This window comes from Jannaschia sp. GRR-S6-38 (assembly GCF_029853695.1).
Lineage (GTDB): Bacteria > Pseudomonadota > Alphaproteobacteria > Rhodobacterales > Rhodobacteraceae > Jannaschia > Jannaschia ovalis.
This window is the reverse complement of sequence record NZ_CP122537.1, coordinates 225,672-445,934: the sequence shown is the minus strand read 5'-3', so window position 1 is coordinate 445,934 and position 220,263 is coordinate 225,672. Positions and strand designations below refer to the sequence as shown.

The 220,263-nt window shown below is 70.2% G+C and carries 222 protein-coding genes, 3 tRNA genes, 1 pseudogene and 1 riboswitch (2 of these 227 running past the window's edge); of the genes and pseudogenes, 118 read left to right on the top strand and 108 right to left on the bottom strand.

Annotated elements, in window-relative coordinates; translation table 11 throughout:
* From P8627_RS02190 to P8627_RS02180, 3 genes are all read right to left on the bottom strand, one after another.
* Nucleotides 1-141, bottom strand: partial view of a toxic anion resistance protein gene (locus tag P8627_RS02190; RefSeq protein ID WP_279965864.1) — the beginning only. It extends 1,053 nt beyond the left edge of the window; 141 of the gene's 1,194 nt are visible here — the first part of the coding sequence; it begins with the start codon at nucleotides 139-141; its stop codon lies beyond the left edge, outside the window.
* 11 nt (nucleotides 142-152) lie between these two features.
* Complete coding sequence (locus P8627_RS02185) at nucleotides 153-1,043, bottom strand: 5-bromo-4-chloroindolyl phosphate hydrolysis family protein (RefSeq protein WP_279965863.1); 891 nt, start codon at nucleotides 1,041-1,043, stop codon at nucleotides 153-155.
* A 209-nt stretch (nucleotides 1,044-1,252) separates the two neighbouring features.
* The gene (locus P8627_RS02180; protein ID WP_279965862.1) at nucleotides 1,253-1,960 is read right to left on the bottom strand and encodes a glutathione S-transferase N-terminal domain-containing protein; all 708 of its coding nucleotides are present in this window, start codon (nucleotides 1,958-1,960) and stop codon (nucleotides 1,253-1,255) included.
* A 90-nt stretch (nucleotides 1,961-2,050) separates the two neighbouring features.
* A riboswitch (SAM riboswitch) is annotated at nucleotides 2,051-2,128 on the top strand.
* A 44-nt stretch (nucleotides 2,129-2,172) separates the two neighbouring features.
* On the opposite strand from P8627_RS02180, the gene metZ reads away from it, so the two are divergent.
* From metZ to chrA, 4 genes are all read left to right on the top strand, one after another.
* On the top strand, nucleotides 2,173-3,366 hold the full coding sequence (gene metZ / locus P8627_RS02175) for an O-succinylhomoserine sulfhydrylase (RefSeq protein WP_279965860.1): 1,194 nt from the start codon (nucleotides 2,173-2,175) through the stop codon (nucleotides 3,364-3,366).
* Nucleotides 3,363-3,911 carry a GNAT family N-acetyltransferase gene (locus P8627_RS02170; protein ID WP_279965859.1) on the top strand — a complete coding sequence of 183 codons (549 nt, stop codon included), beginning with the start codon at nucleotides 3,363-3,365 and terminating at the stop codon, nucleotides 3,909-3,911. Before metZ ends, P8627_RS02170 begins: the two co-directional genes overlap by 4 nt.
* A 100-nt stretch (nucleotides 3,912-4,011) precedes the next feature.
* On the top strand, nucleotides 4,012-5,049 hold the full coding sequence (gene folE2 / locus P8627_RS02165) for a GTP cyclohydrolase FolE2 (RefSeq protein ID WP_279965858.1): 1,038 nt from the start codon (nucleotides 4,012-4,014) through the stop codon (nucleotides 5,047-5,049).
* 112 nt (nucleotides 5,050-5,161) lie between these two features.
* Entirely contained in the window at nucleotides 5,162-7,042 is a 1,881-nt protein-coding gene (chrA, locus tag P8627_RS02160; RefSeq protein WP_279965857.1) for a chromate efflux transporter, read from the top strand.
* A gap of 3 nt (nucleotides 7,043-7,045) precedes the next feature.
* On the opposite strand, the gene glmM is transcribed toward chrA, so the two are convergent.
* The 9 genes from glmM to P8627_RS02115 form a co-directional block, all read right to left on the bottom strand.
* The gene (gene glmM, locus P8627_RS02155) at nucleotides 7,046-8,392 is read right to left on the bottom strand and encodes a phosphoglucosamine mutase (protein ID WP_279965856.1); all 1,347 of its coding nucleotides are present in this window, start codon (nucleotides 8,390-8,392) and stop codon (nucleotides 7,046-7,048) included.
* Nucleotides 8,389-9,363, bottom strand: a complete 975-nt coding sequence (folP, locus tag P8627_RS02150; protein WP_279965855.1) for a dihydropteroate synthase — start codon at nucleotides 9,361-9,363, stop codon at nucleotides 8,389-8,391. The genes glmM and folP overlap by 4 nt, the downstream gene beginning before the upstream one ends.
* Nucleotides 9,363-10,301: a dihydroneopterin aldolase gene (locus tag P8627_RS02145; protein ID WP_279965854.1), complete on the bottom strand. Its 939-nt coding sequence runs from the start codon at nucleotides 10,299-10,301 to the stop codon at nucleotides 9,363-9,365. Before P8627_RS02145 ends, folP begins: the two co-directional genes overlap by 1 nt.
* A 117-nt stretch (nucleotides 10,302-10,418) precedes the next feature.
* Nucleotides 10,419-11,090, bottom strand: a complete 672-nt coding sequence (locus P8627_RS02140; RefSeq protein WP_279965853.1) for a cell wall hydrolase — start codon at nucleotides 11,088-11,090, stop codon at nucleotides 10,419-10,421.
* A 203-nt stretch (nucleotides 11,091-11,293) separates the two neighbouring features.
* Complete coding sequence (locus P8627_RS02135) at nucleotides 11,294-13,825, bottom strand: putative PEP-binding protein (protein ID WP_279965852.1); 2,532 nt, start codon at nucleotides 13,823-13,825, stop codon at nucleotides 11,294-11,296.
* 153 nt (nucleotides 13,826-13,978) lie between these two features.
* The gene (glyS, locus tag P8627_RS02130; RefSeq protein ID WP_279965851.1) at nucleotides 13,979-16,183 is read right to left on the bottom strand and encodes a glycine--tRNA ligase subunit beta; all 2,205 of its coding nucleotides are present in this window, start codon (nucleotides 16,181-16,183) and stop codon (nucleotides 13,979-13,981) included.
* A gap of 1 nt (nucleotide 16,184) precedes the next feature.
* Nucleotides 16,185-16,727, bottom strand: a complete 543-nt coding sequence (locus P8627_RS02125; protein WP_279965850.1) for a DUF6446 family protein — start codon at nucleotides 16,725-16,727, stop codon at nucleotides 16,185-16,187.
* A 133-nt stretch (nucleotides 16,728-16,860) separates the two neighbouring features.
* Entirely contained in the window at nucleotides 16,861-17,538 is a 678-nt protein-coding gene (locus tag P8627_RS02120; RefSeq protein ID WP_279965849.1) for an FkbM family methyltransferase, read from the bottom strand.
* A complete protein-coding gene (locus P8627_RS02115; protein WP_279965848.1) occupies nucleotides 17,535-18,485 on the bottom strand; it encodes a glycine--tRNA ligase subunit alpha in 951 nt (316 codons plus the stop codon). Before P8627_RS02115 ends, P8627_RS02120 begins: the two co-directional genes overlap by 4 nt.
* A 147-nt stretch (nucleotides 18,486-18,632) precedes the next feature.
* Between P8627_RS02115 and P8627_RS02110 the strand changes: the two genes are divergently transcribed.
* Entirely contained in the window at nucleotides 18,633-20,372 is a 1,740-nt protein-coding gene (locus tag P8627_RS02110) for a serine protease (protein ID WP_279965847.1), read from the top strand.
* 3 nt (nucleotides 20,373-20,375) lie between these two features.
* On the opposite strand, the gene P8627_RS02105 is transcribed toward P8627_RS02110, so the two are convergent.
* The 5 genes from P8627_RS02105 to P8627_RS02085 form a co-directional block, all read right to left on the bottom strand.
* Nucleotides 20,376-21,824, bottom strand: coding sequence for a TrkH family potassium uptake protein (locus P8627_RS02105; RefSeq protein WP_279965846.1), 1,449 nt, complete (start codon nucleotides 21,822-21,824; stop codon nucleotides 20,376-20,378).
* 32 nt (nucleotides 21,825-21,856) lie between these two features.
* The gene (locus P8627_RS02100) at nucleotides 21,857-22,795 is read right to left on the bottom strand and encodes a DMT family transporter (RefSeq protein ID WP_279965845.1); all 939 of its coding nucleotides are present in this window, start codon (nucleotides 22,793-22,795) and stop codon (nucleotides 21,857-21,859) included.
* A 72-nt stretch (nucleotides 22,796-22,867) separates the two neighbouring features.
* Nucleotides 22,868-24,028: a WD40/YVTN/BNR-like repeat-containing protein gene (locus P8627_RS02095; RefSeq protein WP_279965843.1), complete on the bottom strand. Its 1,161-nt coding sequence runs from the start codon at nucleotides 24,026-24,028 to the stop codon at nucleotides 22,868-22,870.
* A gap of 288 nt (nucleotides 24,029-24,316) precedes the next feature.
* Nucleotides 24,317-24,700: an antibiotic biosynthesis monooxygenase family protein gene (locus P8627_RS02090; RefSeq protein WP_279965841.1), complete on the bottom strand. Its 384-nt coding sequence runs from the start codon at nucleotides 24,698-24,700 to the stop codon at nucleotides 24,317-24,319.
* Entirely contained in the window at nucleotides 24,697-25,002 is a 306-nt protein-coding gene (locus P8627_RS02085) for an NIPSNAP family protein (protein WP_279965839.1), read from the bottom strand. Before P8627_RS02085 ends, P8627_RS02090 begins: the two co-directional genes overlap by 4 nt.
* Before the next feature lie 69 nt (nucleotides 25,003-25,071).
* On the opposite strand from P8627_RS02085, the gene P8627_RS02080 reads away from it, so the two are divergent.
* Entirely contained in the window at nucleotides 25,072-25,758 is a 687-nt protein-coding gene (locus tag P8627_RS02080) for an ArsR/SmtB family transcription factor (protein WP_279965838.1), read from the top strand.
* A 51-nt stretch (nucleotides 25,759-25,809) separates the two neighbouring features.
* On the opposite strand, the gene ilvC is transcribed toward P8627_RS02080, so the two are convergent.
* Nucleotides 25,810-26,832 (bottom strand): ketol-acid reductoisomerase, encoded by a 1,023-nt coding sequence (gene ilvC / locus P8627_RS02075; RefSeq protein WP_279965837.1) that lies wholly within the window; start codon nucleotides 26,830-26,832, stop codon nucleotides 25,810-25,812.
* A gap of 136 nt (nucleotides 26,833-26,968) precedes the next feature.
* Between ilvC and P8627_RS02070 the strand changes: the two genes are divergently transcribed.
* From P8627_RS02070 to P8627_RS02060, 3 genes are all read left to right on the top strand, one after another.
* On the top strand, nucleotides 26,969-27,424 hold the full coding sequence (locus P8627_RS02070; protein ID WP_279965836.1) for an Lrp/AsnC family transcriptional regulator: 456 nt from the start codon (nucleotides 26,969-26,971) through the stop codon (nucleotides 27,422-27,424).
* A gap of 85 nt (nucleotides 27,425-27,509) precedes the next feature.
* Complete coding sequence (locus P8627_RS02065; RefSeq protein WP_279965835.1) at nucleotides 27,510-27,959, top strand: Lrp/AsnC family transcriptional regulator; 450 nt, start codon at nucleotides 27,510-27,512, stop codon at nucleotides 27,957-27,959.
* Nucleotides 27,960-28,032: 73 nt separating this feature from the next.
* Nucleotides 28,033-29,163, top strand: coding sequence for an aminotransferase class V-fold PLP-dependent enzyme (locus P8627_RS02060; protein WP_279965834.1), 1,131 nt, complete (start codon nucleotides 28,033-28,035; stop codon nucleotides 29,161-29,163).
* A gap of 14 nt (nucleotides 29,164-29,177) precedes the next feature.
* On the opposite strand, the gene P8627_RS02055 is transcribed toward P8627_RS02060, so the two are convergent.
* Nucleotides 29,178-30,362 (bottom strand): FAD-dependent monooxygenase, encoded by a 1,185-nt coding sequence (locus P8627_RS02055; protein ID WP_279965833.1) that lies wholly within the window; start codon nucleotides 30,360-30,362, stop codon nucleotides 29,178-29,180.
* Between the two features lie 25 nt (nucleotides 30,363-30,387).
* Nucleotides 30,388-31,038 (bottom strand): pyrimidine 5'-nucleotidase, encoded by a 651-nt coding sequence (locus P8627_RS02050; protein ID WP_279965832.1) that lies wholly within the window; start codon nucleotides 31,036-31,038, stop codon nucleotides 30,388-30,390.
* Between the two features lie 76 nt (nucleotides 31,039-31,114).
* Between P8627_RS02050 and P8627_RS02045 the strand changes: the two genes are divergently transcribed.
* Entirely contained in the window at nucleotides 31,115-31,750 is a 636-nt protein-coding gene (locus P8627_RS02045) for a GntR family transcriptional regulator (protein ID WP_279965831.1), read from the top strand.
* A 13-nt stretch (nucleotides 31,751-31,763) separates the two neighbouring features.
* Here P8627_RS02045 and P8627_RS02040 read toward each other — a convergent pair whose 3' ends face one another.
* Nucleotides 31,764-33,611, bottom strand: a complete 1,848-nt coding sequence (locus P8627_RS02040) for a glycosyltransferase (protein ID WP_279965830.1) — start codon at nucleotides 33,609-33,611, stop codon at nucleotides 31,764-31,766.
* Between the two features lie 281 nt (nucleotides 33,612-33,892).
* Entirely contained in the window at nucleotides 33,893-35,038 is a 1,146-nt protein-coding gene (gene carA, locus P8627_RS02035; protein WP_279965829.1) for a glutamine-hydrolyzing carbamoyl-phosphate synthase small subunit, read from the bottom strand.
* 182 nt (nucleotides 35,039-35,220) lie between these two features.
* On the opposite strand from carA, the gene P8627_RS02030 reads away from it, so the two are divergent.
* The 6 genes from P8627_RS02030 to proS all read left to right on the top strand — a co-directional run bounded on the left by P8627_RS02030 (nucleotide 35,221) and on the right by proS (nucleotide 42,970).
* Nucleotides 35,221-35,673 carry a GatB/YqeY domain-containing protein gene (locus tag P8627_RS02030; protein ID WP_279965828.1) on the top strand — a complete coding sequence of 151 codons (453 nt, stop codon included), beginning with the start codon at nucleotides 35,221-35,223 and terminating at the stop codon, nucleotides 35,671-35,673.
* 99 nt (nucleotides 35,674-35,772) lie between these two features.
* The gene (locus P8627_RS02025) at nucleotides 35,773-36,843 is read left to right on the top strand and encodes an AI-2E family transporter (protein WP_279965827.1); all 1,071 of its coding nucleotides are present in this window, start codon (nucleotides 35,773-35,775) and stop codon (nucleotides 36,841-36,843) included.
* A gap of 2 nt (nucleotides 36,844-36,845) precedes the next feature.
* On the top strand, nucleotides 36,846-37,496 hold the full coding sequence (locus tag P8627_RS02020; protein ID WP_279965826.1) for a P-loop NTPase family protein: 651 nt from the start codon (nucleotides 36,846-36,848) through the stop codon (nucleotides 37,494-37,496).
* Between the two features lie 89 nt (nucleotides 37,497-37,585).
* Nucleotides 37,586-39,781, top strand: a complete 2,196-nt coding sequence (locus P8627_RS02015) for an RNA degradosome polyphosphate kinase (protein WP_279965825.1) — start codon at nucleotides 37,586-37,588, stop codon at nucleotides 39,779-39,781.
* An 81-nt stretch (nucleotides 39,782-39,862) separates the two neighbouring features.
* Complete coding sequence (locus P8627_RS02010; protein ID WP_407932959.1) at nucleotides 39,863-41,410, top strand: Ppx/GppA family phosphatase; 1,548 nt, start codon at nucleotides 39,863-39,865, stop codon at nucleotides 41,408-41,410.
* A gap of 213 nt (nucleotides 41,411-41,623) precedes the next feature.
* Nucleotides 41,624-42,970 carry a proline--tRNA ligase gene (gene proS, locus P8627_RS02005; RefSeq protein ID WP_279965824.1) on the top strand — a complete coding sequence of 449 codons (1,347 nt, stop codon included), beginning with the start codon at nucleotides 41,624-41,626 and terminating at the stop codon, nucleotides 42,968-42,970.
* A 66-nt stretch (nucleotides 42,971-43,036) separates the two neighbouring features.
* Here proS and P8627_RS02000 read toward each other — a convergent pair whose 3' ends face one another.
* On the bottom strand, nucleotides 43,037-43,810 hold the full coding sequence (locus P8627_RS02000; RefSeq protein WP_279965823.1) for a Stf0 family sulfotransferase: 774 nt from the start codon (nucleotides 43,808-43,810) through the stop codon (nucleotides 43,037-43,039).
* Between the two features lie 61 nt (nucleotides 43,811-43,871).
* Between P8627_RS02000 and P8627_RS01995 the strand changes: the two genes are divergently transcribed.
* The 3 genes from P8627_RS01995 (at nucleotide 43,872) to P8627_RS01985 (ending at nucleotide 46,722) form a co-directional block, all read left to right on the top strand.
* On the top strand, nucleotides 43,872-44,708 hold the full coding sequence (locus P8627_RS01995; RefSeq protein WP_279965822.1) for a glycosyltransferase family 25 protein: 837 nt from the start codon (nucleotides 43,872-43,874) through the stop codon (nucleotides 44,706-44,708).
* Between the two features lie 72 nt (nucleotides 44,709-44,780).
* Nucleotides 44,781-46,049, top strand: coding sequence for a lipoprotein-releasing ABC transporter permease subunit (locus P8627_RS01990; RefSeq protein WP_279965821.1), 1,269 nt, complete (start codon nucleotides 44,781-44,783; stop codon nucleotides 46,047-46,049).
* Nucleotides 46,042-46,722, top strand: a complete 681-nt coding sequence (locus P8627_RS01985) for an ABC transporter ATP-binding protein (RefSeq protein ID WP_279965820.1) — start codon at nucleotides 46,042-46,044, stop codon at nucleotides 46,720-46,722. Before P8627_RS01990 ends, P8627_RS01985 begins: the two co-directional genes overlap by 8 nt.
* On the opposite strand, the gene P8627_RS01980 is transcribed toward P8627_RS01985, so the two are convergent.
* On the bottom strand, nucleotides 46,719-47,615 hold the full coding sequence (locus tag P8627_RS01980; RefSeq protein ID WP_279965819.1) for an alpha/beta hydrolase: 897 nt from the start codon (nucleotides 47,613-47,615) through the stop codon (nucleotides 46,719-46,721). The two genes, P8627_RS01985 and P8627_RS01980, sit on opposite strands and share 4 nt — an antisense overlap.
* 53 nt (nucleotides 47,616-47,668) lie before the next feature.
* Nucleotides 47,669-47,950: an SCP2 sterol-binding domain-containing protein gene (locus P8627_RS01975; RefSeq protein WP_279965818.1), complete on the bottom strand. Its 282-nt coding sequence runs from the start codon at nucleotides 47,948-47,950 to the stop codon at nucleotides 47,669-47,671.
* A gap of 55 nt (nucleotides 47,951-48,005) precedes the next feature.
* Here P8627_RS01975 and P8627_RS01970 point away from each other — a divergent pair, with 55 nt between their 5' ends.
* From P8627_RS01970 to P8627_RS01950, 5 genes are all read left to right on the top strand, one after another.
* Complete coding sequence (locus P8627_RS01970) at nucleotides 48,006-48,578, top strand: tetratricopeptide repeat protein (RefSeq protein WP_279965817.1); 573 nt, start codon at nucleotides 48,006-48,008, stop codon at nucleotides 48,576-48,578.
* Between the two features lie 78 nt (nucleotides 48,579-48,656).
* Nucleotides 48,657-51,497, top strand: coding sequence for a helicase-related protein (locus P8627_RS01965; RefSeq protein WP_279967526.1), 2,841 nt, complete (start codon nucleotides 48,657-48,659; stop codon nucleotides 51,495-51,497).
* Nucleotides 51,494-51,847 (top strand): RNA-binding S4 domain-containing protein, encoded by a 354-nt coding sequence (locus P8627_RS01960; protein ID WP_279965816.1) that lies wholly within the window; start codon nucleotides 51,494-51,496, stop codon nucleotides 51,845-51,847. The genes P8627_RS01965 and P8627_RS01960 overlap by 4 nt, the downstream gene beginning before the upstream one ends.
* 69 nt (nucleotides 51,848-51,916) lie before the next feature.
* The gene (gene fdxA, locus P8627_RS01955; protein ID WP_279965815.1) at nucleotides 51,917-52,252 is read left to right on the top strand and encodes a ferredoxin FdxA; all 336 of its coding nucleotides are present in this window, start codon (nucleotides 51,917-51,919) and stop codon (nucleotides 52,250-52,252) included.
* Nucleotides 52,253-52,501: 249 nt separating this feature from the next.
* Nucleotides 52,502-53,020 carry a CarD family transcriptional regulator gene (locus tag P8627_RS01950; protein WP_279965814.1) on the top strand — a complete coding sequence of 173 codons (519 nt, stop codon included), beginning with the start codon at nucleotides 52,502-52,504 and terminating at the stop codon, nucleotides 53,018-53,020.
* Between the two features lie 86 nt (nucleotides 53,021-53,106).
* Here P8627_RS01950 and P8627_RS01945 read toward each other — a convergent pair whose 3' ends face one another.
* Entirely contained in the window at nucleotides 53,107-53,508 is a 402-nt protein-coding gene (locus P8627_RS01945) for a metallopeptidase family protein (protein WP_279965813.1), read from the bottom strand.
* Nucleotides 53,505-54,107 carry a VOC family protein gene (locus tag P8627_RS01940; protein WP_279965812.1) on the bottom strand — a complete coding sequence of 201 codons (603 nt, stop codon included), beginning with the start codon at nucleotides 54,105-54,107 and terminating at the stop codon, nucleotides 53,505-53,507. Before P8627_RS01940 ends, P8627_RS01945 begins: the two co-directional genes overlap by 4 nt.
* Here P8627_RS01940 and P8627_RS01935 point away from each other — a divergent pair.
* The gene (locus P8627_RS01935) at nucleotides 54,106-54,675 is read left to right on the top strand and encodes a 5-formyltetrahydrofolate cyclo-ligase (protein ID WP_279965811.1); all 570 of its coding nucleotides are present in this window, start codon (nucleotides 54,106-54,108) and stop codon (nucleotides 54,673-54,675) included. The genes P8627_RS01940 and P8627_RS01935 overlap by 2 nt on opposite strands.
* Before the next feature lie 27 nt (nucleotides 54,676-54,702).
* Nucleotides 54,703-55,392 carry a ribulose-phosphate 3-epimerase gene (rpe, locus tag P8627_RS01930; RefSeq protein WP_279965809.1) on the top strand — a complete coding sequence of 230 codons (690 nt, stop codon included), beginning with the start codon at nucleotides 54,703-54,705 and terminating at the stop codon, nucleotides 55,390-55,392.
* Here rpe and P8627_RS01925 read toward each other — a convergent pair.
* From P8627_RS01925 to P8627_RS01915, 3 genes are all read right to left on the bottom strand, one after another.
* The gene (locus P8627_RS01925; RefSeq protein ID WP_279965808.1) at nucleotides 55,341-55,598 is read right to left on the bottom strand and encodes a hypothetical protein; all 258 of its coding nucleotides are present in this window, start codon (nucleotides 55,596-55,598) and stop codon (nucleotides 55,341-55,343) included. The two genes, rpe and P8627_RS01925, sit on opposite strands and share 52 nt — an antisense overlap.
* A gap of 238 nt (nucleotides 55,599-55,836) precedes the next feature.
* Nucleotides 55,837-56,844 carry a Gfo/Idh/MocA family protein gene (locus P8627_RS01920; RefSeq protein ID WP_279965807.1) on the bottom strand — a complete coding sequence of 336 codons (1,008 nt, stop codon included), beginning with the start codon at nucleotides 56,842-56,844 and terminating at the stop codon, nucleotides 55,837-55,839.
* The gene (locus P8627_RS01915; RefSeq protein WP_279965806.1) at nucleotides 56,841-57,902 is read right to left on the bottom strand and encodes an isocitrate/isopropylmalate dehydrogenase family protein; all 1,062 of its coding nucleotides are present in this window, start codon (nucleotides 57,900-57,902) and stop codon (nucleotides 56,841-56,843) included. Before P8627_RS01915 ends, P8627_RS01920 begins: the two co-directional genes overlap by 4 nt.
* Nucleotides 57,903-57,960: 58 nt before the next feature.
* Here P8627_RS01915 and P8627_RS01910 point away from each other — a divergent pair, with 58 nt between their 5' ends.
* From P8627_RS01910 to P8627_RS01820, 19 genes are all read left to right on the top strand, one after another.
* On the top strand, nucleotides 57,961-58,248 hold the full coding sequence (locus tag P8627_RS01910; protein ID WP_279965805.1) for a putative quinol monooxygenase: 288 nt from the start codon (nucleotides 57,961-57,963) through the stop codon (nucleotides 58,246-58,248).
* A 154-nt stretch (nucleotides 58,249-58,402) separates the two neighbouring features.
* Nucleotides 58,403-59,449: a TRAP transporter substrate-binding protein gene (locus P8627_RS01905; protein WP_279965804.1), complete on the top strand. Its 1,047-nt coding sequence runs from the start codon at nucleotides 58,403-58,405 to the stop codon at nucleotides 59,447-59,449.
* 134 nt (nucleotides 59,450-59,583) lie between these two features.
* Entirely contained in the window at nucleotides 59,584-60,441 is an 858-nt protein-coding gene (locus tag P8627_RS01900; protein ID WP_279965803.1) for a TRAP transporter small permease subunit, read from the top strand.
* Nucleotides 60,441-61,889, top strand: a complete 1,449-nt coding sequence (locus P8627_RS01895) for a TRAP transporter large permease (RefSeq protein WP_279965802.1) — start codon at nucleotides 60,441-60,443, stop codon at nucleotides 61,887-61,889. Before P8627_RS01900 ends, P8627_RS01895 begins: the two co-directional genes overlap by 1 nt.
* A 120-nt stretch (nucleotides 61,890-62,009) precedes the next feature.
* Complete coding sequence (locus tag P8627_RS01890; protein ID WP_279965800.1) at nucleotides 62,010-62,525, top strand: copper chaperone PCu(A)C; 516 nt, start codon at nucleotides 62,010-62,012, stop codon at nucleotides 62,523-62,525.
* The gene (locus P8627_RS01885) at nucleotides 62,522-63,115 is read left to right on the top strand and encodes an SCO family protein (RefSeq protein WP_279965799.1); all 594 of its coding nucleotides are present in this window, start codon (nucleotides 62,522-62,524) and stop codon (nucleotides 63,113-63,115) included. The genes P8627_RS01890 and P8627_RS01885 overlap by 4 nt, the downstream gene beginning before the upstream one ends.
* Nucleotides 63,116-63,221: 106 nt before the next feature.
* On the top strand, nucleotides 63,222-64,391 hold the full coding sequence (locus P8627_RS01880) for a peptidoglycan glycosyltransferase FtsW (protein WP_279965798.1): 1,170 nt from the start codon (nucleotides 63,222-63,224) through the stop codon (nucleotides 64,389-64,391).
* A 13-nt stretch (nucleotides 64,392-64,404) separates the two neighbouring features.
* On the top strand, nucleotides 64,405-65,490 hold the full coding sequence (gene murG, locus P8627_RS01875; protein ID WP_279965797.1) for an undecaprenyldiphospho-muramoylpentapeptide beta-N-acetylglucosaminyltransferase: 1,086 nt from the start codon (nucleotides 64,405-64,407) through the stop codon (nucleotides 65,488-65,490).
* Nucleotides 65,487-66,887, top strand: coding sequence for a UDP-N-acetylmuramate--L-alanine ligase (murC, locus tag P8627_RS01870; RefSeq protein WP_279965796.1), 1,401 nt, complete (start codon nucleotides 65,487-65,489; stop codon nucleotides 66,885-66,887). Before murG ends, murC begins: the two co-directional genes overlap by 4 nt.
* Nucleotides 66,888-66,992: 105 nt before the next feature.
* Nucleotides 66,993-67,232 (top strand): DUF2484 family protein, encoded by a 240-nt coding sequence (locus tag P8627_RS01865; RefSeq protein WP_279965794.1) that lies wholly within the window; start codon nucleotides 66,993-66,995, stop codon nucleotides 67,230-67,232.
* A complete protein-coding gene (gene murB / locus P8627_RS01860; RefSeq protein ID WP_279965793.1) occupies nucleotides 67,229-68,146 on the top strand; it encodes a UDP-N-acetylmuramate dehydrogenase in 918 nt (305 codons plus the stop codon). Before P8627_RS01865 ends, murB begins: the two co-directional genes overlap by 4 nt.
* 130 nt (nucleotides 68,147-68,276) lie before the next feature.
* On the top strand, nucleotides 68,277-69,167 hold the full coding sequence (locus P8627_RS01855) for a D-alanine--D-alanine ligase (protein WP_279965792.1): 891 nt from the start codon (nucleotides 68,277-68,279) through the stop codon (nucleotides 69,165-69,167).
* Nucleotides 69,155-70,048, top strand: coding sequence for a cell division protein FtsQ/DivIB (locus P8627_RS01850; RefSeq protein WP_279965791.1), 894 nt, complete (start codon nucleotides 69,155-69,157; stop codon nucleotides 70,046-70,048). Before P8627_RS01855 ends, P8627_RS01850 begins: the two co-directional genes overlap by 13 nt.
* A complete protein-coding gene (gene ftsA, locus P8627_RS01845) occupies nucleotides 70,048-71,376 on the top strand; it encodes a cell division protein FtsA (RefSeq protein WP_279965790.1) in 1,329 nt (442 codons plus the stop codon). Before P8627_RS01850 ends, ftsA begins: the two co-directional genes overlap by 1 nt.
* A 120-nt stretch (nucleotides 71,377-71,496) precedes the next feature.
* On the top strand, nucleotides 71,497-73,071 hold the full coding sequence (ftsZ, locus tag P8627_RS01840; RefSeq protein WP_279965789.1) for a cell division protein FtsZ: 1,575 nt from the start codon (nucleotides 71,497-71,499) through the stop codon (nucleotides 73,069-73,071).
* 299 nt (nucleotides 73,072-73,370) lie between these two features.
* Nucleotides 73,371-74,285, top strand: a complete 915-nt coding sequence (gene lpxC, locus P8627_RS01835) for a UDP-3-O-acyl-N-acetylglucosamine deacetylase (RefSeq protein ID WP_279965788.1) — start codon at nucleotides 73,371-73,373, stop codon at nucleotides 74,283-74,285.
* Between the two features lie 99 nt (nucleotides 74,286-74,384).
* Nucleotides 74,385-75,215, top strand: coding sequence for an outer membrane protein assembly factor BamD (locus P8627_RS01830; RefSeq protein WP_279965787.1), 831 nt, complete (start codon nucleotides 74,385-74,387; stop codon nucleotides 75,213-75,215).
* 58 nt (nucleotides 75,216-75,273) lie between these two features.
* Nucleotides 75,274-76,932, top strand: a complete 1,659-nt coding sequence (gene recN, locus P8627_RS01825) for a DNA repair protein RecN (protein ID WP_279965786.1) — start codon at nucleotides 75,274-75,276, stop codon at nucleotides 76,930-76,932.
* A gap of 6 nt (nucleotides 76,933-76,938) precedes the next feature.
* Entirely contained in the window at nucleotides 76,939-77,391 is a 453-nt protein-coding gene (locus tag P8627_RS01820; RefSeq protein WP_279965785.1) for an ion channel, read from the top strand.
* A gap of 75 nt (nucleotides 77,392-77,466) precedes the next feature.
* Here the strand turns inward: P8627_RS01820 and P8627_RS01815 are convergent, their stop codons facing one another.
* Complete coding sequence (locus tag P8627_RS01815) at nucleotides 77,467-78,606, bottom strand: DMP19 family protein (protein ID WP_279965784.1); 1,140 nt, start codon at nucleotides 78,604-78,606, stop codon at nucleotides 77,467-77,469.
* A 116-nt stretch (nucleotides 78,607-78,722) separates the two neighbouring features.
* On the bottom strand, nucleotides 78,723-80,111 hold the full coding sequence (gene mgtE, locus P8627_RS01810) for a magnesium transporter (RefSeq protein ID WP_279965782.1): 1,389 nt from the start codon (nucleotides 80,109-80,111) through the stop codon (nucleotides 78,723-78,725).
* A gap of 89 nt (nucleotides 80,112-80,200) precedes the next feature.
* Between mgtE and guaD the strand changes: the two genes are divergently transcribed.
* On the top strand, nucleotides 80,201-81,487 hold the full coding sequence (gene guaD / locus P8627_RS01805; RefSeq protein ID WP_279965781.1) for a guanine deaminase: 1,287 nt from the start codon (nucleotides 80,201-80,203) through the stop codon (nucleotides 81,485-81,487).
* 34 nt (nucleotides 81,488-81,521) lie between these two features.
* Here guaD and P8627_RS01800 read toward each other — a convergent pair whose 3' ends face one another.
* Nucleotides 81,522-81,692 carry a hypothetical protein gene (locus P8627_RS01800; protein ID WP_279965780.1) on the bottom strand — a complete coding sequence of 57 codons (171 nt, stop codon included), beginning with the start codon at nucleotides 81,690-81,692 and terminating at the stop codon, nucleotides 81,522-81,524.
* Nucleotides 81,693-82,138: 446 nt separating this feature from the next.
* On the opposite strand from P8627_RS01800, the pseudogene P8627_RS17050 reads away from it, so the two are divergent.
* Nucleotides 82,139-82,644: pseudogene (locus P8627_RS17050) on the top strand (Hint domain-containing protein); the annotation flags it as partial.
* A 33-nt stretch (nucleotides 82,645-82,677) separates the two neighbouring features.
* Nucleotides 82,678-82,863 (top strand): hypothetical protein, encoded by a 186-nt coding sequence (locus tag P8627_RS01790; RefSeq protein ID WP_279965778.1) that lies wholly within the window; start codon nucleotides 82,678-82,680, stop codon nucleotides 82,861-82,863.
* A gap of 36 nt (nucleotides 82,864-82,899) precedes the next feature.
* Here P8627_RS01790 and purB read toward each other — a convergent pair whose 3' ends face one another.
* A complete protein-coding gene (gene purB / locus P8627_RS01785; RefSeq protein ID WP_279965777.1) occupies nucleotides 82,900-84,204 on the bottom strand; it encodes an adenylosuccinate lyase in 1,305 nt (434 codons plus the stop codon).
* A gap of 67 nt (nucleotides 84,205-84,271) precedes the next feature.
* Here purB and P8627_RS01780 point away from each other — a divergent pair, with 67 nt between their 5' ends.
* Complete coding sequence (locus P8627_RS01780; protein WP_279965776.1) at nucleotides 84,272-84,673, top strand: diacylglycerol kinase; 402 nt, start codon at nucleotides 84,272-84,274, stop codon at nucleotides 84,671-84,673.
* Nucleotides 84,674-84,708: 35 nt separating this feature from the next.
* A complete protein-coding gene (locus tag P8627_RS01775) occupies nucleotides 84,709-85,065 on the top strand; it encodes a DUF6314 family protein (RefSeq protein ID WP_279965775.1) in 357 nt (118 codons plus the stop codon).
* 9 nt (nucleotides 85,066-85,074) lie between these two features.
* On the opposite strand, the gene P8627_RS01770 is transcribed toward P8627_RS01775, so the two are convergent.
* The gene (locus P8627_RS01770) at nucleotides 85,075-85,302 is read right to left on the bottom strand and encodes a hypothetical protein (RefSeq protein ID WP_279965774.1); all 228 of its coding nucleotides are present in this window, start codon (nucleotides 85,300-85,302) and stop codon (nucleotides 85,075-85,077) included.
* Between the two features lie 80 nt (nucleotides 85,303-85,382).
* On the opposite strand from P8627_RS01770, the gene prfA reads away from it, so the two are divergent.
* The 3 genes from prfA (at nucleotide 85,383) to P8627_RS01755 (ending at nucleotide 88,129) form a co-directional block, all read left to right on the top strand.
* On the top strand, nucleotides 85,383-86,438 hold the full coding sequence (prfA, locus tag P8627_RS01765; RefSeq protein ID WP_279965773.1) for a peptide chain release factor 1: 1,056 nt from the start codon (nucleotides 85,383-85,385) through the stop codon (nucleotides 86,436-86,438).
* Complete coding sequence (prmC, locus tag P8627_RS01760) at nucleotides 86,435-87,238, top strand: peptide chain release factor N(5)-glutamine methyltransferase (RefSeq protein WP_279965772.1); 804 nt, start codon at nucleotides 86,435-86,437, stop codon at nucleotides 87,236-87,238. The genes prfA and prmC overlap by 4 nt, the downstream gene beginning before the upstream one ends.
* Nucleotides 87,239-87,412: 174 nt before the next feature.
* On the top strand, nucleotides 87,413-88,129 hold the full coding sequence (locus P8627_RS01755; RefSeq protein WP_279965771.1) for a DUF4167 domain-containing protein: 717 nt from the start codon (nucleotides 87,413-87,415) through the stop codon (nucleotides 88,127-88,129).
* A 15-nt stretch (nucleotides 88,130-88,144) separates the two neighbouring features.
* On the opposite strand, the gene rsmA is transcribed toward P8627_RS01755, so the two are convergent.
* The 6 genes from rsmA to lptF all read right to left on the bottom strand — a co-directional run bounded on the left by rsmA (nucleotide 88,145) and on the right by lptF (nucleotide 95,588).
* Entirely contained in the window at nucleotides 88,145-88,981 is an 837-nt protein-coding gene (gene rsmA / locus P8627_RS01750) for a 16S rRNA (adenine(1518)-N(6)/adenine(1519)-N(6))-dimethyltransferase RsmA (RefSeq protein ID WP_279965769.1), read from the bottom strand.
* An 81-nt stretch (nucleotides 88,982-89,062) separates the two neighbouring features.
* The gene (gene pdxA / locus P8627_RS01745; RefSeq protein WP_279965768.1) at nucleotides 89,063-90,040 is read right to left on the bottom strand and encodes a 4-hydroxythreonine-4-phosphate dehydrogenase PdxA; all 978 of its coding nucleotides are present in this window, start codon (nucleotides 90,038-90,040) and stop codon (nucleotides 89,063-89,065) included.
* Complete coding sequence (locus tag P8627_RS01740) at nucleotides 90,027-91,235, bottom strand: peptidylprolyl isomerase (RefSeq protein ID WP_279965766.1); 1,209 nt, start codon at nucleotides 91,233-91,235, stop codon at nucleotides 90,027-90,029. Before P8627_RS01740 ends, pdxA begins: the two co-directional genes overlap by 14 nt.
* An 11-nt stretch (nucleotides 91,236-91,246) precedes the next feature.
* Nucleotides 91,247-93,379, bottom strand: coding sequence for an LPS-assembly protein LptD (locus P8627_RS01735; RefSeq protein WP_279965764.1), 2,133 nt, complete (start codon nucleotides 93,377-93,379; stop codon nucleotides 91,247-91,249).
* Nucleotides 93,379-94,476, bottom strand: a complete 1,098-nt coding sequence (gene lptG / locus P8627_RS01730) for an LPS export ABC transporter permease LptG (RefSeq protein WP_279965763.1) — start codon at nucleotides 94,474-94,476, stop codon at nucleotides 93,379-93,381. Before lptG ends, P8627_RS01735 begins: the two co-directional genes overlap by 1 nt.
* Entirely contained in the window at nucleotides 94,473-95,588 is a 1,116-nt protein-coding gene (gene lptF, locus P8627_RS01725; protein WP_279965762.1) for an LPS export ABC transporter permease LptF, read from the bottom strand. The genes lptG and lptF overlap by 4 nt, the downstream gene beginning before the upstream one ends.
* Nucleotides 95,589-95,734: 146 nt before the next feature.
* Here lptF and P8627_RS01720 point away from each other — a divergent pair, with 146 nt between their 5' ends.
* On the top strand, nucleotides 95,735-97,213 hold the full coding sequence (locus tag P8627_RS01720) for a leucyl aminopeptidase (RefSeq protein ID WP_279965761.1): 1,479 nt from the start codon (nucleotides 95,735-95,737) through the stop codon (nucleotides 97,211-97,213).
* Complete coding sequence (locus P8627_RS01715) at nucleotides 97,206-97,667, top strand: DNA polymerase III subunit chi (RefSeq protein WP_279965760.1); 462 nt, start codon at nucleotides 97,206-97,208, stop codon at nucleotides 97,665-97,667. The genes P8627_RS01720 and P8627_RS01715 overlap by 8 nt, the downstream gene beginning before the upstream one ends.
* Before the next feature lie 73 nt (nucleotides 97,668-97,740).
* Here P8627_RS01715 and P8627_RS01710 read toward each other — a convergent pair whose 3' ends face one another.
* The 3 genes from P8627_RS01710 to P8627_RS01700 are packed head-to-tail and all read right to left on the bottom strand — an operon-like array spanning nucleotide 97,741 to nucleotide 100,821.
* Complete coding sequence (locus P8627_RS01710; protein WP_279965759.1) at nucleotides 97,741-98,328, bottom strand: retropepsin-like aspartic protease family protein; 588 nt, start codon at nucleotides 98,326-98,328, stop codon at nucleotides 97,741-97,743.
* Between the two features lie 28 nt (nucleotides 98,329-98,356).
* Nucleotides 98,357-98,965: a MarC family protein gene (locus tag P8627_RS01705; protein ID WP_279965758.1), complete on the bottom strand. Its 609-nt coding sequence runs from the start codon at nucleotides 98,963-98,965 to the stop codon at nucleotides 98,357-98,359.
* Entirely contained in the window at nucleotides 98,962-100,821 is a 1,860-nt protein-coding gene (locus tag P8627_RS01700) for an ABC-F family ATP-binding cassette domain-containing protein (RefSeq protein WP_279965757.1), read from the bottom strand. Before P8627_RS01700 ends, P8627_RS01705 begins: the two co-directional genes overlap by 4 nt.
* 103 nt (nucleotides 100,822-100,924) lie before the next feature.
* Here P8627_RS01700 and ndk point away from each other — a divergent pair, with 103 nt between their 5' ends.
* Nucleotides 100,925-101,347, top strand: a complete 423-nt coding sequence (ndk, locus tag P8627_RS01695; protein WP_279965756.1) for a nucleoside-diphosphate kinase — start codon at nucleotides 100,925-100,927, stop codon at nucleotides 101,345-101,347.
* Nucleotides 101,348-101,499: 152 nt separating this feature from the next.
* Here ndk and P8627_RS01690 read toward each other — a convergent pair whose 3' ends face one another.
* On the bottom strand, nucleotides 101,500-102,651 hold the full coding sequence (locus P8627_RS01690) for an MFS transporter (protein WP_279965755.1): 1,152 nt from the start codon (nucleotides 102,649-102,651) through the stop codon (nucleotides 101,500-101,502).
* Nucleotides 102,652-102,848: 197 nt separating this feature from the next.
* On the opposite strand from P8627_RS01690, the gene P8627_RS01685 reads away from it, so the two are divergent.
* Together P8627_RS01685 and P8627_RS01680 are read left to right on the top strand one after the other, a co-directional pair.
* On the top strand, nucleotides 102,849-103,373 hold the full coding sequence (locus tag P8627_RS01685) for a hypothetical protein (protein WP_279965753.1): 525 nt from the start codon (nucleotides 102,849-102,851) through the stop codon (nucleotides 103,371-103,373).
* Between the two features lie 93 nt (nucleotides 103,374-103,466).
* Nucleotides 103,467-104,834 (top strand): MATE family efflux transporter, encoded by a 1,368-nt coding sequence (locus P8627_RS01680; protein WP_279965752.1) that lies wholly within the window; start codon nucleotides 103,467-103,469, stop codon nucleotides 104,832-104,834.
* A 24-nt stretch (nucleotides 104,835-104,858) separates the two neighbouring features.
* On the opposite strand, the gene P8627_RS01675 is transcribed toward P8627_RS01680, so the two are convergent.
* A complete protein-coding gene (locus P8627_RS01675; protein WP_279967525.1) occupies nucleotides 104,859-105,182 on the bottom strand; it encodes a HesB/IscA family protein in 324 nt (107 codons plus the stop codon).
* An 87-nt stretch (nucleotides 105,183-105,269) separates the two neighbouring features.
* On the opposite strand from P8627_RS01675, the gene P8627_RS01670 reads away from it, so the two are divergent.
* From P8627_RS01670 to P8627_RS01640, 7 genes are all read left to right on the top strand, one after another.
* Nucleotides 105,270-106,430, top strand: a complete 1,161-nt coding sequence (locus tag P8627_RS01670) for a deoxyguanosinetriphosphate triphosphohydrolase (protein ID WP_279965751.1) — start codon at nucleotides 105,270-105,272, stop codon at nucleotides 106,428-106,430.
* A gap of 55 nt (nucleotides 106,431-106,485) precedes the next feature.
* Nucleotides 106,486-108,228, top strand: a complete 1,743-nt coding sequence (argS, locus tag P8627_RS01665) for an arginine--tRNA ligase (RefSeq protein ID WP_279965750.1) — start codon at nucleotides 106,486-106,488, stop codon at nucleotides 108,226-108,228.
* Nucleotides 108,229-108,356: 128 nt separating this feature from the next.
* On the top strand, nucleotides 108,357-109,433 hold the full coding sequence (locus tag P8627_RS01660; protein ID WP_279965749.1) for an SPOR domain-containing protein: 1,077 nt from the start codon (nucleotides 108,357-108,359) through the stop codon (nucleotides 109,431-109,433).
* 40 nt (nucleotides 109,434-109,473) lie between these two features.
* Nucleotides 109,474-110,421 carry a glycoside hydrolase family 3 N-terminal domain-containing protein gene (locus P8627_RS01655; protein WP_347882286.1) on the top strand — a complete coding sequence of 316 codons (948 nt, stop codon included), beginning with the start codon at nucleotides 109,474-109,476 and terminating at the stop codon, nucleotides 110,419-110,421.
* A gap of 63 nt (nucleotides 110,422-110,484) precedes the next feature.
* Entirely contained in the window at nucleotides 110,485-111,237 is a 753-nt protein-coding gene (locus tag P8627_RS01650; RefSeq protein WP_279967524.1) for a segregation and condensation protein A, read from the top strand.
* Nucleotides 111,234-111,872 (top strand): SMC-Scp complex subunit ScpB, encoded by a 639-nt coding sequence (scpB, locus tag P8627_RS01645; protein ID WP_279965747.1) that lies wholly within the window; start codon nucleotides 111,234-111,236, stop codon nucleotides 111,870-111,872. The genes P8627_RS01650 and scpB overlap by 4 nt, the downstream gene beginning before the upstream one ends.
* A 51-nt stretch (nucleotides 111,873-111,923) precedes the next feature.
* On the top strand, nucleotides 111,924-112,049 hold the full coding sequence (locus tag P8627_RS01640) for a hypothetical protein (protein WP_279965746.1): 126 nt from the start codon (nucleotides 111,924-111,926) through the stop codon (nucleotides 112,047-112,049).
* Here the strand turns inward: P8627_RS01640 and P8627_RS01635 are convergent.
* From P8627_RS01635 to P8627_RS01620, 4 genes are all read right to left on the bottom strand, one after another.
* Nucleotides 112,046-112,942, bottom strand: coding sequence for an alpha/beta hydrolase (locus tag P8627_RS01635; protein WP_279965744.1), 897 nt, complete (start codon nucleotides 112,940-112,942; stop codon nucleotides 112,046-112,048). The genes P8627_RS01640 and P8627_RS01635 overlap by 4 nt on opposite strands.
* Nucleotides 112,943-112,946: 4 nt before the next feature.
* Nucleotides 112,947-113,747, bottom strand: a complete 801-nt coding sequence (locus P8627_RS01630; protein ID WP_279965742.1) for an SDR family NAD(P)-dependent oxidoreductase — start codon at nucleotides 113,745-113,747, stop codon at nucleotides 112,947-112,949.
* 160 nt (nucleotides 113,748-113,907) lie between these two features.
* Entirely contained in the window at nucleotides 113,908-114,609 is a 702-nt protein-coding gene (locus P8627_RS01625; protein WP_279965741.1) for a TVP38/TMEM64 family protein, read from the bottom strand.
* A gap of 58 nt (nucleotides 114,610-114,667) precedes the next feature.
* Nucleotides 114,668-115,171, bottom strand: coding sequence for a DUF2478 domain-containing protein (locus tag P8627_RS01620; RefSeq protein ID WP_279965740.1), 504 nt, complete (start codon nucleotides 115,169-115,171; stop codon nucleotides 114,668-114,670).
* An 86-nt stretch (nucleotides 115,172-115,257) separates the two neighbouring features.
* Between P8627_RS01620 and P8627_RS01615 the strand changes: the two genes are divergently transcribed.
* From P8627_RS01615 to P8627_RS01605, 3 genes are all read left to right on the top strand, one after another.
* Complete coding sequence (locus P8627_RS01615; RefSeq protein ID WP_279965739.1) at nucleotides 115,258-115,980, top strand: 5-oxoprolinase subunit B family protein; 723 nt, start codon at nucleotides 115,258-115,260, stop codon at nucleotides 115,978-115,980.
* Nucleotides 115,977-116,939, top strand: a complete 963-nt coding sequence (locus P8627_RS01610) for a 5-oxoprolinase subunit C family protein (RefSeq protein ID WP_279965738.1) — start codon at nucleotides 115,977-115,979, stop codon at nucleotides 116,937-116,939. The genes P8627_RS01615 and P8627_RS01610 overlap by 4 nt, the downstream gene beginning before the upstream one ends.
* A 73-nt stretch (nucleotides 116,940-117,012) precedes the next feature.
* Entirely contained in the window at nucleotides 117,013-117,780 is a 768-nt protein-coding gene (locus tag P8627_RS01605; RefSeq protein ID WP_279965737.1) for a LamB/YcsF family protein, read from the top strand.
* A 99-nt stretch (nucleotides 117,781-117,879) separates the two neighbouring features.
* Here the strand turns inward: P8627_RS01605 and P8627_RS01600 are convergent, their stop codons facing one another.
* Complete coding sequence (locus tag P8627_RS01600; protein ID WP_279965736.1) at nucleotides 117,880-118,635, bottom strand: SseB family protein; 756 nt, start codon at nucleotides 118,633-118,635, stop codon at nucleotides 117,880-117,882.
* Complete coding sequence (locus P8627_RS01595; RefSeq protein ID WP_279965735.1) at nucleotides 118,632-119,240, bottom strand: uracil-DNA glycosylase family protein; 609 nt, start codon at nucleotides 119,238-119,240, stop codon at nucleotides 118,632-118,634. Before P8627_RS01595 ends, P8627_RS01600 begins: the two co-directional genes overlap by 4 nt.
* Before the next feature lie 231 nt (nucleotides 119,241-119,471).
* Between P8627_RS01595 and P8627_RS01590 the strand changes: the two genes are divergently transcribed.
* The 9 genes from P8627_RS01590 to P8627_RS01550 all read left to right on the top strand — a co-directional run bounded on the left by P8627_RS01590 (nucleotide 119,472) and on the right by P8627_RS01550 (nucleotide 129,654).
* Nucleotides 119,472-119,759, top strand: coding sequence for a co-chaperone GroES (locus P8627_RS01590; RefSeq protein ID WP_279965734.1), 288 nt, complete (start codon nucleotides 119,472-119,474; stop codon nucleotides 119,757-119,759).
* A 51-nt stretch (nucleotides 119,760-119,810) separates the two neighbouring features.
* Nucleotides 119,811-121,454 carry a chaperonin GroEL gene (gene groL / locus P8627_RS01585; RefSeq protein WP_279965733.1) on the top strand — a complete coding sequence of 548 codons (1,644 nt, stop codon included), beginning with the start codon at nucleotides 119,811-119,813 and terminating at the stop codon, nucleotides 121,452-121,454.
* Nucleotides 121,455-121,869: 415 nt separating this feature from the next.
* Nucleotides 121,870-122,598 carry a winged helix-turn-helix transcriptional regulator gene (locus tag P8627_RS01580; RefSeq protein ID WP_279965732.1) on the top strand — a complete coding sequence of 243 codons (729 nt, stop codon included), beginning with the start codon at nucleotides 121,870-121,872 and terminating at the stop codon, nucleotides 122,596-122,598.
* 69 nt (nucleotides 122,599-122,667) lie between these two features.
* Complete coding sequence (locus P8627_RS01575) at nucleotides 122,668-123,966, top strand: Na+/H+ antiporter NhaA (protein ID WP_279967523.1); 1,299 nt, start codon at nucleotides 122,668-122,670, stop codon at nucleotides 123,964-123,966.
* A gap of 182 nt (nucleotides 123,967-124,148) precedes the next feature.
* Complete coding sequence (locus tag P8627_RS01570) at nucleotides 124,149-124,802, top strand: ABC transporter ATP-binding protein (protein ID WP_279965731.1); 654 nt, start codon at nucleotides 124,149-124,151, stop codon at nucleotides 124,800-124,802.
* Nucleotides 124,786-126,333: a capsule biosynthesis protein gene (locus tag P8627_RS01565; protein WP_279965729.1), complete on the top strand. Its 1,548-nt coding sequence runs from the start codon at nucleotides 124,786-124,788 to the stop codon at nucleotides 126,331-126,333. The genes P8627_RS01570 and P8627_RS01565 overlap by 17 nt, the downstream gene beginning before the upstream one ends.
* Nucleotides 126,334-126,483: 150 nt before the next feature.
* On the top strand, nucleotides 126,484-126,732 hold the full coding sequence (locus P8627_RS01560) for a helix-turn-helix domain-containing protein (RefSeq protein WP_279965728.1): 249 nt from the start codon (nucleotides 126,484-126,486) through the stop codon (nucleotides 126,730-126,732).
* A 77-nt stretch (nucleotides 126,733-126,809) separates the two neighbouring features.
* Nucleotides 126,810-128,300 (top strand): phosphomannomutase/phosphoglucomutase, encoded by a 1,491-nt coding sequence (locus P8627_RS01555; protein ID WP_279965726.1) that lies wholly within the window; start codon nucleotides 126,810-126,812, stop codon nucleotides 128,298-128,300.
* Nucleotide 128,301: 1 nt separating this feature from the next.
* Nucleotides 128,302-129,654: a mechanosensitive ion channel domain-containing protein gene (locus P8627_RS01550; protein ID WP_279965724.1), complete on the top strand. Its 1,353-nt coding sequence runs from the start codon at nucleotides 128,302-128,304 to the stop codon at nucleotides 129,652-129,654.
* A 33-nt stretch (nucleotides 129,655-129,687) separates the two neighbouring features.
* On the opposite strand, the gene dddP is transcribed toward P8627_RS01550, so the two are convergent.
* Nucleotides 129,688-131,025 (bottom strand): dimethylsulfonioproprionate lyase DddP, encoded by a 1,338-nt coding sequence (gene dddP / locus P8627_RS01545; RefSeq protein WP_279965722.1) that lies wholly within the window; start codon nucleotides 131,023-131,025, stop codon nucleotides 129,688-129,690.
* A 28-nt stretch (nucleotides 131,026-131,053) separates the two neighbouring features.
* On the opposite strand from dddP, the gene P8627_RS01540 reads away from it, so the two are divergent.
* Nucleotides 131,054-131,848, top strand: coding sequence for a heme-dependent oxidative N-demethylase family protein (locus tag P8627_RS01540; RefSeq protein ID WP_279965721.1), 795 nt, complete (start codon nucleotides 131,054-131,056; stop codon nucleotides 131,846-131,848).
* Nucleotides 131,849-131,854: 6 nt separating this feature from the next.
* Here P8627_RS01540 and P8627_RS01535 read toward each other — a convergent pair whose 3' ends face one another.
* The 7 genes from P8627_RS01535 to rpmF all read right to left on the bottom strand — a co-directional run bounded on the left by P8627_RS01535 (nucleotide 131,855) and on the right by rpmF (nucleotide 136,778).
* Nucleotides 131,855-132,925: a 2'-deoxycytidine 5'-triphosphate deaminase gene (locus tag P8627_RS01535; RefSeq protein ID WP_279965719.1), complete on the bottom strand. Its 1,071-nt coding sequence runs from the start codon at nucleotides 132,923-132,925 to the stop codon at nucleotides 131,855-131,857.
* A gap of 58 nt (nucleotides 132,926-132,983) precedes the next feature.
* Nucleotides 132,984-133,060: transfer RNA gene (locus tag P8627_RS01530), tRNA-Pro, on the bottom strand.
* A 67-nt stretch (nucleotides 133,061-133,127) separates the two neighbouring features.
* Complete coding sequence (locus P8627_RS01525) at nucleotides 133,128-134,021, bottom strand: MerR family transcriptional regulator (RefSeq protein ID WP_279965718.1); 894 nt, start codon at nucleotides 134,019-134,021, stop codon at nucleotides 133,128-133,130.
* 3 nt (nucleotides 134,022-134,024) lie between these two features.
* The gene (gene ihfA, locus P8627_RS01520; RefSeq protein WP_279965717.1) at nucleotides 134,025-134,339 is read right to left on the bottom strand and encodes an integration host factor subunit alpha; all 315 of its coding nucleotides are present in this window, start codon (nucleotides 134,337-134,339) and stop codon (nucleotides 134,025-134,027) included.
* A gap of 149 nt (nucleotides 134,340-134,488) precedes the next feature.
* Nucleotides 134,489-135,460: a beta-ketoacyl-ACP synthase III gene (locus tag P8627_RS01515; RefSeq protein ID WP_279967522.1), complete on the bottom strand. Its 972-nt coding sequence runs from the start codon at nucleotides 135,458-135,460 to the stop codon at nucleotides 134,489-134,491.
* A gap of 5 nt (nucleotides 135,461-135,465) precedes the next feature.
* Nucleotides 135,466-136,551 (bottom strand): phosphate acyltransferase PlsX, encoded by a 1,086-nt coding sequence (gene plsX, locus P8627_RS01510; RefSeq protein WP_279965716.1) that lies wholly within the window; start codon nucleotides 136,549-136,551, stop codon nucleotides 135,466-135,468.
* Between the two features lie 23 nt (nucleotides 136,552-136,574).
* The gene (rpmF, locus tag P8627_RS01505; protein WP_279965715.1) at nucleotides 136,575-136,778 is read right to left on the bottom strand and encodes a 50S ribosomal protein L32; all 204 of its coding nucleotides are present in this window, start codon (nucleotides 136,776-136,778) and stop codon (nucleotides 136,575-136,577) included.
* 270 nt (nucleotides 136,779-137,048) lie between these two features.
* Between rpmF and P8627_RS01500 the strand changes: the two genes are divergently transcribed.
* Nucleotides 137,049-137,201, top strand: a complete 153-nt coding sequence (locus P8627_RS01500; RefSeq protein WP_279965714.1) for a hypothetical protein — start codon at nucleotides 137,049-137,051, stop codon at nucleotides 137,199-137,201.
* 3 nt (nucleotides 137,202-137,204) lie between these two features.
* Here the strand turns inward: P8627_RS01500 and P8627_RS01495 are convergent, their stop codons facing one another.
* On the bottom strand, nucleotides 137,205-137,759 hold the full coding sequence (locus P8627_RS01495; RefSeq protein WP_279965713.1) for a YceD family protein: 555 nt from the start codon (nucleotides 137,757-137,759) through the stop codon (nucleotides 137,205-137,207).
* A 149-nt stretch (nucleotides 137,760-137,908) separates the two neighbouring features.
* On the opposite strand from P8627_RS01495, the gene P8627_RS01490 reads away from it, so the two are divergent.
* Nucleotides 137,909-138,364, top strand: coding sequence for an outer membrane protein assembly factor BamE (locus P8627_RS01490; RefSeq protein WP_279965712.1), 456 nt, complete (start codon nucleotides 137,909-137,911; stop codon nucleotides 138,362-138,364).
* 36 nt (nucleotides 138,365-138,400) lie between these two features.
* Here P8627_RS01490 and msrB read toward each other — a convergent pair whose 3' ends face one another.
* The gene (gene msrB / locus P8627_RS01485; RefSeq protein ID WP_279965711.1) at nucleotides 138,401-138,805 is read right to left on the bottom strand and encodes a peptide-methionine (R)-S-oxide reductase MsrB; all 405 of its coding nucleotides are present in this window, start codon (nucleotides 138,803-138,805) and stop codon (nucleotides 138,401-138,403) included.
* 80 nt (nucleotides 138,806-138,885) lie between these two features.
* Between msrB and P8627_RS01480 the strand changes: the two genes are divergently transcribed.
* Both P8627_RS01480 and P8627_RS01475 read left to right on the top strand, forming a co-directional pair.
* Complete coding sequence (locus P8627_RS01480; protein ID WP_279965710.1) at nucleotides 138,886-139,551, top strand: GNAT family N-acyltransferase; 666 nt, start codon at nucleotides 138,886-138,888, stop codon at nucleotides 139,549-139,551.
* A 35-nt stretch (nucleotides 139,552-139,586) separates the two neighbouring features.
* A complete protein-coding gene (locus P8627_RS01475) occupies nucleotides 139,587-141,401 on the top strand; it encodes an ABC-F family ATP-binding cassette domain-containing protein (RefSeq protein ID WP_279965709.1) in 1,815 nt (604 codons plus the stop codon).
* A gap of 10 nt (nucleotides 141,402-141,411) precedes the next feature.
* Here P8627_RS01475 and P8627_RS01470 read toward each other — a convergent pair whose 3' ends face one another.
* The gene (locus tag P8627_RS01470; RefSeq protein ID WP_279965708.1) at nucleotides 141,412-142,083 is read right to left on the bottom strand and encodes a hypothetical protein; all 672 of its coding nucleotides are present in this window, start codon (nucleotides 142,081-142,083) and stop codon (nucleotides 141,412-141,414) included.
* Complete coding sequence (locus P8627_RS01465) at nucleotides 142,059-142,853, bottom strand: DUF1194 domain-containing protein (protein WP_279965707.1); 795 nt, start codon at nucleotides 142,851-142,853, stop codon at nucleotides 142,059-142,061. Before P8627_RS01465 ends, P8627_RS01470 begins: the two co-directional genes overlap by 25 nt.
* 113 nt (nucleotides 142,854-142,966) lie before the next feature.
* On the opposite strand from P8627_RS01465, the gene P8627_RS01460 reads away from it, so the two are divergent.
* On the top strand, nucleotides 142,967-143,377 hold the full coding sequence (locus tag P8627_RS01460) for a c-type cytochrome (RefSeq protein ID WP_279965706.1): 411 nt from the start codon (nucleotides 142,967-142,969) through the stop codon (nucleotides 143,375-143,377).
* 254 nt (nucleotides 143,378-143,631) lie between these two features.
* Here the strand turns inward: P8627_RS01460 and P8627_RS01455 are convergent, their stop codons facing one another.
* The 4 genes from P8627_RS01455 to P8627_RS01440 all read right to left on the bottom strand — a co-directional run bounded on the left by P8627_RS01455 (nucleotide 143,632) and on the right by P8627_RS01440 (nucleotide 147,736).
* Nucleotides 143,632-144,279, bottom strand: a complete 648-nt coding sequence (locus tag P8627_RS01455) for a hypothetical protein (protein WP_279965705.1) — start codon at nucleotides 144,277-144,279, stop codon at nucleotides 143,632-143,634.
* Nucleotides 144,276-146,237, bottom strand: a complete 1,962-nt coding sequence (parE, locus tag P8627_RS01450) for a DNA topoisomerase IV subunit B (protein ID WP_279965704.1) — start codon at nucleotides 146,235-146,237, stop codon at nucleotides 144,276-144,278. The genes P8627_RS01455 and parE overlap by 4 nt, the downstream gene beginning before the upstream one ends.
* Nucleotides 146,238-146,340: 103 nt before the next feature.
* Complete coding sequence (locus tag P8627_RS01445) at nucleotides 146,341-147,033, bottom strand: hypothetical protein (protein WP_279967542.1); 693 nt, start codon at nucleotides 147,031-147,033, stop codon at nucleotides 146,341-146,343.
* 112 nt (nucleotides 147,034-147,145) lie between these two features.
* The gene (locus tag P8627_RS01440; protein WP_279965703.1) at nucleotides 147,146-147,736 is read right to left on the bottom strand and encodes a hypothetical protein; all 591 of its coding nucleotides are present in this window, start codon (nucleotides 147,734-147,736) and stop codon (nucleotides 147,146-147,148) included.
* 249 nt (nucleotides 147,737-147,985) lie between these two features.
* Here P8627_RS01440 and galE point away from each other — a divergent pair, with 249 nt between their 5' ends.
* A complete protein-coding gene (gene galE, locus P8627_RS01435) occupies nucleotides 147,986-149,002 on the top strand; it encodes a UDP-glucose 4-epimerase GalE (RefSeq protein WP_279965702.1) in 1,017 nt (338 codons plus the stop codon).
* Here galE and P8627_RS01430 read toward each other — a convergent pair.
* From P8627_RS01430 to ccmA, 6 genes are all read right to left on the bottom strand, one after another.
* On the bottom strand, nucleotides 148,992-149,879 hold the full coding sequence (locus P8627_RS01430; RefSeq protein ID WP_279965701.1) for a DMT family transporter: 888 nt from the start codon (nucleotides 149,877-149,879) through the stop codon (nucleotides 148,992-148,994). The genes galE and P8627_RS01430 overlap by 11 nt on opposite strands.
* A 4-nt stretch (nucleotides 149,880-149,883) precedes the next feature.
* Nucleotides 149,884-150,411 (bottom strand): DsbE family thiol:disulfide interchange protein, encoded by a 528-nt coding sequence (locus tag P8627_RS01425; RefSeq protein ID WP_407932958.1) that lies wholly within the window; start codon nucleotides 150,409-150,411, stop codon nucleotides 149,884-149,886.
* Nucleotides 150,408-150,545, bottom strand: a complete 138-nt coding sequence (gene ccmD / locus P8627_RS01420; protein WP_279965700.1) for a heme exporter protein CcmD — start codon at nucleotides 150,543-150,545, stop codon at nucleotides 150,408-150,410. The genes P8627_RS01425 and ccmD overlap by 4 nt, the downstream gene beginning before the upstream one ends.
* The gene (gene ccmC, locus P8627_RS01415; RefSeq protein ID WP_279965699.1) at nucleotides 150,542-151,270 is read right to left on the bottom strand and encodes a heme ABC transporter permease CcmC; all 729 of its coding nucleotides are present in this window, start codon (nucleotides 151,268-151,270) and stop codon (nucleotides 150,542-150,544) included. Before ccmC ends, ccmD begins: the two co-directional genes overlap by 4 nt.
* A gap of 152 nt (nucleotides 151,271-151,422) precedes the next feature.
* Entirely contained in the window at nucleotides 151,423-152,079 is a 657-nt protein-coding gene (gene ccmB / locus P8627_RS01410) for a heme exporter protein CcmB (RefSeq protein WP_279965698.1), read from the bottom strand.
* On the bottom strand, nucleotides 152,076-152,705 hold the full coding sequence (gene ccmA / locus P8627_RS01405; RefSeq protein WP_279965697.1) for a heme ABC exporter ATP-binding protein CcmA: 630 nt from the start codon (nucleotides 152,703-152,705) through the stop codon (nucleotides 152,076-152,078). Before ccmA ends, ccmB begins: the two co-directional genes overlap by 4 nt.
* A 223-nt stretch (nucleotides 152,706-152,928) precedes the next feature.
* Here ccmA and acnA point away from each other — a divergent pair, with 223 nt between their 5' ends.
* From acnA to P8627_RS01375, 6 genes are all read left to right on the top strand, one after another.
* Nucleotides 152,929-155,721 carry an aconitate hydratase AcnA gene (acnA, locus tag P8627_RS01400; protein ID WP_279965696.1) on the top strand — a complete coding sequence of 931 codons (2,793 nt, stop codon included), beginning with the start codon at nucleotides 152,929-152,931 and terminating at the stop codon, nucleotides 155,719-155,721.
* 146 nt (nucleotides 155,722-155,867) lie between these two features.
* Nucleotides 155,868-156,560 (top strand): DUF1223 domain-containing protein, encoded by a 693-nt coding sequence (locus P8627_RS01395; protein ID WP_279965695.1) that lies wholly within the window; start codon nucleotides 155,868-155,870, stop codon nucleotides 156,558-156,560.
* A gap of 28 nt (nucleotides 156,561-156,588) precedes the next feature.
* Nucleotides 156,589-157,284 (top strand): HAD family hydrolase, encoded by a 696-nt coding sequence (locus P8627_RS01390; RefSeq protein WP_279965694.1) that lies wholly within the window; start codon nucleotides 156,589-156,591, stop codon nucleotides 157,282-157,284.
* 87 nt (nucleotides 157,285-157,371) lie between these two features.
* The gene (locus tag P8627_RS01385) at nucleotides 157,372-158,937 is read left to right on the top strand and encodes a trimethylamine methyltransferase family protein (RefSeq protein WP_279965693.1); all 1,566 of its coding nucleotides are present in this window, start codon (nucleotides 157,372-157,374) and stop codon (nucleotides 158,935-158,937) included.
* A 65-nt stretch (nucleotides 158,938-159,002) separates the two neighbouring features.
* Nucleotides 159,003-159,602: a heme NO-binding domain-containing protein gene (locus P8627_RS01380; protein WP_279965692.1), complete on the top strand. Its 600-nt coding sequence runs from the start codon at nucleotides 159,003-159,005 to the stop codon at nucleotides 159,600-159,602.
* Nucleotides 159,599-160,588 (top strand): GGDEF domain-containing protein, encoded by a 990-nt coding sequence (locus P8627_RS01375; RefSeq protein WP_279965691.1) that lies wholly within the window; start codon nucleotides 159,599-159,601, stop codon nucleotides 160,586-160,588. Before P8627_RS01380 ends, P8627_RS01375 begins: the two co-directional genes overlap by 4 nt.
* Nucleotides 160,589-160,881: 293 nt before the next feature.
* On the opposite strand, the gene P8627_RS01370 is transcribed toward P8627_RS01375, so the two are convergent.
* From P8627_RS01370 to P8627_RS01345, 6 genes are all read right to left on the bottom strand, one after another.
* Nucleotides 160,882-160,956, bottom strand: a tRNA-Glu gene (locus tag P8627_RS01370).
* A gap of 77 nt (nucleotides 160,957-161,033) precedes the next feature.
* Nucleotides 161,034-162,785: a single-stranded-DNA-specific exonuclease RecJ gene (gene recJ, locus P8627_RS01365; protein ID WP_279965690.1), complete on the bottom strand. Its 1,752-nt coding sequence runs from the start codon at nucleotides 162,783-162,785 to the stop codon at nucleotides 161,034-161,036.
* A 2-nt stretch (nucleotides 162,786-162,787) separates the two neighbouring features.
* Nucleotides 162,788-163,759, bottom strand: coding sequence for a class II fructose-bisphosphatase (glpX, locus tag P8627_RS01360; RefSeq protein WP_279965689.1), 972 nt, complete (start codon nucleotides 163,757-163,759; stop codon nucleotides 162,788-162,790).
* A 73-nt stretch (nucleotides 163,760-163,832) separates the two neighbouring features.
* Nucleotides 163,833-164,864: an L-glyceraldehyde 3-phosphate reductase gene (gene mgrA, locus P8627_RS01355; protein WP_279965688.1), complete on the bottom strand. Its 1,032-nt coding sequence runs from the start codon at nucleotides 164,862-164,864 to the stop codon at nucleotides 163,833-163,835.
* A 10-nt stretch (nucleotides 164,865-164,874) separates the two neighbouring features.
* Nucleotides 164,875-166,119: a homoserine dehydrogenase gene (locus tag P8627_RS01350; protein ID WP_279965687.1), complete on the bottom strand. Its 1,245-nt coding sequence runs from the start codon at nucleotides 166,117-166,119 to the stop codon at nucleotides 164,875-164,877.
* A 117-nt stretch (nucleotides 166,120-166,236) separates the two neighbouring features.
* Nucleotides 166,237-166,536: a hypothetical protein gene (locus P8627_RS01345; RefSeq protein WP_279965686.1), complete on the bottom strand. Its 300-nt coding sequence runs from the start codon at nucleotides 166,534-166,536 to the stop codon at nucleotides 166,237-166,239.
* Between the two features lie 90 nt (nucleotides 166,537-166,626).
* On the opposite strand from P8627_RS01345, the gene P8627_RS01340 reads away from it, so the two are divergent.
* Nucleotides 166,627-167,214: a TetR/AcrR family transcriptional regulator gene (locus P8627_RS01340; protein WP_279965685.1), complete on the top strand. Its 588-nt coding sequence runs from the start codon at nucleotides 166,627-166,629 to the stop codon at nucleotides 167,212-167,214.
* Nucleotides 167,215-167,239: 25 nt separating this feature from the next.
* Here P8627_RS01340 and efp read toward each other — a convergent pair whose 3' ends face one another.
* Nucleotides 167,240-167,803 (bottom strand): elongation factor P, encoded by a 564-nt coding sequence (efp, locus tag P8627_RS01335; RefSeq protein WP_279965684.1) that lies wholly within the window; start codon nucleotides 167,801-167,803, stop codon nucleotides 167,240-167,242.
* Between the two features lie 325 nt (nucleotides 167,804-168,128).
* Between efp and P8627_RS01330 the strand changes: the two genes are divergently transcribed.
* Entirely contained in the window at nucleotides 168,129-168,467 is a 339-nt protein-coding gene (locus P8627_RS01330; protein ID WP_279965683.1) for a DUF6280 family protein, read from the top strand.
* Nucleotides 168,468-168,554: 87 nt separating this feature from the next.
* Here P8627_RS01330 and P8627_RS01325 read toward each other — a convergent pair whose 3' ends face one another.
* From P8627_RS01325 to P8627_RS01315, 3 genes are all read right to left on the bottom strand, one after another.
* Nucleotides 168,555-169,307: a hypothetical protein gene (locus tag P8627_RS01325; protein ID WP_279965682.1), complete on the bottom strand. Its 753-nt coding sequence runs from the start codon at nucleotides 169,305-169,307 to the stop codon at nucleotides 168,555-168,557.
* A 114-nt stretch (nucleotides 169,308-169,421) separates the two neighbouring features.
* Nucleotides 169,422-170,735, bottom strand: coding sequence for a TolC family outer membrane protein (locus P8627_RS01320; RefSeq protein ID WP_279965681.1), 1,314 nt, complete (start codon nucleotides 170,733-170,735; stop codon nucleotides 169,422-169,424).
* 100 nt (nucleotides 170,736-170,835) lie between these two features.
* A complete protein-coding gene (locus P8627_RS01315) occupies nucleotides 170,836-171,462 on the bottom strand; it encodes a protein-L-isoaspartate O-methyltransferase family protein (RefSeq protein WP_279965680.1) in 627 nt (208 codons plus the stop codon).
* Nucleotides 171,463-171,628: 166 nt separating this feature from the next.
* Here P8627_RS01315 and P8627_RS01310 point away from each other — a divergent pair.
* Nucleotides 171,629-171,702, top strand: a tRNA-Cys gene (locus P8627_RS01310).
* A gap of 238 nt (nucleotides 171,703-171,940) precedes the next feature.
* On the opposite strand, the gene P8627_RS01305 is transcribed toward P8627_RS01310, so the two are convergent.
* On the bottom strand, nucleotides 171,941-173,971 hold the full coding sequence (locus tag P8627_RS01305) for a LamG domain-containing protein (protein WP_279965679.1): 2,031 nt from the start codon (nucleotides 173,969-173,971) through the stop codon (nucleotides 171,941-171,943).
* 171 nt (nucleotides 173,972-174,142) lie between these two features.
* Here P8627_RS01305 and P8627_RS01300 point away from each other — a divergent pair, with 171 nt between their 5' ends.
* Complete coding sequence (locus P8627_RS01300) at nucleotides 174,143-175,444, top strand: O-antigen ligase family protein (protein ID WP_279965678.1); 1,302 nt, start codon at nucleotides 174,143-174,145, stop codon at nucleotides 175,442-175,444.
* Nucleotides 175,445-175,458: 14 nt separating this feature from the next.
* Here the strand turns inward: P8627_RS01300 and P8627_RS01295 are convergent, their stop codons facing one another.
* Complete coding sequence (locus tag P8627_RS01295) at nucleotides 175,459-176,328, bottom strand: sulfotransferase domain-containing protein (RefSeq protein ID WP_279965677.1); 870 nt, start codon at nucleotides 176,326-176,328, stop codon at nucleotides 175,459-175,461.
* 327 nt (nucleotides 176,329-176,655) lie between these two features.
* Here P8627_RS01295 and P8627_RS17000 point away from each other — a divergent pair, with 327 nt between their 5' ends.
* The 10 genes from P8627_RS17000 (at nucleotide 176,656) to P8627_RS01250 (ending at nucleotide 186,590) form a co-directional block, all read left to right on the top strand.
* Nucleotides 176,656-177,051, top strand: a complete 396-nt coding sequence (locus P8627_RS17000) for a sugar transferase (protein ID WP_347882285.1) — start codon at nucleotides 176,656-176,658, stop codon at nucleotides 177,049-177,051.
* Nucleotides 176,939-177,331: a sugar transferase gene (locus P8627_RS01290; RefSeq protein WP_347882305.1), complete on the top strand. Its 393-nt coding sequence runs from the start codon at nucleotides 176,939-176,941 to the stop codon at nucleotides 177,329-177,331. Before P8627_RS17000 ends, P8627_RS01290 begins: the two co-directional genes overlap by 113 nt.
* A 119-nt stretch (nucleotides 177,332-177,450) precedes the next feature.
* On the top strand, nucleotides 177,451-177,723 hold the full coding sequence (locus P8627_RS01285; RefSeq protein ID WP_279965676.1) for a hypothetical protein: 273 nt from the start codon (nucleotides 177,451-177,453) through the stop codon (nucleotides 177,721-177,723).
* A 358-nt stretch (nucleotides 177,724-178,081) separates the two neighbouring features.
* Nucleotides 178,082-180,379 carry a GumC family protein gene (locus P8627_RS01280; protein ID WP_279965675.1) on the top strand — a complete coding sequence of 766 codons (2,298 nt, stop codon included), beginning with the start codon at nucleotides 178,082-178,084 and terminating at the stop codon, nucleotides 180,377-180,379.
* A complete protein-coding gene (locus tag P8627_RS01275) occupies nucleotides 180,372-181,568 on the top strand; it encodes a glycosyltransferase family protein (protein WP_279965674.1) in 1,197 nt (398 codons plus the stop codon). The genes P8627_RS01280 and P8627_RS01275 overlap by 8 nt, the downstream gene beginning before the upstream one ends.
* Nucleotides 181,569-181,585: 17 nt before the next feature.
* On the top strand, nucleotides 181,586-182,425 hold the full coding sequence (locus P8627_RS01270) for a sulfotransferase family protein (RefSeq protein ID WP_279965673.1): 840 nt from the start codon (nucleotides 181,586-181,588) through the stop codon (nucleotides 182,423-182,425).
* Between the two features lie 36 nt (nucleotides 182,426-182,461).
* The gene (locus tag P8627_RS01265) at nucleotides 182,462-183,337 is read left to right on the top strand and encodes a sulfotransferase family 2 domain-containing protein (RefSeq protein WP_279965672.1); all 876 of its coding nucleotides are present in this window, start codon (nucleotides 182,462-182,464) and stop codon (nucleotides 183,335-183,337) included.
* Nucleotides 183,334-184,368: a glycosyltransferase family 2 protein gene (locus P8627_RS01260; RefSeq protein ID WP_279965671.1), complete on the top strand. Its 1,035-nt coding sequence runs from the start codon at nucleotides 183,334-183,336 to the stop codon at nucleotides 184,366-184,368. Before P8627_RS01265 ends, P8627_RS01260 begins: the two co-directional genes overlap by 4 nt.
* Entirely contained in the window at nucleotides 184,365-185,252 is an 888-nt protein-coding gene (locus P8627_RS01255) for a glycosyltransferase family 2 protein (RefSeq protein WP_279965670.1), read from the top strand. The genes P8627_RS01260 and P8627_RS01255 overlap by 4 nt, the downstream gene beginning before the upstream one ends.
* Nucleotides 185,253-185,258: 6 nt before the next feature.
* Entirely contained in the window at nucleotides 185,259-186,590 is a 1,332-nt protein-coding gene (locus tag P8627_RS01250; RefSeq protein WP_279965669.1) for a lipopolysaccharide biosynthesis protein, read from the top strand.
* A gap of 18 nt (nucleotides 186,591-186,608) precedes the next feature.
* Here the strand turns inward: P8627_RS01250 and P8627_RS01245 are convergent, their stop codons facing one another.
* The 6 genes from P8627_RS01245 to P8627_RS01220 all read right to left on the bottom strand — a co-directional run bounded on the left by P8627_RS01245 (nucleotide 186,609) and on the right by P8627_RS01220 (nucleotide 190,925).
* Nucleotides 186,609-187,811, bottom strand: coding sequence for a polysaccharide biosynthesis/export family protein (locus P8627_RS01245; RefSeq protein ID WP_279965668.1), 1,203 nt, complete (start codon nucleotides 187,809-187,811; stop codon nucleotides 186,609-186,611).
* Between the two features lie 126 nt (nucleotides 187,812-187,937).
* Nucleotides 187,938-188,354 carry a TIGR01244 family sulfur transferase gene (locus P8627_RS01240; RefSeq protein ID WP_279965667.1) on the bottom strand — a complete coding sequence of 139 codons (417 nt, stop codon included), beginning with the start codon at nucleotides 188,352-188,354 and terminating at the stop codon, nucleotides 187,938-187,940.
* 18 nt (nucleotides 188,355-188,372) lie between these two features.
* Nucleotides 188,373-189,257 carry an MBL fold metallo-hydrolase gene (locus P8627_RS01235; RefSeq protein ID WP_279965666.1) on the bottom strand — a complete coding sequence of 295 codons (885 nt, stop codon included), beginning with the start codon at nucleotides 189,255-189,257 and terminating at the stop codon, nucleotides 188,373-188,375.
* A gap of 23 nt (nucleotides 189,258-189,280) precedes the next feature.
* Entirely contained in the window at nucleotides 189,281-189,718 is a 438-nt protein-coding gene (locus tag P8627_RS01230; RefSeq protein ID WP_279965665.1) for a DUF6691 family protein, read from the bottom strand.
* Between the two features lie 3 nt (nucleotides 189,719-189,721).
* Nucleotides 189,722-190,165 carry a YeeE/YedE family protein gene (locus P8627_RS01225; RefSeq protein ID WP_279965664.1) on the bottom strand — a complete coding sequence of 148 codons (444 nt, stop codon included), beginning with the start codon at nucleotides 190,163-190,165 and terminating at the stop codon, nucleotides 189,722-189,724.
* Between the two features lie 79 nt (nucleotides 190,166-190,244).
* A complete protein-coding gene (locus P8627_RS01220) occupies nucleotides 190,245-190,925 on the bottom strand; it encodes a Crp/Fnr family transcriptional regulator (RefSeq protein WP_279965663.1) in 681 nt (226 codons plus the stop codon).
* 155 nt (nucleotides 190,926-191,080) lie between these two features.
* On the opposite strand from P8627_RS01220, the gene P8627_RS01215 reads away from it, so the two are divergent.
* Genes P8627_RS01215 through P8627_RS01205 form a run of 3 tightly spaced genes read left to right on the top strand, consistent with a single transcriptional unit; the run spans nucleotide 191,081 to nucleotide 194,297 of the window.
* On the top strand, nucleotides 191,081-191,980 hold the full coding sequence (locus tag P8627_RS01215; RefSeq protein WP_279965662.1) for a homocysteine S-methyltransferase family protein: 900 nt from the start codon (nucleotides 191,081-191,083) through the stop codon (nucleotides 191,978-191,980).
* The gene (locus P8627_RS01210; RefSeq protein WP_279965661.1) at nucleotides 191,977-193,134 is read left to right on the top strand and encodes an acyl-CoA dehydrogenase family protein; all 1,158 of its coding nucleotides are present in this window, start codon (nucleotides 191,977-191,979) and stop codon (nucleotides 193,132-193,134) included. Before P8627_RS01215 ends, P8627_RS01210 begins: the two co-directional genes overlap by 4 nt.
* Nucleotides 193,134-194,297 (top strand): CaiB/BaiF CoA transferase family protein, encoded by a 1,164-nt coding sequence (locus P8627_RS01205; protein WP_279965660.1) that lies wholly within the window; start codon nucleotides 193,134-193,136, stop codon nucleotides 194,295-194,297. Before P8627_RS01210 ends, P8627_RS01205 begins: the two co-directional genes overlap by 1 nt.
* A gap of 114 nt (nucleotides 194,298-194,411) precedes the next feature.
* Here the strand turns inward: P8627_RS01205 and P8627_RS01200 are convergent, their stop codons facing one another.
* From P8627_RS01200 to P8627_RS01155, 10 genes are all read right to left on the bottom strand, one after another.
* The gene (locus P8627_RS01200; protein ID WP_279965659.1) at nucleotides 194,412-195,002 is read right to left on the bottom strand and encodes a LysE family translocator; all 591 of its coding nucleotides are present in this window, start codon (nucleotides 195,000-195,002) and stop codon (nucleotides 194,412-194,414) included.
* Nucleotides 194,996-195,910: a DMT family transporter gene (locus P8627_RS01195; RefSeq protein ID WP_279965658.1), complete on the bottom strand. Its 915-nt coding sequence runs from the start codon at nucleotides 195,908-195,910 to the stop codon at nucleotides 194,996-194,998. Before P8627_RS01195 ends, P8627_RS01200 begins: the two co-directional genes overlap by 7 nt.
* Before the next feature lies 1 nt (nucleotide 195,911).
* A complete protein-coding gene (locus tag P8627_RS01190) occupies nucleotides 195,912-196,799 on the bottom strand; it encodes an NAD(P)-dependent oxidoreductase (protein WP_279965657.1) in 888 nt (295 codons plus the stop codon).
* Nucleotides 196,800-196,827: 28 nt separating this feature from the next.
* Nucleotides 196,828-197,649 carry a shikimate dehydrogenase family protein gene (locus tag P8627_RS01185; RefSeq protein ID WP_279965656.1) on the bottom strand — a complete coding sequence of 274 codons (822 nt, stop codon included), beginning with the start codon at nucleotides 197,647-197,649 and terminating at the stop codon, nucleotides 196,828-196,830.
* Nucleotides 197,646-198,641 (bottom strand): Gfo/Idh/MocA family protein, encoded by a 996-nt coding sequence (locus P8627_RS01180; protein WP_279965655.1) that lies wholly within the window; start codon nucleotides 198,639-198,641, stop codon nucleotides 197,646-197,648. Before P8627_RS01180 ends, P8627_RS01185 begins: the two co-directional genes overlap by 4 nt.
* 133 nt (nucleotides 198,642-198,774) lie before the next feature.
* A complete protein-coding gene (locus P8627_RS01175; protein WP_279965654.1) occupies nucleotides 198,775-200,277 on the bottom strand; it encodes a UxaA family hydrolase in 1,503 nt (500 codons plus the stop codon).
* A gap of 10 nt (nucleotides 200,278-200,287) precedes the next feature.
* Nucleotides 200,288-201,196, bottom strand: a complete 909-nt coding sequence (locus P8627_RS01170) for a phytanoyl-CoA dioxygenase family protein (protein WP_279965653.1) — start codon at nucleotides 201,194-201,196, stop codon at nucleotides 200,288-200,290.
* Nucleotides 201,197-201,200: 4 nt separating this feature from the next.
* The gene (locus P8627_RS01165; RefSeq protein ID WP_279965652.1) at nucleotides 201,201-202,829 is read right to left on the bottom strand and encodes a TRAP transporter large permease; all 1,629 of its coding nucleotides are present in this window, start codon (nucleotides 202,827-202,829) and stop codon (nucleotides 201,201-201,203) included.
* Nucleotides 202,830-202,865: 36 nt separating this feature from the next.
* Complete coding sequence (locus tag P8627_RS01160) at nucleotides 202,866-203,714, bottom strand: TRAP transporter small permease subunit (protein ID WP_279965651.1); 849 nt, start codon at nucleotides 203,712-203,714, stop codon at nucleotides 202,866-202,868.
* A gap of 128 nt (nucleotides 203,715-203,842) precedes the next feature.
* Nucleotides 203,843-204,883, bottom strand: coding sequence for a TRAP transporter substrate-binding protein (locus P8627_RS01155; RefSeq protein WP_279965650.1), 1,041 nt, complete (start codon nucleotides 204,881-204,883; stop codon nucleotides 203,843-203,845).
* Between the two features lie 168 nt (nucleotides 204,884-205,051).
* Between P8627_RS01155 and P8627_RS01150 the strand changes: the two genes are divergently transcribed.
* The gene (locus tag P8627_RS01150) at nucleotides 205,052-205,708 is read left to right on the top strand and encodes a GntR family transcriptional regulator (RefSeq protein WP_279965649.1); all 657 of its coding nucleotides are present in this window, start codon (nucleotides 205,052-205,054) and stop codon (nucleotides 205,706-205,708) included.
* An 11-nt stretch (nucleotides 205,709-205,719) separates the two neighbouring features.
* Here P8627_RS01150 and P8627_RS01145 read toward each other — a convergent pair whose 3' ends face one another.
* The gene (locus P8627_RS01145) at nucleotides 205,720-206,580 is read right to left on the bottom strand and encodes an NAD(P)-dependent oxidoreductase (RefSeq protein WP_279965648.1); all 861 of its coding nucleotides are present in this window, start codon (nucleotides 206,578-206,580) and stop codon (nucleotides 205,720-205,722) included.
* A 65-nt stretch (nucleotides 206,581-206,645) separates the two neighbouring features.
* Between P8627_RS01145 and P8627_RS01140 the strand changes: the two genes are divergently transcribed.
* The 5 genes from P8627_RS01140 (at nucleotide 206,646) to P8627_RS01120 (ending at nucleotide 212,118) form a co-directional block, all read left to right on the top strand.
* Entirely contained in the window at nucleotides 206,646-207,386 is a 741-nt protein-coding gene (locus tag P8627_RS01140; protein ID WP_279965647.1) for an SDR family oxidoreductase, read from the top strand.
* Nucleotides 207,387-207,450: 64 nt separating this feature from the next.
* The gene (locus P8627_RS01135; RefSeq protein WP_279965646.1) at nucleotides 207,451-209,226 is read left to right on the top strand and encodes an IlvD/Edd family dehydratase; all 1,776 of its coding nucleotides are present in this window, start codon (nucleotides 207,451-207,453) and stop codon (nucleotides 209,224-209,226) included.
* A gap of 33 nt (nucleotides 209,227-209,259) precedes the next feature.
* On the top strand, nucleotides 209,260-210,108 hold the full coding sequence (locus P8627_RS01130) for a fumarylacetoacetate hydrolase family protein (protein ID WP_279965645.1): 849 nt from the start codon (nucleotides 209,260-209,262) through the stop codon (nucleotides 210,106-210,108).
* Entirely contained in the window at nucleotides 210,101-211,048 is a 948-nt protein-coding gene (locus tag P8627_RS01125) for a 2-hydroxyacid dehydrogenase (RefSeq protein ID WP_279965644.1), read from the top strand. Before P8627_RS01130 ends, P8627_RS01125 begins: the two co-directional genes overlap by 8 nt.
* Nucleotides 211,045-212,118 carry a mandelate racemase/muconate lactonizing enzyme family protein gene (locus tag P8627_RS01120; protein WP_279965643.1) on the top strand — a complete coding sequence of 358 codons (1,074 nt, stop codon included), beginning with the start codon at nucleotides 211,045-211,047 and terminating at the stop codon, nucleotides 212,116-212,118. Before P8627_RS01125 ends, P8627_RS01120 begins: the two co-directional genes overlap by 4 nt.
* 88 nt (nucleotides 212,119-212,206) lie before the next feature.
* On the opposite strand, the gene P8627_RS01115 is transcribed toward P8627_RS01120, so the two are convergent.
* Nucleotides 212,207-213,331 carry an acetoin utilization protein AcuC gene (locus P8627_RS01115; protein ID WP_279965642.1) on the bottom strand — a complete coding sequence of 375 codons (1,125 nt, stop codon included), beginning with the start codon at nucleotides 213,329-213,331 and terminating at the stop codon, nucleotides 212,207-212,209.
* A 7-nt stretch (nucleotides 213,332-213,338) separates the two neighbouring features.
* Nucleotides 213,339-213,839 (bottom strand): glutathione peroxidase, encoded by a 501-nt coding sequence (locus P8627_RS01110; protein WP_279965641.1) that lies wholly within the window; start codon nucleotides 213,837-213,839, stop codon nucleotides 213,339-213,341.
* 101 nt (nucleotides 213,840-213,940) lie between these two features.
* Between P8627_RS01110 and P8627_RS01105 the strand changes: the two genes are divergently transcribed.
* From P8627_RS01105 to modC, 5 genes are read left to right on the top strand one after another with little or no spacing between them, the layout of a single operon-like run.
* The gene (locus tag P8627_RS01105) at nucleotides 213,941-214,354 is read left to right on the top strand and encodes a DUF1178 family protein (RefSeq protein WP_279965640.1); all 414 of its coding nucleotides are present in this window, start codon (nucleotides 213,941-213,943) and stop codon (nucleotides 214,352-214,354) included.
* Entirely contained in the window at nucleotides 214,354-214,986 is a 633-nt protein-coding gene (locus tag P8627_RS01100; protein ID WP_279965639.1) for an SDR family NAD(P)-dependent oxidoreductase, read from the top strand. The genes P8627_RS01105 and P8627_RS01100 overlap by 1 nt, the downstream gene beginning before the upstream one ends.
* Nucleotides 214,961-215,725, top strand: coding sequence for a molybdate ABC transporter substrate-binding protein (modA, locus tag P8627_RS01095; RefSeq protein ID WP_279965638.1), 765 nt, complete (start codon nucleotides 214,961-214,963; stop codon nucleotides 215,723-215,725). The genes P8627_RS01100 and modA overlap by 26 nt, the downstream gene beginning before the upstream one ends.
* Nucleotides 215,722-216,414 (top strand): molybdate ABC transporter permease subunit, encoded by a 693-nt coding sequence (gene modB, locus P8627_RS01090; RefSeq protein WP_279965637.1) that lies wholly within the window; start codon nucleotides 215,722-215,724, stop codon nucleotides 216,412-216,414. Before modA ends, modB begins: the two co-directional genes overlap by 4 nt.
* Nucleotides 216,414-217,463, top strand: coding sequence for a molybdenum ABC transporter ATP-binding protein (modC, locus tag P8627_RS01085; RefSeq protein WP_279965636.1), 1,050 nt, complete (start codon nucleotides 216,414-216,416; stop codon nucleotides 217,461-217,463). The genes modB and modC overlap by 1 nt, the downstream gene beginning before the upstream one ends.
* Nucleotides 217,464-217,553: 90 nt before the next feature.
* Here modC and P8627_RS01080 read toward each other — a convergent pair whose 3' ends face one another.
* The 3 genes from P8627_RS01080 to P8627_RS01070 form a co-directional block, all read right to left on the bottom strand.
* A complete protein-coding gene (locus P8627_RS01080; RefSeq protein ID WP_279965635.1) occupies nucleotides 217,554-218,066 on the bottom strand; it encodes a DUF2244 domain-containing protein in 513 nt (170 codons plus the stop codon).
* Between the two features lie 12 nt (nucleotides 218,067-218,078).
* Complete coding sequence (locus P8627_RS01075; RefSeq protein WP_279965634.1) at nucleotides 218,079-219,752, bottom strand: cytochrome c oxidase subunit I; 1,674 nt, start codon at nucleotides 219,750-219,752, stop codon at nucleotides 218,079-218,081.
* 239 nt (nucleotides 219,753-219,991) lie between these two features.
* Nucleotides 219,992-220,263: the final stretch of a Flp family type IVb pilin gene (locus tag P8627_RS01070; RefSeq protein WP_279965633.1), read on the bottom strand. Its footprint extends 409 nt past the window's final position; only the last 272 of its 681 coding nucleotides appear in the window; its start codon lies off the right edge, out of view — the gene reads right to left on this strand; the stop codon is at nucleotides 219,992-219,994.

Below are 220,263 nucleotides of genomic sequence, written 5' to 3'. Positions count from 1 at the left end.
CCTGCGGATATCGGCGGCGACGGGGGCGGGCGCGCGCTCCAGCGGGACGATCTCGCCGCCCGGTTCGGGCAGGGTCAGAGCGCTGACCTCGGCGATCTCGGCGGTTTCCTCGGCGGCTTTCTGGCGGGTGGCGGTGTCCATACTCGTTCCTTTCAATCCCGGACGGGCAGGCCGTCGCGTTTCAGGCGGTCCCGGAGGACCTCGATCTCGACATCGAGATCGGTGCGGTCGGTAATCAGCAGGGTTTCGCGCTTCGCTTCCATCCCGCGCTCGAGGTCGTCGAGAAGCGCCAAATACTCGGCCTTCGCCTCTGCGTCGCGCGTCTGGGCGTAGAGATCGGCGAACTTGGCCGTCGCGTCGCGCGCGGCCATCAGGTAGACGCCGAGGAATTTCCGCGCCGCGGTCAGGTCGCGCGGATCGTCCTCGACGGTGCGGAACATCGCGCGCGCGGTGGCGGCGACCTGCGACACGCGGGCCTCGGCCGCGCGGTCGCGCGCGCGCAGCACCGCATCCTCCATCGCCGAGACGTGGCGCTCGGCCTCCTCGATCGTGCGGGCCACGCGTTCTGTCTGGAAGGCGTCGATCCCCTCCATCCCCTTGTCGGACATCGGGTCCATTCCGAAGCTCGCGAGGTGCAGCGCCGCTGCGATCGCGCCGTAGAGCGCGCCGGGGATCAGCCCCGACAGCCCCGTCGCGGCGGCCAGCATCACGCCCACGCCCACCAGCACCGCGCCGATCAGCTTGCGGGGCAGGGCGGGCCGGCGGGCGATGCGGCGCGCGGCCCAGGCGGCCTCGGCCTTCAGGCCCTCGCGGGTGGCGACCGCGCCGGCGAAGATCGCGGCCCCGGCCGCCAGGTTGCCGGCCAGGCCCAGCGGGCCGCCCTGCGCGAAGGCCGTCACCACCGGAATCGCCGACAGCACCATCAGGATCGCGACGCGGGCCCGGCCGCGCAGCGGCGGCTTCAGCGCGGGCGCGGGGACCGGGCGCGGATCGCCCTTCGGCTTGCCCTGCGGGCTGAATTCGCCTCCGAACCGGCGGGCCATGGCGTCACAGCCCCCCGGTATCCAGCACGCCAGCCCCGGCCAGCGCGATCAGCACGGCCAGCGCGGCGAAGGCGATCCTCTGCGCGCCAAGGGATTTCATCGGCGAGTCCCCTCCCGGGGTCGTTTCGCGGGCACCTTAGACGAGGCGCGCGGCAAGACGCCAGTGCGCGTGCGCGCCTGCGGCAAAGCGATGCCGCGGGCGCGGGATCTCAGCCCTTCTGGCGGAACAGGAGGTCCTGCGACGCGGCCTCCTTGCGGAAGTCGGCGCGCTTTTCGGCGGCCAGCGCGCGGCCCGCGATCACGCCCGGGCGCCGGCCGACCTCGTCGAGCCACCGCGCCATGTTCGGCTTGTCGTCCAACACCTGTTGCTGCCCCTCCCAGAGCGAGGCCCAGCCCCAGATCGCCATGTCGGCGATGGAGTAGAAATCGCCGGCGACATGGCGGTTCTGCCCGAGCTGCGTGTCGAGCACACGGTAGAGACGCGAGGTCTCGCCCCGGTAGCGGTCCTTCGCGTAGGGCAGGTCCTGCGGCGGATCCATCGCGGGGGCGTATTTCAGGAAGTGATGCGCCTGGCCCGCCATCGGGCCGAGCCCGCCCATCTGCCACATCAGCCACTGGTCCACGGCGATGCGCTCGCGCTCGGTCCGGCCGCCGAATTGGCCGGTCTTGCGGGCGAGGTATTGCAGGATCGCGCCGCTTTCGAAGATCGCGATCGGCGCGCCGTCGGGCCCCTCGGGGTCGACGATGGCCGGCATCCGGTTGTTGGGCGAGATGCGCAGGAAATCCGGGTCGAACTGCGCGCCCTTGCCGATGTCGACGAGGTTCAGCGTGTAGGGCAGGCCCATCTCCTCGAGCGCTATCGAGACCTTCCAGCCGTTGGGCGTGGGCCAGAAATACAGGTCGATGGGCTGGGACATGGCGCGGGCTCCGGCGCGGGGGCGCAAGTCACAATGATCCGGATGCGGCGGAATGCAAGCGCCCTTGATCTTGGCGGTCGCCCCGCGTAACGCCTGCGGCGAGGGGATTTGGTACCGGCTTGCGGCCCTCGTTAAACAAACCGCTAAAGAGGTTCGGCCCAGGCCCTCCCCCTATCGGTGCGATCGAATTCCGGCCTGAAGGAGGCCCGACGATGAAAGATCACGCGACCCGTCCCCGTCACCCGCGCACCGAGGCCGTGCATGCCGGCACGCGCCGCAGCCAGTATGGCGAGGTGAGCGAGGCGCTCTTCCTGACGCAGGGCTTCGTCTACGAGAGCGCCGAGGCCGCCGAGGCGCGCTTTCTGGGCGCGGGCCGGGAGGAGTTCATCTACGCCCGCTACGGCAACCCGACCGTGGCGATGTTCGAGGACCGGATCGCCGCCATCGAGGGCACCGAGGACGCCTTCGCCACCGCCTCGGGCATGGCGGCGGTCAACGGCGCGCTGATGGGGATGCTGCGAGCGGGCGACCATGTCGTCGCGGGCCGGGCGCTTTTCGGTTCCTGCCTCTACATCCTCGAGGATGTCCTGCCGCGCTTCGGCGTCGAGGTCACGCTGATCGACGGCACCGATCTGGGCGCCTGGCGGGACGCGATCCGGCCCGACACCAAGGCGGCCTTCTTCGAAAGCGTCTCGAACCCGGCGCTGGAGCTGGTCGATATCGCCGGCGTGGCGAAGCTGGCCCACGCGGTGGGCGCGACGGTGATCGTCGACAACGTCTTCGCCACGCCCGCCTTCAGCCGGGCGGTCGAACAGGGCGCCGATGTCGTCGTCTATTCGACGACCAAGCACGTGGACGGGCAGGGGCGCTGCCTGGGCGGCGTGGTCTGCGGCACGACCGAATTCGTGCGCAAGGTGGCCGAGCCCTATCTGAAGCACACCGGCGGCGCGATGTCGCCCTTCAACGCCTGGGTCATGCTGAAGGGGCTGGAGACGATGGACCTGCGGGTGCGCGCGCAGGCCGAGACCTGCCTGCGCCTGGCCCGCGCGCTGGAGGGGCATCCGAAGCTCGCCCGCGTGATCCACCCGCATCTCGACAGCCATCCGCAGGCGGATCTGGCGCGCGCGCAGATGACCGGCGGCGGCACCGTCCTGGCGCTGGACCTGGCCGGCGGGAAGGAGGCGGCCTTCCGCTTCCTGAACGCGCTCGAGATCGTCCTGATTTCGAACAACCTGGGCGACGCGAAATCAATCGCCACCCATCCCGCGACGACGACGCATCAGCGCCTGCCCGACGCCCAGAAGGCGATGCTGGGCATCACGCCGGGACTGGTGCGCCTGTCGGTCGGGCTGGAAGATGGCGACGACCTGCTGGCCGACCTGAGCGCGGCGCTGGACGCGGCGTGACCGGCTGGACTGTCCGGCGCGGCGGCGCGGCGGATGCCGTGGCGCTGGCGCGGATCTTCTGGCGGGCCGTGCACGAAGGCGCCGCGCCCCGCTACGATGCGGCCCAGCGGGCGGCCTGGCTGCCCGCGCCGCCCGCGCCTGCCGCCTTCGCCGACCGGCTGGCCCCGCAGGCGGTGGTCGTGGCCGACGGGCGCGACGACCCGATCGGGTTCATGACGCTGGGCCCGAGCGGGCACCTGGACCCCGCTTATGTCCTGCCCGAATGGCGCGGAACCGGGCTGGCCGACGCGCTGCTGGCCGTGCTGCTGAACCACGCCGCCACAGCCGGACTGACGCGGTTGACGACGCGGGCCAGCGACATGGCCCGGCCCTTCTTCGCGCGCCATGGCTGGCAGGTGGTCGCGCCCGCGCCGCGGATCCGCGCGGGTGTGGTTCTGCCCGCCACCGACATGGCCTTCGACCTGCCGCCCGCGCGCCCCGCTGACGGCATGTCGCAGACCGGAGCACTGGATTTTTCCCCCCACGCCCTAAACCAATCCTTGTGACGCGGCCGCGCAAATCGCGCTGACGTGTCCAGACCGGGGGTTGGAAAGAGGATGGGAGGGGCCCACCTTTGACCTCCGCGCGAACCGAAGGGAGGGGCGCATGAACGTCCACGCACCGGATATTGACCGCAACCCCACCGAGGAAGAGGCGCAGGCCGCGCTGGACCTTTTGCGCCGCTACGCGAAGGCCGGCGGCGAGGCTGCGCTGCCCTACCCTGAACTCTCGAACATCTATCCCGACCACGTGGCCGACGCGCCCTATCGCGCGACGCTGCCCGATCTGCAGAACGGGCCCGCCAGCCTGATCCGCGGCGCGGATGTGGCGATTCAGCATGTGGGCATCTCGAATTTCCGCCTGCCGCTGCGCATTCCGATGAGGGGCGGTGCCCACCTGGCCGAAACTTCGGTGACCGGCACGGTCAGCCTGGAGGCCGGGAAGAAGGGCATCAACATGAGCCGCATCATGCGCTCCTTCTATGCGCATGCCGAGGCGCTGATGGGCTTCGAGGCGGTCGAGGCCGCACTCGACGACTACCTGACCGACCTGGGCAGCTTCGACGCCCGGATCCTGCTGCGTTTCTCCGTGCCGCTGAAGGTCGACAGCCTGCGCTCGGGCCTGTCGGGCTGGCAGTATTACGATTGCGCGATGGAGGTCGTGCAGACCGGCGGCGCCCGCCGCCGGGTGCTGCATCTCGACTATGTCTACTCCTCGACCTGCCCCTGCTCGCTGGAGCTCTCCGAACATGCCCGCCGCACGCGCGGCCAGCTCGCGACGCCGCATTCGCAGCGCTCGGTCGCGCGGATCTCGGTCGAGGCGTCGGGCGATCTGAGCCACGAGGACCTGATCGAGATGGCGCGGGCCCAAGTGCCCACCGAGACGCAGGTCATGGTCAAGCGCGAGGACGAGCAGGCCTTCGCCGAGCTCAACGCCGCCAACCCGATCTTCGTCGAGGATGCGGCCCGCCTCTTCGCCGAGGGGCTGGCGGGACTTCCGGCCGCGGGCGATTTCCGCGTCGTGGCCAGCCACCAGGAGAGCCTGCACAGCCATGACGCGGTCTCGCTCTTGACCCGCGGCGATCTCTTCGCCGCCGAGACGCTCGAGCCGCGGCTCTTCGGGACGCTGGTCCACGCCGGCTGAGATTGACGCGATGCCCCGCCCGTGCGACGCAGGGGCGGGGTCGCGCACACCCCGCAACAGGCCTTCCGGCCCAAGTCGCGCATCCTGACACCGTATTTGCGGAGGATGCCCTTTGGCCCGACATTTCACCGATCCCCACGACCTCGACGCCGTCCTGCACATGCCGGACGCGCCCGCGATCCTCGACCTGCGAACGCCCGAGGATGCCGCCGCCGATCCCACGCGTCTACCCGCCGCAAGGCGCCTGTCCCTCGCCGAGCTGGAGCGCGGCGCGGGGCCCGACGGCCCGGTGGTCGTCTATTGCCAGAAGGGCGGCAAGATCAGCCAGCTCGGGGCCGCGATGCTGCGCGCGCGGGGCGGGACCGCGACGGCGCTCAGCGGCGGGCACTTGGCTTGGTGCGCCGCGGGGCGGCCGGTCCAGGCACTGGAGGGGCCGGGGGCCGCCTGGGTCATGCCGCTCGCGCCGGATTGGCCGACGCTCTGCGCGCTCTGGGTGCTGCGGCGTCTCGTCGACCCAGACGTCCGGGTGCTGCCTGTCGCCGCGGATCAATGCGAGGCCGGCGCCGCGGTCTGGGGCGCCGAACGCCTGCCCGCCGATCTCGCAGGCGATGGCTGCGCGGGCCGACCTGATCCATCCCGCGCCCGCGCGCCTGGCCGCGACAGATGGCGCGACGATCCTGCGCGGGCGGCTCGCGCGGACCGGCGATGCGGGCCGGGCGCTCGATCTCGTCGACGACATGCTGGCAGGCGGCGCATGACGCCCGGCTGGGGACGGATGCTGCGCGTTTTCGGGCGGATCGGGATCGTCAGCTTCGGCGGCCCGGCCGCGCAGATCGCCGTGATGCACCGCGAGCTGGTCGAGCGCGAGCGCTGGCTGGACGAGGAGACCTTCCTGCGGGGCCTCGGCTTCTGCACCCTGCTTCCGGGCCCCGAGGCCATGCAGCTCGCCACCTTCGCGGGCTGGCGGCTGCGCGGGACGGCGGGCGGGCTTCTGGCCGGGGCGCTCTTCGTGCTGCCCGGCGCGGCGGTGATGATCGCGCTGGCGTCGGCCTATCTGGCCTTCGGCCGGCTGCCGGCGGTCGAGGCGGCCTTCCTCGGCATCAAGGCGGCGGCGCTCGCCATCGTCGCGGGCGCGCTCTGGAAGTTGCGCGCCAAGGCGCTGCGCGGCCCGCTTGCGCTGGGCGTGGCGGTGGCGGCCTTCGCGGCGCTCTTCCTGCTCGATGCACCCTTCTGGTCCGTGCTGGGCGCGGCGCTCCTTCTGGGCGCGGCCCGCCCCGAGGGCGTCGCGACGGTGGTCGACCCGTTTCCGTGGCGCAGGACGGTGGGGACGGTGACCCTGTGGCTGGCCATCTGGTGGCTGCCGCTCCTCTCCCTGCTGTGGCTGGCGCCCGGCTCGGTCCCGGCGCAGGCGGGGCTGTTCTTCTCCTGGCTGGCGACGGTCAGCTTCGGCGGCGCCTATGCCGTCCTCGCCGCGCTGGCGCAAACCGCGGTGGAGGGGCAGGGCTGGCTCACCGCCGAGCAGATGATCGACGGGCTGGGCCTGGCCGAGACGACGCCGGGCCCGCTAATCCTGGTGACGCTGTTCACCGGCTGGCTCGCCGGCGCGCAGGCGGGCGGAACCGGGCTCGCCTGGCTCACCGGCCTCGTCTCGCTGCATGCGACCTTCGCGCCCTGCTTCCTGTGGATCTTTGCGGGCGCCCCGCATCTGGAGCGGCTGACGGCCAATCCGCGCCTGCGCGGCGCGCTCGCGATGGTGTCGGCCGCGGTCGCGGGCGTGATCGCGAACCTGTCGGTCTGGTTCGCCGTCCACGTGCTGTTCCGCGAGGTGGCCGAGGGCCGCGGTCCGCCGCGCCCCGATCCGGCTTCGCTCGACCCGGCGGCGCTGGCGCTGGCGATCTTCGCCGGGCTCTGGCTCCTGGTCCTGCGGCGCGGGCTGTTCGAGACGCTCGGTCTCGCCGCGGCGGGGGGCCTCGGCCTGCACCTTCTGGGCTGACGGTCAGGCGCTGGCGCGGACCGCGCCGGCCACGTCGTCGACCACGCGGTCCAGAAGGGCGGGGTCCTCGCATTCCGCCATCACGCGGATCAAGGGCTCGGTCCCCGAGGGCCGGATCAGGAGCCGGCCCTTGCCCGACAGCGCCGCCTCGGCAGCGGAGATCGCCGTGCGCACCTCCGTCTTGTCGAGCGGGCGCGCGCCCATCTCGTATTTCACGTTCTCCAGCCGCTGCGGGACCGGCGTGAAGCTGTGCATCAGCTCGGCCGCCGGGCGACCCGTGCGGACCATCTCGGCGGCGAATTGCAGCCCGGCGATCAGCCCGTCGCCGGTCGTGGCGTAATCCGTCATGACGATATGGCCCGACTGCTCGCCGCCCAGGTTCCAGCCGCCTTGGCGCATCGCCTCGACCACGTAGCGGTCGCCGACCTTGGTGCGTTGCAGCGCGATGCCCTGCGCGGCGAGATGGCGCTCGAGCCCGAGATTGGACATCACCGTCGCCACCAGCGTCGCGCCGTTCAGCCGCCCCTCGGTGGCCCAGCGGCTGGCGAAAAGCGCCATCAGCTGGTCGCCGTCGGCCACGGTGCCGCTCGCGTCGAGGATCATCACGCGGTCCGCATCGCCATCGAGCGAGATGCCCAGATCCGCGCCATGCGCCACCACCGCCTCGGCGGCGGCCATCGTGTGGGTCGAGCCGCAGCCCTTGTTGATGTTACGGCCATTGGGATCGACGCCGATCGGGATCACCGTCGCGCCCAGTTCCGACAGCACCTCGGGCGCGGCGCGGTAGGCGGCCCCGTTGGCGCAGTCGACGACGATGCGCAGTCCCTCCAGCGACATGCCGGACGGGATCGTCGTCTTGGCGTACTCGACATAGCGCCCGCGCCCGTCCTCGATCCGCTTGGCGCGGCCGATATCGTCCGCGGGCACCGGCGCGACGCCGTCATGGACGAGCCGCTCGATCTCGGTTTCGGCCTCGTCGGACAGCTTGAAGCCGTCGGGTCCGAAGAACTTGATGCCGTTGTCTTCGGGCGGGTTGTGGCTGGCCGAGATCATCACGCCCAGATCGGCACGCATCGAACGGGCCAGCAGGCCCACGGCGGGCGTCGGCACCGGACCCAGCAGAAGCACGTTCATGCCCATCGAGGTCAGCCCGGCGGTCAGCGCGTTCTCCAGCATGTAGCCCGAGAGCCGCGTGTCCTTGCCGATCACCACCCGGTGCGCCGACGCGCCCTGGCCCTCGCGGCGGAAGAACTGTCCCGCCGCCGCGCCCAGCCTCAGCGCCGTCTCGGCGGTCATGTTTCCCTGGTTGGCGCGTCCGCGCACGCCATCGGTTCCGAAGAGTTTGCTCATGCCCGATTCCCTTCAACCGCCCGCCACAGCTTGAGGCCCTGCGCCACCTCCGCCACGTCGTGGACGCGGTGCAGCTGCACGCCTTGTGCCACAGCCGCGAGTGTCACCGCCAGCGTTCCGGGCATTCGCGCGTCGGCCTGCGCGGCGGCGCCGATCGATCCGATGAAGCGCTTGCGCGACGCGCCCAGCAGGATCGGCACGCCCAGCCCGTGAAACACGCCGATATCGCGCAGCAGCGCGAGGTTATGCGCCTCGGTCTTGCCGAAGCCGATCCCCGGATCGGCGATGATGCGGCTGCGCGCGATGCCCGCCGCCTCGGCCGCTGCGATGCGCTCGGACAGCGCGTCGTAGATATCCAAAACGGGGTCGTCGTAGCGCGGATCGTCCTGCATCGTCTCGGGCGGGCCGCCGGCATGCATCAGGCAGATCGGGGCGTCGGCCGCGGCGACCGTGGCGGCCATGTCGGGGTCGAAGCGCAGGGCGGAGACGTCGTTGACCAGCGCCGCGCCCGCGTCGAGCGCCGCGCGGGCCACGGCGCCCTTGCGGGTGTCGATGCTGACGCGGCGGTGGCCCAGCGCCGCGAGCACCGGGGCGACGCGGGCGATCTCCTCGGCCGCGGGCACCTCGGTCGCGCCGGGCCGCGTGCTTTCCCCGCCCACGTCCAGGATATCGGCCTCCGCCATCGTGGCGGCCCGGGCCAGCGCATCGGCGGGATCGAGATGGCGGCCGCCATCCGAGAAGCTGTCCGGCGTGACGTTCAGGATGCCCATGATCCGAGGGGCGTCGAAGGCGAGACCGGCGATGTCGGGACGCGGGGCGGTCAGCGCCGCGAGCTCGTCAGCGGTCAGCTCCGCGACCGGCAGGACCTCCCGCGCGCCGCCCCGCGACAGCGCCAGCACGCGGTCGAAGCGCAGCCAGCCGCCCGCGAGGCGCGGGCCGTCGGGCGCGGGCAGGGGGCGCAGGTAGCGCATCAGACCCGCGCGGGCGCGGCGGCCTCGCGCTCGGGGACCGGACCGCCCAGCCGCGCGCCGCCCGGCAGGACCAGCTCGACGGCGTGAAACTCGGCGGCGAACCAGCGGGCCAGCTCGGCCGGGTCGGCGCCCTCCGGCCCATGGGTCGAATCGAGCACGATCCGCGACGGGGCCCAGACGGCGAGCCCGCCGCGGCGCATAGACCAGTCGAGTTCGGTCCGGCTGTCCACAACGATGCAGCGCCGGTCGCGCGCGGCGAGAAGCCAGGCGGCCTGTTCCAGCGCCAGCAGGTCGATGCGGCGCTGCGCCATCGGATGCGCGGCATGGGGCGCGGGGTCGCGGGGCGTGGCGATCAGGACGGTGGGCGCGGGATCCCGGGCCAGCCGATCCAGCATCGCCGGCAGGTCGGGATCGTCGGGCGCGCCGGGGCCGAGCAGGATGACCCGCGGATGCGGCGCGTCGTCTTCGGCCAAACGTGGGGCCTGCGCCGCGCGGGACCGGACGATCTCGACCCCCAACACGTGGGGGCCGCGGTCGAGCTTCTCGATGCGCACGAAGACCCGCAGCGCGCGGTCGTGCAGAAGGACCCGCGCGGCCAGCCGTTCGGCCAGCGTCTCCAGCAGGTTGAGCCGTTCGGCGGCCAGTTCGTGGTCGATCGCGTCGATCAGCGTGTCGTAGCTGAGGATGCCGTCCACGTCGTCCTCGGCCACGGCCTCGGGATGGGGCACGACCTCGGCCACGATGTCGAACCGGATGCGCTGGGTGACGCCGCGCTCGGGCTGGAAAGCGCCGATCTCGACCTCGCGGACATGCTCGCGCAGCGAGATGCGGTCCAGGGGCTGCCCGCCGGCGCGGGCCCGGTCGAGCGGCGCGGCGAAGGCGAGGCGCAGCGCCTCCTGATCGGGGGCGTCGGCGGCGCGGGCGGGTCGGGTCGTCATGGGGCGCGTCCCCTTCGGTCTCGTCGCCTTCTCCAACCATGCGGGGGCGGGAAACGAAAGCCCCCGGACCGACGATCCGGGGGCTTTTCGCGGCGCTATCGTCCGATGCCGGGCGCCTCAGGCGCCGGGGATCTGGCGATAGAAGATGTGCTTGCCGACCTTCGCGGTGCGCGGATAGACGGCCGCCCAGCGAGGATTGACGTAATCGGCGTGGTAATGCGTGGCCTCGGCGGTCAGGGCGCGGGGCGCGCCGTCGATCAGCAGCCGGGCGATCTTGCCGGCGCGTTCCCAGGCGGCGGGCTCGGACACGGTCTCGGGCTGGCCGTCGCAGGTATAGCTGAACTGGCAGGCGTGGATCCGGCCGGTGCCCTGGTTGACGACCTTGCAGATCGAGGAGGGGTAGCGCGGGCTGTCCACGCGGTTGAGGATGACCTCGGCCACCGCCACCTGGCCGGCGACGGGCTCGCCGCGGGCCTCGAAATAGATCGCCTCGGTGAGGCAGCGCCATTGCTGGTTGCCGCTGGCGCGCGGCATCGCGTCGAGCGCGCCGCGGCCCATGGGCGGCGGGGCGTCTGCGGTCTTGGCGCCCAGCAGGGGCCGGGCGGTGCCGCCCAGCGCCCCGGCGCCGCGATCGTCGCCGGCCGCGGGGTCGAGGCTGGCGAGGCTGGCCCAGCCCCGGGTCGCGTCCATCGCGGTGTTCGTCTGATCCGTGTCGGCCGTACCCTGTGTGCCGACACACAACAGGAGCGCCACCGCGGCCATACGGGCCGCGTTGGGAACGATCTGCATCTGTACTCTTCCTATCGGTTCGGACCTCTCGGGCTGTACCCTTTTCCGGGTTATCGAGCCGTTGACGCCCCCTACGTTGTCCGCCGACGGACATGCCGCGAGTCGCCGAGAGGATCAATGCCGCAGCGCAGCAAAACCGACATGGTTAAGGCAAAAAAATGCTTGATTGTGCCGATTTTCGCCGAAGTCGTCTCAAAACGGCGCTATTTTGCCGGATCGGAGGCCAACAAGGTCGCCTGGGCCGCGGCAAGTTTCGCCACGGGGACCCGGAACGGCGAGCAGGAGACGTAATCGAATCCCGCCAGCCGGCAGAAGGCGATCGATTCCGGGTTGCCGCCATGCTCGCCGCAGAGCGAGATGGTGATGTCGGGGCGGACCTGCCGTCCCCGCGCCGCGCCGAGTAGCAGAAGCTCGCCCACCCCGTCCACATCCAATGTGCCGAACGGGTCCTCGGGATAGACGCCCTCGTTGACATAGGCCGACATGAAGCGGCCCGCGTCGTCGCGCGACAGGCCATAGGTCATCTGCGTCAGGTCGTTGGTCCCGAAGCTGAGGAAGGCCGAAGTCTCGGCGATCTCGCCCGCACGCAGCGCGGCTCGGGGCGTCTCGACCATCACGCCCAGCTTGAACTCGAAGGCGACGCCGGTCTCGTGGCGCACGGCGGCGGCAATGCCCTCGATCCGCCTGCGGACGAGCTCGACCTCGCGGCGCGCGGTGACGAGCGGGATCATGATCTCGGGGACGATCGGCGTGCCCTCGCTCTGGACCGTCGCAGTGGCCTCGAAGATGGCGCGGGCTTGCATTTCGTAGATCTCGGGCACCGCAATCCCCAGCCGGACGCCGCGCATGCCCAGCATCGGGTTGTATTCCTGCATCGCCGAGATGCGGCTCTTCACCTCGGAAAGCGGGCGGTCCAGCGCGGCGGCGAGCGCCCGTGTGCCCTCGCCCTCGCCGGGCAGGAATTCGTGCAGCGGCGGGTCGAGAAGGCGGATGCAGACCGGCAGCCCGTCCATCAGGCGGAACAGATCGGTGAAATCGGCCCGCTGCATCGGCAGCAGCCGCTCCAGCGCGGCGGCGCGGTCTTCGGGGCCTTCGGCGAAGATCATCTCGCGCATCACCGTCAGGCGCGCGGGGTCGAAGAACATGTGCTCGGTCCGGCACAGGCCGATGCCGTCGACGCCGAAGCCGCGCGCCAGCGTCGCGTCGGCGAGCGTGTCGGCATTGGCGCGCACGCCGATATCGCGGATCGCGTCAGACCAGGCCATCAGGTCGCGGAAGCTGTCGTCGAGCGCCGGCTCGCGCGTCGGGACCGTGCCGCGCATCACTTCGCCGGAGGAGCCGTCGATGGTGATCTCGTCGCCCTCGCGCAGGATCGCGCCGCCAGGGAGGGTGACGGTGCGCGCCCGGTCCGAGATGCGCAGACCGGTGGCCCCGGTCACGCAAGGCAGGCCCAGCCCCCGGGCGATCACGGCGGCGTGGCTGGTCGTGCCGCCCCGCTCGGTCAGGATCCCATCGGCGGCATGCATGCCGCGCACGTCGTCGGGCGTCGTTTCGCGGCGCACCAGGATGCAGGGCTCGTCGCGCGACAGGCTGGCCTGCGCGGCGGCCGGGTCGAAGACCAGCTTGCCCGAGGCGGCGCCGGGCGACGCGGCGACGCCGCTCGCGATGACGTCGCGCCGCGCATCGGGGTCAATCTGGCGATGCAGGAGCCGGGCAAGCGCGGCGGGGGCGATGCGGCTGACGGCCTCGGCACGCGGGATGATCCCGTCGCGCGCCAGCGCGGTGACGATGGCCACGTCGGCGCGGGCGTCGCGCGGACAGCGCACCGCGTCGAGCACCGCAAGCCGGCCCTGGTCGATGGTGAATTCGACCTGCATTTCCTCGCGCAGGCGGGTGCGGCAGCGGGCGCCCACCTCCAGAAGCTCGGCATAGACCTCGGGGAGCAGCTCCTCCAGCGAGGGGCCGCGCGGGTCGCGGGTCAGGAACATCGCCTTGTCGGGCTGGCGGATCGCGTCCCGGCCCATCGCCTGGCCCAGGTAGCGCCCGGTCACCTGCGGCGCGCCGGTCTGCGGATCGACGAATTGCACCACGCCCGAGCCCGACTGCCCCGGGCCCATGCCCTGCGCCATGCGCTGCACCACGAGGCCCAGCCCCGCATCGGCGGGCGCGCCCTGCGCCTGTCGCAAGAGGCGGGCGGAGGTTCCTTCCCAGGCGCGCGCCATCGCGCGCAGCACGGCGCCCAGCTGGGTCGCAATGTCTTGCGGGAAGGGCTCGTCCATCTCCTCCTCGAAGACGGTCCGGGCCTCCAGCGGCGTGGTGGCCGTGTCGAAGGGCGCCTCGTCAAGGCGCATCACTTCGATGGCGTAGGAGCGGATGAAGCGCAGGTAGAGCGCGTCGGCCACGCGGTCGCCCAGCGTGTTCGACAGCCACGCATGCGCCGCGTCGTTCATGCCGATATTGAGCACCGCGCCCGGCCCGCCCCAATCCGGCGTCTCCGACGAGCTGCGGACACTGAGAAGCCGCGGCTCGCCGTCGAAGATGCCGATCAGGGTGGACAGGTCGGGCAGCGCGCCCTCGGCGATCTCGCGCACGGTGTCAAAGGGCAGCGCCACGGTCTGCGGCACCGGCAGGTCCATCCGGACCAGGCGCTGCAGGCATTTCGCACGCTTTCCGTGCCGATCGCCGCGGATGTCGGCGGTCGGGGTGATCTCGGTGAAGCGGGGCGTGTCGAGCATGGGACACCGATTGATTATGCGCACGCAGCGTACGCTGCTGCAGCGCGGCAACAAGCGTGACCTAGGGTTACGCGGGCCGGCGCCAAGGGGAACCGTTTTCTGGGCCGACGCCCCCTGTGCCGCCCGCGCTGTTGCGCGCCGGCCAGATCGCGATCAGGCCGCGATGCGGCCCAGATCGCCCAGCTTCTCGCCGGTCCGCACGATCTGGCTGAGCAGGTTCAGGCGGTTGCGGCGGGTGATCGCGTTGTCGGAATTGACCTGCACGGCCTCGAAAAAGTCGTCGACCGGTCCGCGAAGGCCCGCGAGCGCGGCCATGGCGGCCGGGTAGTTCTCGGCCCCGAGGGCGGCGTCGATCTTCGGCTGCGCGGCTTCGATCGCGTCAAAGAGCGCGCGCTCCTCCTCGGTATCGGCCAGCTTGCGATCCGCGCCGTAGCTGTATTCGACGCCATCGGCCGCCTCGGCCTGCGTCAGGATATTGGCCGCGCGCTTCCAGCCCTGAAGCAGATTCGCGCCCGCGTCGGTCTTGAGCACCGCATCGAGCGCCCGCGCGCGCGCCACGAGATCGGTCAGGTCGTCGGTGCGGTCGCCCGTGAGGCAGGCGTCGATCACGTCGTGGCGGATGCCCTCGTCCCGCAGGTGGACCTTCAGGCGGTCGTGGAGGAAGGCGAGGAGAGGGTGCGCTGGAATTGGGATGCCACTCTCAATTTCCACGGTGCTGAGGATTTGAACGAGTGGATCGGAGAGTTCATCGATCTTCAGGCCAGTTTTTCGTTCGAAGCTGACCACGGCAGCCGCTTCGTCCTGCTCAGCACGTTCGGCGATTTGTTCCCAGATCGCCTGATCCGCGCAAGATAGGATTTTGTCGAGTGATAAAGATAGGGAATGCTCTAGCGTGAGACGGATCACCCCAAGCGCCGCGCGCCGCAGCGCGTAAGGATCCTTCGATCCCGTCGGCTTCTCGTCGATGGCCCAGAACCCCGCCAGCGTGTCCAGCTTGTCGGCCAGCGCCACGGCCACGCTGACCGGCTCCGACGGCACGGCGTCCGAAGGGCCCAGCGGCTTGTAATGCATCTCGCAGGCCTCGGGCACGCCGTCGTCATGGCCCGCGGCCTCGGCATAGTAGCGGCCCATGACGCCCTGCAGCTCCGGGAACTCGTAGACCATCTCGGAGGCCAGATCGGCCTTGCAGATGCGCGCCGCCTCGGCGGCGAGGTCGGGCTTGGCGCCGACACGCGGTGCGATCTCGCGGGCCAGCACCTCGATCCGCTTTACCCGCTCGGCCTGGCTGCCGAGCTTCGCGTGGAAGGTCACCTTGTCGAGCGGCGCGGCCATGCCTTCCAGCCCCCGCTCGCGGACCACGGCGAGGTCGTTCTCCCAGAAGAACTTGGCATCCGCCAGCCGCGCGGAGAGCACCCGGGAATTGCCCTGCAGGATCGTCGCGCCGTCATCGGCCGTCTCGCGATTGGCCACCGTGACGAAGCGGGTGATCCGGCCGGCCTTGTCGCGGACCGAGAAGAACTTCTGGTGCTCCTTCATCGAGGTCTGCAGCACTTCGGGCGGCAGCTCCAGGAAATCGGCGCCGATCTCGCCCATCAGGACAACGGGCCATTCGACCAGCCCCGCGACCTCGGCCAGAAGGCCGCTGTCCTCGACCACCTCCAGCCCGGCGGCGAAGGCCATGTTGGTCGCGTCGTGCCAGATCGCGTCGGCGCGTTCCTCCGACGACAGGATCACCTTGGCGCGCTTCAGCTTGGCCTCGTAATCGTCGAAGCCGGTCACGCGGAAGGGTTCGGGGGCCATGAAGCGGTGGCCCTCGGTCACGTCGCCGGCCACGATCCCGTCGACGTCCAGCGGCACGATCTCGGCCCCGTCCTCGCGGCTGAGGATGCACAGGATCCGGCGCAGCGGGCGCACCCAGCGCAGGCTGCCCGCCCCCCAGCGCATCGATTTGGGCCAGGGGAAGTCGCGGATCACCCGCTCCAACACCTCGGCCACGATGGTCTGCGCGGGCCGGCCTTCGTGGGTGATGCGGGCCATGTAAACCTGGCCCTTCTTCTCCGCGACCACGGTCAGATCCTCGCGGGCGAGGCCGGTGGAGCGCAGGAAGCCTTCGATCGCCTTGTCGGGCGCGCCGACCTTGGGGCCGCGACGCTCCTCGGTGGTCGTGGGGCTCTCGTCGGTCAGGCCCTGCACCGAAAGCGCGAGCCGCCGGGGCGTGCAATGCGCCACCGCGCCCGCATAGGTCAGCCCGGCCTCGACCAGCCCGTCGGTCATCAGCCGCTTCAGGTCTTCGGCCGCACGGCGCTGCATGCGGGCGGGGATCTCCTCCGAGAAGAGCTCGATCAGCAGGTCGGACATGTCAGAGGCTTCCCTCGATCAGCGGCGTGAAACTCGCGCGATCCGGGCAGGTATCGCCGGTGACGGTGCCGTCATAGGACTTCTCGCCGCAATCGTTCAGTTCGTGCCAGGCCCAGCCGCGCCCGTCCGCCGTCAGGGCGACGATACGGTCCACCCCGAAGGCCGCGTTCGGATAGGCGGTGAAGGCCCGCGCCTCGCCCGTGGCCAGCATTTCGCCCAGATAGGCCGCGTCGTAGCAGTCGAACCAGCCCGGCGCGATCGTCGGCGCGGCCTCGGGGCGCGGCTCGACCGTGATCTCGCGGCCCAGCGCCTCGAGCGCGAGCTGGTGCTGGAAGCAGGCCCGGAAGCCGAGCGGCGAGGAGATCGAGGAGATCGCCTCCACATCCGTCGCCGGAAGCGTGGTCAGCCCGCCCTCCGGCCCGGCCAGCGTCAGCGTCACGGGGCCGTCCACGCGGTCGTAATAGCCGCGCGTCTGCGCGTACCAGAGACCGGCCCCCGCCGCGAAGGCGGAGAGAACGATCAGGATGACGGCGAACTTGCCCAACTGGCGGATCTCCAATGCGGTGGTTTCGGTCGCGGCGGGCCTACACCGCGGGTCGGAGCGGGGCAAGCGACCGGGGGAGGAGGGCCTTTGCGGCGGGACCGGGGACAGGTCTGGGACCGCGGCGGCGCCGCGCTCAGACCCAGTCGAGATTGATCCGCCTTGCGGGGATCGCCGCGCATTTCTCGTCGAGTGCGGCGTAGCGGTCCTTCATCGCCGGGAAGCGCTGGGGATGCGTCTCGACGACCATCGCGCCGATCTTGTCGATGGTGCCGCGCGCAAACAGCCGTTCGAGGACCGCCACCTCTCCGCCCTCGATATCCATCTTCACGAAGGCCACGCCGCCACGCGCCTCGATCCATTCGGCGAGGTCGATCTGCCGCACCCGCGTGTCGGCGACCGCCTCGGAGACGTATTTCTTGCCCGGCGTCACCGTCGAGCTGAGCGAGTTCTTCTCGGGGTCGCCGTCGAAATCGGCGGTGCGGAAGATCGTGACCTCGTCGTCGCTGTCGCCGACGGCGGCGTTGATGCAGGTGACGTTGTCCAGGTCCGCGGTCCGGCGCTGCAGCTCCGCGAAGGTCCAGGGATCGGGCTCGAAGGCCACGACATCGGCGCCCGACGCCGCGATGCGCCGGGTCACGTCGCCCACATTGGCCCCGCAATCGACCGCCAGCATCCCGGGGCGCAGCGTCGCGATGATGCCGTCGAGGAAGCCCTGCGCCCGCTCGATCCGCGACATCCGGGTCATGCGCTTCTGAAGCCGCTGGATCCGCGCGTCCTTGCGCGCCAGAAGTGCCGCCAGTTCCTCGCTCATGACGCCGCGCTCGCTGTCCTGGCCGCCTGCGGCTGCCAGCCGCCCGCGCGGGTCTGCAGGAAGGCGTCGGCGCAGGCCTTCGCCAGCGTGCGGACCCGGCCGATATAGGCCTGCCGCTCGGTCACCGAGATCACGCCGCGCGCGTCGAGCAGGTTGAAGATATGGCTGGCCTTGATGCACTGATCGTAGGCGGGGTGCGCCATGACGATCCGCTTGCCCGAACGGGGATCGTCGGCTTCATGCGACAGGATCGCGCGGCACTCGGCCTCCGCCTCCTCGAAATGCCGCAGCAGGACGGCGGTGTCGGCGGTGTCGAAGTTGAAGCGCGCGTATTCCTCCTCGGTCTGACGGAACACGTCGCCATAGGTGAGCGGGATCGGCGCGTCGGGGGCGTTGAAGGGCATGTCCATGACGTGATCGACGCCCAGCACGTACATCGCCAGCCGCTCCAGCCCGTAGGTCAGCTCGCCCGACACGGGATGGCAGTCATGGCCGCCGACCTGCTGGAAATAGGTGAACTGGCTGACCTCCATCCCGTCGCACCAGACCTCCCAGCCCAGGCCCCAGGCGCCCAGGGTCGGGCTTTCCCAATCGTCCTCGACGAAGCGGATGTCATGAAGCGCCATGTCGATCCCGATCGCCTCCAGCGAGCCCAGATAGAGCTCCTGCAGGTCGGGCGGGCTGGGTTTGATGAGGACCTGGTACTGGTAGTAATGCTGCAGCCGGTTCGGGTTCTCGCCGTAGCGCCCGTCGGTCGGCCGGCGCGAGGGCTGGACATAGGCGGCCGTCCACGGGTTCGGACCCAGCGCTCGCAGCGTGGTCGCGGGATGGAAGGTCCCGGCGCCCACCTCCATGTCGTAGGGCTGCAGGACGGCGCAGCCCTGGGCCGCCCAGTAGTCTTGCAGGCGCAGGATGATTTCCTGGAAGGAACGGGGGGCGGTCGGCATCGGGGAACACCTTGGGATTTCGCGTCGAAACCGCGTCTAGTGGGCAACACCCGGACGGTCAACGCGGCCGGATCTGCGGCGGTCCCGCTTCCCCTTCCTGACCTGATCGTGAAGACATGACGCCGTGTGCGGGTGCGAGGATGTGTGATGCGGACGATTCTGTTTTCCCTGGCCATTCTCAGCCTGCTGCTGCCGGGTCCGGTGCGCGCGCAGGATCCCGTCTTCGTCCAGATCGAGGCGCATCCCTCGCTGCGCGAGGCGCAGGAGCGGGCCCGGGCCTATGGCGGCATCCTGCAGGCCGTGAACGGCTTTTCGCTGGGCGGCGGCTGGTACGGGATCGCGCTGGGTCCGTTCGACGAGGCGCAGGCGGAGGCCACGCTGCTGGGGCTGCGCCGCGAGGGGCTGATCCCGCGCGACAGCTTCATCAATCGCGGCGACGGCTACCGCGACCGATTCTGGCCGCTGGGCGCCGGCGCGGTGGCGGGCGCGCGCACACGGCCCCCCGAGACCGGGGTCGGAACCGCGGACGGCCCCGGGATCGTCGCGCTGGCCCCCGTCGCGCCGCCCGACGAGACGGTGCGCCAGGCCCGGCAGTCCGAGGCGCTGCTCGACCGCGAGGCCAAGCGCGAGCTGCAGCGGGCGCTGCAGTGGTTCGGCTTCTATTCCGCCGGGATCGACGGCAGCTTCGGGCGCGGCACGCGCAATTCCATGGCCGCCTGGCAGGTCGAGAATGGGATTGAGGCGACCGGCGTGCTGACCACCCGACAGCGCGCGACGCTGCTGGAGCAATATGCCGAGGCGCAGGCCGCGCTGGGCCTGGCCGAGATCACCGTGACCGAGGCCGGGCTGCGGCTGACCGCGCCGATGGGGCTCGTGCGCTTCGACCGCGTCGAGGCGCCCTTCGTCCATTACGCGCCCGAGGGCGAGAGCGGCGTGCGCATGTCGCTGATCTCGCAGCCGGGCGACCGCGCCGCGCTGGGCGGGCTCTACGAGATCCTGCAGACGCTCGACATCGTGCCGCCGCAGGGCGCGCGCGAAAAGGCGCCGGACAGCTTCTCGATCCAGGGCCTGGCACCCGACCGCACCACGCAGGTCTTCGCCCGACTGCAGGACGGCCATATCATCGGCTATCTCCTGAGCTGGCCCGCCACGCAGGACGACCTGGCCGCGCGGGCGCTGCCCGAGATGGAGCGCACGCTGACCTCGGTCGGCGCGCCGCTGCCCGCGGATGCGGGCTTCGACCCCGAGGCGCAGAGCTTCGACATGGTCTCGGGCCTCGAGGTGCGGCGCCCGCTGCGCTCGGCCTCGGGGTTCTTCGTCGACCGCGCCGGCGCCGTCGTGACCGCCGCCGAAACCGTGGCCGGCTGTGGCCGCATCACGCTCGACCGGCTGCATGAGGCGGAGCTCGTGCTGGTGCAGGATGGCGTGGCCGTCCTGCGGCCCGCGGGCGCGCTCGCCCCGGTCGAGGTGGCGTCGCTGGCCCCGGTCGAGGCGCGGCTGCGCTCGCCCGTCTCGGTCGGCGGGTTTCCCTATGGCGGCGTGCTGGGCGCGGCCACGCTGAGCTTCGGGACGCTGGAGGACGTGCGCGGCCTCGATGGATCGGACGCGACGCTGCGCCTCTCGCTCGCCGCAAAGGACGGCGATGCGGGCGGGCCGGTCCTCGATGGTGCGGGCCGCGTCGCGGGCATGCTGCTGCCGGGTCCGTCGGATGACGGCCGGGCGCTGCCGGAGGACGTGGCCTTCGCGGTCAAGGCGCGCAAGCTGCTCGACGTGCTGGGCGCGGCGCAGGTGCAACCCGCGACCTCCGACGAGGCCGGGCCGATCGCGCCCGAGGACCTGACCCTCCGCGCCCGCGGGATGACGGTTCTGGTCAGCTGCTGGGACTGACGCTCAGGCGCGCCAGAACCGCGCGGTGAAGAGCACGTAGACGGCCATCAGCTCCAGCCGTCCGATCAGCATCGCCGCCGAGAGCAGCCATTTCGCCGTGTCGTTGAGCGAGGCGAAGTTGCCCGATGGCCCGATCCGGTCGCCGAGGCCCGGCCCGACATTGGCCACTGCCGTGGCCGCGCCCGAGATCGCGGTGACGAAATCGAGCCCGGTCATCGCCAGCGCCACGGCGAAGACGCCCAGCGTCACAACGAAGAGCACGAAGAACGCCATCACCGAGGAAAGCACGTCGTCGCTGACGGTGCGCCCGTCATAGCGTGCGCGGAACATCCCGTGGGGCGAGTGGATCCGCCGGATCTGCGCTTTGATCGCCGCGAGCAGGATCTGGTAGCGGAACACCTTGACCGAGCAGGAGGTCGAGCCGGCGCAGCCGCCGATCAGGCCCACGAAGAAGAAGATCGCGATCAGGAACCCGCCCCATCGCATGTAATCCGCGCTGGCATAGCCGGTGCCCGTCATGATCGAAGTCAGGTTGAACAGCGCCTCGCGCAGCGCCCGCTCGAACCCGTGCGAGGAGGAGGCGACCAGAACGCTCACCGCGATCACGACCAGCACCGCCACGGTCGCCAGGAACGCCCGGACCTGGCTGTCGCGCCAGAGCGCCTCGATATTGCCGCCCAGCGCCTGGATGTAGAGGACGAAGGGCAGGGCGGAGGCCAGCATGAAGACCGTCGCGATATATTCATGCGCGCCCTTGAAGGTCGCGAAGCTGGCGTCGTAATTCGCGAAACCGCCGGTCGAGACGGTGGTCATCGAATGCGCGATGGCGTCGAAGGGCTCCATCCCCGCGGCCGCGTAGCACAGCGCGCAGGCCACCGTGATCGCGATGTAGATCACCGAGATGGTGGACGAGATCTCGGCCGCGCGGGGTAGCACCTTGCCCATCGTGTCGAAGGCTTCGGAGCGGAAGATCTGCATCCCGCCGACCCGCAGCTCGGGCAGGAAGACCATCGCCATGACGATCACGCCGATCCCACCGAACCATTGCAGGAGCGCCCGCCACAGCAAAAGCCCCGCGGGCAGGTCGTCGAGGCCCACCAGCACGGTCGATCCCGTCGTGGTCAGGCCCGACATGGCCTCGAAGAAGGCGTCGGTGTAGTCGCTGTCGGTCGCGCCGAAGACGAAGGGCAGCGCCGCGAAGACCGGCAGCATGAGCCAGACGCCGGTGGTCAGCAGGAAGGTCTGCTGCAGGCTCAGGCGTTCGCGGACCGCATTGGCACAGCTCAGCGCGAGCGACAGGCCCACCAGCCCGGTGATGATCATCGACTCGGCGAAGCTGGCCCAATGGCCGTTGCCCTGCCACCAGTCGGCCGCCATCGGCACGGCCATCGCCGCCGCGAGGATCAGGAGCAGCAGGCCGATCACGTATCCGACGGGGCGCGGGTCGAGCATTGGCGAAGCTGTCCTGTCGGGCGCGCGGGCTGTCAAGCGCGGCGTCGCGGCATCGCCGCCCGGGCCCGGCCGCGCCACTGGCTGACGGCCAGCCCGCAGGCAATCAGCGCCAGCGCCACGAAGAAGCGGCCCGGCAGCTGTTCGTTTAGGATGGCGACGCCGAAGATCACCGACCAGACCGGCACCTGAAAGTTGACCAGCGTCATGAAGCTGGGCCCGGCGGAGCGGATGACCTGCACCCGCAGAAGCGCCGCGAGCGCCGTGGGCACCAGGCCCAGCGCCACGATTGCGGCCATGACGCCCGGCGCGGCGGGGCCGGGGACGCCCTCGGTCGCCAGCATGATGGGCAGCAGCAGCACCGCGCCCACAACCAGCGTGCCGGCGCTCAGCCACAGCCCGTCGATGGGCGGGCAGCGGCGCGTCAGGATCGAGCCGGCCGCGTAGCAGACCGGCGCCGCGATGCAGGCGAGCCGGCCCAGCGCCGCGAGATCGCCGCCCGCGGCCGCGAAGATGCCCGGGCCCAGCAGCGTCAGCGCGCCCAAGAGGCCCAGACCGAACCCGCCCGCCTTGCGCAGCGTCAGCCGGTCGCCCGGCACGAAGACATGCGCCAGCGGCAGCACGAAGAGCGGCAGCACCGCCATGCAGAGCCCCGCGAAGGCCGAGGGTACGTGCTGCTGTCCCCAGCTGAGCAGCAGAAACGGCAGCGCCGCGGTCAGCACGCCGAGGAGCACGACGAAGAGCGCCAGCAGCTTCGAGGGACGCGGCAGCGGGCGGCCCGAGGCCATGGCGACCGCGAGCAGGGCGACGGCCCCCAGCGTCGTGCGCGCGGCGGCGACGGTCACCGGGCCGTAGCCGCGCAGCGCGATCGACACGACCATGAAGGTGCCGCCCCAGATCAGGCCGAGCGCGATGACCGAGGCCCAGTTGGCCAGCGTGGGGTGCGAGACGGGCGTGTCGGTGGTCTGTGCCATTCGCGGGCATCTAGCGCGCCGGGGCTGTCCCGGACAGGGCAGGCGGACGGGGCAGGCTGACAGGGGCTGCGGTCAGGCGGGCCGCGCGGCGGCCTCGACGCTCAGGACCGTGGGCAGGTGGCGGGCGATCTCGGTCCAGCTGTCGCCCTCGTCGCGGCTGGCGAAGATCGAGCCGGAATTGGTGCCGAAATAGATCCCGGCCGGGTCGTGGGCATCCCCCGCCATCGCCTGGCGCAGGACCGTGAAATAGCAATGCGCCTGCGGCAGCCCCGCGCGGCAGGCCTGCCAGCTTCGCCCGCCGTCCCGAGTGCGCCAGACCGCCGCCGCCGCGTCGGGCGGATAGCGCCCGGCGCTGTCCCCGTTGAGCGGCAGCGTCCAGGCGGTGTCGGGGTCGCGGGGATGCACCCGGATCGGGAAGCCGAAGGTCGAGGGCAGGCCCGCGCCCGCATCCTCCCAACTGCGCCCGCCATCGCGCGATCGCCAGACACCGTGGTGATTCTGCTGCCAGAGCACGTCCGCAACGCCCGCCGCCCGCATCATGTTGTGAACGCACAAGCCCGTCTCGCCGTCGCGGGGCGCGGCCGGATGCGTATGAACGCCGCAGGCTTCGGCATTGGCCAGCCGGTTGCGCCGCTCCCAGGTCACGCCGCCATCCTCGGTCGCGAAGACACCGGCGGCCGAGATCGCCACCCAGAGCTTCGACGCTTCCCCGGGGTGGGGCACGATCGTGTGCAGCGTCAGCCCCGCCGCACCCGGCGCCCAGTCGGCGCGCGAGGGATGGTCCGTCAGCGCCTCGACCCGGGCCCAGCTGGCCCCGCCGTCGTCGGAGCGCAGAAGCGTCGCCGGTTTCGCCCCGGCCCAGAGCGTGCCGTCGGCGTGGCTCAGCGCCCAGATCTGCTCGAACGCCTCGTCGAAGGGCGCGTCCCACGGCGTCCAGCCGATCATCTCCGCGAAGGCCGGATCGTTCGCCGCCCAGCCGTCCCGCTGGCCCCGGGTCAGGCGCGTCACCGTCCAGGTCCGGCCATCGTCGTCGCTGCGCCAGACGCCCGCGCCCTCCCATTCGCCGCCGCCGCCGGCCCAGATGGTTCCGGTGGCGGGGTCGGCGGCCATGTGGTTGATGGGCCAGCCTTCGCAATGCGGACCCGTCAGGCGCCAATCCGCGCGAGCCGGGTCGGAGGCCAGCAGAAACGCCCCCTTGGTCGTGCCGATCATCAAGACGATGCCCGCTTGCATGGCGCAGCCCTCCGATCCGTGCCTGCAGATTAGCACGTTCTGGGCTGTCGCGCGCCCATGTGGGCCCCGTGGGGCCCGGCCGCTTCACGCGCGGTCCGACGCTGCGTAAACTTCCGGTTCTGTCACGACACACCAGGGAGACCGACGACCATGGAAGTTTTTCTCGCGCTCATCGCCTTCGCCATCCTTCTCGCCGTGCCGCTCTACGGGCTCTGGCACCAGGAGCAGGTCCACAAGGATCGCGACTGACGCGGCGGCGCCGGGACGGCGGCGCCGCCGTCCCGGGCGCTACCAGGCGGTCGGCGCGCCGCCCGTCGGGGCAGGGGGCGCCGGCCCCTCATGCACCGCGCGGCTGTCGAGCGGGCACTGAGCGCGGTCTGTCATGCCGTAATCCCGCGCAACGTCGGCCACGCGCAGCCGGTAATCGGCCAGCACGCCCGCCCGGCCCGCCGCCTGCGTCGCGCGGTGCTCGGGCCGCGCGCGCCAGGCGCGGACCGCCGCCTCGTCCTCGAAGAACGACAGCGATAGCAGCCACGCCGGATCGGCGAGCGAGCGGAATCGCTCGACCGAGATGAAGCCCGGATGCGCGTCCAGAAGCGGCGCCAGGCGCGCGGCGTGGTCCAGATATGCGTCTTCCGCGCCGGGCGTGACCTCGAAAATGACGGCGATCATCGGTCCACCCTCCGCAGCCAGGTCCGCTCCTCGCGCCGGATGAAGCGACGGGCCTGCGCGAAGGCGTAGTTCTCGCGCCCGAGCGGGTCCGCGGCCAGCCGGGCACGATAGGCCTCGTAGCTCGCGAGGTCGGGGATGTCGTAGATGCCGTAGGCCGTGCTGGCCGAGCCCTCATGCGGCGCGAAATAACCGGTGAGCGCGGCGCCGCAGCGCGGGATCGCCTTGCCCCAGTTGCGCGCATAGGTCGCGAAATCCTCTCGGGCGGTCGGCTCGATGTCGTAGCGGATGATGCAGGTCAGCATGTCGGGGTCTCCTTTCGGGGCCGACCCTAGGCCCTCGACAGGCCGGGATGCTTCGATCAGGATCGAACCATGCGGGATGGACCCGATATCGCCGCGATCGCCGCGCTGATCGGCGATCCGACGCGGGCGGCGATGCTGTCGGCGCTGATGGACGGGCGGGCGCTGACGGCGGGCGAGTTGGCCACCGAGGCGGGCGTGACGCCGCAGACCGCCAGTTCGCACATCGCCAAGCTTGAGGCGGGCGGAATGCTGGCGCGCATCAAGCAGGGGCGGCACGCCTATCTCCGTCTCGCGGGGCCCGACGTGGCAACGATTCTCGAGGGGCTGATGCGCTTCTCGGCGCGGCGCGCGCCGCCGCGGACGCGGCCCGGGCCGAAGGACGCGGCGCTGCGTGAGGCGCGGGTCTGCTACAACCACCTGGCCGGGCGGCGCGGCGTCCAGCTCTACCGCAGTCTCGTCGCGGCCGGCGCGCTCTCCGAGGGGCCGGTGGCGACGGCGCGGATGGCCGCCGCGCTCGCGCCGCTGGGCCTCGACCCCGGCACCGTGCCGGGCCGCAGCCCGCTCTGCCGCGACTGCCTCGACTGGTCGGAGCGGCGCCATCACCTCGCCGGACGGCTGGGCCGCGCGATCTTCGCGCGGATGGAGGAGATCGGCTGGCTGCGTCGCGATGCCGGCAGCCGCGCGGTCCTGCTGACGCCGCCGGGCCGCATGGCTTTCGACCGCGCCTTTCCCGTGCCCGTCCGGGCGAACGGCTGAACGCGAACGGGCCGCCCCGAGGGACGGCCCGCGATCGGTCTTCCGGCTGGCTCAGTTGCGCGCCTTGTCGACCATCTTGCCTTCGGAGATCCACGGCATCATCTCGCGCAGCTTCTCGCCGACCTGCTCGATCTGGTGCTCGTCGTTCAGCCGCCGCGTGCCCTTGAAGAAGGGCTGGCCCACGGCGTTCTCCTGCATGAAATCGCGCACGAACTTGCCGGTCTGGATGTCGGTCAGGATGGCCTTCATCCGCGCCTTGGTCTCGTCATAGGGCAGGACCCGCGGACCCGACACGTATTCGCCGTACTCGGCCGTGTTCGAGATCGAGTAGTTCATGTTCGCGATGCCGCCCTCGTAGATCAGGTCCACGATCAGCTTCACCTCGTGCAGGCACTCGAAATAGGCCATCTCGGGGGCGTAGCCCGCCTCGACCAGCGTCTCGAAGCCCATGCGGATCAGCTCGACCAGGCCGCCGCAGAGAACCGCCTGCTCGCCGAAGAGGTCGGTTTCGCATTCCTCGCGGAAATTGGTCTCGATGATGCCCGAGCGGCCGCCGCCGATGGCCGAGCAGTAGCTCAGGCCGATCTCGAGTGCGCGGCCCGAGGCGTCCTTGTCGACGGCCACGAGGCAGGGCACGCCGCCGCCCTTCTGGTACTCACCGCGCACGGTGTGGCCGGGGCCCTTGGGCGCCATCATGATGACGTCGATGCCCGGCTTGGGCTCGATCAGGCCGAAATGCACATTCAGGCCGTGGGCGAAGGCAATGGCCGCGCCCTCGCGGATGTTGTCGTGCACGTATTTGCGGTAGGTCTCGGCCTGCAATTCGTCGGGCATGGTGAACATGATCAGGTCGGCCCAGGCCGCAGCCTCGGCGATGCCCATGACCTTCAGGCCCTCGCCCTCGGCCTTGGCGGCGGAAGGCGAACCCTCGCGCAGCGCGACGGCCAGGTTCTTGGCGCCCGAATCGCGCAGGTTCAGCGCATGGGCATGCCCCTGCGAGCCGTAGCCCAGGATGGCGACCTTCATGTCCTTGATCAGGTTCACGTCGCAGTCGCGGTCGTAGTAAACGCGCATCGGTTGTCTCTCCTCCGGATCGCTTGATGGCGGCATGGATAGGATCGGGGCGGCTCGAAGGCGAGAAGCGGAATGGCTAGATCGCCCGTGCGTTTGGAGATATCCATTCGCAAACGTCCTGAGGATCGGAGAAATCATGCTCGACGCGCTGGATCGCCGCCTGCTGCGCCTGTGGCAGGCCGAGCCCGAGATGTCCGCGGCCGAGCTGGCCGCCGGGCTCGATCTGCCCGCGCCCCGCGTCGCGCGGCGGATCGAGCGTCTGCGCGAGGCCGGCATCGTGCGCGGCGTGCACGGCGTGATCGACTGGCGCGCGCTGGGCTATGCGGTCGAGGTCAGCCTGCGCATCCAGCTCGACAAGACGGCGCCGCGGGCCTTCGACGCCTTCCAGGAGGCGGCGCGCCGCGTGCCCGAGGTGACGGCGATGCAGACCTTCCTGGGCCGCGTCGACATCCGCCTGACCGCCATCGCCCGCGACATGGCCCATTGGCAGGCGCTCTATCGCGACCGGATCCTGACCCTGCCGCATATCGCCGAGATCGAGGCGCTGATGCAGGTGGCGACGGTCAAGACCGATCAGGTGCTGCCGCTGTGAGGGGCGCGGTCCCCCGGAGGCATTTCGCCCCCGCGCGCGCGAGCCGCCGGCGGAGTTCTTTCCGGCCAGAGGAAGGCGGACCCCGATGATCGACGACACCGACCGGGCGATCCTGCGCGTGGTGCAGGCCAATGCATCGCTCTCGGCGGGGGCCGTCGGGCGCGCCGTGGGCCTGTCGCAGCCGGCCGCCTGGCGGCGGATGCGGCGGCTGCGCGAGGCGGGCATCCTCGCGGGGCGCGAACTGGCGCTCGACCTCGAGAAGCTGGGGTTCGGGGTCACGGTGTTCCTGGGCGTGAAGCTGGCCGCGAAAGGCCGCGTCAGCCTGGAGGATTTCGAGCGCGCCGTCGCCGCCATCCCCGAGGTGCGCCGCGTCGATCACGTCCTGGGCCGTTTCGACTACCGCCTGCGGGTCACCGCGCGCGACCTGCCGGATTTCGAGCGCGTCCTGCGCCGCCGCATCATGGCGCTGCCCGGCATGGGCGAGATCGAGGCCAATGTCCTCCTGAGCGAGGAGCGTCTGCCGGGGCCGCTGTGACGATTTGTATGCTGAGATAGGCTTTGCCCTGCCCGCGGCGGCGTGAGAAACAGCCGGCAACGGAGGATACACGATGGCACTGCTCGACACCGTCGACCCGAACGGGCTCGAAGAATTCTCGGTCGTCTTCACCGACCGCTCGCTCAACTCGATGAGCGCCGCCTTCCAGCAGGTGATGCGCGATCTCGATGCCGGCCTGAAGGAGGTCTACGGCGCGGACCATGTCGCGATCGTCCCGGGCGGCGGCACCTTCGGGATGGAGGCCGTGGCCCGCCAGCTGGGGCAGGGCGCCAAGGCCCTCGTCGTGCGCAACGGCTGGTTCAGCTACCGCTGGTCGCAGATCATGGAGGCGGGCGCCTTCACCGGCGGCGTCGAGGTCATCAAGGCCCGGCAGACCGGCAACGATACCCGCTCGCCCTTCGCGCCGCCCCCGATCGCGGAGGTGACGGCCCGAATCCGCGCGGCCAAACCGGACGTCGTCTTCGCCCCGCATGTCGAGACCTCGGCCGGGGTGATCCTGCCCGACTCCTACGTCGCGGCGCTGGCGGAGGCGGCCCACGAGGTGGGCGCGCTGATGGTGCTGGACTGCATCGCCAGCGGCTGCGCCTGGGTCGACATGAAGGCCACCGGCGTGGATGTGCTGATCTCGGCCCCGCAGAAGGGCTGGAGCGCGCAGCCCTGCGCCGGGCTCGTGATGCTGTCGGATCGCGCGCGCCAGCGGGTGGAGGCCACGCAGTCGGACAGCTTCGCCATCGACCTGAAGAAATGGCTGCAGATCATGGATGCCTACCTCGCGGGCGGCCACGCCTATCACGCGACCATGCCCACCGACGCGCTGCGCGCCTTCCGCGACACGCTCAACGAGACGCGCGACTACGGCTTCGGCAAGCTGAAGGACGCGCAATGGGAGCTTGGGGACAAGGTCCGCGCCATGCTGGCGGCCAAGGGCATCCGTTCGGTCGCGGCCGAAGGCTACGGCGCGCCGGGTGTGGTGGTGAGCTATGCGCCCTCGGACGAGGTGAAGACCGGGAAGGCCTTCGCGCAGCTCGGCATGCAGATCGCGGCGGGCGTGCCGCTGCAATGCGACGAGCCGGCGGATTTTGCGACCTTCCGGATCGGTCTCTTCGGGCTGGACAAGCTGATGGATGTCGACGCCACCGTGGCCCGGCTGCGCGGTGTCGTGGACCAGGTCTTCCCGGACTGACGGGCGCGCCCGGCTCAGGCCGGGCGGGCCGAGCCCATTCCGAGCTTCATCAGCGTCTTGCGCACCGGCCCCAGGTCGTGAAGCGCGCCGACGCCCCAGGCGCGCGCCGCCTGTACCGGGCTCGCGCCCGCGATGGAGGTGCGGTTGAGCAGGTCGATCCCGGCCATCCGCGCCGCGACCTCGGGGTAGCGGCGGCGCTGGTACCGGTCGAGCACGCGCGCGCTCCCCGGATCCGTCCCCGCCGCGAGGTCGCGCAGCGTGGCGATATCGGCGAGCGAGGTGTTTAGACCCTGCGCGCCGATGGGCGGCATGGCATGGGCGGCCTCGGCGGCCAGCGCCACGCGGCGCGCAGTCATCCGGTGGGCCAGCCGCGACAGGATCGGCCAGGCCGCCCGCGGCGAGACGAGCCGCAGTTCGCCCATGACCCCGGCGGCGCGTTCGTTCGCCTCGGCCGCGAAGATGTCTTCGGGCAGCTCCATCCGCCGCGCCTGCTCGGCCGCGCGGTCCATCCAGACCACGGCCGAGCGATGCGCCCCGTCGCGATCCGCGAGCGGCACCAGCGTGAAGGGGCCGCCCGCGCGGTGGATCTCGGTCGAGACGTCGCCATGCGGGGCATCATGGGCGACGGCGAAGACGATGGCGGTCTGCCCGTAATCCACCGTCCGCGCGCCAATGCCCGCCATGGCGCGCACGGGGCTGTGCTTGCCGTCGCAGGCGAGGACGAGCCGGGCCGCGATCCGCGAGCCGTCCGACAGCGTCACCCGCGCCTCGGTCTCGCGCGTGAAGAGCCGGTCGACCGACTGTCCGAAACGCGTGTCTATGCCCAGCGCCTCGACGCGGGCCAGGAGTTCGCGCCGCAGAAGCCAGTTCTGGAAATTCCAGCCGAAGGGTGCGTCGGAGATGTCCATCGCGTCGAAATCGCGCGTGACATGCGGGCGGCGCGACGCGTCCACGATGCGCATCGTCCAAAGCTCGGAGCCGTGCGGCGCCAGCGCCTCCCAGACGCCCGCGCGGTCGAGCAGGTCGCGCGCCGGTTGGAGCAGGGCCGTCGTGCGCAAATCGGCGCCGGGCGCATCCTCGCCCGTCACCGGCGGCGCCGGGTCGACCAGCGTCACGCGATGGCCCTCGGCGCCCAGGGCGCAGGCGGCGGCGAGGCCCGCGGGGCCGGCGCCCGCGATCAGGATGTCGGTCTCGGTCATGGGATGCAGGTAGGGCGCGGGGGCGTCACGGGCCAGTGGTCACGATGTCCCGCAGGAAGCCAGTGAGATCGGCCGTGTGATGCTGGACATGCGCGCCGTCGCCGCGTTCGGGCGCGACATGGACGCAGGCGAAGCCCAGTTCGTGCGGCACGGCGAGGTTGCGGGCGCTGTCCTCGAACATCGCGGCGCGGGTCGGGTCCAGCCCGTCGCGGGCATGGATCGCGGCGTAATTCTCGGCATGGGGCTTGGGGCGATGATGCGGCGAATGCTCGATCCCGTGCATCGCGTCCCAGAGACCCAAGAGGCCGCGCGCATCGAGCACCCGCTCGGCATAGCGGACGGTGCCGTTGGTGTGGATGATCTTGCGGCCGGGCAGGGCGGCGATGGCGGCGCGCAGGTCGGGGGCGGGGGACAGGACCGAAAGGTCGATCTCGTGCACGTCGTCGAGGAAGGGATCCGGGTCCTGGCCGTGCTCCTCCATCAGCCCGGCCAGCGTGGTGCCGTGATCGTGCCACCAGCGCGCGCGCAGGCGGTCGGCCTCGGCCTCGTCGACATCGAGCGTCGCCATGATCCAGCGCACCATCCGCGCCTCGATCTGCGGAAACAGGGGCGTCGTGACGGGATAGAGCGTCTCGTCGAGGTCGAAGACCCAGGTGGTCACATGCGCAAAAGCCATGGACGGGCCTTGCCCGTCCGGCGGTTGATCCGCAAGGGGGGCGGAGCTAGCGTCGCGCGACGGCAAGGGGACGCGCATGGATCGCAATGGCACGAAAGACGCCTATCAGCTCATCATCGACGCCATCGACGAGGGCACTTACCGCCCCGGCGACCGGCTGGTCGAGAGCGAGCTGGCCGACCGGTTCGGCGTCTCGCGCACGCCAGTCCGCGAGGCGTTGCAGCGGCTTGAGACGCAGGCCCTGCTGACCCGCGACGGCCGGTCGCTGATCGTCGCCTCGCTGAGCCACGACCAGATGGCCGAGCTCTACGCCGTGCGCACCGAACTGGAGGCGCTGGCCGCGCGGCTGGCCGCCCAGCATGCCGCGCGCGAGGAGATCAATGTCCTGCGCGACATGATCGCCGAGGACCGGGACCTGCTTGACGACGCGCGCGCGCTGTCGCGGGCAAATCGCCGCTTCCACGAACAGATCCACCGCGCCTCGCACAATCGCTATCTCGTCCAGCAGCTCGGGATGGTGCACCGCTCGATGGCGCTGATGGCGACGACCTCGCTGGCGGCGGACGGGCGCGGGCCCGCGGCGCTCGACGAGCACGAGACCATCGTCGCGGCGATCGCCGATCGCGACGGGGATCGCGCGGCGGAGGCCCTGCGCCAGCATCTCTCGACGGCGTTCGAGGTGCGGCTGCGCGAAGAGGCGCGGCGCATCTGAGGCGGTGGCGCGGTCAGGCGCCGGGCCGCGCCGCGGCGCGGCTCAACAGGCCTTCCAGTCGGGCGATGTCCTCGGCGCTCCCGGTGCCGCCGAAGGCGCCATGCTCGGTCTTGTCCCAGTGGAACGGGCTGCGCAGCACTTCGGCTATGGCCTTCACCAGGGCCAGCGTGGCGAGCGGGAAATAGAGCGGCAGCAGGAAGATCCATTTCCGCAGCGGCCGGTGATGCGGGGCCGACAGGCTGACCAGCGTCGCGGCGATGTCGACCACCAGCAGCGAGATCATCGCCGCGACCAGTGCGGTCATGCCCGCTTCCGGCAGCAGCGCCGCCACCGGGTGCGCGATGCCGAAACTCAGGAGGCCCAGCGACCACAGAAGCGGCAGGAGCGCGGGGCTGAGCAGCGCCCCGAGGAACAGGAGGTGGAAGCCCAGGGCACGCTTCGGCCCGAGTTCGCGCCAGAGCCGGAGCGGCTGGCGGCTGTGGACGGCCCAGGTCAGCAGATAGCCCTTGATCCAGCGCGAGCGCTGCTTGACCCAGGCGAGCGGCTTCGCGTTCGCCTCCTCCAGCGTGGTGGTGTCGATGATCTCGGTCCGGTAGCCGCGGCGCGCGAGCCGGACGCCCAGATCGGCATCCTCGGTCACGTTATGGGCGTCCCAGGCGCCGATCTCCTCGAGCAGGTCGCGGCGGAAGAACAGCGTGGTCCCGCCCAGCGGCACGACGAGACCCATGCGCGCGATCCCGGGCAGGACCAGCCGGAACCAGTTGGCGTATTCCATCGTGAAGCACCGGGCGATCCAGTTGCGCTCGGGGTTGTAGAAATCGAGCCGGCCCTGGAGGCAGGCCAGGTCGGGCGGCGCGGCGTGAAAGCGCGCGACCACCTGGCGGATCTGGTCGGGCGCGGGCGCGTCCTCGGCGTCGTAGATGCCCACGATGCTGCCGCGCGCGAAGTTGAGCGCATAGTTCATCGCCCGCGGTTTCGTCCGCGGCTGGCCGTCGGGGACGACGATGACGCGGATCCAGGCCGGGAGGCTCGCAGCCTCGAGCGCGGCGCGGGTGAGCTGGTCGTCTTCCTCGACCACGAGGCAGATATCCAGACGCTCGCGCGGGTATTCGATCCGCGACAGGCGCCGGGTGAGCGGGCCGGCAATGTCGGGCTCGCGGTGCAGCGGCACGAAGATCGTGACGATGGGCGGGCCGTGCCTGGCCTCGCGGGCGGGCCGGATGCTGGCGAAGCGGCGCGGCGCGGGCCGGCGGCTGGCGATCGCGGCGGCCACACGCAGGCCGGCGTTCAGGACCGCGACCAGCACCGCCAGAAGGGTCAGGCCCGCGACCACCGGGCCGGGCCAGAGCGAGAGCGCGCCGAGCGCCGCCGCCAGCAGCCCGATCATCGCGACCGTGACCGAGCGCCCCTGCATGGCGCGGCAGGTCTGGTCCCCGGGCGCGCGGCATTCGGCCAGTCGGGCCAGCGCCGGGCCGTGGACGGCGGCGATGCGCGCCTCGACCTCGGCCCGTGTCGCGACGGCCAGGTGGCATTGCCCGAAATGCGGCGCGGCGGCGCGCAGGATCGCCTTCGCGTCCTCGGGGCGCGACGTGGCGATGACGACCCGGCCGCCCCGGCGCGACCACGGCACGGCCCCCAGCCGCAGCGCGAGCTCTGCCGGAAACTGGCGGACCAGGTCGTCGCGCGCGCGGCCGTCGGGGCGCGGATCGGCGCGGGGCCGCCGGAATTGCGTGGCGAGCGCATCCGCGAGCGCGTCGGCCGAGATGATGCCCCGCGCCAGAAGGGTCTCGCCCAGCGGCGCGCCGGTCTCGCGCTGCGCGATCAGAGCGCGGGCCAGGTCGAACCGGTCGAGTGCCCCCATGCCGAGCAGGATATGTCCCAGGGTGCGGGGCGTATCGGCGCGATTGGCCAGAGGCTCGACCGGGCGGCGGGCCCGGCGCAGGAGGGGGCGGTTCGGGGATCGACGGTGCTGCGCAGCGCACGCGACGCGTCCGGATCGATGATCCAGTGCGGCGCGGCGGCGGTCGGCCCCGCCCGGCTGCGCCCGATTCCGGGCTCGTTGACGGACATCCGGCTCTCCCCCTTGGGAGTCCGGCGGCTAAGGCAGGATGGTTAACGCAAGGTTAAGCGCGCGCAGCGGGATCAGCTCGTCCGGGCGGCCATCGCGGCCGCGAAATCGTCGAACAGATAGGCGCTGTCATGCGGCCCGGGGCTCGCCTCGGGGTGGTACTGGACCGAGAAGACCGGGCGACCGGACAGGCGGATGCCGCAATTCGAGCCGTCGAACAGGCTGACATGCGTCTCCTCGACGCCATCGGGCAGGCTTTGCGCGTCGACGGTGAAGCCGTGGTTCATCGACGTGATCTCGACCTTGCCGTCGCGCTTGCGCTGCACGGGGTGGTTCGCGCCGTGATGGCCGTGGTTCATCTTCACCGTGCGCGCGCCCAGCGCCATGGCCAGCATCTGGTGGCCGAGGCAGATGCCGAAGACCGGCAGGCCGCTCTCGACGATCTCGCGGATCATCGGCACCGCGTATTCGCCGGTCGCGGCCGGATCGCCCGGACCGTTCGACAGGAACAGCCCGTCGGGGTTCAGCGCGCGCACGTCCTCGGCGGTGGCGGTGGCGGGCAGGACGGTCACGTCGCAGCCCGACGAGGCCAGCGAGCGCAGGATGTTGCGCTTGGCGCCGTAATCGATGGCGACGACCTTGTGCTTGGGGGCGTCCTGCGTGCCATAGCCGCCGGGCCAGGCCCATTTCGTCTCGGACCAGCGATAGGATTGCCGGGTGGTGACGTCGCGGGCGAGGTCCATGCCTTCCAGCCCGCGGAAGGCGCGCGCCCGGGCGACCAGATCCTCGATGTCGAAATTGCCATCCGGGTCGTGGGCGAGCGCGACATGCGGCGCGCCCTGCTGGCGGATCGCGCGGGTCAGGCGCCGGGTGTCGACCCCGCCCATCCCGATCCGGCCGCGCGCGGCGAGCCAGCTCTCCAGATCGCGCGTCGCGCGCCAGTTCGACGGCTCGGTCGGGTCCCACTTGACCACCATGCCCGCGGCGACCGGGTCGGCGGTCTCGTCATCCTCGGGCGTGATGCCGGTATTTCCGATATGCGGGAAAGTGAAAGTCACGATCTGCCCGGCATAGGACGGGTCGGTCATGATCTCCTGGTAGCCGGTCATCGCGGTGTTGAAGCACAGCTCCGCTACCGCCGTGCCCGTGGCCCCGAAGCCGCGGCCGCGGAAGATCGTCCCGTCGGCGAGGGCGAGGCAGGCGGTCGGCATCTGGGTCATGGGACCTCTCCGGTGCGGCTGGAAGACGGGCAAACTCGCGGGCTTCTAGGGAGCGGCAGGAAGGCCGTCAAGCGACGCGCCCCGCCAGCCCTACGCGATGGCCTGACTTCGGGGAAGGGTTTGCGCCGGCCGCTATCGGCACTATGTCTGCCCGCTCTGAGCCCCGACCGGACGAGGAAGCGATGGATTTGCGAGAGAAGCTGAACGCCGCGCTCAAGGATGCGATGCGCGACAAGGACCAGCGGCGCGTGGGCACGCTGCGTCTGATCAACGCCGCGCTGAAGGACCAGGATATCGCGCTGCGCGCCGAGGGGCGCAGCGTCGGCGACGCTGAGGCGACCGCGATCCTGTCGAAGATGGTCAAGCAGCGCCAGGAATCCGCCCGCGCCTATGAGGAGGCGGGCCGGCTGGAGCTGGCCGAGCAGGAACGCGCCGAGATCGAGATCGTCGAGGAGTACCTGCCGCGCAAGCTGACCGAGAAGCAGGTCGACGCCGCCGTCGCGGCCGCCATCGCCGAGACCGGCGCCAGCTCGGTGCGCGACATGGGCAAGGTGATGGGCGTGCTGAAGGCGCGCCATCCCGGCCAGATCGATTTCGGCCGCGTGGGCCCGATGGTGAAGGAGCGGCTGGCCTAGGCCGGGCCCGCCCGCTAAGCGCGCCGCCGAAGGCCGCTTGCGCGCCCCGCCCGGGGCGGGCATCCTGCGCCGCATTGCGGCACGAGAGGCGTCCCCGACATGGCTTTGTCCGTCAGGCAACAGATGACCTATTGGGGCATCGCCGCGGCGCTGTTTCTCGTGATCCTGTGGTATCTCGGCCCGATCCTGCTGCCCTTCATCGTGGGCGGCGCCATCGCCTATATCCTCGATCCGCTGGCCGACCGGCTGGAGTCGCTGGGTCTGCCCCGCGCCGCCGCGACGACGGTGATAACGTTGGTGGGCGTGCTGGCCCTGACGGGGGCCATCGCCTTCCTGATCCCGCTTCTCGTCGACCAGGCGCAGGCGCTGATCCTGAAGGCGCCCGAGTATTTCGGCGCCTTCCGCGACTGGCTGCGCGTCCGCTTCCCCGAGACCGCCGCCGCGGACGGGCTGATCCAGACCACGCTGCGCGACTTGGGCGAGGCGGTGCGCGCCCGCGGCGGCCAACTGGCGCAGGGCGTGGTCTCGGGGCTCTTCGGCGTCGTCAACGCGCTGGTCTTCATCATCGTCGTGCCGGTCGTGGCCTTCTACCTGCTGCTCGACTGGGACAACATGGTCGCCCGCATCGACGACCTCCTCCCGCGGGAGCATGTCGGCACGATCCGCGACCTCGCGCGCGAGATCGACGCGACGCTGGCCAGCTTCGTGCGCGGGCAGGGGACGGTCTGCCTGATCCTCGGTACCTTCTATTCGGTCGGACTGATCGCGGTGGGGCTGCAATTCGGCCTGATCGTCGGCGCCGTCGCCGGGCTCATCACCTTCATTCCCTATGTCGGCGCGCTGGTCGGCGGGGTGCTGGCCATCGGGCTGGCGCTGTTCCAGTTCTGGGGCGACTGGCTGTCGATCGGGCTGGTGGCGGCGATCTTCGCGGCCGGGCAGTTCCTCGAAGGCAACGTCCTGACGCCGAAGCTGGTCGGCGGGTCGGTCGGGCTGCACCCGGTCTGGCTGCTCTTCGCCCTCTCGGCCTTCGGCTCGATCTACGGCTTCGTGGGCATGCTGGTGGCCGTGCCGCTGGCCGCAGCGCTGGGCGTCGTCACGCGGTTCGCAGTGTCGAATTACAAGTCCAGCATGCTCTATCGCGGCTCGGCGGGCCGGGGGCCCGGCGCCTGACCATGGACCAGCTCAGCATTCCCCTGCCGCGCCTGGAGGCGCGGGGGCGCGAGGATTTCATGGTCTCGCCCTCCAACGCCACGGCGCTGCGGCTGGTCGAGACATGGCCCGACTGGCCCGAGGGGCGGCTGGCCCTGATCGGACCGGCGGGCGCGGGGAAATCGCACCTGGCCGCCATCTGGGCCGAGGAGGCGGGCGCGCGGATCCTGCCCTGCGCCGCGCTCTCCGCGGACGAAGCGCCGCAGCTCGCCACGGCCCCGCTGGTCCTGGAGGATTGCGACCGCGGCTGCGATGAGACGGCGCTTTTCCACCTGCTGAACGCCTGCGCGGCGGCGGGACGGGGGCTTCTGCTGACGGGCCGGACCCCGCCGGCGACATGGCGCGTGGCGCTGCCGGACCTGGCCAGCCGCTTGTCGGCCACCACGCCCGCGGCGATCGAGGATCCCGACGACACGCTTCTGTCGGTGGTGCTACTGAAGCTCTTCTCCGACCGGCAATTGCAGGTGAAGCCCGCGCTGATCGGCTATCTCCTGCCCCGGATGGAACGCAGCTTCGCCGCCGCCAGCGCATTGGTCGACCGGCTGGACCGCGCATCGCTGGCGCGCGGCGTGCCGATCAACGGCGCGCTCGCCCGTGAGCTTCTGGAAGGCTGAGCGGCCGGCTCTGGCGCTTCGGGGGGAAAAGCGGCTAGGCTCGGCGCCCGCATCACCCGATTATTTCAGCAAACCGTCAGCCCGTTTTCATGCCCGAGTCCGTCCCCGCCGCAGATTTCCTCAACGCCCCACTGCCCGCGCCGCGCGCGCTGGATGACGACCGTCGCACCGGCCCCCGGCGCTTCTTCAACCGGGAGATCAGCTGGCTCAGCTTCAATTCCCGCGTGCTGGAGGAGGCCGAGAACCCTCGCGTGCCCCTGCTGGAGCGGCTGCGCTTCCTGTCGATCTCGGCGGCGAATCTCGACGAATTCTACACCGTTCGCGTCGCCGGCCTGCGCGAGCTGGCGCGCGCGGGCAACCGCACGCCGGCCGCCGATGGCCGCACCCCTGCCGAGCAGCTGACCATGATCGACGTCGATGCCACGGCCCTGCTGTCGCGCCAGCAGGATGTCTGGAAGGCGCTGAAGCGCGAGATGGAGACGGCGGGCCTCTGCCTTCTGGACCGCGGCGCGCTGACCAAGCCGGAGCGGACGGCGCTGGCCGATCACTTCCTGCGCGAGGTCTTCCCCGTGCTCTCGCCCTTGGCCATCGACCCGGCGCATCCGTTCCCCTTCATCCCGAACGAAGGCTTCGCGCTGGCCGTCGAGCTGGAGCGCAAATCCGACGGGCGCACCCTGCGCGCGCTTCTGCCCATCCCCGCGCAGATCGACCGCTTCATCCGCCTGCCCGCGGGCGAGGGCGAGGAGACGCCGATCCGGTTCCTGCCGCTGGAGGAGCTTCTGCTGATGCAGATCGAGCAGCTCTTCCCCGGCTATGGGCTCAAGGGCCACTGCTCCTTCCGGGTGCTGCGCGACAGCGATCTGGAGGTCGAGGAGGAGGCCGAGGACCTGGTGCGCGAGTTCGAGACCGCGCTGAAGCGCCGCCGCCGGGGCGAGATCGTGCGCATGAAGATCACCGCCGGCGCCCCCGCGAGCCTGCGCGGCGAGATCGTGGACGAGATCGGGGTGGCCGAGCACGAAGTGATCGAGGTCGACGGCCTGATCGGGCTCGCCGCGCTCAAGGAACTGGTCGTCGACGACCGCAAGGACCTGCTCTGGAACACCTTCACCCCGCGCGTGCCCGAGCGCGTGCAGGACCATGACGGCGACATGTTCGCGGCGATCCGTCAGAAAGACATGCTGCTGCACCATCCCTACGAGACCTTCGACATGGTCATCCGCTTTCTGACTCAGGCGGCCACCGATTCGAATGTCGTGGCGATCAAGCAGACGCTCTACCGCACCTCGCGCGACAGCCCGATCGTCGCCGCGCTCTGCGAGGCGGCGGAGGCGGGCAAGACGGTGACCGCGCTGGTCGAGCTGAAGGCGCGTTTCGACGAGGCCGCCAATATCCGGCAGTCGCGGCGTCTGGAGCGGGCGGGCGCGCATGTCGTCTACGGCTTCACCAGCTACAAGACCCACGCCAAGATCAGCACCGTGGTCCGCCGCGAGAACGACCGGCTGGTGACCTATTCGCATTTCGGCACCGGCAACTACCACCCTATCACCGCGCGCATCTACACCGATCTCAGCCTCTTCACCGCCAACGAGAAGCTGGCCCGCGATGCGACGAAGGTCTTCAACTACATCTCGGGCTACGCGCCCCCCGAGGGACTGGAGGCGCTGCGGATCTCGCCGGTTCACCTGAAGGACCACCTGCTCACCTCGATCGCCGCCGAGATCGAGCATGCCCGCGCCGGCCGGCCCGCGGTGATATGGGCCAAGATGAACGCGCTGATCGAGCCCGATGTGATCGACGCGCTCTACGCGGCCAGCCAGGCAGGCGTCCGCATCGAGCTGGTCGTGCGCGGCATCTGCGGCCTGCGCCCCGGCGTCGAAGGACTGTCCGAGACGATCCGCGTCAAGTCGGTCGTCGGCCGCTTCCTCGAGCACAGCCGCATCGTCTGCTTCGGCAATGGCCACGGGCTGCCGCACAAGAAGGCGCGGGTCTATATCAGTTCGGCCGACTGGATGGGCCGCAATCTCAACCGCCGCGTCGAGACGCTGGTGGAATGCACCAATCCGACCGTGAAGGCGCAGATCGTCGACCAGATCATGGCCGCCAACCTCGCCGATGTCGCGCAGAGCTGGGTGCTCGGCCCCGAGGGCGAATGGACGCGGCCCGACCTGTCGAAGCTGGAGAACCCGTTCTCCTGCCATCGCTTCTTCATGGAGAACCCGTCCTTGTCGGGCCGCGGCAGCGCGGGCGCGAAGGATGTGCCGGAACTGACCCACGCGCCGGACTAGGCGCCGCGCCGGCCCGGCGCGATTGACGCTTCCCGCGCGCCCGTGCACTCCTGCCCCCGGATCAAGCCCCGGGGGACCCGCATGGCCGGTATGACGATCGACCCTGCCGATTACGGCCCCTTCGGCGCGCCGCTCTTCGACGGGCCGGAGGCGCGGGCGCTGCGACGGGTGGGGGTGATCGATGTCGGCTCGAACTCCGTCCGCCTCGTGGTCTTCGACGGCGCGGCCCGTTCGCCGGCCTATTTCTACAACGAGAAGATCCTCTGCGGACTGGGCTCGGGCCTTGCCGAAAGCGGCCGCCTGAACCCCGAGGGTCGCGAGCGCGCGATGTCGGCGCTCAAACGCTTCGCGATCCTCGCCCGCGGCATGGAGGTGAACTCGCTGACCGTCGTCGCCACCGCCGCCGTCCGCGAGGCCGAGGACGGCCCCGCCTTCGAGCGCGAGGTACGCGACGCGACCGGCCTGAAGCTCTGGGTCATCGACGGCACCGAGGAGGCGCGGCTTTCGGGGCAGGGCGTGCTGCTGGGCTGGCCCGAGGCCGAGGGGCTGATGTGCGATATCGGCGGCTCGTCGATGGAACTGGCCGAGCTGAAGGGCGGGGCGGTCGGCAAGACCGTCTCGGGCAAGCTCGGGCCGCTCAAGCTCGAGGGCGCGGGCGGCAAGGGCGCGCGCCGCAAGGAGATCGACGCGGGCGTGGCGGAGATGGCCGAGGCGCTGGACGGCGACCGCTACGACCGGCTGTATCTCGTCGGCGGCTCCTGGCGGGCCATCGCCCGGATCGACATGGAGCGGCGCGGCTATCCCCTTCAGGTGCTGCACGAATACACGATGACGGCCAAGGATCTTCGCGCGACCTTCGACTATATCGAAGGGCAGGAGATGGACGATCTCGGCAAGCGGACCGGCACGTCCTCGGCGCGGATGTCGCTCGTTCCGATCGCCTCCGAGGTGCTGAGCCGGGTCATCAAGACCTTCCGCCCGAAGGAGATCGCGATCTCCTCCTACGGGATCCGCGAGGGGCTGCTCTACGAGCGCATGCCGGAGCTTCTGCGCGCCCGCGATCCGCTGATCGAAAGCGCCCGGGCCTCCGAGGCGGCCTCGGCCCGGCTGCCGGGGTTCGGGCGGGTCCTCTACAAGTTCGTCTCGCCGCTCTTCTCGCGGGCGGGCGACCGGCGATTGCGCCTGATCCGTGCCTGCTGCCTGCTGCATGACGTGTCCTGGCGGGCGCATCCCGATTACCGGGCGGAGATCTGTTTCGACAACGCAACGCGCGCCAATCTGGGCGGCCTGACGCATTCCGAACGGGTCTTCCTGGGCCTCGCGCTGCTGCATCGCTACCGCAACAAGCGCCAGGGCACGCCCTTCGAGCGCCTCGCCCCGCTTCTGGGCGAGGAGGATACGCTGCAGGCCGAGGTGGTGGGCAAGGCCATGCGCTTCGGTGCGATGTTCTCGGCCCAGGATCCCGGGCTGATGGGCAAGATGAAGCTCTTCCCGAAGAAGGGCCTTCTGGAGCTGTCGCTGCCCAAGGGCGATGGCGAAGCGCTCTACGGTGAGGTGGCGGAGGCGCGCTTCAAGTCGCTCGCTTCCAGCCTCGGGGCCGAGCCGCAGGTCCGGGTCGTCCGGTCATAAGCCGGGCCGCGCGGGACCTGGCACCTGGGTCTGTCGGCCAGTGTCGGGGCCGGAAGCCCGCGGCCGGCATCATCGCTTGGCGAGGCCGGCCTTCGGATGTCACGCCGCACCCGACCAGCCGCGCCGCGAAGGCCCAGCCGTCGGCGCCCGCCCCGCTTGCCCCGGCCCGTCCCTGCGGCTATCGCCCGTGAAGCAGTCATCCGGAGCCCGTCCATGCGCCTCAGCCGCTATTTCCTGCCCGTTCTGAAAGAGACGCCCGCCGAGGCGCAGATCGCCAGCCACCGGCTGATGCTGCGGGCGGGGATGATCAAGCAGGCCAGCGCCGGCATCTATTCGTGGCTGCCCCTGGGCCTGAAGGTGATGCGCCGGATCGAGGCGATCGTGCACGAGGAGCAGGCCCGGGCCGGACATGTCCCGATCCTGATGCCGACGCTGCAATCCTCCGACCTCTGGCGCGAGACCGGCCGCTACGATGCCTTCGGTGAGGAGATGCTGCGCATCACCGACCGCGGCGGGCGCGAGATGCTCTACACGCCGACGGCCGAGGAGCTGGTGACCGACATCTTCCGCGCCAACGTGTCGAGCTACCGCGACCTGCCGCTGACGCTCTACCAGATCCAGTGGAAGTTCCGCGACGAGATCCGCCCCCGCTTCGGCGTCATGCGCGGCCGGGAATTCCTGATGAAGGACGGCTACAATTTCGACCTGACCGAAGCCGACGCGATGCATGCCTATAACCGCCATCTCGTCAGCTACCTGCGGACCTATGAGCGCATGGGCCTGCAGGCGATCCCAATGCGCGCCGACAGCGGCGCCATCGGCGGCGACAACACGCATGAATTCCTCGTCCTCGCCGAGACGGGCGAAAGCGAGGTGTTCTACGACAGCGCCGTCACCGAGCTGACCTTCGGCGACCGCGAGATCGACTATGACGATATGGCCCAGTGCCAAGGCGTGCTGGAGGAATTCACGACCCGCTACGCCCGCACCGACGAAACCCACGACCAGGCCAAGTTCGAGGCCCAGGTCCCCGAGGAGCGGCGCCGCAGCGCCCGGGGGATCGAGGTCGGGCAGATCTTCTATTTCGGCACCAAGTATTCCGAGCCGATGGGCGCCACGGTCCAGGGGCCCGACGGCAAGCCCGTGCCGGTCCATATGGGCTCGCACGGGATCGGCGTCAGCCGGCTGGTGGGCGCGATCATCGAGGCCAGCCACGACGAAAAGGGCATCATCTGGCCCGAGGGCGTCACGCCCTTTCACGCCGGCATCGTGAACCTGCGCCAGGGCGACCCGTCGACCGACTCGGCCTGCGAGGGAATCTACAAGCAGCTCGCCGTCGAGGGGCTCGAGGCGCTCTACGACGACCGCGCGGAGCGGGCCGGCGCCAAGTTCGCCACGATGGACCTGATCGGCCTGCCCTGGCGCATCACGGTCGGACCCCGCGGGCTGGCGAACGGCAAGATCGAGCTGACTTCGCGGCGCACGGGCGAGAGCGAGGAAATGGCGCCCGAGGCAGCCATCGCGCGGCTGAAGGACGTGTACGGCTGTGCCGCGACCTGAGCGTTGTATTTGCCAAGTCTTGAAAGGCACTTGCTCTCCCTTTCGCGCTCGGTCGCATGGTATTGTTTAATAGAGATACGGATACGGCTTCTGGAGTTTTCCGCCGAGCAGGCGAAGGAAGTTGCGACCGGTCAAGTTCGCGGACCGTTGGGCGCGATGCGTCGACACCAAATTCATCTGTTTGGCGTCCTCTCTGAACTGTGCGAGCCATTCCTTTGTCGTCTGGTCAGACTGCCGCTTGGTCACCGATGCTGGAAATTCCTCTAATCCGATGCCAAGTCCGTCGATGCAAAGCTGGAGCGTTTCGTCGTTCCGAACAAGGTCCTCATAGTATATGTGTGTTGCGCGCATCTGCTTCATCAGAAGGTAAACACGCCAGAATGCGAAGCTCTCTTCGATGGTGAAGGCGCATCGGGAAATCAGTTCGGGATCGTATGCAGCCGTCTTTTTCGGCGCGCTTCCGCTTGTCCACTGGTCGTTTTGTAGAGCCCGCGCGAGGGAGACCGCCTGCTTCAGGCTGTCCTGTCGCTCAAGAATGACGAGCTTAGGGTCGAAGCGCACTCGGACCTGATCGAGAAAATCGCGTCCGTATCGCCTGCTGTAATGGTGCAGGTGGCGCGGGAAGACCTTTATCGCGAAGACGCCGTTTTCCGATGATCCCTTTTTGAAGACTGTCTCGTCGAACGCATCCGCTTCCGACCGGCCCCGCTCTTGTGGTTTGGGAAGATCCAGCCATTCGCCGAGTTGTCCGAAAAGCCCGGTCTGGTTTAAGCGAGAAGCAAGGTAATTCGTCCCGCTTCGTGCCTCGGACAGAAGGATCAGAGCCTTGGGATTCGACATAACGTGCCTCTTGTGAAATTCGGCTCGTTGTAGGTTTGGAAGCTGAGAAAGACTAGTGGGTATGAAGGCGGAGGCGCTTTACATCAACCTGGCGCGGATGCCCGCCCGGGCAGCGTTCATGCAGGATCAGGCCGAGCGGATCGGCTTGACTCTGCATCGCATCGAAGCGGTCGATGCGCAGGCGCTTCAAGGCATCCCTCCGGAGTACGATCCACACTCGCGCCGCCATCCCCGTTGGGAAATCGCCCGTTCGACGATGGCTTGTTTTTTGTCGCATCGCCTCGCTTGGCGTCGCATCGCCGAGGGAGAGGACGATGCCGGGCTCGTCATGGAGGACGATGTCTTCCTATCTGCCGAGTTGCCTGCGGCCCTGGACCGCTTGGCGGGCCTTGCGTTCTCGGACTGGCCTGGGTCGGTCCTGAAACTTGATGGGATCGATCTGCCTGCGCGGTTCGGCGCGATCCGCGAGAGCGCCGGCCTTTGCACGCGCGAGATCAGGCAAACGATCAGTAGTGCGGGCGCCTATGTCCTTCACAGGCGGCACGCGGCGGCGCTCCTGTCGAGGTCGAGCTCGTTTTGCGACCACCCCGATGACCTTCTTTTCACGCCGCGCTCGGACTGGCATCCGGTCCAATTGACGCCGGCCGTCGCAGTGCAGGGTGTTTGGGCGGATGCGGACATGCCCGCATCGGTCGCCGAGGGCGAGCCGGCCGCGGATCCGCGCGTCAATCAGCCGCCGGCGCGCGGTCCGTTGGACTATCGCCTGATGAAAGAGGCGCGGCGGACCTGGCGGCGCGCGCCACGTCGGTTCGGCGGCGACGCCCGCCTTTTGCGTGAAGGCGGCATGATCGGCTCGATCCCCCTTGCGCCGGACCTTCCGCCCTATCGAAAGCGGTGACGCCGCGCGCGGCTTGACGTTCCGGACACGCTCCATCACCAACCGGCAACCGCCCCGCCGCAGGAGCCACCGATGTTCGCCCGCCACGAATGGATGATCGCCTGGCGCTACCTGCGGGCGCGCCGCTCCGAGGGGGGCATCAGCGTGATGACCTGGATCAGCCTGGTGGGCATCGCGCTCGCCGTCTTCGCGCTGATCGCCACGCTCGCCGTGCGCTCGGGCTTCCGCTACGAATTCGTCGACACGATCATCGGCGCCAACCCGCATGTCGAGGTGCTGAACTACGGCGAGTTGCTGCCCAACGGCCAGCCCACGCGGACCATCGCCGGCTTCGAGGCCGCGACCGACCGGATCGCCGCGCTGCCCGGCGTGACCCGCGCCGCGCCGGTGGTCGAGGGGCAGGTCATGGCCGCCGCGCAGGGCCGCAACACCGGCGTGCAGGTCGTGGGCATCCGCACCGAGGATCTCGCCCGCATCCCCCGCATCGCCGAGCCGGAGGAGGCGCAGGGCTCGCTCGACGCCTTCGAGGACGGCGTCGCGCTGGGCTCCGGCGTGGCGCGCAACCTGGGCGTGGGGGTGGGCGACACGGTGCGGCTGATCTCGCCCGACGGGGTGCGTACGGCCTTCGGCACCAGCCCGCGGGTCAAGGCCTACCCGATCACCTTCATCTTCCAGGTCGGGCGCTTCGACATCGACTCGACCCGCGTCTACATGCCCTTCGCCGAGGCCCAGACCTATTTCAATCGCGAGGGCGTGGCCGACGCCATCCAGGTCTCCGTCGACGATCCCGAGGCGGTCGACGCCTTCGCCGCGGCGCTGATCGAGGCGGGGGGCGAGGGGACCTATCTCTGGACCTGGCAGAACGCCTCTGGCGCCTTCCTGCGGGCCCTGCAGATGGAGGACAACATCATGTTCGTCATCCTCTCGATCCTCGTGCTGATCGCCACGCTCAACATCACGTCCGGCCTCGTGATGCTGGTCAAGAACAAGGGCCGCGATATCGGCATCCTCCGGACGATGGGCCTGACGGAGGGCACCATCCTGCGCGTCTTCTTCATCTGCGGCGCCTCGATCGGCGTGGTGGGCACGGCGATCGGCGTGGTGCTGGGGTGTCTCTTTGCGATCTATATCGACCCGATCTTCAACGTCGTGAACGCGCTGGCCGGCGGCGGGGTCTGGGACCCGCAGGTCCGCTACATCTCGGCCCTGCCCGCGCGGCTGGAGGCGGGCGACGTGCTGACCGCGGTGGCGCTGTCGCTGGGGCTCAGCTTCGTGGTGACGATCTTCCCGGCCCGCCGCGCGGCGCGGATGAACCCGGTCGAGGCGCTGCGCTATGAATGACGCGCTGCGGCTGGAGGGGATCGAGAAGGGCTACCACCTCGGAAAGCCCAACGAGATCCGCGTCTTGAACGGGGCCGACCTGGCCCTGGCGCCGGGCGAGATGGCGGCGCTCGTGGCGCCCTCGGGGGCGGGCAAGTCGACGCTCCTGCATATCGCGGGGCTGCTCGACACCGCCGATGCGGGCCGGGTGCTGATCGGCGGCGAGGAGATGAGCGGCAAGGGCGACCGCGCGCGCACCCGCGCCCGACGCCAGCGCATCGGCTTCGTCTACCAGTTCCATCACCTGCTGCCCGAGTTCACCGCCGCCGAGAACATCGTCCTGCCGCAGCTGGCCGACGGGACCGATCCGAAAATCGCCCGCGCCCGGGCCGAGGATCTGCTGGGCCGCGTCGGCCTGTCGCACCGGCTCGATCATCGCCCGGCCGAGATGTCGGGCGGCGAGCAGCAGCGCACCGCCTTCTGCCGCGCGCTCGCCAACGCGCCGAGCCTTCTTTTGGCCGACGAGCCCACGGGCAATCTCGATCCGGGCTCGTCGGATACGGTCTTCGACACGCTGGTGGCGCTGGTGCGCGAGACCGGCATGGCGGCGCTGATCGCGACGCATAACCTCGAACTCGCGGGGCGGATGGACCGGGTGCTGCGGATGCAGGAGGGGCGGCTGGTCGCGACCTAGCCGTCCAGATGCGCCGCGATCCGGTCGTAGAGCCGCGCGCGGGTCGCGGCACCCTCCATCAGCACCTCGTGCCGGGCGCCCTCGACCATCTCGAGCGCGCCTTTCGGCCAGGAGGCCATCCGGACATGGATCGCGTCGGGATCGACGATGCCTTCCTCGGTGCCCAGCAGCGTCAGCGTCGGCACGTCCGGCGCGGCCGCGCGCGCCAGCGCATGCATCTCGCGCAGGGCCGACCAGAGCCAGCCGATGGACGGCCCGCCCAGCGCGAGGTCCGGATGCGCCTGGATCTGCGCCTTCATCCAGGCGAACATCTCGGGGTCGCTGGTCAGAAGATTGCCCTCGAAGGGCTGGCTTGCGGGATCGGCGACCTTGCCGGAGCCCGGCGTCAGCCGGCCGCTGAGGCCCAGCGAGCTGCCGAGCGCCGAGACGGTCCAGCCGAGGATCCGCTGCTGCGGCAGCATCTTGAGACCCCACATCGGGGCCGAGAATACCGCCCGCTCGAAGGGCAACACGCGCAGCAGCGCGCGCAGGCCGATCGCGCCGCCCATCGAATGGCCCAGAAGGTGCCAGGGCCGGGGCAGGCGCCGCGCCGCGCAATGGTCGAGAAATGCGTCAACGTCGGTCTGGAAATCATTGAAATCGTTCACATGGCCGATGCGCCGATCGGCTTGCGACCGGGTCGACAGGCCCTGGCCCTGCCAATCCAGCGCCGCCGCGGCGAAGCCCCGTTCCGCCAGGTGGCGCGCCGCGTCGGAATACTTCTCGATATACTCGGTGCGGCCCTGGAACATCACGACGGTGCCGCGCGTGCCTTCGGGCCAGAGCGCCGCGCGAAGCCGCAGCCCGTCGCGCGTCTCGATCCAGCGCGCCTCGGGTACGGGCCCCTCGGCCACCGTTGCGAAATACGGGGCGGCACCCGCCGCCCCGCCGATATCCCGGACCGCTTTCAGAGCTGCGCGCCGAGCTTCATCGCCTGGCCCATGTCGCCATCGACCTTGAGCTGGCCGGACATGAAGGCGGAGGTCGCGTTGACGTCGCCGTCGAGGATGCCTTTGAACGTGTCGGCCTCGGCCGTCATGGTGCAGGCCGCGTCCTCGTCGCCCTCGCGAACGCCGGCCTCGTCGACCATGATGGACCCCTCACCGGGGATCACGAACTTGACGGAGCCGTCGAAGGTACCGATCTTTGCCGAGAGTTGCGTGACGGCTTCGTTGATGATGTCGCTCATGAGATCCTCTGGATTGCGGACGCGCCGGACGGCGCGGGATTGGATTGAGACTAGGATGATGAACCTGCGCGTCACCCTCAAGGCCCTGATCCTCTCCGTTGTCGCCGGTTACGCCACGTTTTCCGCCGCGCAGGAGCTGGAAGGCGATGCCGACGCCCTTCTCAACCGGTTGTCGACGCTGACGGCCGAGCACGACGCGGATGAGGCCGCGCGGCTCGCCCGCGAAATCCAGGAGCGCTGGACCCATTCGGGCAGCGCGACCGGCGATCTGCTCCTGCAGCGCGGGATCGAGGCCATCGCGGCCGAGGATTACCCCAAGGCGATCACGCATCTGACCGCGCTGACAGATCACGCGCCGGATTTCGCGGAAGCCTGGAACCAGCGGGCGACGGCTTTCTTCTATTTGGAGCGCTACGGGGCGGCGGTGTCCGATATCGAACAGGTCCTGGTCCTCGAGCCGCGCCATTTCGGCGCATTGGCGGGGCTGGGCATCATCATGGAGCGGCTGGGCGACGACCGGGCCGCGTTGCGCGCGCTGGAGGCCGCGCAGAAGATCCACCCCGCCGAGGCGAACGTGAACGCCGCGGTGGACCGGCTTCGAGCGCAGACGGGCGGGCGGACGCTCTGAGTGGATAGCAAGCTCGGCCGGGTGACGGCGGTCCTCGGGCCGACGAACACCGGCAAGACGCATTACGCCATCGAGCGGATGCTGGGCCATCGCACCGGCATCATCGGCCTGCCGCTGCGCCTGCTGGCGCGCGAGGTCTATGACCGGATCGTGGCCATCCGCGGTCCCTCGGTCGTGGCGCTTCTGACCGGCGAGGAGCGGATCGTGCCGCCGCGCGCGGCGTACTGGGTCTGCACCACCGAAGCGATGCCGCAGGGCATGGGCGCCGACTTCGTCGCCGTGGACGAGATCCAGCTCTGCGCCGATCCCGAGCGCGGTCATGTCTTCACCGACCGCCTTCTGAACATGCGCGGGCTGCACGAGACGCTCTTCATGGGCTCCGACACGATGCGCCCGGCGATCCAGCACCTGATCCCCAAGGCGCAGTTCGCGCGTCGCGAGCGGTTCAGCGAGTTAACCTACACAGGTTCGAAAAAGATAAGCCGGATGCCCGGCCGTACCGCGATTGTCGGCTTCAGTGTGGACAATGTATATGCCATCGCCGAATTGTTGCGCCGCCAGAAAGGCGGCGCGGCGGTCGTGATGGGCGCGCTCAGCCCCCGGACGCGCAACGCGCAGGTGGCGATGTACCAGAACGGCGACGTGGACTACCTCGTCGCGACGGACGCCATCGGGATGGGGCTCAACCTCGACATCCGGCACGTCGCCTTTTCGGCCACCTCCAAGTTCGACGGCCGCCGCATTCGTCCGCTCATGCCGCATGAGCTGGCGCAGATCGCGGGGCGCGCGGGCCGCTACCAGCAGCCGGGCACCTTCGGGATCACCGGTGAGGCGGGGCCGCTGGACGAGGACGTGGTCGACGCCATCCAGAACCACCGCTTCAAGCCCATCGACCGGCTGTCCTGGCGCAACGAGCGGCTGGATTTCGGCTCCGCCGAGGCGCTCATCGCCTCGCTCGAGGCGCCCAGCCCCGAGCGCATCCTGACCCGCGGGCGCGAGGCGGACGATCTGCAATCGCTCAAGACACTCAACGACCTGGAGGCCGTGGCCAGCCGGCTGCAAGACGCCCGCGACGTACGCCTTCTGTGGGACGTGTGCCGCATTCCCGATTTCCAGGGCATCAGCCATGGCGAACATGCCAGCATGCTGCAGCGGATCTTCGCCTTCCTGCACGATCGCGGGCGCATCGACGGCGACTGGCTGGCCCGCCAGGTCAAGCGCATCGACCGCACGCAGGGCGATATCGACGCCCTGAGCAAGCGGTTGGCATATATCCGCACATGGACCTACGTCGCCCAGCGAAAGGGCTGGGTCGACGACGAGGCCCATTGGCGCGAGGCGACCCGGTTGGTAGAAGACCGCCTGTCGGATGCGCTGCACCAGGCGCTGACATTGCGGTTCGTGGACCGGCGCACCAGCGTTCTGCTGCGCCGCCTGAAAATGAAGGAGGGCCTTTTGGCCGACATCAACGATAGGGGCGAAGTGATCGTCGAGGGGGAATCGCTGGGCCGGATCGAAGGCTTCCGCTTCCACCAGACCGGGACGACCTCGCCCGACGAGGCCAAGACCGTGCGCCAGGCCGCCACCCAGGCGCTGCGCCCGGAATTCCACCTTCGCGCCGACCGCTTCTACAACGCGCCCGATACGCAGATGGACTTCACCGAGCAGGGCGGCCTGATGTGGGGCGAGCAGGCGGTGGGCAAGCTGGTGCCCGGCCCCGAGCCCCTGAAGCCCGGCGTCGAGGCCTTCGTCGACGAGGAGGCCGGCCCCGAGGTGATGCAGAAGGTCCAGCGCCGCCTGCAGCATTTCGTCGACCGCAAGATCGCAGCGCTGTTCGAGCCGCTGCTGGCCATGTCGAAGGACGAGGCCGTGACGGGCCTCGCCCGCGGCTTCGCCTTCCGGATGCTCGAAGGGCTGGGCGTCCTGCCACGCGCGCAGGTCGCGCAGGAGGTCAAGGAGCTCGATCAGGACGCGCGCGGCCAGCTTCGCAAGCACGGCGTGCGCTTCGGCCAGTTCACCATCTTCCAGCAGCTCATGCTGAAGCCCGCGCCGACGCGGCTGCGGCTGGTTCTCTGGGCCCTGTCGCAGAAGCTCGACGATTTCCCCGAAGCGCCGCCGCCGGGCCTCGTGACCGTGCCGAAGCTCGAAGGCGCGCCCGAGGGCTATTACGCGATGGCCGGCTACCGCCTCGCCGGCGCGCGCGCCATTCGCATCGACATGCTCGAGCGGCTGGCCGACATGATCCGTCCGATGGACACCCGCGCCGGGTTCGAGGCGACGGCCGACATGCTGTCGATCACCGGCATGACGCTGGAGCAGTTCGCCGACCTGATGGAGGGCCTGGGCTACAACGCCGAGAAGGGCGAGCGGGCGAAAACCCGCGGCGGCGACCCGAAGGAGGCGCCCGAAACTCCGCCCGAGGAGCCCGCGCCCAATTCGCCCTCCGAGGAGCCCGCGCCGGGCGGCCCCGTCGAGACGCCCGAGACGCCCCCGTCCGAGACGCCGGTCAATCCCCCGGTCGAGACGCCCGTGCCCGACCTGCCGCCCGAGATGCCGCCCGCGACGGGCGCCGCCGTCGCCGCGGCGCAGGAGGTGAGCGGCGACGCGCCGGAGGCCCCGGCGGATGCCGCGTCGCCCGTGGGCGAAGCCGTCGCCACCGCCGCGGAGGTCGAGGAGACCGAGACCTTCTACACCTTCACCTGGGCCCCGAAGCGCCAGGGCCGGGGACCGCGGCCCGACGCCAAGCCGCGTCGCGGCGGCAAGCCGCAGGGCAAGGGCGCGCGCGGGCCCAAGGGCAAGGGCGGCCCGGCGAAGGGCGGCGACCGCGGGCCCAAGACCTACGAGGCCCGCCCCGAACGCGAAAAGAAGGTCGATCCCGACAATCCCTTCGCCGCGCTGGCCGCGCTCAAGGACAATTGAGCGACGCGCCCGGGCGGCTCCGGCTGGACAAGTGGCTCTGGCAGGCGCGGTTCTTCAAGACCCGCAGCCTCGCCGCCCGGATGATCGGGGAGGGCCGCGTCCGGCTGAACGGCGCGCGGGTCACCAAGCCCGCGCAGGCCGTGGTCCCGGGCGACGCGCTGACCTTCCCGCAAGGCGACCGCATCCGCGTGGTAGAGATCGCCGCGCTTGGCGAACGGCGCGGCCCCGCGGCCGAGGCGCAGACGCTCTATGCCGATCACACGCCACCGCCCCAGCCGCGGCTGGGACCCCGGCCCACGGGGCGCGACCGGCGACGGATGGACGCGCTTCGCGACGATCCGGAAACGTGATCCCGCGGCCCGCTTGAACCCCGGCGGGGTGGCCGCTAGATGCAGCGGGCATCGGAAAGGACACCCTGCATGACCTATGTCGTCACCGACAATTGCATCGCCTGCAAATATACCGACTGCGTCGAGGTCTGCCCCGTGGATTGCTTCTACGAGGGCGAGAACATGCTGGTGATCCATCCCGACGAATGCATCGATTGCGGCGTCTGCGAGCCCGAATGCCCCGCCGATGCGATCCGGCCCGACACCGAGCCGGAGATGGAGAAATGGGTCGAGTTCAACCGCAAGTATTCCGAGGCCTGGCCGGTCATCATAACCAAGAAGGACCCGCTTCCCGCGGCCGAGGAGATGGACGGCAAGGACGGGAAGATGGAGCTCTTCTCCGAGGCGCCGGGCGAGGGCGGCTGACGCCGCGTCAAGCCACCGCCGCGATGGGTCAGTCTTCGTGACGCTTTCGCGATCGCCGATTCTGTGCTATATATTGTGGCGAAGCGGGCTCTGGTCCGCCTTTATCTGCCACAATTCGCCCGCTCGGGAGGCAGCTTTCGAACCGGGACGGATATCGCGATACGCACACGCTGACCGCAGGATCTCCCCGCGGCGGCCTTTCTTTCGCCGGGTCACCGGCGCGGAGGCGGATCGCATCATGACAAGAGGATGCCCATGGCCAAGAAGTCCGAGTTCCGCCCCAATGATTTCGTCGTCTACCCGGCACACGGGGTGGGCCAGATCGTCTCGATCGAGAAGCAGGAAGTCGCGGGCCACGAGTTGGAACTCTTCGTCATCTCCTTCGTGAAGGACAAGATGACCCTGCGCGTTCCGACCCACAAGGCGACCGATGCGGGCCTGCGCTCGCTCAGCTCGCCCGAGGTGGTCACCAAGGCCATGGCGACGCTGAAGGGCAAGGCCCGCGTCAAGCGTGCGATGTGGTCGCGCCGCGCGCAGGAATACGAAGCCAAGATCAACTCCGGCGACCTGATCGCCATCGCCGAGGTGGTGCGCGACCTGCACCGCAACGACGAGCAGCGCGAGCAGTCCTATTCCGAGCGTCAGCTCTACGAGGCCGCGCTCGACCGCCTGACGCGCGAACTGGCCGCCGTGAACGACATGGACGAGGACGGCGCGCTGAAGGCCGTCGACGAGATCCTGTCGAGCCGGCCCTCCGCCGCCGCCTGATCGCGGCCGATCCGATCCTACGGGGCGTCCTTCGGGGCGCCCCGTTTCGTTTCAAAGCCTTGCGCGGCGACGTTCACGTTCGCCACTCACTCCCACCAGCGGTCGATGCGGGCGATATCGTCGTCGGACCAGCCGAAATGATGCGCGAATTCATGCACCGTGACATGGGCCACCAGCGCCGCCAGCGTCACGTCGCCCCGCGCCGCCCATTCGTCCAGGATCGGGCGCCGGAAGAGCGTCACGGTCGAGGGCGGTTCGGGCCATTCGACGCTGCGCTCGGTCAGCGGCACGCCTTCGTAGAGCCCGGTCAGGTCGTAGCCGTCCTCGATCTCCATGTCGTCGAGCACCGCCTCGGACGGCCAGTCCTCGACCACCAGCCGGACCTCGGCGGCGAGGCGCGCGAAGGGCGCCGGGAAGCCCGCGCGCGCACGCTCGGCCACGCGGCGGATCGCCTCCGCGTCGGGGGCCGCGCCGGGCAGGGCGCTCATATCAGGGTCCGCGCGCCCTCGGGCGTGTCGAGCGTCGCCGTCAGCCGCAGCGCGCCCGGCGCCACGGAAATGCGCGGGTCGTCGATCAGCCCGGCAAGGGCCTCCGCCAGCGCCGGCGCCTCGGGATGGCGCAATTCCAGCCGCGTCAGCCGCAGCCCGTCATCGGGAAAGCGCGGCCGCGCGCTGTCCCACTGGATCAGCGCGGGAAAGCAGCCCTCGAAGGGCAGGATGCCGTCATCGGGCACCGCCATGCGCCAGCGGAAGGGCCCGCGCGCGAAGGACAGGATACGCCCCGCCCGCGGGAAGGCGGCGATCCGCCCCTCCAGGTCGTCGGTGCGCGCGATCCAGTTCGACAGACGCGGCGGGCCGCTGCGCCGGTCGAGGTCGAACCACCGCGCGCGCCCCGGCGCGGGGGCCGCGGGGTCGATCGCGATCACTTCCATGTATTCGCCGGGGGCCAGCCCGCTGAGCCGATTATGCGTGCCCATCAGCTCGTGCACGCCGCCCGGTCCCATGACATGACCGGTTTGCGCCTCGACATGGGCGACCCCTTCGGCGAGCGTTGCGGCGGAGACGGCGAAATGATCGAAGACGGGCATGGACGCGGACGCTAATCCCGACGCCGCCAAGGCGCAATCGCGCAAGGCCTGCCTTGCGGCGCGTGACGGCGTGGGCCGCCTGGCGCGCGCGGCGGCGGCGACGCGTCTTTTCGCGCGGCTGATGCATCTGCGGGACCGGACGATCGCGGGCTACCTGCCCATCGGGTCGGAGGCCGATCCCCGCGGCGCGATGCGCGCGCTCTTCGGCGCCAACCGCATCTGCGTGCCGGTGGTGACCGCGAAGGGCGCGCCGCTGCGGTTCCGCGAATGGTGGCCCGGCTGTGCGCTGGAGGAGGGCGCCTTCGGCGTGCCCGTCCCGACCGAGGGCGGCTGGCGCGTGCCCGACCTTCTGATCGTGCCGCTGGTGGGCTTCGACGCCGATTGCGCGCGGCTGGGCTATGGCGGCGGCTTCTACGACCGCACGCTCGCGGGGATGGGCGATGCGCAGACCATCGGCTTCGGCTTCGAGGCGCAGCGCCTGGACCGGGTGCCGCGCGGGCCCCATGACGTGGCGCTCGACGCGGTGATCACCGAGGCGGGGGTTTATCACCCGCCCGCGAGCGATTAAGGCCCGGCCCAGCAGGAGGGACCGCCCATGACGTTCGACCGTTCCATCAAGATCGCGCCGTCGATCCTCGCCTCAGATTTCGCCAATTTCGGCGCCGAGTGCGAGGCCATCGAGGCCCAGGGCGCCGACTGGGTCCATGTCGACGTGATGGACGGGCATTTCGTGCCCAATATCAGCTTCGGACCCACCACCTGCGCGGCGATCCGGCCGCATATCAAGGGCGTGATGGACGTGCATCTCATGATCGCGCCGGTCGATCCCTATATCGTCGCCTTCGCGCAGGCCGGCGCCGACATCATCACCGCCCATCTCGAGGCCGGGCCGCATATTCACCGCACCCTGCAGGCGATCCGCGCGGCGGGCGCGAAGGCTGGGCTCGCGCTCAATCCCGGCACCCCGGCCGAGGCCGCGGCGGGGCTGCTCGACGATATCGACCTCGTCTGCGTGATGAGTGTCAATCCCGGCTTCGGCGGGCAAAAATTCATCGAAAGCGCGGTGGCCAAGGTCGCCCGCCTGCGCGAGATGATCGGCGACCGGCCGGTCCATATCGAAGTCGATGGCGGCGTGGACCCGGTGACGGCGCCGCTGGTCGCGGCGGCGGGAGCCGATGCGCTGGTCGCCGGCTCGGCGGTCTTCAAGGGCGGCAGCGTCGCGCGGCCCGAGGCTTACGGTCGCAACATCCGGACCATCCGCGAGGCCGCCGAAGCCGCGCGCTGATCGCCGCGGGACGTCAGCCCGCAGCGCAGGCGTGCGCCGTCTTCGAGCGGCGCCTCGCAGGACACGGCGCGCATCGGCCGGACCTCGACCTCGCCCAGGGGCGGCGTCGCGGGCAGGAGGGTCAGGACGAGGGTCAGCGCGAAGACGGCGACGGCCAGCAGATCGGTGCGGGGGCAGCGCCACAGGGCGCGGGCGAGTACGGGCATCGGAGAGGCTTTCGATTTCGACCGGGGCCCGGGCCGCGAGGCAGCCCGTGCCGGAGGGCCGGGTTTCACCCGGCCGCGGGCGACCCCAAGGGGGTCGCGGGATGACGGTTCGGCCATCCAAGTCGACGCCACCGGGGGGCGCGGACGGGGCGGTCCGACGGGAACCGCCCATGACCCCGAGCTATGGACGCCCCGGCCTAAGAGCCGGTGAATCGGTGCGGGGCCAATCCTGCGGATTTCAATCGAATGCGCCGGAACGGACGGGCAGGCGGCACCCCGCCTCCGCGCTCGCATAGGCCAGCTCGACCAGCTCCATCGTGCGCAGGTAGTCGCGGGCCGCGGTCTCGAACCCGCCGGTTTCCAGCCCGGCGACGACATGGGCCTGGAAAGCGTGCACGCAGTCGCCGGCGAAGCCCGGCCAATCCTGCGCGGCGAGGATCGTCTCGGCCGCGCGGTGTCCTTGCGCGCGGAGGTGGACGGCCCCGTCCCCGGTCAGCGTCAGCGTGGCCTCCTCGCCCTCCAGCACCGCGTCGCCGAAGGTGCGGCGCGGGTCGTCCGTGTCGAAATCGGCCAGCCGGTTGCCGTCGAAAAGCGCCCGCACGCCGCCGCCGTAATCCAGCACCACGAGCCCCGCATCCTCGCCCCTGATCGCCGGGTTCAGGCGGCGCAGATCGGCATAAAGCCCCTCGGGCTCGCCCAGCAGGAAGCGGAACGTGTCGAGGTAATGCACGCCCGTCTCGTGGATCAGCAGGCGCGGCATCGTCTGGAAATATGGCTGGCGGGCGAGATAGGCATCGGGCCCGCGCCCGTCGCCGGTGCGCAGCCGGAAGGTCAGGCTCAGCGGTCGGCCGATCCGGCCCGCATCCAGCGCCGCCTTCATCGCGCGGAACCACGGCTGAAAGCGGAAATTCTCGTGAACGATCAAGGGCACACCCGCCGCCTCCGCCGCGTCGGTCACGGCGCGGGCCTCGTCGAGCGAGCTGCAGAACGGCTTCTGGCAGATGATCGCCCGCAGGCCGCGGGGCAGGGCGGCCCGGATCGCCGCCGCGTGGGTGGGCGGGGGCGTCGCGATGTCGAGGATGTCGAGCCCCGCCTCCAGCAGCCCCGCGAGATCGGCATGCTCGGCCCCCGTCGCCGGGTCGGCATCGGCGGTCGCCACCAGCGTCGCGCCGGGGATCCTGGTCCAGGCCTCGCGGTGGAACTGCGCGAAATAGCCCAGTCCCAGCAGCCCGACGCGCAGGCTCACAGCCGCCGTCCGACCGCCGCCGCGGCGCCCCGCGTGTCGAGCGTCCCGCCCAGGTCGCCGGTCGTCTCGCCCGCGGCGAGACAGGCCTCCACCGCCGCCTGCACGCGCGCGCCGTCGCGGATCAGCGCCGCGTCCCCGTGCCGCCGGCCCAGCCAGTCCAGCATCAGCCCCGCCGATAGGATCATCGCGAAGGGATTGGCGATGCCGCGCCCCGCGATGTCGGGGGCCGAGCCGTGGCAGGGCTGGAACACCGCGTGCCTGTCGCCGATATCGGCCGACGGCGCCATCCCCAGCCCGCCCATCAGCCCGGCGCCCAGGTCGGACAGGATGTCGCCGAACATGTTCTCGGTGACCATCACGTCCCAATCCCAGGGCCGCTGCACCATCCACAGCGCCATCGCGTCGACATAGGCGTGGTCGGCGGTCAGGTCCGGATACTCCGCGGCGACGCTGTCGAAGATCTCGCGCCAGAAGGCGAAGGCGCGGAAGACGTTGGCCTTGTCGACGCTGGTCACGCGCCCCGGATGGCCGTCGGCCTTCCGCGTCCGGGCCAGGTCGCAGGCGAAGCGGCAGACAGCTTCGGTGACGGGCCGGGTGATGCGCAGCGTCTCCTCGGCGAAATCGGCTTCGACGCGGCCCCTTCCCTGGGTGTGGAACAGCCCCTCCGTGCTCTCGCGGATCAGGACGAAATCGATCGTGCGGCCCTCGGGGGGCTGGATCGGCGCGCGCATGCCCGGGACCACGCGGACCGGTCGGACGCCGGCATAGAGGTCGAGCGCGATGCGGATGTCGATCTGCGGCGTCATCTCGGTCCCGTCGGGGAAGCGCACCTTCGGATCGCCCAGCGCCGAGAGAAGGATCGCGTCGGCCGCGCGCGCCGTCGCCAGCGACGCCTCCGGCAGGTCCGAGCCGCAGTCGAGATAGCAGGCCGCGCCCGCCGGGCAGTCGTGGAACGCGAAGCCGTGGCCCAGCCCGCGCAACAGCTCCAGCGTCGGGGCCATGATCTCGGGCCCGATCCCGTCGCCGTGAAAGACGGCGATGTCATAGGTCTTGGCCAATCCGCGCCCTCCTGCGACAGTCCCGGTCTTGATAGCAGCGCCGCGCGCGGGAGGAAGCATGTTCGCCGTCACCGTCACCCTCGAGATCGCGAAGGGCCGGATGCCCGAGTTCCTGCCCGCCGTTCTGGAGAATGCCCGCGCCTCGCTGGACGAGCCCGCCTGCCACCGCTTCGACGTCTGGGCCGAGCCGGAGCGGCCCGACGAGGTCTATCTCTACGAGCTCTATGACGATGCCGCGGGTTTCGACGCGCATCGCGCGACGCCGCATTACAAGACCTTCGACGCCGCGGTCCGGGACATGATCGTCGACAAGACCGTCCGGACCTATTCGCGAATGCAGGCCTGAGCGCGCGTTTCGCGCAATTTCCTGTCGCCGTGGCCGGGTTTGCTCTGGTCAGAAACCGGGGGAATCGGTAAGGAAAACTGACCACGCAAAGGGGGTCATCCGCCAAATCGCGGGGAATGCCCGGCAAACGGGACCTAAAGGGAGGATTTAATCCATGAAACTCAAGGCAATCGCGCTCGCCAGCTCGGCCGCGCTCCTGACCACCGGCGCGCAGGCGCAGGACGTGATCGAGATGACCTCGGCCTTCGGTAAGAACCTGCCGATCCTCGGCACCGCCGGTGTCGACTTCACCGACAAGATCAACGCCATCTCCGACGAGGTCGAGTTCGAGCATTTCGATCCGGGCGAGCTGGTCCCGACGCTCGAGGCGCTGGACGCCGTGTCCAACGGTTCGGTCGACGCGGCCTACACGACCTCTGGCTACTGGCAGGGCAAGATCACCGCCGCCTCGCTGTTCGCGGCCGTGCCGTTCGGCCCCGAGGCCGGCGAATTCCTGGCCTGGATGCTCTACGATGACGGACACGAGCTGTTCCAGCGCATGTATGACGAGAACGGCTATAACGTTCACGTCCAGCCCTGCGGCATCATCGCGCCCGAGACCTCGGGCTGGTTCAAGAACGAGATCAACTCGATGGCCGACTTGGAAGGCCTGAACATGCGCTTCTTCGGCCTCGGCGCCGAGGTCATGCAGCGCCTGGGCGTCTCGACCTCGCTCCTGGCGGGCGGCGACATCTTCCCCGCGCTGGAGCGCGGCGCCATCGACGCGACCGAGTTCTCGATGCCCCGCATCGACGCGCGCCTGGGCTTCCACCAGATCGCGAAGTTCAACTACTTCCCCGGCTGGCACCAGCCCGCCACCATGTTCGAGCTTCTAGTCAACAAGGACGTCTGGGACGGTCTCGACGAGCGCACGCAGCGCCAGATCGAGATCGCCTGCCTGGCCAACATCACCACGAACTACGCCGAAGGCGAGGCCACGAATTTCGAGGCCATGATCGAGAACACCGAGCAGAACGGCGTGACCATCAAGACCTGGTCGCCCGAGATGCTGGCCGCGTTCGAGGAGAACTGGAACGCCGTCGCCGAGGAGCTGGCCGCCGAGGACGCCTATTTCGCCGAGGTCTGGGCCGACCTCCAGGAGTTCCGCGCCGGCTACAAGACCTGGGGTGACACGATCTATCTGCCGCGCCCGCGGAACTGATCGATAGCGACGAGGCCCGCGCCCCCATGGGGAGACCGGGCCCTCGTCGGACCTCTTGAGACGGGCCGGGCGGATCCTTCCGCCCGGCCCCTTGCGGACAGGTCCCGGGGGCGGGGCCAGGGAAGGGGGCGGCCATGAGCCAGACACCACAGGAAACGGTCGACGTCGGCGGGCTGGAAGGCCCCATCGTCGCCATCACCGACCCGGGCGAGATCGGGCGCGCCGAACACAATCGCGGCGACCGCTTCGTCGTCCACGTCTCGAACGTCTTCGCCTGGCTCTTCCCGATCCTGATGGTGGTCATCGTGGCGCAGGTGTTCCTGCGCAATTTCGGCCGCATCGGCATCGGCCCCGGCAACCAGGCCTGGATGGACGACCTGCAATGGTGGCTCTACGGCGCCGCCGTCCTGATCGGGGTGGCCTATGCGGTCACGACCAACAGCCATGTGCGAGTCGACATCTTCTACGACGGCTATCCCGAGCGGAAGCAGCGCAAGATCGACATTTTCGGGCTGTCCTGGCTGTTCCTGCCGTTCATCATCCTGTGCTGGGACGTGACGCTGGCTTATGCGCTGCAATCCATCGCCTCGGGCGAAGGCTCCAGCAGTCCCAACGGGCTCCACGGCCTCTATTATCTTAAAAGTTTCGTGAACATCGCGTTCCTCTTCATCGGGATCGCGATCTGGTTCGCTTATCTGCGCATGCTCGCGAAGCTGGTGCGCCCGCTGATGTGGCGCAAGCTGTTCTACGCGCTGCCTTCGGTGGCCTTCGCCATCAACCTCGTCATCTACTACGCGGGCCTCGGCATCGTGCTGCTGATGTCCGAGCCGGGCACGACAACACGCCAGGCGACGCGCCACTGGTTCTTCGACGAGATCGACCTGATCGCGAACCAGGAGATGAAGATCACGGTGCTCGCGGCCCTGATCGTCACGGCCCTCGTCATCGGCGCGGCCTACCTGCTGCGTGACAAGTCCGAGGAGCCCGCCTGATGTTCATCCTTGAAGCGATCGGGCAGCTCATGACGCTGAACGAGCTCGTCGTGCTCGTCATGTTCCTGTCCTTCATCTGGATGCTGTTCCGCGGCATCCCGGTGGCCTTCGCGCTGGTGGGCGTGTCGCTGATCTACGCGCTTTTCGCCGAGATCCTGCTCGACCCCTATCGCCGCGCCTTCGAGGACATCATCGAGTTCGACCGCACCGGCATCGACTACCAGCGCCTCTCGGTCCTCTCCAACCGGCTCTTCGGCAACATCGTGCAGAACCCCGTGCTCGTGGCGCTGCCGATGTTCATCTACATGGGGCTGATGCTGGACCAGTCCGGCGTCGCGCAGCGCATGATGATCTCGATGCAGCGCCTCTTCGGTGGTCTGCGAGGCGGGCTGGCGCTGACGGTCCTGCTGATCGGCATCATCCTCGCCGCATCGACCGGCGTGATTGGTGCGTCGGTGACGCTGCTGGGCGTGATGGCGCTGCCGCAGATGATGAGCCAGGGCTATTCCAAGCCGATTTCGACCGGCACGATCGCCGCGGCCGGCACGCTCGGCATCCTGATCCCGCCCTCGATCATGCTGGTCATCATGTCCGACCAGCTCGCCATCTCGCTGGGCGACCTGTTCATGGGGGCGCTGTTCCCCGGGCTGATCCTGGGCGGCCTCTATATCCTGTTCATCGTGGTCTACGGCTTCATCAAGCCGGGCGCGATGCCCGCGCCCGATCACGGCGACCATGTCGGCTGGCCCGTGGTGAAGGAGGTGCTGCTGGCCGTGGTCCCGCCGCTCCTGCTCATCCTGCTGGTCCTCGGCTCGATCTTCGCCGGGCTCGCCACCCCGACCGAGGCCTCGGGCCTCGGCGCGATGGGCGCGACGCTTCTGGCGGTGGCCAACCGCAAGCTCAACTTCAAGGTCTTCCTCGAAGTGGCGCGCTCGACGCTGAACACCTCGGGCTACATCGTCGGCATTTTCCTGGCGGCGAATTTCTTCGCGCTGGTGTTGCGCCGCTATGGCGGGGACGAGATCGTCCAGAACCACGTGCTGGGCATCTTCCAGGATCCCTACATGGTGGTGCTGTTCATCCTGTTCATCGTGTTCCTGCTGGGCTTCCTGCTGGACTGGATCGAGATCACCATCATCATCATGCCGCTGATGCTGCCCATCATTCAGGGGCTGGAACTGGCGGTGCCGGGCTTCGACGTGGTCCGCGATCCGCAGGTGGTCTGGTTCGCAATCCTCGTGGCGGTGACGCTACAGACCAGTTTCCTGACGCCACCAGTCGGATTCGCGCTGTTCTACCTCAAGGGCGTCTGCCCGCCGGGGGTGAATCTCGGCCATATCTACCGCGGCGTGATCCCCTTCGTGCTGCTGCAGTTGACGGGCCTCGCCATCGTGTTCTGGTACCCGTCGCTGACCACCTGGCTGCCATCCGTCGCCTACGGCAACTGACGGAACGGGCGCGGCCCCGCGGGGTCACGCCCTTCGGGCGGCATGCGACGGCATGCCCCTTCAAATTTCCCGGTCGGACTGACATCTAGGCGGCAGATGCTGATCGCCCGGAGACGACCCATGCGTGCCATCCTGACCGCCCTCGCCGTGACCCTCGCGCTTCCTGCCGCCGCCGAGACGGTGACGCTGGGCGATCTGGTCATCACCCGCCCAGCGCTCCGGGCCACGCCGCCCGCCGCCCCGGTGGCGGCCGGCTTCCTGTCCGTCGAGAACACCGGCGCGATGGAAGACAAGCTCATCGGCGCCGATATCGACCCCGCGGTGGCCGGCATGGTCCAGCTGCACCAGATGGCGATGGCCGACGGCGTGATGCAGATGAGCGAGATGACCGACGGCATCCTGCTGCCGCCCGGCGCCAAGGTCGATCTCGTGCCCGGCGGGCTGCACTTGATGCTGATGCAGATGACGCAGCCGCTGGAGCCCGGCCAGGCCCATGACGTGACGCTCAGCTTCGAGAAGGCCGGCGAGATCACCCTCGCCATGCCCGTCCTGACCCTGGCCGAGATCCGCGAGGCCGCCGCCGAGATGCTCGACGGGATGGAGATGCCGGAAGGCGAGGGGGAATTAAGCCGATGATCGCGCGGACCCGCACAATCCTCCTGGGCCTCGCCGTCGCGGCGCTCGCGCTGGGCGGCGGCTTCGCCGCGCGGCAGCTGATGGACAGCCGCACCGTCTCGACCGCCGTCGGCACCGAGCTGGGCGCGCCGTTCGAGCTGGTCGACCACACCGGCGCGCCGATCACCGAGGCGGCCTTCGAGGGCCGGCCCAGCCTTCTGTTCTTCGGCTTCACCCACTGCCCCGAGATCTGCCCGACCACGGTCTACGACATGGAGACCTGGCTGACCGAGCTCGACGTCGCGCCCGACGCGCTGGGCGCGTTCTTCGTGACCATCGACCCTGAGCGCGACACGCCCGAATTCCTGGCGGATTACCTCGAGCCGCAATCGGAGCGGATCATCGGCATCACCGGCGCGCCCGAGGATGTCTGGGCGATGGCGAAAAGCTGGCGGGTCTACTTCCAGAAACGCCCGCTGGGCGAGGGCGAATACACGATGGATCACTACGCCTCGGTCTTCGTGCTCAATACCGAGGGGCAGGTCGTGGACCTGATCGGCTTCGGCGAGAATCCCGAGATCGCCAAGGCCAAGATCGCCTCCGTCCTTTGAATTTCTTTCGGGTGCGCTTGGCTCTAGCCTGATTCGCGCGATTGCGTTACAGTCCCGACACAGACCCGGAAAACCGGGCGGGCAGTAACGAAATGCAGGCGGACCCATGACCGAAATCGCGCATGGTGCGGTCGTCGCCCTCCCGGGCGAGGCCATCGTTTCACGTTGGTGGCGGACGCTCGACAAGGGCGTGCTGGGGGCGGTCGTGCTGCTCTTCGCCGTCGGGCTGTTGCTGGGCTTCGCGGCCTCGGTGCCGCTGGCCGAACGCAACGGGCTCGAACCCTTCCATTACGTCTACCGGCAGGCGGTCTTCGGCGGGCTGGCCTTCGCGGTGATGCTGGTCGTGTCGATGATGCAGCCGCATGTCGTGCGCCGCTTGGGCGTCGTGGGGTTCTTCGTCGCCGCCGCGGCGCTGATGCTGCTGCCGATCTTCGGGACCGATTTCGGCAAGGGTGCCACGCGCTGGTACTCGCTGGGCTTCGCCTCGCTGCAGCCCTCGGAATTCCTCAAGCCCGTCTTCGTCATCATGACCGCCTGGCTGATGGCCTCCGCCGCCGAACCGGACGGCCCGCCGGGCAAATCGATCAGCTTCGCGATCCTCGTCGTGGTGATCGCCTTCCTCGCGCTGCAGCCCGATTTCGGCCAGGCGATGCTGACCGTCGTCGCCTGGTCGGCCATCTATTTCGTCGCGGGCGCCCCGATCGTGCTGCTGACCGGCGTCGTCGCGGCCGTCGGCGTGGCTGGCATCCTCGCCTACCAGAACTCCGAACATTTCGCCCGGCGCATCGACGGCTTCCTGTCGCCCGATGTCGATCCGCGCACCCAGATGGGCTATGCCATCGACGCGATCCGCGAGGGCGGCTTCTTCGGGACCGGCGTCAACGAGGGCCGGGTGAAATGGATCCTTCCGGATGCGCATACCGATTTCATCATCGCCGTCGCGGCCGAGGAATACGGGCTGGTGATGGTCCTCTTCATCGTCGCGCTGTTCGGCTTCATCGCCGCGCGCTGCCTGATCCGGCTCTGCATCGAGCGCGACATGTTCATCCGCCTGGCCGGCACGGGGCTGACCGTGCTGCTGGCCAGCCAGGCCTTCATCAACCTCGGCGTCGCGGTCCGGCTGCTTCCCGCCAAGGGCATGACGCTGCCCTTCGTCAGCTACGGCGGGTCCTCGCTCATCGCGATGGGCCTCTTGACCGGGATGCTGCTGTGCTTCACCCGGACCCGGCCCCAGGCCGAGATCGGGGATCACCTGCTGTCCAACGGATATCGCTGAGCGCGCCGCACCCATGTCCCAGCTTCTCGTCATCGCCGCCGGCGGCACCGGGGGTCACATGTTCCCCGCCCAGGCCCTCGCGGAGGAGATGCTGACCCGCGGCTGGCGCGTGAAGCTTGCCACCGACGACCGCGGCGCGCGCTTCGCGGGCGGCTTTCCCGATGCCGTCGAGATCGAGATCCTGCCCGCCGCCACGACCGCCCGCGGCGGCGTGGTGTCGAAGCTCTTCGTCGGCCCCAAGCTCGCGCGGGGCGTCTTGCGGGCGCTGCGCAGCTTCCGCGCCGACCCACCGGCGGTAATCGCGGGCTTCGGCGGCTATCCCACGATCCCGGCGATGGCGGCGGCGGTGATGATGAAGCTGCCGCGCCTCATCCACGAACAGAATGGCGTGCTGGGCCGGGTGAACACGATCTTCGCGCCGCGCGTCGATGCCGTGGCCTGCGGCACCTGGCCCACGGTGCTGCCGCAGGGCGCGCATGGCCTGCATGTCGGCAACCCGGTCCGCGCCGCGGTACTAGGCCGCGCGGCCAGCCCATATATCCCGCCCGGCGACTACCCGATGACGGTGCTGGTGATCGGCGGCAGCCAGGGTGCCCGCGCGCTGTCGGACGCCGTCCCGCCCGCGCTGGCCGCGCTGCCCGAGGCGATCCGGAGCCAGCTCCGCGTCTATCAGCAGGCCCGCCCCGAGGACGAGGCGCGCGTCGCGCAGTTCTACGACGAGGCCGGGATGGCGGCCGAGATCCGGCCCTTCTTCGACGACGTGCCGAACCTGATGGCCGAGGCGCAGCTGGTGATCTGCCGCGCCGGCGCCTCGACGGTGGCGGACCTGTCGATCATCGGCCGTCCCGCGATCCTCATTCCCTATCCGCACGCCACCGCCGACCACCAGACCGCCAATGCCCGCGCGCTCTCCGAGGCGGGCGCGGCGATCCTCATCCCCGAGCGCAAGCTCACCTCCGAAAGCCTGGCCGAGCAGGCCGAGCTGATCCTCTCCAACCCCGACGGCGCCCGCCGGATGGCGCGCGCGGCCATGTCCGTGGGCATGTCCGACGCGCGCGAGCGGCTGGCCGCCCTCGTCGAAGAAGCGAGCCAGCGATGAACGCCACCAAGCTGCCCCAGCAGATGGGCCCCATCCATTTCGTCGGCATCGGCGGCATCGGCATGTCCGGCATCGCCGAGGTGCTGATCGCCCATGGCTACACCGTGCAGGGCTCGGACGCGAAGACGAGCGCGATCACCGATCGCCTGGCCGCCAAGGGGGCGCGCATCTTCGAAGGCCAGCGCGCCGAGAACCTGGAGGGCGCGGAGGTCGTGGTGATCTCCTCGGCGATCAAGCCCGGCAATCCGGAGCTCGACGCCGCGCGCGCGCGCGGCCTTCCGGTCGTGCGCCGCGCCGAGATGCTGGCCGAGCTGATGCGGATGAAGTCGAACATCGCAGTGGCCGGCACCCACGGCAAGACGACCACCACCACGATGGTCGCCGCGCTGCTGGACGCGGGGCAGGAGGATCCCACCGTCATCAATGGCGGCATCATCCACGCCTACGGCTCGAACGCGCGGATGGGGCAGGGCGAGTGGATGGTGGTCGAGGCCGACGAGAGCGACGGCACTTTCAACCGCCTGCCCGCGACCATCGCCATCGTCACCAATATCGACCCCGAGCACATGGACCATTGGGGATCGATCGAGGCGCTGCGCCAGGGCTTCACCGATTTCGTCTCGAACATCCCCTTCTACGGGCTGGCCGTCTGCTGCACCGACCACCCGGAGGTGCGCGCGCTGGTCGGCCGCGTCACCGACCGCCGCGTCGCGACCTTCGGCTTCAACGCCCAGGCCGACGTGCGCGCCACGGGGCTGCGCTACGAGGGCGGCGTGGCGCATTTCGACATCCAGCTGCAGGCCGAGGACGCGGTGATCGAGAATTGCGCGCTGCCGATGCCGGGCGATCACAACGTCTCGAACGCGCTGGCCGCGGTGGCCGTCGCCCGCGAGCTGGGCATCCCGAAGGAGGTCATCCGCGACGGGCTGGCGAGCTTCGGCGGCGTCAATCGCCGCTTCACCCGCGTGGGCGAGTGGCGCGGCGTGCCGATCATCGACGATTACGGCCACCACCCGGTCGAGATCGCCGCCGTCCTGAAGGCTGCGCGCCAATCGATCGGCGACAGCGGCCGGGTCATCGCGGTCCACCAGCCGCACCGCTACTCGCGGCTGCATTCGCTCTTCGACGAGTTCTGCGGCGCCTTCACCGAGGCCGATGTCGTGGGCATCGCCGATGTCTATGCCGCCGGCGAGGACCCGATCCCCGGCGCGGGCCGCGACGACCTGGTCGCCGGTCTGATCCGCACCGGCCACCGCCACGCGCGGGCCGTCACCGACGAGGACGATCTGGAACGTCTCGTGCGCGATGAGGCGCGGCAGGGCGATATCGTCGTCTGCCTCGGCGCGGGCACGATCTCGCAATGGGCGGGCAACCTGCCGCAACGGCTGGCGAGCTAGGGCCGGGGAAGGCGGGGGCCGCCACCCCTGCGCCGCCGCCGATGGGACGTTCCGCCGACTCGGACACCCCCGAAAGTATTTCGGGCCAGAGGAAGGAAAACCGCGATGGCGCTTGTCGGTCTTTGCCTGTGGGTCGTTCTGGCGGCGGGCCTCCAGGCCGTGCTGACGGCGCGCCAGTCCTGGCCGGCCGCTTATGGCCTGATGGCGCTGGGCGCGCCGCTTCTCGTCTGGCTCTGGCTCTCGGCGGGCCCGGGCTGGGCCGCGCTTGGCCTTGCGGCGATGGCGTTGATCCTGCGCTGGCCCCTGCGCTATTTCGGGCGCTGGCTGACCAGGATGATCCGATGAACTTCCCGCAGGTGCGCGGCACGCTCACGCCGAACCGGCCGCTGGCCGATCTGACCTGGCTGCGCGTCGGCGGGCCGGCGGATGCGCTGTTCCAGCCGGCCGATCTCGCGGATCTGACGGCGTTCCTTGCCGCGCTGGAGCCCGAGGTGCCGGTCTTCCCGATGGGCGTCGGCTCGAACCTCATCGTGCGCGACGGCGGGCTGCGCGCCGTGGTCATCCGGCTGGGCCGCGGCTTCAACGGGATCGAGATTGCGGGCGATCTGGTCCATGCCGGGGCCGCCGCGCTGGACGCGCATGTCGCGCGGCGCGCGGCCGAGGCGGGCCGCGACCTGACCTTCCTGCGCACCATCCCCGGCGCCATCGGGGGCGCGGTGCGGATGAACGCGGGCTGCTACGGCGTCTACGTGTCCGATCACCTCGTCTCAGTCGAGGCGGTGACCCGCGCGGGCGAACGCGTCACGATCCCCGCCGCCGATCTGCGCCTGGCCTATCGCCAGTCCGACCTGCCCGAGGACACGATCCTGACCCGGGCCACCTTCCGCGCGCCCGCGGGCGATCCCGCCGAGCTGGCGGCGCGGATGGCGGCGCAGCTCGACCGCCGCGACGCGACCCAGCCCACCAAGGACCGCAGCGCCGGCAGCACCTTCCGCAACCCCGCGGGCCATTCCTCGACCGGGCAGGCGGATGACACGCATGAGCTGAAGGCGTGGAAGGTGATCGACGACGCCGGCATGCGCGGGGCCACGCGGGGCGGGGCGATCATGTCGCCCAAGCATCCGAATTTCCTGGTCAACCAGGGTGGCGCGACGGCCGCAGACCTCGAAGGGCTTGGCGAGGCGGTGCGGAAAAGGGTTTTCGAGACCTCCGGTCTGACGCTAGAGTGGGAAATCAAGCGGGTCGGAGAGCCCGGCTAACCCCAGAACGGTCCACCAGAGGCCGGGGACAATAAGAGCAAGCCGCGGCGCGTCAGCGCGACCGGGGCGAGGCGCAGAGATTGGGCATACGGGCATGTCGGGCAGGGCATTCCACCACGTCGCCGTCCTGATGGGCGGACCATCCGCCGAGCGCGAGGTCTCGCTCTCGACCGGTCGCGGCTGCGCGGAGGCCCTGCGCGGCGAGGGCTTCGATGTGACCGAAATCGACGCCGGGCCGGACCTTGCGCAGCGGCTCTCCGACCTGCGCCCCGACGTCGTCTTCAACGCGCTGCATGGCCGCTGGGGCGAGGATGGATGCGTCCAGGGCCTCCTGGAATGGCTGCGCATTCCCTATACGCATTCGGGCGTGCTGGCCTCGGCCCGCGCCATGGACAAGACCCTGACCAAGGCCGCCTACCGGGCCGAGGGGCTGCCGGTGGTCGAAAGCCGCATGGTCGCGCGCGCCGCCGCCTCGGCCTGCCACGTCCTGCCGCCGCCCTACGTCATCAAGCCCAACAACGAAGGCTCGTCCGTCGGCATCTGGATCGTCGAAGAAGGGGCGGAGGGGCCGCCCGCGCTGCCCGACAGCATGCCCGATACGGTGATGGTCGAAGCCTACGCCCCCGGGCGCGAGCTGACCTGCACGGTCCTCGGCGCGCCCGGCCGGGAGCGCGCGCTCACCGTGACCGAGATCGTCACCGACGGCTGGTACGACTACGAGGCGAAATACGCCGAGGGCGGCAGCCGGCACGTCTTGCCCGCGCAGATCGCGCCCGAGGTGTTCTCGGCCTGCCGCGACCACGCGCTGCAGGCCCACCGCGTCCTGGGCTGCCGCACGATCAGCCGCACCGATTTCCGCTGGGACGAGACGCGGGGCCCCGCCGGGCTGATCCTTCTGGAAACCAACACCCAGCCCGGGATGACGCCCACCTCGCTCACGCCCGAGCAGGCGGCCCATGCCGGCATCACCTTCGGCGGGCTCTGTCGCGAACTGGTCGAGGACGCCTCATGCGACAGGTGAAGGCGCGCCGCCCGGCCCCGAGCGACCCCGCGCCCTCGAAATGGCGCTACCGGGCGCAGCGGCTGTGGCTGACGCCGCTCTTCCGCGCGCTGATCCGCACCGGCATCCCCAGCTTCGGCTTCGTGATCCTGTTCACCTGGTACATCAACGACCCCGCGCGCATCCGCGCCATCGTGGACACCTGGGAGGAGACGGTCCGCGCCGTGCAGGACCGCCCGGAATTCATGGTCTCGCTGCTGCGGATCGAAGGCGCCTCGGACGAGTTGCAGGCCGATATCCTCGAAGCGCTGCCGGTGGATCTTCCGCTCTCGCAGTTCCAGCTCGACATGGACGGCCTGCGCGCGATGCTGGTCGATCTCGACCCGGTGCTCGACGCCGAGGTCCGGGTGAAGGCGGGGGGCGTGCTGCTTCTGAAGGTGACCGAGCGCGAGCCGGCCGTGGTCTGGCGCCATGCCGAGGGGATCGACGTGCTGGACGCCGAAGGCCATCGCGTCGCCACGCTGGACGACCTCGCCGCGGCGGGCGCGCTGCCGATCATCGCGGGCGAAGGAGCCTCGGCCCACGTGCCGCAGGCCCTGCGCCTGGTGCGCGCGGCCGACCCGGTGACCGACCGGCTGGTCGGCCTGACCCGCGTGGGCGACCGCCGCTGGGACGTCGTGCTGACCCGCGGCCAGCGCATCGCCCTGCCCGAGACGGCGCCCGCCGCGGCGCTCGACCGCGCGCTGGCGATGCACGCCGCCAAGGACGTGCTGAACCGCGATATTTCCGTCGTCGATCTTCGCATTCCCGACCGCCCCATTCTGCGCCTGACCGGCCCCGCTCGCGACGAATTGCGCCGCCTGCAGGAGCTGGAGCGCCTGAGCTATTTCTCGGAGGACTGATGAGCCGATTGTTCCAGGCCCAACGCGCGATGCGCCGCAAGCGCCAGGCCGCCCTGCAGCGCGGCGTCGTCGCCATCCTCGACGTGGGCAGCCACAAGACCGCCTGCCTCGTCCTCCGCTTCGAGGAAAACACGCCCCAGGGCGAGGGCGTGGGCCACATGGCGGGCCAGTCCAATTTCCGCGTCATCGGCGTCGCCAACACCCGCTCGCGCGGGGTCCGGATGGGCGAGGTGGACGCCATGCCCGAGACCGAGCGCGCGATCCGCACCGCCGTGCAGGGCGCGCAGAAGATGGCCGGAGTGCGCGTCGATCACGTCATCGCCTGCTTCTCGGGCGGCCGCCCGGCGTCTTACGGGCTCGCGGGCGAGGTGACGCTCGATGCCGGGCCCTGCACCGTGCATGACGTCGCGCGGGTTCTCGCCTCAGTCGACACGCCCGACCTCGGGCCGGGTCGCGAGGTGCTGCACGCCCAGCCGGTGAATTTCGGCATCGACCACCGCACCACGCTCCGCGACCCGCGCGGCCAGACGGGCGAGATCCTGCGCGCCGACATGCATCTTCTGTCGATCGACGCCCACGCGATCGAGAACCTGCTGACCTGCATCCATCGCTGCGATCTCGAACTCGCGGGGCTGGCCTCGGCGCCCTATGCCGCCGCCACCTCCGCGCTGGTCGAGGACGAGAAGGAGCTGGGCGCGGCCTGCATCGACATGGGCGGGGGGACGACGGGGCTGTCGATCTTCATGCGCAAGCAGATGGTCTATGCCGACACCGTTCGGCAGGGCGGCGAGCACGTCACCTCCGATATCAGCCAGGGCCTGCGCGTGCCGCGGGCCACCGCCGAGCAGATCAAGTGCCGCTTCGGCGGCGTGGTCGCCACCGGCATGGACGACCGCGAGGTCATTCCGCTCGAGGCCGATACCGGCGACTGGCACCACGACCGCCGCTCGGTCACCCGGACCGAGCTCATCGGCATCATCCGCCCCCGGGTCGAGGAGATCCTCGAGGAGGCGCGCGCCCGGCTCGACACGGCGGGGTTCGGCGACCTGCCCAGCCAGCGCATCGTGTTGACCGGCGGCGCGAGCCAGATCCCGGGGCTCGACGGTCTGGCCGCCCGCATCCTGGGCAATCAGGTCCGCCTCGGGCGCCCGCTGCGCGTGTCGGGCCTGCCCGAGGCCGCGAAGGGTCCGGCCTTCGCCGCCTGCGTCGGATTGTGCATGCAGGGCGCCGAGCCGCAGGATGAATTCTGGGATTTCGACGCCGTGCCCGAGCGCGAGGCCGGCCGGTCCCTGCGGCGCGCGATGCGCTGGTTCAGAGACAATTGGTGATCCGAATCGATTTTGGGGTGACGCAAGGAGTCGGATTGGTTACTTTCGGGCAAAAATACGGCGAATGCCGAGTGATCGAGATGGCCTGAGGCAGGGCCCAACATACAGGTGGACAGAGCAATGACGTTGAATCTCACCATGCCCGGCGGCACCGCCGAAACCGATCTGCGTCCGCGCATCACCGTCTTCGGTGTCGGCGGGGCAGGCGGCAACGCAGTCAACAACATGATCCAGAAGGATCTCGAAGGCGTCGAGTTCGTCGTCGCCAACACCGACGCGCAGGCGCTGGCCCAGGCCCACGCGCAGGCCCGCATCCAGCTGGGCGCCCGGGTCACCGAGGGGCTCGGCGCGGGCGCGCGCCCCGAGGTCGGCGCCTCCGCCGCCGAGGAGACGATCGAGGAGATCGTGGACCGGCTGGCCGGCGCGCATATGTGCTTCATCACCGCCGGCATGGGCGGCGGCACCGGCACCGGCGCCGCGCCGATCATCGCGCAGGCCGCCCGCGAGCTGGGCATCCTGACCGTCGGCGTCGTCACCAAGCCCTTCCAGTTCGAGGGCTCGCGCCGCATGCGCCAGGCCGAGCAGGGCGTCGAAGCTCTGCAGAAGGTGGTCGACACGCTGATCATCATCCCCAACCAGAACCTCTTCCGGCTCGCCAACGAGAAGACGACCTTCACCGAGGCGTTCTCGATGGCCGACGACGTGCTTTATCAGGGCGTCAAGGGCGTGACCGACCTGATGGTCCGGCCGGGCATGATCAACCTCGATTTCAACGATGTCCGCTCGGTCATGGACGAGATGGGCAAGGCCATGATGGGCACCGGCGAGGGCACGGGCGAGGAGCGCGCCGTCGAGGCCGCCGAGCGCGCCATCGCCAACCCGCTGCTCGACGAGCTGTCGCTAAAGGGCGCGCGCGGTGTGCTGATCAACATTACCGGCGGGCACGACCTGACGCTCTTCGAGATGGACGAGGCCGCCAACCGCATCCGCCAGGAAGTGGACGAGGACGCCAACATCATCGTCGGCTCGACACTCGATCCGGCGATGGAAGGCGTGATGCGCGTCTCGGTCGTCGCGACCGGCATCGACGTGGCCGAGGGCGCGCATGAGGCGCCCGCCCCGCGCCGCCGTCTCTCCGAGCCGGCCGCGCCGGTCGAGGCCCAGCAGGCCGCCGCCGCGAGCGTCGCGCCCACGCCCGAGCCCGCCCCGGCCCAGCCCGCCGCCGCGGCGTCCAGCTTCTTCGACGCCAGCGACCAGCAGGAGGCCGAGGAGGAGGCGATGGCGGACGACTTCTTCGGCCGCCCGACCGAGACCGCCGCCGCCGACGACTTGCCGCCGCCGGCCTACCAGCCCGCGCCCGCGCCGCAGCAGCCGATGGCCGCCGAGCCCGCGCAGGCCGCCTTCGCGCCGGCGCCGCGGCCCGCCGGGGCCGGTGGTCCGACGCCCGAGGCGATGGAGCGACTGCGCGCCGCCGTTCTGAAGGGCGAGCAGCGGGTCCAGCCCGAAGCGCCCCGCGGCGACGCGGCCGCGCGCTTCGGCATCGGCAACCTCATCAACCGCATGACGGGCACCGGGGCCGACGCGCCGGTCGCGCGCCCGGCCGCGGCCAGCCCCGCCCCGGAGGCCGCGCCCGCCGCGGATCCCGAGGAGGAGCGCATCGAGATCCCCGCTTTCCTGCGCCGTCAGGCGAACTGAGCGGACACCCCACCCAAGCGAAGACCGGCGGCGGCCCCTCGGGGTCGCCGCTTTCCGTTACAGATGCCGTGACGTCGCGTTCACGATCCGCCGCGCCCGCCCCACGATGCGCTCATCAAGCGCAGTCCAAGCCATTGAAAACGCAGGCCGGAATGACCGCTGCGGCCGATCGGCGAATTTTCGCCATATTGAAGCGGGCGCTGTTTCACCGCGTAACAGGCGTTGAATTGCCCGCAGGGGGCGTCCCGCTTAGCTGATCCTCGACACCACGGCGCCCCACGGCGCCCGGAGGACAGACGATGCAAACGACGATCCGCCACGCGGTCCGCTTCGACGGGATCGGCCTTCACCAGGGCCGGCCCGCGCGCATGACTGTCCACCCCGCGCCCGCCAGTCACGGCATCTGGTTCCGCCGCACCGATATCGACGGTAACGCGATGATCGCCGCGCGCCACGACAGCGTCGAGGTCTCGCCGCTCTGCACGTTGCTGGTCAATGAGGCCGGCATCTCGGTCTCGACCGTCGAGCACATCATGGCCGCGCTCTCGGGCTGCGGCGTGCTGAACGCCATCATCGAGATCGACGGCCCCGAGGTCCCGATCCTCGACGGCTCCGCCGCCGAGTTCGTCCGGGCGATCCTGAAGGCGGGTGTGCGCAAGCTCGACACGCCGGTCCACGCCATCGAGGTGCTGCGCCGCGTCCGGGTCGAGGAGGGCGCGTCCACCGCGACGCTCGACCCCGCGAGCGAGCTCGAGATCGATTTCTGCATCGACTTCGCCGACCGCGCCATCGGCACGCAGCGCAAGGTCCTGCGCCTGTCGAACGGCACCTTCGTGCGCGAGCTCTGCGACAGCCGTACCTTCTGCCGCCAGTCCGATGTCGACGCCATGCGCGCCGCGGGCAAGGCGTTGGGCGGCAGCCTGTTGAACGCGGTGGTCGTCGATGGCGACCGGGTCGTGAACCCCGAGGGCTTCCGCCATGCCGACGAGGCGGTGCGCCACAAGATGCTGGACGCGCTGGGCGACCTGGCGCTTGCGGGCGCGCCGATTCTCGGCCGTTACACCGGCATCCGCGCGGGTCACGCGATGACGAATAAGCTGCTGCACAAGCTCTTCGCCGACCCGCTGGCCTACCGCATCCGCACGCTCTCGCCGTCGGAATGCGGCATCCTGCCCGGCGCGGGTCTCGACCGGGACGTCTTCACCCATCTCTGAGCGCGCGATTTCGCCGCCGGCCCGCTTCACAGCCCGCGATCGCGCGGCTATGGTGCGGCGCAAGCCCCGGAAAGGGGCAAGGGGTGGGGGACGCGGTCCATGACGATCCGGCGAAAGACGCGGTTTTTCGGGGCCTTGGGTCTGGCGGGCGCGCTCGCGGCCTGCGGCGGCTCCGACGAGCTCGCGCTCGAGGACACCGCGCCGGAAGCGATCTACCAACAGGCCGAGCAGGAATTGGCCAATAACGATCCCGATGACGCGGCCGTCCTCTTCGGCGAGGTCGAGCGGCTCTATCCCTATTCCGAATGGGCCAAGCGCGCCCTGATCATGCAGGCCTTCGCCTATCACGAGGACCGCGACTACGAGAACGCGCGCGCCGCGGCGCAGCGCTATATCGATTTCTACCCCGCCGACGAGGATGCGGCCTATGCGCAGTACCTCCTCGCGCTCAGCTATTACGACCAGATCGACCAGGTGGGCCGCGACCAAGGCCTGACCTTCCAGGCGCTGCAATCGCTCCGCACCGTGATCGAGCGCTACCCCGACAGCGAATATGCCCGCTCGTCGATCCTGAAATTCGACCTCGCCTTCGATCACCTTGCCGCCAAGGAGATGGAGATCGGTCGCTACTACCTGAAGCGGGGCCATTACCCGGCGGCAATCAACCGCTTCCGCGCCGTGGTCGAGGAGTTCCAGACCACCACCCAAACGCCCGAGGCGCTGATGCGGCTGGTCGAGGCCTATCTTGCGCTCGGCCTGACGGAAGAGGCGCAGACCGCGGGCGCGATCCTCGGCTACAACTTCCAGTCCTCGCCCTTCTATGACGACGCGTTCCGGCAATTGACCGGGCAGGGGCTTTCGCCCGAGGCGCGCGGGCAGGGCTGGCTGCGCGCGATCTACGACCGCACGATCCGGGGCCGCTGGCTATAAGGGGCGGGGGGACGCCTCGCCCCTCGCACCCCGCCCCGGCGCGCGCTATCTAGCCGCCATGCTTCGCTCGCTCGACATCCGCGACATGCTCATCATCGACCGCCTCTCGCTGGAATTCGGCGCGGGGCTGAACGTGCTGACCGGCGAGACCGGGGCGGGCAAGTCGATCCTGCTCGACAGTCTCGGCTTCGTGCTGGGCTGGCGCGGGCGGGCCGAGTTGGTGCGCCAGGGCGCCGAGCAGGGCGAGGTAGTGGCCGGCTTCGACCTGCCCGAGGGCCACGCGGCCCGCGCCGTGCTCGACGAACACGGGATCGCCGCCGAGGATGGCGAGCTGCTTCTGCGCCGCGTCAACGCCCGCGACGGGCGCAAGACGGCCTGGGTCAATGGCAGCCGCGTCTCGGGCGAGGTGCTGCGCCAGCTGTCCGACACGCTGCTGGAGCTGCACGGCCAGCACGACGATCGCGGCCTCTTGGACATCCGCGGCCACCGCGCGCTGCTCGACGCCTTCGCCGGGGCCGAGCCCGCGCTCGCCGCCACCCGCGCCGCCTGGCGGGACCTCGCCGCCGCCCGCCGTGCGCTGCGCGACGCCGAGGCGCAGGTCGAGGCGGCCCGCGCCGAGGAGGACTTCCTGCGCCACGCCGTGAGCGAGTTCGACAAACTCGACCCCCGGCCCGGGGAGGAGGCCGAACTCGACGCACGTCGCCGCCTGATGCAGGGCGCCGAGCGGATCCGCGAGGACGTGGCCCGCGCGTTGCAAGCCATCGGGCTCGACGGGGCCGAGGGGCAGATGATGGATGCGACCCGCTGGCTCGATGACGCGGCCGACGGGGCGGGCGACCGGCTGGGCCCCGCGCTCGACGCGCTGGGCCGCGCGATGGTCGAGCTGGGCGAGGCGCAGGCGGGCGTCGAGAGCTGCCTCGACGCGCTCAGCTTCGATCCGCGCGAATTGGAGGAGGCGGAGGAGCGGCTCTTCGCGATCCGCGCGCTCGCCCGCAAGCACGGCGTGCTGGCCGACGACCTGGCGGCCTTCGGCGCGGATCTGCGCGGCAAGCTCGACCTTCTCGACACGACCGAGGGCAACATGGGCAAGCTGCGCGCCGCCGAAGCCGAGGCGCAAGCCGCCTATGCCGCCGCCGCAAGCGCGCTGACCGCCCTGCGCCGGGACGCCGCGACCCGGCTCGACGCGGCGATGGCCGCGGAGCTCGCCCCCCTCAAGATGGAGCGCGCGGTCTTCGCGACGCGGCTCGCCGAAGCGGGCCCCAGCCCGGAGGGCGTCGACGAGGTGGCCTTCGAGGTCGCCACCAATCCCGGCGCGCCGTCCGGCCCCCTCAACAAGATCGCCTCGGGGGGCGAGCTTAGCCGCTTCCTTCTGGCGCTGAAGGTCTGCCTGACCGGCGGCGACCGCTCGCGCACGCTGATCTTTGACGAGATCGACCGCGGCGTGGGCGGGGCGACGGCCGACGCGGTGGGCCGACGGCTGAAGGCGCTGGCCGCGGGCGGCCAGGTTCTCGTCGTCACCCATAGCCCGCAGGTCGCGGCGCTCGGGCTGCACCATTGGCGTGTCGAGAAGCGCGTCGAGGACGATGCCACCCTCAGCCGCGTCATTCCCGTGGCCGAGGCCGACCGCGTGGACGAGATCGCGCGGATGCTGGCCGGCGACACCGTCACCGAAGCCGCGCGCGGCGCCGCCCGCGCGCTGCTCGACGCGGCGGCCTGAGGCGCGATGCTGACCCAGCTACTCTTCGGCGGGGGGCTGATCCTCGTCACCGCGTTCTTCACCGCCCCGGGCTGGTGGGCGCTGGAGGTGATGCTCCTGCGCCTGCGGCCCTGGATCGCCCGTCCGCCACACGGTCCGAAGCTGACGGTCTCGCTCGGGCTCGCGATGCTGATGTCGATCCTGATGCTGACGGTCGCCGTCTGGATCTGGGCGCTCGCGTTCTGGGGCCTGGGCGTCTTCATCACGATGGAGACCTCGGTCTATTTCTCGCTCGTCGTGTTCACGACGTTGGGCTTCGGCGACGTGCTGATGCCGCCGGAATGGCGGCTGCTGGGCGGCCTGGCGGCGGCGAACGGGCTTTTGATCTTCGGCCTGCTGACCGCGATGCTGGTCGAGACCCTGCGCCAGAGCCGCCTGCACCAGCGCGACGCCCCGCCGAAGGGCGGCGGCCTGTCCTGACCGCGTGCACCCGGTCCCCGTGCTCCAAGGCTATCGGGGCTCCGGGGCCGTGCCCCCGTGGGTCCGAAGCCGGCCCTAGTGCCGCGTCGGGGGCGTCTCCAACTCCGCATGGCGGCGAGCGATCTCCGCGGCGCTCAGCCGCGCGATCTCGCGCCCGTCCGTGTCGGAGAGGACGCTGGCCTCCGCGAGGAACGTCGCCACCAGGAACGCCCCGCCGCGCAGCGTGACGCTGGCCACGATCCGGCCGTCGGGCAGGTCGGTCCGGCCCGGCAGCGGGACGATGGCGCTGACATCCTCGGCCTGCACGCCCTTCGCCTCGGCGATCAGGAAGGCCACGGTCGCGCCGAGCTTCCGCTCGCCGGCCAAATCCGTGCGCATGGCGATGTCCTTGGCGCTGCAATAGGCGCCCGCCTTGGCGGCGGCGCGAAGATCCTCGTCGTCGAACGCGGGCTTGCTGGGCAAGTCCGGCGCCACGATGACCAGACCGTTCAGCGCGATCCCCTCCAGCCGAAGCTGCGCCCCGGCGGGCCCCGTCAGGATGCCCCAGAGCACGGTCTCCCGGCCCAGCGCGGTGACGAAGCGGCCCGGCATGACCCGGTCGAAGATCGCGTTCTGCTTCATCGCGGCCCAGGCGAACCCCAGGATGTCCCCGCTCTCGCTCAGCCCCTGAAGCCGTAGGGCCTGCCGGTCCTGGAAGCGCCGCTCGCGCCTGCGGTCGCGCTTCAGGAAGGCGGCCATGCGGCGGTCATAGGCGCGCGCGGGCACGATCTGCACGCGCGGGCGCAGCCAGGCATTCATCTTGGCGTGGTAGACGTCGTTGGCCGCGAAGAAGCGGCTGTCCAGCGCCTCGCAGAGCGTCGTATCCGCATTCTCACCCGCGGCCTCCAGCTCCGCCAGGCAGGCGGCCAGCGGCTCCAGCCCCGCGGCCCGCAGCCCCGTCAGCGCATGGGCGATCGTCAGCGGATCCATCCGCGAATTGTGGCGGAACTGCGCGTGGCCGCCGTTGCAGACCTGCGCGTAATAATAATCGGCATTGTAGGCCTGCGGCGCCACTTCGTCGATTTCGCCCGCGGCATAGAAGCCCCGGTCGCGCGCGGCGTTGGTCCAGTCGACCACCGCGCCGATCAGCGCGTAGGGCTGGGCGTCGGGCCCCAGGACGGCGTCGGGGACGATGACGCGCTTCCGGCGCGCGCCCGGGAAAATGTAATGGAACATGAAGCGTCTCTCGAATGCGGTCGGGTCGGGGCGCGTAAGGGCGCGCGCCTCAAGCCATGGCATCCGAATCGGACGACAATCGGGCAGCGCCGCGGACCCGTCGCGGCCGCCCGCGCTCAGAGCAGCCAGACCGCCGCGAGCCCGAGGAAGGCGAAGAAGCCCACCACGTCGGTCACCGTCGTAACGAAGGCGCCCGAGGCCAGCGCCGGGTCGATCCCGGCCTTCTGCAGCACGACCGGGATGCCGACGCCGGCCAGTCCCGCGACCACCAGGTTGATCACCATCGCCACCGCGATCACCAGGCCCAGCATCGGCGTGCCAAACCAGACCACGCCGACGATGCCCATGATCACCGCGAAGGCCAGGCCGTTGATCCCGCCCGCCACGACCTCGCGCCGGATGACGCGCCAGACATTCGCGCCGGTCAGGTCGCGCGTGGCCAGCGCGCGCACCGCCACGGTCAGCGACTGGGTGCCGGCATTGCCGCCCATCGAGGCCACGATCGGCATCAGCACGGCCAGCGCGACGACCTCGGCGATGACGTTCTCGAATTGCGAGATCACCATCGAGGCCAGGATCGCCGTCACCAGGTTGACCGCGAGCCACGGGAAACGGCGCCGGACCACGTCGAAGGTGCGGTTCGAGATCGCCTCCTCGCTGTCGACGCCGGCGAGGCGCAGGATGTCCTCGCCCGCTTCCTCGTCGAGGATCCGGATCGCGTCGTCGATGGTGATCACGCCCAGCAGCCGATCGTTGTGATCGACCACCGGGGCCGAGATCAGGTGATACTGGTTGAAGGCATAGGCGACCTCGGCCTCGGGCTCGGTCACCTCGAAGGTGCGGAAGCTCTCCTCCTCGATCTCCGAGAGCGGCGTCTCGCGCGGGCTCGACAGGATCTTGCCCAGCGTCACGTGTCCGACGGGCCGCATCCGCGGGTCGGTCAGGATGACGTGGTAGAACTGCTCGGGCAGGCTCTCGGCGTGGCGCATGTGGTCGATGGCCTGGCCGACCGTCCAGAAGGACGGCACCATCACCACCTCGCGCTGCATCAGGCGGCCGGCGGAATATTCGGGGTAGGTCAGCGCCTGCTCGACCGCAGCGCGGTCGATCTCATCCAGCGCGCCCAGGATCGCGTCGGCCTGGTCGGTGTCCTCCAGGTTCTCGATCAGGTCGACCACGTCGTCGGTGTCGAGCTCGCGCACCGCCTCGGCCACGTCCTCGGCCGGCAGCGCGTCGAGGATCTCCTCGCGCAGGCTCTCCTCCAGCTCCGACAGGATCTCGCCGTCGACATGGCCCGACCACAGCTCCAGGAGTGTGGCGCGCTCGGCCTCGGTGATCTGTTCCAGAAGGTCGGCGATGTCGGCGCCGTGCATCGGCTCCAGCAGATCGTCGAGCTGGGTCCGGTCGCGGGCCTCGATGGCCTCGCGGATGGCGCGCAATCGCGGTTCGTCCAGCTCGACCTCGTCCTCGTAGGGGGGGTCCTGCGTGTCGGCTGGGTCTGCCATGGCGGCCTCCGGGGCTAGCGTCGCCGGACGGATAGCGCGGGGCGATCCAGAGGGGTAGCGGCGATTTCGCGCGCGCGGTAGGGCGGGGCATGACGACGCTCATCCGCGGCCAGGTGCTGGCCTTCCATGCCGATCCCTTCGCCGTGCCGGCGCCCGACGCGGCCCGCCACGACGCCGCCGGGGCCGTCGCGGTCGCCCACGGACGGATCGCCGGCCACGGCCCGATCGACGCGATGCGCGCGCGCTTTCCGCAAGCGGTCGAGATCGACCACGGCGACGCGCTGATCCTGCCGGGCTTCGTCGACGCCCATGCGCATTACCCGCAAACGGCGATGATCGCCTCCTGGGGCAAGCGGCTGATCGACTGGCTGAACGACTACACCTTCCCCGAGGAGGCGCGCTTCGCCGATCCCGGATACGCCGCGACGATCGCCGCGCGCTATCTGGACCTGCTGCTGGCCAATGGCACGACCAGCGTCGCCAGCTTTTGCACGATCCACCCGGGCAGCGTCGACGCATTCTTCGAGGCGGCGGCGTCCCGCGACATGGCGGTCTGGGCGGGCAAGACCTGCATGGATCGCAACGCGCCGGATAACCTGCGCGACGATGCGCAGAGCGCCCATGACGACAGCGCGCAGCTTCTCGCGCGCTGGCACGGGCAGGGCCGCGCCGAATACGTCATCACGCCGCGCTTCTCGCCCACCTCGACACCCGAGCAGCTCGAGGCGCTGGGCGCGCTATGGGCCGCGAACCCGTCCTGCTTGATGCAGACCCATCTGAGCGAGCAGACCGACGAGGTCGCCTGGGTAAAGACGCTCTTCCCCGAGGCGCGCGATTATCTCGACACCTACGAGTCGCATGGCCTGCTGGGCGAACGCGGCCTCTACGGTCACGCCATCCACCTGGAGCCGCGTGAGATCGACCGGCTGGGCGAGGTCGGGGCCGCCGTCGTGCATTGCCCGACCTCGAACAGCTTCATCGGCTCGGGGCTCTTCGACATGGGCCTCGCCGCGCGGATGCGGGTGGGCTTGGCGACGGATACGGGGGGCGGGTCCAGCTTCTCGATGCTTCGGACGATGGCCGCCGCCTACGAGATCGGGCAGCTGCGCGGCTTGGCGCTGCATCCCGCGCAGCTTCTGTGGCTCGCGACGGAAGGCTCGGCCCGCGCGCTGCACGCGGCGGACCGGATCGGCACGCTTTCCGAAGGCAGCGCGGCGGATCTGGTGGTCCTCGATCTCGGGGCGACGCCCGCCATCGCGCAGCGCAGCGCGCGGGCGGCGGATATCTGGGAGGCGGTGTTCCCGACGATCATGATGGGCGACGACCGGGCCGTCGCGCAGGTCTATGTCGCCGGGCGGGCCGTGCGGCCCGAATAGGTCCGGGCCGCGCGCGGGCGGCCCGGCGAAGAAATCAGCTCGTGGCCTCGGCGACGCAGGTCCCCGACTCGTGGTCGAACACGCTGCCCGGAGCGCAGGACATCGTCGCCTGACGGTCCTTCATCCAGTTGCAGCCTTGCGCCAAGGCCAGGCCCGGCGCGCCCGTCAGGACGGCGGCCACGAGAAGGGTCTTCATCGTCTTCATTGTCGTCTCCCGGTTGGACTTGGGTGACGCAAGAGTAGCGCGCGGGGCGCCGGGCGCAAAATCGCGAAATGTCGCAGACATTCGGACCGGCCTGACCTTCGGCCCATTCTTGACGAAGAATTGACCTTCTGCGGCAATAGCTGCCCGCATAAGGAGCATGCGGACCATTGGCGATCTACGACTACTACGGGTATGACGACGACCAAGTGACGTTCCCGGGCGGCACGGCGTCCGTGGGCGAGACGATCACCTTCACCGCGCCTTCCGACCACCTGATCTCGATCTCGGACAACGACACCCAGCTGCAGGACGGCACCGACGACCGCGACGACGAGGATGGCGACCAGATCGCCACGATCTATGACGAGTTCGGCAATGTCGAAACCTCCGGCCAGGTCCAGCCGCGCGAGGAAATCGCGCTGAGCGACGGCACCAACACCGTCTACATGACGCGGATCTTCATCGCCTCGTCCAACAGCTACTACTACATCTTCCAGGAACCCGCGCCCGACCTGAACACGACCTACACGGTCACCAGCGTCACCAGCCCCAACAGCACCAACTACAGCGAATTCTCGTCCACCGGTGTGGCCTGCTTCGTGGCGGGCACGCTGATTGCGACGCCGGCCGGCCCGCGTCCGGTCGAGACGCTGCGGCCCGGCGATCCGGTCTCGACGCTCGACCGGGGGCGCAGGCGTTGGTCTGGACCGGGGGGCGCGACATCGCGGCGGCCGAGATCCGGCAGGCGCCGCGGCTCGCACCGTTCCGGATCGAGCCCGGGACCTTCGGGCCGGGCCGTCCGGACTGCGCGCTGCTCCTGTCGCGCCAGCATCGCGTGCTGCTCGGCGGCGCGGGCGCCGACGGGGCCCTCGCGGCGATCCACGCGCTGGCCGGTCTGCCGGGCGTCCGGCAGGCGCGGCCTCTGGTCGGCCTGCGATACGTCCACCTGCTGACCGATGCGCATGACATCGTCATCGCCAACGGGATGCATGCCGAGACGATGCTGCGCACCGACCGGTCCGAGCGGCTTCTGGCCGGCATGGACCGCTCCAACGTGCCGCCCGGCGCGACCCGGCCCTGCCGCCCGATCCTTCACAACCGGCAGGCGCGGGCCCTGGCCGCCCGGCGCGACGGGCCGCTTTGGCCCCGGCCGTCTTCGCCGGTACCATGACGCGGGCCGGAAAATCCGTCCCCGCGACGCGAAGGATCAGTCGCCGAAGACCCGCGCGAAGATCGTGTCGACATGCTTGGTGTGGTAGCCGAGGTCGAATTTCTCGGCGATCTCCGCCTCCGACAGCGCGGCCCGAACATCCGTGTCGGCCAGCAGCTCCTCTTGGAAATCGGCGCCCTGCTCCCAGACCTTCATCGCGTTGCGCTGCACGAGCCTATAGGCATCCTCGCGGCTGACGCCCGCCTGCGTCAGCGCCAGCAGCACCCGCTGCGACATGACGAGGCCGCGGAACTTGTTCATGTTCGCGAGCATGTTCTCGGGATAGACGACCAGCTTGTCGATCACGCCGGTCAGGCGCGCCAGCGCGAAGTCCAGCGTCACCGTCGCATCCGGGCCGATCATCCGCTCGACCGAACTGTGCGAGATGTCGCGCTCGTGCCAGAGCGCCACGTTCTCCAGCGCCGGCACTACCGCCGAGCGCACCAGCCGCGCGAGCCCGGTCAGGTTCTCGGTCAGCACCGGGTTGCGCTTGTGCGGCATGGCCGAGGAGCCCTTCTGCCCCGCGCTGAAGAATTCCTCCGCCTCGAGGACTTCGGTGCGCTGCATGTGCCGGATTTCGGTCGCGACGTTCTCGACCGAGCTGGCCACGACGCCCAGCGCGGCGAAGAAGGCCGCGTGGCGGTCGCGCGGGATGACCTGCGTGCTGATCGGCTCGGGCAGAAGGCCCAGCTTCTCGCAGACATGCGCCTCCACGCGCGGATCGATATTGGCGAAGGTCCCCACCGCACCCGAGATGGCGCCCGTCGCCACCTCGGCGCGCGCGGTCTTCAGCCGGCGCAGGTTGCGGTCCATTTCGGCGTAGAAGCGCGCGAAGGTCAGGCCCATCGTCGTGGGCTCGGCATGGATGCCGTGGCTGCGCCCGATGCGGACGGTATCCTTGTGCTCCAGCGCGCGCCGCTTCAGCGCGGCCAGAAGCCCTTCCATGTCGGCGATCAGGATGTCGGCGGCGCGGGTGAGCTGGACGTTGAAGGTCGTGTCGAGCACGTCCGAGCTGGTCATGCCCTGATGCACGAAGCGCGCGGCGTCGGCGCCCACGATCTCGGACAGGTGGGTCAGGAAGGCGATGACGTCGTGCTTGGTGACGGCCTCGATCTCGTCGATGCGCGCCACGTCGAACTCGGCATCCTTCGCCTTCCAGACGGCCTCGGCATTCGCGCGGGGGATGACGCCCAGATCCGCCATCGCGTCGCAGGCATGGGCCTCGATCTCGAACCAGATGCGGAACTTCTGCTCGGGCGACCAGATGGCCACCATCTCGGGACGGGAATATCGAGGGATCATGCGCGGGCCTTTCGGGTCGGGTCGCGCGCGTTCTAGGGTGGCGCGCGACCGAAGGAAAGGAAGTCCCGTGACGGAACTGGACCGACCCGAACCGCCCGCCAAGGGCACGCGCAACGCGGTGGCGCATACCTGGGGGGCGCTGGGCTATTCGCTCGCCGGCGGGCGCGTCCTGGCCGCGCAACGCGCGGCGCGGCTGCAACTGGCGATGTTCGTCGCGACCGCGCTGGCCTTCGCGCTGGTGGGCGTGCGGCCCGCGCAATGGGCGGTGGCGGTCGCGCTGTTCCTGAACTCGCTCCTGGTCGAGGCGCTGAACACGGCGATCGAGCTGATCGTCGATCGCGTCTCGCCCGAGATCAGCAATTTCGCCAAGCAGGCGAAGGACCTGGGCAGTTTCGCGGTGTTCTGCGCCGTGCTGGTCTTCGGCGGGCATGCCGTCTGGGTCGTGGGCGCGGCGCTGCTCGCGCGATGATTGCGGGGCTGGCGGGCCGCTGGCGGGTCAACCGCGTGATCCGCCACGCCGACGGCGCGACCGTGCGGTTCGCGGGCGCGGCCGAGTGGCGGCCGGAGGGGGCCTGGCTGCGCGGCGTGGAGACGGGCGAGATACGGCAGGGCGGTCAGGTCTTCGCCGCGCGGCGCGAAACGCTCTGGCGAGAGGGGCCCGACGGGATCGAGGTGGCCTTCGGCGACGGCCGGCCATTCCACGTCATCGGCCCCGACGGGCGCGCGCATCACGATTGCGCTCCCGATACGTACCTTCTGCGCTACGATCTGTCGGCCTGGCCGCGCTGGTCGGTGCGCTGGCGGGTCACGGGGCCACGCAAGGATTACCGCGCGCTCACGCGCTACCGGCGGGATGTCTAGGGGGACGCTTCAGCCCGTCGGGCAGGCATCGCCCGTATCGCGCCAGATCGTGACGTTGAGCGACATGTCGCAAAGCGCCATGAACGCGCGCCCGTCGACCTGGAGGCACATCTGCGTCCCGACCTCGTGCAGGTTGCCGTTGGTGTCGCGGCACTGGCACGGAATGGCCGAGGTCGTGGCCTGCGCGGTCGTGACAAGGCAGAGAGCGGCAGCGGCGGCGAATGAGATCAGGCGCATGTCGGATACCTCCCGTGGGTCGAGCGTATCACGCGCGCGCCCCTTGACCAAATGAGGAAGACCGCCCATGCCCCGGGGCCATGATCCCCGCCGATCGCCTTGCCCAGATCCTCGACCGTTTCGAGTACCTCGAAGCGCGTCTGAACGCGGGGCCCGACGCCTCCGAGATCGCCACGCTGACGCGCGAATACAGCGATCTGCGCCCCGTGGCCGAGCAGGTGCGTGGTTGGCAGGCGCTGGAGCGCGAGCTGGCCGAGACCCGCGCGATGCTGGAAGACCCCGAGATGGCCGAACTGGCCCGCGCCGAGCTGCCGGCGCTGGAGGCGCGGCGCGCGGCCGCGGAAGCCGCGCTGCAGATCGCGCTCCTGCCGAAGGACGCGGCCGACGCCCGCCCGGCCATCCTAGAGATCCGGCCCGGTACGGGTGGCGAGGAAGCGGCGCTCTTCGCCGCCGATCTGGAGGCGATGTATCGCCGCTATGCCGAAGCCCGCGGCTGGCGGATGGAGACGGTCGAGCGGCAGGAGAGCGACCTGGGCGGCGTCAAGGAACTCGTCGCGCGGATCGAGGGCGAGAACGTCTTCGCCCGGCTCAAGTTCGAAAGCGGCGTCCACCGCGTCCAGCGCGTGCCCGCGACCGAGAGCGGCGGGCGCATCCACACCTCGGCGGCGACCGTTGCGGTGCTGCCCGAGGCGCAGGCCGTCGATATCGACATTCCCGCGAGCGAGATCCGCATCGACACGATGCGCGCCAGCGGGGCCGGGGGGCAGCACGTCAACACGACGGATTCGGCGGTCCGCATTACCCATCTGCCGACCGGGATCGTCGTGACTTCCTCCGAGAAATCCCAGCATCGGAACCGCGAGATCGCGATGGAGGTGCTGCGCGCCCGGCTCTACGAGGCGAGCCGCGCCGCCGCCGATGCCGAGCGCAGCGCCGATCGCCGCGCCCAGGTCGGGTCGGGCGACCGCTCCGAGCGGATCCGGACCTACAATTTCCCGCAGGGCCGGATGACCGATCACCGCATCAACCTGACGCTCTACAAGCTGGACGCGGTGCTGGCGGGCGACCTCGACGAGGTGATCGATGCGCTGATCGCCGACCGCCAGGCGACGCTTCTGGCCGAGATGGAGGCGTGAGCCGCCGCGATGCGCTGGCCCGCGCACGCGCCGCTCTGGAGGCGGCGGGCGTGCCGGGCGCGGCGCGCGACGCCGAGATCCTGATGCGCGCGGTGGCGGGCCCCGTCGAGGCGCCGGATGCGGCCGCGCTGGCGCGGTTCGAGGCGTTGGTCGCGCGCCGCGCCGCGCGCGAGCCGGTGTCGCACCTGACGGGGCGGCGCGCTTTCTGGCGGCACGAGTTCGAGGTCACGCCCGACGTGCTCGACCCGCGCCCGGAGACCGAAACGCTGGTCGCCGCGGCGCTGGCGGCGCCCTTCGCCCGCCTGCTCGACCTCGGCACCGGCTCGGGCTGCATCCTCTGTTCGCTGCTGGCGGAACGGCCCGAGGCCACGGGGCTCGGCACCGACGTCTCGGACGCAGCGCTCGCGGTCGCGCGCCGGAACGCCGCCGCCACGGGGGTCGCGGCGCGTGCGGAATTCTCGCGGGCCGACTGGCTGGACGGGGTCGAGGGCCCGTTCGACCTGATCGTCTCCAATCCGCCCTATATCGCCGAGGACGAGATGGCGGCGCTTTTGCCCGAAGTCCTGCGCGAGCCGCGCGGCGCGCTGACCCCGGGCGGCGACGGGCTCGACGCCTATCGCGTGATCGCGCGGGACGCGCCCGCGCGGCTGGCCCCGGGCGGGCGGCTGATGGTCGAGATCGGGCCGACGCAGGGGGACGCGGTCGCCGCGCTGTTTCGCGATGCCGGCCTCGCCGGGATCGCGATCCGCCCCGACCTGGATGGTCGCGACCGGGTCGTGCAGGCGGAAAAACCCCGATGACGGGTGCGAAACCCCACGAATCCGCTTGTAACCTGTGTTCGGCGCACCCATAAGACATCCAGCACGACGGCGGATGCGACCTCTTCGCTCCCGGTGCCTGCCCGAGCAATCCCGGACCGTTCGACCCGCAACGCGGGCACGGTCCACGGCAACGATCAGCGGAAACCCTCACGCATGAGAAGCAGCAAGTCCCGTTCGCGGAGCAAGAACCGGAACAACCGTCCGCAGGGCGGCAACATCGTCAATCGCGTCTTCGACAGCTCCGGCCCCGAGGGGAAGGTGCGCGGCACCCCTCAGCAGATCATCGACAAGTACAACCAGCTCGCGCGGGACGCGCAGCTGTCGGGCGACCGCGTTGCGGTCGAGAATTTCCAGCAGCATTCCGAGCATTACACCCGTATGCTCGCCGCCGCGCAGAAGGAGATCGACGCCCGCCAGCAGCAGCACCAGCAAAGCCAGCAGGGCGGCGGCCAGCAAGGCGGGCAGCAAGGCGGCCAGCAGGGCGGCGGTCAGCAGCAGGGCGGCGGCGACCAAGGCGGCCAGCAGGCCGGCTCGCAGGGTCAGCAGGGCGGCGGCCAGCAGGGCGACGGCCAGGACGGCCAGGGCCGCGGGCGCCGCGGCGGAAGCCGGCGCAAGGATCGCGGCGAGCACTCTGATCGCTCCGAGGGCCATCGCGACGAGAGCCGCGACCAGTCTCGCGAGGATCGGCCGCGCGACGACCAGCCGCGCGACGATCGGTCGAGCGATCGACCGGCCGAGGCGCAGGACGGCGCGTCCCATGTCGTCGACACGCCCGAGGATATGCCCAAGCCCAAGCGGCGCCCCCGCAAGAAGGCGCCCGCCCCCGAGGCCGAAGGCAGCAATCCCAGCCCGTCCAGCGAAGACGCCTGAGCGCCGCCGCGGCGCTCAGCCCAGCGCGCGGGCCAGCGCGCACCACCCTTCGAGCGGCACCTGCTCGGCCCGCATCGTCGGCTCGAGCCCCGCATCGCGCAGCGTGCCTTCGATATCGGGGGCGAGCCCCTTCAGCGCGGCCCGCAGCATCTTGCGACGCTGGTTGAACCCCTTCGCCACGACCCGTTCCAGCACCGCCGGCGGCGCGGGGAAGCGCGGCGCGGGCAGGGCGGTCAGATGCACCACGGCCGAGGACACCTTGGGCGGCGGAGAGAAGGCCTCCGGCGGCAAGGACAGCGCGATCCGCGCGTCGCAGCGCCATTGCGACAGGATCGCGAGGCGGCCATAGGCCTTGCCACCCGGCTGCGCCACGATCCGCTCCGCGACCTCGCGCTGGAACATCAGCGTCAGGCTCTCCCACCGGGGCGGCCAGTCGGGCGGGGTCAGCCAGCGGATCAGCAGTTCGGTGCCGACATTATAGGGCAGGTTGGAGATCACCCGCCACGGCGCCTCCAGATAGGCGCCGGGATCGATCTCGAGCGCATCCGCGCTCACCACCTCCAGCCGCCCGGGATAGTGCGCGGCGATCTGCGCGAGCGCGGGCAGGCAGCGCGCGTCCTTTTCCACGGCCAGCACCTCTTCCGCGCCCTCGGCCAGAAGCGCCCGGGTCAGCCCGCCGGGCCCCGGCCCGACTTCGAGCACGCGCGCGCCCTCCAGCGAGCCGCCGACGCGGGCGATCCGGGCCGTCAGGTTCAGATCCAGGAGGAAGTTCTGCCCGAGCGATTTCTTCGCCCGCAGGTCATGGGCGGCGATCACGTCGCGCAGAGGGGGCAGGTCGTCGATCTGGGCCATGGACCCGCCAATAGCCCGGCGGATGGCCGGCTGCGAGGCCGGGATTGGAGTATTTCGGGACCCGTGATGATCCGGGAGCGGTCAGCCCCGTCCGTCGCGCCGTCCGGCCATGTCCCAGGCCATCCGAAGGGCCGCGACCATCGAGGTCGGATCGGCCCGGCCCGTGCCCGCGATGTCGAAGGCGGTGCCGTGATCGGGCGAGGTGCGGATGAAGGGCAGGCCCAGCGTGACGTTCACGCCGCCCGCGAAATCGACCGTCTTGATCGGGATCAGCGCCTGGTCGTGATACATCGCGACCGCCGCGTCGTAATGCGCCCGCGCGCCGGCATGGAACATCGTGTCGGCGGGCAGGGGGCCGAAACAGCCCAGCTCGGGAGCGAGACGCGCGACGAGATCGGCGATCCAGTCGACCTCCTGCCGGCCCATCGTCCCGCCTTCGCCGGCATGCGGGTTTAGCCCCGCAACCGCGATGCGCGGCGCGGCGATGCCGAAATCGCGGCGCAGGCCGGCATGGGTGATGCGCAGGGTGGCCTCCAGCCCCGCTTGCGTCAGCGCGGCGGGCACCTCCTCCAGCGCGATATGGATTGTGGCGGGGACGACGCGCAGCTCGGGGCAGGCCAGCATCATCACCACCTGCTCGACCCCGCCCAGCGCGGCCAGGTATTCGGTATGGCCCGGATAGGCGAAATCGGCCCCGTCCTTCAGCGCCTTCTTGTGGATCGGCGCAGTGCACATGGCCGAGGCCGTCCCGCCCTGCGCCAGCGCGACGGCCCGCGCGATGGCCGAGATCACGCCCGCCGCCTGCGCGCCGTCGGGCCGGCCGGGGCGCGCCGGGCCGGGGATGTCGTGGGGCAGGATGCAGAGCGCGTCCGTGCCCGCCGCCGCGGGGTCGTCGATCACGCGGGTGGCGACGCCGAAGCCCTCGAAATGCGCCGGGTTGCCGATGACGAAGAACGGCACCTCGGGGGCGACGGCGCGGGCCTTGGCGACGACCTCGGGGCCGATCCCCGCGGGCTCGCCGCAGGTGACGGCGAGCGGCGCGCGTTCAACTGCGTTCAATGATGGCCTCGGCGCGCAGCTCCGACAGGTAGCTTTCGGCATAGCCCTGAAGCCGCTGGTTCAGGATCTGCTGACCGGCCGCATCGAAGGCGCCTTCGGCGGGCTCGGCAACGCGGCCGCACATCATGATCAGCCGCAGGTTGCCCGTGGGCGAAACGAGGGTCGAGATCTCGCCCTCGTCCAGCACCGCAAGCGTCTGGCGCAGATCGTCGGGCAGCTCGGCCGTGGGCCGCGTCTCGCGGATCAGCCGCTCGGGCGGCTGGCCCCGCGCCACGCCGTAGAGATCGTCGCAGGTGTCCACGCGGTTCGCGACGCGCCCCGCCTGGCTCCGCGCCTCGGCCGAGTTGCCGCCTGGGATCAGGTATTCGGCGTAATCGACGGAAAGCGCGGCCGCCGGTCCGCCGCCCGTCTCGTCGAGGCCGCGCAGCAGGAACAGACCGATGAAGGAGCCGAGATTGACCGGCTCGGAGACCTCGCCCGGGGCGAGCGTCAGCACGCGCGCCGCGATTGGCGGGGCCAGTTGCGACAGGGGCACCCAGTCGACGCGCCCGCCCCGGCGCGCCGAGGCGGCCCGGCTGTAGCGGCGCGCCGCGGCCTCGAAGGCGGCCTGGCCTGAAATCGTCTCGGACAGGCGCAGCGCCAGGGCCGAGACCTCGTCCTGGGTCTCGGGCGCGAGCGGCAACGCGATCTCGGACAGCAGAACGCGGACCTGCGGACCCGCGCCGCGGGCCAGCGTGCGCTCGACCTCCTCGGGGGTGGGGCGCGATTGCGGGCCGAAGCGCTGCTGGACGAAATTGCGCCACAGGATGCCGTTCTGCACGAAGTCGCGGAACGTCTCGCCCGCGACGCCGGCCTGTTCCAGCGCGGCGATGAACTCGTCGGGCGTCAGGTTGGCGCGCGAGGCGAAGGACGTGAGCCCGGAGTCGAGCTCCTCGGCGGTGACCTCGATTCCGGCGCCGCGCGCCGCCTGGACCTGAAGCGTCTCGTCGATCAGCCGGTCGAGCGCGGCGTCGGGCGTGGCGTTGGGTGCGCGCAGGAGCGACAGGAACAGCGCGCGCTGATCGACCTGGTAGCGGGTGATGCCCTGGCCGTTGACCGAGGCCAGCACCGCGAAGGGGTTCTGCTGCGCCGTCGCGGGCAGCGCCGTCAGAAGCGCCGCCATCGCGAGGAAGATCGCGCCCAGGAATCGTGTCATGCTCTCGCCCCTCATATTCCGCAGCGCCGGCGTCGGTCGCGCCGGTCCTCCGCCCCGAACCCGGCCAGCTCGATCCCAAGCCCGAAGCGGGTCGAGGGCTCCAGCGTGGTGTTCGAGGTGAAGCGTCGCTCCACATCGAAGGCCACGGTGACGCAGTCGGACCTGTAGGTCAGGCCCAGCCCCGCGCGGCTGGCGTCGTTCGTGACGAAGTCATATCGCCAGTTCACCCGTCCCGTCCAGTCGCCCCCGAGGTCCCGGGACGCGTCGAGCGCCCATTCCGAGGTCTCGATCGGGCGGCCCGCGGCCACGTCGCTTTCGAGAAAGGTGTAGCGGGTCTCGAGCATGTGGCGCGGCCCGTTCCAGCGCAGGATCGTCTCGGATCGGGCGAAGTCGAACTGGTCGTCGAAGAGCGCCCGCTGCAGCACCGAGAACCGGTCCTGGTAGCTGGCCTGCGCCGAGACGAGCCAGTCCGAGCTTCGACCGTCCAGTCCGGTGCCGGGGCGGAACTGGCCCAGGTCGTCGTCGCGGATCACGCGCCCGACGGTGCCGCCGAGGTTCCAGCCCGAGGGGTCGAAGCGCGTGTAGGAGATGCCGAGATTGATCCGGTTGCCCAGCTCGCGCGTGTCGCGGCCGGCGAAGCGCTGGGGCGAGAACAGGTTCCCCTCGTCGAATTCTGGGGTCAGGCTGTCTTCGTTCGGCGTGCGGGCGCGATTGTCGGGGACGAAGAGCACCTGCGCCACCGGCTCGATCAGGTGGCGGACGCCGCCCGCGCCGCCGCGCGCCATCGGAAAGCGCAGCTCGAGCCCGCCATAGGGCACCGCGCGCGCGAAGGTCGTGTCCTCGAAGCTGGGATCCTCGCGCACGTCGTAGGCGTCGAGATGCAGCCCGGCGATCGCGGTCATCACGAGGCCGCCGCCCGTCACATGCGTGCGGCGCCAGTCATACGCCGCCGAGAGGCGGGTGACGTCGCGCGCGGCGTTGTCGGGGCCGCCCGGGGGGATCGCATTCGCCGTCCGTTCGCGCGCATGGGCCTGCAGTGTCCAGATCGATTGACCGCCGAGGAAGGCACGCGGCACGCGGCGCTGGCGTTCGACGGTGACGACTCGGGTGGGCAGGAAATCGTCATTCTCGCCCGCGCGCAGGCTGTTGAAATAGATCGCCTCCGCCAGAACCCGGTCGTCGCGATCGATCCGCGTCACCGCGATGCGGCTGTCCAGCCGGTCTTTTTCCGAGATGCCGTAATTCACGAGGTAGGCATCGTCCGACACCGCCTCGACGTCGAATTCCAGCCGGTAGTCGCGTGGCAGGAAGAAGACGCCCTCGGCGAAGAGATAGCCGCGATCGTCGCCCGGCTGCAGGTCGTCGCGCGACCAGGCGCCGTTCGCCTCGATGCGGCCGTTGTCGAAGGCCTGGCGATAGCGGAAGCCCAGGCTGCGCGTATCGGTATTCGTCACGTAGGGCAGAAGCGTCAGGTCCCGCGACGGGCCCAGGGGGATGAAGTAGGGGATCGTGACGCCCGTTCCCAGCAGGTCGTCGGAGGAAAACCGCGGCGCCAGCACGCCGCGGGCGCGGTCCAGCGTCGGATCGGGCAGGCGCAGCACCGGAAGCCAGGCGACGGGCACGCCCAACACCTCGAAGCGCGCGTCCTCGAAATAGAGCTGCCGTTCCTCGGTGTCGTGGACGATCCGTCGGGCCCGGATCTGCCAGAGCGGGACGGGGTTCTCCGGGCAGACCTCACAGGAGGAGGCGACCGCTTGGTAGAGCTGCGTGTAGCGGCCCTCGGTCCCCGTCGCGATCTCGGTCGCGGCGATCTGCAACTGGCGGTCCAGCACCAGCCGCGCGCCTTGCAGCACTGAGTTCCGCAGATCCGCCGATAGCGAGGCGAAATCCGCGAAGAGGATGCGATCGGGCCCGTCGATCAGGGTGATGGGTCCCTCGGCGACGATCCGGTCCTCGCGGCGCAGATAGGTGATGCGCGTGGCGCGCAGGATCGCGCCCTCGGCGAAGATCTCGACCGCGCCCGAGGCGACCAGCGTCTCGGCGTCGAAATCGATGCGGTCGGCGACCAGCGTCGCGGGCCCGGATTGCGCGGCGGCCGCGAGGGGCAGCCACAGGCAGGCGATCAGGGCGAGGACCAGGCGCATCACCCGTCTTCCAGCCGCAGGATCACGCCCAACGCCAGCAGGATCGCGGCAAGCGGCGGCGCCCAGACCGCCAGCATGACGGGGAGCTGGCCGTTTTCGCCCAGCACCTGCGCGAAGTTGCGCAGGAAGAAGACGCCGAAGCCCAGAAGCAGCGCCGACAGCACCATCAGCCCCGAGCCGCCAGCCCGGACATGGCGCATGGTGAAGGCCGCGCCGATCATCACCATTGCCGCCAGCATGAGCGGGTTCGCAAGCTCGGTCTGGAACCAGACGCGATGCGTCCGACCCGAGAAACCCGCCGCGTCGAGCTGCTGGATGAAGCCCGGAAGCTGGAAGATCGGGATGGAGGAGGGCACGCCGAAGCTGTCGCGGATGCCCTCGCGCGTGAGCGAGGACGGGATCGACGCGAAGGGCACCGATTGCGCGTCGCGCTCGGGGTTGTCGGATTGCGCGAGCGGCCAGCGCTTGGCGTCCTGCAGCAGCCATTGCGCGTCGGCCAGCTCGGCGCGCGCGGCGTCGATCCGCTCGGTCGGGCTGCCGGAGCCGTCGAAGGAGATGAAGGTCGCCTCGAAGAGGACCGTGCCGTCGAGCGACGACCGCGCCGCGCGGATCACGGTCTGTCCCTGCGCGTCGCCCTGGCGCAGCCAGACGCCCTCCTCGCTGACCGACAGGACCGAGCTGAGCCCGGTCCGGAAGGCCGCGATCTCGCGCTCGTAGGCGGCCTGGGTGGCGGCGACGATCGGGTTCACGACGATCAGCGCCGCGACGCCCAGCAGGACCGCCGCCGCGACCGGCGCCAGCAGCGCGCGCAGGGCCGAGCGCCCCGCCGCGCGGATCACCACCAGTTCGGACGACCGAGCCAGCGCGAGGAACAGCGCCAGCGTCGACAGGATCACGATCAGCGGCAGGATCTGGTAGAGCGCCGCCGGCAGGTTCAGAAGCGCGAGCCGCAAGCCGTCGCCGAAGCCCGCATCCTGCCCGTCGAGACGGCGGAGTTGCTCCATCAGGTCGATGGGCAGCAGAAGGCCGGTGAAAACCAGCGTCACGATCAGGACCAGCCAGATGAAGCGTCGCGCGATATAGAGCGGCAGGATCATGCGGGCGCGCCCATGATCCGCGGCCCGCGCGTGTCCCGCCAGAGCAACAAAACCGCCAGCGACCAGGTCAGAACCGCCGGGGCATAGACCAGCGGCCAGAGGTCGGCATCCTGGCGCACGGAGTTCTCGGCGACGTTGCCCAGCATCTCGAGGAGGACCGAGGCCATGACCGCGGCGAGGATCTGCCGCCAGAGCCCGAGCCGCGAATAGCCGCCCAGCATCAGGAACCCCAGCGCCATCAGCGGCAGCGCCGCGGCGAAGAGCGGATCGGCGAAGCGGACATGCCCCTCGTAGCGCAGCTTGGCCACGTCGGCGCCGGTGGCCGCCTGCGCCACCGCATCCGCCCGCAGCAAAGCCCCGGTCGGCAGCTCGCGCGGATCGGCCCGCCGCTCGCCGCGGCCGCCCGCGAGCCCCTCGAGATCGTAGGCGAAATCCTCGAAGGTCGTGGTCACGAGGCTGCGCGTCGGCACCTGCAGCGTCTGCGCCATCCCGTCGAACATCACGAGGCGCGTGCCGCCTTCCGCACGCACCAGGATCGCCCGCTCGGCGGTGTAGGAGGTGCGCGTGTCCGGGCGGCGCCGGTCCTGCAGGAAGAGGCCCAGAAGCTCGCCCGCCTCGGTGATCTCGCGGACATAGACGGTGACGCCCGCGCCGGGGTGCAGGAACTCCCCCTCCGTCAGAAAGCGCGCGGTGATGTCCTGGCCCAGCTCCTCGCCGCGCTCGGCCAGCGCGACGCGCGACAGGGGCACCAGAAAGTGGCCGAGCACCGACAGCATCACGGCCACCACCAGACCGAAGGCCAGCGCCGGGCGCGCCAGACGCCAGGGGCCCAGGCCCGTGGTCTGCGCGACGACCATCTCGCTATCGCTGGTCAACCGGTTGATCCCGTAAAGCGTCGCCACCAGCGCCGAGACCGGGAGCACCGCCTGGATCACGCCCGGGAGCGCCAGCGCGGTGAATTCGAGGAAGATCACGACCGAGGAACCGCCGGCGATCAGCCGGTCGAACAGCCCGATCGCGCGGTTCACCCAATAGACGGAGACCAGCACCAGGCTGAAGAAGCCGAAATAGGCCAGCAGTTGCCCCGCGAGGTATCTGTCGAACGTTCCCACTCCGTCCCCCGGGCGGCCCATTGCGCCCTGTCTAGCCGGATGGGCCGGGGCGTCAAAGCCCCGATCTGACCGCGCGGCTGGAACTGGCCCCGGCCGGGCGCTAGGGTCCGCGCGAGACGCCATTCCCATCCGAACCGGAGCCCTTCATGACCCGACCCGCCGACGTGACCTTCACCGCCACCGATCTCGACGCGCTGAGCGGGGCCGAGGGGGTGATCGCCTGTTTCGTGCCCGAGGGCGGCACCCTCTCGCCCGAGGCGCGGCGGCTCAACCGGCTGTCGAAGGGCGCGGTCAAGCGCGCCGTCGAATCGCCGGCCTTCGAAAAGCTGAAGCCCGGCGAGGTGATGGAGCTGGCCTTCCCGAACGGGCTCGCGGCCAGCTGCGTCGCGATCGTCCGGCTAGATCGCCGGCCCGGAATGATGAAGGCGATGACGGCGGGCGCGGCGCTGGCCAAGCTGCGCGGCGCGCGTCCGCTGACGGTGCTGGCAGGCAGCCAGCGGCTGCTGTCGGACATCGTCCTGGGGGCGGTGCTGCGCGGCTACGATTTCGCCGATCACAAGACCGGCGACGACAAGCCCGAGACCGCCGCGATCTCGGTGATGGTCAAGGATCCCGACGCGGCCGGGGCCGATTTCGCCGATGCCCGCGCCGCCGCCGAAGGCGTGTTCCTGACGCGCGATCTGGTCAACGAGCCTGCCAACGTGCTGACCACGACCGAATTCGCCGCCCGGCTGGAAAAGCTGCGCGCACTCGGCGTCGAGGTCGAGGTGCTGGAGGAGGCCGATCTCGAAAGGCTCGGGATGCGGACGCTCCTGGCCGTGGGCCACGGCTCGGAAAGCCCGTCCAAGGTGGTGGTCATGCAATGGAAGGGCGGTGGCGACGAGAAGCCCTTCGCGCTGATCGGCAAGGGCGTCGTCTTCGACACCGGCGGCATTTCGATCAAGCCGGCCGCGGGCATGGAAGACATGACGATGGACATGGGCGGCGCGGGCACCGTCGCGGGCGCCATGCACACGCTGGCCGCGCGGAAGGCGAAGGCCAATGTCGTGGCCATCGTTGGCCTCGTCGAGAACATGCCCGACGGCCGCGCGCAGCGGCCCGGCGACGTGGTGCGCTCTATGAAGGGCGACACGGTCGAGGTCATCAACACCGATGCCGAGGGTCGTCTCGTGCTGTGCGACATCATGTGGTACGCGCAGGACCGGTTCGAGCCCACCGGCATGATCGACCTCGCCACGCTGACCGGCGCCATCATCATCGGTCTGGGCCACGAGAATGCGGGCGTCTTTGCGAATGACGACGCGCTCTGCGACGCCTTCCTGAAGGCCGCGAAGGACACGGGCGAGGGCGCCTGGCGCCTGCCGTTGGGCGAAGCCTACGACAAGCAGCTCAAGTCCCGCGTGGCGGACATGAAGAACGTGGGCGGCCGGCCCGCCGGGTCGATCACGGCGGCCCAGTTCCTGCAGCGCTTCGTCAAGGACGGAACGCCCTGGATCCATCTCGACATCGCGGGCGTGGCCTCGGTCTCGTCGGGCACGGCCCTGTCGCCCGCGGGCGCGACCGGCTGGGGCGTGCGCGCGCTGGACCGGCTGATCCGGGACCGGTTCGAAGCCAAGGATGGGTGAGGTCTATTTCTACCACCTGACGCGCCGCGCGGTGCCCGAGGTCCTGGCGCCGCTCCTGGAGCGCAGTCTCAAGCAGGGCTGGCGCGTCGCGGTGCGGGGCGGCGACCCGGAACGGCTGGACTGGCTCGACCAGAAGCTGTGGCAGGGCCCGAATGACGGCTTCCTGCCGCATGGGCTTGCCGGTGGCGAACACGATGCGCGGCAGCCGATCCTCCTGACGACCGGGGCGGCGGCGAACGAGCCCGACTGCGTGATGGCCGTCGACGGTGCCACGGTCGCGGCCGAGGAGGTGGGTCCGCTCGCACGGGTCTGCATTCTGTTCGACGGCAACGACGACGCCGCCGTCGCGGAAGCACGCGCGCAATGGAGCGCGCTGACCGGGGCCGGGATCGGCGCGCGTTACTGGTCTGAGGAGTCGGGTAAGTGGGAAGAGAAGGCATCGAAGAACGTCTGACGCGGGAGCGACGCGGCGACGGCGAACGCGGAAGACGTTCCCGTAGTGAATTCAGCGGCTTCCGGGCCGTTCTTCAGCGCACCAGCCGCAGCCGTTCGTCCTCGATCTCGATCCGGCCGAACGCGCCGAGATAGGACATGCCCAGCAGGCTCTGGCCCATCTCGCCGGCATTGACGACGGCGCGGACGTCGCGGTCGACGAAGGCACCGAGGCCGACCGTCTCCAGCCGTATCTCGGCCGTCTCGACGGGGCCGTTCGCGGTCATGGCGCGGCCGAAATAGCGCAGGCTGTCCACGTCGATGCCCGCCCGGGCCGCATCCTCCTGGGTCAGGACGAGATCCGTCGCGCCGGTGTCGATGACGAAGCGGATCGGCGCGCCGTTCACCTCCATCGTCAGGTAGTAATGGCCGTTTCGCGCGCGCGGCACGTCGATCATCACCGACTCGCCGTCCACCGCCATGCTCTGGCGTGGCACCAGCGTGCGCTCGATATCGTCCCAGATGCCGTAGACCAGCACCACGCCGATGAAGATGAACCCCCAGATCGCCGCCTGTTGCAGCGTCTGTCCCAGCCGCCCGCGATTGGCCGCGAGATAGCCGATCGCGATCACAACCCCGAAGAGGCCGAGATAGATCGCATATGCCGCCTGATCCGCGCTCATCGCCCTGACATAAGCGCGACCCGCCCGCTTACCAGCCCGGAAGGTCGGAAATGCCGTCGAGGACGAACTGCACCGAGAGCGCGGCCAGCAGCATGCCGAGCAGCCGGGTGACGACGTTGATGCCGGTCGGGCCCAGCAGACGCTCCAGCGGCGCGGCGAGCTGGAACAGGATCAGCACCACCGCGATCACGGCCAGCATCACGCCGATGGCCGAGACCGTGCCGACCGTATCGGCGCCGTCGGTCAGCAGGATCATCGTCGTGATCGCGCCCGGCCCGGCGATCAGCGGGAGGGCGAGCGGAAAGACCGACGGGTCCTCGGGATGCGACTCGGCCTGGCCCTCGCGGCGCTGGCTGCGGCGCTCGAACAGCATGTCGAGCGCGGTCAGGAACAGAAGGATTCCCCCCGCGATGCGGAAGGCGGGCATCGAGATGCCGACGAAGGCCAGCAGGCTCTCGCCCGCCAGGGTGAAGACGATCAGCAGCGCCGTCGCGACCGCGCAGGCGCGCAGCGCGATGGCGCGGCGGTGACGCGCGTCCATGCCGGCGGTCAGCGCGATGAAGATCGGCACCAGACCGATCGGGTCGATGATGACGAAGAGCGCCGTGAAGGCGGTCAGGGCCTCGGGCGCGGTCATCGCGCCTCGGCCTGTTCCACGGCCTCCATGGCGCGCAGCCACAGCGCCTCGGCGCGATCGGCGGCCTCCATGACCTCGGCGTATTTCTTGTTCCAGGTCTCCAGCTCGCCCACGCGCCCATCCTCGTAGAGATCCGGATCGGCCAGCTTCTTGGCCAGTTTCTCGCGCATCGCGTCGATCTTCTGGACCCGCGCCTCGGCCTTGCGCGCCTCGGAGCGCAGCGCCATCAGCCGGTCGCGGCTGACGGGGGCGGGCTTCGCGGCGTCGGGCTTCGTCCGCGGCTTCTCGGGCCGGTCGTCGCCCGCCAGCAGGATCTTGCGATAGCTTTCCAGATCGCCTTCGTAGGGTTTCACCGTGCCCCCGCCCACCAGCCAGAGCCGGTCGGCCACGAGGCTGAGAAGGTGCATGTCGTGGCTGACCAGCACGACCGCGCCGGTATAGGCGGTCAGCGCCTCGACCAGCGCCTCGCGGCTTTCGATGTCGAGGTGGTTGGTCGGCTCGTCGAGGATCAGCATATGCGGCGCGTCCAGCGTGGCCAGCAGCAGCGAGAGCCGCGCCTTCTGCCCGCCCGACAGCTTCGCCACCCGCGTCTCGGCCTGATCGGCGCCCAGGCCGAACGAGGCCAGCCGCGCGCGGAGCTTGGCGGGCGCGTCGTCGGGGCGCTCGCGCTTGAGGTGTTCGAGCGGGGTCTCGTCGACATGCAGCTCGTCGACCTGGTGCTGGGCGAAATAGCCGATCCGCAGCTTGCCCGACGCGATCCGCTGGCCGTCGCAAGGATGAAGTCTGTTCGACAACAGCTTGGAAAGCGTCGATTTTCCCTCGCCGTTGCGGCCAAGGAGCGCGATACGGTCGTCCTGGTCGATCCGCACGTTCAGGCGCCCCAGGACGGGCGGGCCGTCATAGCCCACGGCGGCCGCATCCAGCCGCAGGATCGGCGGCGACAGCTCCTCGGGCTGGGGGAAGGTGAAGACGGTCCGGGCCGCGTCCTCGGGGGCGCGGACGGTCTCCATCCGCTCCAGCATCTTGATGCGGCTCTGCGCCTGCTTGGCCTTGGAGGCCTTCGCCTTGAAGCGGTCCACGAAGCTTTGCAGATGGGCGCGCCGGGCATCCTGCTTGGCGGCCTCGGCGGCCAGGCCCGCGCGCTTCTCGGCGCGCATCCGCACGAACTGGTCGTAATTGCCCGAGTAATAGGTCAGCCCCCGGTCCTCGAGATGCAGGATGCCGCCCACCGCGCGGTTCAGAAGGCCGCGGTCGTGGCTGATGATGATGACGGTGTGCGGATAGCGCGCGAGATAGCTTTCCAGCCAGAGCGCGCCCTCGAGATCGAGGTAATTCGTCGGCTCGTCGAGGAGCAGCAGGTCGGGCCGCGCGAAGAGCACCCCGGCCAGCGCCACCCGCATCCGCCAGCCGCCCGAATAGTCCGAGCAGGGGCGCGCCTGGTCCGCGACCTCAAAACCCAAGCCCCGCAGGATCGAGGAGGCGCGCGCCTCGCCGGACCAGGCGTCGATATCCTGTAGCCGGGCCTGCACCTCGGCGATGCGGGCGGGGTCGGTCGCGGTCTCGGCCTCGGCCAGCAGCGCCGCGCGCTCGGCATCGGCGGCCAGCACCGTGTCCAGCACCGAGACGTCGGATGACGGCACCTCCTGCGCGACGCCGCCGATCCGGGCGCGCGAGGGCAGGGCGATCTCGCCGCTGTCGAGGGCCAACTCGCCCCGGATCAACCGGAAGAGCGTCGTCTTGCCGGTGCCGTTGCGGCCCACCAGCCCGACCTTGTGGCCGTCGGGAATCGTCGCCGTCGCCCCTTCGAAAAGGGGCCGGCCCGCGACCGAGTATCCGAGATCCGTGATCTGAAGCATGGTGCGTGCCTTGGACCAGCGGCGCGGCGCCGTCAACGCGCCGGTTCCCTTCCCCCGCGGCCCCTGCTAAGGCCGCCGCCAAACCAATCCGACGGAGTTTTCCATGGCCCTCGAACGCACCTTCTCGATCATCAAGCCCGACGCCACCAAGCGCAACCTGACCGGCGTGATCACCGCCAAGCTGGAAGAGGCTGGCCTGCGAGTCGTCGCCTCCAAGCGGATCCAGCTGACGCTGGCGCAGGCGCAGGAATTCTACGGCGTCCACAAGGATCGCCCCTTCTTCGGCGAGCTGACCGAATTCATGACCTCCGAGCCGATCGTGGTTCAGGTTCTGGAAGGCGAGGACGCCATCGCCAAGAACCGCGAAGTCATGGGCGCGACCAACCCCGCCGAGGCGGCGCCGGGCACGATCCGCAAGGAATACGCGCTGTCGATCGGCGAGAACTCGGTCCACGGCTCGGACGGGCCGGACACCGCCAAGGAAGAAATCGCCTATTTCTTCTCGGGCCTCGAACTGGTCGGCTGAGCCGGGCCTCCTGCTACGAAATGAGGCACCCGGCCGCAACGGATCCCGTCCGGCCGGGGCCTCGACCACACGGACCCGCCGCGCCGGGTGTGGTACGTTTTCAGGGGCCTCCCGTCGATCCCGGGATGACGCGGGCGCGAGGGGCAGGCGCCCTAGGTCTCCACCGCCACGGTTCGATCCCATGCAAGCGCCGCGACGGCCAACAGGACGATGCCGCCTGACATCATCGCGAGCACGGCCCATCCGGCCCCCGCGATCACGAGGCCCGCGGCGAAGGCGAGACCCGTCGAGACGAGCGCGATGATCGTGTCATTCGCCCCCTGCACCGCCGCCTTCTCCGCCTCGGACACCGCCGCGTCCAGCATCGCCGTGGCGCCGATGAAGCCGAAGTTCCAGCCGAGGCCGAGGACGATCAACGCGCCGTAGAAATGGCCCGCCGACAGGCCCGACGCGGCGGCGGTCGCGGCGGCGATGATCGCGAGGAGCCCGACCGTCGCGATCGTCTGCGCCCCGAACCGCTGAATGAGAAAGCCGGTGAAGAAGCTCGGCGCGAACATCGCGACGATGTGCCAGCGGACGACGTCGCCGGCGGCGGCCTCGCTGAACCCGCAGCCGATCATGGCGATCGGGGTCGGGATCATCAGGAAGACCATGACCCCCTGCGACACCGCGGCGATGGCGACGGCGCGCCGGACCGGGCGGCGACGCAGCGCGGCGCGGAGGGCGGCCCCGGCGGCGGCGGGCCCGTCCTTCTTGGCCCGGACGGGCCGGGGCATCCGGACGAAGGCCAGCGGCAGGAGGCCCAGCAGGCCGATCAGGGCAACGGCCGCGTAGGCGCCTAGGAACGGGATGGGCACGAACGCGTCCTTGGCGGCGATGAAGACCTGCGGTCCGACGATGGCCGCGACCAGCCCGGAGGTCAGCATCAGGGAGATGGCGACCGGCCGCCAAGTTTGCTCGACGACCTCCGCCGCCGCGAAGCGGAAATACTGGAACGAGGCCCAGCCCGCCCCCATCAGGAAATGCCCCAGGCAGAGCAGCTCGAAGCTCTGCGAGGACAGCGCCTGCATCGCGGCCAGGGCGCCCAGACAGGTCGTCAGACCCCCGACAGCGAACCCCGCCCGCCGCCCCATCCGCCCCATCAGCAGGGAGAACGGCGCGGCGGCCACCAGCGCCGCAAGGGTCTGGACCGAGGCCGGCAGCGTCGCCAGCGCCGGGCTCGGCGCCAGGATCAGTCCCGCCAGGCTTCCGAGAAGCAGCTGGATCGGGAAGGCCGAGGCGAGGACGGTATTCGCCAGGAGCAAAGCGGCGAAGTTCCGGTTCCGGACGATGGAAAGGGCGGATGTCAGGCGCTTGTCTCCGGGTTACGTCTCGGTGCGGACTCAATAGCGCGGGCGCGGCCCGATTCACGAAGATGTTGCGCGCGATGTCCGCCGCCATGGGCCGGCGGCGGCGTCGTTTTCCGTTGTGCCGGCGGGCCCGGCAGGCGCAGAATTGTGGTATGTCTGACGAGGATCCCGCCAGCCCGCCGCAACTGGCCGCCAACATGAAGGCCGCGACCGATGCGCTCACCCCCGAGGCCAAGCGCGTCGACGCGGCGGCTCTGCGGCTCCAGGCGCTGCTCGATGCCGTCGAGGAGATGCTGGCGGAATGGGCGCCGCTGGCCGATGGTGCGGCCGGCGAGACCGAGACGTTGATCGGCGCCTGGCGGCGCACGCATCTCAATCACCGCGAAGACCTGTCCGCGGCCATGGTGGCGCTCGGGGCCGAGCCGGCGAAAGACGCCGTGTTGGGGCCGGCTTTGCGCCAAGCGGGCGCGACGCTGCATGTCGGCGCGCTGGGCGTCCGGCGGACCTCGCTGAGCCCGCTTCTGCGGCGCGAGAACCTGCTTCTGGATCTCTACGATGCGACCGGCGGCGCCGATCCCGAGCATCGCCACATGCTCGACCGCCACCGGGCCGAACTGGTGCGCCTGGGCAACCGCACGCAGGACCTGATCGACGGCATCCGCCCGGGCGAGGCCTAGGCGCGGGCCGCGCAGGGCGTGCAAACCCGCTTCGACGCGGGGCCGAAGCGGCCGGCGATGGACAGGCCCGCATCGCCGCACTAACCCCCGGGCATGGCCGACACCTTGACCCATCACATGCGCCGCACGCTGGTGCTGGGTCTGCCGCTCGTCGGCGGGCAGTTGGCGCAGATGGCCATCGGCGTGACCGACACGCTGATGCTGGGCTGGTATTCCGTCCCGGCGCTGGCGGCGGGGACCATCGGAGCGACGTTCTTCTTCTCGGTCTTCATCCTGGGCGCGGGCTTTGCCTATGCCGTTCTGCCGATGGCCTCTGCGGCGGCCGGGCGCGGGGACGAGATCCGGGTCCGCCGCATCGCCCGGATGGGGCTGTGGCTGTCGGCCGGCTTCGCCGCACTGGCGCTGCCGCTCTTCTGGTGGTCGGGGCCGCTGCTCAGCGCGCTGGGGCAGGACCCGCAGGTGGCCGAGGGCGCGCAGACCTACCTGCGCATCGCCGGGCCCGGCCTGATCCCGGCGTTGCTGACGGCCACGCTGCGCTCGCATCTCTCGGCGCTCGAGCACACGCGCATCGTGCTCTGGGCGGTGCTGGCGGCGGGCGTGTTGAATGCGGGCGTCAATTGGCTGCTGATCTTCGGCAACTGGGGCTTCCCGGAACTCGGACTCGCCGGGGCGGCCATCGCCTCGCTGGGGGTCCACGCGCTGACGACCGGGCTCCTGATCTTCTACGCGACGCGGGGCCCGGGCATGGCGCGGTTCGACCTGCTGCGGAACATCCATCGCCCCGACTGGCCCGTCTTCGGCGAGATCTTCCGCCTCGGCTGGCCGATCGGCCTGACGCTCCTGTCGGAGTCGGGCCTCTTCGCCGCCTCGGCGCTGATGATGGGGGTGCTGGGAACCGTTCCGCTGGCCGCCCATGGCGTGGCGCTGCAGGTCGCCGCGCTGGTCTTCATGGTGCATCTGGGGCTCAGCTCTGCGGTCACGGTGCGCGTCGGGCAGTTCTGGGGCCGCGAGGATCGCGAGGGGATGCTGCGCGCCGCGCTGGCCGCGGCGATCCTGTCCTTCGGCGCAGTGCTGCTAGCGACCTGGCTCTATATCGGCGGGGGCGAGGCGATCATCGCGCTCTTCGTCGACCCGACCGACCCGGCCCGGCCCGCCATTCTCGATCTCGGCGCGCGGCTCCTGGTTCTGGCGGCACTGTTCCAGCTGGTCGATGCGGCGCAGGTCATGGCGCTGGGAATGCTGCGCGGCGTGCAGGATACGCGGCGGCCGATGGTCTATGCCTTCGTCGCCTACTGGATGCTGGGCCTGCCGGCCTCGTGGATCCTCGGGATCGAGATGGGGTTCGGGCCGGAGGGGATCTGGCTGGGCCTCTGCGTCGGCCTCGCCGCGGCGGCGATTACGCTGAGCCTGCGATTCCTGCGCCTGATCCTGCCCCCGCCGCGCGCGCCGATCCGGGGGTAGGGCGGCGGGCCGCGCCCCGCGCCGTCACATCGAGAAGCTGACGCCGCAGCCGCAACTCGACGCCGCGTTGGGATTGTCGATCGTGAAGCGCGAGCCCACCAATTCCTCGCTGAAGTCGATGACCGCGCCGCCGAGGAAGGGCAGGGAGACTTCGTCCACGACGACCTTCTCGCCTTCGCCTTCCAGCACGAGATCGCCTTCGGCGGGGTCGTCCAGCTCGATCTGATACTGGAAGCCCGAGCAGCCGCCGCCCTCGACGGCCACGCGCAGGGCCTTGCCCTGTTCGGCGGCGCCGATCTCGGAGAGGCGCTCGAAGGCGCGGGGGGTGACGCGGGGTGGCAGGGACAGGTCCATGGCAGCCTCCGGGGGTGGGAATTGCCTGTGCCTTGGATATATGGGCGAAGACCGCGCCTGCACAAGTGAGCCGCCGATCCCGTGACCGTGTCCTATGCCTGTGATCCCCGCGCCTCGCGCGGGCGGCTCTTCCCCGAGGAGGAGAGCACCTTCCGCTCGCCCTTCCAGCGGGACCGGGACCGGATCATCCATGCCAGCGCCTTCCGCAGGCTCAAGCACAAGACGCAGGTCTTCATCGAGCACGAGGGCGACTATTTCCGCACGCGCCTGACGCATTCGATCGAGGTCGCGCAGGTCGCGCGCACCATCGCCAAGCATCTCGACCTCAATGTCGAGCTGACCGAGGCCGTGGCGCTGGCCCATGACCTGGGTCACACGCCCTTCGGACATACCGGCGAGGAGGCGCTGAACCGCTTGATGGCCCCCTATGGCGGCTTCGACCACAACGCGCAGGCGCTGCGGATCGTCACTTCGCTGGAGCGGCATTACGCCGAGTGGGACGGGTTGAACCTCACTTGGGAAACCCTTGAAGGCATTGCGAAACACAATGGCCCCGTCCCGCCGCCCGTGCCCTGGGCGCTTGCGGCCTACGACGCCGTCCACGACCTCGAACTGCACAGCCACGCTTCGGCCGAGGCGCAGGTCGCGGCCTTGTCCGACGACATCGCCTACAACAATCACGACCTGCATGACGGGCTGCGGGCCGAGCTGTTCTCGACCGCGGAATTGGCCGAGTTGCCGGTCCTGCGCGACTGCTTCGCCGAGGTCGATGCCCGCTATCCGGACCTCGCGCTCTACCGGCGCCGCCACGAGGCGCTGCGGCGGTTCTTCGGGGTCCTCGTGGAAGACGTGATCCGCGTGGCCGAGGCCAATCTCCGCGATCTCGCGCCCGCCTCGGCGATGGATGTCCGCCACGCCGGGCGGATGATGGTGCAGTTCTCGCCCGGGCTCTGGTCCGACCTGAAGGTCATCCGTGCGTTTCTGTTCGAACGGATGTACCGCGCGCCCTCGGTCGTCGCGATGCGCGCGCAGGTGACCGAGGTGGTCGACGCCCTGTTTCCGCATTTCATGGCCCATCCCGAGGACCTGCCGAAACAATGGCGCAAGGATGTCGAGGACGCGCGCGACGAGACGGCGCTGGCGCGGATCGTGTCGGATTACATCGCCGGCATGACCGACCGCTTCGCGCTGCAATGCCACGCGCAGTTCGTCGAGGGCGGGTCCCTGCCGGCGGCGCGTTGAACCCGGGCGGACGCGGCGCTAGACGGGCCCGACCCCGATACGGAACCTCCGAGCCATGAACCTCTTCGCCGATATCCGCGCCCTCGTCATTTCCGCTTTGGACGCGCTGGCCGCCGAGGGCGCGCTGCCCGACGGCCTCGACACCGCGAATGTCGCGGTCGAGCCGCCGCGCGACCCGGCCCATGGCGATATGGCGACCAATGCCGCGATGGTGCTGGCCAAGCCCGCAAAGGCGAAGCCGCGCGACATCGCCGAGGCGCTGGCGCCGAAGCTGGAGGCCGATGCGCGCATCGCCGCGGCCGAGGTGGCAGGCCCGGGCTTTCTGAACATCCGCCTGGCGTCCCCCGTCTGGCAGGAGGTCGTCGCGCGCGTCCTGCGCGAGGGCACCGCGTTTGGCCGCTCGGAGATGGGGCAGGGGCAGCGGGTCAATGTCGAGTACGTCTCGGCGAACCCCACGGGGCCCTTGCATGTCGGCCATACCCGCGGCGCGGTCTTCGGTGACGCCCTGGCGAGCCTGCTGGAATATTCCGGCCACGAGGTGACCCGCGAATACTACATCAACGACGGCGGCGCGCAGGTCGATGTGCTCGCGCGGTCGGTCTACAACCGCTACCTTGAAGCCCATGACCTCGATGTCGACTGGCCCGAGGGGACCTATCCCGGCGATTACCTGATCGCGGTGGGCGAGGCGCTGAAGGACAAGGTCGGCGATGCCTATCTGGACCAGCCCGAGGATGTCTGGCTGGCCGACGTGCGCGACTTCGCCACCGACGCGATGATGGACCTGATCCGCGCGGACCTGGCGCTGCTGGGCGTCGAGATGGACGTGTTTTCGTCGGAGAAGGCGCTGTACGGGACCGGCAAGATCGAGGCCGCGATCGCGGCGTTGGACGAGAAGGGCCTGATCTATCGCGGCACGCTCGAGCCGCCGAAGGGCAAGCTCCCCGAGGATTGGGAGCCGCGCGAGCAGACGCTGTTCAGATCCACCGACTACGGCGACGACGTCGACCGGCCGATCAAGAAATCCGATGGCGGCTGGACCTATTTCGCGCCCGACATCGCCTATCACTACGACAAGACGCAGCGCGGCTTCGACCAGTTGATCGACGTCTTCGGCGCAGACCATGGCGGCTACGTCAAGCGGATGAAGGCGGCCGTTGCGGCGCTGACAGACGGGCGCGTGCCGCTCGACATCAAGCTCACGCAGCTGGTGAAGCTGATGCAGGACGGCGAGCAGCTGAAGATGTCGAAGCGCGCGGGCACGTTCGTGACGCTGGCGGACGTGGTCGATCTGGTCGGCCGCGACGTGACGCGTTTCGTGATGCTGACGCGCAAGAACGATGCGCCGCTCGATTTCGACGTCTCGAAGGCGCTGGAGCAGTCGAAGGACAACCCGGTCTATTACGTGCAATACGCCCATGCCCGCGTGCAGTCGGTCCTGCGAAAGGCGCGCGAGCAGGGCATCGACGTGTCCGAGGCCGCGCTGGCCGGGGCGGACCTGTCCGGCCTGACCCATCCGGCCGAGCAGGCGCTGGCCGCGAAGTTGGCCGAATGGCCGCGCCTCGTCGAGATCGCCGCCCGCACCCACGAGCCGCATCGCGTGGCGTTTTATCTCTACGAACTGGCCTCCGGTCTTCATGGACTGTGGAACCTCGGCAACACCGAATCGGCCCTGCGCTTCCTGCAGGACGATCCCGCGCACAGCGCCGCCAAGATCGCGCTGCCGTGCGCCGTTTCGCTTGTGATCGCGGCGGGTTTGGGTATCCTTGGCGTCGCGCCCGCCATGGAGATGCGTTGAAGACCCCATCAGGGGCACACGCCGCGGGCACGAGAGCAGAGGCGGACAGTCGCGACCAACGCGGCGTCCATTGGCAGTGAACAACGATCGCCGGGGCATCGCCGCCCCGCGCGGTGGAGGGCAGGCACATGGCGGATCTCGACTATTTCGGCGCGGATTACGGCGCGGAGGAGCCTTCGCGGTTCATGGACGCGGCGCGCAATTTCGGCCTTGCCAACTGGGCGGGGGCGCTGACCTCGCTCGGCCTCACCGCCGGGATGGCCGCCTGGGCGGTCGACCTGACCTTCCGCGATGTCTCGGCGGTGCCGGTGATTGCCGCGCTGGAGGGCCCGATGCGGGTCGCCCCCGAGGATCCGGGCGGCGTGGTCGCGCCCTATCAGGGGATGGCCCTGTCGGACATCACCTCGGGCGGGGCGGCCGCGCCCGCGCCTGACCAGATCGTGCTGGCCCCGCCGCCGCTGGACCTCGACGCCCCCGCGCTGGGCGAGCGCCTCGCCGCCGCGACCACGGCCGCGCCCGCGCCTGCGGCCCCGGCCCCCGTCTCCGCACCCGCGATCACGGGCAAGCCCGCGCCGGTCGCCATTTCGGATGCGCTGGCCGGCGGCGGCGATCAGCTCGTGCTGGCATCCGCCCTGGCCACCGAGCCGGTGGAGCAGGAACTCGTCGGCGCCTCGGCCCCGGCCGCGCAGATCGCCGCCCCCGCGCCGGTGGTGCAGACGCCGTCCGAGCCCGCCGTCGCCGCGCTGCCCACCGGGCCGGGCCTCGTCCGGTCCGCCCGGCCCGCGCAGCGCCCGGGCCGGCCCGCCGCGCGCGTCGCCGCCACCTCCCCCGATGTCGCCGCCGCGGTGAATGCCGCGCTGGCGGCCGTGCCGACCGACGCGCCCGCGGCGCAGGCCGGAACAGAGGTCGCCTCGGCCGCGGCCACGCTCGACATCGACCCCGCCAGCATCGCGCCGGGCACCCGCGTCGTGCAGCTTGGCGCCTTCGACAGCGAGGCGGTCGCGCGATCCGAATGGGACCGCCTGGAAGGCCGCTTCCGCGACTACATGGCCGGCAAGAGCCGGATGATCCAGAAGGCCACCTCCGGCGGGCGCGATTTCTGGCGCCTGCGCGTCGTGGGCTTCGCCGACGGCTCGGACGCGCGGCGCTTCTGCTCGGCCCTGCTGGCCCAGGACGCGGCCTGCATCCCCGTCACGGTCCGCTGATCCCATGGCCGGGGCCTTCATCATGGGATGCGAAGGCCCCGTGCTGACCGCCCGGGAGGCGGCGTTCTTCCGCGACGCCGATCCCTGGGGCTTCATCGTCTTCGCCCGCAACGTGGACACGCCCGACCGGATGCGCGCCCTGACCGCGGCGCTGCGCGACAGCGTCGGCCGCGACGCGCCGATCCTGATCGACCAGGAAGGCGGGCGGGTGCAGCGGCTGGGCCCGCCCTTCTGGACCCGCTGGCCGCGCCCGCTGACGCAGATGAGCCGGGCCGCCGATCCGGTGCGCGCCATGTTCCTGCGCGCCACGCTCATCGCGCGCGAGCTGCGCGAGGTGGGCATCGACGTCAACTGCACGCCCACCGCCGATATCGCGGGCGAACACACCCATCCCTTCCTGCTCAGCCGCCTTTACGGCGACACGGTCGAGACGGTCGCCGCCCGCGCCCGCGCCAATGCCGATGGCTGCCTGCAGGGCGGCGTGCTGCCCGTGCTCAAGCACATCCCCGGCCATGGGCGCGCCAATGCCGACAGCCACCTGTCGCTGCCGCGCGTCGCCGCGTCGCTCGACGACTTGCGCGAGACGGATTTCGAGGTCTTCCGGCGCCTGGCCGACCTGCCGCTGGGGATGACGGCCCATGTCGTCTACGAGGCGCTGGACGACCTGCCCGGCACCATCTCGCCCGCGGTGATCGCCGAGATCCGGGATGGCATCGGCTTCGGCGGGCTCCTGATGACCGACGATATCGGCATGGGCGCCTTGCCGGGCACGCTCGCCGGGCGCTGCCGGGACGCCTTGGGCGCGGGCTGCGACGTGATCCTGCACTGCAACGGCGACCGCGACGAGATGCGGATCGTGGCCGAGACCTGCCCCGCGCTCGCGGGCGAGGGCCTGGCGCGCGCCGACCGGGCGCTGGCCTGTCGCGCCGAACCGGTCGCGCTTGACATCGATGCGGCCCGCGCGGAACTTGACGCACTCGCCGCCTGAGGGGCCGCCTTGCCGTCAGACCCGACAGACACGCCCTTTCCCGAAGGCCCGCCCCGCGACGGCATGTCCGTCGAGGAGCGGCTGGCCGCGGAGGCGCTGATCGTCGACGTGGACGGGTTCGAGGGGCCGCTGGACCTGCTGCTGACGCTCGCCCGGACGCAGAAAGTCGACCTGCGGCGCGTCTCGGTGCTGGGGCTGGCGCGGCAATACCTGGCCTTCGTCGAGACGGCCCGCGCGCTGCGGATCGAGCTGGCGGCCGATTACCTCGTGATGGCGGCCTGGCTCGCCTTCCTGAAATCCCGCCTGCTCCTGCCGCCGGACCCCGAGGAGGAGGGACCCTCCGCCGAGGAGCTGGCCGCGCATCTGGCCTTCCAGCTCGAGCGGCTGGAGGCGATGCGGAAGGCCGCCGCCCGGCTGATGGCGCGCGACCAGCTCGGCCGCGACGTCTTCGCCCGCGGCGCGCCCCAGCAGGTCGAGCGCGCGCGCAAGGTCACCTACACCGCGACGCTGCTGGACCTGATGCAAGGCTACGCTCGGCTGCGCACCCGCGACGATTTCCGGCCATTCGTGATGGATCGCGACGGCGTCTGGACGATGGAGGAGGCGCTGGCCCGCATGCGCCCGCTGCTCGGCCACGCGATGGCCTGGACCGACCTGATGAGCTTCCTGCCCGATGGCTGGTCCGCCGATCCCGCGCGCCGCCGCTCGGCCACCGCCTCGACCTTCGCGGCGACGCTGGAGCTGGCCAAGGACGGCCGCGTCGAGATCGCGCAGGAGGCGATGTTCGGACCGATCCGCCTGCGGGGCCGCGCATGAACGAGCAATCCGAGACCCTGTTCGAGGCGCCGCCGCTGGGCGAGCAGGAGCGCATGGTCGAGGCGATTCTGTTTGCCTCCGCCGAGCCGGTGACCGTGGGCGAGCTGCATGCCCGCCTGCCGCATGGCTGCGACGCGCCCGCCGCGCTGGACCTGCTGCGCAAGCGCTATGACGGGCGCGGGGTGCGCGTGGTGAAGGTGGGCGACGCCTGGGCGATCCGAACCGCGCCGGACCTCGCGTTCCTGATGACGCGCGAGACGGTCAAGACCCGCAGGCTCAGTCGCGCCGCGGTCGAGACGCTGGCGATCGTGGCCTATCACCAGCCCGTCACCCGCGCCGAGATCGAGGAGATCCGCGGCGTCTCCGTCTCGAAGGGCACGGTCGAGCAGCTCATGGAGCTGGACTGGATCAAGCTGGGCAAGCGGCGCGACACGCCGGGGCGGCCCGTGACCTTCGTCGTGACGCGCGCCTTTCTCGACCATTTCGGACTGGAGAGCCCGCGCGACCTGCCGGGTCTGAAGGAGCTCCGCGCCGCGGGCCTTCTGGAAAGCGCGCCGCCGCCGGGCAGCGAGCCGGAGGACGAGGCCGAGGACCAGGAAGAATTGTTCACGCCCTCGCCGGCCGAGGAAGATTGAATTCACCCCGCCGCGCATCCATCTGACGGGGCGCGGAAAAGGAGGTCCGAAATGCTCAGAATGATCCTGCGCCTGTTAGTGATGCGCGGCGCCGCCAAGCTGGTCGGCGGCAAGGCCGTCCGCAACGCACGCCAAGTCGAGCGCGTGGCCCGGATGGCGCGCCGAATGCGCCGCTAGCCCGCCCGGCTCACGCGGCCCGCGGCCTTGTCGCGAGCGAACTCCGCGGCGCGGTCGAGCGAGGCGCAGGCCTCGGGCCACCACGGCGCCCAGAGCTGTCCCATATGCGGCAGGCCCGGCGTCTCTTGCAGGTGCACCTCAGCCCCCGCCTCGAGACCCATCCGGTAAAGCAGGACGCTGTCGAGACGCAGCACCTCGGGCAGCCCCACCTCGATCCAGGTCGGCGGCAGCAGCGAGAGATCGTCCCGCAGAAGCGAGACATGGCGGTGCTGGGCGGGCATGTCGCCGAAGCACATCGCCGCGAGCCGCCTGTCGCCCGCATCGTCGACCATCGGGTCGAGCCCCTCCATCAGTGACCGGTCGTCGTTCAGCCCGGTGCGGTCGGTGTTGGGCGAGAACAGAAGGAGCGCGGGTGCCGGACGGCCCCGCCGGGCCAGCTCCAAGGCCGTCACCAGCGCCAGATGCCCACCGGCCGAGTCGCCGGCCAGCACGGGCACCGGTCCGTCGCCCACGGCCGCGAGCGCATCCTCCAGCGGCGCGGGCCAGCGATGTTCCGGCGCCAGCCGGTAGCGCGGCAGATGGACGGTCAGACCATGCGCGGCGGCGAGGTGGATGGCCGGGCGGAGATGCGTTTCGGGCGCGCCGAAGACGTAGCCGCCGCCGTGAAACCAGATGATATCGGGCGCAATGTCGGAGGCCAGGCGCGGCATCGGCTGCACCGTCAGGCCCCCGGCCGCGCGCAGGAGGCCGACACCGGCGGGTAGGGGGTCGGGTCGGTCGCCCAGGATCAGCCGGGCGAACGCCTCGCGCATCCGCCCGGGCGTGTCCCCCAGCGGATGCGCGTTGATCCTGCGGATGATGTCCGCGCGTTCGACCCGGCCCTCGAACGGCATCGGCTCAGATATTGATCGCTTGAACGGCGCCCCCATCGACGCGCCAGTTCGAGCCGTTCACGAAGCTCGCCCGGTCCGAGCAGAGGCAGGCGATCACGAAGGCCACTTCCTCGGGGCGGCCGCGGCGCTTGAGCACCAGGTGCGGCCGCTCCTCCTCGAGGAAGCTCTCGACCGCCTCGTCGAAGCTCTCGCCCCTCTCCTCGGAGCGCTTCTCCATCATGCCGTCGGTCATGTCGGTCTTGATGAAGGCCGGCGCCACGCAATTGATGAGCGTGCCCTTCTGGGCATAGACTTGGCTCATGCCCTTGGCGAAGGACAGCAGCGCCGATTTCGAGGAGTTGTAGACGACCTCGTCCGGGTAGGGCTGCGCCACGTTCTCGGAGGTGATGAACACCACGCGGCCCCAGCCGCGATCGTTCATGCCGGGGATGAACGCCTTCGACATCCGCACCGCGGTCATGAAATCGGTGTTCCAGGCATGCATCCAGTCATCTTCGGAGATGTCGGCCAGCGGATCGCCCTTGGCGCCAGTCACGCCGGCCGCGTGGACCAGGATATCGGCCTGCCAGCCCGCATCGGACACGGCCTTCGCAACCTTGTCGGCGCCGTCCTGCGACGTTAGGTCCGCCACCACGGTGACGACGCCATCGCCGAGCTTGGCAGCGGCCTCGGACAGTTCGCCGTCGTCGATATCGGTCAACACGAGGTTGCAGCCGTCGCCCTGCAGGATCTTCGCCGTCTCCAGCGCCATGTCGCCCGCGGCGCCCGAGATGACGGCCGTGCGGCCCTTGATGTTCAGATCCATTGCCTTGCTCCTTGCCTGACCGCCCCGTTTCGCGTGCCGAATGTCGCGCGGTCGCGGCGTGGCTTACACGGCGCGGGGCGCGATCGTTGGTGGTCGGATATCAGGGCCGGTCGTGTCGTTCACTGCCCCAATTCGCGGGGCCGCGCGAAGGTTCCCTCGCTCAGCGCACGCGGCCGATATGCAGGCCCGCGCGGCGAAGCTCCTCGGTCGCCATCCGCCCGAGCCACAGGATGACCCCGCCGAAGAGGATCAGCCCCGCGCTGGCGATGGCCAGCGTCTCGGGCGCGGCGCGCGCGGCGGCGAGCCCGCCCAGCTCGCCGATCCAGACCATGCCCAGCGTGCCCGGCGCGAGGCCCAGAAGCGTTGCCCAGACATAGGGCCAGAAGCCGACGCTGGTCAGGCCCAGCAGCCAGTTCTGCAGGGTGAAGGGCAGGATCGGCGTCAGCCGCAGAAGCGTGACGAAGACGAAGGGCCGCTGCGCCAACGCGCGATCGGCGGCATTGACCCGCGGCCCGCCGAGGCGCCGGCGGACCGGCCCGTGCAGCCAGATCCGTCCGATCCAGTAGGGCGGCACCGCCCCGAGGATGCTGCCCAGCATCGACAGCGGAAAGCCCCACCAGCCGAACACGAGCCCGCCCACGACCGACATCGCCGCCGCCGGCAGCGGCAGGATCACCACCAGCACGTAGATCGCAACGAAGGCCAGCCAGGCCGGCGCACCCTGCGCTTCCACCCAGAGCCGCAGCTCGGGCACCGCGTCGCGCCAGGGCAGCAGCCACAGGCCGATGCCCAGCGCGACCAGCAGTATGGGCCAGAGCCAGACCTGCCAGGCCGGGATGGGTTTGGGTTGGGGATATGTCATCTGCGCGCCAAGTAGGGCGGGGCGGGGCGACGTCGCAAGCGCGAAGCGTCGCGCGGCGTCAATCCGCCCCCGCGCCGATCCAAGCGAGGAGGGCGTCCGCCCGCGGCGGCAGCCGCTCGGCCGCGCCCTCGGTGAAGGCTTCCAGCGCGTCGCGGTTCATCGGGTTCACGCCGACCAGCACGTCGGCCCCGGCCTCGAGCGCCGCGGCGATGACCGGGCGGAAGCCGCGGCCCGCCGCCTCCTGCTTTCCGAACTTGTTGACGATCAGAAGCTCCGCGCCCTCCGACAGCCGCGCCTCGGCGGCGGCGACGGCCGCTTCCAGCGCCGCGGCGTCCAGGCGGCAGCCGCGCGCGGCGGGGCCCAGCGACTGGCTGATCCGGATGACGGGGCCGTCGGGCAGGACGATGGCATCCATGTCGCAGCGCTCGGTCTCGGGGCGGTCGTGATTGACCTGCACGATCCCGGCCAGGCGCCGGCCGCGCGCGATCGCGGCCAGCGCCACCTCGTGCAGCAGCGGGTCCAGCTCGCGCGAGCCGTCGGTCATCGTATAGGCCAGTCGCATGGCTCTGGCTCCCACGGGGCCGGACCGCGCGCAAGGCCGGGCGCGGAGGCTTGACCGCGCGGCAACCCCGCGTCACGGCTGGGCCCATGTCCGATGTCTTTCCCCGGATCGAACCCCTGGGCGAGGCGGCCCTGCTGGTCCGCTTCACCGACCGGCTGGACGATGCCGCGAACCGGGCCTGCGTGGCCTTCCGCGCCGATCTCGAGGCCGACCGCCCCGAAGGCGTCGAGGAAACGGCCTCCTCGCTCGGTTCGGTCCTGGTGCGCGGCGTCTCGCCGGGGTTGGAGGGCGCGTTGCAGGACCGGCTGGCCGCGCGCGACTGGTCCGCCGTGCCGCCGCCGCCGCGCAGGCTCTGGGCGATTCCCTGCTCCTATGGCGGCGAGGACGGGCCGCAGCTGGCCGAGGCGGCGTCGATGGCCGGCATGGACCCGGCGGAGGCCATCGCCGCGCTGGCTTCGGCGCGCGTCCGCGTGCTCGCGCTGGGGTTCGCGCCGGGGATGCCCTATCTCGGCATCCTGCCCGAGGCCTGGGACCTGCCGCGCCAGACCGGTCTGACGCCCCGGGTGCCCGAGGGCGCGCTGGTCGTCGCGGTGCGCCAGCTGGTGCTTTTCGCGACCTCCGCTCCGACGGGGTGGCGGCAGGTCGGCCTGACGCGCTTCGGCTGCTTCCGGCCGGGCCGGTCCCGCCCCATCGCGCTGTCGCCGGGCGACGAGATCGCCTTTCCCGCCGTCTCCCCGGCCGAGCTGCGCGAGCGGGCCGAAGCCGATCCCGACGGCCATGGCGGCGCGACTTGGGAGCGGCTGGAATGATCGAACTGCTCGCCTGCGGCCCGCTCGTCACCGTGCAGGATGCGGGGCGGCCCGGATATCTCAGCCAGGGCCTCGCGCAGGGCGGCGCGGCCGACCGCATGGCGCTGGCCGAGGCCGAACGGCTCCTGGGCGAGGCGGGCGCGGGGATTGAGACGCCGGGCGCGCCGCTGCGGCTGAAGCTTGACGCGCCGATGCGCCTGGCCCTGACCGGGGCGCCGATGCGGGCCAGCGTCGCGGGGCGGGCGCTGGAATGGAACACGGCGCAGACCCTGCCAGACGGCGCGGTTCTCGACCTCAAGCCCGCGGGGCGAGGCGTCTATTCCTACCTCCATGTTCAGGGCGGCCTGCGGACCGAGGCGGTGCTGGGCAGCCGGGCCGCGCATCTGATCGCAGGGATCGGCCGCCCGCTCGAAGCCGGCGACAGGCTGCCCTGCGAGGCCTCCGAAGGCCCCGCGCTGCGTATCGTGCCGCAGGACCGCTTCGGCGGCGGCGAGATCCGCCTGCTGCCCACGCCGCAGACGCGCCTCTTCCCGGAGGCCGAGCGCGCGCGCTTCGCCGCGACGGCTTTCACGCGCGACCCCCGCGGCAACCGGCAGGGCGTGCGGCTCGACATGGACGGGGGCGGCTTCGCCACGGAGGGGCAGCTCAGCCTCCTGTCGGATTTCATCCTGCCCGGCGACATCCAGATGACCGGGGACGGCGTGCCCTACATCCTGGGGCCCGAATGCCAGACCACGGGCGGCTATCCCCGGATCGGCACGGTGATCGGCGCCGACCTGCCGCGGGCGCTGCAGGCCCCGCCGGGCGCGACGCTGCGCTTCCGCTTCGTGACCGCCGAGGAGGCACGCGCCGCCGCGACGCCGCCGGCCAAGCCCCAGCCGCTCGTCCGCGACCCGCGCGAGGTCGATCTCTACGGCGCGCAGCTCATCGGCGGGGTCGTTTCGGCGCGCGCGCCTTGACCTGCCGTCACATGGCCGAGGATATCTCGGTCATCGGGGCGTCGGCTCCCGGCTGCGCGGGGGAGGATTTGTCATGAGGGTCGATCTGAACGCCGATATGGGCGAGGGCTTCGGCGACTGGACGATGGGCGACGACGCGGCGCTGCTGGAGGTCGTGACCTCCGCCAATGTCGCCTGCGGCGCGCATGCGGGCGACTGGGACGTGATGGCGCGCACCATGCGGCTGGCGGCCGCGTGCGGCGTCGGCATCGGTGCCCATCCGGGCTTCGCGGATCTGCAGGGCTTCGGCCGCCGCCGGATCCCGATGGCCCCGGACACCGTGGCAAACCTTGTGGCGTGGCAGTTCGGCGCCGCGCGGGCCATCGCCGCCACGGTCGGCGCGGGTGTTCGCCATTTCAAACTGCACGGCGCGCTGGCCAACATGGCCTCGGAGGATGCGGAGTTGGCGCGCGCGGCCTACGGCGCGGCGCTGAAGGTCGATCCGGACGTCATCCTGCTCTGCCTCGCCGGCACGGCGCAGGAGGTCGCGGCCCGCGATCTGGGCGCGGCCTGGGCGGGCGAGATCTTCGCCGATCGGGGCTACAACGACGACGCGACGCTGGTCACGCGCGGCCAGCCCGGCGCGATGATCCACGACCCCGAGGCGGCCGCGACCCGCATGGTGCGCTTCGTGCAGGCGGGCGCTATCATCGCCAATTCGGGCCGCGAGATCCGGGCGGCCTGCGACTCGATCTGCCTGCATGGCGACGGGCCCGAGGCCGTGGCCATCGCCCGCGCGGTGCGCGCCGCGCTCGAGGCCGAGGGCGTGACGCTCGCGCCGATGGCGGGGCGGCGCGGCTGAGGGCGGCCGGGGGCTGATGCCCCCTTGGACCCCCGGGGGCTCCGCCCCGCGCCCTTCGGTCGCCACCCGGAGTGTTTCCGGACCCGTGATGAAGACCGGTCAGCGCAGGCGGGGCGGCGCGTCGGGGTCGCGCAGCTGCACGGCGCTTTCCGGCGCGGGCAGGTCGATGCGCAGCCCGTGCCGCGCCAGCGTCGCCGCGAGCGGCTGGCTCGCGCGCAGGAAGGTCACGTCGAGGCTCCCGGCCTCGAGCCCCGAGAAGATCAGCGCCTCGGAGACCGCGCGCGCCAGGTCGGCCTCGGCGCCCGGGACGGCATCGACGATGCCCAGCACATGGCTGCGGACGCCGTCCTCGTAGGTCACGCCCGCGAGATAGGCTGTCCGCGCCAGCCCCGCCGTCAGCCGCAGCTTGCCGTCGAGCGCGGTCAGCAGGTCGTCGGGCAGGGCGCCCGGCGGGGCGATCTCGCGGATGCGGCGCTCCTCCTCGGCGGGGGCGGTCGACAGCGTCTCGACCAGCCAGGCGACCGCCTCGGGCGGCAGAAGCTGGGCCGAGGGCGCGTCTTCGAGATTGAGGCCCAGCCCGAGGGTCTCGCCGGCCAGCAGGCCGGCCAGCCGCCGCCCCGAGAGCGTCGCCGTCGGGGCGGCCCCGGCGAAGGCCTCCAGCCGCTCAGGCAGGTCGAAGGCCAGCGCGTAGCGTGCGCCGTCGACGTCGAAGAGCCGGGGCGTCACCGTCTCGCCCGCGGCGTCGTCCAGCAGCAGATGCAGCTCGGCCTCGGCCAGCCGCTCGAAGAAGCGCAGCCGGTCGGTATCGGCGCCGGTCGCCTCGGCATGGGCATGGGCCTCGTCCAGCGGGGTCATGGGGTCGATCCTTTCAGGGCGTCCCGGATCGCTTCGCGGAGCGCGGGCAGCGTCTCCGCCTCGAACCAGGGATGTTTCTTCAGCCAGGCGGTGTTGCGCCAGGAGGGATGGGGCAGGCACCAGATGCGGGGGGCGAGCGCGCGCCAGTCGCGCACCCGGTCGGTGACGCGGCCCTTCCCGAGATGCCAGTCTTGCGCATAGCCGCCGATCAGCAGCGTAACCGGCGGCTCGCCCGCGTGATCGAGCGCGGCGCGGCGCCAGGTCCGGGCGCAGATCCGCGGCGGCGGGATGTCGCCGCCGGCGGCATCGTAGCCCGGAAAGCAGAACCCCATGGGCACGATGGCCACGTTGCGGCGGTCCCAGAACGTCGCCGCGTCCACGCCCATCCAGTCGCGCAGCCGCACGCCGGAGGGATCGTCGAAGGGCTTGCCCGAGAGATGCGCGCGCATGCCGGGCGCCTGGCTCGCCACGAGGATTCGGGCGCCGCGGTCGAACCAGACGACCGGCTGGGGGTCATGCGCGGTCTTCGTCGCCGCGAAGCGGTCGGCGCAGATGCGGCAGGCGCTGATCTGCGCGGGGACGGGGGGCGCGGCCGGAGCTGTCATGGGCGGTCAGGTAAGGCGCTTGGCGGGGGAAGCCAAGGCGACCCGGTTGCATCCCGCGCGTGCCGCTGGCAGGCGTGCCGGACGCCGCGGCAGGGCCGTTCACGACCGCGTGAGATTTCGCCCGGCTTTCCCGTTGACACAGCCGCCGTCCTTGCCTAGCTAGCCGTCCGTTGGCACTCTCCCCGGGTGAGTGACAACAGGAGGAAACACACGAGCTGAAAGGCTACGCATATGGCTTTCAAACCGCTGCATGACCGCGTTCTGGTCCGCCGCGTCGAATCCGACGAGAAGACCAAGGGCGGTCTGATCATCCCCGACACCGCCAAGGAAAAGCCCGCCGAGGGCGAGATCGTCTCCGTGGGCGAGGGCGCCCGCAAGGACTCCGGCGAGCTGATCGCTCCCGCCGTCAAGGCCGGCGACAAGGTTCTGTTCGGCAAGTGGTCCGGCACCGAAGTCACGCTGGACGGCGAAGAGCTGCTCATCATGAAGGAGAGCGACATCCTCGGGATCATCGGCTGAACGTCGAACCTGAAGATCGTCCCCCATCACACGCAAATCTAGGAGAAAATCATGGCCGCCAAGGACGTGAAATTCGACACCGAAGCCCGCAACAAGATCTTGAAGGGCGTCAACACCCTGGCCAACGCCGTCAAGGTCACGCTGGGCCCCAAGGGCCGCAACGTGGTCCTCGACAAGTCGTTCGGCTCGCCGCGTATCACCAAGGACGGCGTCTCCGTCGCCAAGGAGATCGAGCTCGAGGACAAGTTCGAGAACATGGGCGCGCAGATGGTGAAGGAAGTCGCTTCCCGCACCAATGACGAGGCCGGCGACGGCACCACCACCGCCACGGTGCTGGCCCAGTCGATCGTCAAAGAGGGCATGAAGGCGGTCGCCGCCGGCATGAACCCGATGGACCTCAAGCGGGGCATCGACATGGCCACCGCCAAGGTCGTCGAGCAGATCCGCGCCATGGCCCGCGACGTGACCGATAGCGACGAGGTCGCGCAGGTCGGTACCATCTCGGCCAACGGCGAGTCCGAGATCGGCCGCCAGATCGCCGACGCGATGCAGAAGGTCGGCAACGAGGGCGTCATCACCGTCGAGGAGAACAAGGGCCTCGAGACCGAGACCGACGTCGTCGAGGGCATGCAGTTCGATCGCGGCTACCTGTCGCCCTACTTCGTGACCAACCCCGACAAGATGACCACCGAGCTGGAAGACGCGATCATCCTGCTGCACGAGAAGAAGCTCTCGTCGCTGCAGCCGATGGTTCCGCTGCTCGAGCAGGTGATCCAGTCGCAGAAGCCGCTGCTGATCATCGCCGAGGACGTGGAAGGCGAGGCCCTGGCCACGCTGGTCGTCAACAAGCTGCGCGGTGGCCTCAAGATCGCCGCCGTCAAGGCGCCGGGCTTCGGTGACCGCCGCAAGGCCATGCTGCAGGACATCGCGATCCTGACCGGTGGCCAGGTGATCTCGGAAGATCTCGGCATGAAGCTCGAGAACGTGACCATGGACATGCTGGGCTCGGCCAAGCGCGTCTCGATCACGAAGGACGAGACCACCATCGTGGACGGTGCCGGCGAGAAGGCCGAGATCGAGGCCCGTGTCAGCCAGATCCGTCAGCAGATCGAGGAGACCACCTCGGATTACGACCGCGAGAAGCTGCAGGAGCGGGTTGCCAAGCTGGCCGGCGGTGTCGCCGTCATCCGCGTCGGCGGCATGACCGAGACCGAGGTGAAGGAGCGCAAGGACCGCGTCGATGACGCGCTGAACGCCACCCGCGCCGCGGTTCAGGAAGGTGTCGTCGTCGGCGGCGGTGTTGCCCTGGTGCAGGCCGGCAAGACGCTGGAAGGCCTGACCGGCGTGAACTCGGATCAGAACGCCGGTATCGCCATCGTGCGCCGCGCGCTCGAGGCGCCGCTGCGCCAGATCGCCGAGAACGCGGGTGTCGACGGGGCTGTCGTGGCCGGCAAGGTCCGCGAGAGCAACGACAACACCTTCGGCTTCAACGCCCAGACCGAGGAATACGGCGACCTGTTCAAGTTCGGCGTGATCGACCCCGCGAAGGTCGTCCGCACCGCGCTGGAAGATGCGTCGTCGATCGCCGGTCTGCTGATCACCACCGAGGCGATGGTCGCCGACAAGCCCGAGAAGCCGGGCGCCAACGCCGGTGGCGGCATGCCCGACATGGGCGGCATGGGCGGCATGATGTAATCCGCCCATCGACCGAGATCGCCGGGTTCGCCCGGCGCGAAGGGGTCCCTCGCGGGGCCCCTTCTTCGTTTGTGGGGTATCAGCGCGCGGGCGGCTTCAGGGCGCGCCGTTCGAGCGCGGTCGCGGCGTCGAGGGCGGGCGACCCCGGCGGCATCCTGCGCCGCGGCGCGCGCGGGCGCGGCGCGCGGCCCCACAGCCGCGCGGCCAGACGCGAGAGGAGGCCGGGGGCCGGACGAATGGATCGGGCAATCGTGGACATGGCGTGGCCTTTCCGGACTGGGGGATCGATGCCCCCAGCCTGGCGCGGCCCGGTGGCCGCCGGCCAGTTCAGGACCGGAAGCGCGCTCGCTACAGCATCTGAACTGGCCGGTCCCGCAAACCGCCTGCTAGGCTGGCGGTCGAAGGGACGATGCCCATGCCGAATTCCCCCTACGGCCTGATCTGTCCGATCGTGAAGGCGTGCGAGATGCTCGAGCCGCGCTGGACCATCCCGATCCTGGTGGAGTTGTGGTCCGGCTCGACCCGCTTCAACGACATCCGCCGCGGGGTCGGAAACGTCTCGCCCGCGCTTCTGTCGAAGCGGCTGAAGGAGCTGGAGGCCCACGGCCTCGTCGAGCGGGTCGCGGATCCCGGCGCCGGCACGGTGGACTATCTCCGCACGGCCAAGGCGGTCGGGCTGGAGCCGGCGCTCGACTCGCTGGCGGTCTGGGCGCAACACCATATCGAGGCCGAGACGGCGCTGGCCGACATGGATCTTCCCGCGCTGATGTGGACGCTGCGGCGTTACGTGCTGACCGAACACCTGCCGCGTCGCCGCACGGTTATCCGGTTCCGCTTCGACGATCCCGGGCTGGAATACGACACCTACTGGGTGCTCGCCAATCCGGGCCAGACCGTCGAAATCTGCACGGCCGTCCCCGGCTACGATATCGACCTTTATGTCGAGACGGATATCCGCACCCTCTCGGCGCTGATGACGGGGCGCGCCACCGTCGCGGACCGCATCGCCGCCGGCACGCTGTTTCTCAGCGGCGATCCGCGGCTGGCGCGCGGCATGGACCGCTGGCTGAAGACCGTCTGCTATGCCCAGGGCGGAGGCAGCTTGCCGCTCCGCAACGCTTCCTCGGAAACATCACCGGCCTGATCCCTCGCCAGCCTTGTCCGACCTGAACGGCTCGGATAGGTGGACCGACAATCGAGCGAGGGACAACGCATGTACCGGGTCTGGAATTTCCTGACGAATTATTCGCTGCTGCTTATTCTCGGCGCGCTGATCGCGCTGATCTGGGCGAATACGGACAATCACTCGTACCACCTGCTCGTGGAATATCCGCTTTGGTTCAACGACCTGATCGGGGTCGATCTGCACCATTGGGAAGTGATGATGGGCGAGGATGCCGAAGCGTTCGGCCATGCCGAGACCGCCAAGGTCATGACGGCGCATTACCTCGTCAACGATATCCTCATGGCCTTCTTCTTCGCCATCGCGGGCAAGGAAGTCTGGGAGGCGGTGATACTCGAAAACGGCAGCCTGCGCGGCAAGAAGGCGGCGACGCCGCTCTTCGCCACGGCGGGCGGCATGTTCGGACCCGTCGCGGTCTATCTGGGGCTCGCCTGGCTGCTCGGGCCCGCGAAATTCGCCACCGTGGCCAATGGCTGGGCCATCCCGACCGCCACCGACATCGCCTTCAGCTACCTGATCGGCCGTATCGTCTTCGGAGCGGGGCACCCGGCGGTGCGCTTCCTGCTGCTGCTGGCCATCGCCGATGACGCGGTCGGCCTGATCATCCTCGCCATCTTCTATCCCTCGGGCGAGCTGGCGCCGGTCTGGCTGCTTCTGTCGGTCGCGGCTTCCGTGGGAGTGTTCGTCCTCTTCAACTGGCTGCCGCGCAAGATGGACCGGGGCAACCAGCTGCGCCCGACCTCGACCTGGGTGCGCCAGAAGCTGTCCTTCTGGCCCTATGCCGTCGCGGGCGCGCTGTCGTGGTTCGGCTTCGCGCAATCGGGCCTGCACCCGGCGCTGGGCCTTCTGCCGATCGTGCCGACGCTGCCCCATGCCGACCGCGCCTTCGGTATCTTCGCCGAGGCCGAGCAATACCTCACCGACCTGCTCAACCATACCGAGCACCTGCTCAAGCACCCGGTCGAGGTGATCCTGTTTTTCTTCGGCCTGATGAATGCCGGCGTCGCCTTCTCCGCCATCTCCGAACCGACATGGCTGGTGTTGGCCGGTCTGCTGATCGGCAAGCCGCTGGGCGTGCTGGTCTTCGGCTATATCGGGGCGCACACGCTCAAGCTGGGCCTGCCCAAGGGCATGCGGACGGTGGATCTGTTCGTGATCGGCTGCGTCGCCGCGATCGGCTTCACGGTCTCGCTCTTCGTGGCCTCGGTCGCCTTCGATCCGGGCCCGGTGCAGGATGCCGCCAAGATGGGCGCGCTCCTCAGCTTCGCCGCCGCCGCGATCAGCATCGCAGCGGGTCGCCTGACCGGCGTACGAAAGCAGCCCGGCTGAGCGCGCGATGCGGCCGGCGCCCTCCTTTCGAGCGGGCGATTTGCCGCAATTCCGCCCGAATGCCTGCGCCGCGGGGGCACTTTCGCGCCCGTGGCTTCACATTGTAGACCGAATGCGCGGCTATCACGGGTCCGGGCCCTTCCGTTCCGGAGCGGCCGCGAAGTGAACGAGTCGGGAACCGGATGATCGAGTTCGACAATGTGTCCAAGTCCTTCTGGACCGGCCAGCAGCGCAAGGTGATCCTGGATCGCGCGTCGTTCCGGGTCGAGATGGGCCGCTCGCTCGGCATCCTCGCGCCCAACGGCACGGGCAAGACCACGATCATGAACATGATGGCCGGGCTCGAGAAGCCGGACGAGGGCGAGGTGCGCCGCGGCGCGCGGGTGTCCTTTCCGCTGGGTTTCATGGGCGGCGTCGTCATGAAGAACACCGCGACCGAGAACTCGCGCTACATCGCTCGGCTCTACGGGCTGGACCCCGATTATGTCGAAGCCTTCTGCCGCTACATCTGCGGGCTGGAGGAATATTTCGACATGCCCATCGCCACCTACAGCCAGGGCATGCGCGCCCGGTTCAGCTTCGCGCTGCTGCTGGCGCTGGAATTCGACATCTACCTCATCGACGAGGGCATGCCATCGACGACGGATGCGGAGTTCAACCGCAAGGCCGGATCGATCCTGCGCGACCGCCTGAAGGAGGCGACCGTCGTCATCGTCAGCCATCAGCCCAAGACGCTGGAGGCCTTCGCCCGCCAGGCGGCCGTGCTGCGCGACGGCCGGCTGCACATGTTCGACAGCCTCGACGAGGCCCGGAGGCTCTATGAATACGACGCCTAAGGCCCGCAAATTCCGGATCGAGCCGGATGCCGGCTTCAACCGCCCCGGCGTGACGGTGCCCGAAGGCGGGCTGCCCACCCGCCAGTCGGGCGAGATCGCGGCGCCGGCCAACGACGCCACCCCGGCGGCCCCCGGCCCGCAGCCCACCGGGCGCCAGCTGCGCATGGCGCGGCGCATCGCCCAGAAGCACGGCATCAAGGTCGCCTCCGACAAGGAAGCCGTCGCGGCGCTGCGCGCGCGCGGCATCGACCCGTTCGAGCGGGCCAACATGCTGCAGCTCGTCCCCGGCGAAGCCGCGAAGGATGCGCAGGTTCCGGCGACCCAGCGCGCCGCGCCGCTGCCGGTCAATCCGTTGGCAGGGCCGCTTTCCGGCGAGGAGCGGGCGGGCGAGATCATCAAGATCCAGCGCGACATCGCGCGCCGCCGCCGCCGGCGCTTGGCGCTGCTGGGAACGCGGCTGGGCTTCTTCGTGGCGCTCCCGACCTTCCTCGCGGGCTTCTACTATTACCAGATCGCTACGCCCATGTACGCGACGAAGTCCGAATTCGTCATCCAGCAGGCCGACGCCGCCTCGGCGGGGGCGTCCGGTCTGGGCGGGCTCTTCTCGGGGACGGGGCTGGCGACGCAGCAGGACAGCATCGCGGTGCAATCCTACCTGCTGTCGCGCGACGCGATGCAGCGGCTGGACGACGATCTGGGCTACAAGGATCACTTCGCCCAGCCCGAGATCGATGCGTTGCAGCGGCTCGACCCCGACACCACGCGCGAGGAGGCCTACAAGCTCTACCAGCGCATGGTCGAGATCGGCTACGACCCGACCGAGGGCGTACTGAAGATGGAAGTCGTCGCCGCCGATCCCGAGATTTCGGCCCAGTTCAGCCGCGCGCTGATCGGCTATGCCGAGGAGCAGGTCGACAATCTGACCGCGCGGCTGCGCTCCGACCAGATGGCCGGCGCAATGGAAAGCTTCGAGTCCGCCGAGGCGCGGATGCTGGAGGCGCAGACCCGCGTCGTCGATCTGCAGGAACAGCTCGGCGTCGTCTCGGCCGAGGCCGAGGTCTCGAACAGCTACAGCCAGATCGGCGCGGTCGAGACCGAGCTCCGGGCCGAGCGTCTGCGCCTCGACCAGCTTCGAGCCAACGCGCGGCCCAACGAGACCCGCGTCCGCGTCGCCGAGATGAATATCGACCGGCTGCAATCCGAACTCGACGACCTGCGCTCGAACTTGACCGAAAGCGCCACGAACCAGTCCAGCCTGGCGCGGGTCACGGCCGAGCTGGCCGTCGCGCAGCAGGACCTGACGACGCGGCAGCTCTTGTTGCAGCAGGCCGCCCAGCAGCTCGAGATCAGCCGGATCGAGGCCAACCGGCAGGTCCGCTATCTCTCGACCCCGGTGCCGCCGATCCCGCCGGATCAGCCGACCTACCCGCGGTCCTTCGAGAACACGGTGCTGGCCTTCCTGATCTTCTCGGGCCTTTACCTGATGGTGTCGCTGACGGCCGCGATCCTGCGCGAGCAGGTCAGCAGCTAGACAGCCGGTCGGACCGTTGCCACGGGGTCGCGTGGGCCCATCCAAGGCGGCCCAATACGCCCCGTTAACGGTTCGTTAACTATTATGAATGCTTCTTGGGGCATGGTTTCAATTGCGCCCCTCACGCCGCTTAGCAGGTCGGACAGCTCGTTGGCGGGCCTGCCGCACCTGTCGGGCGAGCAGCTTCGCGCCGCGCGCTGCCTAGCCGGTCTCACGGTGCGCGAGCTGGCCCATCTGAGCGGTCTGGCCCCCGTGATCATCAAGGGCTTCGAAGCCACCTCCGGCCGTTTGCACGACCGCAGCGGCGCGCTGGCCGCGCTGCGCGACGCGCTCGAAGGCGAGGGCATCCTCTTCATCCACGAATCCGACCGCACCGGCGTCGCGATGCGCCGCGCCTGACGCGCGCGACCGCCCCCCTTCGTCTTTGCATCCGCCCCCGGCCCCGCTAGCTGTAGGGGACGTCCAGGGAGGATCCGATGAAGCCGCACGCCACCGTCACGCCCAACACTTGGGAATTCCTTCGCGACCCGATGATCGCGCCCACGGGCTTTCGCGAATACGATGCCCGCTGGAAATACCCCGAGGAGATCAACCTGCCGGGCGTCACCGCGCTGGGCCTGGGCCTGGGGACCCAGATGCAGATGCGTGGGATCGAGCCGCGGATCGCGGTCGGCAACGATTACCGGGACTATTCGCTGGCCATCAAGCACGCCCTGATCCTGGGCCTGACGCAGGCCGGCATCCACGTGCAGGATATCGGCCCCGCGGTCAGCCCGATGGCCTATTTCGCGCAGTTCCACCTCGATGCGCCGGCCGTCGCGATGGTCACCGCCAGCCACAATCCGAACGGCTGGACCGGCGTGAAGATGGGCTTCGAGCGCCCGCTGACCCATGGCCCCGACGAGATGTCGGAGCTGCGTGACATCGTCCTCGAAGGCCGCGGCGCGGCGCGCGACGGGGGCAAGTGGGAATTCGTCGACGGCGTCAAGGAGGCATATCTCGACGACCTGGTCGGCGACTTCCGGATGAGCCGCAAGCTCAAGGTTGTCTGCGCCACGGGCAACGGCTCGGCCTCGGCCTTCGCGCCCGAGGTGCTGGAGCGGATCGGCGTCGAGGTCGTGCCCAGCCACAACCGGCTGGACTACACCTTCCCGAACTACAATCCGAACCCCGAAGACATGAAGATGCTGCACGACATGGCCGACAGCGTGCGCGCCTCCGGCGCCGATCTGGCGCTGGGCTTCGACGGCGACGGCGATCGCTGCGGCGTGGTCGATGACGAGGGCGAGGAGATCTTCGCCGATATCGTCGGCGTCATCATGGCCCGCGACCTGTCCAAGATCCACAAGGGCGCGACCTTCGTGGCGGACGTGAAGTCGACCGGCCTCTTCGCCTCGGACCCGGTGCTGCAGGCCAATGGCGCCAAGGCCGATTACTGGAAGACGGGCCACAGCCACATGAAGCGCCGCGTCCACGAGATCGGCGCGCTGGCGGGGTTCGAGAAGTCGGGCCACTACTTCCTGGCCGAGCCGATCGGCCGCGGCTACGACGACGGCCAGCGCGTGGCGGTCGAGATCTGCAAGCTGCTGGACCGCAACCCCGACAAGAAGATGAGCGATCTGCGCAAGGACCTGCCAAAGGTCTACAACACGCCGACCCTGTCGCCGCACTGCCCCGATACCGAGAAATACGACACGCTGGAGCGCATCGTGGAGCGTCTCGTGCCGATGAAGGGGCAGGGGACGCTGGGCGGCCAGAAGATCGTCGACGTCGTCACCGTCAACGGCGCCCGGGTGATGCTGGAAAACGGCGGCTGGGGTCTCGTGCGCGCCTCGTCGAACACGCCGAACCTCGTGGTGGTCTGCGAAAGCCCGACGTCGAAGGACGAACTCCGCGCGATCTTCGAGGATCTCGACGCCGTCATCCGGAAGGAGCCCAACGTCGGCGACTACGACCAGACCTTCTGAGGTGATCCGCGCCGTCTTCATCCTGCTGGCGCTCGCGCTGGCCGGCCCGGCGGCCGCGCAGGATGCGCCGGCGCAGCCCTCGGGCACGATCTCGACCGAGCAGGACGGGCGCGGCGACGTCGCCATCGAGGCGCGGATCGAGGGGATCATCGCCGAGCTCGACGGCTACTCAGGGGTGGGCGTCGAAGTGCGCGAGGGGATCGTGACCTTCACCGGCGAGGTCGTGGATGGCGCCGACATCCCGCGGCTCGACGAACTGGCCGCCCGCGTCGACGGCGTGGTCGCCATCGAGAACGAGGTCGTCCAGTCCACCGATGTGGGCCAGCGCCTCGATCCCGTCGTGGACCGCTTCCAGTCGCGCGCCGCGCAGGCGGTCAACTACCTGCCGCTCGTCGCCGTCGCGCTGGTCGCGGGGCTCGCGGTCATCGTGCTGGGATTCGCGCTCGCCCGCTGGGACGCGCCCTGGCGGCGCCTCGCGCCCAATGCCTTCATCGCCGAGATCTACCGCACCATCCTGCGCCTCGTCTTCGTGCTGGCAGGCATCGTCGTGGCGCTCGACATCATCGGGGCGACCGCCGTCCTGACCGGCCTTCTTGGCGCGGCCGGGATCGTCGGCCTGGCCGTGGGCTTCGCGGTGCGCGACACGGTCGAGAACTTCATCGCCTCGGTCATGCTGTCGCTCCGCCAGCCGTTCCGGCCCAATGATTTCGTGGATATCGAGGGCAATCTCGGCTCGGTGATCCGGCTGACCAGCCGCGCCACGATCCTGCTGGACCCGGACGGCAACCATGTCCGCCTGTCCAATGCTTTCGTCTTCAAGGCCAAGATCATCAACTACACCCGCAACGCCGAGCGCCGCTTCGGCTTCTCGCTCGGGATCGATCCGAATGACGACCTCGCCGCGGCCAAGCGCATCGGGCTGCAGACGCTGGCGGAGCTCGATTTCGTCCTGGCCGATCCGCCCCCGCAGGTCTGGGTCAAGGAGGCCGGGGACAGCACGATCACCATGGAGTTCTACGGCTGGGTCGACCAGACGCGTACCGATTTCATGGTTGCCCGCGGCGAGGCGCTGCGCCTGGTCATGGCGGCGCTGACCCGCGCCGATATCGGCCTGCCCGAGCCGACTTACCGGCTGAACCTCGTGGGCGGCGGGCTGCCGGTGATCGACCTGCCCGACGGCAAGACCCGCGCCACCGGGATCGAGGTCGCCGAGGCGGCGCCGCCCGAGCCCGACACCTCGCATCCCGCCCCCGCCGAAGTCGCGCCGGCCCGCATCATCGAGCGGATGGTCGACAGCGAACGCCGCGCGAAGGGCGACGACGACCTGCTCTCGGACGCCGCGCCGGAGGAATAGGGCGCGCACGCCTCGCGCCGGCCGGCCCGGTCCTTAGCCCGTCAGCCGCGGATCGAACGGGTAGCGCGTCAGGTTCTCGACCCCGTCCTCGGTGATCAGCACCTGATCCTCCAGCTTGATCGAGAAATCGCCGCCCTCGGGCGAGACGAGAGCCTCCACGCAGAGCGTCATGCCGGGCTCCAGCACGTAGGCGTCGAAGGCACCAGGTACGTGGTGGTCGGGATAGACGATCAAGGGCCACTCGTCGCACAGACCCACGCCGTGGATCAGGCAGCCGTATTTCTGGCGCTGGAATTCGGGCCTCAGGACGTGGGCGCCGAAGGTCAGGTCGCGCAGCGACACGCCGGGGCGCAGCATCGCCGCGTTCTCGCGGATATGGTCCAGCGCGTGGCGCATGGCGTCGATCATGTCGGGCCGGGCGGGGCCGTCGCCCAGCCACCAGGTCCGGCTAAGATCGGCGCAGATGCCGTAGGGCCCGATCAGGTCGGTGTCGAAGGCGAGGATCTCGCCCTCCGACACCTCGCGCGGCCCGCATTCCTGGAACCACGGGTTGGTCCGGGGCCCCGAGGTCAGCAGGCGCGTCTCGATCCATTCGCCGCCGCGGCGGATATTTGCGGCGTGCAGCACGGCCCAGATATCGGCCTCGGTCACGCTCCCGCGCGGCACCGCGTCGCGCGCGAAATCCTCCATCTCGGCCATGGCGGCCTCGCAGGCATGGATCGCGCAGCGCATCGCGGCGATCTCGTCGGGGCCCTTCACGGCGCGCGCCTTCTCGGTCGCTTCCTCGCCGGGCATCACCTCCAGGCCCGCGGCCTCCAGCGCGCGCAAGGCGTGGATCATCGGCTTGTCGCAGCCGATCCGCCGGCTGCCGCCATGCGCGGCCAGCAGCGCCGCGACCTCGCCCGCGAAGGCCCGCGCCGCGTCCGCCAACCCGTCGCCGCGGTCGAAATAGAACAGGTCCGCGCCGGTCCGGACCTCGGCCACAAGGGGCAGATGCTCGGTCAGGAACATGGCCGGGCGATAGTCCCAGATGACCATGTACCCGTCGGCGCAAACCAGTACCGCGCGGAACGGGTTATGCGCGTTCCAGAGCTGCATGTTGGTCGAGTCGGTCGCGTAGCGGATATTGAGCGGATCGAAGAGCAGCAGCCCCCCATAGTCGCGCGCCGCGATGGCGTCCCGCAGCCGGTCCAGCCGGTAGGCCCGCATCCGCGCCAAGTCGGGCAGGGCCAGCCCCGCCGCGCGCCATTCCGCGAAGGCGAGCGGCGTCGGCCCGATCTCGACGCGGTCGGCCAGGTTGGTCGTGCCGTCGCCCAGCAACGCGCCTTGCGTCGGGTCGATCTTGCGCGGATGGGCGCCATGGTCCTTCATGCCCGAAGCCTCGCGCATCATCCCACGGATGGTCGCGCTCGAAACCGACGCGGGACCCGTCGCATTGCAGATCACGCAGGACCATCTGCCCCACACGCCCTGGGCCGATCCGGCGCTCGCGCGGATGCCGGGCATGCGCCCGGTGGAGGGGTCGTGGATCGTGGTCGACGAGGCCTATGCCGCGCAGATGGCCGAGCGGGCGCGGCTGATGCGCGACCGGCGCGGCGCGGTCGAGGCGATCCTGCCGGCAGCCGAGGCGGCGCTCGACGAATTGAAGGCCCTGGCACTCGACGCCTTGCCCGACGGCTTCGGTCGCGAGAGCGGCGCGATCCGCACCCCAGACGGCCGCCGCGTCGATCCCTCCGGCGCGCCCTTCGACGTGCTGGGTGCACTTTTGCAGGAGGATCTGCTGATCCTCGAAAGGCGCGGCGACGAGCATGTGCTGACCGCCGGGCTCCTCTGCTTCCCCGCCCATTGGACGCTGGCCGAGAAGATCGGCCGTCCGCTGCGCCGGATCCACCGCCCCGTCCCCGAATACGATGACGGCATCGCCCTGCGCGTGCAGCGCCTGTTCGATCGCGTACCGCCCGGACGGGCGATGTGGCGCGCGAACGTGCTGGCGCATTCCGAAGCCGTGCTGCACCGCCCGAAGCCCGAGGACACCCCGCGCGAGGGGCGCGAGACGGCGCGCTTCGTCCGTTCCGAGCGCCAGACGGTCCTGCGCCTTCCGAGCAGCGGTGCCGTTCTCTTCGCCATCCATACCTGGATCGTGCCGCTGGAGAAGCTGACGCCCGATCAGCGCGTCGGCTGCCCGCTGCTCTGACGCCGGTCAGGGCGCGGCGAAATGCTTCGACAGCTTCAGGCCCTGGCCCTGGTAATTCGACGCGATCCCCTGGCCGTAGAGCTGGGCCGGTGTCTCCGACATCGCCTCGTAGACCAGCCGTCCGACGATCTGGCCGTCCTCCAGCACGAAGGGCGCCTCGTGGCAGCGCACCTCCAGCACGCCGCGGGCGGGCGTGCCATGGCCGAAGCCCGGGTCGAAGAAGCCCGCGTAATGCACGCGGAACTCGCCCACCATGGCCAGATAGGGGGCCATCTCGGCGGCATGGGTGGGCGGGATCGTCACCGCCTCGCGGCTAACGAGGATGTAGAACGCGCCGGGGTCGAGGATGATGCGTCGCTCGGTGGTGCGGATCGCCTCCCAGAACTCGGCGGGCGGATACTGGCCCAACCGGTCGAGATCGATCACCCCGGTATGCGGCTTGGCGCGCCAGCCGACCAGATCGTCCGGGCCGGGCGACAGGTCGACCGAGAAGCCCAAGCCGTCGTCGATCACCGGCGTGCCGTCGACCAGCGGAGTCTCGGCATGCAGCGCGGCGAGCGCGGCATCGTCCAGCACCGCTTCGCCCGCGCGGAAGCGGATCTGGTTGAGCCGCATGCCAGGCCGCACGAGGACTGAGAAGCTGCGCGGGCAGATCTCGGCATAGAGCGGTCCGGCATAGCCCTCGGGGATGCGGTCGAACTCGCTGCCGCCATCGGTCACGGTGCGCGTCAGCAGGTCCAGCCGGCCGGTCGAGGACTTGGCGTTGGCCACCGCCGAGAGACCCGGGGGCAGGGCGAGCGCTTCCTGCAGCGGCACGAGATAGACCGCGCCCTTCTCGAGCACGGCCCCCGCGCGCAGGTCGATGCGGTGCATCTCGAATTCGGGCAGGCGGTCCGACAGGCTGCGGCCTGCGCCCGGCAGGAAGGAGGCGCGGACGCGGTAGGCGATCTCGCCCAGCCGCAGGTCCAGCGAGGCGGGCTGCACCTGGTCCTTCGCCAGCGGCGGGGTCGCGATCGCGCCGGCGGCGATCAGCGTTTCGATCTGCTGGCTGGCGAGGACGCCGGGTGGGAATTGCATCGCGGGGCCCTTCAAACGCGAAACGCCCCGCCCCGACAGGGGAGAGGCGTTGCGGAAATGGTCGGGCTAGCAGGACTCGAACCTGCGACCTTCCGTCCCCCAGACGGACGCGCTACCAGGCTGCGCCATAGCCCGACTGGCGCCCTACATACGGGCTTTCCTCCGGGGCGCAAGCCGGAAAACGGGGCGCGGGGACGGGGCGTCATCCGCGCTCCAGCTCCTCCGCGATCTCCTCGATCAGGCCGCGCAGCTTGCGCGTGAAGCGGCGTAGGCGGCGCTGCTCGGCAGGGTCCACGCCCCGCGCGGCCCGCGCCAATCGCAGCGCGGCGAGGCTCGCGGGCAGGGCGGCGTGCTCGAAGGGCGGAAGCTCCAGCGAGGGCGGCTCGGCGGGCGCGTCCCGCGACGGCGGATCGACGGGCTGGCCGCGCGCGTTCTCCGGCTCGACGGGCAGTTCCGAGGGCGTCGCCGGGGGCGTCAGGTCCGACGGTGCGCGAGGCGCGGGCGCGTCGGTCGGCGGGCCCGGGCTGACCGGCTCGCTCGGGGCCTCCGGCGTGAGCGCGACATCGGGCATCTCCCGGTCGGGCAGCAGGGGCTCCGGCGGGCCGTCCGCAGGCTGCGGCGCGGGGTCGTCCACGACCGGCGCCGGCGCCTCGCGCGGGGTCTGGGGCGTGTCGGGCTGCGCGGCATCCGACGCGTCGGCGGGCGCCGCGTCGCCGCGCTTGCGCCGCTCGAAGGGCAGCACACGCGCGCCGTCATCCTCGCCGTTGCGGATCACCCGGCGGGTGCGCTGCGCGGGCTGGCCGGGCGTCTCCAACTCGGGCGAGAAGGCCATGACGGGCTCGACCCCGTCATCGTCGATCTTCTGCCCCACGGCGCGGATCGTCATGCCCTGGTCGTGCAGCATCACCTTGATGCCGCCCAGCAGGCGCATGTCCTCGGGCCGGTAATAGCGCCGCCCGCCGGGCCCCTTGACCGGCGCGATCTGGGGGAATTTCGACTCCCAGAAGCGCAGGACATGGGTCGGCACGACCAACCAATCCGCCACCTCGCGGATTGTGCGGAACGCGCCGTCGGCCTTTTCGGGCGGCTTGGGCAAGATTTACCCCGTCGTCTCGAGCATGTTCCCCTTCGCGACGCGCTCCTTCATCAGGTGCGACGGCCGAAAGGTCAGCACGCGGCGCGGCGGGATGGGCGCTTCCTCGCCCGTCTTGGGATTGCGGCCGACGCGGGCCGACTTGTCGCGCGTCGAGAAGGTCCCGAAGCCCGAAATCTTCACCTGTTCCCCCGCGACCAGCGCGTCCGAGACATGCTGCAGCACCGACGCCACGAGGTTCGCGCTTTCGTTCCGGCTCAGCCCGACGTCGCGGAACACCGCCTCGCTTAGGTCCATCCGGGTCACTGTCTTGTTGGCCATGGTTTCTTCTCTCCCCCGTTTGCCATTCTCCCGCGGCAAGCTTGGGCAAGCCATGAAAACATGTCAACGACAAGGGGTTGCGGGGCAAAGTTCAAGCGATGGATTGCGTGCCGTGGGGTCATGGAAGCCCTTGGCGCGTCAGGCTTTTCCTACCAGCGCAGCACGACCGCGCCCCAGGCCAGGCCACCGCCGATCGCTTCGGTGACCACGAGGTCACCCTCGGAAAGCTCGCCGCGGTCCTGCGCGACCGACATGGCGAGGGGAATCGATGCGGCAGAGGTGTTGCCGTGATCCTGGACGGTGACGACGATCTTCTCCATCGGCAGGTCCAGCTTCTGCGCGGTGCGGGTGATGATGCGGATATTGGCCTGGTGCGGCACCACGCGGTCGATATCGGTGATCGAGACGCCGGCCTTCGCGATCACGTCGAGCGTCGAGGTGGCGAGCTTCTCCACGGCATGGCGGAACACTTCCTTGCCGGCCATCATCAGGTGCCCGGTGCTCTGCGAGGCCGAGACGCCACCGGTGACCTTCAGGATCTCGCGGTGGCGGCCGTCGGATTGCAGATCCGTCGCGAGGATGCCGCGATCGGCCGCCGTGCCCTGGCCTTGGGCGGCCTCCAGCACCAGCGCGCCCGCGCCGTCGCCGAAGAGAACGCAGGTCGTGCGATCCTCCCAGTTCATGATCCGGCTGAAGGTCTCGGCCCCGATGACCAGCACGCGCTCGGCCTGGCCGGCGAGGATCAGCGCGTTGGCATTGGCCAGCGCATAGATGAAGCCCGCGCAGACCGCCTGCACGTCGAAGGCGAAGCCGCGCACCATGCCCAGCCGCTCCTGCACGATGGTGGCGGTGGCCGGGAAGGTCAGGTCGGGGGTCGAGGTGGCGAGCACGATGGCGTCGATCTGCGACGCGTCCATCCCCGCATCGGCCAGCGCGGCTCCGGCCGCGCGGGTCGCGAGGTCGGAGGTGGTCTGGCCCTCGGCCGCGAAATGCCGCCGCTCGATGCCCGAGCGCGAACGGATCCATTCATCGGAGGTGTCGAGGAAGGTGGTGAACCAGTCGTTCTCGACCACGCGCTCGGGGAGGTAGTGGCCGACGCCACGAACCACGGCGCGGGTCACGCCGGTCACTGCTCGGCCTCCACCTGGCCGGTGACCGAGGAGAGCCGCGCCTTCAGCTTGTCGCTGAAGCCGGTGCGCGACAGGTCCCAGGCCAGCGCCACGGCGGCGGCGACGCCGGTCTCGTCGGCCGAGCCATGCGATTTAACGACGGTGCCGTTCAGCCCAAGGAAGACCCCGCCATTGACGCGGCGCGGGTCGATCTTGCCGCCCAGCCGCTTGAGCGAACCGAGCGCCAGCAGCCCCGCCACCTTGGATAGCGGGCCCGCGCGGAAGGCTTCGCCCAGCATGTCGCGCACGAAGCGGGCGGTGCCCTCGCCGGTCTTCAGCGCGACGTTTCCGGTGAAGCCGTCGGTGACGATCACGTCGACGCGGTCCGAGGGGATGTCGCCGCCCTCGACGAAGCCCACGAAGTCGAAGCGGTTGGCATCGGCCAGCGCCTCGATCAGGTCATGCGCGTCGCGCAGTTCGGAGCGCCCCTTGTGCTCCTCGGTGCCCACATTCAGCAGCCCGACGCGCGGCCGGTCCAGCCCCAGCCCGTTGCGGGCATAGGACATGCCCATCAGCGCGTATTGCAGCAGGTCGTCGCTATCGGCGCGGATATCGGCGCCCACGTCGAGCATGACGTTGAAGCCGGTCTTGTTGCGCGAGGGCCAGAGGCAGGAAATGGCCGGGCGGTTCACGCCGGGCAGCTTGCGCAGCAGGATCATCGAGACCGCCATCAGCGCGCCGGTATTGCCGCAGGACACGCAGACCGTGGCCTCGCCGGAGCGGACGGCGTCGATCGCCGACCACATCGAGGTGTCGCGTCCCCGGCGCATGACCTGCGCGGGCTTGTCGTCCATCGTGACGACGCCCTCGGCGTGCCGCGTGCTGCAATGATCGGAGAGGCCGCGCCGCTTTGCGATCAGCGCGTCGAGGACGGGCTTGTCGCCATGGACGAGGAACCGGATGGCCGGGTTCTTGCGGACGGCGCGGGCCAGGCCGGCGATGACCGCCTCGGGTCCCAGGTCGCCGCCCATCGCATCGATGGACAGGACCGCGGACGCATCGGTCTTGGGGGACGGGGGGGCCGCGCCGGCATCATCCGACATCGCATCCTCCCCCGCGACGGCGATCAGGCGACGTCGTCGTCCAGCTCGACCGTGTCGGCCGCGACGACTTCGCGGTCGGCATAGTGACCGCAGGCGCCGCAGACGTGGTGCGGGCGCTTGAGCTCACCGCAATTGGGGCACTCCGCCGGATTGCCGGGCACCAGGAAATCATGCGCGCGGCGCTGGTTGCGGCGGGAGCGGGTGACCTTGTTCTGGGGAACGGCCATGTCTCAACCTCGGATCGTGTTTGGGGCCGCAAGGCTGCGTCCCGCAGGTGTCAATTCGTTGCCGCGTCCCTAGTCCCTTCACGGACAGGGGTCCAGCGCTTTCGCAGCCGTCGGGGCGGAGTGCGCGTCTTACAGCGATTCCGACCGGATGCAAGCCTCGCGCCGGCTCACGCCGGTCTCTCGGAAGCGTGACGGGCCTGTGCGCTGATGCGGGAAACCGATGCGCCCCGCGATGCGTATATCCGTCGAATGATCGAAAGGATCGAACCCATGAACCGCAAGACCCTCCCGCTGGCCGGGCTGGCGATCGCGCTGACCGCGCTGGTCACCACCGCCGCCGTCACCGCGCAACCGCATGAGAACCAGAAATTCGACAACGCCCGCCTGGGTGAAGTGCGCCAGATGATGAACGGGCCGCGCTGAGGCTCAGTCTTCGTCGGACTTGCCTTCCATCTGCGCCTTGAGCGCCGCGAGACCCGCGAACGGCTTCACCGTTTCCGCGTCGAGCGGCGCGGCACCCGGCGGTGCGGCGCTGAGATCCAGCTCCTCCGCCGCTTCCGAGCGCGGAAAGGGCGGGATCGCGAGGGCCAGCGTCTCCTCCAGAAGCGCGCCAGGATCGATCAGCGTCGGCAGCGCCTCGACTGTTTCGTCCGCGTCCATTTCCAGCTCGTCATCTTCGGGTTCGACGTAGTCGGCCGCGTAGCGGCGCGTCACGTCCTCCTCGATCCGCGTCGTCACCGGGTCGGTCGTCACCCGGCATGGTTGCACCACGGTCGCGCCCAGATGCCCCGACAGGCTCCAGTCCCGGCCGGGCCCGGGCGCGATCTGCACCTCCAGCTTCACCTTGCGCAACTCGTCGACCCCCATCCGGTCGGCCAGCCGCTCTAGCTCGCCCGCATCGGGGACCAGGCGGAACGGCGTCGGCTTGCCCTGAGGCAGGTCGGCGATGCGGATGGGCTGGGAGAGAATGGGTTTCATCATGTCCATGCAACGGTGTCGTCGATCCGGAGTTCCACGCGGGCGGCGCGGCGGGGCCGGGCTTGATGCGGCAGGCCCGGCCCGCTAAGCCATAGGTCGAAACCGCCCCGGCCCGCAACGGGCCGTCGGGCGGGAGGGACGGACGAGGACGCATGGCTGGTATCATCAGGGGCATCGCCACAGCCCTTCTCGTGGTCGGCCTGAGCGCGTGCAGCGCGACCTACCGCAATCACGGCTATGTCCCCGACGACGCCGATCTGGCGAACCTGATCGTCGGGGTCGACACCCGCGACACCGTCGAGACGTCGATCGGACGGCCCACCGCGCAGGGCGTGCTGGGCGAGAATGCCTGGTATTACGTCCAGAGTCGCAAGCGCCAGTTCGCCTGGCAGGCGCCCGAGACGGTCGAGCGCGAACTGGTCGCCATCAGCTTCTCCGAGGCCGGCACGATCGCGAATATCGAACGCTTCGGGCTGGAGCGCGGACGCGTCGTGCCGCTGTCGCGCCGGGTCACCGAGACCTCGATTCGCGATTTCGGCCTGATCCAGCAGATCATCCGCAACTTCGGCCGCATCAACGTGGGCGAGGCGCTGGCCAACGACAATTGACGGACTGAGCGCGGGCGGTCGCCGCCCGCGCCCGTCTCAGCCCTCCTCGGGCTCGAATTCCAGCGCCACGCCGTTGATGCAGTAGCGCAGGCCGGTCGGTTGCGGGCCGTCGGGGAAGACATGGCCCAGATGCCCCTCGCACCGGGCGCAATGCACCTCGGTGCGCTTCATGAACCAGGAATTGTCCTCGCTCTCGCCCACGCGCTCGCCCTCCACGCCATCGACGGGCTGGTAGAAGCTGGGCCAGCCGGTCCCGCTCTCGAACTTGGCGTCCTGCGCGAAGAGCGGCGCGCCGCAGCCCTTGCAGACATAGGTGCCCGGACCCTTGGGGAAGTCCTCATGCGTACCCGCACGTTCGGTCGCGTGCTTGCGCAGCACCTTGTAGGCCTCGGGGCCGAGCTGCGCCTTCCATTCCTCGTCGGACTTGACGACCTTCTCCATCGGGCTTTCCTCTCGCTTCGAATACCGTTGCGGGGCAGATAGGCCCCGCGCGGCGGAGCGCCAAGGGCGGGGAGACCGGGATGGAGATGCAGGCGGGGCGCTGGCGCGTGCGGCTGGGCCAGGAGGCCGGGGCCGCGCTGGCGCTGCGGGCGCGGCTCTTCCGCGCGGGCGGGACGGATCGCGACGCCTTCGATGCCGGCGCGCTGCACCTCACGGTCGAAGGCCCCGACGGCCCCGCCGCCTGCGCGCGCCTGACGGTGCAGGACGGGCCCGCCGCGCTGCGGGGCTACACCGCGCAAAGCTACGACCTGACGCGCTTCGCCGCGGCCTTCGCCCGGCTTGTCGAGGTCGGGCGCATCGGATTCGCGCCCGGGCCGCTCGACCCGGACGTACCGCGGCTATTGCTGGCGGCCATGGCGCGGCTGGTCGTGGCCGAACAGGCCGCCGTTCTCTACGGCTGCGCGTCCTTTCCGGCCGACGGTACGGGCATGGCCCGGCTGCGCGGACGCGCCGCGCCCGAGGGGTGGCGCCCCGGTCCGAAAGCGCCCGAGACCGTGGCGCTGCCCGACCGCCCCGGCCCGCTGCCGCCGCTTCTGCGAAGCTGGCTCGCGCTCGGGGCCGGGGTCTCCGACCACGCCGTACGCGACCGCGACCTCGGCACGATGCATGTCTTCACGGCGCTGCCCGTCGCCGCGATCCCGCCCGCCCGGGCCGCCGCGCTCACGGGATTGCTCGACGCCGCCTGATTGACGCCGCCGGGGCGCGCGACTACCTGCCCGGGATGGCGCGCGCACCCCTTTTGCAACTCACCGATATTTCGCTGACCTTCGGGGGCGAGCCGGTCTTCGCGGACCTGTCGCTCGTGGTGCAGCCCGGCGACCGGGTGGCGCTGGTCGGGCGCAACGGGTCGGGCAAATCGACGCTGATGAAGGTCATGGCCGGGCTGGTCGAAGCCGATCGCGGCGCGCGCGTCCTCAGCCCGGGCACCTCCGTCGGATACATGGAACAGGATCCCGACCTGTCGGGCTTCGCGAGCCTGGGTGATTACGCCGCCTCCGGCCTCGACCCGTCCGAGGCCTGGCGCGTCGAGGCCGCGGCCGAGGGGCTGAAGCTGGCGCTCGACGCCGATCCCGCGCGCGCCTCGGGCGGCGAACGCCGCCGCGCCGCGCTGGCCAAGCTGCTGGCCGAGGCGCCGGAGTTGATGCTGCTCGACGAGCCGACCAACCATCTCGACATCGACGCCATCGCCTGGCTGGAAGCCGAGCTGCAACAGACCCGCGCCGCCTTCGTCCTGATCAGCCACGACCGCGCCTTCCTGCGTGCGCTGACCCGCGCGACGCTCTGGATCGACCGGGGCGCTGTGCGCCGGCAGGAAAAGGGCTTCGACGCCTTCGAGGCCTGGCGCGACAAGGTCTGGGAGGAAGAGGACCAGGCCCGCCACAAGCTGAACCGCAAGATCAAGGCCGAGGCGCGCTGGGCCGTCGAGGGCATCAGCGCCCGGCGCAAGCGCAACATGGGCCGCGTGCGCGCCCTGGCCGAGCTGCGCGCCGAGCGCGCCGCCCAGATTCGCCGCGCGGGCACGGCGGCGCTGGAGCTCGACAGCGGCCCGACCAGCGGCAAGCGCGTGATCGAGGCCAAGGGCATCTCCAAGAGCTTCGGCGACCGCGTGATCCTGCGCGATTTCGACCTGCGCGTGCAGCGCGGCGACCGTGTGGCCTTCGTCGGCCCCAACGGCGTCGGCAAGACCACCGTGCTGAAGATGCTGTTGGGGGATCTCGCGCCCGATACCGGCAGCGTCCGGCACGGCACCAACCTTGAAATCGCGGTCTTCGACCAGGCCCGCGCCAAGCTCGATCCGGATGCCACGCTGTGGGATTCGCTGACGCTGGATCCGCTGCTGGGCGTGTCGGGCGCGTCCGATCAGGTGATGGTGCGCGGCACGCCGCGGCATGTCGCGGGCTATCTGAAGGACTTCCTCTTCGACGACCGCCAGCTCAAGGCGCCGGTCCGCTCGCTCTCGGGGGGCGAGAAGGCGCGGCTGCTCATGGCGCGGATCATGGCGCTGCCGTCGAACCTGCTGGTGCTGGACGAGCCGACCAACGACCTCGATATCGAGACGCTGGACCTGCTGCAGGACGTGATCGGCGATTACGACGGCACGGTCCTGCTCGTGAGCCACGACCGCGATTTCCTCGACCGGGTCGCCACGCAGACGGTCGCGATGGATGGCGACGGCAGCGCTCAGGCCTATCCCGGCGGCTGGTCGGACTACTTGGCGCAGCGCCCCGAGCGCGGCGCCCGCCTCGCGCCGAAGCCCGCCGCCAAGCCCGCCGCGCCGTCGAAACCTGCGTCCGCCCCGGCGCCGTCCGACGCGCTCAGCTACACCGAGCGGCACCGCCTCGACGCCCTGCCCAAGGAAATCGCCCGGCTGGAGGCCGAGATCGGCAAGCTCGAAGGCCTGCTGGCCGATCCGGACCTCTTCACGCGCGAGCCGCTGAAGTTCCGGAAGGCGACCGACGCGCTGGTCGAACGGCAGGCGAAGCTCTCGGCGGCCGAGGAGGAGTGGCTGGTGCTGGCGGAGCGGGCCGAGGCCTGAGGCGCGCGCTTCAGGAACAGATGCCCTTCAGATCCGCGGCATAGGGCACCGTCACGCGACGCGGAAACGCCTCGGGCTCCGCCACCGGCATGATCTGCCGCAACAGCGCGAAGAGCCGCTGCGTCCGCGCGCCGTCGGCGTCGAGCGTGGCGCAGCAGAGATACTCCTCCACCAGCGTCGCCTGCTGCTCGAACCCGTAATCGAGGAACCTGCGCGGGTCCTCCGGGTCGAGCAGGTAGGGGTCGTCCACGGCAACCTGCTCCGAGAAGGCCCGCACGGGGTGGTAGCCGGTCAGCCGCCGGTTTTGCCACTGCCAGACATGCGTCGCCTCATGCGCGAGGAACATCGCCGAAGGCAGGTCCAGCACGCCCCCCGGCGCCGCCGCGAGGTCGCGGCCCAGGTCGGGGCGCAGCAGCAGCGTCTCGAATAGGACGATCCCGCCGGTCCGCACGTCGATGCGGCCCTGCTGCGGGCGCCCGATCCGCTCGCGGCAGGTGGTCCGGGGCCGCGCGTCGTAGCTCAGCCGGAAGGCGCCGACGACGGGGCTGACCGAAACGCGCATGCGCTCGACCGCCAGCGTCTCGCCGTGGATCGGGGCCAGAAGCGCGGCCTCGTCCGGCGTCAGCGACCGGGCGCATCCCGTCAGGGCAAGGCAGATCAGGGCCGTTCGGAGTAGGTGCATGGCGCGAGCCTATCGCAGCCCCGCTCGCCCGCAAGGGCCTGACGGCGCGGCGAAACTTCGCCCGCGATCTCGAGGATCAGCTTGCGGCGGACGGCCTCGGCGAAGACGTCGTCGGTAGCGGCCTCGATCACGAAGGCGCCCTGTCCGCCGATGATCTCCTCGCGGTAGATCTGCGCGAGGTTCGCGCGCCCGCCCGCCGCGCCCTCGGCCAGGATGGCAAGCGCGTTGATCGTGATGCCGCCCTCCAGCACCTCGGCGCGGGCGGCGGCGATGGGCGGGCCGGAATAGCTGTTGGGGCTGTCGCCCGAGAAGTCGATCACCTTGCGCCAGCCGTCGATCGCGTTGCCCTCGATCAGGTCGCGCCCGGCCAGCAGCGCCGCGCCGATGGCGTTGCGCCCGCCCGCGCGGCGCGGCGGCACCAGGAGGGCCGCGGCGAAGGCGCGGGCCTGCTCCTCGGTCGCGATGCGGGTCCAGGGTACGACCACGGCCTGGTTGGCGGCCCATTCGACATAGGTGACCGCGATCGAGCCATAGGCGGTGTTGCGGATCGCCGCGATCACCCGCGGGTCGGTGATCGCCTGCGCATAGCCGCGGCGCTGGAAGGCGATCTCGGCATCGGTGATCGAGCCCGAGGCGTCGGCCAGGAGCACGAGCTCCAGGTCGGTGTCCTGCGCCACGGCCGGCGCCGCCAGCGCGAGCGCGAGCGTCAGCGAGACCGACCGGATCCCGGCGGGCACGCGGCGGAGGAGGGCGGAAACCGTGCGGCGCATGAAGGGGAAGCTAGCGGGCCCGCGCCCCCGGGAAAGGGGTGCGCTTGATCCGGGTCAAGGCGCGCGGGGCGGCCCCCGGGCGAGGATCGGGCATCGCTAGCGGAGACAGCATCATGCGCACCCTTTTCCCGGCCCTCGTCCTGGCCCTTCTCCTGCCCCTGCCGGCTGCGGCGCAGGAGGGCGAGCAGATCGCGACGGGCGAGGCCCTGTTCATGGATTTCTGCGCCACCTGCCACGGGCCCACGGGCCGCGGCGACGGGCCCATGACCGAGGTGCTGGTCGTCCCCGTCCCCGACCTGACCGGCCTCGCGGCCCGCGCCGGCGGCACTTTCCCGCATTTCGGCGTGGTCGCCCAGATCGACGGCCGCGACCCGCTTCTGAGCCACGGCATGACCATGCCCGTCTGGGGCCCGGTCTTCGAGGGCGTGGAGGCCGCCTTCGTCCGCACCGACGCGGGCCAGCCCATCGTCACGAGCGCGCCGATCGCGGCGCTGGTGGCTTGGTTGGAGAGTGTGCAGGAGTAGGGGGGAGGGTCTGCAGCTAGCCAGAACCCGTCCTTAAATCCTAAGGATCGGATAATGAGGCACTCCATGCTCTGCTCATCGCATGTTGCAGAGGGCAGCGCCCGACCCGACGGGGCGCACCAACGCTGCGCGAAGCGAGGCCGTCGGCGCATCGTTTGGTTAAGAATTAATCGGCCGAAGCGCCCGCACCGTGGGGGGGCGGGTCGGGCGGCTCAATACGTAGAGATTGCCTCGAAGGTCGCCCCTGAAGCGGCCTAGCGTCTAGCTTGCAGAACAAAATTTTTAAAGGTTATGATAATATCAAGTGTTTCTTCGATGTCGAAGTAGTCTGGTTCAATTGAGGACGCTCTTATCTGTCGATGGCCAGCTTGTTCAGGCGCACAAAACAACCAAGCCGTGGTGATTTCTCGACAATGCGGTAGTGATCCAAGGAGTTGTAGCAGTCGTTTCTCTTGGTCTTCTGACAAGTTCTCTTGGGAGTACGGAACGATGAACAATGAAATGACTTTAGAGGCGCGCCTCAGATATATATCATTAGAAATTGGGATTTCGAACTCATCACGCTCAAGGATTGAGTGCTCTCGTGTAACTGCTGACCATTCAGAAGGGTCGAACTTCAAGAAGACTTTCTCGAGAATGAAGGCTTTTGCTGAACCTTCACCTTTACCAGGTAGCGCTCTTGCCGATGAGATTGCCGTTGATCTGTCAGTGCCCTTATAGACGTCCGCGAGGCGTTTGGGCAGGTCAGTATAGTCCCAACCACCGCCGCCTCCACCGAAGTTCTTGTATGCAATCTCACGCGCACTGTCGTCACTGAAACGGAGTGATCCTTTGGGAAAGACACTAGCTGCGTAAATTAATTCTCTCTTGGAAACCTGATCAGGTTCGTCAAATAAGGTCAAACATCCAACTCCCCCGCGAACCGCGCGTTCTCCGAGATATACTGGAACCGCAGCTCCGGCTTCTTGCCCATCAGCCGCTCCACCAGGTCGCCCGTATCGCCCGGCGCGTCCTCGTCCACCGTCACCCGGATCAGCTTGCGGCTGGCGGGGTCCATGGTGGTTTCCTTCAGGTCCTTGGCGTCCATCTCGCCCAGGCCCTTGAAGCGGCTCACGTCGATCTTGCCCTTGCCGCCGAGGCCCTTCTCCATCCACGCGTCCCGCTCGGCCTCGTCGAGGCAGTAGACCCGCTTCGCGCCCTGCGTCAGGCGGTAGAGCGGCGGGCAGGCGAGGTAGAGGTGGCCCGCGTCGATCATCGGGCGCATCTGGGTGAAGAAGAACGTCATCAGCAGCGCCGCGATATGCGCCCCGTCCACGTCGGCATCGGTCATGATGATGACCTTGTCGTAGCGCAGGTCGTCGATGCTGAACTTCGTCCCCAGCCCCACGCCCAGCGCCTGGGTCAGGTCGCTGATCTCGGCATTCGAGCCCAGCTTCGAGGAGGCCGCGCCCAGCACGTTCAGGATCTTGCCGCGGAGCGGCAGGAGCGCCTGCGTCTTGCGGTCCCGCGCCATCTTGGCCGAGCCGCCCGCCGAGTCGCCCTCGACGATGAACAGTTCCGTGCCCGCGCGCGCGCTGGCCGAGCAATCGACCAGCTTGCCGGGCAGGCGCAGCTTCTTGGTGGCCGATTTGCGCGCCGTCTCCTTCTCCTGCCGGCGGCGCAGCCGCTCCTCGGCGCGGAGCACCAGGAAGTCGAGGATCGCGCCCGCGGCCTTGGTGTCGGCGGTCAGCCAGTGGTCGAAGCGGTCGCGCACCGATTGCTCGACCAGCCGCGCGGCCTCCGAGGTGGCCAGCCGGTCCTTGGTCTGGCCCACGAATTCCGGCTCGCGGATGAAGCAGGACACCAGCGCGCAGCCGCCCGTGGTCAGGTCGTCGCGGGTGATCTGCGCGGCCTTGCGGTTGTTCGCCAGCTCGCCATAGGCCTTGATCCCCTTCAGGATCGCCGCCCAGAAGCCCTGCTCATGGGTGCCGCCCTCGGGCGTGGGCACCGTGTTGCAATAGGACTGGATGAAGCCGTCGCGCGAGGGCGTCCAGTTGATCGCCCATTCCACCTTGCCCGGCGTGCCGAACCGCTCCTTGAAATCGACCGTCCCCGCGAAGGCCGCGTCGGCATAGGTCGCCGCGCCGCCCAGCGTCTCCGACAGGTAGTCGGACAGGCCGCCGGGGAAGTGGAAGACGGCCTCGGTCGGGGTCTCGCCATCGTCGATCGCCGATTTCCAGCGGATCTCGACGCCCGAGAACAGGTAGGCCTTGGATCGGATCGATTTGAAGAGCCGCGCGGGCTTGAGCCGGTGCGCCCCGAAGATCTGCGCGTCGGCATGGAAGGTCACGGTCGTGCCCCGCCGATTGGGCGCCGCGCCGACCTTCTCGACCGGGCCGAGCGGCACCCCGCGCGAGAAGCGCTGCTCCCACAGTTCCCGGTCGCGCGCGACCTGCACCACCATCGAATCCGACAACGCGTTGACCACCGAGGCGCCCACGCCGTGCAGGCCCCCCGAGGTCTGGTAGGCCTTGCCCGAGAACTTGCCCCCCGCGTGCAGCGTGCAGAGGATCACCTCGAGCGCCGACTTGTCGGGGAATTTCGGATGCGGATCGACCGGGATGCCCCGGCCGTTGTCGCGGATGGTGATGGCGCCGTCGGCCAGAAGCTCGACCTCGATGCGGTTGGCATGGCCCGCCACCGCCTCGTCCATCGAGTTGTCCAGAACCTCGGCCACCATGTGGTGCAGCGCGCGCTCGTCGGTGCCGCCGATATACATGCCGGGCCGCTTGCGTACGGGCTCCAGCCCCTCCAGCACCTCGATCGAGGAGGCGTCATAGCTCTGCGGGTCGTCGGTCCCGTTCAGCAGGTCGTCGGGCATGGGATGACTGCTCTATCTTGTGTGATTGCGACGCAAGATAGGCGATATGGAGGGGTGGCGAAAGGGTGCCGTGCCCGGGTCCGGGCGGAACGGACGCGGGCTGTCAGGGCCGGGCCACGCCCCGCACCTCGACATTGTCGATGCCGAAGAATTCGTCCGTCGCGCCTTGCTGCAGCGTCGTCGCGGCGCCGAGCTGGATGGGCGAGCCGTCATTGGCCTGCGTGATCCGCACCCGGTAGGTGTAGTCCTGCTGCGACGTCCAGCCGGGCGAGCCGGTCCCCGAGGTGACGTTCTCGCGCAGGATCGAGACGGTGGAGCCCTCGGGCCCGTCGAAGGTCTGCACGTCGGCCCCGGAGACGAGGTGATTTTGCGAGCCCAGCACGACCGTCTCGCCGTTGATCGTGATCGCGCCCGCCTCGCCGTCCCAGCTGTCGCCCATGATCATGTCGAACTCGATCTCGGCATAGGCGTGTTCCTGGCCGACGGTGAGCGCCAATTCGGCGGCGGCCGAGTCGCCCGACAGCGCCAGCACCTCGCCGAAGCCGGGGATGTTCACGATATCGCCGCCGACCCAGTCGCCGCGGCTGCCGTTCGAGAAATCGAACGCGCCGAGGACGGTGTCGAACGCGGTGACGATCTGGATGCCGCGCAGGCTCGCGTCGATATCGCTGCTGGCATCCTGCACGCCGCGGCTGACGACCGACATGGTCGCGAGCCCGAGCCCCACCAGCCCGGCGGTCAGGACCGTCCAGTCGACGGTAACGGCTCCGGCCTCGTCTTCGATGAAACGGCGCATGGCGACACCTCGTGGTTAACGCGTCCGACGCTGGCGCCCGAATACGGCATCGATTGGCTGGCGGCGGGTCACTTTGGCGTCCGGCGAATGGCGAAAGGGTCGATTGTCCGGCTCACGGCGTGTTCGTGCCGCGAACCTCGACATTGTCGATCCCGAAGAACTCGTCATGCGTCGGCGAATTGAGCGTCGTGCTGGCGCCGAGCGTCAGCTCGCGGCCATCGTTGGCGGCGACGACCTTCACGCGGTACGTGTAGTCGGCGCTGCTGCCGCCGGTGCGGAAGCTGCCGCTGCCGACCGAGGTTCGCGTCAGCGTGACCGACGTGTCGTTATCTCCTTCGATGACCCGCACGTCGGGTTCGCCTTCGCGCCAGGAATGGGTGCCGACGACCACGTCCTGCCCCGCGATCGAGATCGTTCCCGTCTCGTTGTCCCAGCTGTCGCCCATGATCATGTCGAATTCGACGGTGGCGTAGTCGTGCTGGGTTCCCACGTCGATCGGCAGGGATGCCATGTCGGAGCGGCCCGACAGGGCGAGGATCTCGCCGAAGCCCTCGATCTCGGTGATGACGCCGCCGATCCAGTCGCCGCGCTCGCCGTTGGTGAAGTCGTTCGAGGCGACGAGCCGCTCGAAGGCGGAGGTGACGTCGATCCCCGTGAGCGCATCCTCGATATCTTCGCTGGTGTTCTGTACGCCCGCGCTCACGACGACGGCAGTCGCGAGCCCCAGGCCGACGAGCCCCGCGGTGAGGACGGTTCAATCCACGGTGACGGCGCCGGATTCGCTGGAAAGAAAGCTATGCATGACGGACTCCAAATAACTCGGGGGCCGGGATGCCGGTGAATTCTGGCGGTCTTTGGTTCAAATTGGCTCCATTCACAGCCGAATTCGGGTCGGGCCCCCCTCTTGCGCGGGGCTTGCAATGCGGGCCCGCCCGGCGCACCACCTGAGACCATGGCGCGTATCCTTCTGACCGGCGGGGCCGGCTATATCGGCTCCCACACTTATGTCGCGTTGGTCTCGGCCGGCTACGACGTGACCATCCTCGACGATTTCTCGAATTCCGACCCCGGCGTGATCGACCGGCTGGCGCGGCTGACCGGGGCCGAGGTCGATCTCGTCCGCGGCTCGGTGCTCGACCGCGGGGTGCTCGGCCGGCTCTTCGCGTCGCGCGCCTTCGACGGCGTCGTGCATTTCGCCGCGCTCAAGGCGGTGGGCGAAAGCGTCGAGAAGCCGCTCGACTATTTCGAGACCAATATCGGTGGGCTGATAGCCCTGATGCAGGCGATGAAGGCGGCGGGGGTCTTGCGGATCGTCTTCTCCTCGACCGCGACGGTCTACGGGGCCGCCACCGTCTTCCCGATCCCCGAGACGGCGCCGCTGTCGCACACCTCGCCCTACGGCTTCACCAAGCTCACCTGCGAGCGCATCCTGTCGCAGGCTGCCGCCGCCGATCCCTGGCAGGTGGGCGTGCTGCGCTATTTCAATCCGGTGGGCGCCCATCCCTCGGGCATGATCGGCGAGGACCCGCGCGGCATCCCGAACAACCTGATGCCCTATCTCGCGAAGGTCGCGCTGGGCGAGATGCCGGAGCTGCGCGTCTTCGGCGACGATTACGACACGCCCGACGGGACCTGCTGGCGCGACTACATCCATGTCGTGGACCTCGCACGCGCGCACGTGCAGTCGCTCGACGCACTGATGGAGGGGCGGGGCCACGTGCTCAATATCGGCACCGGCACGCCCACCTCGGTGCTGGAGATGCACCGGGCCTATTCCGACGTGGTCGGGCGCGACCTGCCGATGCGGATCGTGGGCCGCCGCGCGGGCGATGTCGCGCGCAGCTACGCCGATCCCAGCCGGGCCCGCGCCGAGCTGGGCTTCGAGGCCGAGCACGGGCTGGAGGAGATGTGCCGATCCAGCTGGAACTGGGTCCAGGCCCAGAAGGAAGGCTGGCGCTTCAACTCCTGACCCGGCGCGCCCGGCGCACCGGCCAGACTTCCAGCACGCCCGCGAGCAGCACGAGCGCGCCGCCCGCCATTTCGCGCGGGCCCAGATGCTCGCCGGCCAGGACCGCGGCCGAGACGGCGCTCACCAGCACTTCGGTCATCAGCAGAAGGCCCGTCCGCGCCGGCTCCAGCCGGGCCGAGGCCCAGGTCAGCGCCGCGATGGAGAGCCCCCACCAGAGCGCGCCCGCCGCCGCGGCCCAGGCCAGCGCGGGCAGGGCAAGCGCGGCGGGCAGAGGGGAAAGCAGCGGCGCGAGCGCCAGCGCCCCGAGCGCCGCGCCGCCGGCGAAGACGAAGGCGCCCTCGGCGGCGCCCAGCGGCGGGCGGGCGCGCATCCCCGTCGTCGCCACCGACCAGAGCAACCCCGAGGCCAGCCCCATCCATTCGCCCAGTCCCTGCGGCACCGGCGGGCCGTCCCCGGCGCCCAGCATCACGACAAGCCCCACCAGCCCCAGGCCGATCGCCGCCAGCCGCAGCCGCGGCGTGGGCCAGCCCATCAGCACGCGGCCGAGGATCGTGCTCCAGACCGGGGTCAGGAAGAAAAGAAGCACGATCAGCGCCACGCGCCCGTAGAGAAAGCCCACCGAGTAGAGCATGAACGCCACGCCCCCCAGCGCGACGGAGGCCAGCGCGACCGGGTCCGCGGCGGCCAGCGACGAGCGACGGACCCAGGCCATCGGCGCCAGGAGCAGCGCCGCCGCCCCCGTGATCGCCGCCGTGCCCCAGGCCCCGCCCAGGCCCAGACCGCCCAGCTCGCGCACCGGCAGCCAGTAGAGCCCCCAGAGCACTCCGGTGCCGAGGACGATCAGGCTGGCGAGGCGTGTGGTGGCGGCGGGCTCCACGCGCTCAGCGCGCGCGGGCGGCTTTGATGGCCGGGGCGATGCTGTCGGTGACGACCTTCTCGGTGATCGGGCCCGCGAAGCGCAGCATCACCGTCCCGTCGCCCGCCAGCACGAAGGTCTCGGGCACGCCGTAGAGCCCCCAGTCGATGCCGGTCCGCGCGCTCCCGTCGACGCCGATCGCGGCATAGGGGTCGCCCAGCTCCTCGAGGAACTCCAGCGCGGCCTGTGGCGTGTCCTTGTAGTTGATCCCGTAGACCGGAAGCTCTTCGGCCAGGGCCTCGAGCTGCGGATGCTCGACCCGGCAGGGCACGCACCACGAGGCCCAGAAATTCACCAGCTTCACCTCGCCGTCGGTCAGCGCCGCATCGGTCATCACTGGCTTGCCCGGAAGCTCGGTCACCGTGAGCGCGGGCGCCGTCGCCCCGATCAGCGCCGAGGGCAGGGCGTCGGGATCCTCGCGGAACAGCCCCGACAGGAAGAACCCGCCCAGCGCCGCGAAAAGAGCGACCGGAAGCAGCGCCAGCCACCTCACTCGCCCCGCTCCTCCAGCGCGCGCCGCGCGGCACGGGCCGCGAGCAGGGACTGGACGACCAGCCCGAGGATCAGCACGGCCGTCAGCCCGTAGGCCAGCAGGATGTCGAAAGCGTATTTGCCCAACTCGATCACGCCATCCGCTCCTTCAGGCTCAGCGCGTGCAGGCGGCGGCGGCGGATCTCGGTCCGCGTGCGCAGCAGCACCAGCGCCACGAAAAGCGCCACGAACCCCGCAAGCGAGACCACCAGGGGCAGCCAGAACACGTCGGCCACATTCTCCTCGGCGTCGAGCGACAGCGACGCGCCCTGGTGCAGGCCCTGGCTCCAGAACTGCGCGGCGTAGCGGCTGAGCACCGCGAAGACCGTGCCCACGAGGCACAGGATCGAGGTCAGGTCCGCCGCCTGGTCCTGGTTCTCGATCGCCGACCAAAGCGCGATATAGCCCAGGTAAAACAGCCCGAGGATCAGGAAGCTCGTCAGCCGCGGGTCCCACTCCCAATAGGTGCCCCACATCGGCTTGCCCCAGATCGCGCCCGTCAGCAGCGCGACCACGGTCATGATCAGCCCGATCGGCGCCGCGGCCCGCGCGGCCAGCGCGCTGACATGGTGGCGGCGGATCAGCCAGATCAGCGAGGTCACCAGCATCATGAACCACGCGTTGATGGCGATGAAGGCCGAGGGGACGTGGATGTAGATGATCTTCACCGAATGCCCCATCCGGAAATCCTCGGGCGTGAAGAAGAAGCCCCAGATCAGCCCGATCCCGCAAAGCGCGACGGCCAGGCCCCAGGCCCAGGGCTGCACGCGGGCGGTCCAGCCCATGAAGCGGCGCGGATTGGCGTATTCCCAGATCGACATGAGCCTTCTCTATGGGCGGGGGCGAGGGGCTTCAAGACGCGGCGGCGTCGCAGAACCGCCCGTCCGAGACGGCGCGGGCGGGCCCTCCATCGCGGGTCCCGAAAATACTCATGCTCTCGCGGGTCATCGCCTTGCGCGCCGCCGGGTGTGGATCACCGCAAATTGACCCGCAGCGCGGCCGCGCTGGCGAAAGGCAGGATCGCGACGGCGCCCAGCGTGATCGCCGCCAGGAGCGCCAGCGGCGTGGCGACCGACAGCCCCTCCGCGCCGCGCCGCACGACCTCCGCCCCGAAGACCAGCGTCGGGATGTAGAGCGGCAGGACGAGGAGCGAGAGCAGCAGCGAGCCGCGCTTCAGGCCCACAGTCAGGGCCGCGCCGAAGGTGCCGATGACGCTGAGCGCCGGGGTGCCCAGCGCCAGCGATAGCACGAGCCAGGGCAGGGCGGGGACGGGCAGGAACAGCAGAAGCGACAGGACCGGCGCGGCGAGCGTGAGCGGCAGGCCGGTGGTGATCCAATGCGCCGTGGCCTTGGTCGCCGCGACCGCCTCCAGCGGGATCGGCGCTGTCGCCAGCAGGTCCAGCGACCCGTCCTCCGCATCGAGCGCGAAGAGCCGGTCGAGCGACAACAGGCAGGCCAGCAGCGCCCCAAGCCACAGGATGCCCGGCGCGATCGGGGCCAACCGGTCGGATTGTGGGCCCACGGCCAGCGGCACCAGCGTGGCGAGGATCAGGAAGAACCCCAGCCCCAGCCCGAAGCCGCCGCCCGCCCGGATGGCGAGGCGCAGGTCGCGGATCAGGAGCGCGATCATTCCACCGCCTCCGCGAACGGGTCGGGCTGGGCCGCGGCCTGCCGCGCGGCGGCGAAGGGCGCGACTTCCAGGACCTCGGCCTCGAGCCCCAGATCGATATGCGTGGCCAGGACCGCGCTCCCGCCCTCGGCCAGGTGGGCGCGCATCACCTCGGCGAAGGTGGCGGTCATGGCCCGGTCGAGCGAGACCGTCGGCTCGTCCATCAGCCAGATCGGCCGCCCGGTCAGCACCATCCGCGCCAGCCCCGCCCGGCGCCGCTGCCCGGCCGACAGGTCGGCGGCCCGGCGCGGCAGAAGGGGTACCAGGTCGAAGGCCGCGACCGCCCGGGCCACGCCGGCATCGCCGGTGGCGAAGGCGCGTGACCAGAAGGTCAGGTTCTCGGCCACAGTCAGCTGCGCCTTCAGCCCGTCGGCATGGGTGGCGAAGGCCATCGCGTCGGGGCCGGGCGTCACGCTGCCCTCGGGCGCGGGGCTGAGCCCCGCCAGCGTGCGCAGAAGCGTGGTCTTGCCCGCCCCGTTCGGCCCGCGCAGCACGAGCGCACGGCCCGCGGGCACGGTGAAGGACACGCCCCGCAGGACGGTCGCCTCTCCCCGGCGGCAGGCCAGCCCCTCGACGCGCAACTCCATGCCGCCCTCCATGCCCGGCAGGGCGCGCGGGGGGAAGGGGCGCGGGGGGCTGCGGGCCGGAAATATCGCCGTGTGGCGCCGCCAGGCCAGTACCGTGGCCCGGCGCGCGGGCGCCGAACGAGAGATTTGTATGCGACGGTATGCCGTCTCCCCTTGAACCGTTCGGACGGCTAGGGCATTGGGCAAGCAAGACCCTCTGCCAGACCGATCCAGGGAGACCGCCATGACCGTCCAAGTCGGAACCGACACCGCCAAGACCCGCCGCCAGCTCAAGGCCGGCGGACAGACCGTCAGCTACTATTCCATCGCCGCGGCGACCGAGGCGGGCTTGGGCGATTTCTCCAAGCTGCCCGCCTGCCTGAAGGTCGTACTCGAGAACATGCTGCGCTTCGAGGATGGCGGCCGCACGGTCTCGACCGACGACGTGAAGGCCTTCGCCGAGTGGGCCGAGAAGGGCGGCAAGAACCCGCGCGAGATCGCCTACCGCCCCGCGCGCGTGCTGATGCAGGACTTCACCGGGGTTCCGGCGGTGGTCGACCTGGCCGCGATGCGCGACGGCATCAAGGCGCTGGGCGGCGACGCGCAGAAGATCAACCCGCTCAACCCTGTCGACCTGGTCATTGACCACTCGGTCATGATCGACGAGTTCGGCAACCCGCGCGCCTTCCAGCACAACGTGGACCGCGAATACGAGCGCAACATGGAGCGCTACCAGTTCCTGAAATGGGGCCAGACCGCGTTCAACAACTTCCGCGTCGTGCCCCCCGGCACCGGCATCTGCCACCAGGTCAACCTGGAATACTTGTCCCAGACCGTCTGGACCGACGAGGACCAGACCGGCGAGACGGTGGCCTATCCGGACACGCTGGTGGGCACCGACAGCCACACCACCATGGTCAACGGCGCCGCCGTCCTGGGCTGGGGCGTGGGCGGGATCGAGGCCGAGGCCGCGATGCTGGGCCAGCCGATCTCGATGCTGATCCCCGAGGTCGTGGGCTTCGAGCTGACCGGCCGGATGATGGAAGGCACCACCGGCACGGATCTCGTGCTCAAGGTGGTCGAGATGCTGCGCGAGAAGGGCGTGGTGGGCAAGTTCGTCGAGTTCTACGGCAAGGGGCTCGACAACCTGCCGCTGGCCGACCGCGCCACGATCGGCAACATGGCCCCCGAATACGGCGCCACCTGCGGCTTCTTCCCGATCGACGCCGAGACGCTGCGCTATCTGGAGATGACGGGCCGCGACAAGGACCGCATCGCGCTGGTCGAGGCCTATGCCAAGGAAAACGGCTTCTGGCGCGACGCCGATTACGCGCCGGTCTACACCGACACGCTCAGCCTCGACATGGGCACCATCGTGCCCGCGATCTCGGGCCCGAAGCGCCCGCAGGACTTCATCGCGCTGACCGATGCCGCGAAGGCCTTCGGCGAGTACGTGAAGGGCCAGCGCGAGGGCAAGGACGCCTCCGCCCGCGCCGAGGTGCGCTGGGAAGGCGAGGGCGGCGCGCCCGAGCCGGTCACCATCCCCGGCGACGAGGGCCACCACATGCGCGGCCACGTCAACGGCGGCGAGGCCGACCGCGAGCAGCTGCATGACGGCTCGATCGTGATCGCCTCGATCACCTCCTGCACCAACACCTCGAACCCCTACGTGATGATCGGCGCGGGTCTCGTGGCCCGCAAGGCGCGCGCGCTGGGGCTCAACCGCAAGCCGTGGGTGAAGACGTCGCTCGCGCCCGGCAGCCAAGTCGTCTCGCATTATCTCGAGGCCGCCGGCCTGCAGGAGGATCTCGACGCCATCGGCTTCAACCTCGTGGGCTACGGCTGCACCACCTGTATCGGCAATTCGGGCCCGCTGGCGCCCGAAATCTCGAAGACGATCAACGATCACGACCTGATCGCGACCTCGGTGCTGTCGGGCAACCGCAACTTCGAGGGCCGCATCTCGCCCGACGTCCGGGCCAACTACCTGGCCTCGCCGCCGCTGGTGGTGGCCTATGCGCTGGTGGGCGACATGAATGTCGACATCACGACCCAGCCGCTCGGTCAGGACAAGGATGGCAACGACGTCTTCCTCAAGGATATCTGGCCCAGCCAGGCCGAGATCGCCGAACTGGTCGAGCGCACCGTCACCCGCGAGGCCTTCCAGGAGAAATACGCCGACGTCTTCAAGGGCGACGACAAGTGGCAGGGCGTCGAGGTGTCGGGCGGCGAGACCTACGATTGGCCCGCCTCCTCGACCTACGTGCAGAACCCGCCCTATTTCCAGGGCATGGACCCGAAGCCGGGCGCTATCGAGGACGTAAAGGGCGCGCGCGTGCTGGCGCTGCTGGGCGACATGATCACCACCGATCACATCTCGCCCGCCGGCTCCTTCAAGGAAAGCTCGCCCGCGGGCCAGTACCTGAAGGAGCGCCAGGTGCCGGTGCGGGAGTTCAACTCCTACGGCTCCCGCCGCGGCAATCACGAGGTGATGATGCGCGGCACCTTCGCCAATATCCGCATCCGCAACGAGATGCTGTCCGGCGTCGAGGGCGGCTACACCAAGGGCCCCGACGGCGAGCAGACCTCCATCTTCGACGCCGCAATGGCGTGGCAGGCCAAGGGCGTGCCGCTGGTCGTGATCGGCGGCGAGCAATATGGCGCGGGCTCCTCGCGCGACTGGGCGGCAAAGGGCACGGCGCTTCTGGGCGTGAAGGCGGTCATCGCCGAGAATTTCGAGCGCATCCACCGCTCGAACCTCGTCGGCATGGGCGTCATCCCGTTCGAGTTCACCGGCGGCGACACGCGGTCCTCGCTGGGCCTGACCGGCGAGGAAGAGGTCACGATCGAGGGCCTCGCCGATGTGCGCCCGCTGGCCGAAGTGCCCGCGCAGATCAAGATGGCCGACGGGTCGGTCAAGGAGATCACGCTGCGCTGCCGGATCGATACCGAGGTGGAGATCGACTACATCAAAAACGGCGGCGTGCTGCATTACGTGCTGCGCAACCTCGCCTCCACGGCCGTCGCCGCGGAGTGATCCGCGCCTCCGGATGATCGCCCGCGGCGGGACGCCCCCGCCGCGGGCTTTTTCGCGTCACCGCAAATCTGCCTCACCAAGGGGTGATTGGCGTCGCACCCCCCACGGGTCTAGGGAGAGCGGACCCGAAACCGACGGACTCGACGATGCGCCTCAGAACTCTTCTCCCCCTCGCCGCAACGCTGCTGGCCGCCCCCGCGGCTGCCGACCCGGTGGTGGTGGAGCTGTTCACGTCGCAAGGCTGCTCGTCCTGCCCGCCCGCCGACGAGATGCTCGGCCAGCTCGCACAGCACGAGGACGTGATCGCCCTGTCGCTGCATGTCGATTACTGGGACTGGATCGGCTGGGCGGATACCTTCGCCGCTCCGGAATTCACTGCCCGGCAGCGCGCCTATGCCACCGCCGCCAAGTCCGAAGTGGTCTACACCCCGCAATTCGTCGTCGGCGGCCGCGATTCGCTCGCGGGTGCGAAGGGGCTGCAGCTCTCCGAGCTAATCGCCGCCCATCGCGACGCCAATGGCGACGTGCTGCGCATCGCCTCAACCGGCACCGGGCGGCAGGTGATGGCGGATGCCACGGTGCTCGACGCGCCCGCGCGGTTGATGCTGGTCACCGTCCTGCCCGAGGCCGAGGTGCGCATCCTGCATGGCGAGAACGCGGGTCGCGACGTGACCTATCACAACGTCGTCCGCGCCTGGCAGGACCTGGCCCAATGGTCGGGCGAGGACCTGACGCTGGACCTGCCCGACATGCCCGACGGGCTGGTGCATTTCGTGCTGGCGCAAGCGATGCCCGACGGGCTGCCCGGGCCGATCTTGGGCGCGGTGCGGGTGGACTGACCGCCGCCCCGGCGGCAGGCTGCGGCCCATGATCCGGGCGATTCTCTTCGACAAGGACGGCACGCTGACCGACTTCCGGCGCACCTGGGAGGCTTGGATCCCGGGCACGATCCGCGCTCTCGCCCGCGCGACGCGGACCGATGCGGCCCTGCTGGCCGAGATCTTCGGCGTCGACCTCGCCGCTGGCCGCATCCGCCCCGACGGCCGCTTCGTCACCGCCACCCATCACGAGACAGTCGACCTGCTCGCGCCCGCGACCGGCTGGTCGCCCGAGGCGCTGGCTGCGTGGTGGGACGCAGCGACGCTGTCGGTGGAACAGGTGCCGGTCACGCCGCTCGACCCGTTCCTGGCGGGGCTGCGCCGCCGGGGGCTGGCGCTGGGCGTCATCACCAACGCGGTCGAGGCCGAGGCGCATTACCAACTCGCTGGCCTGGGCGCCGCGCCGCATCTCGACCGCGTGATCGCCTGCGACAGCGGCTTCGGCGCCAAGCCCGATCCGGCGGGTGCGCGCGACTTCGCCGCCCGCCTGGGCCTCGATCCGGCCCATGTCGCGCTGGTCGGCGACGGGCTGACCGACATGGGTGCCGCTCGCGGGGCGGGGATGCTGGCGCTGGGGGTGACGACGGGCACGCTCGATGCGGCCGCGCTCGCGCCGCATGCCGACCATGTCCTGCCCGACATCACCGCGCTGCCCGCCTGGCTCGACGCCCGCGCCGCCGCCTGAGGCCCGGAAGCGACACGCCCCGTCGCGTCCGACCAATATCACCCGCAGATCCGACGTTCATCATACCCTCGATCGGGAGGGCCGCGCATGGACAGCCTCATTTCGGACACGCCGAAACGCAGACGGGCCGGCGGCCGCCGCGGCCACCAGGATCGCGCGGGTCACGCGGTCATCGAGCAGATGCCCTTCCGCCAGCCCTTCAACCCCGATCGCCCCACCGAACCGCTAGGCCCCGAGGGGGTCGCGGCGATCCATGACGGCGTGCTGCACATCCTCTCGGAGATCGGGATCGAGTTCCTGAACCCCGATGCCGTCGCCCATCTCAAGCGCGCAGGCTGCCGCGTCGACGGCACGAATGTCCGCATGGATCGCGATTTCGTCACCGAGATGGTCGCCCGCGCCCCGGCCGAGTTCACCATCACCCCGCGCAATCCCGACCGCGCCCTGCGGATCGGCGGCGGCTGGATGGCCTTTGGCAACGTCTCCAGCCCGCCGAACTACTGGGACCTGAAGACCGGCAAGCAGACGGGAAGCTGGGCGCGCTACGTCGATTTCCTGAAATTATCGCAGTATTTCAACTGTATCCATTTCGTTGGCGGCTACCCGGTCGAGCCCGTCGACGTCCATGCCGCGATCCGCCATCTCGACTGCCTGCAGGCCAAGCTCGAGCTGACCGACAAGGTCGTCCACGCCTATTCGCTGGGCCGCGAACGGGTTGAGGACGTGATGGAGATGGTCCGCATCGCCGGCGGGCTCAGCCATGCCGAGTTCGAGGCGCAGCCGCGGATGTACACCAACATCAACTCCGTCAGCCCGCTCAAGCACGACTTCCCGATGCTCGAGGGTGCGATGATCCACGCGCGTCGCGGCCAACCCGTCATCGTCACGCCCTTCACCCTCGCCGGTGCGATGGCCCCGGTGACGATGGCCGGGGCCGTGACGCTCAGCCTCGCCGAGGCGCTGGCCGCCATCGCGCTTCTGCAATTCATCGCCCCCGGCGCGCCGGTCGCCATCGGCACCTTCACCTCGAATGTCGACATGAAATCCGGCGCCCCCGCCTTCGGCACGCCCGAATATATCCGCGCCACGCAAATGACTGGCCAGATGGCGCGCTTCTACGGGCTGCCGCTGCGCTCCTCCGGGGTCTGCGCGGCGAATGTCCCCGACGCGCAGGCCACCTGGGAGACCTCGGCCTCGCTCTGGGCCGCAATCCAGTCGGGCAGCAACATGGTCTATCACGCCGCCGGCTGGCTGGAGGGCGGGCTGATCGCCAGCCCCGAGAAATTCGTGATGGATTGCGAGATGCTGCAGCAGATCCAGCGGTACTTCGACCCGGCCCTCTGGGCCACGGGCCCGGGGGATCTCGCGCTCGACGCGGTGGCCGAGGTCGGGTCCGGCGGCCATTACTTCGGCTGCCAGCACACGCAGGACCGCTACCAGCAGGCCTTCTACGCGCCGTTCCTGTCGGATTGGCGTAATTACGAGGCCTGGGATGCCGCCGGCGGGGTCTGGACGGCCGAACGGGCCCACGCGCTATCACGCCGGATCATCGACGGCTTCGAGGCACCGCCCCTGGCGGAGGACCGCCGCGAGGCGTTGGCCGAATTCGTCGCCCAGCGAAAGGCGGAGGGCGGCGCGCCCACCGATTTCTGAGCCGCCTTAACCGGGCCTTCATCCTTCCCCGCCAGACAGGCCCGCATAGCGTCGCCCGGGGTCCCATGCATGGCCTGATCTGCAAATCCGTCGAAGGTTTCGTGATCGCCAATCACGGAACGGCCGCCTGGGAGCGCGTCCGGCGCGATGCGGGTCTGCCGTTCGAACGGTTCGAAACGATGCGCCTCTACGAGGACGGGCTGCTCGAACAGGTGGTCGCGGCCACTGCCGCACGGCTCGACCGCAAGGTGCTCGGCCTGATCGAGGATGTCGCCCATTGGGTTTGCGTCCATCCGCCGCTCGAACCGGTGCGCCGCCTGATCCGCTTCACCGGGGCGACCTTCGAGGACCTGATCCTCGCGCTCGACGAGATCGAGGATCGCGCGCGCATGGCCGTGCCGGATCTCGAATTGCCGAGCTTCCGGGTCCGGGAACTGGGCCCGGATGCCTTTCACGTGGACAGCGAATGGACGATGCCGGGGGCCTCGGCGATGCTGACGGGGGTCCTGCGGGCGATGTCGGACGATTACGGCTGTCTTGCGGTGATCGAATCCGCCGGCTTCCAGCGCGACGGCGCGGTCTGGCGCGAGGCGATCACGATCCACCTCGTGGCGGAGGGTCATCATCCCGCCCGGCGTTTCGATCTGGGGGCGGGCGCGGCATGACGGCCCATAGCCTGCCCACCGCGGTCCTGGACGCGCTGCTGCCGCTCGCGCTGTTCTTCGACGCGGATGGCCGCGTCACCCATGTGGGTCCGGCCTTCGAGCGGATCGCCCCGAACGCGGCCGGACGGCCCCTGGCGCAGGTGCTTCGCCTGCGCCGCCCGGCGGGACGCGCGTCGCCGGCGGCGCTGCTCGCCCGCGCGAACCGGCGCCTCGCGATCGAACTGGCGGGCGAGGCCGGGGAAGGCCCGCCCTCGCGCTTTCGCGGCATGGCCCTGCCGTTGGGCGACGGGGGCGGCCTTCTGCGCCTGGGGCTCGGCACCGATATCCGCGCCGTCGTCGCGCGCCACGATCTTTCGGCGCAGGACTTCGCCGCGGTCGATCCGACCGTCGAGATGCTGTTCCTGATCGAGGCGCAGGCCGCCGTCCTGACCGAGTTCCAGCGCCTCGGCGACCGGCTCGAAGTGGCGCGCGAGACGGCCGAGACGCTCGCCGTGACCGACAAGCTGACGGGCCTCGGCAATCGCCGGGCCGTCGATGGCCATCTGGCGCGGCTCTCGCGGATGCGGGCGCCGAAATTCGGGCTGATCCATCTCGATCTCGATCATTTCAAGGCGGTGAACGACACCCATGGACACGCCGCGGGCGACAAGGTGCTGGAACGTGTGGCCACGATCCTGACCGAGGAGGTGCGCCGCGGGGACATGGTCGGGCGCGTCGGCGGGGACGAGTTCGTGCTGATCCTCGAGGATTGCATCGACGTCGCCACGCTGGAACGGATCGCGGAGCGCATCATCGCGCGGATCGAGCAGCCGATCGACTGGCAGGGGCATCCCTGCCGCATCTCGGGCAGCATCGGCATCACGGTGTCCAGCTTCTACGATCCGCCCGAACCCGCGCGGCTGATGGCCGATGCGGATGCCGCGCTCTACGCCTCGAAACACGCGGGCCGGTCCCGCCATTCCGTCGCGCGCCCGGACGCGGCCTGACGCTAGGCAGGCGCATTCCGGCTGCGACCGACGCACGTCTTGCCGCCCGCACGCAGTTTCGCGCGAGGCGCCCGATGACGATCAAGACCGAGGCTAGAGTGACCACCACGGCGCAGAGTGAAGCTGGATCGCGAAAGCGCCCCGGCGCGCGGCCGCCAGACGCTCCCGACGCGGCGCGATGATGCGCGTCGGAGACCCGGGGAGGCGTCGCTTGGGGAGGTGGAGTGATTGTACGACAGCACAGCCGCGCATCAATTAGCGGCGCGAAGATCTCGATGTCGATGTTGGAGAATTGGCAGCCCGTAGGGGAATCGAACCCCTCTTTCCAGGTTGAAAACCTGGCGTCCTAACCGATAGACGAACGGGCCGCGCTGGCGTGAGCGGTGTTTAGAAGAGGGTCCGGGGGGCTGCAAGCCATTTTTCGGCGAAAATTCGGGCCGTCCGGTCAGTCCTCGGCGGCCGGATCGGCGACGTCTTCGAGCTTGAGCTGAACGCTCTCGCGACCCTGCCAGCGATTGATCTCGATCCGTCCCGCGACATGCAGCGGCGCCCCCGCCGCGCGGTCCACGGCCTGCGAGATGCCCGATGCGCCGGCGCGGAAAGCGATGGCGTCCAGCCGGATCGGGCCACCATCGCTGAGCGTCAGCCTGAGATGCCCGTCGCCCACCGGCTTCGCATGGACCACGCGCAGCGACGGGAAGGCGAAGCGCGGCGCGGCGGCGCCTTGGCCGAAGGGGCCCGCCGCCTCCAGCCGGTTGACCAGCTCGACGGTCGCGGCGCCGGGCATCAGCGTGCCATCGATGCGAAGCTCGCCCGGCTGGCCCAGCGTGGCGCCTTGCCGCGCGATCAGCTCGCCCAGCCGCGCCATCGCGCCCTCGATCTTGCCGGCCTCGACCGTCAGCCCGGCGGCCATCCGGTGGCCGCCGCCCTTGACGAGCCAGCCTTCCGTCGCCAGCCGCTGGATCGCCGCGCCGAGATCGACGCCCGCGACCGAGCGGGCCGAGCCCTGGCCCAGCCCGTCCTCGCGCATCCCGATCACGACGGCGGGGCGGTGCATCGCCTCCTTCAGGCGCGCGGCGACGATGCCGACCACGCCTGGATGCCAGCCCGGCCCGGCGGCCCAGGCGACCGGGCCCGCGCGATCCGCGGCCTGCGCCTTGGCGTCCTCGGTCACGCGGATCTCGATCGCGCGCCGCTCCTCGTTGAGCGCGTCGAGGCGCTGCGCCAGCGCCTCCGCCTCCGCCCGGTCTGCAGTGGCGAGCAGCCGCGCGCCAAGATCCGCGGCGCCGATCCGGCCGCCGGCGTTGATCCGCGGCCCGAGCAGGTAGCCCAGGTGATAGCTCGACGGCGGGCCGTCCGTCCGCGCGGCATCGGCCAGCGCCACGAGGCCCGGCCGCTGGCGGCGGGCCAGCACCTTCAGGCCCTGGCTGACCAGCGCCCGGTTTACCCCCGTCAGCGGGGCGACATCGGCCACGGTGGCCAGCGCCACGAGGTCCAGCATCGCCATCAGGTCGGGACCGGCCCCGCCAGCCGCCTTCATCTGCCGGTTCGCCTCGACAAGGACGAGGAACACGACCGCGGCGGCGCAGAGATGCCCGAGCGAGGCGTCCTCGTCCTGCCGGTTCGGGTTTACGACGGCCAGCGCGGGGGGTAGCGTCTCGCCACCCAGATGGTGGTCGAGCACGATCACGTCGGTGCCGTCCGCCGCCGCCAGCGCGTCGTGGCTAAGCGTGCCGCAATCGACGCAGACGATCAGGTCATGGGCTGCCGCCAGCGTCGCGATCGCCGGAGCGTTGGGGCCGTAACCCTCCTCGATCCGGTCGGGCACGTAGAGCGTCGCCACCCGGCCCTGCGCGCGCAGCCACCAGACCAGAAGCGCGGCAGAGGCGCCGCCATCGACGTCGTAATCGGCGAAGATCGCGATCCGCTGCGACCGCGCTACGGCCGCGACCAGCCGCGCGGCGGCCGTCTCGGCGTCCTTCAAACCGCGCGGATCGGGGAGCAGGTCGCGCAGCCGCGGCGCCAGGAACCCCGCCACACCCTCGGGCAGGACGCCGCGCCGCGCCAGGTGCCGGGCCAGGGCGTGGGGATGGCCGGCCTGCGCGATGGCCTCGGCCAGCCGGTCCTGTTCGGGCGAAAGCCCGGTCCAGCGGCGCCCGGTGGCGGACGCGGCGACGCCCAGCCACGGCGCCTGCATCGTCAGGGCTTGGACGAGGTCGGGTTGCGGTAGATCATGCGCCGCACCGACCCGGTCTTGGACCGCATCAGGATCGTCTCGGCGGTCAGGTAGCCGACCTCGCGCTTGATGCCCGCGAGGATCGAGCCGTCGGTGACGCCCGTGGCCGCGAAGATCACGTCCTGGGTCACCATGTCGTCGCGGGTGTAGACCCGGTCGAGATTGGTGATCCCGGCCTTCTTGGCGCGGCCGCGCTCGTCGTCGTTGCGGAAGGTCAGCCGGCCGAACATCTGCCCGCCCATGCATTTCAGCGCCGCGGCGGCCAGGACGCCCTCGGGCGCGCCGCCCGATCCCATATACATGTCGATCCCGGTCTGCGCGGCCTCGGCGGTGTGGATGATGCCGGCCACGTCGCCATCGGTGATCAGGCGGATCGCGGCATGGGTCTCGCGGATCTCGGCGATCAGCTCCTGGTGGCGCGGACGCTCCAGCACGCAGACGGTGATGTCCTCAGTCGAGCAGCCCTTGGCGGCGGCCAGCGCGTTCACCCGCTCGGACGGGGACATGTCCATCGTCACCACCCCGGGGCGGTAGCCGGGCCCGATGGCGAGCTTGTCCATATAGACGTCGGGCGCATGCAGCATCGAGCCGCGCGGGCCCATCGCGATCACGGTCAGCGCGTTGGGCATGTCCTTGGCCGTCAGCGTCGTGCCCTCCAGCGGATCGAGCGCGATATCCACCTCGGGGCCATTGCCGGTGCCGACCTGCTCGCCGATGAAGAGCATCGGGGCCTCGTCGCGCTCGCCTTCGCCGATCACGACCGTGCCGTTGATGTCCAGCATGTTGAGCTGGTCGCGCATGGCATTCACCGCGGCCTGGTCGGCGGCCTTCTCGTCGCCGCGGCCGATCAGGCGGGCCGAGGCCAGCGCCGCCGCCTCGGACACGCGGGCCAGGCCCAGGGACAGCATCCGGTCGTTGAAATCGGTCTTGGGCATGGGAAGGGTCCTGTTGGTGGCGGTGTCCCGGGGATAGGTCGGGGGCGGGCAGGGGGCAAGCCTGCGCGTCCGGTCAGACCCCTTCGGAGGACTGCGCCCAAAGATTAAGGCCCCGCTCGCCGCTCAATTCGTCGATGCGGGCCAGTTCGTCTTCGGAGAAATCGAGATTGCCGGTGGCGCCCGCGCAATCGGCCACCTGCTCGGGGCGCGAGGCGCCGATCAGCGCGCTGGTGACGCGCCCGCCGCGCAGCACCCAGGCCAGCGCCATCTGCGCCAGGCTCTGCCCGCGCGCCCGGGCGAGGTCGTTCAGCCCGTTCAGCGCCGCGACCATCTCGGGGGTGACGCTGTCGGGATCGAGCGACTTGCCCTGCGTCGCGCGGCTGCCCTCGGGGACGCCGCCGAGGTATTTCTTCGTCAGAAGCCCCTGCGCCAGCGGCGTGAAGACGATCGAGCCGATGCCTTCCGCCTCGAGCGTGTCTAGAAGCCCGTCGCGTTCGACCCAGCGGTTCAGCATGTTGTAGCTGGGCTGGTGGATGACGCAGGGCGTGCCCAGCTCGCGCAGGATCGCCGCCGCTTCGCGCGTGCGCTCCGAGTTGTAGCTGGAGATCCCGGCATAAAGCGCGCGGCCCGAGCGGACGATGTGGTCGAGCGCACCCATCGTCTCCTCCAGCGGCGTGTCGGGATCGAAGCGATGCGAATAGAAGATGTCGACATAGTCGAGGCCCATCCGCTTGAGCGACTGGTCGCAGGAGGCGATCAGGTACTTGCGGCTGCCCCATTCGCCATAGGGGCCCGGCCACATCAGGTAGCCCGCCTTCGACGAGATGATCAGCTCGTCGCGATAGCCCGCGAAATCCTCGCGCAGCATCTGCCCGAAGGCCAGCTCGGCCGCGCCCGGCTCGGGGCCGTAATTGTTGGCAAGGTCGAAATGCGTGATGCCGTGGTCGAAGGCCGTCCGACAGATCGCGCGCTTGGTCTCGTGCGGGTTGTCGTCGCCGAAATTGTGCCACAGTCCCAGGCTGATCGCGGGCAGCTTCAGCCCCGACCGCCCGCAGCGGCGATAAGGCATCGTCTCGTAGCGGTCGGCGGCCGGGGTGTAGCGCATGGCGGGGTCCTCAGGCGGTCTGGATCTGCAGGGCCACGGGCTCGCCGCGGACCACTTCGGTGGCGGTCACGCCCTGCAAGGCGCGCGCCAGGTCGTCGGGCGCGCAGGGGTGCGTGACGATCAGGACCGGCGCGTCCTCGCCCGGATGGTCGTATTGGCGCATCCGGTCGATCGAGATCCCGGCCTGGCCCAGCACCGTCGCCACGCGCGCCAGCGCGCCCGGCTCGTCATGCAGCGTCATGCGCAGGTAATGCGCGCAAGGCGTCGCGGCCTCGGCCCGGCGGGGCGCGGCGAGCGTCGCGGCGGGCTGGCCGAAGACCGGCAGCGTCAGGCCCCGCGCGATGTCGCAGACATCGCCCATTACCGCACTGGCGGTCGGGCCTTCGCCCGCGCCCGCGCCGCGCAGCACGATCTGGCCCACCGCGTCGCCCTCGATGACCACCATGTTGGTGCCGCCTTCGAGCTGGCCCAGCGGGCTGTCGGCGGGCACCAGGGTCGGGCGCATCGACTGCTCGATCCCCGCCGCGGTCCGGCGCGCCTCGCCCAGCAGCTTGATGCGGTAGCCCATGTCGCCCGCGCGGCGGATGTCGTCGATCGAGACGCGCTCGATCCCCTGAAGCTGGACGCCGTCGAAATCGACCTGAACCCCGAAGGCGATCGCGGCGAGGATGGCGAGCTTGTGTCCGGCGTCGATGCCGCCCACGTCAAGCGTCGGATCGGCCTCCAGGTAGCCCAGGGCGCGGGCCTCCTCGAAGACCTCGGCATAGGGCAGGCCGGCGCTTTCCATCCGCGTCAGGATGTAGTTGCAGGTGCCGTTCATCACCCCCGAGACGCGGCTGATGGCGTTGCCCGCCAGCCCCTCGCTCAGCGCCTTCACGCAAGGAATACCGCCCGCCACCGCGGCCTCGAAGCGCAGCGCAACGCCCGCCGCCTCGGCGCGTTCGGCCAGCGCCTGGCCGTGCAGCGCCAGCATCGCCTTGTTCGCGGTCACCACCGGTTTGCCCGCCTCGAGCGCGGCCTCGGTCGCGGCCTTGGCCGGGCCGTCCGAGCCGCCCATCAGCTCGACGAACAGGTCGACGTCGTCGCGGCGCGCCAGCGCGACGGGGTCGTCCTCCCAGCCGTAGCCCGACAGGTCCACGCCCCGGTCCTTCCCGCGCGAGCGGGCGGAGACGGCGCCGATCGCGATGGCCCGTCCCGTGCGCGCCTCCAGCGCCGCGGCATGGGCCTGCACGATCTTGATGACGCCTGTGCCCACGGTGCCGAGGCCCGCGATTCCGAGGCGGAGGGGGTGGTCATTGCGGCGCGCTCCGTGGCTGGGCTGGTCGCGGGCAGGGGTAGCCGGTCGGGCCGGGCGGTGCAACGCGGGCGGGCGTCAGATCTCGACGGCGCGCAGCGCCTCCGCGCGGGCGCGAAGCGCGGCGCCGCGGGCGTCGAGGTCGCTTGCGGGCGGCGGGGCGACCCCGCGGGCGCGCAGCAGAGCCGCGCGGCGCGCCAGCGCGGCCTGCGCCGCTTCGGCGCGCGACGGGATGGCCGCGCGCGCCAGCAGCGGGTCCAGCGGCACGAGCTGCGGCAGCGTCTGCGCCAGCGCCGTGGCCGAGATCGTGCCCTCGGGGCGCGGCAACTCGGGCGCGCAGGCGGTCAGCAGGACGAGGACGGGCAGGGCGCGGATCATGGCGCGGACGGTAGGCGGGGCCGCGCGGCGCGACAAGCCGCTTGAAATTGGCCGCTTGGAATTGAACGCCCGTTCGATTTAGATCGCCCCATGGCGCGACCCAGCGGATCCGATGCCGGCGTGACCGGCCCGCGCGTGCGGCAGGCGGCGGAGCGGCTCTTCGCGCGCCACGGCTACGCCGCCGTCTCCATGCGCCAGATCGCGGCCGAGGTCGGGATCGGGGCGGGGGCGCTCTACCACTACACGCCGGACAAGCAGGCCCTGCTCGCCGGGCTGATGCGCGACCACATGACCGAGGTCCTGGCCGGCTGGGCGGCGGCCGATCCCGGCGGCGACCCGGTCGCGCGGCTCGACGCCTTCGCGCGCTTCCACATCCGGTTCCATCTCGACCGGCCCGACGCGGTGTTCATCGCCTACATGGAGCTGCGCTCGCTCGAGCCCGCGAATTTCGCCGAGATCGAGCGGCTGCGCCGCGAATACGAGGCGGTGCCGCAGGACATCCTGCGCGCGGGCGCGGCGTCGGGCGCGATGCGCGTGCCCGACGTCAAGCTGGCCGGCATGGCGCTGATCGCCATGCTGACCGGCGTGAACACCTGGTTCCGCGAGGGCGGGCGGCTGGACCGCGGGGCGGTCGAGCGGATCTATGCGGGCATGGCCCGGGGGATGGTCGGGGCCTGAGCGGCCCCGGTCCCGGCGGTGCGCGTCATGCGCGCTCGGAATACTCCATCGTCTCGGTGTTGACGACGATATCCTCGTCCTGGCCCACGAAGGGCGGCACCATCACGCGGATGCCGTTGTCCAGAAGCGCCGGCTTGAAGCTGTTGGCGGCGGTCTGGCCCTTCACCACCGGCTCGGTCTCGACGATCTTGCAGGTCACCTTCTGCGGCAGCGTCGCGTTCAGCGCCTCGTCCTCGTAATACTCGATCTGGACCATCATGCCGTCCTGCAGGAAGGGCCGGCGCTCGCCCAGGATCTCGGCATCGAGCTCGACCTGGTCGTAGGTGTCGGTGTCCATGAAGACGAGCTTGCCGTCGGTTTCGTAGAGGAACTGCTGGTCCTTCTGCTCCAGGCGCACGCGTTCGACCTTGTCGGCGGAGCGGAAGCGTTCGTTGAGCTTCGAGCCGTTGCGAAGGTTGCGCATCTCGACCTGCGCGAAGGCGCCGCCCTTGCCGGGCTTCACGTGGTCGACCTTCACGGCCGTCCAAAGATGGCCATCATGTTCCAGCACGTTGCCGGGACGGATCTCGTTTCCGTTGATCTTGGGCATGTCGCTCGCTCGCTGACCGGGTGTTGGCGCCCGCATAGCGCTGCGTCCTGCCACGGGCAAGCCGCGCGGGGCGGGTCAAGAGCGCGGAGTCGATCCCGAACGTGAGGATTCCGACGAAACTATGACGAAAACTTGAAATGATCCGGTCCGGCACCATATGTTGCGTCAGGTTCGCGGGGAGAGCGACCAGTACTGGTGTGGGCCTGTCAGCAGATATCCGCTGAGTGCAAGTGGGGTATTCGCAAAATGCATAGCCCGAATCGTATTCGGGATGTTAGGCGGGCCCCTCGGGGAAGATGCAAGAGCCATAATGGAGAGTGCGGGAATGACCGATTTCGTCGATGCCACGGCGTTCAATTTCGAGCAGGGCCAACGGGCCCGGAAGCTGTTTGCCGCCGTCGTGCTCGCCGCGCTCGACGATGCGATTTCCGATGACAAGAAGTACGGCAACGGCCCGGATCAGATCGCCCGCTGGGCGCGGTCGCGGGACGGGCGCGAGGTTCTGTCCTGTGCCGGAATCGATCCGAACGAGCGCGTCGTCTCGGGTCTCATGGAATTCGTGAGCCGGGGCGTTCGCACCTCGGTCGCCCTCTCCCGCGAGGAGAGCGAGCGTCGTCAGGCCGCCGAGCTTGCCGAACTGGCCGAGGCCGCGCAGGCCGCCTGAGCGCCGCGAGGCTGGGACAAAAAACGCCGCGCAGCCAATCGGTTGCGCGGCGTTTTTCATGTGATGCTGCGGGTGTCGGTTCGCCCGTCAGTCGAATTCTTCCGAGTTCATCATCTGCCGCAGCTCGCGCCGGACCAGCTTTCGCACGTTGCGCGTGATCCGCTCGCCCAGTTCGCCCGCAAGCTCCTGGCGCACGATCTCGGCGATCAGCTCGCGCAGCGCCTCGTCGCCCGACATCGCGTCCGACAGGTCCGAGAGATCCGTGTCCTCGGAACCGTCCTCTTCCGGGGCCGCGTCTTGCGCGGCGGCGGTCTCGACGGCGGCCGGTTCATCCGCCGTGGTGTCCACGGGCGCCTCCGGCACCGGATCATCGTCCTCCGCCATGCCGTGAACGAAGCGCGGCGGGGCGGGGTCGCCGACCGGCTCCGCGGTCCGGGCGTCGAGGCCCGTCACCTCGCCCACTGGCGCGATCTCGGTTTGGTAGTCCTCGTCCTCGGCGTAATCCGCGGGCGCGTCGTCCGGCGTGGCCGGGCGGGCCTCCCAGCCTTCGATCGGCGACGCCTCCAGGTCGCGCGTCAATTCGGCCGCCTCCTCGGGCAGGGCATCGGTGAACAGCCCGGCATCGCGGCTGTCGCGCTCTTCCTGTGCGAGGGTTCGGATCATCTGGAATGGGTCTTCGGGTTCGGTCACGCGCTGCGTCGGTCCGAGGACCAGCGCTTCGGCGTCCGCCGCGTCCGACGCGGGCCCGTCATCGCCTCCCAGCGCGGCCTCGGCCGGATCGCTGGCCACCAATCGCCGGATGGAGGACAGCACGTCCTCAATGTCATGTGACTGCGCCATGTCCGTCTCCGCTCGAACCTCGCGCGATCTTCTGCCGCGCCCCTTTCGAAAACCCTAGCACGTCACCCCCGGGGCGCGTCCATGTCGGGCGCGCCCGAAGGGCGAAGCCGGCGTTCAGTTGCGACCGAAACGCCGCAGCACGCTGTCCAGACGGCCGCCCTGCTGGGAGGGCGAGATCGCCGGCGCGTTGGAGACGAGGTTGTAGTAGACGGTTGGATCGTAGCGCTCGACCGACAGGCCCAGATGCTCGGTGGTGAGCAGGCCCATCGCCGCCAGGACGCGGTAGACCGCGACCTGCGCGTCGCTTTCGGCCTGCAGCTGGTCGACCCGCGAGTCGAGCAGGTCCTGCTCGGCATCGAGGACATCGAGCGTGGTGCGCGCGCCGAGCGACGCCTCCTCGCGGAAGCCGTCGAAGGCGACCTGCGCAGCGCGAACCGCCTCGCGCGTGGCGATGATCTGGGCCTGCGCAATCTGCAGCCCGGCCCAGGCCCTGCCGACGCCGTCGGTGATGATCCGGCCCGTCTGTGCCAGCTCGGCGCGGGAGGCCTGCGCCAGCGCGATGGCGCGGCGGTTCAGCGCCGAAAGGCGGCCGCCGTTATAGATCGGGACGTTCCCGGTGATCGACACCCCGCTCGTCAGCGTGTCGGGGCGCCCGTAGCTCACGTTCGCGCCGAGGTTGATCGTCGGAAGGCGATCGGCTTCGGCCGCTTCGGCGAGCAGGCGGCTGGCGGTGACCTCGTGCTGGCCGGCCAGGATCAGCGGGTGGATCTGCAGCGCCAGGGCCTGCGCACGGTCGACCGTGGCGGGAAGCTGCGGCGCGGGCGGCGGCGCGGCGAGGAAGGCGTCGGGCAACTCGCCCACGGCGAGGCGATAGATCTCGCGCGCGATGTCCACCTGCCCGCGGGCGCCGGCCAAGAGCGAGCGCGCGGTGGCCAGGCGCGACTCGGCCAGGGCGACATCGGTCCGCGTGACCTCGCCCACCTCGAACCGGTCCCGCGCGGCCTGAAGCTGCTGGCTGAGCAGGCGCTGGTTGCTCTCGCGCACATCGACGGTCCGGACCGCGAGGCGCAGGTCGAGGAAGGCCTCGGCCGCGTCGAGCAGCACGTTCTGTTCCTGCTGCAGCAGCCCGTAGCGCGCCGCCAGGACCGCCTCCTTCGCCGCGCCGATCCGCAGGTAGCGCTGGCCGCCATCGACCAGCGTGTAATCCAGAAGCAGCGAAAGCGACCCGCCGGTCGTCGTTGTGGTGCGCACGTCGCCGACATTGGTGTTGGTCTTCGAATAGGCCGCCTGCGCGCTGATCACCGGCCGCAGCGCGGAAACCGCGACGGCCACGTCTTCGTCGGTGGCGCGCAGCAGGAAGCGCTGCTGTTCGAGGAGCGGCGAGGACCGGTAGGCCTGGATCAGCGTGTCGGTCAGCGTCTCCGCCATCGCCGGGAGCGCCGAGGCGAGGGCGACTCCGAGTCCCAGAGCCGCACCGCGCATGCTAGATGTCCAATTCGTCATGTCCCGTCCCTCCCGAGGGTCGCGGTCACAAAAGAAATCCGCGCTGTTCTTCGAACCCCGGCAGAACCGGAGCGGTGGCATTGAATGCGAAGCGCCAGGCCATGCGGCCGTCGATGCGGCGGCCGAGGCGGGTCTCGCCCAGCCGGCCGGTCATGAAGATGGCGGCGATGCGCCCGCCTTCCTTCAACTGATCGGTCAGGGCGTCGGGGATCCGCTCGACCCCGCCCTCCACAAGGATCACGTCGAAGGGGCCGGCCTTGGCTGCGCCTTCGGCCAAGGGCCCCTGCAGCACGGCGGCGTTCATCACCTCGTCGGCGGCCAGGGCGGCTTCGGCCTCTGCGGCCATGGCCTCGTCCTCTTCCAGCATGACGACGGAGTCGGCCATGCGCGCCAGCACGGCGGCGGAATAACCCAGCCCCCCGCCGATGATCAGGACCTGGTCGGCGCGGTCGATATCCAGCGCGTCCAGCATCTTGGCAAAATTCCGCGCGTCCAGCATCTCGCGCCCGCCGCCCAGCGGGACCGGCGCGTCCATATACGCAACCGGCTTGGCGGCGCCTGGCACGAAGGCTTCGCGCGCGACGTCGAGCATCGCGGCGATGATCGGGAACTTCGTCACGTCGGAAGGGCGGACCTGCGTGTCCACCATCATCGTACGCAAGGGGTGCTGGGATATCGCCATCGTCTATCTGAACTCGCCGGTTCATTGTTCTTTCGCCTCAGAAAGCACGAATGCCCGGCGCGGCGCAACGCCAAAGCCCGGCCGCGGACGCTTGCGGGCGGTCCGGTGGCGCGCTATGGCAACGCCCATCCCCGGCGGCGAGTTGGCGGAGTGGTTACGCAGCGGATTGCAAATCCGTGCACACCGGTTCGATTCCGGTACTCGCCTCCAGACCTTCCCCGAACTGCTTCTTTTCGCTGAAGTTTCGTCATCGCGCGAAGGTATCGGCGTTCTGCCCTTAGTAGCGCTCCTGCGCGTCCTTCGGTGGCCCGAAGTCGCGACGTCGATCCGGGGATGTGGGGGCGGGCCGCCGCGAGGTTGCGGACAATCCGCCAACTCTGTTGACGAACTCCGTCCGGCTCGGACGGCGGGTCAGCGCGGAACCGGCCGGATCGCCGCGCCGGAGCTGTCACTGAAGCGTTGCGGCCTCGAGGGCCGCCTTCGCCTCCGCCACGGATGCCCCCTCCAGGGTTAGGGACTGCATCGGCGAGAAGACGAGGCGCGCGCCCTCGGGGGCGGGCTCGACCCGCGCGAGGCCTTCCGCTACCAGCGCCGCCGCGAGTTCGAGGCGGTGCCCGTCGCCCCAGCCGCGCAGCACGTCATGCCCCGCACCCTCCGCGATCGAGATCGTCACCGCGCGCGCGTCTGGCGCGATCACGTAGAGGTCGTCCCCCGCGCCGCCGGACAGCGTCAGCCGCCGCCCCTCCGCCTCCAGCCGGTCGTCGCCGCGCGATCCGGTCAATGCGCCGCCCCCGCCGCGCAACACGCCGCGTTCGACGTGGAGCGGCAGCGCATGCGCGCCCCAGGCGATCAGCTCGTCCACCCCGCCATCGGCGGGCTCCAGGATCACGGTCTCCGGGTTCGCGATGATGTAGCGGTCGGGCCCCGGCCCGCCCGCGAAGCGCATCCCACGGCCGTCATCCTTGAAGCGGCTGCCGATTGGCTGGGCCGTGACGACGCCATCGCGATCGCCGTCGCGTTCGGGCGCGTCGGAAAGATCGGCCCGCGCGGCGCGGATATCCGTGCCCACCGGCCAGCGCGGGCGGACCTGGTCCGGCGTCAGATCCGCCGCCGCGGTGTCGCGCAGGATAACCGTCTGCGGCCAGAACGGATCGGCCGGCGCGGTCAGCCACAGATCCGGGCCGACCTGGGTCAGCCGCGACAGGGCGTCCTCGGCGCTGGCGAAGGGAAAGCCATCGAGCACGAGCCGGTCATCGGGCCCGAAGCCCGCGATGATCTTGTTCTCGCGCCCGCGCGCGATGCGGATCTCGTCGGCCCCGCCCGACAACTCGACGAGGTCAAACCCGGCCCCCGGCGCGATGATGTCGTCGCCGCCCGTGTCGCGGATCACGCTGTCGCGCGGATCGAAGGGTGCGTCCCCCCGCGCCATGTCCAGCACCAGTGCCGGGCGCAGGGCGCGCAGGGTGATCGACCGGATCGCGAAGTCGTTCTCGGGTGCGAGCACCGCCTCGATCGCCCGGTCCGCCGGCCACCATCCGCCGCGCGCGGTGAACTGGTCGTTCGCGATCACGTGCATCGGCGCGCGCACGTCGGCGGGCGTGGGCATGCGATAGATCTCGCGCAGGCCGGCGCGGTCGGGGCCGAAAAAGAAGACGATCTCCTCGGGCGTCCAGAGCGCGGCCCAGACGTGGAAGGCGTCGTAGATGCCGGGCGCGTCGTGCTGGCGCGACAGGGTAAAGACGTCCCGGTCGCCTCGGGTCTTGGCGCGCGGGATCCGTGCGACCGGGTCGGGGTCGAAGCGATTGACGAGATCGGTGTCGTGAACCGCGGCACCGGTCTCGTCGAACGCGTCGAAGATCACGGCGGTGTTGAAGGTGGCGTCCTTCGGCGTGGGCTGCGCGATGCCCGCGCCATAGGCCTCGAAGATGTCGATCTCTGGCGGCCAGCCGCGCCCCGCGAAGGTCAGCCAGAAGGCCGGCCAGCGGCCGCGGCCGCGCGGGATGCGGGCCTCGATCTCGAACCAGCCGTAGGTCTGGGCCCAGGTCTCGGCCGTGGTGATCTGCGCCGTCGCGAAGCGGACCTTGTCGGCGCGCCCGCCCTGGCCGCTGCGGCGCAGGTAGTCGCCCACGGCCGCCCGCGCGTCCTCGGAGAGCGGGACCGTCCGCAGCGACAACCCGTCCTCGGTCACGACATGCAGGGGCGGCAGCTCCGCGTCGATCCCGGGCGGCATCACGCCGCGGTCCAGGAAGACCGTCTCGGCGGCGTTGGTCATCAGGACCTGCCGCCGGCCCAGCGTCGACCAGAGGCCCCGCCGACCGTCGAAGCGCGACAGGCCGTCCGCGAAACGCTCCTCGAAGATCGGGACCGTGCCGGACAGATCGGGCGGCGCCGCCGCGGCATGGGCGGAAACAAGCGCGGCGAGCAGGCCCGCGGCGAGGGGGGGCAGAGACGCGCGCCCGGATCGGTTAGGGAAGGCCATTGGCGCGGGCTCCGTGGGTCTTGGGCGCGATGTCGATGGCGGCGCGGCCGCCCGGGCCGGGGCCCCGTCCCGAAACCAAACCACTCGGATCCAGATGACCGCAACCTCGCCGCCCCCGAGCCTCCCGAAGAGGCGGAGAAGCTCCACCCCGGCCCGCGAGCCCGGCGCGCGATGACCGTCGCCGCCGCCGGCATCCCCGCGCCAGGCGCGACCGAGCGGGCCTTCTGGGCGCTGGCCGACGTGACGCTTCTCTGCCTCGTCCTGGCCGCCGCCTCGGACATGCTGATTCAGCTCGGGCCCATCCAGTCGCTGGCCTGGATGACCTGCTACGGGCTGGCGCTCCTGCGGATCGGGATGACCTGGCCCGCCATGGTCCCGCTGGCGATGCGCAGCGGCGCGGTGATGGCCTATCCGGCCGTCTGCCTCGCCTCGACGCTGTGGTCCGGAGCGCCGGCCGGCACGCTGGTCTCGGCCCTTCAACTCGCGATGACGGTGGTGATCGCGGCCTATCTGGGCTGGCGCTACTCGATCACGGTGCTGCTCAAGGGCGTCGCCGTCCTGCTGACCGCCGGATCGGCGCTCTCGCTCCTGCATTGGGCGACGGGGGTCTTCCCCTGGCCGATCTATACCGAGGCGGGTGGGCTGTCCGGGCTTTACGCGCACAAGAACATGCTGGGCCAGCGCGCGCTCTTCTGTCTCGCGGCACTGGCGGCGGTCCTGCTGATGCGCCGGGCCGAGGCGGGGCTCGTGTTCAAGGCCCTGGCGCTGGGCGCGCTGGGCGTGAACCTGCTGGCCCTGGCGCTGTCGAAATCGGCCACCTCGGTGCTCCTGCTGCCGGTGATGATCGGGCTGGTGCTGCTTCTCTGCGCCCGGCGGGTCCCGTCGGTCCTGGGCATCGCGATGGTGGCGGTGGCCGTCCTCGGGCTGGCGCTCACGCCACTCGGGCTCGCGCTCATGGGGATTCACCCGGTCGAGGCGGTGCTGTCCGCGGTCGGCAAGTCCAGCACGCTGACGGGCCGGACGCTGCTGTGGGACATCGCGATGGACGTGCACCGCGACCACCCGGTCCTCGGCACCGGCTACCGGGCCTTCTGGATGGCCCCCGAATTCGCCAACGGCCGGGTCCTGACCTACGAGGCGGGCGCGCGGGACGCCGCGTCCTTCCACAACTTCGCGCTGGAGATCCTGGTCTCGGTCGGCTGGCCCGGCCTGGTGGCGATGCTGGCGACGATCTTGCTGGCGGGCCAGCGCCTGCTGCGGCTGTTCCTGCGCGACGGGCAGCCGGCGGTCGCCGGGGCGCTGGCGATCCTGGTCGGCATCGTCGTCGCCTCGCTGGTCGGTGCCTCCCTCTTCCGCCCCCACGAGATCATGATCGTCCTCCTCGTGGCCTTTGCGGTCTCGGCCGGGGAGGACCTGCGCCGAATGCCGGTTGCGCCCGCACCCGCCGGCCGGGCCCGCCTGGGACGCGCCTGACGCAGCAAACCGGCTCAGGCGACGCCCGCCGCCGCAGGGCGGAAGCGCGGCCACGGCGTCTCGCGCCCCAGAAGCGTCTCCAGCCGCTCGACCTCGGGGGCGAACATCGCCGTCAGCCGCGCCTCGGTGTCGGGCCTCATGGGCGCCACCACCTCGCGCAGGCGCTCGCGATTGGCGTCGCGCATCTCACGGATGCCGGGCAGGGCCTTCGCGGTCTCGACCGCCCGGCCCAGCCCCGCGCGGCGGGCGGCGTGGCCGAGCCGCCAGAGCGTTCGCCCGAGCACCGGGTTCCGGTAGCGCACGCTCTCGTTGGCGCGCCGATCCAGGAAATCGGCGATCGGCGGCAGGCCGAGCGCGTCGGTCACCCGCCGCGCCGCGGCGGCGCGGTCGGCCCGGATTTCCTCCTGGAACAGGACGTGGATGCGTGCTCGCGGGAAGGCGTCGAACCAGCGGGACAGATGCGTGGCGTAGCGCCCTTGGTCGACGTAGAGCGGATTGTTGTCCAGCGCGGCCTCGAAGGCGACGTTCGCGCCCGAGACATGGCCTTTCCGCACCTCGTGGAGATGGTTGGAGAACGCGCGCGCCACCGGGTCCCGCAGGCAGACGAGGATCTGCAGATCCGGGTTGTAGGCTGCGGCGCGGTCGGGCGCGGCGGGATGGATGAAATAGGAGGGCGAGATCTCCCCGCGGTGACGGCGGGGCCGCCCTGATACAAAGCGGCGCTCGTACCACTCGTATCCCCGGTCGAACCGGTAGGAGAAGAAATCGACCTCCTTCTCGTCGCTGACCCGCAGGTCGGGGCATTGCGCCAGCACGCCGTAGAGCCAAGTCGAGGCGCATTTTTGGGCCCCGATCCCGATGAACGTCGCCTGGTCTGGTCGCATCACGGACCTCCGGATCCCAAGGAGCGCGCCGGGACGGGCCATTTCGGCGCACTGGCGGCTCCCGAACGTGTCGCATCCGCGCCATATCCCGCCCGGCCCGCGATTCCGCGAGGGCTGCGCCAATCCGAGCCGAATTCCAAGTGCGATATTCGACGCATCGATTTCGAAACGGAACCGATGACGCTTTCCCGCCTTTCGTTCGCGTAATTCCGCCAATGCCCCGACGCGCATTCATCATTCTCTTGAGAACCCGATCCCGGACCCTACGGTCTCCAAGCGTCAGCTGACCCGAACGCAATTCGGGCAGATCCCCGATCGGAGTTCCGAATGAGACCATCAGAGTCCCTGTTCCGATACGATGGAACCCCCGAGGAGGCCGGCGTCGCAGACCGGCCCTTCGATGCCTTCGCGAAATGGGGTTTCGACCTGGGCATGGCCGTCCTGCTCCTGCCGATCCTCCTGCCGCTGATCCTCGTCCTCTATGTCCTCGTCCGACTTGATGGCGGGCCGGGGTTCTTCGGGCACGAGCGGGTCTGCCGGAACGGACGCCGCTTCAAATGCTGGAAGCTTCGCACGATGGTGCCCGACGCGCAGGCCGTGCTGCGGCGGCATCTGGCCGAGAACCCGGCGGCCGCGGCGGAGTGGTCACGCGACTTCAAGCTCGTCGACGATCCGCAGAATCACGCCGCTCGGCGCCTTCCTGCGCCGCACCTCTCTCGATGAGCTGCCGCAGATCTGGAACGTGCTTCGCGGCGAGATGAGCTTCGTTGGCCCGCGCCCGATCACATCCGACGAGTTGCCGAAATATGACGGCTATGAATGGTGTTACCTGTCCCTGCGGCCCGGGATCACGGGCCTCTGGCAGGTGTCCGGTCGCAACGATGTCGATTACGACACACGCGTCCAGCTGGATGTCGAGTATCGCATGAACCGCAGCCTGAAGGGCGATATCGTGATCATGATGCGCACGGCGAACGCGGTGCTGGACAGCACCGGCCGCTGAGCCAAACCCCACGCCGCGCAAGCGGTCCCCGGGCGGCCGCGCGCCACGCCGGCAACACCGGTCGGTGATCCGATCACTTCGACGCGATGGACGTTGGTGGCCGCCGGCTTGTGGGGTAAATGTCGGCCATGACTAACGCGTCGCACCGATCGGCCGCATCCGATGGCAAACCCGCTCCGGCGGCGCGGGGCCGCGCCGCCGACGACGCCGACAGCGCCCGCAAGAAGCTCAAGCTCGGCGGGATGGCGGCGGTGCTGGCGGCCATGCCCTTCGCGCTCCTGCTCGCGATCTGGCTGTGGTCCTCCGGCGTGATTCCGCTCTGGCTCCTGATTCCGATCTACGGTCTGGCCGGCGCGGCGATCACAGTCTTCTTCGTCTTTCTCAGACGCTGAGGAAATCGGCGGCGGTTTGACGCCGATTTCGCCAGTTTCGAAATCCGGAGCATTCTGCGGCGGCACTCCATTACCCGGTTCAACCGCAAACGGGCACGAATCGGCGCATCGCTTTCGGAATTCCGCCCTGCCGTTCCACGAATGGTGAGCGGGCTTCCGCGAATGGTATTCGGGAAATGGCCAAATTCCGCCACCGGCCGTCGCGACCCCCATTCCGCCGCTGGTTCTCGATCTGGCCGAGGCTAAGGTCGTGTGCAGCGGCGCCGAATTCGAGCGCCTTTTCGACACCGGCCTGCCCGCAATTCCGCAGCGGCGCGGATCCGCACGCCTGCAGCGGCAACGATACGGTCCAGTCCCGATGAACACGACACGCCTCAAGGGATTGCGCCTCGACTCGTCGGATCGCGACGTCTTCATGCCCGAGATGAAGACCGGCGACGTCCTGCGCGACCTGTCGGAGACCCTGCGCCGCCGCTGGGCGATTATCGCGGGCGCGGTGACGGCGGCGGCCGTGCTCGCCGCGATCTACGCCCTGAGCGCGACGCCGCTCTTCAGCGCGAACGGCGCGCTGCTGATCGACCCGCGCGTCGGCCGCGGCCTCGAGACCGAGAACCAGGTCACGCCGGCGCTCCTGATGTCGGACGCGCTGACGGTGGATAGCGAGCTGCGCGTGCTGACCTCGCGCGAGGTGACGGCGAGCGCGATCCGCGCGCTCGGGCTCGAGCCCGAACCCCATGCGGGGCCGTCACTGGCGCGGCGGGTGGCGGGCCTGTTCGGGCGCGACCCCTCCGCCGATGCGCCAGATGCCGATATGCTGCCCGAAGACCTCCGGCGCGCCCGCGAGATGGAGGCGCTGCGCCGGGATTTCATGCGCAACATGGATGTCTCGCGCGCCGGCGACACCTTCGTGATCGACTTGGCCTATCGCTCGCCCGACCGGCGCTTCGCCGCCGAGGCGGTGAACACTTTGATGCGGGAATATCTGCGCCTCTCGGTCGCCCAGAAGACGGCCAATATCGAGCGCAACCGCGTCTGGCTGGAAGAGCGGATCGCGCAGCTGGGCGGCGAGGTGCAAGCCGCCGAGACCGCGGTGGCCGAGTACCGGCGCGCCAATGATCTGCTCGCTCCCGAGGGTCAGCTCCTGCCGACGGAGGTCGGGCTGAACGCCGCGATCGAGGAGCTCGTGACCTTGCGCAGCCAAGCCCTCGCGCTCTCGATCCAGGTCGCGCAGCTCGACGAGCAGATCGCGGCCGGCGCCATCGACGCGATCCAGATCGCGGAGGAGGAGCGGACCTCTGCGCTCGACGATTTCGAGACGCGCTATGCCGAGCTGCAGCAGGAGGAGCAGGCGCTTCTGGTCAACTGGGCCCCCGATGCGCCCGTCGTGGTGACCGTCCGCCAGCAGCTCGCCCAGACGCGCGCGCTGATCATCGCCGAATACGCCGTGATCCGCGATCGGCTGCGCGCCGCGGCCGACGCGCTGGACCGGCGGGTGGCGTCGCTCGGCCAGGTCACGGACGAGCTGAGCGAGCAATATGGTGAGGATGTCCGCAGCACGGTCGAGCTGCGCCGCCTCGAGCGCGATGCCGAGGCCAAGCGCGAACTCTACGAACGGCTTCTGGAGGAGTACAATTCCGCCGCACAGCTTCTGACCTTCGACGCCACCTCGGCGCGGGTGATCGCCTGGGCCGTGCCGCCCGACGTCAAAGCCGCGCCGCAATCGCGCCAAGTCGTCATCCTGGCCGCCTTCGCGGGCCTCGTCCTCGCGCTGGGCGCGGTCTTCGTGCTGGAGGCCACGGATGGCAGCTTCCGCCGGCAGGACGATGTCGCCGACGCGCTGGGCCTGCCGCATCTGGGGCTGATCCCCAGTTTCCCGTCCGAGCAGGACGGCGAAGACCGCCCGCCCGACGCGGGCGACGAAACGGCGGAGCATCAATCGGGCCTGCCGCCCAATGCGCGCCGCCTGGACTTCGTCTTGCGCCACCCGTCCTCCGTCACCGCTGACGCGCTGCGCATGATCCACATGCAGTTGGCGGCGCGCCACGACACCATCGCCAATGGCCGCGGTGGCGTGGTGGTCGGCGTGACCTCCGCGGTCGAGGGCGAGGGCAAGACCACCACGGCCGCGAATTTCGCCAACCTTCTGGCCGATCGCGGCGAGCGCGCGGTCCTCGTCGACCTGGACCTCGTCACCCGGCGGCTGACCGGCCTCGTCGCGCCGATCCTTCCCGCGCGCAACACGCTGCGCTGGCTCGTCGAGGATCCCGAAGCCAGCGCCGGGGCGCTGCAGGCCATGCCGGAATTTCCGGGCCTCGCGATCGTTGGCAATGCCGATGCCGGACCGTCGCGATCCGCCGCGCCGGGCGATATCGACCGGTTGGACACCGCGCTGGCGGCGCTGCGCGCACGGTTCGATTACGTCATCGTCGACCTGCCGTCGCTTCAGGCCCGGTCGGACACGCCGGCGCTGGCGGCGCTGTGCGACCGTTTGATCTTCACCATTCGCTGGGGCCGGACGCCGCGCGACCAGGTGGCGGCAGCGCTGCGCCGGCGCGGCCTCGACCGGTCGCGGATCCTGGGCGTGCTCTACACCCGGGCGCCGCTGCCGCGTTACCGTTCCTACAACCCGCATGACATCGCCCTGGCCCATGGCTGAGCCCGCGACCCGTCCGATACCGGGCCCCGCCGCCGCGACCCGGCCCAAGCCCGCCCGGATCGAGGTCTTCGGCTTCGATGTGGCCGAGATCAGCCAGATCCGCCGCATCCGCGCGATGATCGCGCTGGGCCACGAGGTGCACAGCTTCACGATGCGCCGCCGCAACATGAATGCAGGCTTCACGCCGGACTGGCCCGATACCCGCCTCTACGAGACGCGGAACGAGGCGCTGGGGCGGCGCGCGGCGGTGGTCGCCGCGGCCATGCTGAAGATGACGGGGCATCGCGAAAGGCTGCGCGCGGCCGACGTGATCGTGGCGCGCAATCTCGACATGCTGGCCATCGCCGCCGCCGCGCGGCGCATGGCGGGGTCGCGGGCGGCGCTCGTCTACGAATGTCTCGATATCCATGCCGCGCTGACCGGGCCGGGGGCCCGCGCCGCCGCGATGCGCGCGGCCGAGCGCGGCCTGCTGGCGGGGGTCGACATGCTGGCGGTCTCCTCCCCGGCCTTCATCCGGCAGTATTTCGAGCCCGTGCAGGGCTGGCGCGGCCCGTGGGCGCTTTGGGAGAACAAGCTCGCGGCCGGGATGGCCCTGCCAAAGCGCCCGGCCGTCCGGCCCGCGCGGGCGGGTCCGTTGCGGCTGGGCTGGGTCGGCACTATCCGCTGCGCGCCCAGCCTCGATCTGCTGGCCGTGCTGGCGGGCCGCATGGGCGGCGAAGTCGAGATCCACATCCACGGGGTCGTCCACCGCCACGCGCTCCCCGGGTTCGACGCCGCCATCGCCGCGCAGAGCAACATCTTCGTGCACGGGCCCTACAGCTATCCCGATGATCTGGCGCGGATCTACGGATCGCTCGACCTCGTCTGGGCACAGGATCTCTGGCGGCGCGGCGCGAATTCCGACTGGCTCCTCCCGAACCGCATCTACGAGGCCAGCTGGGCGGGCTGCCCCAGCCTCGCCCTGGCCGGGACCGAAACGGGGCGCCGCGTGGCGGCCGACGGGCTGGGCTGGGCGATCGACCGGCCCGATCCCGCCCTGCTGGAGGCCCGCCTCCGATCGCTCCCGCGCGAGGCGATCCGCGCCCGGGGGCAGGCCCTGCTCGACCGGGCCGATGGCGATTTCGTCCAAGACCCGTCCGAGATCGGCGCCGCGATCGACCGTGTCCGCGCCTTGACGGTGGCGTCGTGACGGCTTCGGCTCGCGCGATGGCGACCGCGCCGGGATTGCCGCATTTCATCGTGATCGGCGCAATGAAATGCGGGACCACGACGCTCTACCGGCATCTGGCCGACCATCCGCAGATCGACATGTCGCGCGACAAGGAGACGGATTTCTTCGTCGCCGAGAAGAACTGGGACCGCGGCCTCGACTGGTACGCCGCACAGTTCTCGGGGCGCGGGCCCGTGCGCGGCGAGGCGAGCCCCAACTACACCAAACGGCGCGATTTCCCCGGCGTGCCGGCCCGCATCGCGGCCGCCTGCCCGGAGGTCCGGCTGATCTACATCCTGCGCGACCCCGTCGCCCGGGCCGAAAGCCAGCTGCGGCACGGCATCATCATGGGCGACCTCTCGCCCGCCGCGGAGGGCTTCACTGATAGCCACGAATACGCGCATATCCTCGATGCCAGCCGCTACGCCCACCAGCTCGAGCCCTATCTCGCGCAGTTCGGCCGCGCGGCGATCCTGGTGCTCGATTTCGACGATCTGCGCCGCGACCCGCAGACGGTGATGGACCGCGTGCACGCCCATGTGGGCGTCGCGCCCCGACCGATCGGGCGGGCGGGCGCGGCGAATGACAGCCGTGAACTCGCCCGCGTGCCGGCCCCGGCGCTCCGCTTCGCCCGGTCGCCGCTTGGACGGCGGGTGGCGGGGCTCGTCGGGCGCGACACGCGCGACCGCATCCGCGCCGCGCTGGCCCGGGGGCGCGACCGGCGGCCCGAGGCCCTGCCCGAGGCGCTGCGCGCGCGGATGCGCGACGACCTGGCCCCCGATGCCGCGCGGCTGCGGGCGATGACGGGGCTCGACTTTCCCGGGTGGTCGGTGTGACGGGGCGCGGCGGTATGCGGAACTGGGGAGGGCCAGATGCGCAACCTGCCCACGCGTGACCGCCTGATCCAGCGCGCGCGCCTCTATGGCGGCCGCACCGTCCGCAGCCTTCTGCGCGCGCCGCTCGGGCACAAATGCGTCTTCCTGCACATGCCCAAATGCGGCGGGACATCGGTGGCCGAGGGACTCTACGCGACCGTGCCCCTTGAAGACCGGATCGGCGTGCTGAGCTCGCAGGCGATCCGCCGCGGGATCTCCTTCCTGCATCTGGGCCGCGAGGACGCGGCGGCCTTCCACGACGAGGGCGCGCAGGCCGAGGCGATGGCCCGCTTCCGCGAACAGCTCGTCCTGATGCACATGGCGCAGGACGCGGCGCTGATCCACGGGCATTTCCTGCTCACCGATCCGATCCGCGCGATGGCGCGCGCGCGGGGCTACCGCTTCGTGACGATCCTGCGCGACCCGGTCGCGCGCACGATCTCGAACTTCCGGATGGCCCGGCGCAACAGCGTGTTCGCGGGCGATTTCGACGCCTTTCTCGACAGCGCGATGGGCCGGCGCATGGCGCAGCACGGACTGCGTTTCCTCGCCGGTCAGGCGACGATCGCCCCGGGGGCGGAGGCGCAGGCGCTCGCCGCCGCCAAACGCAACCTCGCCGAATTCGAGGTCGTGGGCTTCCTCGATGACCTCGACGGCTTCGCGCAGGCCTTCGCCTCGGGCTTCGGCAACCGCCCCCGTTTCGCGCATTACAACCGCGCCCCCGATGCCGTCTTCCGCCTGAGCCCCGCGCAGCGCGACCGGCTCACGGCGCTCTGCGCGCCCGATATCGCGCTGACCGAATGGGCCCGGACGCGAACCGCCCAGCTCGCGACGGCGGCGCCCATCCCCCAAGCCGGAGGTCAACCGACATGAACCGCCCGACCCGATCCGAGCTGCGGGCCGCGCCCGACACGACCGTCGAGCCGGCCACGATCCTCGTCGCCATCCCGGTGCTGAACGAGGAACGCTTCATCGCCCGCACGCTCGACATGCTGCTCGCCGGCCGCAAGGCGATGCGCGACGTCCAGATCGTGGTCAGCGACGGCGGCAGCACCGACGGCACAAGGCGGATCGTGGCCGATTACACCCGCCGCCATCCCAATATCGCGCTGATCGACAATCCGCGGCGGCGGCAGGCGGCGGGCGTGAACCGGGTCGTCGAAACCTGCGCCGTGCCGGCGCACCGCTACCTCGTGCGCGTCGACGCCCATGCCGACTACCCGCCGGGCTATGTGCTCGACGTGGTGGCCAGCCTGATCCGGCACGAGGCCGATGCGCTTGCCACGGTCATGGATTCCGTCGGCACGACCTGTTTCCAGAGAGGCGCCGCCTGGGCGGTGGACACGCCGCTGGGCTCGGGCGGCTCGGCACATCGCGGCGGAACGCGGTCGGGCTGGGTCGACCATGGCCACCATGCCGGGTTCACGCTGGCGATCTGGCGGCGGGCCGGGGGCTACGATCCCGACTACGCCGCCAACCAGGATGCCGAGCTCGACCACCGGATCCGCCGCTCGGGCGGGCGGATCTGGCTCGATGGCGGCATCCGAATGGGCTACCACATGCGGCCCGGACTGCGGTCGCTGGCGTGGCAATATTGGCTCTACGGTCGCGGCCGGGCCCGCACCACGTTCCGCCACCGCGCGCTTCCGAAGCTGCGGCAGCTGATCCCGGCGCTGGCCGTGCTCGCCAATCTCGCCGCGATCCTGCTCGCGCCGGTCCTGCCCGTGCTGCTGATCATCCCCGCGGTCTATTTGGCCGTGCTCGCGGCAACCACGTTGGTCCTGCTCGCGCGGCATCGCAGCCCCTGTGCCCTCTGGGCCGGGCCGGCGCTTCTGGCGATGCACATGGCCTGGGGCGCGGGCTTCCTGTGGCACGCGCTGACGCGGCAGGGGCGGGCCGCATGAGGATCGACATCTGCCTCTGCACCTACCGCCGCCCGATGGTGGCCGAGACGCTGCGCACGATCGACGCGGTCGACTGCCCGCCCCACGTAACGCTCCGCGTGATCGTCATCGACAACGACGAAACGCCCTCCGCCCGCGACACCGTCATGGCGGCGGCCCGGCGCATGCACCTGCCGGTCCGCTACCTGCACGCGCCCGCGGGCAACATCTCGATCGCGCGCAACGCGGGGCTCGACGCGGCGACGGGCGACTGGGTGGCGTTTCTCGACGATGACGAGATCGTGCCCCATGGCTGGCTGAAGGCGATCCTGGCGCGCCAGCGGGAAACCCGCGCCGATGCCGTCTTCGGGCACAGCCGGGCGCTCTACGACCCCGACGCACCGGACTGGATCATCGATCGCGACTACCATTCGCAGATCCGCGTGCCGCGCGGCGGCCGGGTCCTGACGGGGCATACCTGCAACGCGCTGCTGCGCTGGGGCGCCGCGCCCTGGACGGGACAGCGCTTCGACCTCGCCCGCGGCACCACGGGGGGCGAGGATACCGAATTCTTCTTCCGCCTGGGCCGGATGGGCGCGCGCTACGCCATCGCCCCCGATGCCGATGTGTTCGAGACCGTCGCGCCCGAGCGGCTGAGCTTCCGCTGGCTCTGGCGCCGGCGGCTGCGGATCGGGCACAGCTATGTCAGCTCGGCCGAGGGCGTGGTCGCGCGGCTGCGCCTGCTGGCCGGGGCCTTCGCCAAGGCGGTCTACTGCCACGCCCGGGCGGCGCTGGCCCTCCCGCGCCGGGCCGAGCGGAATTTCTGGGCCCTGCGCGGGGCGCTGCATCTGGGCGTCTGCGCGGAATGTCTGTGGGTCTCCCCCGGCCGGCATTACGGGCGCTAGCCAGTCGTGGTCGCGCTCTCCGATCTGGTCTCGCCCGAGTTCCGGTCCTTGATCGGACGCGCGGCGGTCCTCGTCGGAACGCGCTTCGGCGGCAGCCTCCTGACGCTGGTCTACACCGTCCTCGTCGCGCGCATCGCCACGCCCGAGGATTTCGGCCTCGCCATGCTCGGCCTGTCGGCGGCGCTGGTGGCCTCGATCCCGATCTCGCTCAATATCGAGGGCGGGTCGATCCGCTACCTTGTGGCCTACCGGCAATCGGGGGCCTCGGCGAAGGCGCGGGGGTTTCTGCGCTTCAATCTCTGGGTGCTGCTGGGCCTGAGCGGGCTGCTCGTCCTGGCCGCGGCCGCCGCCTGGGGCGCGGGGCTTCTCGGCGCGGCGACGGCCCGGGACCGGGTCGTCCTCCTCGTCGCGCTCGCTGCGCCCATCCTCGCCGTCACGCGCGTCTACGGACGCCACGCTACGGCGCTCGACGCCGTCCTGCGGGGCTCGGTGCCGCGCATGCTGATCCGCCCGAGCGTATTCTGCCTCGTGCTGGGCGTGATCTGGGCCTCCGACCGGACGATCGCGGCGGATACGGTCATGGCCCTGTTCCTGGTCTCGGCCGTGCTGACGGCGCTCCTGCAGGCCTGGCTGCTGCGCGGCGTCTTCACCTTCGCGCCCGACGGGCGGGCCGACATCTCGGACTGGCGCGCCTGGGTCGGCACCGGGCTAATGATCGCGCCGCTGCTCTTGATGCGCGAGAACCTCAAGAACGTGATCGTCGTCGCCGCGGGCCTCGTGCTGACGACGGCGGAGGTCGGGCATCTCGCGCTGGCGCTCTCGGTCCTGGGCATCGTGATCTTCGCGGTGAAGTCGATCGACATCGTGATCGGCCCGCGTCTGTCGCGGGCGATCCAGGACGGGCGACGGGCGGCCGCCTCGATCTACCTAGCGGGGAGCGGCGCCATCAAGCTCGTCGGCGCCATCCTCGGCCTGTCGCTCGTGCTCCTGCTGGGCGACGCCATCGTCGCCATCTTCGGCCGCGACTACCGACCGGCGGGCGAGGTGATCGCGATCCTGTTCCTGATCCCCGTGGCGAATGCGGTCTTCGGGCCGACCGACATCGTGCTCAACATCACTGGGCACCGCCGCACGATCTTCACCGTCTCGCTCTGGAGCTTCGCGGCCCTCGTCGCCTTCACCGCCCTCGGCGGCGCGATCGGAGCCCTGGAAGGGGCGGCCTGGGGGGCGGGGCTCGCCTATGCGGTGCAGCAATGGGTCCTGTGGCGGCGATGCCTGCGCGAGGCCGCCATCGATCCCTCCCTGCTGGGCATCCGGCGTCTTTTCGGGCGCGGCTGACCGGCGCGCCTCGGCGGATCAGCCGCCGCCATCGCCCGCGCGCCCGACCTCGACGGTCAGGATGTCGCCCGGCAGAACGGGCGTGTCGCGGTCGATCGCCGCAGCGGGTCGGTCCGGGCGCGCCGAGCGGATCGTGAACCGCAGGTCCAGCACCTCGGCGAGAACCGAAAACCCCGCGCTGTCGTCGCCCACCGCCACCAGCTCGTCCACCGCGACCCGGTAGCTGCGCGTGGCGTCCTGAAGCTCGGCCCGGGTCCGCCGCAGCCCGTCCAGCCGCTCCAGCCGCTGGTCCGACAGGAAGGCGTCGCGGTTGCGCTCGGCCAGTGAGCGGGCCCGCCGGGCCGCGATCTTCGCCGTCTCCAGCGCCAGCAACTCCTCGCGGTCGTCGGCCAGCCGCTGCTGCAGCGTCGAGGTCCGCGCGACGGTCGCCAATCCCTGCGACCGCAGGCCCTCGAGGTCGTCGAACTCGGTCTCCAGCCGCTGCAGCGACTGGGTCTTCACCGCGATCCGCGCGTCGAGCAGCCGCGCCTGCTCGGCGTAATCCGCGATCTCGCTCTCCCAGGATGCAAGCTGCGCCGTCTCGCGCGCGCGCTCGACCGACAGGCGCGCGCCTTCAAGCTCGAGCAGGACGCCGATCTCGGCCCGGCGCTCCTCGGGAACCAGCTCGGCGTAATCCGGCGGCAGCCCGAGCGGCAGCGGCGCGCCCGACAGCGCGGCTTCGAGCCGCGTGATCGTGGCCACCGCATCGGTGATCGCGCCCGCCGCCAGCGTCACCCGGCGCCCCGCGCTGGCCAGCAGGACGTCCGGATCGGGTCCGCCGCCGCTGTCGCTGCCGACCCCGCCGGCCAGCGCCAGCGCCGCGCCCACGGTCATGCCCGGCAGGAAGTCATACGCGCCGCTGCGCTCGACGAAGCCCGTCACGACCACGGGCGCGTAGCCCGCCACTTCGACCGACACGAAGGACACGCCGCTGAACCCGTCTTCGGCCATGCCCCGCTCGATGGCCGCCTTCACCTCGTCGAGGCTGCGGCCCGCGGCGGCGATGCTGCCCAGTTCGGCCAGCCGGATATTGCCGTCCAGATCGACGATCGTCGTCTTCGGCTCCTCCAGGAAATCGTAATCGACGATGACCTGATCGCCCATCACCAGGCGATAGGGCTCCGCCGCGAGCGGCGTGGCGATGACCAGCAGGAAGAGCAGGCCGACGGTGATCTTGAGCAAGGCGCGGGCCTCCCAGCGGGCGGGACGTCGCCGAATCTCTCTCACACTCGCCGCGGGGCCTCCAGAAACGATCCGCCGGCCGGCCGGACCGGCGCGGACATGCCGCCGCCCGTCTGCGCCGGGCGCCTAGGCCCGGGCGATCCGGTCCGCGAGGGGCGACATGTCGTAGCCCGCCGCCCGGGTCGCGGCGAGGATCTCCTCGGTCGGGCGCGTGCCGGCCGCGCTGAGTGACCAGAGCGTCGCCGAGCGGGTGCCCGAGCGGCAATAGGCGAGGATCGGGGCGGGCAGCTCGCGCAGCGCGATGCCGAAGGCCGCCACGTCGGCCTCCTCAGGCGGACCGGGCCGGATCGGGACATGCCGCGCCGCGAGGCCCGCGCGCGCGGCGGCGCCCGCGATATCGGCGAAGCCGGGTTGGCCCGGCTCCTCGCCATCGGGCCGGTTGCAGATGATCGAGCGGAAGCCCGCCCGCTTCAGCGCCGCCATGTCACCGGGGGCGATCTGCGGGCTGACCGTCAGCACGTCGTCGATCTTCCTGAGGTCCATCGTCGGTTCCGCCCCGGATCAAAGCCCGTTGACCGGCACCTTCAGCACCGGATTGCCATGCTCGTCGCGCGGCACTTCGCCCGCGCGCATGTTCACCTGCAGCGACGGGATGATCAGCTTGGGCACCGCCAGCGTCGCGTCGCGCTCAGTGCGCATCTTAACGAAATCTTCCCGTGTCGTGCGGCCGCCCACGTGGATGTTGTGAGCCTTCTCCTCGCCCACGGTCGTCTCCCACTGGATGTCGCGGCCGTTGGGCCCGTAATCGTGGCACATGAAGAGGCGCATCGCGTCGGGCAGGGCCAGCACCTTCTGGATGCTGTCGTAGAGCTCGCCCGCATCGCCGCCCGGGAAGTCGGCCCGGGCCGATCCGCCGTCGGGCATGAACAGCGTGTCGCCCACGAAGGCCGCCTCGCCCATCACATGCACCATGCAGGCGGGCGTGTGGCCCGGCGTGTACATGGCGAAGGCGGTCATCTCGCCCACCTTGTAGGTGTCGCCATCCTCGAACAGGGCGTCGAACTGGCTGCCGTCGCGCTGGAACTCGGTGCCCTCGTTGAAGATCTTCCCGAAGGTGTCCTGCACCACCATGATTTTCGAGCCGATGCCGATCTTGCCGCCCAGCTTCTGCTGGATGTAGGGCGCCGCGCTCAGGTGGTCGGCATGGACATGGGTCTCGATGATCCAGTCCAGCGTCAGGCCGCGCCGCTCGATCTCGGCGATCAGCTGGTCGGCATGGTCGTAGGTGATGCGGCCCGCCGCGTAGTCGATGTCCATGACGCTGTCGACGACCGCGCAATGGTCGCTCGCGGGGTCCTTCACGATGTAGCTGATCGTGTTCGTCGCCTCGTCGAAGAAGGCGCTGACGTCGGGCTTGGTGGCCATGTCGATGGGATAGTCGGTCATTGTCTCACCTCTTGAATGTGTCGTCAGGCCGATGCGCGCCCGCGGCGCGCGCCGAGCGACTGGATGAAATGTGCCAGCAGGATGCCGGTCACCAGCGCCGCGGTGAAGGCGAAAACTTCCCACCTTCCGGTGCCGAGCGCCGGCAGGGCGCCGCCGGGGCAGAAGCCCGCGATGCCCCAGCCGATGCCGAATACCGCCGAGCCGCCCACCAGGCGGGCGTCGATCAGCTTGAGCCCGGGCAGATGGAACCGCGTGTCCAGGACCGGACCGGGCCGGCGCAGCACGAAGCGGTAGCCCAGCGCGGCGACGGCGAGCGCGCCGCCCATGACGAAGGCGAGCGACGGGTCCCAACTGCCCGCGACGTCGAAGAAGTTCAGGACCTTGGCCGGGTTCGCCATGCCCGAGATGGCGATCCCGGTGCCGAAGACGAGGCCGATTATGTAGGCGACGATCAGGCGCATGGCTCAGGCCCCCAGCACGTGGCGGACGACGAAGACTGTCGCCGCGGTGGTGATCATGAAGGTCAGGGTCGCCACGATCGAGCGCGGCGAGAGCCGGGCCATGCCGCAGACCCCGTGACCCGAGGTGCAGCCCGAGCCGAAGGTCGCGCCCAGCCCGACGATCACGCCGCCGATCAGCAGCATCGGCAGCGAGACCGGCACCTGGATTTCGGGCATCGACCCGGTGGCCAACCAGACCACGGCCGGTCCGGTGATCATGCCCAGCAGCAGCGCCGCGCGCCAGGCGAACTCGGAGGCGTCCGCGGGCCGCACGATCCCGGTGACGATGCCGGTCGCGCCCATGACGCGCCCCAGCATCAGCATCAGCCCGACGGCCGCCGCCCCGATCAGGGCGCCGCCGCCCAGCGAGGCGAGGGGGGTGAATTCGGTGATCATGAGGTTTTCCATCTCTTGCGATTCGCTTTCGTTGGACAGGTCATGCCACGACCGGGCGGGAACGCTGTGTGATCATGTCACCGAGGCCCGGTCAGGCCTCGCCAGCCGAGCGGGCCAGCCGGCCCAGCCCCTCGCGGCCAGTCAGGTGGACCACGCCGCGCGCGGGCTCGACCCAGCCGCGGCGGTGGAACTCGGCCAGCGTGCGCGAGATGACCTCCCGCGCCGTGCCCAGCTCGGTCGCCAGCGCCTGGTGGGTGGCATGGACCGCGTCGCCGCCATCGGCCAGCTCCAGCAGCCGGGCGGCCAGCCGCACGTCGATGCGCTGGAAGACGATGTCGTCGATCAGCGTGAACAGGTCAGTGATCCGGCGCGAATAGGCGCGGAAGATGAACTGCCGGAAGACCGGGCTGCGGGCCACGAGATCGTCGAACGTGTCGCGCGGGATCGCCACGGCGCGCACCGGCGTCTCGGCGATGCCATGGGCGGCGTAATCCTCGAAGGCCAGCATGAAGGCCGTCGTCAGGACGCAGCTTTCGCCGGCGTGGACGCGGTAGAGAAAGACCTCGCGCCCCGATTTCGACTGCTGCTGCACGCGCACCGTGCCTTCGAGCAGCAAGAGCAGGCTGTCGGCCGACTGGCCGGGGCTGAAGACATCGCTGCCCTCGGGAAAGTCGACGATCCGGCTGCCGCGCGTCAGGTCGGCCCGCAGATCCGCGGGCAGGGCGGCCAATCCGCGGAAGCGTTCGATCCAGTTTTCGGTTTCGACGGCCATGCCGGTCCTCTCCCATGCACGCATTCGCGGATTTCGACGTGTCGCCTGCGACATAGGGGCTGGCACGCGCGCCGAACAGACCTCTGGTCCCCGTGCCGCATCCGTCTAGGTCCGGGCGGGATGAAAAGGGTACACGACACGGGCAGGAGGCCGCGATGACGGCGATCACAATCCTCGATGGCGGCATGAGCCGCGAAATCCAGCGCCATGGCGGCGTTCTGCGCCAGCCCGAGTGGTCCGCCGCCGCGCTGGTCGAGACGCCCGAGGCGGTGCGCGCCGCCCATGCCGCCTTCGTCGCGGCGGGCGCCGAGGTGATCACCGCCAACAGCTATGCCGTCGTGCCCTTCCATCTTGGCGCCGAGCGTTTCGCCGCCGAAGGCGCCGCCCTTGCCCGACGGGCCGGGCACCTTGCGCGCGCGGTCGCGGGGCCGGCGCGCGTGGCGGGCTGCCTGCCGCCGCCCTGCGGCTCCTACCGGCCCGATCTCTTCGACGCGGCCGAGGCGGCGCGCGTCTGGTCGGTCCTGGTCGACGGCCTCGGGCCCTTCGTCGATCTCTGGCTGGCCGAGACGATCTCCTCGCTGGCCGAGGCCCGGGGCGTCGCCGCTTCGGTGGCCGGGACCGGCAAGCCGCTCTGGCTGTCCTTCACGCTGCGCGACGGGCCTTCGGACAGCGCCGAGGACGCGCCCGCACTCCGCTCCGGCGAACCCGCCGCCGACGCCGCCCGGCTTGCCGCGGCGCTGGGCGCGGAGGCCATCCTCTTCAACTGCTCCCAGCCCGAGGCGATGGCCCCGGCGATCCGCGCCGCGCGCGCCGCCGGCCCGCTGCCGGTGGGCGTCTATGCCAACGCCTTCCGGCCCGATGACGGCGCGGCGAACGAAACGCTGCACGATCTGCGCGACGATATCGACCCCGACGCCTATCTCGACTGGGCCGCGCTCTGGGTCGAGGCGGGCGCCACGCTGGTCGGCGGCTGCTGCGGCATCGGCTCCGACCATATCGCGGCGCTGGCCGCGCACTTGCGCCCGCCCTCGCAAGCGGCCACGACTGGCGCATGATCGGACCCCGCGACCATGGCGAGCTTCGCGACGCGCTGCGCGCGCTCTGCGCCGGATTTCCCCCCGAATACCACCGCCGCATCGACCGCGAGGCCGGCTACCCCGAGGAGTTCGTCGCCGCGCTGACCCGCGAGGGCTGGCTCGCCGCGCTTATCCCCGAGGAATTCGGCGGCGCCGGGCTCGGCCTGACCGAGGCCTGCGTCATCATGGAGGAGATCAACCGCTCGGGCGCCAATGCGGGCTTCTGCCACGGGCAGATGTATAACATGGGCACGCTCCTGCGGCACGGCTCGGAGGCGCAGAAGGCCCATTGGCTGCCGCGCATCGCCAGCGGAGAGATCCGGCTGCAGAGCATGGCGGTGACCGAGCCGGGCGCCGGCACCGACACCACGCGCATCCGCACCACCGCGCGCAAGCAGGGCGACCGCTGGATCGTGGACGGCCAGAAGGTCTGGATCAGCCGCGTCCAGCATTCCGAGCTGATGGTCCTGCTCGCCCGCACCACGCCCTTGGCCGAGGTCGAGCGCAAGTCGCTCGGCATGACGCTGTTCCTCGTCGATTTGCGCGACGCGGTGGGCAGCGGCCTGACCGTCAAGCCAATCGAGAACATGGTCAATCACGAGACCAACGAGCTGTTCTTCGACGGGCTGGAGCTGCCCGAGGACTGCGTCATCGGCGAGATCGGGCAGGGGTTCCGCCACGTGCTGGACGGGCTCAATGCCGAACGCGCGCTGATCGCCGCCGAATGCATCGGCGACGGGCGCTGGTTCATCGACCGCGGCACCGCCTATGCGAAGGAACGCGAGGTCTTCGGGCGCCCCATCGGCCAGAACCAGGGCGTGGCCTTCCCGCTGGCCGAGGCGCATGTCGAGATCGAGGCCGCCGACCTGATGACCCGCAAGGCGGCCGCGCTTTTCGACGCGGGCGAGCCCTGCGGGGCCGAGGCCAACATGGCCAAGTACCTTGCCGCCAAGGCCAGCTGGGAAGCGGCCAATGCCTGCCTGCAGACCCATGGCGGCTTCGGCTTCGCCGCTGATTACGACGTCGAGCGCAAGTTCCGCGAGACGCGTCTCTACCAGGTGGCACCGATCTCGACGAACTTGATCCTCAGCCACGTGGCCGAACACGTGCTGGGCCTGCCGCGGTCCTTCTGATGGTGGCGGCCGACCTGCCGCTGGCCGGGCTGACCGTCGTCGCGCTGGAACACGCCGTCGCCGCGCCGTTCTGCACCCGCCAGCTTGCCGATATGGGCGCGCGGGTCATCAAGATCGAGCGCCCCGGGACCGGCGATTTCGCCCGCGGCTACGACACCCGCGCGCGCGGTCTCAGCAGCCATTTCGTCTGGACCAACCGCTCGAAGGAGAGCCTCGCGCTCGACCTGCGCCACGAGGCGGCGGCCGAGGTGCTGGACGCGCTGGTCGACCGCGCCGACGTCATCGTCCAAAACCTCGCCCCCGGTGCGGCGGCGCGGCTGGGCCTCGGCTGGGACGCCGTCCACGCGCGCAATCCGCGCACCATCCTCTGCGACATCTCGGGCTATGGCGCGGGCAATGACCGCAAGGCCTACGACCTCCTGGTGCAGGCCGAGGCGGGGCTCGTCTCGGTCACAGGCACGCCGGAGGTGCCGTCGAAAGCCGGCATCTCGATCTCCGATATCGCGGCGGGGATGTACGCGCTGACCAACATCCTGTCGGCGCTGATCGCGCGAGGCGTGTCGGGGCGGGGCAGGCATCTCGACGTGTCGATGCTGGCGGCGACGGCGGAATGGATGGGCTATCCGATGTATTACGCGATGGACGGCGCGCCCCCGCCCGCGCGGGCGGGGGCGGCGCATGCCACGATCTTTCCCTACGGTCCCTTCGCAGCCACCGATGGCGAGGTAATCTTCGGCTTGCAGAACTCGCGCGAATGGCAGGTCTTCTGCCGCGACGTGCTGGGCGACGCGACCCTGGCGGAGGACGCGCGGTTCGCCACCAACCACGCCCGCGCCGCCAATGCCGAAGCGCTGCGCGCCCTCATCGAGGGGGCCTTCGCCGGTCTGACCTGCGACGCGGTGCGCGCCCGGCTCGACGCCGCCGGCATCGGCAACGCGCGGCTCAACGACATGGCCGCGCTCTGGGATCATCCCGCGCTGGCGGGCCGCTGGCGCGAGGTCGAAAGCCCCGCCGGCCCCTTGCCCGCGCTCCTGCCGCCCGGACAGGCCGAAGCGCGGATGGACCCGATCCCCGCGTTGGGCCAGCACAGTCGCGCCATCCTGGCCGAGCTGGGGCTGAGCGAAGACCGGATCGACGCGCTCGCGGCAGAGGGCGCGATCTGAGACTCAGAAGGCGCGCGGCCGACCGAGGGTGGGGGCGAACGCGCCCGCCCGTGGGGGCGGTCGGACGCGTGCCGGGCCGCTTCGCGACCCGGCGGTGGGGCGTCCCGCGCGCCCTCAAACCAGGCTGAACAGCGCCAGCCCAACCACCGCCAGCATCGAGCCGGCCATGCCGATATTGATCACCCTCTGCGTCTCGGGCGCCAGGTCCAGCCGCCGCACCGTCACACCGGCCCAAAGCCAGGCGAGGTGGATCGGGATCCAGATCGCATTCAGGATCAGAAGCTTGATCGCCGCCTCCCATCCCGGCGCGGCGGGCAGGAACGCGAAGCCGGTGAAGAGCGCCGTGTTCACCGCATAGGCCTTCGGGTTGATCGCCTGCAGCGCCAGCCCGTCGCGGATGCCGGGCGGGGCGGCGGCCTCGATGAAGGCCAGTCGCGACCCGGCGGTCGCGATGCGGATGGCGAGATAGAGCAGATAGGCCGTCGAGGCCACGAACAGCACCGTCCGCACCACCGGCGCGGCCAGCAGGATCGCGGCCAGCCCGCTTACGACCGCCAGCGCCACGGCGAAATTGCCCAGAAACAACCCCGTCACGTAGCGCAGCCCGGGCCGCGCCCCGAAGGCGCTGCCCACGCCCGCCGTCGACAGCACGCCCGGCCCGGGCGTGACGATCAGGAAGAAGACGGCGGCGGCGAAGGTCAGCATGTCGTCCGCCGCACGCGCTCGCGCCACCAGATCACCAGCCCCGCCGCGGCGATCACCCCGGCGCCGAGGATCGTCATCGCATCGGGCACCGTGCCGAAGACAAGAAACCCCGCCACCGCGAGATACATGAGGAAGGAATAGCTGAACGGCATCAGCACCGAGGCCGGCGCGTAGCCATGCGCCCGGCTGAAGAAATGGTGCCCGGTCCAGGCGAAGACCCCGATGGCAAACATCAGCGTCCATTCCAGCGGCGCCCCGGGCGCGTCCCAGACCCACCAGGCCACCGGCGCCAGCGCCACCGTGCCGACCAGCCCCGCGTAGAGCTGCATCGTCCGCGGCGCCGCCACACCGGCCAGCTGCCGCGTCAGGATCGAGAAGAGCGCCAGCGCCGTGGCTGCGATCAGCGACAGGATCGCCGCCCAGTGGAACTCGCCCGACCAGGGCCGCACCACGATCAGGACGCCGACAAACCCCAGGAGGATTGCCGACCAGCGCCAGATGCCCACCCGCTCGCCCAGCAGCGGCACCGACAGGGCCGAGACCAGGATCGGCGAGGAGAACATGATCGCCGCCGCGACCGTCAGGTCGAGATAGCGCAGCGAGATGAAATTCGTGACCGTCGAGATCATCAGGAGCCCGCCGCGCAACAGCATGAGCCCCGCCAGCCGCCGCGGCGCGGTGAAGCCCGAATGGTCGCGCCCCAGCATCGGGCCCGTCGACAGCGCCAGATGCACGCCGAAGCGCATGAAGGCCAGCTGCAGCGCCGGCAGCCCCGCGAGCCCCAGCCATTTCACCGAGGTGTCGGTGAAGCTGAAGAACAGATAGGCCAGCAGCATCAGCGCAATGCCGCGGCCTGGCGCGTCCTCGCGCGCGCGGGCCAGGTGGCTGACGGGGGCCGGTGCGGCCATCTCAGCCCTTGAAGCGGTCGGCGAAGAAATCGACCATGCGCGGGACCATCTCGTCGCCGCGCCCGTCCTCGATGGCCGCGTTCAGCGCGCGGTCCGCGCAGGCCGACATGATGCTGTCGGCCGAGAGCTCCCCGGCCATCTCGCGGTAATAGCCCACGTCCTTGGCCGCGTTGCGCACCGAGAAGGCCAGCGCCGTGTCGTCGCCATCGACAGCATAGGCCTTGATGAACTCCATCATCCCCGACCGCAGCGGTCCGGCGCCCATCACGTCGAACAGGTCCTGGCGCGCGATGCCCGCGCGGTCGGCCATGGCGAAGGCCTCGGCCATCGCGTTGGCCGTGGTCATGGCGAAGAAGTTATTGATCAGCTTGATCGTGTGCCCGTTGCCCAGCGCGCCCAGGTGGAAGACGTTCTCGCCCAGATCGTCGAGCAGCGGCTTGACGCGATCGAACGCGCCGCGTTCGCCCGCGCACATGATGTTGAGCTTGCCCTCGCGCCCGTGGCTGGGCGTGCGCCCCAGCGGCGCGTCGAGATAGGTGCCGCCCGCGTCGCGCACCTGCCCGCCCAGCGCCTTGGTCGAGCCGGGCAGGGAGGTGCCGAAATCGATCACGATGGCGCCCTCGCGCAGGCCCGCGATCACCCCGTCGGGCCCGGTCATCCGCGCCTCGACCTGCTCGGAGGTGCCCATGCAGAGCATCACGACATCGCTCTCTGCGGCCAGCCCGCGCGCGCTGTCGGCCTCCGCTGCGCCGCGCGCGGTGGCGGCTTCGATGCCGGTGCGGTCGCGATGGCCGAGCACCGTCACGCCGTGGCCCTTGTCCAGAAGGCGCTGCACCATGGCCGAGCCCATGAGACCCAAGCCGATGAAACCGATGCGGGGCGTTGTCATGTTCTGTCCTTTCGGGATGGAAACAGGGTCAATCGGGGCGCAGCGCAGCCAGCGCCGCGAGCGTGGGCGCGGGGTCGGGCGTGATGCCGGTATAGGCCGCGAAGCTGCGGATCGCCATGTGGCGGAACAGGTCGAAGCCGGTCAGGATCGCCAACCCGGCTTTGCGCGCATCGCGCAGGAAGGCGGTCTCGGTCGGCGTGTAGACCGCGTCGAAGGCCCAGCCCTGCGGGCCGATGGCCTCGGCCGGGAAGGCGCTGCCCGGATGGGCCGCCATCCCGAGCGGGGTGCAGTTGACGAGGCCGTCCGCGGCGCGGATCGCATCGGCGGCATCGCGCGGATCGACCGCGGTCGCGCCGGTGGCGGCGGCAAGGGCCAGGGCGGCCGCGCGGTCGAGATCCCAGACCGTCATGGGGTCCGCCCCGCGCGCGATCAGCGCGGGCAGGACCGCGCGTGCCACCCCGCCTGCGCCCGCAACGGCGACGGCCCCGGGCGCGCGGCCCGCCATCTCGTGGTCCCAGGCCGCGAGGAAGCCCGTGTAATCGGTGTTGTGCCCGGCCGGGGGCGCGAAGGTCAGCGTATTCGCCGCCCCGAGCCGCTCGCAACCCGGCACCATCGCAGACCCGGCCCAGGCGGCCGCATGGGTCTTCCACGGATGCGTGACGGTCACGCCGGTCCAGCCCAGCAGGCGCAACTCGTCCACCGTCGCGTCGAAGTCAAAATCCGGATCGCCCGCCGTGTCGATGGCCGTGAACGCGACCTCCACCCCGTGGGCCGCGCCCATCAGGTCCAGCGCGCGGTGCAGCCGTGAGGCGCCGATATTCTCGCCGATCAGGCCGCAACGCAGGATCATGGCGCGGGGCCCATCGCCAGCGCCTCGATCTCCAGGATCACGCGCAGCGTCTCGCGCGCCGAGGCCGCGTCGACCACCGGCGCGGTGCGGCCCGCGATCACCTCGGCGAAATGTTCGAGCTGTCGCACCAGCGGCACGCCGCTCTCCGCCGCGAGCGTCTCGGGGCGCGCGGCCTCCGACCAGTCCGCGGCCCCGGACCAGAGCGTCAGCGACGGGAAGGACAGGGCCCCGCCTGTGCCCGCGACATGCAGGAAATCCTGCCCCGTGGTCCCGATATTCGGGTTCTCGCCCGTGCCCGCCTCGAAGCTCCAGGGCGAGGGCGTGGTGTCGGCAAAGGCGATGGTCACGATTGCACCGCCTTCGAAGCGCAGCACTACGCCGCCTGCCTCGGGCCGCGCCGCGCCGCGCACCGCGTTCGAGCCGAAGCCTGCCACCTCGGCCACCTCGCCGAAGAGCCAGCGCAGGATGTCGACATCGTGGATCAGGTTCTGTCGGATCGGCGCCCCGTCGATGCCCGCGCGCCAGGGCACGTCGAAATAGCCGTCGGGTTTCTTCATGAGCCAAAGAAGCGAGGCCGCGACGGGCCGCCCGATCCGCCCGGCCTCCAGCGCGGCCTTCAGCGCGGCGACGCGCGGATGGTGGCGGCGGTGATGGCCGACGAGAACCGGCACGCCCGTCTCGCGCGCCGCCGCGACCATGCGGTCGGCCGCCGCCAGCGAGTCCGCGACCGGCTTTTCGACGAGGACCGGCCAGCCGCGCTCCAGCGCCTCCAGCGTGAGCGGCGCGTGCGTGGCCGTGGGGGTCGCCAGGATCACGCCGTCGACGGGCACGTCCACATCCGCAAGCGTGGCGAAGCCCGGGGCCGTGGGATGGGCGCGGGCACCTGGGTCGGGATCGACGATGCCGGCAAGCATCAGCGCGGGATGCGCCTCGATATGCACGAGATGCCGCGCGCCGATGAGCCCGGTTCCGGCGAGAAGGAGGCGGGTCATGTCGGGCATTCGGCCGGCCCGATCCGCTCGCAGGGCAGGGGCCGTCCGCGGGCGGAAGCGAAGCGCCCGCCCGAGGGGGCGGACGGGCGCTGCCCGACGGTCCCCGCCGGGCGCACAGCCTCCGCCGCGTCTCTCACATCACCGCCCCGATCTGCCAGGGCACGAACTCGTAATCGCCGAGGCCCTGGGCCTCCGATTTCGACGCCTCGCCGGAGGCCACGCGCAGGAACAGCTCGTAGATCTCGCGACCCTTCGCCTCGACGCTCGACTCGCCGGTCAGGATGTCGCCCGCGTTCACGTCCATGTCCTCGGGCATTCGCGCGAAGAGCGCGCTGTTCGTCGCCACCTTGATCGTCGGCGCGGGCTTGGAGCCGAAGGCCGAGCCGCGCCCCGTCGTGAAGCACACGAGGTTGCAGCCCCCCGCGATCTGCCCCGTGACGCTGGCGGGGTCGTAGCCGGGGCTGTCCATGAAGGTGAAGCCTTTCGCGGTCACGGGCTCCGCGTATTTGTAGACGCCGGTCAGCGGGGTCGTCCCGCCCTTGGCCGCAGCGCCCAGCGACTTCTCGAGGATCGTCGTCAGCCCGCCCTTCTTGTTGCCGGGCGAGGGGTTGTTGTCCATCGAGCCGCGGTTGCGGGCGGTGTAATCCTCCCACCATTCGATCAGCCCGAGCAGCTTCCGCCCGATCTCGGGCGTGGCGGCGCGGCGGGTGAGAAGATGCTCGGCGCCGTAGATCTCGGGCGTCTCGGCCAGCACGCCGGTGCCGCCCTGCGCGACCAGCAGGTCGCAGGCATGGCCCAGCGCCGGGTTCGCGGTGATCCCCGACCACGCGTCCGAGCCGCCGCATTGCAGCGCCACGCGCAGCTCCGAGGCCGGGCAGGTCTCGCGCCGGGCCGCGTCGGCGATGGGCAGCATGGCGCGGACCTTCTCGATCCCCGCCTCGATGGTCCGGCGCAGCCCCGCGACATTCTGAATGTTCATCGTCTGGAAGGTCGGCCCCTGCGTCAGGCCATAGGCCTCCAGCAGCCAGTCGATCTGGTTCATCTCGCAGCCGAGGCCCACCATCAGGACCGCGGCGTGGTTGGGATGGCGCGCATAGCCCCACATCACACGCTGCAGCGCCTCGAACCCGTCGCCGTCGCCCGCCATGCCGCAGCCCGTGCCGTGCACGAAGGCCACCACACCGTCCACGTTCGGGTAGGCGGCCAGCTCCTCGGGGCCGAAGGCGTCTGCGATGCGGCGCGCGGCGGTGGCTGAGCAGTTCACGCTGGTCACCACGGCGATGTAGTTGCGCGTGCCCACCGTGCCGTTCGCGCGGCGATAGCCCAGGAAGCTGTCGCCCGAGGCCGGCGCGACGGGCCGCAGGTCGGTGCCGAATTCATAGTCGTGATCGGTGGCCGCGAAGGCGCAGTTCTGGACATGGACGTGTTCGCCCGGCGCGATATCGGCGGAGGCGTAGCCGATCACCTGCCCGTATTTCCGGATCGGCGCGCCTTGCGCGATGGCCGCCGTGGCCAGCTTGTGGCCCGACGGGATCAGCGCCGCGGCGGCGACGCCCTCGACGCGGTGGCCGACCTCCAGCGCGCGGGTGGCGGTGACGACGTTGTCGGCGGGGTCGAGGCGGATCGTGTCGGCCATGGCGGCGTCCTCAGGCGCAATGCGGGCTGTCCGAGGTCCAGCGATGGATCGGGACATGCGGGGCCTGCGCCGCCCGGGCGCGCGCGTCAAGCCAGCGGTCGCGCACCGTGCGCCAGTCGGGCGGAGGGCCCGGGCGGACCGCGAAATCGGGGAAATGCGCGCGGCCCGTGGGCTGGCCCGTCCGCTGGTAGCGCAGATCGAAGCTCCAGCGGCAATCCTCGGTCTCGTTGTCGCGCGCGGCATGGGGGATCATCGGGTCCAGCAGGACCACGCCGCCTGCGCGCACCGGCAGGGGCACGGGATCGCCATCCAGATGCGCGTCCGGGATCGCCGTCTGCTCCAGCGGGCAATGCGGCAGCATCGGCTGGCCGGGCGCGAGCGGCCGCACCATCAGGTAGCCATTCGCCTCGGTCGCGTCGGTCATGGCGACCCAGACGGTGACCATGTCGGTCGCGTCGGCCTCGGGATGGGCGACGGCGCGATCCTGGTGCCACATCGTGCGGGTGATATGCGCGGGCGCGTCCGCCGCGACGGTTCGCTGCGGCGGCTTGATCCGCAGATGCTGGATCGGGGTCGAGGTGATCCGCGGCCCCAGGAGTCCGGCGGCGATGTCGAGGATCGCGTCGCAGGTCAGAAGCGCGTGGACCGCGGGCCCGTAATGGAAGGGCGTGTCGGGGACGATCCGGCTGCCCGGCAGCGAGATGTCGAGCGGCTGGAACCAGTCATGCCCCGCATCGTGGACGGCACGCAGCGTGGGCAGGACCCCGCCGCGCCAGTCGATCCCCAGCCGCGCCGCCATCTCGTAGACCAGCCCGGCATATTCGACCTCGACCGCGTCGCGGATGGCGGCGGGCACCACCTCGTCGAGGACCAGAAACCCGTCGCGCTGGAAATGGGCGATCTGATCGGCCGTCAGCATCGCGTCAGTCCAGCAGGATCGTGATGATCGGCGGGTAGAGCAGCAGGACCGACAGCGCGCAGATCTGGATGCCGATGAAGGGCAGGAACCCCTTGAAGATGTCCGTCAGCTGGATATGCGGCGGGGCCACTGATTTCAGGTAGAAGGCCGCCGGCCCGAAAGGTGGCGAGAGGAAACTGACCTGCATGTTCATGCAGAAGAGCACCCCGAACCACACCGCGAGGTAGCGCGGCTCCAGCACGCCGAAGACGCCGATCTCCTCGATGGGCAGGCGCTGCACGATGGGCAGGAAGACCGGGATGATCAGCAGCACGATGCCGACCCAGTCCATGAAGGCGCCCATGAACAGCAAGATCAGCATCATCACCAGCAGGATGCCCATCGTCGGCAGGTCGGCCGAGACGATCAGGTTGGCGACATAGGTTGGCCCGCCCGCGATGGTGTAGGCGCCCGCCAACGTCGCCGCGCCGATGGTCACCCAGATGATCGTGCCGGTGGATTTCAGCGTTCGCATCAGGCTGTCCCAGACCAGCTCGATGCTGGCCTCGCCGCGGAAGACCGAGACCAGGAAGACCGCGACCACACCCATGCCCGCCGCCTCGGTGATCCCCGAGATGCCGCCGTAGATCGAGCCCATGACGACGCCGATCACGACGATGGGCGCGACCAGGCCCTTGCCCATGTCCCAGCCCTGCTTGGCGCGGTGGCCCTTGAACACCAGGAAGATCGCGGCCAGCGCCACGAGCACGGTGATGCCGAAGGTCCAGACATGCTCCGGCTGGCCGTAGGCGATGGGGTCCACGCCCTCGACCACGGCGTTCTGGCCGGTGATTGTGAAGAACAGCGCGCGCAGGAACAACGCCGTGCCGAACCCTGCCACCAGGATCGCGAGGAAGGCGCCGAAGAGCATGGTCTTCTCGCCCGTAGGCGGGTCGTCGGGATCGTCGGGGGGCAGGGGGGCGAGGCTGGGGTTCAGCTGCGTGCGGATGATGATGTAGATGATGATGAAAGAGGCCAGCATGAAACCCGGCAGGAAGGCCGCGGTGAACAGAGCCTTGATCGAGGTCTCGGTGATCAGGCCGAAGATGATCAGCACGATCGAGGGCGGGATCATCGTGCCGAGGCTGCCGCTCGCGCAGATCGTGCCGATGGCGAGGTTCTGGTCGTAGCCCAGCCGCAGCATCTGCGGCAGCGCGATCAGCCCAAGCAGCACGACCTCGCCGCCGATGATCCCCGACATCGCGGCCATGATGACGGCCATGATCGAGGTGACGATGGCGATCCCGCCGCGGGTGCGCGACAGCCAGACATTGAGCGAGGAATACATGTCCTTTGCGATGCCCGACCGCTCCAGCAGCGCGGCCATGAAGATGAAGAGCGGGATGGAGATCAGCACGTAATCCGTCAGCAGCCCGTAGATCTTTTGCGCCAGGATGTTGAGCGGCCCCGAGCCGAAGCGCCCCGTCAGCATCCCCTCGCCGAAGGTCCAGGGCGCCAGCATCAGCTCCGGCTCGAAGCGCATGATCAGGACCAGCACCGCGAGGATGGCCGAGGCCATGCCCAGCGGCATCCCGATCGCCAAGAGCAGCATGAGCCCGACCAGCAGGACCAGTGAAATCGTTCCGACGTCCATGTCTCGCCCCGTCCCCCTGAGGTCCTGTCTCGTTCGTTATTCGTCGCCGGCGACCTGGCGGCGCAGGCGCTCGATCTCGTCCGGGTCGATATCGTCGGCCGCGGTGTGGATCACCGGCTGGGCGTTCCAGTCGCGGATCAGGTTGGCGATCGCCTGGAGCGCGACCAGCGCCACGACGATCAGGATCAGCGGCTTCAGCGTCGCCGGGATCGGCGGGTCGAAGGCCGTGCCGAAGGTCTCCCAGCGGGCGAATTTCTGCGCCGCCTCGCCGTAGCCGCCCCAGAACAGGAAGAAGGCGAAAAGCACGATCAGCCCGGTCGAGATGATGTCGCAGACCCGCTGCAGTGTGCGTGGCATCAGGTCGTAGAGCAGAAAGATGCGGATATGGCTGCGCTGCTGCATCGCGTAGAGGCCCGAGAGGATGAAGATGAACCCCGCCATCCACAGCGACATCTCGTTGGCCCAGAGCGTCGGGCGCTCGAAGGCGTAGCGCAGCACGACCTCGTAGACCATAACGCAGACCAGCGCCGCGATCAGAAGCATGGTCACCCGGCCGATAAAGACCGACAGCCGGTCGAACACGCCCCAATCCTCGAATTCGCTGGGCGCCCGGCGCACCGTCATGACGCCCAGGATCGCGAAGAGGACGACGCCGGCCAGGGCCAGCCAGTCCAGCGCCGAGGCGGCGGCGTAGCGGCGCGTAAGCGCATCGACCGTCGGACCGGGATCGGTGAACACCATCAGGAAGGCCGGCACCCGCCACATCGCCCAGGCGAAACAGGCGGTGAAGGCCATCGGTATCGCGATCTGCATGGGGCCCGGGATGACCTGCGGCGCGGCCGCGGTCTCGTAATAGGTGGCGTCCTGCATCGGATCCTTGCGCATCGGATCACTCCTCTCGCGGGTCATGCGGAGCGGGCGGCGCGGCGCCGGCCGACCCCGGCGGGCGGGCGCGCCGCGGCGGGCCGGCATGGCGCGGCCCCCGGAAGGGCCGCGCCGGTCGCGTCAGCGGATCACTCGGAGACGAGGCCCAGCTGGCGCAGATAGCCCAGGTGGCTCTCCACCAGCGCCTCGGCCTCGGGCGTCGTGGCGAATTCCGGCCAGGTGGCCTGCGCCGCGTCGCGGAAGGTCTGCAGATCCTCGGCCGACCATTCGTAGAGGTTCACGCCCTCGGCCTGCAGCTGCGCGGCGGCCTCGGCGTTCTTCTTCTCGAAGGACAGCGCGGTCTGCAGCGCCAGCGATTCCATCGCCACCGACATGATCTCGCGGTGATGCTCGGGCATCCCGTCCCAGACCGCCTTGTTGCAGGCCAGGTGGTCCGACGGCATCGAGTGGAAGCCCGGGAAGTTGGTGTGCTTGCCGATATCGTAGAGGCCCAGCCCCACGTTGTTGGCCAGGCCGCTCGCGTCGGCGCCGTCGATGATGCCGGTCTCGAGCGCGGTGAAGATCTCGGTGAAATCCATCACGATGGGCGTGGCGCCCAGCTTCTCGAAGATCTTGGTCTCCATCCCCGGGGGCGAGCGGAACTTCCAGTCCTGCAGGTCGGCCACGCCGGCGATCGGCTTGGTCGAGGCCAGGCTTTCCTGCCCGTAGATCCACCAGCCGACGAGCTGCATGTCATAGGCGTTGTAGAGCTCCTGCGCGGCATCGAGGCCACCGCCGTAATAGAGCCAGCTCAGCTGCTGATAGGGCGTGTCGTAGCCGCCCATGATGTCGCCCACGAACTGGAAGGCGGGGTTCTTGCCGGTCTGGTAGGCGCCGCCCGTCATGTCGCAGTCGAGGATGCCGGTGGCGGCGGCGTCGAAGGTCTCGACCGACTTGACGACCGAGGAGCTGAAGAACGGCTCGATGACGATCTCGCCGTTCGACATCGTCTGCACGCGGTCGAAATACTGCTGCGCCAGGCGGCCGGACTCGGTCTCGGGCGCGTAATGCGTCTGGATGCGCAGGGTCGTGGTGGAAGCGTGGGCGTCGGCCAGGGCGGCCGGCGCGGTCAGGGCCGTGCCGGTCAGGGCCGTGGCAGCGGTCAGCGCCGCCATCGTGAGCGTTTTCATGGAAATCCTCCCGTTTTTCGTTCGCGTCCCCGGACCCCTCGCGGGTCTCCCTCCGGGGAGGTGCAGCGCGACCCTAGCAAGCCGCCGGGTTAGCGCAAACAGAAAATGAAAATCCGTGGACAGCCGAGATTTCGCCGAATATCAAAATTTCGGGGAGGAGCGCCGGACATGCCGGAGGCCCGGACACGCATGGATACGCCGGCGATCTACGCCGACGTGCAGCAGCGTCTGCTGACCGGCGGATTCCGTCCCGGCGACAAGATCATGCCCGGCGCGCTGCAGCACGAATACGGCTGCTCGGCCAACACCGTGCGCGATGTCCTGCTGCAGCTTTCCAAGGTCGGGCTCGTCGATTTCGAGATCCAGCGCGGCTTCCGCGCCCGGCAGGTCAGCCGCGAACGCCGTTCGCAGATCGCGCGGTTCCGCGTCCTGCTCGAGCAGGAGGGCGCGGTGCTGTCCATGCGCAATGGCGGCCTGAGCTGGGAGGCGCGGTTGAGCGCGGCGCATCACGGCCTCGTCCATATCGAGCGGCAGATCGCGCGCGCCGGAGACGGTGGCCCGGTGGTCGGCATCTGGTCGGATGCCGAGCTGACCTTCCATCGCACGCTGATCTCGGAATGCGGGCTGCCGCCGCTGATCGAGGCCTTCGAATTCGCCTATATGCAGTTCCGCCAGCAGATGGTCGGGCTCGAGGCGCATTGCGTGCCCGCCTATTTCGAGGAGATCGTCGCGCAGCACGAAGCGATCCTGCGCGCCGCGCTCTCGGGCGACGAGGCCCAGGCCCGCGCCGCGATCGAGGCGCATCAGGCGCGGCATTTCCTGTGATGCGCGGCGGCCTACAGCCCGTTGCGGCGCTTGAGCTCCAGGTAAAGCGCCGAGTGGTCCAGATCGGCCCCGTCCATCGCGTCGCGCAGCACCTTGAAGCGATCGTTGACCGCGGCGACCGCGGGCAGCTCCAGCCCGGCCTGCGCCGCCGCGTCCAGCACGTTGTCGAGATCCTTGATCTGGAACTTCACCAGGCCGCCGGGCTCGAAATCGCCCTCGGTCATGCGCCGTCCGTGCTGTTGCAGGATCACCGAATCCGCGAAGCCGCCCTTCAGCGCCGCGCGCACCGCCGCCGGATCGGCGCCGCCGCGCTCCAGCAGCAGCATCGCCTCGGCCACCGCGCCGATGGTGCAGGCGACGATGGCCTGGTTGGCGAGCTTCGCCAGCTGCCCCGCGCCAACCGGGCCGACATGGACCGGGCGGCCCAGCGCGCCGAGGATCGGCGCGACCGCCGCGAAGGTCCCGGTCTCGCCGCCCGCCATGATCGCCAGCGTCGCGCCCTCCGCCCCCTTGGTTCCGCCCGAGACCGGCGCATCGACATAGCCCACGCCGCGCGCGGCGAAGCGCTCGGCATGGGTGCGCGCCTCCTCCGGCTTGATCGAGCCCATCTCGACCCAGATCGCGCCCGCGGCGAAGGCGTCCATCGCGACCCGCTGAACGGCGTCCGAGGCCGCGCCGTCCGACAGCATCGAGATGACGATCGGCTGGCCCGCCACCGCCGCGCCGGGCGTCTCGGCCACCCGCGCGCCGGCGATGGCGCGGGCCTTATCGGGCGACCGGTTCCAGACCGTGACCCCGTGGCCGGAGGCGATCAGGTTTCGAGCCATCGGCGCGCCCATCAGGCCGGTGCCGAGCAATGCGAGCTCTGTCATGGGTCTCTCCCTGTTTGCGCTCACGATAGAAACGGCCTAGCCGAAGATAAACCGGGGAGGATCCGATGACGGACCGGCTGAAGGGAAAGCGCGCGCTCATCACCGCCGCGGGGCAGGGCATCGGGCGCGCCACCGCCGAGATGTTCCTGGCTGAAGGGGCCGAGCTCTTCGCCACCGACCGCGACCCCGACCTGCTGGCGGGTCTCGATTGCGAGACCTTCCGCATGGACGTGCGCGACGATGCCGATGTGCGCGCGGGCATCGACCGGGCCCGGCCGACCGTCCTCTTCAACTGCGCGGGTTTTGTTCATCACGGCAGCGTCGAGGCCGCGACTGACGACGAATGGGCGATGGGCTTCGACCTGAACGTCCAGTCGATGTTCCGCACCATCCGGGCAAGCCTGCCGCACATGCTGGAGGCCGGCGGGGGATCGATCGTCAACATGTCCTCGGCCGCGTCTTCGGTCATCGGGGCGCCCAACCGCTTCATCTACGGCGCGACCAAGGCCGCTGTGATCGGCCTGACCAAATCGGTCGCCGTCGATTACGTGAAGCGCGGCATCCGCTGCAACGCGGTCTGTCCCGGCACCGTCGAGAGCCCCTCCTGGCACGAGCGCGTCAAGGCGCTGGGCGAGGAGATGGGAAGCTACGACAAGGCCCTCGAAGCCTTCGTCGCGCGCCAGCCGATGGGCCGCGTCGCGACCGCGGCCGAGATCGCCGCGCTGGTCACCTATCTCGCCTCCGACGAAAGCGCCTTCACCACCGGCCACGCCCACGTCATCGACGGCGGGTGGTCGGGCCAGTGAGCGGGCGCATCCGCCCCTCGTGAAACACGGGTCTCAAGACCGGCCCCAACATGTGAAACACGCCATGACCAAGCTCCGCTCCCGCCTGTGGTTCAACAACCCCGACAACCGCGAGATGACCGCGCTCTATCTCGAGCGCTATCTGAACTACGGCATAACCCGCGAGGAGCTGCAATCCGACAAGCCGATCATCGCCATCGCCCAGACCGGCAGCGATCTCAGCCCCTGCAACCGCCATCACCTCGAGCTCGCCAAGCGGGTCCGCGACGGCATCATCTCCGCCGGCGGCGTCCCGATGGAGGTGCCCGTCCATCCCATCCAGGAGACCGGCAAGCGCCCCACCGCCTCGCTCGACCGCAATCTCGCCTATCTGAGCCTCGTCGAGACGCTGAACGGCTATCCGCTCGACGGCGCGGTGCTGATGATCGGCTGCGACAAGACCACGCCGGCGCTCCTGATGGCGGCGGCGACCGTGAACATCCCCTCCATCGCGCTGTCGGTCGGGCCGATGCTGAACGGCTGGTTCAAGGGCGAGCGGACAGGCTCGGGCACGATCGTCTGGAAGGCGCGCGAGATGCATGCGGCGGGCGAGATCGACGATGCGGGCTTCATGGAAATCGTCGCTTCGTCAACGCCTTCCGTCGGGTACTGCAACACGATGGGCACCGCCACGACGATGAATTCCCTGGCCGAGGCGCTGGGCATGCAGCTGCCGGGCGCCGCCGCGATCCCGGCGCCCTACCGCCAGCGCGGCCATGTCAGCTACGAGACCGGGCAGCGCATTGTCGCCATGGTGCACGAGGACCTGAAACCCTCCGACATCATGACGCGCGAAGCCTTCGAGAACGCGGTCGTCGTCAATTCCGCCATCGGCGGCTCGACCAACGCACCAATCCACCTGAACGCGGTCGCCCGGCATCTGGGCGTGCCGCTCGACAATGACGACTGGCAGCGGCTGGGCCATCACGTGCCGCTTCTGGTGAACCTGCAGCCCGCGGGCGAATATCTGGGCGAGGATTACTACCATGCCGGCGGCGTGCCGGCCGTCATCGGCCAGCTCCTCGCCGCGGGCCTCCTGCCGCATCCGGGCGCCATGACCGCCAATGGCCGCACCGTGTCCGAGAATTGCGAGGGCCGCGTGTCCGAGCTGCCCGATGTCATCAAGCCGGTCGACGCCCCGATGATGCGCGACGCCGGGTTCCTGAACCTCAAGGGCAACCTTTTCGACAGCGCGATCATGAAGACCTCGGTGATCTCCAAGGCATTCCGCGACCGCTACCTGTCCGATCCCGACGACCCCGAGGCCTTCGAGGGGCGGGCCGTGGTGTTCGACGGGCCTGAGGATTTTCACGCGAAGATCGACGATGAAGCGCTTGATATCGATGACGATTGCATCCTCATCATGCGCGGGGCAGGCCCCATCGGCTATCCCGGTGCGGCCGAGGTCGTGAACATGCGTCCGCCGGCGCGCCTGATCCGCAAGGGCATCCACGCGCTGCCCTGCATCGGCGACGGCCGGCAATCCGGGACCTCCGGCTCGCCCTCGATCCTCAACGCCTCGCCCGAGGCGGCGGCGGGCGGCGGGCTGGCGCTGGTGCGCACCGGCGACCGGCTGCGGATCGACCTGGCGAAGGGGACGGCGAACATGCTGGTCGATGACGCGGAGCTCGAACGCCGCCGCGCCACGCTGCCCGACCATCCCTTCACACCCGACAGCCAGACGCCCTGGCAGGAGATCTTCCGCGACCGCGTCGGCCCCTTGTCCGAGGGCATGACGCTGCGCGGGGCCGACGCCTATCGCGGGACCGCCCAGAAGGGCGTGGCGCGCGACAACCACTGAATCCGATTTCGAGACATATCAGGGAGATACGAGATGAAGCTCTGCCGTTACGGCGAACCGGGCGCCGAGAAGCCCGGCCTGATCGACCACAATGGCGACCTGCGCGATCTCTCCGCCGAGATCGCCGATATCAGCCACGAGGCGCTGTCGCGCAAATCGCTGGAGATCCTCTCCAAGCTCGACGCGATGGAGCTGCCGAAGGTGCAGGGCCCCGTCCGCTACGGGCCCTGCGTCGCCGACACCGGCAAGTTCATGTGCATCGGTCTGAACTATTCCGACCATGCCGCCGAGACCGGAGCCGACATCCCCGAGCATCCGATCCTGTTCATGAAGGCCAACAGCGCGATCGTCGGCCCCAACGACGCCGTCGTCATGCCCCGCGGCTCGACCCATACCGACTGGGAGGTCGAGCTGGGCGTCGTCATCGGCGAGCGCTGCAAATACGTCTCCGAGGACGACGCACTGGATTATGTCGCCGGGTATTGCGTCATCAACGACGTGTCCGAGCGGCATTTCCAGACCAAGCTGACCGGCCAGTGGACCAAGGGCAAATCCTGCGACACCTTCGGGCCGATCGGGCCGTGGCTCGTCACCGCGGACGAGGTGGGCGATCCGCAGAAGCTGTCCATGTGGCTCGACGTCAACGGCGAGCGGATGCAGACCGGCAATACCGAGACGATGATCTTCAGCGTCGCGCAATGCATCAGCCATCTGAGCCAGATGTTCACGCTGCATCCGGGCGACGTGATCTCGACCGGCACGCCGCCGGGCGTCGGCATGGGGATGAAGCCGGAGCCGCGCTACCTGAAGGCGGGCGACGTCATGGAGCTTGAGATCGAGGGCCTCGGCCGGCAGCGGCAGGTGGTGCAGGCCGATGACTGACCTGCTGCAGATCGGCGGCATCACCCCGCGCATGGAGGCGGCGCTGGCGGACCGCTTCGACATCCACGTGCTGTTCGACCTCGAGGACCGGCAGGCCTGGCTGGCCGAGAATGGCGACCGGATCGAGGCGATCCTGACCAACGGCCATCACGGCGTGCCGGAGGACGTGGCGCTCGCCACGCCCAACCTGAAGGTCGTCTCGAGCTACGGCGTGGGCTACGACGCCATCGACGCGCCCGCCTTCGCGGCGCGGGGCATCAAGATCGCCCACACGCCCGACGTTCTGAACGACGAGGTGGCGGACACCTTCGTCGCACTCTGGCTGGCCGTGTCGCGCGGGATCGTGGTCGCCGACCGCTTCGCCCGGTCGGGCGCGTGGGAAGACGGCGCCTTCCCGCTGACCCGCTCGGTCCAGAAGCGGCGGGTGGGCATCCTCGGGCTGGGTCGGATCGGCGAAGAGATCGCCAATCGGATCAAATGCTTCCGGGGTGACGTTCACTACCATTCGCGCAGCCGAAAAGACGTCGATTACACCTATCACGACAGCCCCGCGGCACTGGCCGAGGCGGTCGAGGTGCTGGTCGCCATCACCCCCGGCGGGCCCGAGACCGAGCATCTGGTCAACGCCGAGGTGCTGAAGGCGCTGGGCCCCGAGGGCATCCTCATCAATGTCTCGCGCGGATCGGTCGTCGACGAGGCGGCGCTGATCGCCGCGCTTCAGGCGGGCGAGATCGCGGGCGCTGGGCTCGACGTGTTCGCGGAGGAGCCGAAGATTCCGCAGGCACTGAAGGAGATGGAGAACGTCGTCCTGCTGCCACATGTGGGCTCGGCCACGCACGAGACGCGGGCCGCGATGGGCGACCTGACGGTCCGCAACCTGCTGAGCTGGCTGAAGGATGGCTCGGTCGAGACGCCGGTGCCGGAATGCCGTCACCTGTGATCGAAAGCGTCCGCGCGCGCCTCTTCGACGTGCCGCTGGACGAGGTTCTGGTGGACGCCAAGCATGGCGACCACACGCATTTCCAGCTCGTCACCTGCACGATCCGGACGACGGATGGGGTCGAGGGCACCGGCTATACCTATACCGGCGGCAAGGGCGGCACGGCGATCCTCGCCATGATCCGCGACGACCTGGCGCCGATGCTGACCGGCGGGCCGATCGCGCCCGAGGCCCAGCATGACGCGATGCAATGGCACGTCCACTACGTCGGGCGCGGCGGCGTCGCGAGCTTCGCGATCTCGGCCGTCGATATCGCGCTGTGGGACGTCCGCGGCCGGATGCGGGGCGAGAGCCTGCGGCATATGGCGGGCGGCGCGTCGGATCGCTGCGGCGCCTATGCCGGCGGGATCGACCTCGGCTTCGACCTGCCGAAGCTGCTTTCCTCCGTCGAGGGGTACCTTGCGCGCGGCTTCGACGGGGTGAAGATCAAGGTCGGGCGCCCCGACGACATGGCGCGCGCCCGCGCCGTGCGCGAGCTGATCGGGGCGGAGCGCGCCTTCATGGTCGACGCCAATTACGCGCTGGACGAGGCGCAGGCGATCGAGGCCGCGCGCGGCCTCATGGAGCTCGGCATCCTGTGGTTCGAGGAGCCGATCATCCCCGACGACTACGACGGCTACGGCCGGATCGCGCGGGCGACGGGCTGCCCGCTCGCCATGGGGGAGAACCTGCATACCGAGCACGAATTCGGCCATGCGATCGCCCGCGCGGGCCTGTCCTGGGTCCAGCCCGACGCCTCCAATTGCGGCGGGATCACCGGCTGGCTGCGCGTGGCCGCGATGTGCCGGGCGGCCGGCCTGCCGGTCTGTTCGCACGGCATGCAGGAGCTGCACGTCTCGCTGGTCGCGGCGCAGCCGAATGCGGGCCTTCTGGAAGTGCACAGCTTCCCCATCGACCGCTACACGACCCGGCCCCTGGTGCTGGAGGACGCGAAGGCGGTCGCGCCGGATGTGCCGGGCACGGGCGTGGTCTTCGATTGGGAGCGCCTCGCGCCCCACGAGCGGGTCTGAGCGCGGCCGGGAAGGGGCGAGGGGCCAGCCCCTCGCGCGCCTCGAGGTATTCCCGGCCAGATTAAGGTCAGGTCGGAGGAACCTTGGGTCACGCGGCGGCGGGCATGTCCCGGATGCGCGCGCCGAGCGCCGCGATGCGGTCCGTCACCTCGGCCCGGACTGGGCCGCCGCGCGGGCGGTCCCGGATCGTGGTGAACCAATGCTCCGGCGGGGCCTTGCCGCGCCGGTTGCCACGCCATTCCAGCGCGCGCAGGACGGCCTCGGCCTCGGGCGGCAGACGCTCGGGGATCTCGGCCCCTGACAGCACGCCCCAGCCCATGGTCCAGAGCCGCCCGACCGACCACGGGTTGTAGCCGCCCCCGCCCAGCAGGAGAAAGCGCGGCGCAAGCGGCAGCAGCGCGCGGAGCACGTCCATATGGGCATTGTTCGACAGCGTGAGCCGCGACAGCGGATCCTCCTCCACCGCGTCGGCGCCGCATTGCATCACGATGGCATCGGGCGCGAAGCGCGCGACGGCGGGCACGATCAGCCGCTCGCGGACCTGCGCCATCTCGTCGTCGTTCAGGCCGCGCGGCAGCGGCAGGTTGAAGACCTGTCCCAGCCCGCGATCGCTCAGCGCGCCGGTGAAGGGCCAGCGCTTCTCCTCGTGGGTTGAGATCAGGAGCGTGTCGGGATCGTCGGCGAAGGCATGTTCCACGCCGTCCATGTGATGGGCGTCGATATCGACATAGGCTACCCGCCGCGCGCCGTGCCGCCTGAGGGACAGGATCGCGAAGACGCAGTCGTTGAGATAGCAGAATCCGTTGGCCCGGTCGGGCATGCCGTGATGCGTGCCGCCGCCGGGATTGTGGACCCGCCCGCCCCCGGCCAACAATTCGCCCGCGAGGATCGAGGCGCCCGCGCCGGTGGCGGGGCGGCGATAGACCTCGGGAAAGACCGGGTTCGACACCGTGCCGAGGCCGTGGCGCGCCTTGGTGTCTTCGTCGACCGTCCCTTCGGCCTCGGCGCGCTGCAGGGCGGCGACGTAGTCGGGCGTGTGCCAGGCATGCAGCGCGGCAGGCTTGGCGCGGGGCGAGACGCGGAAGCGCTCGCGCGGCAGCCAGCCCAAGGTGCGGGCGAGATCCATGACGGTCGAGACCCGGGGCACGCGCAGCGGGTGCCAGTCGCCGTAGCTGGAGCCGCGATAGATCTCGTTGCCGAAGAACAGCGTCACGGGCGCGTCATTCGGGCAGCACGTCCTCGATCGCCTGAGTCAGCCGCGGCGAGAGCGGTCGGGTCGCGGCCCCGTCGAAGCGGACGAGCTGTCCCTGCGGATCCAGCAGCGCCTTGTTGAAGTTCCAGTTCGGTACCGCGCCCTGGTCGGCGAGCCATTGGTAGAAGGGATGCGCGTCGCGCCCGCGCACGGGCGTGATCGTGGTCAGGGGCAGGGTCAGGCCGTAGTTGACCTCGCAGAACTCCGCGACCTCGTCCTCGTCTCCCAGCTCCTGCCGGAAGCTGTCGGAGGGCACGCCCAGAACCGTCAGGCCACGATCGGCGTAGCGGTCCTGCAGCGCCTGCAGGTCGGCATATTGACCGGTGAAGGCGCAGAGCGAGGCGGTGTTCACCACCAGGACCGCGCGGCCGCGCAGGTCGTCGAGATCGATCGTGCCGCCTTCCAGCGCCTCGAACTCGAAGGCTGTGGCGGGCAGGGCGGATAGGAGGAGGGCGATGAGTGTTCGCATGGAAGAGAGGCTAGCGGGCGGGCCCTGCGGTTCAAGCCCGTGCGGCTTGCGCGCGGCGGGGAAACGCTTACGTATGAAGGGCTCAGCGAACGGGAAGGACCATGATCCGCTACGCCTTGAAATGCGCCGAGGGCCACGAATTCGAAAGCTGGTTCCAGTCGGCCGACGCCTTCGACGGACTTGCCGCGAAGGGCATGGTGAGCTGCGCGCATTGCGGATCGGACAGGGTCGAGAAGGCGCTGATGGCCCCGAAGGTCGCGCCGAAGACGAAGGGCGAGCTGACGGTCCCTGCCTCCGAGGTCGAGAAGAAGATCGCGGCGCTTCGCCGCAAGGTCGAGGCGGAGGCGACCTATGTCGGCCCCCGCTTCGCCGAGGAAGCCCGCCGGATCCATGCCAGCGACACGCCCGAAAAGCCCGTCTGGGGCGAGGCGCGGCCCGACGAGGCGCGCGCGCTTCTGGAGGAGGGCATCGGCGTGGCTCCGCTCCCATTCCTGCCCAAGCAGAAGGCCAATTGATGCGCGCCCTCGTGACCGGCGCGTCGCGCGGCATCGGCGCGGCGCTGCTGGCCGAGGGTCATGCGCGCGGACATGGCGTGACGGGGACGTCGCGCGCCGGCGGCGAGGGGCTCCTGGCGCTGGACGTGACGGATGGCTGCCTGCAGACGGCCTGCGCCTCGGCCACGGGCGCGATCGACCTGCTGGTCTGCAACGCGGGCGTCTATCTCGACAAGGGCGTGGGGCTGGACGGCCTTACAGGGGACATGCTGCAGGCCACCTTCGCCGCCAATGTCACCGGTGTCGCGCTGACCGTGAAGGCGCAGCGGCGCAACCTGTCGCGTGGCGGGCGGATCGCGATCGTGTCCTCGGCCATGGGCTCGTCCGAGCGGGCCGCGGGCAACGCCTTCGCCTATCGCGCCTCGAAGACCGCCGCGGCCAATCTGGGCGCGAACCTTGCGCGGGCGCTCGCGGCGGACGGGATCGCGGTCGGCATCTATCATCCCGGCTGGGTGCGGACGGATATGGGCGGCGCGGGGGCCGATATCTCGCCCGAGCAATCGGCCCGCGGCCTCTGGGATCGGTTCGAAGCATTGGGCCCCGCGACCACCGGCGAATTCCTGAACCATGACGGCACCCCGATCCCGTTCTGACCCCACCCGCCGCGCCCTGCTGGCCGGTGCTGCGGCGCTGGCCGTTGCGGGCGCGGCAGGGGCCGGGGGCGGGTTGGTCGTGCTGGCGGCGGCGAGCCTGAAGCCCGCGCTGGACGACATCCTGACCGGGTGGCCCGGGCCGGTCGCGGTGTCCTATCTGGGCTCGGGCACGGCGGCGCGGCAGGCGGCGGCCGGCGCGCCGGCGGACCTTGTGATCCTGGCCGCGACGGATTGGATGGACTGGTTGGAGACCCAGGGCGCGCTGGCCGGGCCGGCCGTCCCGGTCGCGGGCAATCGGCTGGTGCTGGTCGGCCCGCCCGGTGCCGCGCCCCTGGCGCTGGAGCGCGACGCCCTGCTCGCGCGGCTGGGCCCCGCGGGCCGGATCGCGCTGGGCGACCCCATGTCGGTGCCCGCGGGCCGCTACGCGCAGCAGGCGCTGGAGACGCTGGGCCTCTGGGAGACGCTGCGCCCCCGCGCCGTGCTGGCCGAGAACGTGCGCGCCGCGCTGGCCTATGTCGCCCGCGGCGACCTGGCCCTGGGCGTGGTCTATGGCTCGGACGCGCGGGGCACGGGCGTCGCGGAGCTGGTGGCGGTGCCCCCGGAAAGCCATAGGCCGATCGTCTACCCGGCGGCCCTGCTGCGCGGGGCGGCGCCGGGGGCGCGGGCGCTCTTGGACCGGATCGTGGCTTCGGGCGCGGTCTTCGCCGCGCACGGCTTCGCGCCCGCGCCCGCCGCATGATCGCGCTGCCGCCCGAGGCCTGGGAGGCGCTGGCCCTGTCCCTGCGCGTCTCGACCGTGGCGGTGCTGGCGAGCCTGCCGGTGGCGATCTGGGTGGCGCATCTGCTGGCGCGCGGGCGCTTCCCGGGCAAGGGGCTGCTCGATGCGCTGGTGCATCTGCCGCTGGTCCTGCCGCCGGTGGTGACGGGCTATGCGCTGCTCGTCCTGTTCTCGCGCGGCGGACCGATCGGCGGGGTGCTGGAGCCCCTGGGACTCGGCCTCGCCTTCCGTTGGACCGGCGCGGCGCTGGCGGCGGCGATCATGGCCTTCCCGCTCGTCGTGCGGGCGATCCGGCTGGCCTTCGAGGCGGTCGACCCCAAGCTCGAGGAGGCCGCCGCCACGCTGGGCGCCTCGCCCGCCCGCGTCTTCCTGACCGTGACGCTGCCGCTGGCCGCGCCCGGGTTGCTCGCGGGGGTGACGCTGGGCTTCGCCAAGGCCTTCGGCGAGTTCGGCGCGACCATCACCTTCGTCGCCTCCATCCCCGGCGAGACGCGGACCTTGCCGTCGGCGATCTATGCCTTCCTGCAGGTGCCCGGGGGTGAGGCGGGGCTGCACGGGCTGGTGGCGGTGGCGGTGGCGGTCGCGGTGGGGGCGGTGCTGGTCTCGAACTGGCTGGCCCCGCGGATCGCGGCGCGGGTGGCGGGGCGCTGATGCTGGAGCTGGAAATCCGGCGGCGGGCGGGGGCGTTCACGCTCGATGTCGCGCTGGAGGCGCGGGCGGGCGTGACGGCGATCTTCGGCCCCTCTGGCGCCGGGAAGACCACGCTGGCCCGCTGCGTCGCGGGGCTGGCGGCTCCAGATGCGGGGCGCATCGTGCTGGATGGGCGGGTGCTGTTCGACGGCGCGACCGACCTGCCGCCGCATCGCCGCGGGATCGGCTATGTCTTTCAGGAAGCGCGTCTTTTCCCGCATCTCGACGTGGCCGGGAACCTGCTCTACGGCGCGGCGCGCGGGACCGATCCGGCGGAGGTGGCGGCGCTTCTCGACATCGCGCCGCTGCTGGGCCGCCGGCCGGCGGGCCTGTCGGGGGGCGAGGCGGCGCGGGTCGCTCTGGGCCGGGCGCTGCTGCGCGATCCGAAGCTCCTGATCCTCGACGAGCCGCTGGCCGCGCTGGACCAGAAGCTGCGGCTGCAGATCCTTCCCTATCTCGAACGGCTGCGCGACCGGGGCCTGCCGGTCCTGTTCATCAGCCACGCCATCGAGGAGGTGGCGCGGCTGGCGACGACGCTGGTCTTGATGGGTGACGGACGGGTGATCCACGTCGGATCCACGGGTGACGTGTTGTCCGATCCGGCCATCGCCGCGCGGCTGGGGCCCAGCCAGGCCGGCGCGATGCTGGAGGGACGGGTCGTGACGGTGGCCGAGGGTCTGGCCACCGTGGCGACCCCGGCGGGCCGGCTGCAGGTCGCGGGCGTGGACGCGCCGCCGGGGACCGGGCTGCGCATCCGGATTCGGGCGGAGGACGTGATCGTCGCGACCGCCCGGCCCGAGGGGCTGTCGGCGCGCAACGTGCTGCCGGCCGTGGTCGAGAGCGTGCAGGCGGGGCAGGGGCCCGGGCTGATGCTGCGGCTGCGGGCCGGGGAGGGCGCACTGCTCGCGCGGGTGACGCAGGCCTCGGCGCGCGAGATGGACCTGGTGCCGGGGCGGCAGGTCTGGGCGGTGGTGAAGACCTCGGGCGTTGCGCGGGCGGACGTGGGCTAGGACGGCCAAGGCCGCCCAGCCGTGTCGCGACGATCCGACGGGGCTACGCGGGCGCGTCCCGGGCGGCCCAGCGCCCTGAGACCCGCCGCGCTAGCCATTGATCCGTCCCAGCGCGCGCAGGATGCGGCGTTCGAGGCCGCGGCGTTCGGCGGGAGTGAGGAAGGCGCCGATCTCGACGGCGCGGGGGCCGCCTTCGAGCGTCAGGTAATCCTCGATCGAGCCCACCTTGTCGTGGCGTTCAACCCGGACCCAATAGGGATTGGCCTGCCAGTCGCGGGTGGAGCCGTCGGGATCGCGCCGGGTGAGATGCGCCTCCTCCGGCGTCAGCACCAGCCGTTCGAGGATGTCGCGGTCGTGCCAGGACCGCTTCAGGCTTAGCCAGAGCAGGCCCAGAACCGCCATGCAGAAGGGCAGGATACCCCAGAGCGCGACGGTGCCCATGAGCCCGATGAGCGGGATGCACAGCATCCCGAAGCTCGCGCCGATTATCCAGACGAAGCCGGTGCCGGTCAGCGACTGGTGGGGCCAGAGCTCGAGCTCAAGCAAGGAGGCCCCGGAATTTTCCGGGGCCTCGCTCAGGTCATGGATCACGTTGATCGGCATGATGTCGGCCCGTCATGGATGCGGATGCCGGTCCCACATCTCGCGCGTCGGAAGCTCCTCGAAGGTGTGCTCCGGCGGCGGGTTGGGCAGCGTCCATTCCAGCGTATCGGCATGCTCGCCCCAATAGGCCTCCTCCTCGACGCGGCGGCCGGCGAAGATCGTGTAGAAGACCACGCCGATGAAGAAGAGGAACGACGCGAAGGACAGGAACGCACCCCAGCTCGACACCTCGTTCCAGAGCGCGAAGGCGTCCGGATAGTCGATGTAGCGGCGCGGCATGCCCTGGCGGCCCAGGAAGTGCTGCGGGAAGAAGGTCAGGTTGGCGCCGATGAAGAAGGCCCAGAAGTGCAGCTTGCCGGCCCATTCGGGATATTGCCGCCCGCTCATCTTGCCGATCCAGTAATAAACCCCCGCGAAGATGCCGAACACGGCCCCGAGGCTCATCACGTAGTGGAAGTGCGCCACGACGTAGTAGGTGTCGTGATAGGCACGGTCGATGCCGGCCTGGCTGAGCACGATGCCCGTCACGCCGCCCACGGTGAACAGGAAGATGAAGCCGATGGCGAAGAGCATGGGCGTCTTGAAGCTGATCGAGCCGCCCCACATCGTCGCGATCCAGGAGAAAATCTTCACCCCGGTTGGCACCGCGATGATCATCGTGGCCACCATAAAATACGCCTGCTGCGTCAGCGACATGCCCACGGTGTACATGTGGTGCGCCCAGACGACGAAGCCGAGGCCACCGATCGCCACCATGGCGTAGACCATGGGCAGGTAGCCGAAGATGGGCTTCTTCGAGAAGGTCGAGACCACGTGCGACACGATGCCGAAAGCGGGCAGGATGACGATGTAGACCTCGGGGTGTCCGAAGAACCACAGGATGTGCTGGTAGAGCACCGGGTCGCCGCCGCCCGCGGGGTCGAAGAAGGTCGTGCCGAAGTTGCGGTCGGTCAGCAGCATGGTGATCGCGCCGGCCAGCACGGGCAGAGCCAGGAGGATCAGCCAGGCGGTAACGAAGATCGACCAGGCAAAGAGCGGCACCTTGTGGAGCGTCATGCCCGGCGCGCGCATGTTGAGGAAGGTCGTGATGATGTTGATCGCGCCCAGGATCGACGAGGCGCCCGACACGTGGACCGCGAAGATCGCGATATCCGTCGACATGCCCGCTTCGGTCGTCGAGAGCGGCGGGTAGAGCACCCAGCCGATGCCCGAGCCCGCCTGGCCGTTTCCGCCGGGCACGAGGACCGACAGCACCGCGAGCGAGGTGCCCGCGACGAACAGCCAGAACGACAGGTTGTTGAGGCGCGGGAACGCCATGTCCGGCGCACCGATATGCAGCGGCATGAAGTAGTTGCCGAAGCCGCCGAAGAGCGCCGGGATGACCACGAAGAACATCATCAGGATGCCGTGGCCGGTGATCAGCACGTTCCAGAGATGGCCGTTCGGGGTGCATTCGCCCGCGGCGGCGGCCGTCAGGCGCGCGCCTTCCAGGCACATGTACTGCACGCCGGGATCCATGAGCTCGAGGCGCATGTAGACGGTGAAGGCCACCGAGATGAAACCCGCCAGTCCGGAGACGAACAGGTACAGGATCCCGATATCCTTGTGATTGGTGGACATGAACCACCGGGTGAAGAAGCCGGGCTTCTCGTGGTGGTCTTGGCCCGAAATGGCGGCATCAGCCATGCGGTCGCTCCCGTGTCTGGTCGGTCGGTCTGGGCGCCGGGCGCACTATGCCCCGCGAAACTCCCCGGGGTTCTAGCCCTCGTGCCGCGGCAGGGCAACGCCACAATCGGTCGCGTGGCGGCGGAAACGCCGGGGAAAATCGTCGCAGGCACGGCGCGTCGGGGGCGATTTGCCGCGGCGCGGCGGGAATCGCGCAGACGCCAGCTGCGAGGCGTGTGTCGCGGCGATAGCGGCGAGGTTCAGTTGGTGCGGTAGAGGCCGATCGAGTCGATATAGGTGCCGACGCTGTCGGGCTGGCCGACCTCGCGGATTTCGACGGTGTTGGCGGTGGGGCCGTCCCCAGCGGTGACCACGAAATCGTAGGTCTGCCATTCGGCGCCGCCGGGGGTCGCCGTGCCGACGAGCTCGCCGGCCCAATAGACCTCGACCGAGTTCGTGCCGCCCGTGTAGTCGGACGCGGCGAAGCCGATGACGTAGGTCTCGCCAGCGACCGCATTCTCGAAATTCTGCG

Coding starts and splice junctions, on each gene's coding strand:
- P8627_RS02185 (WP_279965863.1), bottom strand. CDS start 1,043: ATGGCCCGCCGGTTCGGAGGCGAATTCAGCCCGCAGGGCAAGCCGAAG.
- P8627_RS02180 (WP_279965862.1), bottom strand. CDS start 1,960: ATGTCCCAGCCCATCGACCTGTATTTCTGGCCCACGCCCAACGGCTGG.
- metZ (WP_279965860.1), top strand. CDS start 2,173: ATGAAAGATCACGCGACCCGTCCCCGTCACCCGCGCACCGAGGCCGTG.
- folE2 (WP_279965858.1), top strand. CDS start 4,012: ATGAACGTCCACGCACCGGATATTGACCGCAACCCCACCGAGGAAGAG.
- glmM (WP_279965856.1), bottom strand. CDS start 8,392: ATGAGCAAACTCTTCGGAACCGATGGCGTGCGCGGACGCGCCAACCAG.
- folP (WP_279965855.1), bottom strand. CDS start 9,363: ATGCGCTACCTGCGCCCCCTGCCCGCGCCCGACGGCCCGCGCCTCGCG.
- P8627_RS02145 (WP_279965854.1), bottom strand. CDS start 10,301: ATGACGACCCGACCCGCCCGCGCCGCCGACGCCCCCGATCAGGAGGCG.
- P8627_RS02140 (WP_279965853.1), bottom strand. CDS start 11,090: ATGCAGATCGTTCCCAACGCGGCCCGTATGGCCGCGGTGGCGCTCCTG.
- P8627_RS02135 (WP_279965852.1), bottom strand. CDS start 13,825: ATGCTCGACACGCCCCGCTTCACCGAGATCACCCCGACCGCCGACATC.
- glyS (WP_279965851.1), bottom strand. CDS start 16,183: ATGTCCGACCTGCTGATCGAGCTCTTCTCGGAGGAGATCCCCGCCCGC.
- P8627_RS02120 (WP_279965849.1), bottom strand. CDS start 17,538: ATGAGCGAGGAACTGGCGGCACTTCTGGCGCGCAAGGACGCGCGGATC.
- P8627_RS02115 (WP_279965848.1), bottom strand. CDS start 18,485: ATGCCGACCGCCCCCCGTTCCTTCCAGGAAATCATCCTGCGCCTGCAA.
- P8627_RS02110 (WP_279965847.1), top strand. CDS start 18,633: ATGCGGACGATTCTGTTTTCCCTGGCCATTCTCAGCCTGCTGCTGCCG.
- P8627_RS02105 (WP_279965846.1), bottom strand. CDS start 21,824: ATGCTCGACCCGCGCCCCGTCGGATACGTGATCGGCCTGCTGCTCCTG.
- P8627_RS02100 (WP_279965845.1), bottom strand. CDS start 22,795: ATGGCACAGACCACCGACACGCCCGTCTCGCACCCCACGCTGGCCAAC.
- P8627_RS02095 (WP_279965843.1), bottom strand. CDS start 24,028: ATGCAAGCGGGCATCGTCTTGATGATCGGCACGACCAAGGGGGCGTTT.
- P8627_RS02090 (WP_279965841.1), bottom strand. CDS start 24,700: ATGATCGCCGTCATTTTCGAGGTCACGCCCGGCGCGGAAGACGCATAT.
- P8627_RS02085 (WP_279965839.1), bottom strand. CDS start 25,002: ATGCTGACCTGCATCATCCGCTACGACATCGAGCCGACCGCCCGAGAG.
- P8627_RS02080 (WP_279965838.1), top strand. CDS start 25,072: ATGCGGGATGGACCCGATATCGCCGCGATCGCCGCGCTGATCGGCGAT.
- ilvC (WP_279965837.1), bottom strand. CDS start 26,832: ATGCGCGTTTACTACGACCGCGACTGCGACGTGAACCTGATCAAGGAC.
- P8627_RS02070 (WP_279965836.1), top strand. CDS start 26,969: ATGCTCGACGCGCTGGATCGCCGCCTGCTGCGCCTGTGGCAGGCCGAG.
- P8627_RS02065 (WP_279965835.1), top strand. CDS start 27,510: ATGATCGACGACACCGACCGGGCGATCCTGCGCGTGGTGCAGGCCAAT.
- P8627_RS02060 (WP_279965834.1), top strand. CDS start 28,033: ATGGCACTGCTCGACACCGTCGACCCGAACGGGCTCGAAGAATTCTCG.
- P8627_RS02055 (WP_279965833.1), bottom strand. CDS start 30,362: ATGACCGAGACCGACATCCTGATCGCGGGCGCCGGCCCCGCGGGCCTC.
- P8627_RS02050 (WP_279965832.1), bottom strand. CDS start 31,038: ATGGCTTTTGCGCATGTGACCACCTGGGTCTTCGACCTCGACGAGACG.
- P8627_RS02045 (WP_279965831.1), top strand. CDS start 31,115: ATGGATCGCAATGGCACGAAAGACGCCTATCAGCTCATCATCGACGCC.
- P8627_RS02040 (WP_279965830.1), bottom strand. CDS start 33,611: ATGGGGGCACTCGACCGGTTCGACCTGGCCCGCGCTCTGATCGCGCAG.
- carA (WP_279965829.1), bottom strand. CDS start 35,038: ATGACCCAGATGCCGACCGCCTGCCTCGCCCTCGCCGACGGGACGATC.
- P8627_RS02030 (WP_279965828.1), top strand. CDS start 35,221: ATGGATTTGCGAGAGAAGCTGAACGCCGCGCTCAAGGATGCGATGCGC.
- P8627_RS02025 (WP_279965827.1), top strand. CDS start 35,773: ATGGCTTTGTCCGTCAGGCAACAGATGACCTATTGGGGCATCGCCGCG.
- P8627_RS02020 (WP_279965826.1), top strand. CDS start 36,846: ATGGACCAGCTCAGCATTCCCCTGCCGCGCCTGGAGGCGCGGGGGCGC.
- P8627_RS02015 (WP_279965825.1), top strand. CDS start 37,586: ATGCCCGAGTCCGTCCCCGCCGCAGATTTCCTCAACGCCCCACTGCCC.
- P8627_RS02010 (WP_407932959.1), top strand. CDS start 39,863: ATGGCCGGTATGACGATCGACCCTGCCGATTACGGCCCCTTCGGCGCG.
- proS (WP_279965824.1), top strand. CDS start 41,624: ATGCGCCTCAGCCGCTATTTCCTGCCCGTTCTGAAAGAGACGCCCGCC.
- P8627_RS02000 (WP_279965823.1), bottom strand. CDS start 43,810: ATGTCGAATCCCAAGGCTCTGATCCTTCTGTCCGAGGCACGAAGCGGG.
- P8627_RS01995 (WP_279965822.1), top strand. CDS start 43,872: ATGAAGGCGGAGGCGCTTTACATCAACCTGGCGCGGATGCCCGCCCGG.
- P8627_RS01990 (WP_279965821.1), top strand. CDS start 44,781: ATGTTCGCCCGCCACGAATGGATGATCGCCTGGCGCTACCTGCGGGCG.
- P8627_RS01985 (WP_279965820.1), top strand. CDS start 46,042: ATGAATGACGCGCTGCGGCTGGAGGGGATCGAGAAGGGCTACCACCTC.
- P8627_RS01975 (WP_279965818.1), bottom strand. CDS start 47,950: ATGAGCGACATCATCAACGAAGCCGTCACGCAACTCTCGGCAAAGATC.
- P8627_RS01970 (WP_279965817.1), top strand. CDS start 48,006: ATGATGAACCTGCGCGTCACCCTCAAGGCCCTGATCCTCTCCGTTGTC.
- P8627_RS01965 (WP_279967526.1), top strand. CDS start 48,657: ATGCTGGGCCATCGCACCGGCATCATCGGCCTGCCGCTGCGCCTGCTG.
- fdxA (WP_279965815.1), top strand. CDS start 51,917: ATGACCTATGTCGTCACCGACAATTGCATCGCCTGCAAATATACCGAC.
- P8627_RS01950 (WP_279965814.1), top strand. CDS start 52,502: ATGCCCATGGCCAAGAAGTCCGAGTTCCGCCCCAATGATTTCGTCGTC.
- P8627_RS01945 (WP_279965813.1), bottom strand. CDS start 53,508: ATGAGCGCCCTGCCCGGCGCGGCCCCCGACGCGGAGGCGATCCGCCGC.
- P8627_RS01935 (WP_279965811.1), top strand. CDS start 54,106: ATGGACGCGGACGCTAATCCCGACGCCGCCAAGGCGCAATCGCGCAAG.
- P8627_RS01940 (WP_279965812.1), bottom strand. CDS start 54,107: ATGCCCGTCTTCGATCATTTCGCCGTCTCCGCCGCAACGCTCGCCGAA.
- rpe (WP_279965809.1), top strand. CDS start 54,703: ATGACGTTCGACCGTTCCATCAAGATCGCGCCGTCGATCCTCGCCTCA.
- P8627_RS01925 (WP_279965808.1), bottom strand. CDS start 55,598: ATGCCCGTACTCGCCCGCGCCCTGTGGCGCTGCCCCCGCACCGATCTG.
- P8627_RS01910 (WP_279965805.1), top strand. CDS start 57,961: ATGTTCGCCGTCACCGTCACCCTCGAGATCGCGAAGGGCCGGATGCCC.
- P8627_RS01905 (WP_279965804.1), top strand. CDS start 58,403: ATGAAACTCAAGGCAATCGCGCTCGCCAGCTCGGCCGCGCTCCTGACC.
- P8627_RS01900 (WP_279965803.1), top strand. CDS start 59,584: ATGAGCCAGACACCACAGGAAACGGTCGACGTCGGCGGGCTGGAAGGC.
- P8627_RS01895 (WP_279965802.1), top strand. CDS start 60,441: ATGTTCATCCTTGAAGCGATCGGGCAGCTCATGACGCTGAACGAGCTC.
- P8627_RS01890 (WP_279965800.1), top strand. CDS start 62,010: ATGCGTGCCATCCTGACCGCCCTCGCCGTGACCCTCGCGCTTCCTGCC.
- P8627_RS01885 (WP_279965799.1), top strand. CDS start 62,522: ATGATCGCGCGGACCCGCACAATCCTCCTGGGCCTCGCCGTCGCGGCG.
- P8627_RS01880 (WP_279965798.1), top strand. CDS start 63,222: ATGACCGAAATCGCGCATGGTGCGGTCGTCGCCCTCCCGGGCGAGGCC.
- murG (WP_279965797.1), top strand. CDS start 64,405: ATGTCCCAGCTTCTCGTCATCGCCGCCGGCGGCACCGGGGGTCACATG.
- murC (WP_279965796.1), top strand. CDS start 65,487: ATGAACGCCACCAAGCTGCCCCAGCAGATGGGCCCCATCCATTTCGTC.
- P8627_RS01865 (WP_279965794.1), top strand. CDS start 66,993: ATGGCGCTTGTCGGTCTTTGCCTGTGGGTCGTTCTGGCGGCGGGCCTC.
- murB (WP_279965793.1), top strand. CDS start 67,229: ATGAACTTCCCGCAGGTGCGCGGCACGCTCACGCCGAACCGGCCGCTG.
- P8627_RS01855 (WP_279965792.1), top strand. CDS start 68,277: ATGGGCGGACCATCCGCCGAGCGCGAGGTCTCGCTCTCGACCGGTCGC.
- P8627_RS01850 (WP_279965791.1), top strand. CDS start 69,155: ATGCGACAGGTGAAGGCGCGCCGCCCGGCCCCGAGCGACCCCGCGCCC.
- ftsA (WP_279965790.1), top strand. CDS start 70,048: ATGAGCCGATTGTTCCAGGCCCAACGCGCGATGCGCCGCAAGCGCCAG.
- ftsZ (WP_279965789.1), top strand. CDS start 71,497: ATGACGTTGAATCTCACCATGCCCGGCGGCACCGCCGAAACCGATCTG.
- lpxC (WP_279965788.1), top strand. CDS start 73,371: ATGCAAACGACGATCCGCCACGCGGTCCGCTTCGACGGGATCGGCCTT.
- P8627_RS01830 (WP_279965787.1), top strand. CDS start 74,385: ATGACGATCCGGCGAAAGACGCGGTTTTTCGGGGCCTTGGGTCTGGCG.
- recN (WP_279965786.1), top strand. CDS start 75,274: ATGCTTCGCTCGCTCGACATCCGCGACATGCTCATCATCGACCGCCTC.
- P8627_RS01820 (WP_279965785.1), top strand. CDS start 76,939: ATGCTGACCCAGCTACTCTTCGGCGGGGGGCTGATCCTCGTCACCGCG.
- P8627_RS01815 (WP_279965784.1), bottom strand. CDS start 78,606: ATGTTCCATTACATTTTCCCGGGCGCGCGCCGGAAGCGCGTCATCGTC.
- mgtE (WP_279965782.1), bottom strand. CDS start 80,111: ATGGCAGACCCAGCCGACACGCAGGACCCCCCCTACGAGGACGAGGTC.
- guaD (WP_279965781.1), top strand. CDS start 80,201: ATGACGACGCTCATCCGCGGCCAGGTGCTGGCCTTCCATGCCGATCCC.
- P8627_RS01800 (WP_279965780.1), bottom strand. CDS start 81,692: ATGAAGACGATGAAGACCCTTCTCGTGGCCGCCGTCCTGACGGGCGCG.
- P8627_RS01790 (WP_279965778.1), top strand. CDS start 82,678: ATGCATGCCGAGACGATGCTGCGCACCGACCGGTCCGAGCGGCTTCTG.
- purB (WP_279965777.1), bottom strand. CDS start 84,204: ATGATCCCTCGATATTCCCGTCCCGAGATGGTGGCCATCTGGTCGCCC.
- P8627_RS01770 (WP_279965774.1), bottom strand. CDS start 85,302: ATGCGCCTGATCTCATTCGCCGCCGCTGCCGCTCTCTGCCTTGTCACG.
- prfA (WP_279965773.1), top strand. CDS start 85,383: ATGATCCCCGCCGATCGCCTTGCCCAGATCCTCGACCGTTTCGAGTAC.
- P8627_RS01755 (WP_279965771.1), top strand. CDS start 87,413: ATGAGAAGCAGCAAGTCCCGTTCGCGGAGCAAGAACCGGAACAACCGT.
- rsmA (WP_279965769.1), bottom strand. CDS start 88,981: ATGGCCCAGATCGACGACCTGCCCCCTCTGCGCGACGTGATCGCCGCC.
- P8627_RS01740 (WP_279965766.1), bottom strand. CDS start 91,235: ATGACACGATTCCTGGGCGCGATCTTCCTCGCGATGGCGGCGCTTCTG.
- P8627_RS01735 (WP_279965764.1), bottom strand. CDS start 93,379: ATGCGCCTGGTCCTCGCCCTGATCGCCTGCCTGTGGCTGCCCCTCGCG.
- lptG (WP_279965763.1), bottom strand. CDS start 94,476: ATGATCCTGCCGCTCTATATCGCGCGACGCTTCATCTGGCTGGTCCTG.
- P8627_RS01720 (WP_279965761.1), top strand. CDS start 95,735: ATGACCCGACCCGCCGACGTGACCTTCACCGCCACCGATCTCGACGCG.
- P8627_RS01715 (WP_279965760.1), top strand. CDS start 97,206: ATGGGTGAGGTCTATTTCTACCACCTGACGCGCCGCGCGGTGCCCGAG.
- P8627_RS01710 (WP_279965759.1), bottom strand. CDS start 98,328: ATGAGCGCGGATCAGGCGGCATATGCGATCTATCTCGGCCTCTTCGGG.
- P8627_RS01705 (WP_279965758.1), bottom strand. CDS start 98,965: ATGACCGCGCCCGAGGCCCTGACCGCCTTCACGGCGCTCTTCGTCATC.
- P8627_RS01700 (WP_279965757.1), bottom strand. CDS start 100,821: ATGCTTCAGATCACGGATCTCGGATACTCGGTCGCGGGCCGGCCCCTT.
- ndk (WP_279965756.1), top strand. CDS start 100,925: ATGGCCCTCGAACGCACCTTCTCGATCATCAAGCCCGACGCCACCAAG.
- P8627_RS01685 (WP_279965753.1), top strand. CDS start 102,849: ATGTCTGACGAGGATCCCGCCAGCCCGCCGCAACTGGCCGCCAACATG.
- P8627_RS01680 (WP_279965752.1), top strand. CDS start 103,467: ATGGCCGACACCTTGACCCATCACATGCGCCGCACGCTGGTGCTGGGT.
- argS (WP_279965750.1), top strand. CDS start 106,486: ATGAACCTCTTCGCCGATATCCGCGCCCTCGTCATTTCCGCTTTGGAC.
- P8627_RS01660 (WP_279965749.1), top strand. CDS start 108,357: ATGGCGGATCTCGACTATTTCGGCGCGGATTACGGCGCGGAGGAGCCT.
- P8627_RS01650 (WP_279967524.1), top strand. CDS start 110,485: ATGTCCGTCGAGGAGCGGCTGGCCGCGGAGGCGCTGATCGTCGACGTG.
- scpB (WP_279965747.1), top strand. CDS start 111,234: ATGAACGAGCAATCCGAGACCCTGTTCGAGGCGCCGCCGCTGGGCGAG.
- P8627_RS01640 (WP_279965746.1), top strand. CDS start 111,924: ATGCTCAGAATGATCCTGCGCCTGTTAGTGATGCGCGGCGCCGCCAAG.
- P8627_RS01635 (WP_279965744.1), bottom strand. CDS start 112,942: ATGCCGTTCGAGGGCCGGGTCGAACGCGCGGACATCATCCGCAGGATC.
- P8627_RS01630 (WP_279965742.1), bottom strand. CDS start 113,747: ATGGATCTGAACATCAAGGGCCGCACGGCCGTCATCTCGGGCGCCGCG.
- P8627_RS01625 (WP_279965741.1), bottom strand. CDS start 114,609: ATGACATATCCCCAACCCAAACCCATCCCGGCCTGGCAGGTCTGGCTC.
- P8627_RS01620 (WP_279965740.1), bottom strand. CDS start 115,171: ATGCGACTGGCCTATACGATGACCGACGGCTCGCGCGAGCTGGACCCG.
- P8627_RS01615 (WP_279965739.1), top strand. CDS start 115,258: ATGTCCGATGTCTTTCCCCGGATCGAACCCCTGGGCGAGGCGGCCCTG.
- P8627_RS01610 (WP_279965738.1), top strand. CDS start 115,977: ATGATCGAACTGCTCGCCTGCGGCCCGCTCGTCACCGTGCAGGATGCG.
- P8627_RS01605 (WP_279965737.1), top strand. CDS start 117,013: ATGAGGGTCGATCTGAACGCCGATATGGGCGAGGGCTTCGGCGACTGG.
- P8627_RS01600 (WP_279965736.1), bottom strand. CDS start 118,635: ATGACCCCGCTGGACGAGGCCCATGCCCATGCCGAGGCGACCGGCGCC.
- P8627_RS01595 (WP_279965735.1), bottom strand. CDS start 119,240: ATGACAGCTCCGGCCGCGCCCCCCGTCCCCGCGCAGATCAGCGCCTGC.
- P8627_RS01590 (WP_279965734.1), top strand. CDS start 119,472: ATGGCTTTCAAACCGCTGCATGACCGCGTTCTGGTCCGCCGCGTCGAA.
- groL (WP_279965733.1), top strand. CDS start 119,811: ATGGCCGCCAAGGACGTGAAATTCGACACCGAAGCCCGCAACAAGATC.
- P8627_RS01580 (WP_279965732.1), top strand. CDS start 121,870: ATGCCGAATTCCCCCTACGGCCTGATCTGTCCGATCGTGAAGGCGTGC.
- P8627_RS01575 (WP_279967523.1), top strand. CDS start 122,668: ATGTACCGGGTCTGGAATTTCCTGACGAATTATTCGCTGCTGCTTATT.
- P8627_RS01570 (WP_279965731.1), top strand. CDS start 124,149: ATGATCGAGTTCGACAATGTGTCCAAGTCCTTCTGGACCGGCCAGCAG.
- P8627_RS01565 (WP_279965729.1), top strand. CDS start 124,786: ATGAATACGACGCCTAAGGCCCGCAAATTCCGGATCGAGCCGGATGCC.
- P8627_RS01555 (WP_279965726.1), top strand. CDS start 126,810: ATGAAGCCGCACGCCACCGTCACGCCCAACACTTGGGAATTCCTTCGC.
- dddP (WP_279965722.1), bottom strand. CDS start 131,025: ATGAAGGACCATGGCGCCCATCCGCGCAAGATCGACCCGACGCAAGGC.
- P8627_RS01540 (WP_279965721.1), top strand. CDS start 131,054: ATGGTCGCGCTCGAAACCGACGCGGGACCCGTCGCATTGCAGATCACG.
- P8627_RS01535 (WP_279965719.1), bottom strand. CDS start 132,925: ATGCAATTCCCACCCGGCGTCCTCGCCAGCCAGCAGATCGAAACGCTG.
- ihfA (WP_279965717.1), bottom strand. CDS start 134,339: ATGGCCAACAAGACAGTGACCCGGATGGACCTAAGCGAGGCGGTGTTC.
- plsX (WP_279965716.1), bottom strand. CDS start 136,551: ATGTCGGATGATGCCGGCGCGGCCCCCCCGTCCCCCAAGACCGATGCG.
- rpmF (WP_279965715.1), bottom strand. CDS start 136,778: ATGGCCGTTCCCCAGAACAAGGTCACCCGCTCCCGCCGCAACCAGCGC.
- P8627_RS01500 (WP_279965714.1), top strand. CDS start 137,049: ATGAACCGCAAGACCCTCCCGCTGGCCGGGCTGGCGATCGCGCTGACC.
- P8627_RS01495 (WP_279965713.1), bottom strand. CDS start 137,759: ATGATGAAACCCATTCTCTCCCAGCCCATCCGCATCGCCGACCTGCCT.
- P8627_RS01490 (WP_279965712.1), top strand. CDS start 137,909: ATGGCTGGTATCATCAGGGGCATCGCCACAGCCCTTCTCGTGGTCGGC.
- msrB (WP_279965711.1), bottom strand. CDS start 138,805: ATGGAGAAGGTCGTCAAGTCCGACGAGGAATGGAAGGCGCAGCTCGGC.
- P8627_RS01480 (WP_279965710.1), top strand. CDS start 138,886: ATGGAGATGCAGGCGGGGCGCTGGCGCGTGCGGCTGGGCCAGGAGGCC.
- P8627_RS01475 (WP_279965709.1), top strand. CDS start 139,587: ATGGCGCGCGCACCCCTTTTGCAACTCACCGATATTTCGCTGACCTTC.
- P8627_RS01470 (WP_279965708.1), bottom strand. CDS start 142,083: ATGCACCTACTCCGAACGGCCCTGATCTGCCTTGCCCTGACGGGATGC.
- P8627_RS01465 (WP_279965707.1), bottom strand. CDS start 142,853: ATGCGCCGCACGGTTTCCGCCCTCCTCCGCCGCGTGCCCGCCGGGATC.
- P8627_RS01460 (WP_279965706.1), top strand. CDS start 142,967: ATGCGCACCCTTTTCCCGGCCCTCGTCCTGGCCCTTCTCCTGCCCCTG.
- parE (WP_279965704.1), bottom strand. CDS start 146,237: ATGCCCGACGACCTGCTGAACGGGACCGACGACCCGCAGAGCTATGAC.
- P8627_RS01445 (WP_279967542.1), bottom strand. CDS start 147,033: ATGCGCCGTTTCATCGAAGACGAGGCCGGAGCCGTTACCGTCGACTGG.
- galE (WP_279965702.1), top strand. CDS start 147,986: ATGGCGCGTATCCTTCTGACCGGCGGGGCCGGCTATATCGGCTCCCAC.
- ccmC (WP_279965699.1), bottom strand. CDS start 151,270: ATGTCGATCTGGGAATACGCCAATCCGCGCCGCTTCATGGGCTGGACC.
- ccmB (WP_279965698.1), bottom strand. CDS start 152,079: ATGATCGCGCTCCTGATCCGCGACCTGCGCCTCGCCATCCGGGCGGGC.
- ccmA (WP_279965697.1), bottom strand. CDS start 152,705: ATGGAGTTGCGCGTCGAGGGGCTGGCCTGCCGCCGGGGAGAGGCGACC.
- acnA (WP_279965696.1), top strand. CDS start 152,929: ATGACCGTCCAAGTCGGAACCGACACCGCCAAGACCCGCCGCCAGCTC.
- P8627_RS01395 (WP_279965695.1), top strand. CDS start 155,868: ATGCGCCTCAGAACTCTTCTCCCCCTCGCCGCAACGCTGCTGGCCGCC.
- P8627_RS01390 (WP_279965694.1), top strand. CDS start 156,589: ATGATCCGGGCGATTCTCTTCGACAAGGACGGCACGCTGACCGACTTC.
- P8627_RS01385 (WP_279965693.1), top strand. CDS start 157,372: ATGGACAGCCTCATTTCGGACACGCCGAAACGCAGACGGGCCGGCGGC.
- P8627_RS01380 (WP_279965692.1), top strand. CDS start 159,003: ATGCATGGCCTGATCTGCAAATCCGTCGAAGGTTTCGTGATCGCCAAT.
- P8627_RS01375 (WP_279965691.1), top strand. CDS start 159,599: ATGACGGCCCATAGCCTGCCCACCGCGGTCCTGGACGCGCTGCTGCCG.
- recJ (WP_279965690.1), bottom strand. CDS start 162,785: ATGCAGGCGCCGTGGCTGGGCGTCGCCGCGTCCGCCACCGGGCGCCGC.
- glpX (WP_279965689.1), bottom strand. CDS start 163,759: ATGCCCAAGACCGATTTCAACGACCGGATGCTGTCCCTGGGCCTGGCC.
- mgrA (WP_279965688.1), bottom strand. CDS start 164,864: ATGCGCTACACCCCGGCCGCCGACCGCTACGAGACGATGCCTTATCGC.
- P8627_RS01345 (WP_279965686.1), bottom strand. CDS start 166,536: ATGATCCGCGCCCTGCCCGTCCTCGTCCTGCTGACCGCCTGCGCGCCC.
- P8627_RS01340 (WP_279965685.1), top strand. CDS start 166,627: ATGGCGCGACCCAGCGGATCCGATGCCGGCGTGACCGGCCCGCGCGTG.
- efp (WP_279965684.1), bottom strand. CDS start 167,803: ATGCCCAAGATCAACGGAAACGAGATCCGTCCCGGCAACGTGCTGGAA.
- P8627_RS01330 (WP_279965683.1), top strand. CDS start 168,129: ATGACCGATTTCGTCGATGCCACGGCGTTCAATTTCGAGCAGGGCCAA.
- P8627_RS01325 (WP_279965682.1), bottom strand. CDS start 169,307: ATGGCGCAGTCACATGACATTGAGGACGTGCTGTCCTCCATCCGGCGA.
- P8627_RS01320 (WP_279965681.1), bottom strand. CDS start 170,735: ATGGCGGAGACGCTGACCGACACGCTGATCCAGGCCTACCGGTCCTCG.
- P8627_RS01315 (WP_279965680.1), bottom strand. CDS start 171,462: ATGATGGTGGACACGCAGGTCCGCCCTTCCGACGTGACGAAGTTCCCG.
- P8627_RS01305 (WP_279965679.1), bottom strand. CDS start 173,971: ATGGCCTTCCCTAACCGATCCGGGCGCGCGTCTCTGCCCCCCCTCGCC.
- P8627_RS01300 (WP_279965678.1), top strand. CDS start 174,143: ATGACCGTCGCCGCCGCCGGCATCCCCGCGCCAGGCGCGACCGAGCGG.
- P8627_RS01295 (WP_279965677.1), bottom strand. CDS start 176,328: ATGCGACCAGACCAGGCGACGTTCATCGGGATCGGGGCCCAAAAATGC.
- P8627_RS17000 (WP_347882285.1), top strand. CDS start 176,656: ATGAGACCATCAGAGTCCCTGTTCCGATACGATGGAACCCCCGAGGAG.
- P8627_RS01285 (WP_279965676.1), top strand. CDS start 177,451: ATGTCGGCCATGACTAACGCGTCGCACCGATCGGCCGCATCCGATGGC.
- P8627_RS01280 (WP_279965675.1), top strand. CDS start 178,082: ATGAACACGACACGCCTCAAGGGATTGCGCCTCGACTCGTCGGATCGC.
- P8627_RS01275 (WP_279965674.1), top strand. CDS start 180,372: ATGGCTGAGCCCGCGACCCGTCCGATACCGGGCCCCGCCGCCGCGACC.
- P8627_RS01270 (WP_279965673.1), top strand. CDS start 181,586: ATGGCGACCGCGCCGGGATTGCCGCATTTCATCGTGATCGGCGCAATG.
- P8627_RS01265 (WP_279965672.1), top strand. CDS start 182,462: ATGCGCAACCTGCCCACGCGTGACCGCCTGATCCAGCGCGCGCGCCTC.
- P8627_RS01260 (WP_279965671.1), top strand. CDS start 183,334: ATGAACCGCCCGACCCGATCCGAGCTGCGGGCCGCGCCCGACACGACC.
- P8627_RS01255 (WP_279965670.1), top strand. CDS start 184,365: ATGAGGATCGACATCTGCCTCTGCACCTACCGCCGCCCGATGGTGGCC.
- P8627_RS01240 (WP_279965667.1), bottom strand. CDS start 188,354: ATGGACCTCAGGAAGATCGACGACGTGCTGACGGTCAGCCCGCAGATC.
- P8627_RS01235 (WP_279965666.1), bottom strand. CDS start 189,257: ATGACCGACTATCCCATCGACATGGCCACCAAGCCCGACGTCAGCGCC.
- P8627_RS01230 (WP_279965665.1), bottom strand. CDS start 189,718: ATGCGCCTGATCGTCGCCTACATAATCGGCCTCGTCTTCGGCACCGGG.
- P8627_RS01225 (WP_279965664.1), bottom strand. CDS start 190,165: ATGGAAAACCTCATGATCACCGAATTCACCCCCCTCGCCTCGCTGGGC.
- P8627_RS01220 (WP_279965663.1), bottom strand. CDS start 190,925: ATGGCCGTCGAAACCGAAAACTGGATCGAACGCTTCCGCGGATTGGCC.
- P8627_RS01215 (WP_279965662.1), top strand. CDS start 191,081: ATGACGGCGATCACAATCCTCGATGGCGGCATGAGCCGCGAAATCCAG.
- P8627_RS01210 (WP_279965661.1), top strand. CDS start 191,977: ATGATCGGACCCCGCGACCATGGCGAGCTTCGCGACGCGCTGCGCGCG.
- P8627_RS01205 (WP_279965660.1), top strand. CDS start 193,134: ATGGTGGCGGCCGACCTGCCGCTGGCCGGGCTGACCGTCGTCGCGCTG.
- P8627_RS01200 (WP_279965659.1), bottom strand. CDS start 195,002: ATGCTGACCTTCGCCGCCGCCGTCTTCTTCCTGATCGTCACGCCCGGG.
- P8627_RS01195 (WP_279965658.1), bottom strand. CDS start 195,910: ATGGCCGCACCGGCCCCCGTCAGCCACCTGGCCCGCGCGCGCGAGGAC.
- P8627_RS01190 (WP_279965657.1), bottom strand. CDS start 196,799: ATGACAACGCCCCGCATCGGTTTCATCGGCTTGGGTCTCATGGGCTCG.
- P8627_RS01185 (WP_279965656.1), bottom strand. CDS start 197,649: ATGATCCTGCGTTGCGGCCTGATCGGCGAGAATATCGGCGCCTCACGG.
- P8627_RS01180 (WP_279965655.1), bottom strand. CDS start 198,641: ATGACCCGCCTCCTTCTCGCCGGAACCGGGCTCATCGGCGCGCGGCAT.
- P8627_RS01175 (WP_279965654.1), bottom strand. CDS start 200,277: ATGGCCGACACGATCCGCCTCGACCCCGCCGACAACGTCGTCACCGCC.
- P8627_RS01170 (WP_279965653.1), bottom strand. CDS start 201,196: ATGCTGACGGCCGATCAGATCGCCCATTTCCAGCGCGACGGGTTTCTG.
- P8627_RS01165 (WP_279965652.1), bottom strand. CDS start 202,829: ATGGACGTCGGAACGATTTCACTGGTCCTGCTGGTCGGGCTCATGCTG.
- P8627_RS01160 (WP_279965651.1), bottom strand. CDS start 203,714: ATGCGCAAGGATCCGATGCAGGACGCCACCTATTACGAGACCGCGGCC.
- P8627_RS01155 (WP_279965650.1), bottom strand. CDS start 204,883: ATGAAAACGCTCACGATGGCGGCGCTGACCGCTGCCACGGCCCTGACC.
- P8627_RS01150 (WP_279965649.1), top strand. CDS start 205,052: ATGCCGGAGGCCCGGACACGCATGGATACGCCGGCGATCTACGCCGAC.
- P8627_RS01145 (WP_279965648.1), bottom strand. CDS start 206,580: ATGACAGAGCTCGCATTGCTCGGCACCGGCCTGATGGGCGCGCCGATG.
- P8627_RS01140 (WP_279965647.1), top strand. CDS start 206,646: ATGACGGACCGGCTGAAGGGAAAGCGCGCGCTCATCACCGCCGCGGGG.
- P8627_RS01135 (WP_279965646.1), top strand. CDS start 207,451: ATGACCAAGCTCCGCTCCCGCCTGTGGTTCAACAACCCCGACAACCGC.
- P8627_RS01130 (WP_279965645.1), top strand. CDS start 209,260: ATGAAGCTCTGCCGTTACGGCGAACCGGGCGCCGAGAAGCCCGGCCTG.
- P8627_RS01125 (WP_279965644.1), top strand. CDS start 210,101: ATGACTGACCTGCTGCAGATCGGCGGCATCACCCCGCGCATGGAGGCG.
- P8627_RS01110 (WP_279965641.1), bottom strand. CDS start 213,839: ATGCGAACACTCATCGCCCTCCTCCTATCCGCCCTGCCCGCCACAGCC.
- P8627_RS01105 (WP_279965640.1), top strand. CDS start 213,941: ATGATCCGCTACGCCTTGAAATGCGCCGAGGGCCACGAATTCGAAAGC.
- P8627_RS01100 (WP_279965639.1), top strand. CDS start 214,354: ATGCGCGCCCTCGTGACCGGCGCGTCGCGCGGCATCGGCGCGGCGCTG.
- modA (WP_279965638.1), top strand. CDS start 214,961: ATGACGGCACCCCGATCCCGTTCTGACCCCACCCGCCGCGCCCTGCTG.
- modB (WP_279965637.1), top strand. CDS start 215,722: ATGATCGCGCTGCCGCCCGAGGCCTGGGAGGCGCTGGCCCTGTCCCTG.
- modC (WP_279965636.1), top strand. CDS start 216,414: ATGCTGGAGCTGGAAATCCGGCGGCGGGCGGGGGCGTTCACGCTCGAT.
- P8627_RS01080 (WP_279965635.1), bottom strand. CDS start 218,066: ATGCCGATCAACGTGATCCATGACCTGAGCGAGGCCCCGGAAAATTCC.
- P8627_RS01075 (WP_279965634.1), bottom strand. CDS start 219,752: ATGGCTGATGCCGCCATTTCGGGCCAAGACCACCACGAGAAGCCCGGC.